We start from the raw sequence: 223,925 nt of genomic DNA, 5'->3' as shown, positions 1-223,925 counted from the left end.
GCTGGACGGCAACCTGCTGGACAGCGGGCTGAAGCTGGAGCGCCGCCGGGTGCCGCTCGGCGTGATCGGCGTGATTTACGAGGCGCGGCCGAACGTTACCATCGACGTCGCCAGCCTGTGCCTGAAGACCGGCAACGCGGTGATCCTGCGCGGCGGGAAAGAGACGCACAACACCAACCAGGCGACGGTGAAAGTGATCCAGCAGGCGCTGGAACAGTGCGGCCTGCCAGCGGCGGCGGTGCAGGCGATCGACAGCCCGGATCGCGCGCTGGTGAACGAACTGCTGCGCCTGGATCGCTATGTCGACATGCTGATCCCGCGCGGCGGCGCCGGCCTGCACAAGCTGTGCCGCGAGCAATCGACCATTCCGGTGATCACCGGCGGCATCGGCGTGTGCCATACCTACGTGGATGCCGACGTCGACTTCGACAAGGCGCTGACGGTGATTGAAAACGCCAAGATCCAGCGCCCGAGCGCCTGTAACTCGCTGGAGACGCTGCTGGTGAACCGCAGCATCGCCGCCGAGTTCCTGCCGGCGCTGAGCGCCAAAATGGCGGCGGCGGGCGTGACACTGCACGCGGCGGAAAACGCGCTGCCGCTGCTGCAGGGCGGCCCGGCGACGGTGGTGCCGGTGAATGCGGAGGATTACGACGACGAGTGGCTGTCGCTGGATCTGAACGTATTGCTGGTGGACGATATCGATCAGGCCATCGACCACATCCGCACCCACGGCACCAACCACTCCGACGCGATCCTCACCCGCTCGCTGAGCAGCGCCGAGCACTTCGTGCGCGCGGTGGACTCCTCGGCGGTGTACGTCAACGCCAGTACCCGCTTCACCGACGGCGGCCAGTTCGGCCTAGGCGCGGAAGTGGCGGTGAGCACCCAGAAACTGCACGCCCGCGGCCCGATGGGCCTGGACGCGCTGACCACCTACAAATGGATCGGCTACGGCGACGATCTGGTGCGTAGCTAAGGCCGCATTGCGGTCATTCATAAAGAGGTCAGGGCGCAGCATGCTGCGCCCTGATTGTTTTTGGAAAAGGGGGACTGCACGACAGTCTGGTTGCTTGTAAAACGACCAAACGCCCCGGCGGCTCTTGACTCATTTCGCGCGCAGGTCTACCTTGTTCAACGCACTTCCGGCTTGCCCCGCAGGCCCGGCTCGATGCCGATATAGCTCAGTTGGTAGAGCAGCGCATTCGTAATGCGAAGGTCGTAGGTTCGACTCCTATTATCGGCACCACTCCCTCTCCAGACTCCATTTGCTTACCCTTTCGCCGGTTAAACAACCGTTTAATTAATCACTGTTATAATTACCCCTGTTGAGCCTTGATGGGTGAATGTTTTCCTCCTCAAGCATTGCGATGCGGCGCTCTGTGGAGCGGCATCCGTTTTTGGACATGCCGGTGGTTCGGTGAGAAGTAAGGAGAAGTGAACTATGAGCAGAAAAGACAAGCTCGCGGCGGCCCTGTTGGCCATCTTCCTGGGCGGACTGGGCATTCACAAGTTTTACCTGGGCATGAAGTGGTGGGGGCTGTTCTATCTGCTGTTCTGCTGGACGGGGATCCCGGCGATTGTCGGCTTTATTGAAGGCATTATTTATCTGTTCCAATCGGAAGAGAAGTTCAACCAGAAATACAATCCTGGTCTGATTTAAGGCCTTTCTGACGGCGCCTCCTGTTAAGGGAAGCGCCGTTTTTCATTCCGTTACTGTTTCTTCATCATCATCTTGCCGCGCATCTCTTTGCTCATCATTTTATTCGAGCTGGAGATCACGCAGTTATATTGCTTGCCTTGGTTAATGATCATAAAGGTGCTGACCGGATTTTTAAAATCCTTGTCGATGGTGAAATAAATATACGCCTGTGGCAGCGCAGCCGGTTTAAAGGCGCCGAAGGCATACACATCCGCCAGGCCCAGCGCAGAGAGATCGACCGTCAGCTCCATGGGTTTCATGGAATCCGGCGATGGGAACATCGATTTGGCCGACATCATCATGGTGCTGCTGTTGATGGTGTAATCGGTTTTAACCTTCATGCCCATATATTTCGATTCCGGCATGGAAAGTTCTTTTTTGCAGGCGGCGTCATGCTGCGGCGCCGGGCTGCCATTTTCCATCACGGCGTGCACGTGTTCCAGCATCACCGCCGCGCTGCCGGTGGTAGGCTGCGCATCGGCCGCGTAAGCCACGCCGCTGAAGGCGGCCACAGAGGTAAGGATAATGCCTGTAACGATTTTCATTGTCGGTCTCCGGAATGCTAATAATGATATTAATTGCGGTGTGTAGCCTATTGGCTTGATAAAACGCAAAGTTATCCGTTCCATGGAGATAAAGCCTCCTCGGAATATTGTTGATAAAATATTTCCTCGCCCGCTAAAAAACGGACTTTTTTAATTGCTGTCAGTGTCTTTGTCCAACTGCATATAAATAGTCTGTCTAAACATAGTCAATGTTTGGAATATGCACAAATTATTGCAGTTTTTTTCTTTGTTTGTGCCTTTTGCTTTTAGGTTGAGAGAAATATCTCATTGCGATACAGAGGGTTGTGTTTTTAACGTAAATTCTTATGTGAAGCGTTATTTATGTGAGCGGTATGGTCACATAAACGATGCGCTAAGCGATTATATATTGTCAGGCTTATTATTGACGTTATTAAAGAATAACGCGGCGAGAGCCGCGTTTAACGGTCATTCAGCAACGGCGGGATTTCCTGGTAAAAAAAGTCGATCAGCGCTTTTACCGCTGGCGGCACCCCGCGGCGCGAGGGATAAAGCAGTACCAGCTCGCCGTTTTGCGGATGCCACCCGCGCAGCACCTCTTGCAAATCGCCACGTGCAAGCGCCTGGCGGCAGGCGTAATAGGGAATGCCGCAGATGCCTTGCCCATCAAGGGCGGCGCGCAGGATCACCTGCAAATTATCGCTGCTTAAGCGGGGCGAGAAGGGCACGTTGACGATGGCGTTTTGTGGCCCGTAGAGCCGCCAGCTCGGTGCCCCCTGTTGAGGCGGGTAAAGCAAACAGGGCATATCGCTCAGCTGTTGTGGCGATGACGGCGCGCCGTGTCGCGCCAGCCATGTCGGGCTGGCGGCCAACAGCCATTTAGCGGTGCCGAGCCGCCGCTGGATAAGCCCTGCGGCCTCGTTGGCGATGCCAAGCCCGCGGACAGTGAAGTCCAATCCTTCCTCCAACAGATCTATCCGTCGGGCGGTGACGTGGGTTTCTACGTTCACTTTGGGAAAGCGCGCCATAAATGCCGGCAGGAGCGGAGCGATCACTTCGTCCGCCAACAGCGGCGACGCGCTGAAACGCACGGTGCCGTTCGGTTCCGCCAGCGTGCGCAGCGCCGCCTGCTGCGCCTGATGCGCTTGCTGCATCATGGCGACACAGTGCAGATAGACCTGGTGGCCCACCTCGGTAAGCTGAATACGCCGCGAGGTTCTTTGCAGCAACCGCAGGTTGAGTTGACGTTCCAACTGCGCCACCTGGCGGCTCAGACGAGAGGTCGGGATGCCCAGCGCTGTACCGGCAGCGGTAAAGCCTTTGTGCTCAACCACCTGAGTGAAAAAATACATGGCGTTGAGATCGAGTGGAAATACCGTCATCACAGACTCCATCATGATCATTTTTGCAATGATAGCTTCTATTGTCGCCTATTTAACCCTGATCGATGCGGTTTTATCCTGCAGATACACCATTGTTGAAACGAGGATAAACATCATGAAAAACCTTTACCGCACTTTGGCTCTGACTATCGCCATGGCCGGGGCGGCGCAACCGGCCTTCGCGGCGCCGGCAGCGCCACAGCCGCATACCCAGGCGCAGCTGGCGTCCGGCCCTTTGCAGCTGTTGGATCGCCACAACTCGGTGCTGCTGTTGGTCGACCATCAGATCGGTCTGATCACCGGCGTGCGCGACATGGAGAGCGCAACGCTGAAACATAACGTCGTGGCGCTCGCCAAGGCGGCCCAGGTGATGGGCATTCCGGTGATCGTGACCTCGACCGGCGCCAACGGTCCGTTCGGGCCGATCATTCCGGAACTTAAGGCCGCGCTGCCGGGGGTGAACATTATCGATCGCCACAGCGTCAACGCCTGGGACGACGCGAACGTGCGCAAAGCGGTTGAGGCCACCGGCCGCAAAAAGATCGTGATCGCCGGCGTATCGCTGGAAGTGTGCGCCGGCTTCCCGGCGATCACGGCCAAAGCGGCGGGATACGACACCTATGTGGTGATCGACGCTTCCGGCACGTTCAATCAGTCCAAACATGAGGCGGGCATGGCGCGGCTGGTGCAGGCCGGAGTGATCCCGACGGATTACGGTACGGTGGGAGTAGAGTGGCTGGGGGATAACGGCGATGCCAAAGCCGGCGAGCTGTACGGCGCGCTGGATATGCCGGCGACGACTTTGGTGAATCAGCTGTTCCAGGCCAAGGGCAAATAGCGCCTGGCCTGATAGCGATATTTTTCAACCCCACTAACCGCCTGAGCTAGAATCAGGCGGTTTTCTCGTGGAAAAGGATATCGCCATGGCCGCCTGGGCACTTTTGATCGTCGGTTGGTTATTGATTTGGCAGGATTACCCGGTTTGGGGTGTGCTGTGCATCGCGCTGTTTGCCGTGCTGCAATGGGCGAAGTACGCCGCTAAAAGCGGGCAAGAACCTGAAGAAGCGGCAGAGTGGCGCAAGACCGACTGGCGTTCGCAGCCGATTGAGATGGTGCACGCCGGCGACAGCGATCGGCAGATTGGCGGCGTGGGGGAACTGGGCATGGGCGGCCCCAACTTTTGGACGCTGCTGCTGCGCGACGGAGCGGTGGTGCATGGCGCCTGTGCCGCGCCGCAGGACGTGGATGATGGCAAGCTGCGCCTGATCCCGACCCGCAGTCGTGAGGGTGAGGGGCTGACGGTGTACGAGCCTGCCGCCCGGATGATGTACGCGCTGCCTGCGTTGACCGATCGCGAGCAGGACGCCTTGGCCGCCGGTTCCGCCGAGGCGCTGGCGCGGCTGCGGGCGAGGTGTCGGCAGGCGGAGGCCACGTCGCTGCACCTTGTGCGCGGTCTTTGGGTGCCGCAGTGGGTAGCGGATCCGGCGGATCGGCTGGAGATCACCTTGGCCAGCGGCCGCGTGCTGGCAGCGCGCTCGATGTTGCCGGCGGATCTGCGCCAGGCGGACGATCCCGCCGCGCTGCTGCACACGCCGCCTTATGAGCTGTTGCTGGATAACAGGCCGACCGATCTCTTGGTGCGCGATCTCGAACGCGTGGCGGAATCCCCGGCGGGTGACGGTTTTAGCGTCGGCGGCTGCCAGTTCCGCGGCGAGCATATCGTCGATGGCCTATACCATCTCTACTTTGCCGGCGAGTGGTTCAGCCTGCTCTCTTATGCGCATAAACCGGCGGGCGGGCGCGGTTCGGACACCACCTTTTTCGTCGAGCGGGTCGAGCCGCAAGACGGCGGGGTGTTTGTGATTGAATGGGATGCCTACGGCGTGGGGCCAGGCAGGCGTGAGCCGCGCGTGGCGGCTCCGCCGGTCCTGGTTATCGCGGTAAGTTGGCAGGAAACGCCGCTGCAGTTGCCAACGGCCAATAACCGCGTGACCGTGCGCCTGCCCAACGCCGCGGCGTAAGGCTTAAGGCAGCACCCTGACTTCGCCGTTGTGCAAGGTCAGCACCGCGATCGGGCTGCCGGAGAAGCACTCCCTAAAGATCCAGTCGCTGGGCCGAAATGCCGCCGCAGGTAGCCCGGCCTGCCACTCCTCCCACTGCGGGGCCGGCTTATCCGGCGGTAAAGAGAAAGAGACCAGCCAACCGGCTTCGCAGTGCACCGTTTGGCCGGTTGGACGGGTGAAGGTATGCGCACCTGCCAGCTCCATCACCGGCGGTAAAACCTCGAAGGCGATGATCGGCACGCCGGCTACGCTCTGTGGCTGAGGAAAACGCACGGCGGTCACGCCGTTCATCGTGATGGGGCTGTCTTCGGTGCCGGGCTGGCGTGGTTCCTGGCGGTTCACCCAACTGCCTTTCGGCAGCGTGATTTCACCGAACGGTTTTGCCTCGTCGAGCGTCAGGTAGCGGCGCCGATTCCAGCGTTCTTCCGCCCGCTGGCTCTTGATGTCCTGGATGGCGATGTCGATCAGCATCAGCGCGAACGCCACCGGGTAGATCGCCAACGCCGAGGCCAACAGATAACCGCCCCAGGAAAGCGGCGGGCGCGGGCGGCCGCAGCGCGCGGCGGCGTAGCGCCAGCCCCACCAGGCGAGCAGGATGCCGGCGAGCAGCAGCGCCAACAACAGCGCCACCAGCCCCGCGACGCCGGCGCCATAGCCTAACAGCATGGCAGGTTCCTCATGTTCATGGCGTGGTGGAGCGATAGCGAACGAAGTAGGGCAGCGCCGGGGTCTCCCCGTCATCGCCATAGTGGCTTTCCGGTTCGATCACGGTTTGGCGTGCGTCGTCGCGCCCGTTGTAGCGGTACTCCAACGGCTGTCGGTAGCGCACTTCGGATGAACGCAGATCGAAAATCAGCGAAAGGCGCGCATCGCCGTTATCCGTTTGGGCGACCAGCTTGTCGTTGCCCGCCCACAGCTGATACAGCGATTTATCGCCGTTTTCCAACAGCACCGCCAACTGCCCGTCGGATTGATAGCGCAGCAGCTGATACAGCCCTCTGTCCAGCGTTTGGGCGATCAGGTAGATGCCGCCATCCGGAGCCTGCGCGCTTTCCTTGACGCGTACCGTTAGCCAATGCAGTTCGGCCACCTCGCCGGTTTTGCCGTTAACGGCAATGTGCAAGGCGCCGGAACCGAGCACCGGGTTCATCCAAAACAGCACGCGATCGCCATCAACGGCGGTAAAGATCTCGGGCATGGATTTGCGCTTACCGGAGGCGTAAGCCGTCGGTGACTCCTCCTCGCCGCGCTCAAAGCCCAGCAGCTGTCGCTCATCCAACAGCGCCGGCAGATCCAGCGTCTGCCGCCAATGGGCGCCAAAGTCCGGGCTGTAGAATACGCCTTCGGTGCTGATGAAATACAGCGCGCGCTTTCCCGACAGCGCCGCCAGTTTGCCGCCGATAAAGGAAGGCAGATTGTCGTCGCCCTCCGGCCAGGGGATCAGCGCCCCGATGGTACCCTGTTGCACATCGACCAGCCGGCGCCCTTTGGACAGAAAAAGCATGCACTCCTGCTCGACGCAAACCGCATCGTAGATTGATTCGTCGAGTTGCCCCAGCATCTGCAACCCCTTCGGGCCGGTGAATAACACCTGGCTGAGGTAGTTGGCCGCCCAGCCGTAGACGCTGTTGTAGGCGCTGGTCTCACTTCTTTTGCTGATGAGCAGCAGAGCGCCGTTTTGCGCCGGGTAGCTGTGGATGAGATCGTAACGGGCTATTGTCGGCAACGCCTCGTCGCTTTGGGTCCATTGCCACTGCGCATAGCGTTGTTCAGGGGCGAGGAAATAGACGCCCAGCGCGCTGGCCAAAAACAGCGTCAGGATAATAAGGGGTCTTTTATAAAGCGCTAGCGTCATCATTTCAGCTCCGTCACCTGTTCCTGCCGCCATAGCCTGCGGCGCAGATTGCGCAGGTATTTGAACGTCTTAAACGTGCGGTGCTGCTCAAAAGCGTAGAGGCGGCAGATCTGGGCGAAGCCCTCGATCAGCAGCGCCAGGCCGCTGACCATCAGCATCATCAGCAGCAGAATCGGCGGCAACTCACTGCCGAGGCGCTTCAGGGTCCAGGCATCCAGGTAAAAGCCCGCTGGGGTATCGGCGTTATCCCACACGATCAGACCGAGCATCAAACACATCATGATCGCGCCCAGGATGAAAACGACACGCGCGCTCAGGTTAAGGCCGGCTTCGGTGAAGTAGCGATTGCCGCCGATGAGATAGGTTTGGCGGTCGCGATGATTGATGATCCCGCGCACCGTAGGCAACTCGGGGACGGTGTCGTTCTCGCAGTACAACACCTGCAGCGGATCGCCCTTAGCGATGAAAAGCGGATGCTGCCGACGAAATACCGGATGCAGTTTGGTCGTGGGGACGTTGAGCGCACGGGTCGTCACCGCGAAGTGCGTCTCGTTCTGACGCCACGCGTAAGTGTCCAAATACTGCACCTGCCGCGGGATCTCATAGTGGCAAAGTTCGTAGCTCAGGGCGTTGACCGTCTCGATGCCGGAGGCCTCGACGCCGTCCGGAAGGGGAAGTGCGGTCTGCAGCGGTGCGGTCGTCGGCACGGCGTCTTTGCGGACGGCCCGGTATCTGATGCCGGGGATTTTCAGGCTGAGCGAATCGGGCGGCGTGACGTCTTGCCCCAGCAGCACGCGATCCAGCGCCCTGAGAAGGCGCCTGCGGCCGCGATGCCCGATCAGCAAGAGCTCTGAACCGACGAACAGCACCATGCCGATGCCGATAAGGCCGGCGATGATGGCGATAAAGAACAGAACAATGGTCAGCCAGGAATCTTCCCGGTCCATGATGAAAAAGCCCGCCGGGAAGCCACCGGCCAGCGCCGCGCCCAGCAGCAGCAGGGCGAAGTATTTCAGCTTGTATTTCAGCGTCCTGTCGGGTTCCAGTCGGCCTTTCGTGCCGTGCAGCAGCCAGTGCAGCCAGTAGCTGCCATCCCGCAGGCGGTGAGCGCCGATCTTCACCCGATCGCCGGCGGCGAGCGTGGCCAGCAGATTTTCGCTGTCGCTGAAGTCGTCACGGTAAAAAAAGAACGTCTGGCCGGAGGCGATGATCCTCACCAGGTTGTCGGGTGCCGTCTGCTGGCAGGCGCATTGTTCGACGGTCACATTAAAAAATTGGGTTTGCATGTCATTCCCTGTCCGCGGGCGTGGCCCGAAAAGTCATCCCTGGCGCCGGGTATTCAGCGTTTTTTCATCAATGGCAGCATGCGCACCAGCGCATTGTCCTTGACGATGTAATGATGGAACAGCGCGGCGGCGGCATGCAGGCCGATCAGCCAGTAGCCGAATGAGGCCAGCGTTTTATGCCAGCCGATAATCATCCGCGCCTGCGGCCGATCGGCCACGTCGGCGAACGGCATCGACAGGCCGAACAGATACCACTCCTTGCCACCCAGATAGCGCGAATACACCCCCAGCACCGGCAGCGTCAGCAGCAGCAGATAAATCAGGGTATGCGTCAGGTGCGCCATGCCGGTTTGCCACTTCGGCGGTTTGGGCGCGATGGCGGGCGAGGCGTGGCGCCGGCGCAGGAGCAGGCGGGCCAGCATCAGCGCAAACACCGTCACGCCGCAGCTGAAGTGGGTGACAACCAGCGCGTACCACGGTGCGCTGCCCGGTTCGGCAAAGCCCCGCAGCTCGATGGTGACGCAGGTGATGGCCAGCAGGATCGCCACCAGCCAGTGCAGGCGAATTTGCCACGGCATATAGGTGTTCTGCACCGGGTTACCTTTTGATGTTAAAGGGTCTGTGCGCCGATGGTAACGAAATGTTACATCGGAGGAAAGCGCGTGCGCGCAATTTAGGCAAAACGCCAGGCTCAACTCACTTATTAAGCTATTGGTTTAGTGGGTTATGCGCCTGACGGCAGGGGAGGCCGTGAGCGTCGTAAGGTATGAAGTTAACAGGCGGTAGATTCCGAGGCCGGCAGCTTATCAAGCGATGAGGCGGGTTGCGCCGCAGCCCTCGCTGCGGCGCCTGAGATCAGTTCAATTTGGCCTTGGCGAAATCGCTGCCGTTCACGTCCACCACGTAGCCGCTCAGGTTGCTGCGGGTGGCGTAGAACACTTTGCCGGTGACCAGCGGCAGCCACGGCGCCTGTTTGGCGAAGATCACCTGCGCCTGTTGGTACAGCTTGGCGCGCGCCTGCGGCTGGTTCTCCTGGATCGCCTGCTGGATCAGCCGGTCGTAATCCTTATCGCACCAGCGCGCCACGTTGGCGCCGCTCTGTACCCCGGCGCAGCCGAGCAGGGTAGCGAAGTTGTCCGGATCGCCGTTGTCCGATACCCAGCCGTACAGCGCGCTCTGCTGCTCGCCTTTGCGCAGCCCGGCCAGATACTGGCCCCACTCCCAGGTGACGATCTTGGCCTTCACGCCCACCTTCGCCCAGTCGCTCTGGATCATCTCGGCGATGCGCTTCGAGTTCGGGTTGTAAGGGCGCTGTACCGGCATCGACCAGATGTCGGTCTCAAAACCCTGCTCCAGCCCGGCTTGCTTCAGCAGCTCGCGCGCCTTTTGCGGATCGTAGGCGTATTCCGGCAGCTTGTCGTTGTAGCCCAGCATGCCCGGCGGCAGCAGCGAATTGGCCGGTGTGCCGCTGTCTTTGAACACCGCGGCGACGATCGCTTTCTTGTCCACCGCGTAGCTCAGCGCCTGACGCACTAGCAGGTTGTCGAACGGTTTTTTCTGGGTGTTAAACGCCAGATAGCCGACGTTCAGCCCGGTGATGTCGTGCAACTGCAGGTTGCCGTCGGCCTTGATGGCGGCGAACTGTTCCGGCAGCGGCGCGGGGATGATCTGGCATTCGTTGGTTTTCAGCTTGGCCAGCCGGGTTTGCGGATCCGGCGTGATGGAGAAGATCAGGTGCTTGCTGGCCACTTCGCCCTGCCAGTAGTGCGGGTTGGCGATGTAGCGGATCAGCGAATCCTGCTTGTACTGCTGCAGCGCAAACGGCCCGGTGCCGATCGGCCAGTTGTCGACGTATTCCGGCGTGCCCTTTTTCAGCATCGCGTCGGCGTACTCGGCCGACAGGATCGAAGCGAAATCCATCGCCCAGTCGGCGACGAAGGCGGCGTTGGGCTGGCTCAGCGTGAAGCGCACGTGGTGTTCGTCCACCGCTTCCACCTTGGTGATCAGCTTATCCAGACCCATGTCGGTGAAGTATTCATAGTTGCCGCCGGAGACCTTGTGATACGGGTTGGCGGGATCCTTCTGCCGCATCACGGTGAACACCACGTCTTCGGCGTTGAAGTCGCGCGTTGGGGTGAAGTATTTGTTGCTGTTGAATTTCACGCCCTGGCGGAGGGTAAAGGTGTAGGTCTTGCCGTCCGGGCTGACGCTCCACTCGGTGGCCAGCGACGGGGCGGGGGTTTTATCGCTTTCGCGCAGCGTCACCAAGCGGTTGTACAGCACCTGCGAGGTGGCGATAAAGGTCGGCCCGGAGCTGGAGAGCTGCGGGTTGAACGATTCCGGCGAGGCAACGGTGCAGTACACCAGCGCATCGGAAGCGGCCAGCGCGCCGCCCGCCGACAGCAGGCCGCAGCCGGCCAGCGCCAGCGCGGCGATTGGGTGTTTTAAAAACGTCAAGGCAAGATCCTCAGGTGGAGTGGGCCGTTACCGGCGAATTGAATTAACTATAGATAACGGATGGCGAGACCGGGAACAAGCGTCTCACCTGCGCATTCTGTGCGCCGCGCGGTGCTTGCCAAACCGCTTTACTCGGTCTCGCGCTTGCGTTCAGCATCATAGCGCTCGCGAGCGGCGTCCAGCTCGGGGAAATGGTATTCCGCCCAGCGGTCCAGCGCCGTCAGCGTCTCGACCAGCGAGCAGGCGACGGCGCTGAGCCGATATTCCACATGTGCCTGATTCTTTTCACTTAAATCCAGCCGTTCGAGCAGCCCGTTGCGTTCCAACTGGCGCAGCGTTTGCGTCAGCACCTTCTGCGAAATGCCGTCTATGCGGCGCAGCAGTTCGCCGTTGCGCATTGGCCGCTGCGCCAGCGCAGGCAGGATCAACATCACCCACTTGCCGGAAATCAGCGCCAGCGCATCGCGCGCAGAGCACTTGCTCGAATAGACGTCGCCGGGATAAGCCATTGGGGGTTACCTTCAGGTGCGTAATTGCCAAGGGTGCGGTAAAGCCACAGCATAGCAGCACCACCATACAACGGGAGAAACAGGATGAACGTGCTGATTGTGCTGGCTCACCCCGAGCCGCATTCCTTCAATGCCCATTTGGCCGAACAGGCGCGGCAGGCCTGGCTGACGCAGGGGCATCAGGTGAAGACGGTCGATCTGTATCAGGAGGGATTTGATCCGCGCGAGGGCGCCGGCCATTACCCCAGCAGAAAGCAGGCGGACAGATTTGATGCGATGCAGGAGCAGCGCCATCACTGGACGACTCAGGCGCTGCCGGCGGAGATCCAGCGGCATATCGAGCTGCTGCAGTGGGCGGATACGCTGGTGCTGCAGTTTCCCTTCTGGTGGTTCGGCGCGCCGGCCATCATCAAAGGCTGGATGGATCGGGTGTTCGTTTACGGCGGGATCTACGACAGCCGCCACCGTCATGAGAACGGCGTGATGCGCGGCAAGCGGGCGCTGCTGACCGTCACCGCCGGCGCTTCCGCACAGGCCTGCGCGCCGGACGGGCGCGACGGTGACATGCGGCTGATGCTGTGGCCGCTCATGCATGCGCTGCACTATATCGGCTTTAGCGTGCTGGAGCCGTTCCTGGTCTATGGCGTGCGCGGCGGGTTGGCGGGCGAGGCTCTGCAGGCGCAAAACGCCGCGTTGGCGCAGGTGACGCAGGCGTACCGGGACGGTTTGAACGCGTTTTCCGCCTGGCCGGCGGTGCCGTTCAACCGCAATGAAGATTTTGACGCCGATCTGGCGCTGAAGCCCGGCGCGCCGGTGTACAGCCCGTTCGTGCGGCACTGCGATTCGGATTAGAATCCGGCCTTCAGCAGTTCCTCGCGCAAATCGTCGATAATCGCCGGTTCGATGTCGGGGAACTGCTGCTGAATATCGGCGATGGCTTCGGCCACGCTCGGGCCGGCGAAGGTGCCGGAGAAGGGCAGCAGCGGCAGATTGGCGTCGCTGTCCGGCAGCTCGCCGCGGATGGTGCCGGTGATCATGCCCGCTTTTTTTTCCGCCGTGAGGTCGTACTCTCCCACGCTTTTGTCGATCGGTTTCATTGGCCGCCTCGCTGTCGGTGAGTGTTTACCCTGTCTGTTAAAGCATAGTGTTTCAGGCAATGAATACCAATCAATGTATATAATATTAATATAAAACAAGGCGATGCGCGTTTTGTTGTTTGACGTTCGCTAGGGGCTGGCGCTATGCTCTTGGCGCTAAAGGAACCTTCCTCACTGACAGGGATAGACGATATGAAAAGACTGAAAAGCGCGGCGCTGTTGCTGCCGCTGTTGGCGCTCAGCGCCTGCACCCATCACCTCAGCAGCGCCGAGCTGCATGCCAAACACTACATTTATCAAACCCGCGACGACTTCGAGCCGGGGTTCCGCACCGACGTGAACGGCAGCATTAAAAACGCCGTGCCGATGTTCGAACAATTCTACCAAATGGGGAAAAAGGATCGCGCGGCGGGCGTGGCGCGCAGCGAAGCGCAGAAAAAAGCCGACTATCTGGCCAGCCCGGAATTCCAGCAGAACATGGAACACAAAACCATCTTCATCAACCGCGCCTACAGCGGCTCCGACAACCCTAAACGCCGCCAGGTGCTCTCGCAGGAGGCGGTGGGCGCCTATTGGGACGGCTACGAAGGGCGCTGAACATAATCCCTCACAAATAGAAGGTAATAAAAACTGGTCTTCTGGCGGTTATTTGATTATAAAAACCGCCGCTAAGGACGATGTTCATAGATGAAACCAGGAGTGTTTATGTTGGCAAAAGTTAAGCGTTCGTTCGCCGCCGCCGTCGTATTGATGTTGGCGCTGCCCGCGGTTCAGGCCGCGGATTACCGTGCGGGCGAGCAATACACCCGGCTGGATAAGCCGGTGGCCGCCGCGCCGGCGGTGGTGGAATTCTTCTCCTTCTACTGCGGCCCTTGTTATCAGTTCGCCGAAACTTACCGCGTGGGCAGCACCGTGGCGCAGGCGCTGCCCGCGGGCGAGAAGGTCACCAAATATCACGTCAGCCTGATGGGCAAACTGGGCAATGCGCTGACCGAAGCCTGGGCGGTGGCGACGGTGCTGGGCGTGGAAGACAAGATTGAAGGGGCGATGTTCGACGCGGTGCAGAAACAGCGCGCCGTCAACAGCGCCGACGATATACAGCGGGTGTTCACGGCGGCCGGCATCGATGCCGCCACCTATGAAAACGCGCGCCACAGCCTGCTGGTCAAAGGGTTGATCGCCAAACAGAATGAAGCGGTGAAAGCGTTTGACGTGCGCGGCACCCCGTCGTTCTACGTGGCCGGCCAATACAAGATAGACAATGCCGGCATGGCCGCCACCAGTGTTGAAGGCTACGCCAAAGAGTACGCGGCGGTGGTGCGTTACCTGTTGGACAAACAACCATAAACCAGGCCGTCAGGGCCCGGTGTCAGCCGCCGGGTCTATTTCGCCGCGGGTAAATCCAGCGCCTGACGCAGCTCATCACGGGCTTGCCGATACTGCTGCTGGAAATCCTGCTGTTGCGAAAGCTGCTGGCTGATCACGCTGCCGGCGATGCGGCCCATCTCGATATCGGAAGGGTAGTGGATCCCCGCCACCACCCGGTTGTCGCCATATTGCCAGGCGCGCGTCATGATGGCGGCGCGCTTCTCCGGCACCATGTTGGCCAGGGTGATGCCCATCAGCGTGCCCAGCGTGGTGTGGCCGGAAGGCCAGGAGCCGGAGCTAGAGCGCTTGACGATCGGCTCGATGCGGCTGTCCAGCATATGCGGGCGCGGGCGCTTCCAGAAATCTTTCGCCGGATCGACCACCGCCGCTTCGGTCGCGACGATGCGATCGAAGAAGGCGCTCACGGCCGGCAACGCTTCGGCGTTGAACTTCGGCCCCATCACATTGCTGTACACCCAGACGTTCTCTTCCGCATCCGCCTTGGCCTGGCTGGCCATTTCCGGCGTGCGTTTTTGCTGCATGTCGAGGACTTCCTGCAGTTCGCGCTGGGTCTGCGCCGAGTCGTTGGCCGGCGGCGGCGGCAGGATGTGGGTCAGATCCACCTGCTGCGCGGTGGTGAACGGTTGGGCTTCCTCTGCCGCCTGCGCATGGAACGCGGCCAGGGCGCTGGTGGTAAACAAACACAGCGCTAAAACAGATTTTTGCAATGATTTCATCGGGTCATGTCCAGGGTGTCAACGTGAAGGGGGAGCAGCCTGTATCTTTGGCGAAGCCTGTGAAGATGAGATGACGATTTCGTGACGGATTAATGACGACGCGCCGGGCGAACTGTGATCGCGGCGCCAAATCCCCCGCTCGCCATTGATTGTGTGTTAACGGATTGTTATGGTGATTTTCTGTTCAACGGCGCAGCGCCGCCGGCGTTTGAAGGGAGAGATCATGACGGCATTGGCAACGCTCCGCGACGCCGGCTTCGAAGAGTGGCTGGGCAAAATCAACACCGCCTGCGGCAGGTTCTGCGCGAAAACGCTGGGGCCGGGTTTCAGCGGGGCGATGCAGGAGTTCCGCGCCCATGCGCTGCGTCTGAGCGTGGTCGACGTGGCCCAGGCCCGGCTGTATCGCACGCCGCGTGAAATCGCCCGCAGCGACGGCGCGCACTTTTTTACCGTCTTCCAGCTGCGCGGCAGCGCGTTGATGGAGCAGGGCGATCGCCAAACGCTGCTCTCTCCCGGCGACATGACGCTGATCGACGCCTCACAGCCCAGCAGCTTCACCTTCCAGCGCGATTCGCGCCAAATCTCTTTGCTACTGCCGCGCGGCTGCCTGCCGCTGCCGCCGCCTTGCGCGCAGCGTCTGGGGGCGGAGCTGAGCGCGGTGCGCCTCAGCCGCCAGCTGGTGCTGAGCAGCATGCAGGATCCTCAGCTCGCCGCAGCGGAAAGCGAGGCGGTGCTGAATGCGCTGGCGGCGCTGCTGCGCCCGGCTCTGGCGCTTGAACAGGCGCGGCCGGAGGGGCAACACTCGGTCTTTGACAAGGCGCTGGCGTTGATCGACAGGCATATCCAGTCGGCGCAGCTGCGTCCTGAGTGGGTGGCGGCCGAGCTGGGGGTATCGTTACGCAGCCTGTATCGGCTGTTCGCCCGTCAGGGGCTGGTGGTGGCGCAGTACATCAGGAACCGCAGGCTGGATCTGTGCGCGCAGGCGCTGCGCAGCTCCGCCGGGCAGGAAAAGCTGGCCGTCATCGGCCTTGATTGGGGTTTCGCCGATCACAGCCATTTCTCGACCGCTTTCAAGCAGCGTTTCGGCATGTCGCCGAGCGAGTACCGTCGGCAGTATCAGTAAGTCAGGGCGCGGGCCAGGCCCGCGCCGCTGCACTCAATAGCGGATGCAGACCGATTTCGACTCGGTGTAGGCATCCAGCCAATCCGGGCCGAAATCGCGGCCGCTGCCCGACTGTTTGAACCCGCCGAACGGCATGTTCGGGTCGATCAACGTATGGGTGTTGACCCACACGGTGCCGGCCTGAATACGCGGCGTCAGCGCCATCGCTTTTTGCAGGCTGGTGGTCCACAGGCTGGCGGTCAGCCCGAAGTCGGTGTCGTTGGCTTTGCTCAGCGCCTCTTCGGCGCTCGCCACCCGGATCAGGTTAACCACCGGGCCGAACACTTCCTCGCGCGTCAGGTTCAGCCGGTCATCCGGGTTGATCACCAGCGTCGGCGGAATGTAGAAGCCGTTGGCGTCCGGGCCGGCCGCGCCGCCGATAAGCTCGGCGTTTTTCGCCCGGGCGTCGTCCAGGTAGGCCGCCACCTTGTTGCGGTGCGCGAGCGACACCAGCGGGTTGATTTGCGCCCCGGTATCCATCCCCGGCCCGACCGACAGCGATTTCACCGCCTGTTCGAATCCGGCCACCAACCGATCGTAAATCGGCGCTTCGATATAAATTCGCGAGCTGGCGGCACATACCTGCCCCTGGTTGAGGAAGCTGCCGAGCATCAGGCCTTCGATCACCTGCTGCGGATCGGCATCTTGCAGCACGATGGCCGGGTTTTTACCGCCCAGCTCCAGCGTCACGCGGGTCAGGCGATCCGCCGCCGCCCGCGCGATGCTTTTGCCCACCGGCGTGGAGCCGGTAAAGCTGACTTTGGCGATCAGCGGATGTTCGGTCAGCGCCTTGCCGCACACGGTGCCGCGGCCGGTGACCACGTTGAACACGCCCGGCGGCACGCCGGCTTCGCTCGCCAGCTCGGCGATGCGCAGCAGGGTGAGCGGGGTGGTTTCCGACGGCTTGATGACGATGGAGCAACCCGCCGCCAGCGCCGGCATTACTTTCCACATGCCGATCATCAGCGGGAAGTTCCAGGGCACGATGCCGGCGACCACGCCGATCGGCTCTTTGCGGGTATAAACCTGATATTTGGCGCCCGGCGGCATCGGAATGGACACGTCCAGCGTCTGACCGGTGATTTTGGTCGCCAGCCCGGCGGTGTAACGCATCCAGTTCAGGGTGCTGCCGACTTCGAAAGCGCGGGCGATGTTGATGGATTTGCCCTGCTCCAGGGTTTCGAGCTGCGCCAGCTCTTCGGCGTGCTGCTCCACCAGATCGGCGAAGCGCAGCAGGATGCGTTCGCGCTCTACCGGCAGACGCTGCGCCCAGACGCCTTCGCTGAAGGCTTTGTGAGCGGACTCCACCGCCTGCGCCACGTCGTGTTCGTTGGCGTCGGCGGTGGTGGCGATTTGCTGCCCATTGGCGGGATTATACACCGCCAGGCGGCCTTCTGCGGCGGACGCGCGCCACTGGCCATCGATATACAGCCCATGCTGACGATCGAGAAAACGCGACACGCTATCCAGCACGGCTACGGTATTGTCAGACATACATCCTCCGATCAGATTCATCAGGTTATCGTTAACCCTGAGAGTCTAGATCAGCGGTAAAGCGGCGGCTTTGCTCTGCCTGACATTCGATTTGTCCTGCGTGTCATTTTGCCGTGACGGAACAGTAAACTGCGGCCGGCGGGCGCCGGCCGGGAAGGATTACGAACTCAGGGTCGCCAGACGGGTGGCGAAACCGAGGAACAGCAGGCCGATCAGGCCGTTGCCGAGCTTCGCCAGGCCTTTCTTGTGGTTGAAGAAATGCGCCAGCATCGCGCCGGAGAAGATCAGCGTGCTCATGTAGATAAAGCTGACGGCTTCGAGGATCAGCGCCAGAATGGTGAACGACAGCCCGGTGTGCGCGTAGTTGAAATCGATGAACTGCACGAAGAACGACACGTAAAACAGAATAGCTTTCGGGTTGGTCAGGCTCAGCGTCAGCGATTTGCGCAGAATGCTGTGGCCGCCTTCAATTTGCTGCTGTTGCGCCTGCGCCTTCTGCACGAAGGTGGCGTAGAGGATTTTTGCGCCAAGGAACAGCAGGTAAATCGCGCCGAGAAAACGCACCAGGGTAAACAGGAACGGCGTGGTGCGGATCAGCGAAGCCACGCCGATATAGGCGCAAAAGATCAGGATCGCATCGCCGATAAACACGCCCAGCGCCGCGGTATAGCCGGCGCGCACGCCGCGCGATATGCCGGTTTTCAGCACGTACAGCGTATTCGGCCCCGGCAGAATGATGATGAAGACCACCCCGGCCAAATAGGTCCATAAATTCAGGACGCCAAAACTCTCTAACACAATAACCTCTCCATGCGCGCAACTAACAGGCAGAAACACTGGCCACGCCCGTGGCCGGCCGCGATCCTAACGCCGTAAAACCGGGTTGGCAACGTAATAAACTTCATGTTGTTGGTTAAAAATTGTCGAAAGATTGTTGAAAACGTCGGCGCAGAATTAAAAAGCAAGAGTCGGCGTGTTTCGCCAACGACCCGTCACTATGCGGGTTAACACTGAAACCGCAGTGAGGAACGGAGGATGAAAAACGTAATCGACAGCGCCGATCCGCGCTGGCTGGCGATTGTCAGCCGCGACAAGTACGCCGACGGCCGCTTTATCTACGCGGTGAAAACCATCGACGTGTATTGCTCGCCTTCTTGCCCGTCACGCCAGCCGAATACGCGCCGGCCAACGCCACACGCTGGGGATTATCTTTCACGACGCGCTATAGCTTGCGCGCCAGCAGGGTGGCGAAGCGCAGCGAGATGCGGTTGCCGGCGGCGTCGGTCTTGTGCAGTTGGCCGACGTCTTCGTTGTATTTGAGGATCTCCCAGTCGCGATAATAATGCTTCAGCTCACCCGGCCGGAAGGTAAACGGGAACGGCAGCGGGCAGGGATAATCCTCGGTATCCATTGCCGCCACGATCAGGTTATGGCCGCCGCGCACGGTGCTGTCCTGCATGTCTTGCACGATATGCGGGATCTGCTGCCGTTCGAGGAACATCAAGACCACGGTGGACAGGATAAAGTCGTATTCGCCGCTGAAGCGGTGGGTGTTGAGATCCTGCATCCCGGCGCTCAGGCGGGTTAATTGCTCGGCGTCGACGATCTGGTTGAGGCGGGCTATCGACGGCGCGTGTTTGTCCCAGGCGGTGACGTCGAAACCTTTCAGATTGAGGTAGAGCGAATTGCGCCCGCCGCCGCAGCCCAGATCCAGCGCCTTGCCCGGCGCGATGCGCGCCGCCGCCTCGATCACTTCCGAGTGAGTGCGCGTCAGTTCGTATTTCTTGTGGTAGTAATCTTCCGGCGTGCAGTAAAACGCCAGCCGGCAGGTCATGTCGTCCGAGAAGGAAACGATGCGGTGCCACTGTTGGGGGGCGATAAACGGCGGCTGGCTTTCAGGGCTAAACTGCCAGGTCTCGGTGGTGGCGCCGTCTTCGGTCATCATGGCGAACGTCAGGCTGCCGCTCAGCACGGTGAGTTTCGCCCAGGTGCCGCTCTGGGTGTTGTGGCGCTGACGAAAGGCTTCCGGCAGCGTGTCGCTGTTCCATTCCGGCAGGGTTTTATAGCAAAGCAACTGCTGCTCCATAGGGGGCTCCTCTGGCTGGGCAAGCAAAGTGATTTATATGATGCATATAAAATACATCTTTATCGATCGTTTGAACATAGCAGCCTGAAGGAAAGGCGCGGGGAGATCTTTATGCTGGATTGTGCGCGGCGGCTGGGCTAATTTCAGTGCTGTTCATGTCATCACGTTCAGGGAAAAGATGCCGATACGCCGTTTATGCCACCCGAAGCCCCTCCGTTTGCTGAGCCTGGCCGCGCTGCTGGCGCTGGCGGGCTGTACCAGCAAAACCACCACCACCTCGCCGGCGGCGCGCCCCGCCGACGTCAAAGCGCGACTGATGACGCTGATCCCGGCCAATGCCGGCGATCGTCAGGGGTGGGCCACCGATATCACCGCCGCGTTCGCCGCGCAGGGCATCGAGCCGAGCGATGAGAACCTGTGCTCGGTGCTGGCGGTCACCGAACAGGAGTCGACGTTCCAGGCTAACCCGCAGGTGCCGGGGCTGCCGAAGATCGCCTGGAAGGAGATCGACCGCCGCGCCGATCAGATGCATATCCCGAACTTTTTGGTGCATACCGCGTTGAAGATCTCGTCGTCGAACGGCCAGAGCTACAGCGAGCGCCTGGATAAGGTGCGCACCGAAAAGGATCTGAGCGATATCTTCGATGACATGATCGACCGCGTGCCGATGGGGCAGAAGCTGTTCGGTCATTTGAACCCGGTTCATACCGGCGGCCCGATGCAGGTGAGCGTCGCCTTCGCTGAGGCGCATGCCAAAGGGTATCCTTATCCGGTTGACGGTTCGATTCGGCGCGAAGTCTTCAGCCGACGCGGCGGCATGTACTTCGGCATTATGCATTTGCTGGGGTACCCGGCCGACTATAGCCGGCCGATTTACCGCTTTGCCGACTTCAACGCCGGCTGGTACGCCAGCCGCAACGCGGCGTTCCAAAACGCGGTCAGCCGGGCGAGCGCCATTCCGCTGGCGCTGGACGGCGATCTGATCGACTTTGGCAGCGACAAGCCCGGCTCCACCGAGCTGGCGGTGCGCACGCTCGGCAAGCGCCTGAACATGAGCGACAGCGCCATTCGCCGGGCGCTCGAGAAAGGCGACATGGCCGACTTTGCCGATACCGACCTGTATAAGAAGGTCTATGCGCTGGCGGGCGGCAAGCTGCCGCGCGAGATGCTGCCGGGCATCCAACTGGAAAGCCCGAAAATCACCCGTAAGCTGACTACCGCCTGGTTCGCCAAGCGGGTGGATGAACGCCGCCAGCGCTGCATGGCGCGCGCCGGCGGTTAACCCAAAAGAAAACGCCGCCGGTGGCCAGAGTCACCGGCGGCGCGATCGCGCATCAGGCGCTGCGGCGTGGGTTGGTCAGGCCGAAGTTAAAGCTGTTGCAACGGTTGCAGAACTCTTTCATCACCGGCGGCGTGTCCATCATCGGCACTTTCACCTCGATAAACGCCAGCCTATCCTGCCGCGAGGCGTGTTCCAGGGCCATTTCCAGCTGTTGCGTGGTTTCCACCGCCACGCTGAACGGCTGCGATCGAGTATTCAGCACCGCCGGCAGTTTGGCGTAGTCCCACGGGCTGATGTCGTTGTAGGACGAGCTTTCGCCGAGGATATAGCGTTCGATGGTGTAACCGTCGTTATTGATCAGGAAGATGATCGGCTTTTGCTCGCAGCGCAGCAGGGTGGAGACTTCCTGCGCGGTCAACTGGAAGGACCCGTCGCCGATGAACAGCAGGTGGCGGCGTTCTGGGGCCGCCATCAGGGTGCCGAGCAGCGCCGGCAAGGTATAGCCGATCGAGCCCCAAATCGGTTGGTTGACCACCTTGACGCCGTCCGGCATGCGCATGCCGCCGATGGCCGCGCCGGAGGTGCCGTTTTCCACCACCACCACGTCATCCGCCCGGATGAAGCGCTGGATGCGCCGCCACAGATAGGCCTGGTCGATAGGCGCGTCGCTCGGCGTCGCCAGCTTCTCATGCGGGTTGGCCAGCGGCGCCAGGGGCTGCGTCGGCGCGTCTTCGCTCAGATCCAACAGCGCCTGCAGCAGATCCGTCGTCGACACCGCCGGGTAGGAGGTGTTGTCCAGCTTCATCGAAAACGGCTGGATGTCCACCTGAGCGGCGGCGGGAATGTGCTGCGAGAAATAACCGGTGGTGGAATCCACCAAACGCACGCCGAAGCTCAGCACGCAGTCCGAGTGGGCCATGTGTTCATACAGTTCGGGACGCGACAGATTGCCGCTGTAGCCGCCCATCCAACCGGCGGTGTTTTCCGGGATAATGCATTTGGCGGTGGGCATATTGGTCAGCGGAATGGCGAAGCGGTGAGCGACCGCGATAACCAACTGCTGCAACTGGTAGCGATCCACCATTTGATCGACCAACATGATTGGGCGCTGTGCGCGTTTGATTTTGGTTAACAGCGCCATCGCCGCTAATTGCACATTGTATTTATCGCTCGCCGGTAATTGCGGTGCCGTTGCCGCCGCGGCGATTTCAATTTCCACATCGCATATATCCGACGGCAGCTGTAAATACACCGGTTTCTTCTCTATCCAGGCACGGGAAATAACGCGTGGGATTTCTTGTGCGGCATTTTCCGGCGTAATCAAGGCTTGCGCAACGGTGAATTGTTTAAAGCAGTTCATGACGTTGTCGAAATTGCCATCGCCCAGGGTATGATGCAAGAGCTGGTGATTTTTCATCGCGTGCAGCGGCGGCGTGCCGGCGATGCAGATAACCGGCGAAGATTCGGCATAGGCCCCGGCGATGCCGGACAGCGCGGCCAGATCGCCGACGCCGTAGGTGACGATCAGCGCGCCGGCGCCTTTCATGCGGGCGTAACCGTCGGCGGCGTAGGAGGCGTTCAATTCATTACAGTTGCCGACAAACGCCAGCCGCTCGTCGTTTTCCAGCAGCTCCAGCAGGCTGAGGTTATAGTCGCCGGGCACGCCGTAAATACGATCGACGTTCAGAGCGTGAAGCTGTTGCAGAATGAATGACCCGATAGTTATTTTCATTGATTGCTCCGAATTATTTATCTTTATTTTGTCAGGCGAAAATCAGCAAAAATAAATTGCTGGCGATGTTGTGTCGTTAGCATTAACAGTTATTTAAAGTGTCGGCTTGTTCAAGACAGGTGTGGCAGCCGGTGAATAGGCGGTTTGTATTCGGCGCTTTACGCGATTGAATAATGTATAAATAGTGTGGTTATTATGTTGGAGGGCAGTGCGGTATTTTTCCCTGGCGGTATATCGACAGAAAAATGTCGGCGTATTGGCATTTATCATGATGCAGGGCGAATCATCCGGTACTTTTGACGCCGCGTTAAATCCCATCGGGTGACGTAACGCTACTTTGCTGGTAAAGAAAGGCAGAAGCCGGCGCAAAGGGGCATTTTGGTGATCTGCCGCACGCTTATTTCACGAAACCATCCTGCAACCAATAAAAAACAATAAATTAACAATATCGCTTTTTTATTCGCGCCGTGTTGTCAGCTTTACTTTACGGGGCTGCAATGCGCGCCGCCTCGGGCCGGCGTAAAAAAGCGTCGTTACGGGCGCTAATAGAACGTGGCGACCATCACATTCCGTGGGGCCAATACGTAAACTTTTCTCTACGTGCGCCTGGATGGCGTATACCTACCAAAGGGCCTGCGTCCCAGCGGGGCTCGTTTGAGGGGGGAAATAGCCATGAAAAGCTATCGACATGTGTTGGTGCTGATCCACGACGAGCGTGATGGGTTGCCGTTGCTGCGCCAAACGGCGGCGATGGTACGTGGGCTGCCTGTCGCCATCACCGTCGGCCATCTGAACGCCGACTATGCCGAGCTGGAGTACGGCAGCGATGCGTTAATCAAGGATCGCCAGGCGCAGGAGGTGATCGCCGCCAAGGCGATGCTGAGCCGGCTGGTGCGCGCCGTCGATGCGCCGGTGGCGGTGAAGCAGATCGTTACCATTCGGCGCTTTAAGGACGTGAGCGATTTTATTCACCAGGCCGGCATCGATCTGGTGGTGGTCGGGCACCAAAACCGTCTGTTCGGCCTTTATTCCTCGTATTCTCTGGCGTTCGTGAACCGCCTCGATGTCGATGTGTTGGTCAAGCACCTGGCCCGCGAGTAGCGAACGACAAAGCGGACTTTTCCCACGGTTTTGCCGTCCGAAAGGCGCTAACATGCAGATGTCGGTGCAACCCGTTATAAACCAATGCGAATTTTTCGATGCTAAGCTTAACCAAGGCGAAACGGGCGTTGGATAAATTGGATACAGCTTGATCTTGCCTGGGCTATCGGTAAAAATCTTCGGCCGTATTTTTACAGGAGCTTTACCATGTTTCTCAAACGGACTCTGTTGGCATGTTCTCTGGCGTTGATATTTCCTGCACTGCCTTCTTACGCTGAGGTTAGTACAGAAAGTGGCAATACCGCGCAGGCCGAAAAGCCGGGTCTATGGCAGCGCTTTACCCATAACGTGTCGGAGACCTGGAACAATTCGCCGAACCACGATCTCTATATTCCGGCCATCACCTGGCATAACCGTTGGACTTACGATGATGAACATATCGATAAGTACAACGAGCGCCCGTGGGGCGCCGGTTACGGCATCTCCCGCTACGACAGCGACGGAGACTGGCACGGCATCTACATCATGGCGTTCAAGGACTCCTTCAACAAGTGGGAGCCGATCGGCGGCTACGCCTACGAGAAGATCTGGCGTCCATTGGATGACAAGGATTTCCGCCTGGGGCTGGGTTTCACCGCCAGCGTCACCGCGCGCGATAACTGGAAATATATCCCTATCCCGGCACCGCTGCCGCTGGCTTCTATCGGCTATCAGCGGCTGACGTTCCAGGCGACCTACATTCCCGGCACCTATAACAACGGCAACGTGTTCTTCGCCTGGCTGCGCTGGCAGTTCTAAACTTCCTGTATTCCGAAAAACGGCGCGGCGGCGAGATAAAAGGAACTTGTCGCCGCAGGCGGCGTCGGAGAGGTATCCCGGCGCGCTGCGCCGATTGCATGCCGTTCTTACAGGAGTTTTACCACTATGATCACCAAACATCGTTTACTGCTGGCTTTGGCGCTGTCCGCGACCCTGGCCAGCGGCGCCACCCAGGCCGCCGGTCTGATGGATTCTCTCAGCAGCGCGGCGGGCGAACTGAGCAAGTCGGGCGGCGAAAGCGGCAGCGGCATGTCGCTCTCCTCGTTGACCGGCCTGCTGAACGGCGGCGACAAGGCGTTAAGCTCCAGCAGCATGACCAACGCCGCCGGCATCCTGCAGTACTGTGTGAAAAATAACGTGCTGTCGGCTAACGGCGCCGAAGGGGTGAAAGATCAGTTGCTCAGCAAACTGGGCATCACCAGCACTGAAAACGCCAAGAGCCAGGATTATCAGCAGGGCCTGGGCGGCTTGCTGCAGACCGGTGAAGGCAAGAGCCTGGATCTCAACAGCCTGGGCACCTCGCAGATCACCGAGAAGGTGAAACAGAAAGCCTGCGATCTGGTGCTGAAACAGGGCAAATCCTTTATTTCATGATCAACCCACGGCGGAGCGTTCAGCCGTGGGTATTTTGCATAAGCTGGAAAAATGAAAAAAACGTTGATGCTTTCCCTGTTGGCAGGGATGACGATGTTGCAGGGGTGTTCCGTGAAATCCAACGATGCGCCGCCACCGCCGCAGGTGAAACCGATCGGCATGGCGAACCCGGCCGACGTGTATTGCACCAAAATCGGCGGCAAGCTGAACGCCAAAGAAAACGCGGCGGGCCAGTATTCGACCTGTACGCTGCCGAATGGGCAGGAAATTGAAAGTTGGGCGCTGTTCCGCCGCGATCATCCGGTGAAAAAGTAACCTCTGCGGCGCCGGTGACTCTGCCCGGCGCCCGATCAGAATTGCCGATCGCCTATCGACTGCAGCTGCAGGCTGCCGTCCTTTTGCAGCGATAACGGTATGCGCCAATCGCTCCGTTTATCCAGGTTGAACGGCCTGGAGCGGAACATGCAGCCGGTCTTGATGTTCTTGATTTTCATTACGTGTTCCGCATCCGCATTCATTTTAACCTCGAAGCTGCCGGCGGCCGGAATAAAGACTTCCGCCAGCTGCTGCGGCGCGGCGGGCGTTTCCATTTTGACCAACACCGCGAAGTCGTTGCCTTGATTGTCCAGCGTCAGCCGATGCAGGCCGGTTGCGGGCAGGCCGGTCGGCTGATGCAGATAGCCGGCTGACGCGGGCCAGGGTTGGCCGGCATTATCGTGCAGCGGCCCGCCGCATTGCTCACGCGCTTCGCGCTGCGGCATTTCGCGCTTGATGGCGCGGTTGTAATCGGTGGGGGCGGCGAGGCTGAATTCGTCGTCATACTGGTGGGCGAGCAGATAGCGCTTGACGCCGAGCACCCCGAGGGCGACCAGCATGAAGAACAGAAATACCCTCAGGCGATTTTTAAAAATCGGCCCAAACAGCTTCCCAGGTAATTGAAACAGCCACCTTGCGATCGTCAATAACATCGTTTTCCCTTTACGCCCAAGCCGTTACGTCTGCGGTAACTTCGCTTGCCTCAGTATAGCCAAAGCGTTGCCACCGGGCGGCATGCGCCATGAAATTCCTGTTTTTTTATCCTAAGCCTTCTTCCAACAGCAACAGCAGCAGGAAGCCGGCAAAGAACATCGCGGCGGCGAACGGGGTTTCCTTTCCGCCTTCATGCGCTTCGACCAGCAGCTCTTCGGTCACCAGGTAGAGCAGGGCGATCAGGCCAAAGGCCAGAAAGGCGGTCAGCCAAAATGCGCCCAGCATGGCCACCGGGGCCCCCAGCAGGCCGCCGATGGGCAACAGCAGCGCCAGGCCGACTATCGCCGCCATGACGCGCAGCCGCCTGCCGAGAAAGTCTTGCAAATCGCCGACGATCGACAATCCCAGGAACAGCACTTCCAGCGTTAACGCCAGCGTCAACAGCAGGCCGGCTTTGGCGCCGGCCGCGAAGGCAATGCCCAGCACCAGTCCATCGATAAAGATATCGACGCCGACCGCGGCGATAAAACCGACCGGCCCCTGCGCTTTTTCGCCCAGCCGCCGAACCAGCAACATTAACAGCACCCCCACAGCGCCGCCCAGCAACACCGCCAAAGGCGACTGCTGTTTGAGATCGGGCAAGATTTCGGTGGCGGCGGCGGCGAACACGATGCCGGCGGTAAAGTGATGGATGACGCGCATCGCGGCGTCGCCGGGGCGGCGATAGAGCGCCACCGCTGCGCCGACGACGGTGGCTGCGGCGGGAAACAGCGTATAAAGCACGGCGGAGGTCATCGCGTCATAATCCCTTATCTGTGATGTCACTTTCAGTCTAGACGAGCGCCGCCGCTTGAGTGTTGCCAAAAAAGTGTTTGTTCGATTATGTACGTTTGTGTACATTTATGATCACTTTAGCATCACCGGATTGACATGATGTCCAAACTGTTACCGAATGAGCGCCATCAGGCCATTCTCGACACGCTCCGCCAACAGGGGCGTGTGCTGGCTCTGGAGATGGCGCAGCGGCTGAATACCACCGAAGCGACCATCCGCCGCGATCTGCGTCAGCTGGCGGCGCAAAATCTGTGCAAACGCATCTATGGCGGCGCGCTGGCGCCGACGCCGGCCGAAGGCCCCGTTGCGGCGCGCATTGCGCTCAGCGGTGATGAGAAGCTGGCGCTGGCGCAGACCGCGCTGGGGGTGATCGGCGAAGAACAGCTGATCTTCCTCGATGCCGGCAGCACCCATCTGTATCTGGCGGATCTGTTGCCGCGCGATCGGCGTTTGACGGTGGTAACCAATGCGTTGAGCATCGCCGGCAAAATGCTGGAACGGCCGGGGATCCGCACCATCCTGATCGGCGGCGAACTGGATGCGCAGGTCGGCGGCTGCGTGGACGCCAAGGCGGCGGAAGAGATCGACGGATTTCATTTCGATCTGGTGTTCACCGGCATTTGCGCCTACGACCCGGCCGGCGGTTTCTCCGCGTTGAGTTACCAGGACGCCACGTTCAAAAAGCGGTTGCTGACGCGCGCCGGCAGCGTGGCGGTGCTGTGCACCCGCGACAAACTCAATACCTACGCCCCTTACCCCTTCCTGCCCGCCGGGCGGGTGGATCATCTGGTGACGGCGCGCGGCGCTCACCCGCAGCTTGAGCAGCAGGTGGCGCAGGGCGGCGGCCAGATCTGGCACAGCGATTTATCGACCGGAGAATGATGATGAAAATAGCCCATGTTGCCCTGTGGACCCGTGACATCGACGCGCAGCTGGCGTTCTGGCAGCGCTATTTCAACGGTGAAGCGGGCGAGGAGTACGTCAGCCGCAATCGGCCGGGGTTCGTTTCCCGCTTCGTCAGCCTGGCGGCCGGGCCGACGCTGGAGATCATGCGCGTGCCGACGTTGCTGCCGGCGCAGGCGCAGGAGGAGCGGGTGGGCTGGGCGCACATCGCGCTGTCGCTGGGGGATGAGCGGCAGGTCGAGCGGTTGGCGCAGCGCGCACGGCAGGAGGGCATCTTGCTGTCCGCGCCACGCTGGACCGGCGACGGCTTCTACGAGGCCGTCATTCGCGATCCGGACGGCAACGCGATCGAAATCACCGCCTGATCACTCTTCTTCAATGCTGGCGAACTGCTCGCCCAGATAATCGAGCAGCAGCCGCACCGCCGGCAACAGGCCGCGGCGCGACGGGTAGACCGCATGCACCACGCCGCCCTGCGGCTGCCAGCCCGGCAGCAGCTGCACCAGCTCGCCGCGCAGCATATCGTCGCGCATCATCATCGCCGGCAGCTGAACGATGCCGGCGCCGGCGATGGCGGCGGTGCGCAGCATCAGCATGTCGTCGGTGACCAGCCGCGGCGTGTGCTCCCATTCCACCTGTTCACCCTGCGGGCCGGTCAGACGCCATTGGTGCTGAGCGCGCGCCGGGCCGAGATCGAGCGTCGGGTATTTGCGCAGGTCTTCCGGCGTTTGCGCCGGCCCGAAGGTGCGCACCAGCGCCGGGCTGGCGGCGACGCACCAGGTGCGCTGCGCCAGGATCTTCAGCACCAGATCGCTGTCTTCCAGCGGTGGCGGCCGCACGCGGATCGCCAGATCGAGCCCTTCACCCACCACGTCCACCCGGCGGTTAGTGGCCTCCAGGTGCACCGTCACCTTGGGGTAATCGGCCATAAAGGCCGCCACCATGCTGCCGACGCGGGTGTGCAGGATCGCCACCGGGCAGGACATGCGCACCGTGCCGCAGGGTTCGGCGCGCGTCTGTTCGATCGCCTGCTGTGCCGCTTCCGCTTCCACCAGCATCGCCTTGCAGTGCGCATAATAGGTTTGGCCGATCTCGGTTACCGAGAAACGCCGCGTCGAGCGCTGGATCAGGCGCACGCCCAACCGCTCTTCCAGCAGCGCCACGCGGCGGCTGAGCTTGGATTTGGGAATGCCCAACGCCCGGCCGGCGGGGGCGAATCCCTGGTGATCGACCACGCTGGCGAAGAAAAACAGGTCGTTCAGATCGGTCAGCATCGCATCCCTTATCGTTCTACCAGTAGAACGCTGAGTGTACATCTTGCCTACTACTGCAGCAAACCCCGGCAGATTAAACTTCTGGCATCAACTTAAGGCCGTGAGGTCTGAAACGGGAGTTCAAGATGAAAAACATCCTCGGTATTCACAACAGCCCGGAAGCGCACTGGGTCGGTAACGGTTTCCTGGTGAATTCGCTGTTCTCTTATAACGATTTGGGGGCGGAAATGAGCCCGTTCCTGCTGCTGGATCACGCGGCGCCGACCAAATTCCGCTCCGCCTCCGGCACCCGCGGCGTGGGTCAGCACCCGCATCGCGGTTTTGAAACGGTGACCATCGTCTATCAGGGCGAAGTGGAGCATCGCGACTCGACTGGCAGCGGCGGGGTGATTGGCCCCGGCGACGTTCAGTGGATGACCGCCGCCTCCGGCATCCTGCACGAAGAGTTCCATTCGCGGGACTTCTCGCGCAACGGCGGCACCATGGAAATGGTGCAGCTGTGGGTCAACCTGCCGGCCAAGGACAAAATGGCCGAGCCGGGTTACCAGACGCTGCTGAACGCCGACATTCCGGTGGTTCCGCTGGCGGACGGCGCAGGGCAGGTGCGGGTGATCGCCGGTGACTTCGGCGGCCATGCCGGACCGGCGCGCACCTTCAGCCCGCTCAACGTGTGGGATATGAAGCTGAATGCCGGCCACACCACCACGCTGACGGTGAAAGAAGGCCATACGCTGGCGCTGGTGATGCTGCACGGCGCGATCCTGGTCAACGGCGAAGAAGTAGTGCGCGAAACCCAAATGGTGCGTTTCGACCGGGCGGGGGACTCGATCACTATCGAAGCCAACAACGACGTCACGCTGCTGGTGCTGAGCGGTGAACCGATCGATGAGCCTATCGTCGGCTACGGCCCGTTCGTCATGAACAGCGACGCGGAAATCCAGCAGGCGTTCCGCGACTTCAACAGCGGCAAGTTCGGCAGCATGAAGGCCGAAGCGAGCGTCGGTTGATGCCTGCGCCTGGGGCGGGAAGTGCTCCCTGGCTCAGGCGCTACACTTAAACCTCAATGCCCCGTCACACCGGCGGGGCATTTCATCCGCAATATCAAACCCCACAGGAGTAAAACCATGACTGCAAGTTACAAGCGCCTCGACAAAGACCAGGCCGCCGTATTGCTGGTGGATCATCAGGCAGGGCTGCTTTCGCTGGTGCGTGACATCGATCCCGATCGGTTTAAAAACAACGTGCTGGCGCTGGGGGATTTAGCGAAGTACTTCAACCTGCCGACTATTCTCACCACCAGTTTCGAAAACGGCCCCAATGGCCCGCTGGTGCCGGAACTGAAAGCCCAATTCCCCGATGCCCCCTTCATTCCGCGCCCTGGCCAGATCAACGCCTGGGACAACGACGACTTCGTCAAGGCGGTGAAAGCCACCGGCCGCAAGCAGCTGATCATCGCCGGCGTGGTGACCGAAGTGTGCGTGGCATTCCCGGCGCTGTCTGCGCTCAATGAAGGCTTTGAGGTATTTGTGGTGACCGACGCCTCCGGCACCTTCAATGAGCTGACCCGTCAGTCGGCCTGGAGCCGCATGGAGGCCGCCGGCGCGCAGCTGATGACCTGGTTCGGCGTCGCCTGCGAGCTGCACCGCGACTGGCGCAACGACATCGAAGGCCTGGGCACGCTGTTCTCCAACCATATCCCGGACTACCGCAACCTGATGACCAGCTACAACACGCTGACCAACGGCAAGTAACGCAGCGGCCCTTTACCCAACCTTTTGCCTCTCATCACGTTAAGCGCGTGTAAGCAAAGCGCAGCGGGGCGAAAAGGTAGCGAAAAGCGGCTTTCTCATGGGCCGGGGGCGGGGTAGCGTAATCCCGAACCCGGCAAATGAGGCTAATTCAATGAAACAAGCAATCAAGATCCTGGCGCTGCCCTGCATGGGCATGGCGCTGTTGTTCAGTGCGAGCGCGATGTCTGCCCCCGAGGCGCCTGCGGCCAAAGCGTTGCCGCCTGTGGCGGATGAACCGATGCGCATGCCGCCTTTCCCGGGCGGGCACCCGCCCAAGCCGGGGTTCTGCCGCGGCGGTGAGCTGTTCTGCGCCACCTCGGCCAGCGACAATCCGGTGGAAACCATCAACAAACTGACGGCGGTGATCCCGGCGGGCAGCGCCAAACATTACGAAGTGCGCGTCGCGGTGGTGGCGGTGCCTGACGCGCCGCCCGCGCCTTAACACGCCCCGTCATCCCGCTCTGGCCTGGGCGCGCCAGGCGCGTTAGGCTAAGGCGAGCATTTTTCGGGAGGCGGGATGACCCCTTTATCACAGCTGCCTTATCTCCAGCCCGGCGATCGCGCGTTGTTGTTCGACGGCGAATGCAATCTGTGTCATGGGTTGGTGAGATACCTTGTTCGCGCCGATCGGCAGCGGCGCATTCTGTTGGCGACGGTGCAATCCGTCGAAGGGCAGGCAATCCTGCAGGCGCTGGGATTGCCGACCGACCGTGTTGATTCCGTGGTCTATGTGGAACAGGGGCGCTGTTGGCTGCGTTCGGCGGCGTTGTTTCGGGCGCTGCGCCAATTGGCTTGGCCATACCGCGCGCTGGCGCTGGGGCGTTATCTGCCGTCGAAGCTGGCGGACAAGGTGTACGACGCGGTCGCCAGCAATCGCTACCGGCTGTTTGGCCGCAACGACGGCAGCGGTCTGCCGGGTGCCGATCAGCCCGGGCGCTATCTGCCGCGGCGATGGGAGCCGCCGGCCTGAGCTTTACGCTTCTTTACCATCCAACCGCTTGAAATATCAGCACTCCAGCTCCATATAATGGGACATTCAGCCAACAAGGAGCGCGTATGGGAATCAGTGAAGAAGAGCACATCCGCCGTTTGACCCAGGAGAAAAACGACATGGGCAATACGGCGAAATGGGTGGCGATCGTTTCCGCCGTCTACTTTGCCTTGATGGTGTTTTATGGCCATCCAACCGGCGTGTTGGCGATGTCGGGCGCGGTATTCATCGTCTCTACCGCCACCTGGTTGAAAAAGCGCCAGAAGGTCAAATCTTACCGCATGGCGTTGGCCAAAATCAGCGACGATCAGTCCTGATAGTCGCAGCGCTTTAGCGTATACACCAGGCTCGGCGCCGCGCCGGGCACGTCATCCAGCGTATCCACCCGCTGCATGCCGATCTTTTCCAGCACTCGCCACGAAGCCTGATTCTCCGCACGCACAATGGCGGAAATCTCCTCCAGCGCCAATCCGACAAAACCGTATTGCAGCGACGCCCGCGCCATCTCGGTGGCCAATCCCATGCCCCACACGCGGGTGTCGAAGCGATAGCCGAGGTTCACGGTGCGCTGCGCCCCGAGCGGTTTCCGGGACAATCCGCCAAAGCCGATAATCCAATCCGGCCGTTCGCGCAGCGCGATCGCCCAGGAACCGTAACCGTGTTGTTGCCACCCGGAAATCCTTTCTTGCAGCGCCGATGCGGCCTGCGCTTCGCTGGTGAGTGGGCCGGCGGGGTTGAAACGCTGCGTTTGCGGATCGCCGAAGATGGCGTAGAAACGCGCGAGATCCGCCATCACCGGTGGGCGCATCTGCAGGCGTTCGCTGAAGAAAGGGGGGGAAGGATTAAAGCTTGTCATCGTTTCTCTCCGCTGGATAAATGAACAGTATTCACTGTAGACCAGATTGGCGAAACGGGAAATCCCCCTCTGCGGGTGAGAGGGGGCGAAGGGGATTACAGGAAGGAGTCGTCGTCGTCGCTATAATCGTCGTCGGCGTAGTCCGTGTCGTCCTGATAGTTGGCGTTCTGGAAGCCGTTGTCCTGGTTGAGGAAGCTGCCGCCATCGCCGTTGTTGAAGGTATCCAGGTTGTTGGAGGCGTCGAAATTGCGCATTGCGCTGTCGTCCAGCGGCGCCGGGGTTTCCTCGATAATATTCACGATTTCCTGCGGCTGAGAATGGCGGAACATGCCGGTCAGCATGTCGGCCAATACCACGCCGCCGGCGACGCCCGCCGCCGTTTGCAAGGCGCCTCCCAGGAAGCCGCCGGCGCGCGAAGGCGCCGCCTGCTGCGGTGGGGCATAGGCCGGTTGCTGAGGCTGTTGCTGCGCGTTGTTCCAGGCCGCCGTATTTTGTTGCTGCGCCTGATACTGTTCGCGCGGGCTTGGCGTACTGCGGCTGCCGCCGCCGAACAGGCCGGCCAGGAAGCCGCCGCTGCTCTGCTGGCTGTTGGCGGTTTGCTGCAGCTGCGCCACCTGGGCCTCCAGCTCTTTGACCCGCTGATCCATCTGCTTGAGCGCCGCTTCCTGAATAATCATTGCCTGCGCCATGTAATAAGGGGCGGAAGGCTGCTCGCGAATATGCTGGTTGATTTGCTGCTCTGCCTGGAGATCCCGTGGGCCCGTCTTGGTCTCGGCTTCTTTCAGGCGGCCAAACAGACCATCGATAAGGCGTTGTTCTTCGGATTGCATAGGAGTACCTCAGGAGATAAATAACGGTGCTGGATGATCACTATCATCGGTATCAATTACCCTAGCGCGTTTACATGAACCAATAAATAAATGGCGGGTAAACCTGCCTATGAATTTGTTACCAATTGCGGCAGCGGGATCAGCATCACCAGCTTTAGACCGGCGTGCTCCGCCGGGTGGAAGGTGAGCTGGCGATAGCGCAGCGCGCCTTGCTGAGGATGCTCGAACGCTCTTTCGCCGCCTTCGCGCGCCATGACGTCATGTTGCTTCCACCAGTGATTAAAGTCCGCGCTGTTGTGCGTCATGTTGCGCACGAAGGCGCGCATCTCTTCGGTGTTTTGATGATGGCTGGTCTCGGCGCGAAACTCGGCCACCACGCGCCGCGCGCGCTCTTCCCAATCGCTGACCAGCGTTTTCGCCAACGGGTGGAAGAACATGAAGTGCAGCAGGTTGGGGCTGTTGGCCACATCCAGCCAGCCGCTGAACAGCGCCGCCGCCTGCGGGTTCCAGGCGACGACGTTCCAGGTCACGTCCAGCAGATAGCAGGGCACCGCCATCTGATGCACGCTTTGCAGCACCGCGTCATTGGCGGTTTCGCGGTGCGCTTCCTGCTCGGGGTCGGCGATTCGCGCCAGGGTAAACAGGTAGTGGCGTTCGGCCGGGCCGAGCCGCAGCGCTTTGGCGATGCGCGCCAGCGTGAAAGGGGAAATGGACACCTCGCGGCCCTGTTCGATCCAGGTATACCAGGTGGCGCTGATGCCGCTGATTTGCGCCAACTCTTCGCGGCGCAGGCCGCTGGTGCGGCGGCGCGAAGAGCTGGGCAGGCCGATCATTTCCGGCGTGATGCGTTCGCGGTGCGCGCGCAGAAACGCGCCGAGGGCTTTTGGCCCGGATAAGGCTTCTGATGACATAGCATGGTACCTATTTATACCAGGATAACTGCTCATATTGTACCCGTATAGTAGCCTGATTATAGTAGCCGAAAGCCTTCAGGCACAGGCGCAAGCCGGATAATAACAGGAGCAAACATGAGCAACAGCAACAGCCATAACGATGCGGTAGACCGGCAGTTCGGCGAGCAGGCCAACGCCTATTTAACCAGCGCGGTGCATGCGCAGGGCAAGGATTTGCAACGCCTGGCGCAGTTACTGGCGCCGCACGCCGAAGGGCGCTTGCTCGATCTGGGCTGCGGCGCCGGGCATGCCAGCTTCACCGCGGCGGCCAGCGTAGCGCAGGTGGTGGCCTACGATCTGTCGGCGCAAATGTTGGCGGTGGTGAGGCAGGCGGCGTCGGAAAAAGGCCTGAACAACATTCAGCAACAGCAGGGCGTGGCGGAGTCTTTGCCGTTTGAGGACGCCAGCTTCGATCTGGTCATCAGCCGCTATTCGGCGCACCACTGGCGCGATGTCGGCCAGGCGCTGCGCGAGGTCAGGCGGGTACTCAAACCGGGCGGCAGCGCGATCTTTATGGACGTGGTCTCGCCGGGGCACCCGCTGCTGGATATCTACCTGCAAACCGTGGAAGTGCTGCGCGACACCTCGCACGTGCGCAACTATGCGCCGGGCGAGTGGCTGACGTTGCTGACCGAGGCCGGGCTGATGGTACGCGAAGTGACGGCGGATCGATTGACGCTGGAGTTCGGCAGTTGGGTGGCGCGCATGCGCACGCCGGCGCATTTCGTCACCGCGATCCGCGCGCTGCAGCAAAGCGTGTCGCAGGAGGTGGCGGCGCATTTCGCCATCCAGCCGGACGGCTCCTTCACCAGCGATATCATGATGTTTGAAGCGACGAGAGGCTGAAAGCAACGGGGCAGCCGATAAAGGCTGCCCCGCGAAACGCTATCGACAAGATGCGCTTATTTTTTGTCTTCCAGCAGGCAGCGGTAGATCAGGCCGCCGATAATGCCGCCGACCAGTGGCACCAGCCAGAATACCCAAAGCTGCTGCAGCGCCCAGGTGCCCTGGAAGATCGCTACGCCGGTGCTGCGCGCCGGGTTGACGGAGGTGTTGGTCACCGGGATGCTGATCAGGTGGATCAGCGTCAGCGTCAGGCCGATAGCCAGCGGGGCAAAGCCTGCCGGCGCGCGCTTGTCGGTCACGCCATGAATAACGATCAGGAAGAAGGCGGTCAGCACCAGCTCAATCACGATTGCGGCTTGCAGAGAGTAACCGCCTGGCGAGTGTTCGCCGTAACCGTTGGAGGCGAAACCGCCTGCCGTGGCGTCGAAACCGGCTTTGCCGCTGGCGATCAAATACAGCACCGACGCTGCGGCGATACCGCCGATCACCTGTGCGATAACGTAAGGGATTACGTCTTTCGCCGCGAAACGGCCGCCGGCGAATAAGCCGACGGTGACCGCCGGGTTAAAATGCCCGCCGGAAATATGGCCGACGGCATAGGCCATCGTCACTACGGTCAGACCGAAAGCGAGCGCGACGCCGAGGAAACCAATACCCAGCTGTGGGAATGCCGCTGCTAATACTGCGCTACCACAACCACCAAACACCAACCAAAATGTGCCAAAAAATTCAGCAAAAAGTCGCTTTGACATAGATTCCATCCTGCGGAATAGACTAACGGGCGTTAGCACTAAAAACTATAGAACAGCTTTTTCAGTTCATGCAGATATTCTATAGAATTTTCTTAATGCACCTTGAATAACGGCGGTATTAAATCCCCGGTATTTTATTTTGTCTATGGGAAAAACACTGTTTTTCACCGCACTGGCGCGCGTTTGCCGATTTTTTTATCTTCGCTATGAGAATTTACCCTAAGCGAAATGACGGGCTATTTCCGGGCATTTTTTTCCAGCGGTTTTCTCCATTCAATACGCTCGGGTTAATTGCTAATTTCTATTTGCCAGCCAATCATATTGCCTGTTTTACATTTGACGAAGCGCCTATTGTCATCTAAGTGTCATGCTAAATTAATATCGTCTTCTGCCTGACAACGCTTCATTCAACCTCGGGTAAAAAAACATGAAAATAAAATCGCTCTCCCTGCTGTTGGCTTCACTGTTTCCTGTATTGGCTCATGCTGCTGATATTGAGGTGGCGCGTTATGTGGTCGGCTTCCCCGGCGGGGAACGCGTCGCCTATCAGGGGGCGTTCGCCAAGCATTTCCCGCAGGGATTGCCGGTAGGGATCGGCTCCGGATTGATGTTCAACAAGAAGCAGGGCGACGATTTGGTGTTGACGACGCTGACCGATCGCGGTCCTAATGCCGATGCCCCGGCGGTAGGCAAGCAAGAGGCCAAGATTTTCGCCAATCCGCAATTCACGCCTCTGTTGATGGACATTCGTATCGGCGGCGGCAAGGCCGTAGCCGAGAATGCGCGGCCCTTGCACGATGAGAAACGGCCGATCGGCGGGCTGCCGTTGCCGAGCGAGCTGATTGGTTCTACAAACGAAGTGGCGTTGAACGACGCGTTGCAGCCGCTGTCCGGCGATCGCCGCGGGTTGGATACCGAAGGGGTGACCGGTGACGGCAACGGCGGCTATTGGCTGTGTGATGAGTACGGCCCGTTTCTGATCCATATCGACGGCAAAGGTAAAATCCTCGCCAAATATGGCCCAACGCCGCAGGCCGGCGAACAGGCGGTGGCGGGCGGTTTGCCGAACATCCTGAAATGGCGTCAGCCCAACCGCGGTTTTGAAGGATTGACCCGGATGCCGGACGGGCGAATTCTGGCGGCGGTGCAGAGCACGCTGGATGTCGATGGCAAAAGCAAAAACAAGGCGCAGTTTACCCGGCTGGTGAGCTTCGAGCCGCGCAGTGGCAAAACCGCCATGTACGGCTATCCCATCGATATCGACAGCTATAAAAAAGCCAAAGACGCCAAAATTGGCGATGTCGTGGCGTTGGACAACCAGCGCATCCTGTTGATTGAACAGGGAACCGGTAAAGATAAGTCGATGATCAACAAGATCTATCTGATTGATCTCGCGCAGGCCAGCGATCTGAGCGCGTTTGACGGCCAGGGTAAAGCGCTGGAGTTCGACGATGCGAAAGAGCTGGCTAAACGCGGCGTTAAGCTGGCGCAGAAACGGCAAGTGGCGGATCTGCGTCAGTTGGGCTGGCGCCAGGAGAAAGCGGAAGGGTTGGCGCTGATCGACGATCGCACGCTGGCGGTGATCAATGACAATGATTTCGGCTTGCAGGCCACGCTGGTGGATGCGTCGCCAAAGAGCAAGAAAATCGGCGACTATCAGCTGGAGAAAGGAGGGCGGTTGAGCCTCGACGGTGACAAAACCGACGCCCGCATCGAATTGCGCCCGCTGGAGCAGCCGGAATCGCTGAGTGAGCTCTGGGTGCTCACCTTGCCGCAACCCTTGCAGTGACCGACATCGGGGGGCGATTGCGCCCCCGTCAGACCGTTGACAAAGGAGGAAAAAACGTGGTTTTTCCTCCTTTGTGGCCATCAGCCGAAAATCAATAAATTGATTTTCCTTGTTTTTTTATCCGATGCTCTCTGCAAACCCGGCAATGGCATGAGGTTTGTTATCAATCTCACAGCGGGGGCGGTGACGCCCCCCGTTTGATTCAGGCTTGCGCGTGCCGCTGCGGCGCTTTGCCGCGCGAGATGCTCTCCCACGCCGCCACCACCACCACGATCAGCGTCGTCAGGCCATTGACCATCAGCAGGTCGGTTAAATAGGCGATCGGGGCCAATACCGCCAAAGCCAGCAGCCCGACCAGATGCGACAGCGGGAAGCGGCGATACACCAGCCGTTTGTACAGCGCGTTGGCGAACAGGTAAATCGCCGGGCCGAGTAGCAGCACCGCCGCCGTGGCGTGTTGGATGCGGCCGTCGGGATGGGCGATCACCAGCTCGTTGGCCACGGCGCAGACGATGATCGCCCCCACCAGCGCGACGTGCACATAATGGAAATAAGCGCCCAGCTGGCCGGGATTTTCCGCCTGGCTGATGGCGTGGCTGCCGGCTTTGCTGCTGGTGTCGAAGTAAACCCACCACATCGCCAGGCTGCCGAGAAAGGCCACCAGCGAAGCGATGAGCACCGGCAGGCTCCAGCTTTCCATTTCGCTCAGGGTGGCGCCGGTGATCAGAATGGTTTCCCCCAGCGCCACGATCACGAACAGCTGGCAGCGCTCCGCCAGATGGTGGCCTTCGATGGTCCATTCGCTGCTGCTGTCCGAGCGCCCCAGCACCGGCAGGCGAAAACCGAACATCGGCGAGACGTACTCGCACAAGACGGCGATCGCCCACAGCGCCAGGCGAGCATGGCCTTCCGCCAGCCCGCCGGCGATCCAGAAGACGGCGGAGATGCATAGCCAGCCGAGAATGCGACGAAAGTTTTGTTTTAACGGATGATCGGGCGCCAGCAGGCGCAATACCGTGGCGGAGCGCCCGACCTGAATGGCGACGTAGAACAGGGCGAAGATCAGACCGCGTTCGCCAAACGCCTGCGGCAACGCGGCGGCGGCGAACAGCCCCAGCAGCATGATCGCGAACAGCAGCAGGCGGATCTGACGGGTATCCGGATTGAACCAGTTGGTGACCCAGGCGGTATATTGCCAGGCCAACCAGATGGCGAACCACAGCAGAAGGGTTTCCAGCGCGCCGGTCAGCGTCAGGTGATGCAGCAGATAGTGGGAAAGTTGGGTCACGGCGAAAACGTAGATCAGATCGAACAATAGCTCGGAGAATGAGACCGACGCGCCCTGACCGTCACGCACGCGCAGCAGGTTTTGCGACATAAGCGTTCTTCCTTAAAAGGGTAAGCCACAAAATCAGCGTAGCTCAGCGCGCTCCGGCGGGTAAAAAATCTTAAATAGACGCGGCGCCCATTCTTTATCACGCGCCGTCTTTAATTGTTCATCAAATAGGGGTAAGGTGAGGTCTATAAAGTCATTCCCGCCTGAAAATACACACCCGCTCTCACTTCCTCCTTATTCTCCTCACAATGATTGATGTTCTTTACGTTGCATGACGTCCGTTTTCATTGGCTAGCGGATAATTAACATCACTGACCACGAGCTAATAAACAAGAACACCTGGAGTCAATCATGAAACTTATCCCAAGCATCGCAGCCGTATTGATCGCCGCCGCTTCATTTTCCACTTTCGCCGCGCCGCTGTCGTCGGTAAAACAGGTCAACAGCGAGCAGGCCGCCAATCTGCAAAGCCTCGGCGTGGTGTCGGTTTCCGGCATTAGCGGCTCACCGCATGACGCCATCACCGCCCTGAAAGAAAAAGCCGCGGCGGACGGCGCCAGTCATTATCGCATTATCGGTCTGGACACCCCCGGGGACTCCAGCAACTGGCGCGGTAATGCGGAAATTTATCGCTAAGCGTTAGCTTTTTCCCCTTTGGCCGCGGCAACGCGGCCAAAAAAATAAACGGTCGTAATAATTATCTGGTAAGTCGGCGTATAAGCGGCTTATTTTCAGGTCATTATTGCGACCGTTTTTCTTTGCGCGCCGCTGATGAGGTTGCATTTAATTACAACTGTGTCCGCCGCTTTCGGAATCATGTTAATGATTACTTAAGAAATTCGGCTCACATTGAGGGCTTAACCCAAGGAGGCCTCAATGTTAAATGCGACCCGACTGCAACTGATGAATCACTTCGCTTACCTGCAGCAATTTATGGCTTCACCGCGCACCGTCGGTACGCTGGCGCCTTCTTCCCCGTGGCTCTGTCAGGCGATGCTGAACCAGGTGGAGTGGACCCGGGCGCTGTCGATCGCGGAACTGGGCGCGGCGGACGGCGTGCTGACCAAACGCATCCTGGGGCGGATGCGCGCCGATGCGGCGCTGGAGGCTTTCGAGATCCAACCCCATTTCGTGCATCGGCTGCGCGGGATTGACGATCGGCGGCTGCAGGTGATGGGCCATTCGGCGACCCGGATGGCCACGGATTACGACGTGGTGTTTTCCTGCCTGCCGCTGCTGTCGATCCCGGTCAGGATCAGCGTGCGCATTCTTCAGCAGGCCCGGCAGCGGCTGCTGGCGCGCGACGGCACGTTGGTGCTGTTCCAATACAGTCACCTGTCGGAAAAATTGCTGTCACGCTATTTTCACTGGAAGCGCCTGCGGGTGGTGCGCAACTTCCCGCCGGCGCTGGTGTATGTCTGTACGCCGCGTTAGCTACAGTTTTTTCTCCATCACTATCACCTCTTCGTCATGCTGCCGCCGGCGCTCCAGAGGTTGCCAACCCCAGCCGGCGTACAGCGCTTCCGATTTGTCGGTGATGAGATGCAGAACCGAGTGATGGCGCTGCCGCGCCGCCTCGACGATCGCCATCTCCAGACGGTGGGCGATGCCCTTGCGGCGGTGATCGGGATGCACGAAGACGCCGGCCAGCCACGGGGTGAGATCCTGGCGCTGATGATCGTCGCTGGGCCACAGGCTGGCCATGCCCACCGGGCGATCGCCGTCGATCATCATCAGCGTCAGGTGGTCGTCGCTCGGCCGGCTGCATTGGGCGAAACGCAGCTGGGTGCGCTCCAGCGAGCCGCCGCGCTGTGAACCCCACTGGCCGAATGCCCAGGCGGCGCACACATCGGCAAACTGCGGGCACTCCGACAGCGGAATGATGCGTTGAGTCATGGAGATCTCCCGGTTTTTAGCTGTTTCCCCGTTCTATTTAACCGATTTTTCCGCCATTTTTTTAACTTTTTAAAGCCGTTATTTTAGCGGTTTCGCCGTGTTTGCCGCGCGCCCGGCGCCGTTTCCCGGATTTCTTTTGGCAATGGCGGCGCGGGATTGCAAGTGCTAATGAGAGTGATTATCATGCGCGCACTGTTTCCCCGTTTTGGCTCAATCATGCGCAATTTCCTCATGTTACTGCTGCTTTCTCTGTGGTTCGGCGTGTTCTCCGCCCAGGCGAAGACGGTGACCGATATCACCGGCCGTCAGGTTGTGGTGCCGGACAATCCGCAGCGTATCGTGGTGGGGGAGAGTCGCATGTTGTATACGCTGGCGCTGCTGGAGCCGGGCAACCCGGCGCAGCGCATCGTCGGCTGGCCGGCGGATCTGGCGCGTTTCGATGCGCAAAGCTGGCAGCTTTATACGCAGAAGTTTCCGCAGATAGCCCAGATCCCCGTCATCAGCGGCAATAATTTTCGCCAGGTCAATGTCGAAAGCCTGCTGCAGCTGAAACCGGATCTGGTGATCCTGGCGCGCTATGCGCGTGAAGACGGCGACAACGATCGGTTGGTTTCTGCGTTGAACAAGGCCGGCGTGGCGGTGATCTACGTCGATCTGCGCATCGATCTGCTGAACAACACCGTGCCGAGCGTGCGGCTGCTGGGCGACGTGCTCAATCGCCAGCAGCGCGCCGAACAGTTCATCCAGTTTTATCAGCAGCATATGGCGGTGATTCAGCAACGCCTGGCGGGCTATCAGGGGCCGAAGCCCAAAGTGATGCTGCACCTGCATCTGGGGCGGCGCGAGACCTGTTGCACCACCGCCGCGCACGGCAATCTCGGCGATCTGCTGACCTTCGCCGGCGGCGACAACATCGCCAACGCCAGTGTCAAAGGGGTTTATGGCGAGCTGAACCCGGAAACCATTCTGAGTGCCAATCCCGACGTGTACCTCGCCACCGGCATGGCCGGGCCGAAGGGCAAACGGCTGTCCGATCTGCGCCTCGGGCCGCAGGTCAGCCGACAAGAGGCCGCCGACAGCTTCCGCCGGCTGATCGCCAAACAGCCGATGCTGACCAACCTGCAGGCGGTGAAAAACCACCGCGCCTGGAGCGTCTGGCACAACTTTTACCTCAGCCCGTACCACGTGGTGCTGGTCGAGGTGTTCGCCAAAGCGTTTTACCCGGATCTGTTCGCCGACATCAACCCGCAGCAGACCTTCCAACAGCTGTATCAGCAGTTTTTGCCGTTACCTTTTTCAGGGACCTATTGGAGTCAGTTAGATAATGAATAACAACAAACGCGGTTGGTGGTGCGCATTGCCGTTGGCGGCCTGCGCGACATCGCCGACGTGGGCGGCGGAAAAAACCGCGTCGCAGGAAGAAAGCCTGGTGGTGATCGGCCGCAAAGACGCCGACGGCGTGCAGAGCTATCAGCCGTTGACCAGCGTCACCGGCACCCGCAGCGAAACCAACCTGCTGAACGTGCCGCAGGCGATCGACGTGGTGCCGCAGCAGGTGATTGCCGATCAGGCGGTCAGCAGCCTGGATGAAGCGCTGTATAACGTCAGCGGCATTACCCAGGCCAACACGCTGGGCGGCACCCAGGACGCGGTAATGAAACGCGGCTTCGGCGACAACCGCGACGGCTCCATTCTGCGCGACGGCGTGCGCTCGGTGCAGGCGCGCAACTTCACGCCGACCACCGAGCGGGTGGAGGTGCTCAAGGGGCCGGCCTCGATGCTGTACGGCATGGGGGAACCGGGCGGGATGATCAATATGATCACCAAGAAGCCCCAGCTGCAGCAGCATACCCACGTGGAAGGCTGGGGCAGCAGCTTCAACGGCGGCGGCGGCCAGCTCGACGTCACCGGGCCGCTCGGCACGTCGGGGTTTGCCTATCGGATGATCGTCGATCACGATGAAACCGATTACTGGCGCAACTTTGGCCGCAATCGCCAAACGGTGATCGCGCCCTCGCTGATGTGGTACGGCGAGAACACTACCGTGCGGTTGGCCTATGAACATATGGAATATCTGGTGCCGTTCGATCGCGGCACCATTATCGATTCGCGCACCGGCAAACCGGTGAATACGCCGCGCGATCGCCGTTTCGACGAGGCCTATAACGCCACCCGCGGCGATCAGGACAGCGTCACTCTGCAGATCGATCAAACGCTCAATGAGCGCTGGAAAAGCTCGCTGACCTACGCCTACAGCCGCAACAGCTACAGCGACAACCAGGCGCGCGCCACGGATCTGAACCCGGTCACAGGCGTGTTGGTTCGCCAGGCCGATGCGACCGCCAACGCCGTCAGCCACGCCAACGCGGTGCAGCTGACGCTCAATGGCGACGTGGACTGGGGCAGCATCAACCACCAGATGCTGTTCGGCTTCGATTTTGAAGATAACCGCACCTACCGCGGCGACATGATCCGCGGTAAAAAGAACAAAGATTTCAATATCTATCATCCGGTATACGGCCTGATGCCGCCCTCGACCGCGGTCAGCGCCAAAGACAGCGACCAGCGGGAAAACCTCACCAGCTACGGCTGGTTTATGCAGGATTCCATCCAACTGACCGATAAATGGCTGGTGATGGGCGGGCTGCGCTACGACGCTTTCGACGTCTATGCCGGCAAGGGGCGGCCGTTCCTGACCAACACCGACAGTTCGGACGGCAAGCTGGTGCCGCGCGCCGGGGTGGTCTACAAGCTGACGCCTTACGTGTCGCTGTACAGCAGCTATACCGAGTCGTTCAAGCCCAACTCCTCCATCGCCACCCAAATTGGTTCGCTGCCGCCGGAGCAGGGCAAGTCGTGGGAAGTTGGCGGCAAGCTGGCGCTGCCGAACGGCGTCACCGGCACGTTGGCGCTGTTCGACATCACCAAGCGCAACGTCATGGTCAATGAGCTGGTGGCGGGCGAAACCGTGACGCGCACCGCCGGGCGCGTGCGTTCGCAGGGCGTGGAGCTGGACGTGGCCGGTAACCTCACCGACTCGCTCAGCCTGATCGGTTCCTATGCGTATACCGACGCGCGCGTGGTGGACGATCCGGACAACAAGGGCAAAGAGATGACCAACGTGGCGCGCCACACCGCCTCGCTGTTCCTGACCCAAAACCTGGGCAGCCTGGGCCTGTACAGCGGCGATGAAGTGCGTATCGGCGCCGGCGCGCGCTACGTGGGCCGCCGCCCGGGTGACGCTGCCAACAGTTTCTACCTGGATAACTACACCGTTGCCGATGCGTTCGCCGCTTACACCATGCCGATCAACGGCTATCGGGTGAAATGGCAGCTGAACGTGAAGAACCTGTTCGATAAAACCTATTACCCGTCCAGCGGCGGCAATTTGCGCGTGGCGGTGGGGGAACCGCGTGAGGTGGTGCTGCGCGGCAGTATCGATTTCTGAGCCGCGGGCGGTGAAATTTGCTTAAATAACCGCCCCAACGTTAAGGAGAACCCATGAGCCTGCAAATTCGTTTGGCGCAGCAGCGGGATATCGCGCACCTGATGGCGGTTGAACGCTCGGCGGCGCAGCTGTTTCGCCAGCAGCCGGCGTGGCGCTTTATCGCCGAAGGCGAGGTGATGAGCCCGCAACAGCACGCCGCGTTTATCGCCGAGCGCCGTGAATGGCTGGCCGAAAGCGACAACGGCGAGTGCGCCGGTTTTATCGCCGTGCAGGCTCAGGGGGAAGACTGGCATATCGCCGAATTGTCGGTCGCCGGTGCCTGGCAACGGCAGGGCGTCGGCCGCCGCCTGATCGGGGCGGTGGCGGAAGAAGCCAAACGCCAGGGCGCCGCTCGCCTGACGCTCACCACCTTCATTGACGTGCCGTGGAATGCGCCTTATTACCGGCGGCTGGGGTTCCGGCCGCTCGACGACGCGCGGCTCACGGCCGCCTTGCGGCGGCATCTGGATGAGGATCTGGCGCACGGCTTTGCCGCCGGCAGTCGCTGTGCCATGGAATTTACACTATCGTAAATATTGAAATACAGAGCGGGCAGGGTATGATGCTGCCACCACGCCATCGCACCCGCTCGGTATTTTGGTATGCAATGCACTCAAGTCACCGCATAAGGGACAACCCGTAATGACACAAACCCTGTTCATGATAGGCGCTCGCGGAGCCGGCAAGACCACGGTAGGCAGCGCATTGGCGCTGGCGTTGGGCTATCAGTTCGTCGATACCGATCTGTTTATGCAGCAGGCGGCGCAGATGAGCGTGGCGGAAATGGTCGAGCGCGAAGGCTGGCTGGGGTTTCGTCGCCGCGAGACCATCGCGTTGCAAACTGTGACCAAACCGTCAACTATAGTTGCCACCGGCGGCGGAGCGATCCTGGCGGAGGAAAACCGTCAGTTTATGCGTCAGCATGGCACCGTTATCTACCTGCGCGCGCCGGCCAGCGTGTTGGCGCAGCGGTTGGAAGAGTACCCGGAAGATGCGCAGCGCCCGACGCTCACCGGCAGGCCGATCGCCGAAGAGATGCTCGAGGTGCTGGCCGCGCGTGAAGCGCTGTATCAGGATGCCGCGCATTACGTGATGGACGGCACCGCCGATCCTCAGCGGGTGGTGGAACAAATCCTCGCGGTGCTGCCGCGCGAGACGGTGAAATAACCTTTTCTTCTCTTCGGGCGCTGTGCGCCCGTTTTCTTATTCCCTTTGCCGAGCGGCTGCAAAGTACGCGCCGGGCGTGACGCCGAAGCGGCGGCGAAAGGCGGCGATGTAGGCGCTGACGTTGTCGTAGCCGCAGGCGTCGGCCACCTCGCTGACCGCTTCGCCGCGTGATAATCCCTCCAGTGAACGCAATACCCGCGCCTGTTGGCGCCACAGCGCGAAGCTGATGCCGGTTTCCTGCAGAAAGCGGCGGCTCAGGGTGCGCGGGCTGAGTCCGGCCCAGGCGGCCCAGTCGCGCTGGCTGTGCAGGCTGGCGGGATCGTTCAGCAGCGCCCGGGCGATGTTCAGCAATCGGGCGTCCTGCGGCAGCGGCAATTGCAACGGCGCGCGGCTTGCCGTGTGCATTTCATCCAGCAGCACCTGCAGCAGCCGCCGTTGCGGCGCGCTCATCGGGCCGGCGGGGAACTGCGCGATGCGTTCCACCAGGGCCTGCATCAGCGCGGAGGCGGTGAACAGCTGCGGCTGCTGCGGCATCTCCGGCGCGTTTTCCACCGGCAGATACAGACTCCAGCCCGCCACATCGCCACAGGCCAGCGCCTGATGGGGGCACCCCGGCGGCAGCCAGCCCAGCGCACCGCCGGTGATCGCCCATTGCCGGCCAGGCAGTTCCAGCGCCAGCATGCCGCGCGTCAAGAGATAGATCTGGCCGCCGTCGTGCCGGTGCCAGGGCGTCAGGTGCTTTCTTTCATGTTGAAGGCGTTGGCTGCGGATCTGCGTCATGTTGGCCGTTTAACGTTATTAAAAGTCTTAATGTGGTTATTATGCCATCGCCTGGCCGGGATAGGATCGCCATTCACCCCATTTCGGAGAAACGTGATGACTCAACTTACCCCATTGAACCTGGTGCTCGATACGCTGCAGCAGGTGGTCGCCAGCCCGGAGCATCGGCCGACGCAGCTCGCCGCCCGTTTCAGCGCAGGCTACCGCCAGCAGGTGGATGGCAAAGTGCTGAACTTCGAGCAGTTTGAGCAACATATGGCGCTGCTGAAGCGGCAAACCCGCCGCATGACGCTGGAGGTGCTCGCGGCGGCGGCGCAGGATGAGTCGGTGCTGACCCACCATCTGGTCGAGGTGGAAAAGCGTGACGGCACCTGCAGCCGCGTGCGGGTGCTGGCGCACTTCACCGTGCGTGAAGGCCGCATTTGCGCCTGCGATGAATTGACCGAGCTGCTGACGGGCGCCCCCGGCGATCGCGATCTCGGTTCGCGCGTGCCGGAATGAGGGCGGCTGCTATACTTGCTACTGTGTGAAACACACGGGAGAACGGCATGCGCGAAAATGATCAACCTGCTTATCCACGGAGCGCCCGCGTCGTAGAGGTATTTCGAGGCGACCCGAACCTGCATCTGCGCCGCTTTGAGGTGCGTACCGACGACATTGAGCCGAATACGCTGCTCAGTGAACATGAAACCGAGCAGGAAGCGCTCGACGCCAAGCACCGCTATGAGGACGAGGCGTTAGAGCATTGACCTGCAGCCCAGCGGAAACCGGCGTCAGGCCGGTTTCCTGTTTATCCCCGCCTTAGCACATATTTCCCAGAACAATATTGATAATGATAATCATTTGTGTGATTTTTATCGCCCCTATTGGGTGTTTCACTTCTGGGAAAAGAGATGTCCAATTCCGAGTTGCAGGCGCTGTTTCTGCGCCATATGCGGCCGCTGCAAGCCTACTTGAACGCCAAACTGCGCGACCCTCAGCTGGCCGCGGATTTGGCGCAGGAAAGTTTTACCCGCCTCACCGAGCAATACCCGCAGGGCAATATTCTCGATATCGAGGCTTACCTGTATAAAACCGCCAAGAATCTGATGCTTGACCATCTGCGGCAGCAGCAGCGGCGACAGACTGATGCGGTAGAGGATGACATTCTGGCGCAGTATCCCTCCGGCGAACCGGCGCTCGAGCAGTTGGCGATTGACAGCCAAATGCTGCAGCTGTTGCGACAGGCGCTGGCGGGCATGCCGCCGCGCACGCAGCAGATTTTCCGGCTCAACCGGCTCGACGGGCTGACCCAGGCGCAGGTGGCGGCTCAACTGAGCGTATCGCTCAGTACGGTGGAGAAGCATCTGGCCAGCGCGCTGGAGCGGCTGATGACGTTGATGGACGATCAATAATGACAATTTTTTTACGGGTTTATCCACCTTCAGACGTCTTAACCTATAACCAGAAAAAACAGGGGTCTATGCCATCATGAATCCGCTAACCGCGCAGTCGCGGCAACAGGCGGCCGCCTGGGCCGTGCGCCTGGCCGAAGGGGCGCTGGCCGCCGACCAGCGGCGAGCGTTGGAGGCCTGGCTGGCCGATGATCCGCAGCATCCGGCGGCGCTGCGTCAGGCTCGCTTGCTGTGGGCTACGCTGGGGCAACTGCCGCCAGAACAGCGACAGGCGCTGCAGCCGCAGGTAGCGGCGCTGAAAACGCCATTTCGCCGTAGAGGAGCCCGCTGGGCGATGGCGGCGGCGGTGGCGATCGCCGTTTCCTTCGGCGTTTATCGCGGGCCGGATATATGGATCGGCATGCAGGCGGATTATCAAACCGTTCGCGGCGAGGTGCGCGAAGTCACGTTGCCGGACGGCAGCCGGGTGGCGCTGGACAGCGGCAGCGCGATCGCGCTGGCCTATTCCGCCAATGAACGCAAGGTGCGGCTGCTGAGCGGCGCCGCCTATTTTATCGTCGCACCGGTGAACGGGCCGGAAAAGCGCCCGTTCAGGGTAGAGGCGGAAAACGGCGTCACCCAGGCGCTGGGCACCGAGTTCAGCGTGGCGCGCACCGGACAGGGCGTCGACGTCAGCGTGCATCAGCACAGCGTGCGGGTGACGCTCGAGCGCGGTGAGCGCTCGCTGGTGGTCGCGCAACGCCAGGCGGCGCATTACCGCAGCGGCCTGCTGTGGCTGACGCGGCAAACGGCCGGCGATGATGCCTGGCGGCGCGGCTGGCTGGTGATCGACCGCCAACCGCTGACGCAGGCGCTCGCGCAGCTCAACCGCTATCGCGAGACGCGCATCGTGGCTGTCACCCCTGCGCTGAGAGCGCGCACGGTAAGCGGCGTGTTCGCGCTCAATAAACTCGACGATGGTGTCAGCGCCATTCGTCAGGAACTCGCCGCCCGCCAGCTGAATCTCCCCGGCATCACGCTGCTTTACTGAGCGGCGCAGGTGGGCCGGGACACCCGTTTCGCCGCTATTTTTACTTTCTGTAAAAAATCTTTACGGGTTTTCACCCTCCGGAACGTCCTTATGTTTAAACGAGATTGATTTCCATTATCACTTGGTTTGGCATTCTTTCGGGTGGAACACACACGCATGTTTATTCACAAGGGAACCACGCCGGCCGGCCGCTTGGCCACGGCGGTACGCGCTGCGTTGGCGGCGATGGTGCTGACTCAGCCTGTTGTGGCGATCGCCGCGCAGGCTGAAGCGAGCGGCGCGCAGGCCGCACAGCAAAAGAATTTCAACATTGAGGCGCAGCCTCTGCAGAGCGCCATGCTGCGCTTCGCCGAGCAGGCAGGCATGCAGGTGTTTTTCGACGAGGTGAAGCTCGACGGCATGCAGGCGGCGGCGCTGAACGGCAGCATGAGCGTTGAACAGGGCCTGCGGCGCTTGATCGGCGGCAATCCGGTGGCTTTCCGCCTGCAGCCGCAGGGGCAGATCGTATTGAGCCGGCTGCCGACGGCGAACGGCGATGGCGGCGCGCTGGCGCTGGATAGCCTGACGGTGCTGGGGGCCGGCGGCATGAGCGTCAACGACTGGGTTTACGACGAACCGCGCTCAGTCAGCGTCATCAGCCGCGAACAGATGGACAACCGCCCGGCGCGGCACGCGGCCGATATTCTGGAACAGACCACGGGCGCCTATTCCAGCGTCAGCCAGCAAGATCCGGCGCTGTCGGTCAACATCCGCGGCATACAAGACTATGGCCGGGTGAACATGAATATCGACGGCATGCGGCAGAATTTTCAAAAGAGCGGCCATGGACAGCGTAATGGCACCATGTACATCGATTCTGAACTGCTGTCCGGCGTGACCATCGACAAGGGCACCACCGGCGGCATGGGCAGCGCCGGCACGCTCGGCGGCATCGCCACCTTCAATACCGTCAGCGCGAGCGATTTCCTGGCGCCGGGCAAAGAGCTGGGCGGCAAGCTGCACGCCAGCACCGGCGATAACGGCACCCACTTCATCGGCAGCGGCATACTGGCATTGGGCAACGAAGCCGGCGATATCCTGCTGGCCGCCAGCGAACGCCATCTCGGCGACTATTGGCCCGGCAACAAGGGCGATATCGGTAACATTCGTATCAATAATGACACCGGCAATTACGATCGCTACGCCGAGAGCATCAAGAACAACAAAATCCCCGACACAAATTACCGTATGCACTCGCGGCTGGCCAAGGTGGGCTGGAATCTGCCCGCCAATCAGCGCCTGCAGCTGAGCTATCTGCAGACCCAGACTGCGTCGCCGATCGCCGGCACGCTGACCAACCTGGGCACTCGCCCACCCTATGAACTGGGCTGGAAGCGCACCGGTTACAGCGACGTGATGGCGCGCAACGCGGCGTTTGATTACAGCCTGGCGCCGGAAGGCGTCGACTGGCTCGATTTTCAGGCCAAGCTGTATTACGTCGATACTCAGGACGACAGCGACACCTACAGTACCAGCTCGCTGCTGGACAACGGCTACGCGACGCGTACCCGGCTGCGTACCTATGGCGCGCAGGCGCAAAACACCTCGCGCTTCAGCCTGGCACCGGGGCATGACTTCCGCACCAACTACGGGTTGGATTTCTATTACGACAAGGCGACCAGCGACTCTTCTCGTCAGGGCATGGAAGGGGTGACGCCGGCCGGTAACCGTTCGGTCGCCAGCCTGTTCGCCAACCTGACCTACGACTACGACGGCTGGTTGACGTTGGAGGGCGGGCTGCGTTACGACCGCTATCGCCTGCGCGGCCAGACCGGCCTGAGCTATTCGGATTTGGCCAAGGATGGGCAACGCTACACGATTGACAATCCTTGCAAAGCGCTGCGTCTGACCGGTTGTTCAACCACCACCCGCGAAGATTGGGCGGTTGACCGCGATCAGGGCAAGCTGTCGCCGACGCTGGCGGTGGCGGTGCGTCCCGGCGTGGAGTGGCTGGAGCTGTATTCCACCTACGGCAAATCCTGGCGGCCGCCGGCGATCACCGAAACGCTGACCAACGGCAGTGCGCACGGCTCCTCCACGCAATACCCCAACCCGTTTCTGCAGGCCGAACGCTCGCGCGCCTGGGAAGTCGGGTTCAACGTGCAGCAGCCGGATCTGTGGTTTGAGGGCGATCGGCTGGTGGCCAAGGTGGCCTACTTCGATACCAAAGTGGATAACTACATCAATTTGGCGATAGACCGCAATAAACCGGGGCTGGTGCAGCCGAGCATCGGCAATGCCGCTTACGTCAACAACCTGTCGAAAACCCGCTTCCGCGGGCTGGAGTACCAGCTCAACTATGACACCGGGGTGTTCTACGCCGATCTGACCTACACCCACATGATCGGCAAAAACGAGTTCTGCTCGAACAAAGCCTGGCTGGGAGGACGCCTGCGCTATGGCGACGGTTCGCGCCGCGGCAACTTCTATGTTGAACCGGATGCCGCGTCCAATGATGCCGTCACGTGCGACGGCGGCTCGCAGTTCGGCACCGCCGCTTACCTGCCGGGCGATCGCGGTTCGGTGACGCTGGGCGGCCGCGCTTTCGATCGCAAGCTGGACGCCGGGGTGACCGTGCGCTTCGCGCCGGGCTATCAGGACAGCTCGGTGCCGTCCAACTACCCGTATCTGGCCGACTGGCCGAAATACACCCTGTTCGATCTCTACGCCAGCTACAAACTGACCGACAGCCTGACGCTGCGCGGCTCGGTGGAGAACCTGACCAACCGCGCCTACGTCGTCAGCTACGGCGAGACGCTGGCTAATACCCTGGGGCGCGGCCGCAGCGTGCAGGGCGGGGTGGAGTACCGTTTTTAAGCAGTAAAAGGGCGTTGCTCATCGTTGAGCACAGAGGTCGCCTCGCAAGGGGCGCCGTTCATCAATGGAGATAGAGAAATGGCATTTTCAGTCAATTATGACAGCAGTTTCGGCAGCTACAGCATCCATAACTATCTGAACGAGTGGGCGTCGTCGTTTGGCGATATCAACCACACCAACGGTAATGTCACCGACTCCAACAGCGGCGGTTTCTACGGCGGCAGCCTGTCCGGCAGCCAATATGCCGTGACCAGCACCGCCAATAACATCACCTCGTTCGTGGCGGGCGGCAACCTGACCTACACCCTGTTCAACGCACCGGCGCACACCCTGTACGGCCAGCTGGATTCGCTGTCGTTCGGCGACGGCCTTAACGGCGGCGGCTCTACGCCGTACAACATCCAGGTGCCTGACGTCAGCTTCGGCGGCCTGAATCTCAGCAGCCTGCAGGCGCAGGGCCACGATGGCGTGGTGCACCAGGTGGTGTACGGCCTGATGTCCGGCGATACCGGCGCGCTGGAAACCGCGCTGAACGGCATCCTCGACGACTACGGCCTGAGCGTCAATTCCACCTTCGATCAGGTGGCGGCGGCGGCGGCGGTGGGCGTGCAGCATGCCGACAGCCCGGAACTGCTGGCGGCCTGATCGCGGCCGTTTGCCCGCCGGAGCCGCGCGCCCCGGCGGGCGTTTTCTCGTTTTTAGCCGATGGAAAACGCCATGAAAAACGCCGTCAGGCGCGGAGAAGTGATGAGCGTGCTGGCCGCATACCGGCGCGGATTTTGGGGCATCGCACTGTTTACCGCGGTGATCAATCTGCTGATGCTGGCCCCGGCGCTGTACATGCTGCAGGTCTACGATCGCGTGTTGCCGTCGGGCAACCGCATGACGCTGGCGATGCTGACCCTGATGGTGGTCGGCCTTTACCTGTTTATGGGGCTGCTGGAGTGGGTCCGCAGCCAGGTGGTGATCCGCCTCGGCGCCCAGATGGATATGCGCCTCAATCAGCGGGTCTACGACGCCGCCTTCGAAACCAATCTGAAAACCGGCAACCCGTTGGCGGGGCAGGCGCTGAACGATCTGACCAACCTGCGCCAGTTCGCCACCGGCAATGCGCTGTTTGCGTTCTTCGATGCGCCCTGGTTCCCGGTTTATCTGCTGGTGGTGTTTCTGCTCCACCCCTGGCTTGGCGCGTTGGCCAGCGCCGGGGTAATCGTGCTGGTGCTGCTGGCCTGGCTCAACCAGCGGGTGTCGCAAGCGCCGCTCGCGGAGGCTGGCCGGGTCGCGCTGAGCGCCACGCAACAGGCCAACGGCAACCTGCGCAACGCCGAAGCCATTGCCGCCATGGGGATGCTGACCGACTTGCGCCTGCGTTGGTTGCGGCAGCATCAGCAGTTCCTGCTGTTGCAGAACCGCGCCAGCGAGAAAATCGCCGCCGTCACAGCCTGGTCGAAAACCGTGCGGCTGGCGCTGCAGTCGCTGATGTTGGGCTGCGGCGCGCTGCTGGCGGTCAACGGCGACATTACGCCGGGCATGATGATCGCCGGATCGATCCTGATCGGCAGGGTGCTGGGGCCGATCGATCAGCTGATCGGCGCCTGGAAGCAGTGGTCGTCGGCGCGCCAGTCCCTGCAGCGGCTGGAAGTGATGCTGGCCGCCAACCCGCCGCAGGCGGCGAGCCTGCCGCTGCCGGCCCCCAATGGCACCTTGACCGTGAATCAGCTGGCCGCCAGCGCGCCCGGCGGGAGCGCACCGGTATTGCACGGCGTCAGTTTTCGTCTGGAGGCCGGTGAGGTGCTGGGCGTCATTGGCGCATCCGGCTCGGGCAAAACGCTGCTGATGCGCCAACTGGTCGGCGCGCTGACGCCGCTCAGCGGCGACGTGCGGTTGGACGGCGCGGATATCCGGCAGTGGGATAAACAGCAGCTGGGGCCGCATATCGGCTACTTGCCACAGGATATCCAGCTGTTCGCCGGTACCCTGACGGAAAACATCGCCCGCTTTGGCCAGGTTGACGCCGAGAAGGTGGTGGCCGCGGCCGCGCTGGCCTGCGTGCACCAATTGATACTGCATTTGCCCAAAGGGTATGAAACTGAGCTGGGTGAGGGCGGCAGCGGCCTGTCCGGCGGTCAGCGTCAGCGGGTGGCGCTGGCGCGCGCGCTGTACGGTTCTCCGGCGTTGGTAGTGCTGGATGAACCGAATGCCAACCTCGATCGTGAAGGGGAAGAGGCGCTGCAGCGGGCGATCGAAGCGTTGAAGGCGCGCGGCACCACCATCGTGTTAGTGACTCACAAACCGGCGATCCTGGCGACCACCGACAAATTGCTGGTGCTGGCCGCTGGCCAGGTGCAGCACTTCGGCCCCAGTGACGCCATCCTGAAAAAGTTGCCTGGTTTTGCGCCCGCTGCCGTACCGGCCAACGTCGGCCGCAGCAGCGGTGGCTTCAACGTCAACTACGCCAACTTTGCCAAAACGGCCAGCGGTGAACGAAAAGTATGAGCAATCAGAGTGTGATCCCCGGCGATATCGACGCCCTTTCACGACAGTTCGACGAAGGGCGCCATCTGCGGCTCGGCGGCTGGCTGGTGCTGTTGGGGTTTGGCGGTTTCCTGCTGTGGGGGCTGTTGGCGCCGCTGGACAAAGGCGTGCCGGTCTCCGGCAGCGTGGTGGTGGCCGGTAACCGCAAGGCGGTACAGCACCCGAGCGGCGGCGTGGTGTCGCAAATTCAGGTGCATGAAGGCGACCGGGTCCGCGCCGGGCAGGTGCTGTTGCTGATGGATACCGTCGACAGCCGCACCCAGCGCGATGCGCTGCGCAGCCAGCAGTTGAGCAACGCCGCGCAGCGGGCGCGGCTGCAGGCCGAGCGCGACGGCCTGCAGGCGATCGCCTTTCCCGCGTTGTTGCAAGCGCGGCGGGAGGAGCCGGAGGTGATGTCGTTGATGCTGTTGCAACAGCAGCTGTTCACCAGCCGTCGTGCGGCGTTGCAGAGCGAGCTGGCGGCGATCGCGGAGAGCATCGCCGGATCGCAGGCGATGCTGGAGGGGATCCGGCAGTCTTACGCCAGCAAACAGCGGCAAAAGGCCATGTTGCAGGAGCAGCTGGGCGGCATGCGCAAGCTGGCGGCGCAGGGGTATGTGGCGCGCAATCGGCTGTTGGATCTGGAAGGACAGTATGCGCAGATTGACGGCCAGGCGTCCGAGGATACCGGCAATATCGGCCGCCTGGTGCGCCAGATCCTGGAGCTGAAGCTGCGGGCGATCCAGCGGCGGGAAGAGTATCAGAAAGAGGTCAGCAGCCAGCTGGCCGAGGTGCGGATGAAGCTGGACGAACTGGATAACCGCCTGGCCAAGGCGGAGGCCGATTTGGGCCATACGCAGGTGAAAGCGCCGGTGGCGGGTACCGTGGTGGGGCTGAGCGTGTTCACCGAAGGCGGCGTGATCGGCGCCGGTCAGCAGCTGATGGAGATCGTGCCCAGCGATCGGGGGCTGCAGGTGGAGGCGCGTATCCCGGTCGAGCTGATCGACAAGGTGCAGGTGGGATTGCCGGTCGAGCTGTTGTTCTCGGCGTTTAACCAAAGCACCACGCCGCGCGTTGAGGGCGAGGTGACGCTGGTCGGAGCCGATCGCCTGACCGACGAGAAAAGCGGCGCGCCCTATTACAGCGTGCGCGCCAAGGTCAGCGAAGCGGGGCTGCAACGCCTGAACGGGTTGGAGATCCGCCCGGGGATGCCGGTCGAAGGCTTCATCCGCACCGGCGAGCGTTCGATGATGAACTACCTGTTCAAACCGCTGACCGATCGCCTTCATCTGGCGCTGACGGAAGAGTGAGCATGTCGGTTTCGTCGCTGCCTTTCGCCGCACCCGGTGCCGCCATGCCCTGGCGCCGCTGCCTGGTGCTGGTGCTGACGCTGCATCTGCTGGCCGCGGCGCTGCTCTGGCCCTGGCGAGACAAGGCCGCGCCGCCGTGGGTGCCACCGCCGGCGGTCATGGTGCTGATGGCCGCCGCACCGCAGGCTCCTGCCGAGGTAAAACAACCGCCGGGACAAAGGACGCCGCCGCCTCAGGTTGAACCGCCGGCACCGCCGGAACCCTTGCCGACGGTGAAGGTGCCTGAAGCCGTACGGCCGAACATCGCCGTACCGCCGAAGCAGAAAAAACCGCCCAAGCCGGTGAAGAAAAAAAACCTGCCGCGCACGCCGCCGCAGGAGAAAACGATCGCGCCGCCGAAGGTTCAGGAGCAAAGCGCCGGCGCGCCGCCGCCGGGCCGGGCGGATAAAACGGCCGCGCCGCAAACCCGCCTGATGCCCTATGCGCAGACAGGAGAGGATAGCTGGCGCAGCCGCATCAACAGCCGCCTTAATCGCTTTAAGCGTTACCCCAAAGACGCATTGCGGCTGAAGCGCCAGGGCGTCGGGCAGGTGCTTTTTACGTTGGACAGGCAGGGCCATGTGCTGGCGGTGACGCTGGTCAGCAGCGCCGGGCTGCCGTCGCTGGATCGTGAAATCCAGGCGCTGGTCAAACGCGCTTCGCCGCTGCCGACGCCGCCGGCGGACGCTTACGTCAACGGCACGGTGGAATTGACGTTGCCGATCGATTTCAGTTTACATTGAGCGCTTGCCGACGCTGCGGCGTTTTACAATAGACCCTGTATGCTAAGGCAAAGCAATTCGCGGGTGTTTTTTATGCCGAGCCTGTCCAGCGCTGTTCGCCGTTGGGTATAGATCGTTTTCGCTGTAACGCCTCTCTCACGCGCCAACGAAGAAATGGGAATACCTTGCAACGTGGCTAATACGACCTGACGCTCTTTGTCGGACAGTGATGCCGGCCGTACGCCGTGTCGGGCTATCTGTTTCTCTTTGCCATGCATCCAGGCTAAAAGGTTGCGTAGTAATATGTCGATTGGCAGATGAAGGTGGAAAACAATCGGTGATCCTACGTTTTTTGTCAAAGAACACCCATTGGTTGAGGCTGGATCCATCAGTAATGCAGATCGCCAATTCGGATGGCATGGTAGGCGACGATATAGTTGAACGATATTTCTCAGATAAGACACATTGCGCGGGAAAATGTGAAACAGTAACAATCCTGAATGCCCCTTTAGGCTCTGCCCCCGTATAAATGCCGCAGGCGAAGCGTAAGCGCTGAACTTTTCAACATGCGGCGTCAATAACTCTGCCAGCCCCACTTGTGTCAAGGCGCAGCTACTGATAATGCTCAGGCTGCGTGGTGTTGTCACTGCTGCAGCGACGGCGTTAACACGCGTTTTATCCTGTCTCTTTATATGCATTTCGTTTTTGGCTTCTTGGAAAGATATCCGCTATGACATCAATAACGGAGGTTTTTCACTATCAGGCCATTACCTGATTTTCCGCTCGAACCACTGGTCTGCGGCGTTAATATCAGGTGATGACCTGATACCCCATCCATGGTCTGTTTTCTATCATTAATCCCGCTTGGCGCATGCCGCCTGATTAGTCGAGGTGGCATTCTCCTGCAACGTTACGGGGGCTTTGATGACCCGCGAGCGGTTTAAATTTTCGCGAGAATCCATATTCATAGAGGGTGCTGTATGTGCATTGATGTTGTCGTTCCCGTTTTTAATCAGCTGGAGAAAACAATTCTTTTTGTTAATTCATTAGATAATCAAGTTAGCAATAGACTTATTATTGTCGATAACGGTAGCGATGAAGATACGCGGAATTATCTTGGCGGTTTGGATGCGACGTTGATTACTAATGCCATTAATTTTGGCTATACCAAAGGAATGAATCAAGGTTTATTGCAGGTGAAAAACGAGTATGTGCTTTTTGCCAATAACGATGTGATCTTACCTGCCAATGTGCTACAGCGCCTGCTCGCGCATTTAGAAAATTATGACATTGTCGCCCCGTTAACGAATAAAGCCTCCGGAACCCCTGAGGCCGTTACGCCATTGCTTATTGAGTTCGATTCTCGGACTGGCGACATCGAGCCATTTTCCGAAGCGCTCTACGAAAAAAACAAAATGCGTTCGATGCCAATCCCCAGCGCCTATGGTCACTGTTTATTGATGAAGCGAGATGTGCTCGAAAAGGTGGGGCTGCTGGATGAGTCTTTCGAATCAGGCTACCACACCGATGACGATTTTTGCCGTCGAGCGATTGATATGAATTTGAAAATAGGTCTGGCGCTTGACTGTTTTGTTTTCCATTTTTGTCATTCCACATTCCGTTCTTTAGGTATTGATTCTAAGGATGAAATTGAAAAATCAACGCGCCTCTTCAAGGATAAGTTCAAATGATATTTATCGAAGGGTTGCCGTGCGCGGGGAAAAGCTTATTGGTTAATGCGCTGGCGGCGCAGGGGACGAGCGTCTGTTTTGAGCTGGGGAAGGTGTTGAGTAGGGCGGATTTTCCAGGCAACGGTCTTTCTGTGGCAGAGGTTGAAAAAATCAACGAGTGGTTTATCGCTAAGGAATGTGAACGCATGCGGGGAAAGGCACATTACTTTGATCGTTCATATTTCACCCATCTTTGTTACGCCTATGCCTACGGAAGATTTATGTCGCTCGATATTTTTCCAGCAACGGTGAAAAAATATGCAGAAAAAATCTCTGATGGCGGTTTACCCCTGCCGTGGGGGATTGTTTATGTCGATATAGAAAGCAAAGAGTCGATTGCCAGACAAGAAAACAAGATAGCCACGCGCGTTTCTCGTGGCCTGCCGGCATTCTGGCGAAACGAACAGTTTTTGAATGACACATGCGATGCCTATCAAAATCTGTTTTCTTCTTGTTTTGACATTCCTGTTCTTTCTATAGATGCGAGGCTTAGTACGCAGGCGAAATTGAATCAGTTGAATGAGTGGATGTCAGGCGTGGTGGCGCGGCATGGCGCAGCCATTGATTGCAATGCGTTTATAGAAAAAAGCCTCAGGGATGAAACCAGATGATGATGGTCTATTATTTTTCTTTTGCTCTGATCTTTCTCTTTTTGGTTGTTAATGTGTCACAGTATATCAATATCAGTAAGAGTCAGAGATTTATTAGAAAAGAGATACAGGTTACGTTAACGGGCGAGAGACGAAATCGTCTGATTGTTTTAATTCCGGTTATGGATGAGCATAAAATAATTAATGATACGATTATGTATTTTAATCGTATTCTTTCATCTCATCCAGACAGTCTTTTAGTCTTTGTGACAACCCAAAAAGAAGGCCGCGCGGAGAAGAATAAAACCTATCAGAAAATATTGCCTTATTTATCTGAGAAAACGTTAATCATTCATTATCCCTTCCTTTCGGGAAATAAGGCTCATCAGATCAACTATGCGGTTGAACGGTTGGGACGTATGCAGAAAATGGGTGGGGGGCCAACCTACTATGGCGTGTTTGATGCAGATTCTCGGCCGGATCCTCGAGGACTTGATTATGTTGCTCAGAGTCTCGAGGAAGCAAACGTGTATCAAATGCTGCCGGTGTATTCGACCAATTTTGATGAGCTTTCTCTTTTTGGCAAAGCGTCCGCCATTTTTCAAACGCGCTGGATGATGAGCTACGAGTTGCCGACTCTGTTGAAAAATTACCAGATGCAAAAGGCGACTCACTTATCTTATTGCATTGGTCATGGCTTATTCATACGGCAGCAGTATTTTGAGGAGAATCTCTTTCCGGTTGAAACCGTTACGGAAGATCTTCTGTTCGGTTATCGGGCGGTTATGCACAGTGTATACGCCAAGCCTGTGCCTTATTTTGACTATTGCTCCTCCGTGAGCCGATTTTCTGCCGGCGTGCGGCAGTCAGCGCGTTGGCACGCAGGGGATCTTTCCTCGTTGATGTTGCTGATGGGAGAGAAAAGCAGCGGCAGCGCGAATCGTTTTCGTTGCTTGAAAATGAAGCGTATGTTCACCATGTTACAGTGGCCTCTGGGGCCGGTTTTCACGATCGCCGTATTGTGTGTTCTGCTCGCATTGCAATGCTGGCCGGGTGTTATGGCTCTGTTGATCCTTATCGGCAGCTATGTATTCCTATTGCACTCCCCGGTAATTAAATATTTTTTTCCCCGTCGAAGGGATCTGCCTTCACTTTATGGCGCGCTTTTGGTAAAGAGCGCTGCGAATTGCCTTGGGGCGCTTTATAGTTATTTTCTTAGATTGAATCCGAAAGTGGATTTATGGTTTAAAACCCCTCGTTAAAAGTTTGACTGCGTGAATTTCTGCTTTTTAACAGGTCTGTTTTCGGAATTTTTACGGTGCGGATATGGAATATAAGAAAGACGGTTCTGGCGATGTGACCCTGACGGCGATATTTTTATTTGTTTTCAAACAATGGGCAGAGCACCCTTGGCGAATGATGCTTGTTGTCATTCTGGCGCTGTCTTCTGCGCTGAGCGATATATTGGTTCCGGTATTTGCCGCCGATTTTGTCAACGTTCTGACGGAGGGAGGGAGCCCATTCCTGTCTTTTTTTATGATGATGGGGCTGGGAGCCGCTGGCGCTCTGCTGCGTCAATGCCTGAACTTAAATATTGCTTCATTGACGTTGACGATGATGAGCCTGGCCGGTGCGCGTGCTTTTAAACAAATACAATCCTTGACGGCAGATTGGCACGCCAATGGGTTTGCCGGCTCGACCGTGCGGCAAATTACCCGTGGGATGTGGGCTTTGGTGGCGTTTAATGAAACTCTGCTGGCAGGCCTGTTGCCTATCGGGGCCATGCTGATCGGTAGCACGGTGTCCGTGTGGCTGCACTGGCCAATGGCCGGCGGCGTTTTCGGCATCGGAGGGGTATTGTTCAGTATCGTGGCCGTGTTGTTGACCGTTCTGTATGTTGCGCCCGCAGCCCGTACTGGCAATGCATGGGATAGCCGCATTGGCGGAGCTTTAGCCGACGCACTGAGCTGCAATTCGGTCGTAAAAGCTTTCGGCGCGGAAGTTCGGGAAGAAGAGCGGCTGGCTCGGATCCTGGCCGCCTGGCGTCGTCATACCTCATGGGCCTGGATGCGCAGCAATGTTAATGGCGGCGTGCAGGAAATAATGCTGGTTGCACTGCAAACTCTGGTATTGGGGGTGCTGCTGTTGCTCTGGCGGCGTGGGGTAATCAACGTCGGTGATATCACGTTTATGTTAACGACGTTATTTATGCTGCAGGGGTACCTGCGCCGCATCGGAAGCAATTTCCGCCATCTCCAGCGAGCGATGAATGAATTGGAAGCGATGGTGGCGTTTAAACGCATTCCCGCCGAAGGGCGCGCGGATGACAAGGGAAATGCGGTGACGATCAGCCGCGGCGAAATTTGTTTTTCTGATGTCGACTTCAGCTACAGCGGCTCTGGCGTTCCACGGCTTTATCAGAAGATGAATGTCATTATCAACGCCGGGGAACGGGTTGGGCTGGTGGGCTATTCCGGTTCGGGAAAATCAACGTTCGTCAGGCTGATTCAGCGTCTTTATGAGGTTCAAGGCGGAAAGATCACCATTGATGGGCAAGATATCACTCGAATGCAGCTTGCCTCCCTGCGCCGCCAAATCGCGACGGTTCCACAAGAGCCCCTGTTGTTCCATCGTTCTCTGGCCGAAAACATCGCTTACGCCAAACCTGACGCAACGCAGGACGAGATAGAGCGGGCAGCGAAATTGGCTGGGATCCACACGTTGATCGGCCGATTGCCGGAAGGATACGACACGCTGGTGGGGGAGCGGGGCGTCAAGCTGTCAGGGGGGGAGCGTCAACGCGTGGCGATCGCGCGCGCTTTTTTAGTGGATATGCCGATATTGATTCTCGATGAGGCGACTTCCAGCCTGGACAATGAAAGCGAAGCGCACATTCAACGCTCGATGAATGAGTTGATGAAAAACCGAACGACACTGGTGATAGCGCATCGGCTGTCTACATTGCGTCGAATGGATAGGATCCTCGTTTTTAGCCATGGGCGCATTGTAGAGCAAGGATCACATGATGAGCTTATTGCAATCGAGAGTGGCGTGTATAGGAAATTATTTGAGCGACAGCAGATGACGGAGAAAAATACGCAATCCTCAAGCTAATCTCATGCTGGTGAATAATATTATATTCCCAGGTTCTAGTTTCAATCAATAATAGGCATTTTTATGAGAGCGGTAACCACATGCAGTGAAATAGAAAGCGGATTGACGGTAACTCAGTTCGAATACCAGCAATTAAAACGCTTGGCGCTGGCGATAATGGATAAGGTTTCAACGTCATGGCCTGTCGTTTTTATCGGCGTGGGACGTTCCCCGACGCCATTGATGGCATTTCTCGAGTGTTATCTAGGAAAGGCGTTTGTGATTAACTTGCCGCTGAGTGGCTTTCGTCATAATTACCTCGGGGAGAATGTTTCTCTGCTAAGAGAACCGTTGACCGATGATCAGAACAAAGCACTACTGCTTCACTTTCAACGCTTTATTCCAATTGAAAAGGTGCGCAATAGTCACGTGGTCGTGATCGACTTTATCGACTCTGGGGCTTCTTTAGTGGCTGCCACCCATTATATCCGGCATTATCTTCGCCGATACGACGATACCGAGAACATTAGTGCGGTATCGCTGCGAGCTACGGCGCTGCCTGAATGTTTTCGTTCTGCCATGCAGACGTTGGAACTGGACTATGCAGATTTCCCTATTCACGCCCATACTGAAGCGTGCTCTGAAAAACATTTTAAGTTAGGCCGCGGTAATTATTATGACGCTATCTCAGCGGTAAAAGGGGCATTTAAAATATCGGAAGGTCACCTCACGGAGATGTTGGTCGAGAATCATGTGGCGTATCGGGACTATATGCGGCAACTTGCCGATAAATAGCAAGGCCTGCCATCTCAATCATGCGATTCATCGTGATAATTGGTTTATCCAGGCATATGGAACCGCAGGTCAAACCTATTATTTAGACAGTTTTCTCATCAAGCCCTCTCAGGGGATTTCCCTTTACCCGCCAGAGAAAATTACTGACGATTACTTTTCCCAGCGTCGATTGGGGTTATCGCAGTTCCAAACGTATCCGCATCACGATAATATCTATTGGGGAAATCCGGAGTACCTTTCTGGCAGTGGCTGGAGCATTTCGGTAGCGGCAGGCGATAAAGCGGGCGGTCTGATAGGTTATGCCATAAGATTGGATGACCTGTTGTCCTATGGGCATGCGGTGACAGATTTTGACGTCAATATTTGGCTGGATCGCAACCAACAGCCATTACCTTTTTTTCGAGGAAAACTCCCGGCGGAAGAAGAAGAGCGCATTGTCAACGCGCTGCAAACAATACAATTGCGTGACGGTTGGCAACGGATCCCGGGTTACCGGGTATTGCGCATTCAGCTCAAAGGCCCCGGCTGGCAGCAAGTGGTTCTTTATCCCGATCGCGGCATATTGGAAGAGGCAGTTGAACAGGCAAAAACGCAGTTGCCTTTTGCATTGGGCATTTTGTTATTGATAACGTTGGCGCTCTTTTGGATGCTGCGCCGTTATTTGGCACAGCCGTTGTGGCAATTCGTTGACGTTATTTGCCAAACCAGCGCCGAGAATTTTTATCCTCGTCTTCTCGAGCACCGGCGAGATGAATTGGGGCAAATCGCCATCGCTTATAATCGGCTGCTGGACAAGTTGAATCAGCAATACGCGACTCTGGAAAAAAAGGTGGTGGAAAGAACGCGTGCGCTGAAAGAGGCGAAACGTAAGGCTGAGTTGGCGAATAAAAGAAAAAGCCGTCATTTAACCGCAATCAGCCATGAATTGCGCACACCGCTCAATGGAACTTTAGGGGCGCTGGAACTGTTGAGAACCGGGGATATGGATCAACAACAGCAGTGGCTTGCAGATAGCGCACATCAGTGCACGCTGTCTTTAATTGAGATTATTAATCAGTTGCTCGATTTTTCTCGCATTGAAGCGGGGCAAATAGAACTGCAATCCGCCCCCTGCCAACTTCTACCGCTACTCGATCAGGCGATGATGACGATACAGGGGGCTGCTCAGAGCAAAGGGTTGGTGCTGTCGGTCCATTTGGCGGCCAATGTGCCGCACCATCTTTGTCTGGATGCGCTGAGAGTGCGGCAAATTCTGGTGAATTTGCTCGGTAACGCCTGCAAGTTCACCGACCATGGCCATATTGCCATGCAGGTAGAACGCGTCGGCAAGACGCTGGTTTTCAACGTGGAAGATAGCGGCCGCGGTGTCTCTGAGGAACATCTCGCCTCCATATTCATGCCTTTTTACCAGGCGCAGACGCATGCTCAGGGGACAGGGTTAGGGCTTACGATCGCCGCCACGCTTGCCAAAATGATGGGAGGCCGGTTGGACTTCAGCAGCATTTTAGGCCGTGGCAGCCGTGTGGCGTTCCATATGCCGCTGGGGCAGTTCAGCGAGCCCGAGCCGCTGTGCGGCGTTGTTGGCGCTCCGGCGGCGCTGCATCCCCAATTGCTGTCTTGGGGGATATCGTGCCTGACACAAGATCCTGCCGAAGGGGGGCTCAATACCGATCTGGCATTTTTGCCGGGGCGTCTGCATGACGCGGTGAAATGCCTATTGACCGGCAGCGCTCCGCAAAGCCGGAACCTGCTCCCCCTTCAACCCTGGCGTCTGCGCGTGTTGTTGGTGGACGATACGGCCACTAACCGCGACATCATCAGCGTCATACTTGCAAGCCTGGGGCAAGAGGTTCATCAAGCTGAAAACGCCACGCAAGCGTTGCAATTAGGTCGTGAACATCGCTTTGACGTGGTGTTGATGGATCTGCAGATGCCGGACTGCGATGGGCTGACGTTGGCGCGGTTATGGCGGGATGATGCGCAGGTGCAGGACGGCGGTTGCATGATTGTGGCTTTGTCGGCGCATACCGGCGCGGAGGAGAAAGGGCGCGCCATTCGGGCTGGGATGAACGACTACCTGGCAAAACCGGTTACGCTCAGCCAGCTTTCGCAACTGCTTGAACTGGTTGCCGAATATCAAATAAGTCGCGATATTAGCATTATAAATCAATTAGATACCGGAAGACCCATATTGGCGATGGACGACGGGCCGATAGGCGCCACCGTCGTTTGCGAATTACGCAGACTTCTGGTGGAAGCTGAGCAAACCTGTGGCCGAATGACGGATTTTGCGAAAACGTTGCACACGATCAAAGGGATATGCGGCCAAGCTGGGTTGACGCAGGCTACGCAGTTGATCGTTGAATTGGAGCGTCAAATCCTTGCGAAGGAGACGCCGCAGCAAGAACGATTGGTATCTCTGCTCCGATTGATTCGCACTCAACTGAACATTGATTGAAAACCCATAAAAATAGACGGGTACTGGGCCTATTATGAACGCTTATCGTGTGTTGATCGTTGACGATCATCAGTTGATTATTCATGGTGTGCGCACGCTGCTTTCGGCGTATCCACGTTATCAGATAGTTGGATATATCGAAAATGGTCTGTCGGTATATGCGGCCTGCAATGAGTTTATGCCGGACATCGTGGTTCTGGACTTGGGGTTGCCGGGGCTGGGGGGACTGGAGGTCATCGAACAACTTTGCCAGCGCTGGCCAAGGCTGCGCATATTGGTGCTTACGGCAGTGCAGGACGAAATAACGGCCAGCCGGGCGATACGCGCCGGGGCCATGGGATATGTGTTAAAGACCAGTTCTCAAATGGTGTTGCTGAGCGCGATTACCCACGTGGTAGCCCGCAAGTGTTATTTGGATCCTGATTTGGATCCCCTCCTCATTGCTCAATTAAGCAATGAGGAGGGCAGCGGCGCTTTGCTTACGCGAAGAGAACGTCAGGTGTTGCAACTTATCAGCGAAGGTAATGCAAATCGCAATATTGCGGAATTGCTGAATATCAGCATCAAAACAGTCGAAACTCATCGTCTTAACACCATGCGTAAACTCAATGCACACAAGGTAACTGAATTGTTGCAGTCGGCCCGGCGATTGGGGCTGCTGAACGCTGTGTAGGGAAGGGGAGAGGGGAGGCATCTCCCTGGAAAATCGGAATGCTACCTGTCACTGTCTGCGAGCGCTTTCCTCTGCGTCGCGATCGCATTTCGCGCGAAAAACCAGTGACAGATCAACCGTAATCCCCCAATATGGATTTTCCATCAAGATGATTACGCGGGTGCCAGTCTATGCTGAAAGTGAATGAGTATTTTGCCGGAAAAGTGAAGTCTATCGGTTTTGACAGTAGCAGCATCGGTCTTACCAGCGTGGGCGTGATGGAAGAGGGCGAATACACCTTCTCCACCGCGCAGCCGGAAGAAATGACGGTGATCACCGGGGCGCTGAAGGTGCTGCTGCCGGGCGCGCCGGACTGGCAGGTGTTTACGCCGGGCGAGAAATTCTTCGTGCCGGGGCACAGCGAGTTCAACCTGCAGGTGGCCGACGCAACCGCCTATCTGTGCCGCTACCTGAGCAAATAAGGTTGCTCGTTAGGGGAATGCAGGGCTCAGCGAACGCTGGGCCCTGGTCGTTTCTGAGGCGGGATTAACGCTGGGCTTCGCCGCCGAGCGCTTCGATGGTGTTTTTGATCAACGCCGCCAGCTCGCTGGTCATCAGGATAAAGTCGGCGTCAAAGCGCTGGGCGAAGTCGTCGCGATCGATGTCGTCGTTCTGCTCGCGCAGCGTGTCGGCAAACTTCAGACGTTTTAATGAACCGTCGTCCGACAGCATCAGCTGAATGCGCTCCTGCCAATCCACCGCCAGCTTGGTCACCAGTTTGCCGGCTTCGATGTGCACCGCGATTTCGTCGCTGATCAGATTCTGTTTTTTGCAGCGAATCACGCCGCCTTCTTCCAGAATCGCTTTCAATTCCGCTTCATCCTGAATGGCGAAGCCGGCCGGCATCTCGCCGGAACGCACCCATTCGGTCAGCGTCAGTTCGATCGGGCTTTCCATCGTCAGCGGCACCACCGGCAGCGAACCGAGGCTTTTGCGCAGCAGCGCCAGCGTATCTTCGGCGCGTTTGGCGCTGGCGGCATCGACCATGATCAGATCGTTGACGGTGTCGATCCACATGAAAGTCTGGTTGAAGCGGCTGAATGCGCGCGGCAGCAGGCTGTGCAGCACTTCATCCTTCAGCGCGTCCTTCTCGGTTTTCTTCAGTTTGCGGTGTTGTTCCGCCTCCAGGCGCTCAATCTTGGCCTGCAGCTCTTGCTTGATGACCGGCGACGGCAGGATTTTCTCTTCCTTGCGCGCGCAGATGACGATTTGGCCGTTGACCGCGTGCGTCAATGCATCGCTGTGCGAACCCATCGGGGAGACCCAGCCGGTCTTCGCCATGTCCTGGCTGCCGCACGGCGTGAAGGCGAACGCGCTGAGTTGTTTTTCCATTTCATCCGCGTTTAGCGCCACTTCGCGGCTCAAACGGTAAACCATCAAATTCTTAAACCACAGCATAATGTTATCCCAGGCTGGGCGTGCGTTCGGCACGCTGATTCGTCAAAAGCAGGGCGGCATGATAACGAATTGACGCTGAAAAATCGCCCCATTATCTCTGAATTGCGTCGCTTTACGCAGCGAGAAAGGACGGGACGGAGGGTGGGAAACAGGTGATTCATTCGCGCGCTTACATTAGGCTGTGGCAAGGCTGCGCGGCATCGAGGAGAAAAATACGTGCGCATTGGCATCGACTTGGGTGGAACGAAAATTGAAGTGATTGCGTTGGCGGACGACGGGCGGGAGCGGTTTCGCCATCGTATCGCCACGCCGCGCCATGACTACCGGCAAACTTTGGCGGCGATCGCCGGGCTGGTGAAACTGGCCGAGGATCATACCGGCGAACGGGGATCGGTCGGGATCGGCATTCCCGGCACGCTGTCGCCGTTTACCGGGCGGGTGAAAAACGCCAACTCGGTGTGGCTCAACGGCCAACCGCTGGACGAGGATCTGTCGGCGCTGCTGACGCGAGAGGTGCGCATCGCCAACGACGCCAACTGTCTGGCGGTGTCGGAAGCCACTGACGGCGCCGGCGCCGGCGCGAAAACCGTGTTTGCGGTCATCATCGGCACCGGCTGCGGCGCCGGCGTGGCGCTGAACGGCCAGGCGCATGCCGGCGGCAACGGCATCGCCGGTGAATGGGGGCACAATCCGCTGCCGTGGCAGGATGACGATGAGCTGCGCTACGCCCGCGAAGTGCCGTGTTACTGCGGCAAGCCGGGTTGCATCGAAACCTTTGTTTCCGGCACCGGTTTCGCCACCGACTATGCGCGCCTGAGCGGCAATGCGCTGCAAGGGCATGAGATCATGGCGCTGAGCGAGCGGGGCGATGCGTTGGCGGAGCAGGCGATTGGCCGCTACGAAATGCGGCTGGCGAAATCGCTGGCGCACGTGATCAACATGCTGGATCCGGATGTGGTGGTGCTCGGTGGCGGCATGAGCAACGTGGATCGTCTGTATCGCACGGTGCCGCAACTGGTGAAAGGCTGGGTGTTCGGCGGCGAGTGTGAAACGCCGATCCGCAAGGCCGTTCACGGCGACTCCAGCGGCGTGCGCGGCGCGGCCTGGCTGTGGCCGCAACAGCAGGGCTAAGCGTTGCAACAAAGCGCGAGGCTGCTCGCGCTTTAAACCCTTCACTGTACAAAAACTGGACGGCGCTTTATGCTTTAGCTAACTTAGCTAAGGAGGACGCGTATGCCGATTCAGGCCAATATGCACGAAGCCAAATCCAATCTGAGCCAGTTGGCGGACAGAGCCGCGGAGGGAGAAACCGTGATTATTGCAAAAGCAGGGAAGCCGTACGTACAGCTGGTCGCCATCAAGGGGGAAGCGCGCCGCCCTGGCGCCGCCAAGGGCAGGTTCACCGTGCCGGCGGATTTCAACGCCGGAGATGCGGCCATTGCGGCGTTGTTTGAGGGCGATGAATGAAGCGCCTGTTGCTGGATACTCACGCGTTGCTGTGGTGGCTGATCGACGACGCCTGCCTGGGCGTGAACGCCAAAAGGCAGATCGCCGATCCGGGCAATGCGGTGTACGTTAGCGCGGCCAGCATTTGGGAGATCTCGATCAAGCAGGCGCTGGGCAAACTGGCGCTGCCGGAAGACATCTTTGCGATCATCGAGGCCGAGGATTTTCTGTCGTTGCCGATGGACGCCTTTCACTGCCAACAGGCCGGGCAGCTGCCGCCCCATCATCAAGATCCTTTCGATCGCATGCTGATCGCACAGGCGCAGGCCGAGGGGCTGACGCTGATTTCCGCCGACGCGGTGTTTCCGCAGTACGGCGTGCGGGTGGCGGACGCCCGCCGTTAAGCCGGCTTTTCCTCGCTTTCGCTGCGCACCCGTTCGATATGAATGGTCAGAAACATCATCTCTTCCGTGGTGAGCTGATGCTGATAGTGCTTTTCGATGTGGCGGTTGATCTTGCCGGCGCAGGCGAATGACTCGCGGTACTTCTCTTTCACCACCTGATACAGCGAGTCGTCGTCGCTGTCGACGTAGTTTTTCCCCAGCAGCCGTTGGGCGAAGAATTTCAAGTGGGTGACGAACCGGTGGTAGCTCAGGGATTCCTCGTTGTAATCAAAGCGGAAATGGTATTTGACCAGGTTGAGGATCTCTTGCATCACGCGGGTAATGTGCAGCGTGTTGTGCATCTCGTCGTTAAGCTGGGCGTTGACCAGGTGCAGGGCGATAAATCCGGCTTCGTCCTCCGGCAACGCGGTATCCAGCCGCTGTGCGATCAGGGTCAGCGCCTCCAGCCCGACGGCGAATTCGGCGGGATAGAGTTTTTTAATCTCCCATAGCAACGCATTTTTGATATCCAGCCCTTGCGCATGGCGCTGCAGGGCAAAGTGGATGTGATCGGTCAGCGTGATGTAGACGATGTTATGCAGCTTGCCCGGCAGGCGTTCGCGGGCGAGAGTAATAATCCTGTCGGCAGTGGTGACGCAGGCCAGCGGGATCTCGGCGAGCAGCTCTTTATAGCGCTCGGCGATTTCTCCGCCGTTATGGGTGAAGACCTTTTCGATCAGGCTTTCGTCCAGCGTATCGCCGGGCTTCTTTTTAAAGCCGATTCCTTTTCCCATCACCACCGTCTCTGCCTGACGGTCGTCCAGCGTAATCACCACGTTATTATTGAGTATTTTAGCGATTTTCATGGTTTTTCCCGGTGTTTCAGCATCCTGAAAACGAAAAAACCTGACGCCCGGAAGCGATCCCGGGCGTCAGGTTTTGCCTGTATTTTATCTTTCTGCCCTGCGGCCTGAGCGGCGGAGGGGATACAGTAACAATCCTGTTATGCTGGCATAATAACCCGTGCCCGCCGCGGCTCAACGCTTTTCACCGCGGAGTGCCGCCGCGGTCACACTTCTGCGCCGCAAGCCGCGGGATCATTCCAGCCTGAAGTGCGCCTCCAGCCGGCTGACGCCGAGCCCGTTGACCTTTTTCACCTTGATCTGCACCGGAATGCGTTCTTTCATCGCCTCGACGTGGCTGATCACGCCGATGGTTTTGCCGGAGGCGTTCAGGCTGTCCAGCGCATCCAGCGCGGTATCGAGGGTTTCGGCGTCCAGCGTGCCGAAGCCTTCGTCGAGGAACAGCGAGTCGATGCTGGTTTTATGGCTGACCAGATCGGACAACGCCAGCGCCAACGCCAGGCTGACCAGGAAGCTCTCGCCGCCGGACAGGGTGCGGGTATCGCGCAGCGCGTCCGCCTGCCAGGTGTCCACCACCTGCAGCTCCAGCGCATCGCTGGTCTTACGCTGCAGCAGGTAGCGCCCGTGTAGCCGGCCGAGCTGCCGGTTGGCCAGATAGACCAGATGATCGAGCGTCAGCCCCTGAGCGAAGCGGCGGAACTTGTCGCCTTCCTTCGAGCCGATCAGCTGGTTGAGGTAGCTCCAGTCGTCGTAGTCTTGCTGGCTGCGGGCGATTTGCTCGAACAGCGCCTGCTGATTGAGGCGGCGGGCGGCGTCGCTTTCCAGCTGATTGCGCAGTTCGCCCTGACGCAGCTGCAACGTTTTCAACTGCTGTGCCAGTTCGGCCAGCGATTGGGTGAGCGCATCGATATCCGCATTGGCTTCATCCAGCCCTTCAGGACGGTGCTGCCGATGCTGCTCCAGCGTTTGCGTCGCCTGTGTCAGCAGGGCGGCGGCCTCCACCTGTCGCTGTTGCAGCCGCTCTTTGCGCTGCTGCAATTCGCGGCGCAGGGCGTCGTCCAGCAGCGCGGCGGCGAAGGCGGTTTCATCGGCGAACTCGCTGTCGGCCAGCGCCTGCTGCCACTGCTGCTGCGCCTGCTGCAGCCGCTCCTGCATCTGGGTGAGCTGTTGTTGCAGCCCGGCCTGCTGGCCGGCCAGGCGTTCGCGCAGTTCCTGCGCCTTTTGCCACTGCTCGGCGGCCTGAACGCTGGCCTGTTCGCAGGCGGTTTGTTTGGCGCGCAGCTGTTCGCGCACCTGAGCCACCTGCTGTTCGCCGAACAGCGCCAGCCGCTGCGCACGTCGTTCAGCGAGGGTTTTCTCGCCTTCTTGCCAGCGTTGTTGCAGCTCTTGCTGCTGTTGCAGGTTGTCGGCGTGGGCTTTTTGCAGCAGCGTAAAGCGTTCTTCGAGCAACGCCAGCTGTTGCTGCGTCTGCTGCTGCTGCGTTTGCAGAGCGATGAGCGCGTCTTTCGCCTGCTGTACCGCCTGCGCCGCCTGTTCATGCTGCTGCAACGCCTGTTGCCCGCGCCGTTCTTCGTCGTCGCAGCCGTTCAGCCAGGCGCTGAGTTGCTCGCTATCCGCCAGCGTAAAGTCGAACGCCAGCGGTGCGCTGAGCTGTCGCCACTGCTGCTGTTGGGCAGCCAGCTGCTGTTCATCCTGCGCGATGGTTTGCTGCTGGCGCTGCAACTGCTGTTGCAGGTTGTCGTAACGGGCTCGCAGCTCGACGCCTTGTTTTTGCAATGCTTCGGTCTGGACTTTCATTTGCTCCAGACGTTGCGCAGTTTCCGACAGTTTTACCTCTTGATATTGTTCTACCGCCGGGTGCTCGCATGAGCCGCACAGCGGGCAGGGGGCGCCGGGTTGCAAACGGGCGCGCTCGGCCTCAAGACCCACGATCCGTTGTTCCAGCGCATAGGTTTTTTCAACATCGGCCTGGTGCGCTTTCTGCTGCTTAAATTGCTGACGGATAAGTTCTAGCTGTGGTTCCAGCTGGATCAGTTCATGTTGACCGATGTTTAGCTCTTGCCGCTGTTGTTCCAGCCGTTTAACGATTTGCTGCGACAAAGAGGATAGAGTAAACAGCTGCTGGCGCGTCGGGCGCAGATCTGCCAGGGCGCTCAGGCGCTGGCGCAGCGGGGCCAGCGGCGTTTTCGCCTCCAACGCCTGCTGCTGTTGCTGTTGAGCGGCCAGCGCTTCGTTCAGCGCATTCAACTGCTGCTGATGCTGTGCGCCCTGTGCCGTCAGCTGGCTGTGTTGGACGGTGAGCTGCTCCAGCGCTGTCTGCTTTGCGGCGCACTGCTGCGCGGCGGCATCGCCGGCCTGTCGCCGCTCGGTCTGGGTCGATAGCAGTTGGGCTATCTGATGATCGAGCGGGGCGACCTGCTCGTCAATCAGCTGTTGCTGTTGCCGCATATGCTCGGCATGGGTTTGCTGCGCCTGGCGAGTTTTCTCCACCGCCTGCTGCAGCGGGGTCAACTGCGCTGACTGCTGTTCCTGCTGCTGCGCCAGTAGAGCCGCTTGCTGCTGTATCGTCTGCAGCTCGGCGAGGCAGCGATCGCGATCACCGCGCAGCGGCCGCAATTTCTCGGCCGGCTCGCTGAGCGCCAGCCGCTGCAGCTGTGGGGCGGCCTCCGCTTGCTCGCGCTGGGCGGTGTCCAGCCGCAATTGCCCCTCGTTTTGCTGTTGCCGGAGGCGTTGCCATTGCTGTAGCCAGCTCAGCGCCTGTTGCTGCCGCTGGGTTTGCTCGCCGAGGGCGCTTTCCTGCGTGCTCAGCGCCGCCAGCTGTTCGGTCAGAGACTGGCGCTGCTCGTCGTTCAGCAGTTCGATGCCGCTGGCGCGTTGGTGCAACGCATCCAGGTCAGTTTTGGCCTGCTTGTGCGACTCGAACACCTGCTCGGACAGCCGCCCATAGATTTCGGTGCCGGTCAGCTCTTCCAACAGCTCGGCGCGATCGTTGGCGTCGGCGTTGAGGAAGGCGGCGAACTGCCCCTGAGACAGCATCATCGATTTGGTGAAGCGGCCGAAGTCCAGCCCGGTGATGGCGGCGGTGAGCTCCAGCTTGTCGCGCACTTTGTCCGCCAGGATCTTGCCGTCCTCGCGGCGCGCCAGTTCGACCTTCGGCGCCTGCAGGTTGCCGTCCGGCGCATTTTTGGCGCGGCGCTGGCTCCAGAAGGCGCGATAGCCGACGCCCTTGACCTCGAACTCGACCTCCGCCAGCGACTCAGCGGTGTGGCGGGTCATCAGCTCATTCTGGCTCGGCGTGACGTTGAGGCGCGGCGTCTGGTGATACAGCGCCAGGCAAATGGCGTCCAGCAGGGTGGTTTTGCCCGCGCCGGTCGGGCCGGTAATGGCGAACAGACCGTTGCTGGCGAAAGGCTCGGCGGTGAAGTCAATTTTCCATTCGCCCTGCAGCGAGTTGAGGTTTTTTAACCGCAGGCTGAGGATCTTCATGAATTCGTCTCCTCGGCGTTGCGCTGCACCGCCTCAACCACCTGGCAGAACATCTGGCGCATCCGCTGTTGGCGCGTTTCGGGCATCTCAGCCTCTTGCGCCAACCTGCGTTCGAACACCTCGTTGACGCTCAGCTCGTTCAGCGTTTCCTTATCCTGCTGCGCAATCGCCTGGCGGCGCTGCTCTTTGCTGCGCCGCAGCAGCACCACTTCCACCGGCAGCTCATCCGCCAGCAGCTGGATGCGGCGTTGGATATCGCTGAGGTAGTCCTGCGTCGCCACTTCGATATCCAGCCACACCGGCAGCTCGCCGGCATAGTCGGCAAATTGCCGCAGTTGCCGTTCGATCTCGGCCAGATCGCCTTTGATCAGCTGCATGGGCTGGAACTGCGGGATCGTTAACGCGTCAACCCGCTGCAGGGCGCCGTCGGCGAAATCCACCAGGAAGACGCTTTTGGCTTTGCCCAGCTCATCGAAGCTGAGCGGGATCGGCGAGCCGCTATAGCGAATATGCTCCGATTTGGCGACGTTCTGCGCGCGGTGAATGTGACCCAGCGCGATATAGTCGGCGGGCGGGAAGGCCTGCGCCGGGAAGGCGTCTAGGGTGCCGATATAGATGTCGCGCACCGAGTCGGAGGTGGTGACGCCGACGGTGGTCAGGTGGCCGGTGGCGACGATCGGCAACGGCAAGCCCAGCTGGTCGCGGCGCTCGCAGGCCGCCTGATACAGCGTCTGATAATGTTCGGCGATGGCTTCCTGCAGCGCCTGCTGTTTCTGCGCGCCGGATTCGCCGGCGCGGCTGGTGAGCAGATCGCGCGGCCGCAGGAACGGAATGGCGCACAGCACCGCGCCCGGCTGGCCGTCGCGCCGGTTCAGCACCACGATTTGCTGTTCCGGGGCGCCCTGCGCGCTGGCGATCACCGTGGTGTTCAGGCAGGAGAGCAGCTCACGCGATTCGTTCAGCGTCGCCACCGAGTCGTGGTTGCCGCCCAGCACCACCAACTGGCAGCCGGTGCGCTGCAGTTCCACCACGAAGCGGTTGTACAGCTCGCGGGCATAGCTGGGCGGTGAGCCGGTATCGAACAGATCCCCGGCGACGATCAGCGCATCCACCTGTTGCTGTTCGATCTGTTCGATCAGCCAGTTCAGAAAAGCCTGGTGCTCGGCGGCGCGGCTTTTGGTGAAAAAGTACTGGCCAAGGTGCCAGTCAGAGGTGTGGATCAGGCGCATGACACTCCCGGATGCAAAGATAATGGCGATGATTATAAAGGCCGCGGCGGCGGCTGTCCCGGCGCAATGATGATGACAACCGGATGATTTTTCTTTACTGCGGGAAATAATCGCTATGCTTACTGCCTATAACAGCCGGTTTTTTTCATAAAAGTGTCACAAAACTGACGCATAATGGCGCCCGAAAAGTCGCTAACACATTGGCAGGATTGACGATGGCAAGACGCATACTGGTGGTGGAAGACGAAGCGCCGATCCGTGAGATGGTGTGCTTTGTGTTGGAACAAAATGGTTACCAACCGTTGGAAGCCGAGGATTATGACAGCGCCGTGACGCGTCTGTCTGAGCCGTTCCCTGATTTGGTGTTGCTTGACTGGATGTTGCCCGGGGGGTCCGGCATTCAGTTTATCAAACATATGAAGCGCGAAGCGCTGACCCGCGATATCCCGGTGATGATGTTGACCGCGCGCGGCGAAGAAGAAGACCGGGTGCGCGGCCTGGAAGTGGGGGCGGATGATTACATCACCAAGCCGTTCTCGCCCAAGGAGCTGGTGGCGCGCATCAAGGCGGTCATGCGCCGCATTTCACCGATGGCGGTGGAAGAGGTGATTGAAATGCAAGGGCTGAGCCTGGATCCGTCCTCCCACCGCGTGATGGCGAACGATCAGGCGCTGGACATGGGGCCGACCGAGTTCAAGCTGCTGCACTTCTTTATGACCCACCCGGAGCGGGTTTATAGCCGTGAGCAGTTGCTTAATCACGTCTGGGGCACTAACGTTTATGTGGAAGACCGTACCGTTGACGTGCATATCCGTCGGCTCCGCAAGGCGTTAGAAACCAGTGGGCATGATAAAATGGTTCAAACCGTTCGGGGCACCGGCTACCGGTTCTCAACGCGCTACTGATCGCGCCGCGCTGGAGAATATGCCGTGTTAGAACGTCTGTCGTGGAAGAGGCTGGCTCTGGAGCTGGCTCTTTTTTGTTTGCCCGCCTTACTGTTGGGGCTGATTTTCGGTTATCTGCCCTGGTTCCTGCTGGCCTCCGCGCTGGCTGCGCTGGTGTGGAATTTCTACAACCAGCTCAAACTCTCCCATTGGCTGTGGATCGACCGCAGCATGACGCCGCCGCCCGGCCGCTGGAGCTGGGAGCCGCTGTTTTATGGCCTGTATCAGATGCAGCAGCGCAATCGCCGCCGCCGGCGCGAGCTGGCGCTGCTTATCAAGCGCTTTCGCAGCGGGGCCGAATCGCTGCCTGACGCGGTGGTGATGACCACCGTCGAGGGCAACATCTTCTGGTGCAACGGGCTGGCGCAGCATTTGCTCGGCTTCCGCTGGCCGGAAGACAACGGCCAGCACATCCTTAACCTGCTGCGTTATCCGGAATTTAGCCATTATCTGCAACAGCAGGAGTTTTCGCGTCCGCTGACGCTGCAGTTGAACAACGAACACTACGTCGAATTTCGCGTGATGCCGTATTCCGAAGGGCAGTTGCTGATGGTGGCGCGCGACGTCACCCAGATGCGCCAGCTGGAGGGCGCGCGGCGCAACTTCTTCGCCAACGTCAGCCATGAGCTGCGCACGCCGCTGACGGTGCTGCAGGGCTACCTGGAGATGATGGGCGACGAAGAGCAGGACGGTTCGCTGCGCAGCAAGGCGCTCAGCACTATGCAAGAGCAGACCCGCCGGATGGACGGGCTGGTCAAGCAGCTGCTGACGCTGTCGCGCATCGAGGCGGCGCCCAATGTCGACATGAACGAGCGGGTGGATATCCCGCTGATGCTGCGGGTGTTGCAGCGCGAGGCGCAATCGCTGAGCGGCGGCAATCATGAGATCACTTTCCGGGTGAACGAACAGCTCAACGTGTTCGGCAATGAAGACCAGTTGCGCAGCGCGGTGTCTAATCTGGTGTACAACGCGGTCAACCACACGCCGAAGGGCACCCATATCGAAGTGAGCTGGCAACAGACGGCGCAGGGTGCGCAGTTCCAGGTCAGCGACAACGGGCCGGGCATCGCCGCCGAACACCTTCCGCGCCTGACCGAGCGTTTTTATCGCGTCGACAAGGCCCGCTCGCGCCAGACCGGCGGCAGCGGGCTGGGACTGGCGATCGTCAAGCACGCGCTCAGCCATCACGACGCGCGGCTGGAGATCCTCAGCGAACCGGGGATCGGCACCCGCTTTATCTTTACCTTGCCCAATCGGTTGATTGTTCCCGCCGCTTTATCAGAGAATGCGGTGAAAAATTAACGCGAGACACCGGTATGACCCGAATAACCCGAGGGCTGTTGCTTTGCCTGGCGCTGCTGGCCGGACGCGGCGCGCTGGCGCAGCCTGACGGCATGTTGGCGGGCAACCTGTCCAGCGTCGGTTCCGACACGCTGGCGAATCTGATGGCGCTGTGGGCGCAGGATTTCAGCCAGCATTATCCCAACGTCAACTTGCAGATCCAGGCCGCCGGCTCCTCGACCGCGCCGACCGCGTTGGCCGCGGGCGCCGCGCAGCTCGGCCCGATGAGCCGGCCGATGAAGGCGGCCGAGATCTCGGCATTCGAACACCGTTACGGCTATGCGCCGCTGGCGGTGCCGGTAGCGGTGGATGCGCTGGTGGTATTGGTGCATCAGGATAATCCGCTGCGCGGCCTCAACCTGCAGCAGCTCGACCGCATTTTCTCCGCCACCCGGCGCTGCGGCGAAAGCCAGCCGCTGACGCGCTGGGGCGAGCTGGGTCTGCGCGGCGACTGGGCGTCGCGTTCGCTGCAGCGCTTTGGCCGCAACTCGGCGTCCGGCACCTATGGCTACTTCAAACTGCGCGCGCTGTGCGGCGGCGATTTTATGCCGCGCGTCAATGAGCTGCCCGGCTCTGCCTCGGTGGTGCAGGCGGTGGCCGGTTCGCTCAACGGCATCGGCTATGCCAGCATCGGCTTTCGCGCCAGCGGCGTGCGGCTGCTGCCATTGGCGGAATCGGGAGAGGACTATGTCGCGCCTACCGCCGCCAACGTGCGCAACGATCGCTACCCGCTGTCGCGCTATCTGTATATCTACATCAACAAAGCCCCCCATCAACCGCTGGAGCCGCTGACCGCCGCATTCCTCGATCGCGTGCTGTCGACACCAGGCCAAAGCCTGGTCAACCACGACGGCTATCTGCCGCTGCCGCCGGCCACCTTGCAGAAGACCCGTCAGGCGCTGGGGCTGCCACCGCTCGCGCCGGCCATGGCGCAATAAGCGACAAAAAACGGCGTAATTTTCACCTTTTTTTATGGCGAAACGAAGCTCATACCACGCGAGAATCGGCTTTTTATTAGCGATTTCGAGCGGTAAAGCGATATATGCTTCACGTTTTGTGAATTCGTTGTTCAAAAATGATACAAATCATGTAGTGTATATTTATTGATAGCCAATATGATCGACTGGTGGCTAAAGTTTATATGGTCGATAGCTCTGCTTTTCGCCGTGCGTCTTGCCTTGAAGCGCTATAAACGTTTACCTTAGCCTTCGTTGTCGGATTAAACCTCCATTTTTATAACTCCTAAAATTTTGCCCATCTTTATGAGCGGCCACTTTCGAATAGGGACATAAACGCCGGATCGTCTGCGTTTAGGGTGCTTATTTGGCGCGGCGACGATCGGGCATGCCGGCAACCGGGTGGGGCGTCACGCCACCACGCTATCGGACACTATTTTTCATTTGAACAGGCAACACGACATCGTATGAGTCATCGTTTAACGTCAAAAGATATCCTGGCACTGGGCTTTATGACCTTTGCCTTATTCGTCGGGGCCGGGAACATCATCTTCCCGCCGATGGTCGGTTTGCAGTCCGGTGAACACGTCTGGACTGCGGCGCTGGGCTTCCTGATCACCGCCGTGGGCCTGCCGGTCATCACCGTCATCGCGCTGGCGCGCGTCGGCGGCGGCATCGACGCCCTCAGTTCGCCAATCGGCCGCGGCGCCGGCTTGCTGCTGGCGACCGTCTGCTACCTGGCCGTCGGCCCGCTGTTCGCGACGCCGCGTACCGCCACCGTGTCCTTCGAAGTGGGCATCGCCCCGCTGACCGGCGACGGCGCCATGCCGCTGTTCATCTACAGCCTGGTGTACTTCGCGCTGGTGATCGGCATCTCTCTGTATCCGGGCCGCCTGCTCGATACCGTCGGCCATGTGCTGGCGCCGCTGAAGATCGTCGCGCTGGCCGTACTGGGCATCGCCGCGCTGCTGTGGCCTGCCGGCGCGCCGATTCCGGCGACGACGGCTTATCAGAGCGTGCCTTTCTCCTCCGGCTTCGTTAACGGCTATCTGACCATGGATACGCTGGGCGCGCTGGTGTTCGGCATCGTTATCGTCAACGCGGCGCGCTCGCGCGGCGTGAAAGACGCCGGCCTGTTGACCCGTTACACCATTCTGGCCGGTTTGATCGCCGGCGTGGGCCTGACGCTGGTGTACCTGAGCCTGTTCAAGCTGGGTTCCGGCAGCGGCGCGCTGGTGCCTGACGCCACCAACGGCGCGGTGATCCTGCACGCTTACGTTCAGAACACCTTCGGCGGTCTGGGCAGCTTCTTCCTGGCGGCGCTGATCTTCATCGCCTGCATGGTGACCGCGGTAGGCCTGACCTGCGCCTGCGCCGAGTTCTTCGCGCAATACCTGCCGTTCTCCTATAAGACGCTGGTGTTTATTCTGGGCCTGTTCTCGATGGTGGTGTCCAACCTCGGCCTGAGCCACCTGATCCAGATCTCCATTCCGGTGCTGACCGCGATTTACCCGCCGTGCATCGTGCTGGTGGTGCTGAGCTTCACCCTGCGTTGGTGGCACAGCGCGCCGCGCATCATCGCGCCGGTGATGCTTGTCAGCCTGTTGTTTGGTATCCTTGACGCGGTGAAAGCGTCCAGCTTCCAGCAGCTGCTGCCGGCCTGGACCACTCACCTGCCGCTGGCGGAGCAGGGGTTGGCATGGTTGCCGCCTTCGCTGCTGATGCTGGTGCTGGTCGCGATTTATGATCGGGTGTGCACGCGTTCCCAAGTGACCGCGCACTGATAATCCCCCGGCTTAATCTAGGGCCACGGACATGTCCGTGGCTTTTTTACGTTTAAAACTATGGGTCATTTTCATGCAACAACAGTCACCCACCACTGTCCCCGACAATAAGCTGAAACGCGGCCTCAGCACGCGTCATATCCGCTTTATGGCGTTGGGGTCGGCCATCGGCACCGGGTTGTTCTACGGCTCGGCGGACGCCATCAAAATGGCCGGCCCGAGCGTGCTGCTGGCTTACCTGATCGGCGGCATCGTGGCCTTCATCATCATGCGCGCACTGGGGGAGATGTCGGTCAACAACCCGCAGGCCAGCTCGTTTTCCCGCTACGCGCAGGACTACCTCGGCCCGATGGCGGGTTACATCACCGGCTGGACCTACTGCTTTGAGATCCTGATCGTCGCCATTGCCGACGTGACCGCCTTCGGCATTTATATGGGGGTCTGGTTCCCGGAAGTGCCGCACTGGATCTGGGTGCTGAGCGTGGTGCTGATCATCGGCGCCATCAACCTGATGAGCGTCAAGGTGTTCGGCGAGCTGGAGTTCTGGTTCTCGTTCTTCAAGGTCGCCACCATCATCATCATGATCGTGGCTGGCATCGGCATCATCATCTGGGGCATCGGCAACGGCGGGCAACCGACGGGCATTCATAACCTGTGGTCGAACGGCGGCTTCTTCAGCAACGGCTTTATCGGCATGATCCTGTCGCTGCAGCTGGTGATGTTCGCTTACGGCGGCATTGAAATCATCGGCATCACCGCCGGCGAAGCCAAGGATCCGAAAAAATCGATTCCGAAAGCCATCAACTCGGTGCCGTGGCGCATTCTGGTGTTCTACGTCGGCACGCTGTTCGTCATCATGTCTATCTACCCGTGGAACCAGGTGGGCACCAACGGCAGCCCGTTCGTGCTGACTTTCCAGCATATGGGCATCACCGTGGCGGCGGGCATCCTCAACTTCGTGGTGATTACCGCTTCGCTGTCGGCGATCAACAGCGACGTGTTCGGCGTCGGCCGCATGCTGCACGGCATGGCCGAGCAGGGCCATGCGCCGAAGATGTTCAGCAAGGTGTCGAAACGCGGCATTCCCTGGGTGACGGTGGTCGTGATGATGCTGGCGCTGCTGCTGGCGGTATACCTCAACTACATCATGCCGGAGAGCGTGTTCCTGGTGATCGCCTCCCTGGCGACCTTCGCCACCGTGTGGGTGTGGATCATGATCCTGTTCTCGCAAATCGCCTTCCGCCGCAGCCTGAGCAAAGAGCAGGTGAAGCAGCTGGCGTTCCCGCTGCGCGGCGGGGTGTTCACCTCGGTGGTGGCGATCGTGTTCCTGGTGTTCATCATCGGTCTTATCGGCTACTTCCCGACCACGCGCGTCTCGCTGTACGCCGGCCTGGTCTGGGTAGTGTTGCTGTTGGCGGGGTACTGGTTCAAAGTCAACCGCCAGAAAAAACGCGCGCTGCTGGCGACGCAGCAAGACTAAATGGAAAAACACCGGCTGAGGCCGGTGTTTTTTTAGGGGCAGGCGTCAAGAGAAGTCCAGCTTGCGCAGTTTGGAAACGTCGATGGACTGCCTGGCCTGCCACAGGTCGTAAGCATCTTGCATTCCCATCCAGACCTGTTCGGAACTGCCTATTACGATGGACAGGCGGATGGCCATTTCCGGCGAGATATCGGATTTACCGCTGATCAGGCGTTGAACCGTAGACGGCGCGACGTCCAATGCTTTGGCCAGCGCGCGCGCGCTGAGATTCAGCGTTTCCATGGTTTCTTTGATCAACTCGCCAGGATGAGGAGGATTATGCATGCGGTTCATTAGTGATAGTCCTCATAATTCACGATATAAACATCACCCTCGACCAGTTCAAACGTGATGCGCCAGTTACCGGTCACGGTGACGGACCATTGCCCATTGCGAGCGCCCGTTAGCGGATGCAAGAAGAAGCCGGGTAAATCCACGTCATCAATCACTTTCGCTAAATCCAGCACGCTCAGCCGCAGCGCGATTTTTTTCGCCTGTTTGGCGTCGATACCTGCTGTTGAACCGGTTTCGAAAAACTTTTTGAGTCCCTTATGCTTGAAGCTTCTTATCATCCTGATGGCTCCATGAGTGTTGCGCTATACGCATCATAGTAGGGTGTTGCGTATCACGCAACAAATTGGGGCGTTTTTTAACCCACTATGTCTGGCGTTTTTCTTCCGCTTCATCATCCCCGGCGGCGCGCGCTTCGATGCGTATGCCGCCGTCGTTCAGGCGTTCCTCCTCTTCCTCGCCGGCGCAGCGCGCCAGCACTTCGCGAATGTCCTGCAGGTTGCTGCTGAGGGCGCTCAACGAAGGTTGCAGATTGCGGGGCATGCGGCTTTCATCCAGCAAAGCGTTGTGCAGGCAGCCGATAAACAGCAGCGTGGCCATCAGGGTGAACAGCCGATGACGTAACCGTTTCAGCAAGAGCTTTCCCTCTCGGTGGTGAAGGTGATGCCGCATTAACGCCGTTTTCGCCGGGGAAAAGAAGGGGATGGAGATATCTGCTGGCAATTGAAAGCGAATAATTACCAGCAGACACAGTTACGTCAGCCGACGTCAGGAAGCGTTCGCGCTTTGTCGCAGCATGCCGCGCAGGTCGTTGCCGGTCGGCGTCTGATGCACGCGCAGGCCGAACTCGTCGATCACCGCCAGGATATGGTCGAAAATATCCGCCTGAATGCTTTCATACTCCGCCCAGACCGTGGTGTTGGTGAAGGCGTAGATTTCCAGCGGCAGGCCCTCCGGCGTCGGCGCCAGCTGGCGCACCATCAGCGTCATGTTTTGGTGAATGCGCGGGTGAGCGCGCAGGTAGGCTTCCAGATAGGCGCGCAGCGTGCCGAGGTTGGTCAGGCGGCGGCCGTTGAGCGGCGAGGCCAGATCGACGGCGATCTCCTGGTTGTGCTGGCTCAGTTCCTGGGTCTTAACGTTCAGGTAGCTGTGCAGCAGCGGGTTGCGCTGCAGGCGGCGCTGTTCCTCTTCCGACAGGAAGTGCACGCTGCCGGTGTCGATATTCAAACTGCGCTTGATGCGGCGCCCGCCGGATTCCGACATCGAACGCCAGTTTTTGAACGAGTCGGAGATCAGCGCGTAGGTCGGTATGGTGGTGACGGTGTTGTCCCAGTTACGCACTTTGACCGTGGTCAGGCCGATGTCGGTGACCGCGCCGTCGGCGCCGTATTTCGGCATTTCCAGCCAGTCGCCGATCTTCAGCATGTCGTTGGCGGAGAGCTGAATGCCGGCCACCAGCCCGAGGATCGGATCCTTGAACACCAACATCAAGACCGCCGTCATGGCACCCAGGCCGCTGAGCAGCAACAGCGGCGATTTGCCCATCAGCAGCGAGACGATCATGATGCCGATCAGGATCGCCGCCACCAGTTTCAGGCCCTGGAAAATGCCGCGCAGCGGCAGCTGATTGGAAATCGGGCTTTGGCGCAGCAGCGCCAGCAGCGTATCCAGCAGCGAGAACAGCGACAGCAGGGTGAAGGCGAGTATCCACACCTGCGCCGCGGTAACGATCACCGCCTGAGTCTGGCTGCCGCTCTGCAGCCACAGCGTCGCCTGAATGCTGATGATCACCCCTTGCAGCAGCAGCGCCACGCGCTGGAACAGTTTGTATTGGGTGATGGCCTGTTGCCAGACGCGCTGCGACTGCTGGCCGCGGCGCTGAAGGGCGGCCAGCACCACCCGGTGCAGCACCAGGTGGATCACCACCGAGATCAGGACGATCAACCCCAAGACCATCAACAGCGACATCACTCCGCCGAATTCCAAACCAAATTGTTCCAGCCAGCGCGTTATCTGTTGTTGCATTACCGCTCCTTAAAAAATGCGCAAAAAATATCCTGTATGCTCAAAACGCGTTAGCCTAAGGGGTAACGTGCAGGATTTGTGCCTGTTTACCTTTTTTTACATCGAGTTAGCGTTATTTTTCGGTCTCCGCCCCCTGGCTCATCCCTGGGTTTTGCGGTCAGAGAGGAGGGGGAGTTGCACTTAACGTGGCATTGTTCGCTTCTTGAAGAATGCCGTCGATTTCGTTTGGTACAGCAGGAGAACAGTATGCTTAACGCCTGGCATCAACCGGTTCCGCCTTTTGTGGTGAAGCAAGGGCAACGTTTGGATATCACGCTGTGGTTACAAGGGGATGAACTGCCGGAACGGGTGTTTTTGCGCGCCGAACCGGACAATGAAGAGTGGCTGCTGGTGATGAAAGCGCAGCGTCACGAGGGGATGCGGCGCTACCAGGCCAGCCTGACGCTGAATGAGGGCGAGCCGACGCGGCGATACTGCTTCAAGCTGCTGTGGGCCGATCGCCAGCAGTGGTTCGGGCCGCAGGGCTGGTCGCCAACGCCGCCGGGCCAGCTGGCGCAATTCGCCGTCGACGAACCTGACAACGGCCCTGAGTGGGTGGCGGATCAGCTGTTCTACCAGATTTTCCCCGATCGCTTCGCCAGCAGCGGCGGCGAGCACGGCATCCAGAGCGGCAGCTACCGCCATCACGCGGCCGGCGCTGAGGTGATCCGGCGCGACTGGCAGCATCCGCTGGAGGATAGCCACGCCGCTTCGACCTTTTACGGCGGCGATCTGGACGGCATCTGCGCCAAACTGCCGTACCTGCAGCAGTTGGGCGTGACGGCGCTGTACCTGAACCCGATTTTTACCGCGCCGAGCGTGCATAAGTACGATACCGAGGATTATTACCAGGTCGATCCGCACTTCGGCGGCAACGCGGCGCTGCAGCGTTTGCGAGTGAGCACTCACAAGGTAGGCATGAAACTGGTGCTGGACGGGGTGTTCAACCACACCGGCGACTCGCATCCGTGGTTCGACCGCCATCGCCAAGGGCAAAACGGCGCCTGCCACCACCCCGATTCGCCGTATCGCGGCTGGTTCAACTTCTACCCGGACGGCCGCGCGCTCGACTGGAAGGGCAACGCCAGCCTGCCGAAGCTCAACTTCGCCGAGCCGCAGGTGGCGGAAGCGATTTATCAGGGCGAAGGCAGCGTGGTGCGCCATTGGCTGCGCCCCCCGTACAGCATCGACGGTTGGCGGCTGGACGTGGTGCATATGCTGGGGGAGAACGGCGGCGCTGCCGGCAACCTGCGTCACCTGGCGGGCATCTATCAGGCGGTGAAGCAGGAGAATCCGCAGGCCTACGTAGTGGGCGAGCACTTCGGCGACGCGCGTCGCTGGCTGCACGCCGGCGTGGAGGATGCGGCGATGAACTACATGGGCTTCGCGCTGCCGGTGCGGGCTTTTTTAGCGGGGCTGGACGTGGCCTATCACCCGGTGCGGCTGGACGCTGCCGGATGCGCACAGTGGATGGACGGCTACCGCGCCGGGTTGCCGCATGGCCGCCAGCTGATCCAGTTCAACCAATTGGACAGTCACGATACCGCGCGTTTCCTCACGCTGTTGCAGGGGAACGCGGCTCGCATGCAGATGGCGGCGGTGTGGCTGCTGAGCTGGATTGGCGTGCCTTGTCTCTACTACGGCGATGAAATTGGTCTGGACGGCGGCAACGATCCGTTCTGCCGCAAGCCGTTCCCGTGGGACGTCGGCGACTGGGACCGGCCGCTGTTGGCGCTGTTCCAGCGCATGGCGGCGCTGCGTAAACAGAGCCTGGCCTTGCGCCGTGGCGGCTGCCAGGTGTTGTACGCCAGCGGCGAAACGCTGGTGTTCGTGCGCCTGTATCAGCAGGAGCAGGTGTTGGTGGCGCTGCAGCGCGACGGCTGCGGCCAGGCGCAGTTGCCGCATAACCCGCTGTTGGCGCGCGGCCCGTGGCGGCGTGTGGAAGGGCGGGGAGAGTTGAGCGAAACGGCGGGTGGGTTGCGCCTGCAGCTGGCGGAAGAATCGGCCACCGTGTGGCGCTGTGAAGGCTAAGGGAACTGCGGGGGCCGAAGGGCCCCCGCGATTAAGGTGAGTGGGCGTTTACATCAGTAACCGACCGCGGAGCCTGCCGGGCGACGCACGTCGTTGGCGCCGTACAGGTAACCTTCGCGCACTTTGCCGGAAACCGCCGAATCGTTACCGGAGTTGGCCGGGGTGACGCCCGCCGCGCCTGGCAAGCCGACCAGAATCAGTTCGGCGGCGCCCCACGGCGTTTGTTCGCCCATCTTATAGCCCATGCCGCTCAGTAGTTTTAGCGTATCGGCGGAAACGCCGCGCTGTTCGTAGTACACCTCATCCGGCAGCCATTGGTGATGGATGCGCGGCGCGTCCACCGCTTCCTGCGGCGCCATGCCGTGGTCGATCACGTTCAACGCGGTCTGCAGGGTGATGGTGATGATGCGCGAACCGCCAGGCGAGCCCAGCACCATAAAGATCTTGTTGTCCTTGGTCACCAGCGTCGGGCTCATTGACGATAGTGGGCGCTTACCGGGGGCAATGCTGTTGGCGGTGCCCTGCACCAGCCCGTACAGGTTTTTCTCGCCCACTTTCACCGTAAAGTCGTCCATCTCATCGTTGAGGAAGAAGCCGGTGCCCGGCGCGATCACCACGGCGCCGAAGCGGCCGTTGACGGTATAGGTGGTGGAGACCGCGTTGCCGTCGTGATCGACGATCGAATAGTGGGTGGTTTCCGGTTTCTCATGCGGTTCCATGCCGGGCTGCACGTTTTCCGACGGCGTGGCCTTGTCCGCGACGATTTTCTTGCGGATCTGCTCGGCGTAGCTCTTGCTCACCAGCCGGTCGATCGGGTTCTTGATGAATTCCGGGTCGCCGAGGTAGGTGTTGCGGTCCATGTAGGCATGGCGCATCGCCTCGGTCATGGTGTGAATGGCCGCCGCCGAGTTGAAGCCCATGCTTTTCAGGTCATAGCCTTCCACCACGTTGAGGATTTCGCACAGCGTCACGCCGCCGGAGCTGGGAGGCGGCGCCGAGACGAACTTGTAGCCGCGATAGCTGCAGGTGATCGGTGGGGTTTCGGTGACTTTATAGTTGGCGAAGTCGGCCGCCGTCAAAATGCCGCCGCCCTGTTTGGCCGCCGCCTCTACCGCCTGCGGGATCTTGCCTTTGTAGAAGGCGTCGGTTCCCCCTTTGGCGATGGCTTCCAGCGTATTGGCCAGATCGGTTTGCACCAGTTTGTCCCCCGGCTGCAGCGGGCTGCCGTCCGGGCGCAGGAAGATTTTGGCCGACTCGGGATCCTGTTTGAAACGTGCAACGGTGGTGTCGAGAATATCGGTATCGGCGCGGGTCAGCACAAAGCCTTCGCGCGCCAGCCTGATCGCCGGCGCCAGCACCTGTTCGCGGCTCAGTTTGCCGTACTTCTCACGTGCGGTTTCCATCCCCAGCACGGTGCCCGGCACGCCCGCCGCCAGATAGCCGTACAGGCTGGCATCTTTCTTCACCTTGCCGTCGGCATCCAGATACATGTTGGCGCTGGCCGCCGCCGGTGCGGTTTCGCGGAAGTTGATGAAGGTGTCGGTGCCGTCCGCCAGGTGGACGGTCATAAAGCCGCCGCCGCCGATGTTGCCGCAGCAGGGGTTAACCACCGCCTGCGCGTAGCCGACCGCCACGGCGGCGTCGATGGCGTTGCCGCCCATTTTCAGAATATCCACGCCGACCTGCGAGGCCAGGTGCTGCGAGGTGACCACCATGCCGTTTTTGGCTTCCACCGCCGGGTTAGACGCCGCATACAGGCTGCCGCTGACCAGCAGCGCCGCCATGGTCAGGGGTTTGCTCCATTTCTGTAAAAACATAGTTATTCCTACCCTGTCAGTTTTTTATTGTGTTGTGTTTGCTTGCCGTTACTCGCTTGCAAAGCGCGAGCCAGCGTTATTGATAGTAGTCGCAGATGGGCGCACGCGCGGCGATCAGGGTAGGAAATATGAGCGGAAACAGGGAAATAAAGCACTGAAGGTGGGCATATTGCCCTAAAAAGGGGCACAAAAAAACCGGCCCTTGGGCCGGTTGATTCACTATCAGGCTGAAATTACAGCTTGGCAGCGTTTTCAGACAGGTATTTTGCTACGCCGTCTGGGGAAGCGCCCATACCTGCTTTGCCTTTTTCCCACTGAGCCGGGCACACTTCACCGTGCTCTTCGTGGAATTGCAGCGCGTCAACGGTACGGATCATTTCGTCGATGTTACGGCCGATTGGCAGGTCGTTAACAACCTGAGCACGCACGATGCCGTCTTTGTCGATCAGGAAGGAGCCGCGCAGCGCAACGCCGGCTTCCGGGTGTTCGATGCCGTAAGCTTTCTGGATTTCACGCTTAACGTCAGCAACCATTGCGTATTTCACTTCACCGATGCCGCCTTTGTCGACAGGGGTTTTACGCCATGCGTTGTGAACGAATTCTGAGTCGAAGGAAACGCCAACCACTTCAACGCCACGCTTCTGGAACTCTTCATAGCGGTGATCGAAAGCGATCAGCTCGGAAGGGCATACGAAGGTGAAGTCCATTGGCCAGAAGAACAGCACGGCAGGTTTGCCGTTCAGGTGCTTCTTCAGGTTGAAGTTTTCAACGATTTCGCCGCTACCCAGTACGGCAGCTGCAGTGAAGTCAGGGGCTTGACGAGTTACCAGGACCATAATTACTCCTGTAATAGGTGTTAAAGGGTGGATGTAAAAACAAGGGCCAGTATAGGGGCCGTGACTTGGTGAATAAAGGGTAAAAGACCAATCGATGAGATAGCTTTCACCTATCAAAGTCGTTGATATAATTTATCGAGCTTTAAAAATAACCTTTTCCCACAAAAGGGCAAGCGGCAAAACGTAAATTCTTGCAAGGCGCTGCAATTTCAAACGCTTGGGCTTGACCTCAGAGCGTTTTATCCTTCGCCTGCCGCATCATTTGCGGGTAAAACTGCCAGAACTGTGTTTCAAGCTGATGATAATGCCGCTCGACGTCGGCGAACGAGCCGGCCAGCGCCTCAAGACGCGGACGGCGGCTGGCCATGCCCTGCAGCACTCGGGCGATGAACGGCAATTCGGCGTAGCGTTCCAGCCAGCGCTCCGGCCACAGATAGCCGTTCAGGTTCTGAAAACGCGGCGGCGTGAGCGGCAGGTAAGGTTCGATCTGGCTGCGGGCTTCCTGGGTGAACTGGTGCAGATCGCGCGAAGGCTCCAGCTGCTGCCAGTGGCGCGCCAGAAAATGGTCCCACACCACGTCGAGGGTAATTGGCGCCACGCGGCGGTAGGGGGCGCTGAAATAGTCGCGGCAGGCTTTCACCTGCGGCAGGCTGTCGGTCAGCACGTCGACGCGGCGGTGCATCATGATGCCGGCCACCACCTCGGGCTGGTAGTCGGCGGCGGGGTTGCCGCGCACGAAATCGGCCAGCAGGTTGCCCAGCAGCGAGCTGTCCGCCAGCATGGCCAGGTGGAGATGAGCGAGAAAATTCATCCCTCAACTATACCCGAAGTCAGGCAAATCCTCCTTATTTCTTGCCGCTGACCGCCCCCGGCTTTAGACTAGGCCGCCTGTTTTTTACCAACCAGTCTTAAATTGAAGAAGTGAATACCCATGCGCGTCGCTGATTTTTCGTTTGAACTTCCCGAATCCCTGATTGCCCACTATCCCCAGGCCGAGCGCAGCGCATGCCGCCTGCTGCAGCTGGACGGGCCGAGCGGGGCGCTGACGCACGGCGTATTCACCGATCTGCTGGACAAGCTGGAAGCCGGCGATCTGCTGGTGTTCAACAATACCCGCGTGATCCCGGCGCGCATGTTCGGCCGCAAGGTCAGCGGCGGCAAGATTGAAGTGCTGGTGGAGCGCGTGCTGGACGACCATCGCGTGCTGGCGCACGTGCGCGCGTCGAAAGCGCCCAAGCCGGGCGCCGAGCTGCTGCTGGGGGATGACGAGAGCATCGCCGCCACCATGGTGGCGCGCCACGAGACGCTGTTCGAGCTGCGCTTCAACGACGAACGCGATGTCTTCACCATTCTCAACGCGGCCGGCCATATGCCGCTGCCGCCTTATATCGCTCGCCCGGATGAAGACGCCGACCGCGAACTGTATCAGACGGTCTACAGCGAGAAGCCGGGCGCGGTCGCCGCGCCGACCGCCGGTCTGCACTTCGACGAACCGCTGCTGGCGGCGCTGCGCGCCAAGGGCGTGGAAATGGCGTTCGTGACGCTGCACGTCGGCGCCGGCACCTTCCAGCCGGTACGCGTGGAAACCATCGAAGATCACGTGATGCACGCCGAATACGCCGAAGTGCCGCAGGAGGTCGTGGATGCGGTGCTGGCCTGCAAAGCGCGCGGCAAGCGCGTGGTGGCGGTGGGCACCACCTCGGTGCGCTCGTTGGAAAGCGCCGCGGCGGCCAGCAAAGAGGCGCTGATTGCGCCGTTCTTCGGCGACACCAGCATCTTTATCTATCCGGGTTACCACTATCAGGTGATCGACGCGCTGGTAACCAACTTCCACCTGCCGGAGTCCACCCTGATCATGCTGGTGTCGGCTTTCGCCGGCTACAAAAATACCATGAACGCCTATCAGCAGGCGGTGGCCGAGCAGTATCGCTTTTTCAGCTACGGCGATGCGATGTTCATCAGCCGTAATCCGCAGGCGGAAAACGAGTCTGTCGGCGGTTAATTTCCCGGGCTGCGCCCACGGCGCGGCCCCGTTTCAACGACATCAGACTGTTTCTCTGATGCTGGAGGCTTTGTGAAGTACGAACTACAAACTACCGATGGCCGCGCACGCCGCGGCCGCCTGATTTTCGACCGCGGCGTAGTGGAAACCCCGGCCTTTATGCCGGTCGGTACCTACGGCACGGTCAAGGGCATGACGCCGGAAGAAGTGAAAGAGACCGGCGCGCAGATCCTGCTGGGCAACACCTTCCACCTGTGGCTGCGCCCTGGCCAGGAGATCATGAAGCTGCACGGCGATCTGCACGATTTCATGCAGTGGCCGGGCCCGATCCTCACCGACTCCGGCGGTTTCCAGGTGTTCAGCCTGGGGGCGATGCGCAAGATCAAAGAGGAAGGCGTGTACTTCCGCAACCCGATCAACGGCGACAAGGTGTTCCTGAGCCCGGAAAAATCGATGGAAATCCAGTATGACCTGGGTTCCGACATCGTGATGATCTTCGATGAATGCACGCCGTACCCGGCGGACTGGGACTACGCCAAGCGCTCGATGGAAATGTCGCTGCGTTGGGCGCAGCGCAGCCGCCAGCGTTTCGACGAGCTGGAAAATAAAAATGCGCTGTTCGGCATCATTCAGGGCGGCGTTTACGAAGATTTACGTGATGTTTCAGTAAAAGGGCTGGTGGATATCGGCTTTGATGGGTACGCTGTGGGCGGCTTGGCTGTAGGCGAGCCGAAAGAGGATATGCATCGCATTCTTGAACACGTTTGCCCGCAAATTCCGGAAGATAAGCCACGCTATTTGATGGGCGTCGGCAAGCCGGAAGATTTGGTGGAAGGCGTGCGCCGCGGCATCGACATGTTCGACTGCGTCATGCCGACCCGCAACGCCCGCAACGGCCATCTGTTCGTGACTGACGGTGTGGTAAAAATCCGTAATGCCAAGCACAAGGATGATACTTCTCCGCTGGATAAGGACTGTGATTGCTACACGTGTCGCCATTACAGCCGCGCCTACTTGCACCATCTCGACCGTTGCAACGAAATATTGGGTGCTCGACTGAACACAATTCATAACCTGCGTCACTACCAGCGCCTGATGGCGGGTTTACGCCAGGCTATCGAAGAGGGTAAATTAGAGCAGTTTGTTGCGGATTTCTATGGTCGGATCGGCAAGCCGATTCCGCCTTTAAACGCTTGATCTAATAATTGATAACTTAATGAGGGAATTTCAATGAGCTTTTTCATTTCTGACGCCGTCGCATCCGCAGGGGCTCCGGCTCAGGGAAGCCCGTACTCTCTGATCATTATGCTGGTGGTGTTCGGCCTGATCTTCTACTTCATGATCCTGCGCCCACAGCAGAAGCGCGCGAAAGATCACAAGAAGCTGATGGACTCCATCGGTAAAGGCGACGAAGTGCTGACCACCGGCGGCCTGATCGGTCGCGTGACCAAAGTGGCCGACACCGGCATCATCGCCATCGCGCTGAACGACACCACGGAAGTGATGATCAAGCGTGACTTCGTGGCGGCCGTTCTGCCGAAAGGTACCATGAAGGCCCTGTAATCTTTTTTCCCTAAGGGAATTGCCGTGCTAAACCGTTATCCTTTGTGGAAGTATCTGATGTTGATCGTCGTGATCCTCGTCGGTCTGCTTTATGCGCTTCCCAACATCTACGGTGAGGATCCGGCCGTACAAATCACTGGCGCGCGCGGCGTCGCCGCCAGTGAAACTACGCTGGACCAGGTCCGTACCGTATTAGAAAAAGACAACATCGCGAGCAAGTCGATTGCGCTGGAAAATGGCGCCATCCTGGCTCGCTTTAAAGATCCTGACGTTCAGCTGCGCGCCCGCGAAGCGCTGGTGACCGAGCTGGGTGACAAATTCGTCGTGGCGCTGAACCTGGCGCCGGCCACGCCGACCTGGCTGGCCATGCTGGGCGCAGAGCCGATGAAACTCGGCCTGGACCTGCGCGGCGGCGTGCACTTCCTGATGGAAGTGGACATGGACACCGCGCTGAGCAAGCTGCAGGAACAGACCATGGATACCCTGCGCAGCGAGCTGCGCGAGAAGGGCATTCCTTACGCGTCTATCCGCAAGCTGGACAATAACGGCGTGGAAGTTCGCTTCCGCGACGATGCGGCCCGTGACCAGGCCATCAGCTACATCGGCCCGCGTCAGCGCGATCTGGTGCTGTCCGCCAATGGCGCCAACACCCTGAAAGCCAGCCTGACGGACGCCCGTCTGAGCGAAGCGCGCGAATACGCCGTCCAGCAGAACATCACTATCCTGCGTAACCGCGTTAACCAGCTCGGCGTTGCCGAACCGCTGGTGCAGCGCCAGGGCTCTGACCGCATCGTGGTCGAGCTGCCGGGCATTCAGGACACCGCGCGCGCCAAAGAAATTCTGGGCGCTACCGCGACCCTGGAATTCCGTCTGGTGAACACCAATGCGGACGCCACTGCGGCGGCCAACGGCCGCGTGCCGGGCGATTCCGAGGTGAAGTACACCCGTGACGGCCAGCCGATCGTGCTGTACAAGCGCGTGATCCTGACCGGTGACCACATCACCGACTCCACCTCGAGCACCGACGAATACAACCAGCCGCAGGTTAACATCTCGCTGGACAGCGCCGGCGGCACGTCGATGTCCAACTTCACCAAGGACAACATCGGCAAGCCGATGGCGACCCTGTTCGTGGAGTATAAGGACAGCGGCAAGAAAGACGCCAACGGCCGTGCGGTGCTGGTGAAACAGGAAGAAGTGATCAACGTGGCGAACATTCAGTCGCGTCTGGGCAACAGCTTCCGCATCACCGGCATCGGCAACCCGAACGAAGCGCGTCAGCTTTCGCTGCTGCTGCGCGCGGGTGCGCTGATTGCGCCGATTCAGATCGTTGAAGAGCGCACCATCGGTCCAACCCTGGGTCAGCAGAACATTACCCAAGGTCTGGAAGCCTGTCTGTGGGGCCTGGTGGCGTCCATCGTCTTCATGGTGGTCTGGTACCGTAAATTCGGCGTGATCGCCACCACGGCGCTGGTCGCCAACCTGGTGCTGATCGTCGGCGTGATGTCCCTGTTGCCGGGGGCGACGCTGACCATGCCGGGCATTGCCGGGATCGTGTTGACGCTGGCGGTGGCGGTCGACGCCAACGTACTGATTAACGAACGTATCAAGGAAGAGCTGAAGAACGGCCGGTCCGTTCAGCAGGCGATCCATGAGGGCTATAAAGGCGCGTTCTCCAGTATCGTCGACGCCAACATCACCACCCTGATCACCGCGGTCATCCTGTACGCAGTCGGCACCGGTTCGATCAAGGGCTTTGCGATCACCACCGCTATCGGTGTGGCGACGTCCATGTTCACCGCGATTGTCGGTACCCGTGCCATCGTCAACCTGCTTTACGGCGGCAAACGCATTAACAAGCTGTCTATCTGAGGAGTGCGTTGTGGCACAGGATTATACTGTTGAGCAACTCAACTACGGCCGTAAAGTCTACGACTTTATGCGCTGGGACTACGTGGCCTTCGGCATCTCGTTGGTGCTGTTGGTCGCGTCGATCGCCACCATGTCGGTGCGCGGCTTTAACTGGGGCCTGGATTTCACCGGCGGTACGGTGATTGAAATCAACCTGGAGAAGCCGGCTAACCTCGATCTGATGCGCGATACGCTGGAGAAGGCCGGGTTCCAGGATCCGATTATCCAGAACTTCGGCAGCAGCCGCGACGTGATGGTGCGCATGCCACCGGCGACCGGCACCGCAGGCCAGGAACTGGGCAATAAGGTGATCGGCGTGATCAACGACTCGGTGGATAAAAACGCCACCGTGAAGCGCATTGAGTTCGTCGGCCCGAGCGTGGGCAGCGAGCTGGCGCAAACCGGCGGCATGGCGCTGCTGGTGGCGTTGATCTGTATCCTGATCTACGTCGGCTTCCGCTTCGAATGGCGCCTGGCGCTGGGGGCGGTTATCGCGCTGGCGCACGACGTGATCATCACGCTGGGCGTGCTGTCGCTGTTCCACATCGAGATTGACCTGACCATCGTCGCGTCCCTGATGTCGGTTATCGGTTACTCGCTGAACGACAGCATCGTGGTCTCCGACCGTATTCGTGAGAACTTCCGCAAGATCCGCCGCGGCACGCCTTACGAGATCATGAACGTGTCGTTGACCCAGACGCTGAGCCGTACGCTGATGACTTCCGGTACTACCCTGATGGTGGTGCTGATGCTGTACATCTTCGGTGGCGCGATGCTGCAAGGCTTCTCGCTGGCGATGCTGATCGGCGTGTCGATCGGTACCGTTTCCTCTATCTACGTCGCGTCCGCGCTGGCGTTGAAACTGGGGATGAAACGCGAGCACATGCTGCAGCAAAAAGTGGAAAAAGAGGGCGCCGATCAGCCTTCGATTCTGCCTTAACCGCCGCAGTATTCAGCGAAATGAGAAGGAGCGCCGATGGGCGCTCCTTTTTTTTGCCTCGATTTCAGCGCGGCTGCACCACCGCCGGCTGGGCGGTCGAAACCAGGCTGTGCAGACGGATATAGCCCAGCTGTTCCGGCGTCAGGCCGCTGAAGCGCAGCTCGAAGTCCTGGCCGGGTTTCGGCAGCAGCGAGTCGGCGCTGGCGATCGGTTGCGACAGCGCCTCGGCGGTCAATGGCCGGCCGGTGGCCGCGTCCAGTTGGCCCCATTCCACCACCGCTTTAAACGGCGGCAGCGTGGCCTGTGAGAGGATGCGCACATGCAATTGCGCCTGGGTGCCGTTGGCTTCGCTCTTGATGTGGCTCAGCGAAACGCTCAGCTCGCCGATGTCGCTTTGCAAACGGGCGGCGCTCCGCGCAGCCGGCAGCAGGTAGACGCCGTTATCGGAGTGCTGATTGAGCTGGTTTTGCCGCTCCAGCGCGGTGGCCTGATCGGTCAATACGCTCATTTTCTGGTTCAGCGCCGCGACCTGATGGCGCAGCTGAGGCACGGCGGCGTTGTGCGCGCAGCCACTGAGCAACGCGGCGGCGGCGAGCAGGGCGATTTTGGGGTAACGGGTTGTCATGACGGCGATTTCCTATGCTGAATCTCCTGTTATCAGCTTAGTCCGCCCGGAGGGGAAAGTCATATCGGCACCGCTTCCCGGCTGCGTGTCGCAACAAATGGCCGACGCCCTTTGTTGTGGCTTCACTTCGGGTTAAACTGCATTTATCTATAAAAAACGTTTATCAGGACGTGTTATGCATTGCCCTTTCTGCGCCGCCGTTGATACCAAAGTCATTGATTCCCGCCTGGTGGGGGACGGTTCGCAAGTGCGCCGCCGCCGCCAGTGTCTGGTGTGCAATGAACGTTTCACCACCTTCGAGGTGGCCGAGTTGGTGATGCCGCGAGTGATTAAAAGCGATGAGGTGCGCGAGCCGTTCAACGAAGACAAGCTGCGTCGCGGCATGCTGAAAGCGCTGGAGAAGCGCCCGGTCAGCTCGGACGACGTGGAAAACGCCCTTAACCATATCAAATCCCAACTGCGCGCCACCGGCGAACGCGAAGTGCCGACCAAGTTAGTCGGCAATCTGGTGATGGACGCGCTGAAAAAGCTGGATAAGGTCGCCTACATTCGCTTCGCGTCGGTGTACCGCAGCTTCGAAGACGTGCGCGAGTTCGGCGAAGAGATTGCCCGCCTGCAAGACTAAAGGATCTTTCATGCATCACGACGAATTTTACATGGCGCGCGCCTTCGAGCTGGCGCGGCTGGGGCGTTTCACTACCGCGCCCAATCCGAACGTCGGCTGCGTTATCGTGCGCGACGGCGAAATTGTCGGTGAAGGTTATCATCTGCGCGCCGGCGAGCCGCACGCGGAAGTGCATGCGCTGCGCATGGCGGGCGACAAGGCGCGCGGCGCCACCGCCTATGTGACGCTCGAGCCGTGCAGCCATCACGGCCGCACGCCGCCCTGTGCCGATGCGCTGGTGGCCGCCGGCGTAACGCGAGTGGTCGCGGCGATGCAAGATCCCAATCCTCAGGTGGCCGGGCGCGGCTTGTACAAGCTGCAGCAGGCCGGCGTCGAGGTGCGTCATGGCCTGATGCTGGCCGAAGCCGAAGCGGTCAACCTGGGCTTCCTCAAACGCATGCGCACCGGTTTTCCCTATGTGCAACTGAAGCTGGGCGCGTCGCTGGACGGCCGCACGGCGATGGCCTCCGGCGAAAGCCAGTGGATCACCTCACCCGAAGCGCGTCAGGACGTGCAGCGGCTGCGCGCGCAGAGCGCCGCGATTCTCAGCACCAGCGCCACCGTGCTGGCGGACGATCCGTCGCTGACGGTGCGTTGGGATGAGCTGGACGCCGAAACCCAGAGCCTCTATCCGCGCGAAAATCTGCGTCAGCCGCTGCGCATCCTGCTGGACAGCCAAAATCGCATTACCCCGCAACACCGCGTGGTGCAGCAGCCGGGCGCCACCTTGCTGGCGCGCCTGCAGGCGGATGAACAGGCCTGGCCGCAAGACGTCGAGCAGTTCATCTGCCCGGCGCACGGCGGCGGCGTCGATCTGGTGGTGATGATGATGCTGTTGGCCAAGCGCCAGGTGAATTCAATCTGGGTGGAGGCGGGGGCGACGCTGGCCGGCGCGCTGCTGCAGGCCGGCCTGGTGGATGAGCTCATTTTGTACATCGCGCCAAAACTGTTGGGCGATAATGGCCGCGGCCTGTGTCATTTGCCGGGCCTTGAGCGTCTGGCCGACGCACCGGAATTCGTCTTTAGCGACGTGCGCCAGGTTGGCCCCGATCTGCGTTTGCGCCTGCGGGCGAAACATTGAATCTCGCGCCCGCGCGCCGGTTTTACAAAAGCGCCGCGCAGGCGATGAAAGAATATGATAGAATCCGCCCCCCTGCGGGGTATTGAACCCATTTTTAAGGAAAGCCCATGAAAGTTATCGAAGGTGTTGTTGCTACTCCAAATGCCCGTGTGGCGATCGCAATTGCACGTTTTAACAATTTCATCAACGACAGCCTGCTGGAAGGCGCCATCGACGCGCTGAAACGCATTGGTCAGGTTGCTGACGACAACATCACCGTTGTCTGGGTCCCGGGCGCTTACGAGCTGCCGCTGACGGCGAGCGTATTGGCCAAAACCGGCAAATACGACGCGGTTATCGCGCTGGGCACCGTTATCCGTGGGGGCACCGCGCACTTCGAATATGTGGCGGGCGAAGCCAGCTCCGGCATCGGCAACGTTGCGATGAATGCCGAAATCCCGGTTGCCTTTGGCGTGCTGACCACCGAAAGCATCGAACAGGCGATCGAACGCGCCGGCACCAAAGCGGGCAACAAGGGCGCTGAAGCCGCGTTGACCGCACTTGAAATGATTAATGTTATCAAAGCTATTAAAGCCTGAATTTAGTTAAGGGGAATTCCGTGAAACCTGCTGCTCGTCGCCGCGCTCGTGAGTGCGCTGTTCAAGCGCTTTACTCTTGGCAGTTGTCTAAAAACGACCTTGCCGATGTTGAACACCAGTTCCTGACGGAGCAGGATGTCAAAGATGTTGACGTCGCCTATTTTCGCGAGTTGCTGTCCGGCGCGGCAGTGAATGCAGGTATGCTGGACGAACTGATGGCGCCTTACCTGTCGCGTCAGCTCGAAGAGCTGGGCCAGGTGGAACGCGCGGTGCTGCGCGTCGCGCTGTTTGAACTGAAAATGCGCGAGGATGTCCCTTACAAGGTGGCGATCAACGAAGCGATCGAACTGGCGAAAACCTTCGGCGCGGAAGACAGCCACAAGTTTGTGAACGGGGTGCTGGATAAAGTGGCGCCAACCCTTCGCAAGAAAAAGTAAAAACATTAAGGCCGGCATTCCCGGCCTTAATTTCTTCTAGTGGAATATCGATATGGCATGCGGCGAATTTGACCTCATTGCCCGCTATTTTGACCGGTTTAAGCGCGTGCGCCGGGATGTACAGTTGGGCATTGGAGATGACTGCGCACTGCTGGCAGTGCCGGAAAAACAGCTGGTGGCCGTCAGTACCGATACGTTGGTCGCGGGCATTCACTTCCTGCCGGACATCGATCCGGCCGATCTCGGGTATAAAGCGCTGGCGGTCAATCTGAGCGATCTGGCGGCGATGGGCGCCGATCCGGCGTGGCTCTCGCTGGCCCTGACCCTGCCGGAGGTGAACGAGCCCTGGCTGAAGGCCTTCAGCGACAGCCTGTTTGATCAGCTCAACTATTACGGCATGCAGCTGATCGGCGGTGATACCACGCGCGGCCCGCTGAGCATGACCTTGACCATTCAGGGCTTGATCCCGGCCGGCCGGGCGTTAACCCGCAGCGGCGCGCGCATCGGCGACTGGATCTATGTGACCGGCACGCTGGGCGACAGCGCCGCCGGTCTGGCGATTCTGCAGGATCGTCTGGCGGTGACGGATAGCGCGGCGCGCGATTATCTGGTCGCTCGCCATCTGCGCCCGCAGCCGCGGGTGTTGCAGGGGCAGGCATTGCGCGATCTGGCCAGTTCGGCGATCGACATCTCCGACGGCCTGATCTCCGATCTGAAACACATCCTGAAGGCCAGCGACTGCGGCGCGCGCATCGTGCTGGATGAGCTGCCGATGTCGCAGGCGCTGAGCAGCCACGCGGATGCCGAGCAGGCGCTGCGTTGGGCGCTGGCGGGCGGCGAAGACTACGAGCTGTGCTTCACCGTGCCGGAGATCAACCGCGGCGCGCTGGACGTGGCGCTGAGCCACCTCGGGGCCGATTACACCTGTATCGGCCAGATTGGCCCGCTGTCTGAAGGCATTCGCTATTACCGCAACGACGAGGCGGTGGTGCTGGACTGGGCCGGGTTCGATCATTTCAACGCGGAGCCGGGCACCCATGGATGAAGCCAAGCGTCGGCTGCGGATGAGCAATCCGTGGCACCTGCTGGCCACCGGTTTCGGCAGCGGTTTGTCACCGGTGATGCCGGGCACCATGGGATCGCTGGCGGCGATCCCGTTCTGGCTGCTGCTGATCCAACTGCCGTGGCAGCTCTACTCGCTGACGGTGATGTTCAGCATTTGCATCGGCGTCTATATTTGCCACCGCACGGCAAAAGACATGAAGGTGCACGATCACGGCAGCATCGTCTGGGATGAGTTCGTCGGCATGTGGATCACGCTGATGGCGCTGCCGGTCAACGATTGGCGCTGGGTCGCCGCCGGTTTCGTCATCTTCCGCATTCTGGACATGTGGAAGCCGTGGCCGATCCGCTGGTTTGACCGCAACGTGCATGGCGGCATGGGCATCATGGTCGACGATATCATCGCCGGCGTGCTGTCTGCGGGCATCATCTACCTGATTGGGCACCACTGGCCGATCGGGCTGTTCTGACAGCCGGGCGCGGTTCTTCGCGCCCGCTTCTCTTATTCAAACCCCGTCACCCGATGCGGCACGTAAGCCGTTTCCAACTCCGCCACCTCTTGCGGCGACAAACTCAAATCGACCGCGGCAATGGCGTCGTCCAACTGCTCGCTGCGTGACGCGCCAACGATCGGCGCGCTGACCGCCGGTTTGTTCAGCAGCCAAGCCAGCGCGATCTGCGCGCGTGAAACGCCGCGTTCTTCGGCGAGGCTAGCGACGCGTTCGGCGATAATGGCGTCGATGCCTTCAGTTTCTTCGTACAGGCTCTTGCCGAACTGGTCGGAAACCAGCCGCGCGGTGGTTTCGCCCCAGGGTCGGGTCAGGCGGCCGCGCGCCAGCGGGCTCCACGGCAGTACGGCGATGCCTTCGGCGGCGCACAGCGGGTGCATCTCGCGCTCTTCTTCGCGCTGGATCAGGTTGTATTGATCCTGCATGCTGACGAAGCGCGTCCAGCCGTGCAGATCGGCGGTATACAGCGCCTTGGCGAACTGCCAGGCGTACATCGAGGAGGCGCCGATGTAACGCGCCTTACCGGCTTTCACCACGTCGTGCAGCGCTTCCAGCGTCTCTTCCAGCGGCGTTTCGTAATCCCAGCGATGGATTTGCAGCAAATCGACATAGTCGGTGCCGAGACGGCGTAGGCTGTCGTCGATGGACTGCATGATGTTGGCGCGCGACAAACCGCGCTCCAGGTTGCTCAGCGGGAAATAGACCTTGGTGGCGATCACCACCTCCTCGCGGCGTGCATAGTCGCGTAGCGCCCGGCCGAGGATCTCCTCGCTGCTGCCGTCGGAATAGCTGTTGGCGGTGTCGAAAAAGTTGATGCCGGCTTCCAGCGCCTGTTTCAACAGCGGGCGGCTGCTCTCTTCCGGCAGCGTCCAGGCGTGATTGCCGCGGCTCGGTTCGCCGTAGGTCATACAACCCAGGCAGATGCGCGAGACGTTCAGATCGGTGTTGCCCAGTTTGAGATACTTCATGCTTGCCTCCCATTCACAGCTCAGACAGTAACTGTAGCGCGGATCCCGGAGGGCGGAAATGAAAACGCCCCCGAAGGCGGAGGCGTTTTATCAGGGCGGGCGGCGATTACTGCGCCAGCCAGGTTTCGATCTGGCGCTGAATGCCGGCGGCGTCCAGCCCCAGATCGGCGCGCAGTTCTTCCTGGGTGCCCTGCGAGACGAAGCTGTCCGGCAGGCCGAGGTTCAGCACCGGCACCGGACGGCGTTTGGCCATCAGCAGTTCGTTGACGCCGCTGCCGGCGCCGCCCATGATGGCGTTCTCTTCCAGCGTGACCAGTGTTTCATGGCTGGCGGCCAGTTCGAGCACCAGCTGCTCGTCCAGCGGTTTGACGAAGCGCATGTCGACCAGCGTGGCGTTGAGCGCTTCCGCCGCTTGCGCGGCCTCCGGCAGCAGGGTGCCGAAGTTGAGAATGGCGATCTTTTCCCCCTGGCGACGCACCACGCCTTTGCCGATCGGCAGCAGGCTGAGCGGCTCCAGCGCCGCGCCGGTGCCGGTGCCGCGCGGATAGCGCACGGCGCTCGGGCCGTCGTTGTAGTGATAGCCGGTATACAGCATCTGGCGGCATTCGTTTTCGTCGCTCGGCGTCATGATCACCATGGTCGGGATGCAGCGCATGAACGACAGATCGAACGCCCCCTGGTGGGTCTGGCCGTCGGCGCCGACGATGCCGCCGCGATCGATGGCGAACATCACCGGCAGGTTTTGGATCGCCACGTCATGGATCAACTGATCGTAGGCGCGTTGCAGGAAGGTGGAGTAGATCGCCACCACCGGCTTGTAGCCGCCGATCGCCAGCCCGGCGGCGAAGGTGACCGCGTGCTGCTCGGCGATCGCCACATCGAAATATTGTTGCGGATAGTCGCGCGAGAACTGCACCATGCCGGAACCTTCGCGCATCGCCGGCGTGATCGCCATCAGTGAGCTGTCTTTGGCGGCGGTTTCACACAGCCAGTCGCCGAAGATTTTCGAATAGGTCGGCAGACCGCCGGCGCTTTTCGGCAGCGTGCCGCTGGCGGGATCGAACTTCGGCACCGCGTGGAAGCTGATCGGATCCTTCTCCGCCGGCGCGTAACCGCGGCCTTTCTTGGTCATGATGTGCAACAGCTGCGGGCCTTTCAGATCGCGCATGTTTTTCAACGTGGCGACCAGGCCCTGTACGTCGTGCCCGTCTACCGGACCGATGTAGTTGAAGCCCAGCTCTTCGAACAGCGTACCCGGCACCACCATGCCTTTCAGGTGCTCTTCGGTGCGTTTCACCAGCTCCTTGATCGGCGGCACGCCGGCCAGCACTTTCTTGCCGCCTTCGCGCAGGGTGGAGTAAAGCTTGCCGGACAGCAGCTGCGCCAGATGGTTGTTCAGCGCGCCGACGTTTTCCGAGATCGACATCTCGTTGTCGTTCAGCACCACCAGCATGTCCGGATTGATGTCACCGGCGTGGTTCATCGCTTCGAACGCCATGCCGGCGGTGATGGCGCCATCGCCGATCACGCACACCGTGCGGCGGCCTTTGCCTTCACGCTCTGCCGCCACCGCCATGCCGAGGCCGGCGCTGATCGAGGTTGACGAATGGCCGACCGACAGCACGTCATATTCGCTTTCGGCGCGCCACGGGAAGGGGTGCAGGCCGTTCTTTTGCCGGATAGTGGCGATCCGATCGCGGCGGCCGGTCAGGATTTTGTGCGGGTAGGCCTGGTGGCCGACGTCCCACACCAGATGATCGAACGGCGTGTTGTAGACGAAATGCAACGCCACCGTCAGTTCGACGGTACCCAGCCCGGAGGCAAAGTGGCCGCTGGAGCGACTGACGCTGTTCAGCAGATATTGCCGCAGCTCATCGCACAGCTTCGGCAAGCTCTCTTTGGGCAGTGAGCGGAGTTCCTCGGGGTTTTCCGCTAGCGCCAGGGTTGGGTATTTGGCTATATCAAGACTCATTCGATACTCATATCAGAGGAGTTAACGTCACACGTTAATTGTCGCGTTCAATAATGAAGCTGGCTAACGCTCGCAATGGCGCTGTGTTATAAGATTGCGCTGCCAAAGTGTCTAATGCAGCTAATGCTTCCTGATAGAGATCCCACGCTTTTGCTTTCGCGCTGTCAAGCCCGAGTAACGCCGGGTAGGTACTCTTTCCGTGTTGTTGGTCCGCTCCCTGGCGCTTGCCGATCTTTTCAGTCTCGCCGACAACGTCCAAAATGTCATCCTGCACCTGGAACGCCAGGCCGACCGCGGCGGCGTAACGATCCAGCTGCGGCAGCGCCGCTCGTCCTGCTTCGCCGGCGCTCAGCGCGCCCAGACGCACCGCGGCGCGGATCAGCGCGCCGGTTTTGTGGCGGTGGATCTGTTCCAGGGCCTGCAGATCGACGCGCTTGCCTTCGGCTTCCAGATCCAGCGATTGGCCGCCGCACATGCCGGCGACGCCGCTGGCTGCCGCCAGTTCGGAGACCATCGCCAGCCGATCGCGCAGCGCCACGTCGGGCATTTCGGCATCGGCCAGGATCGAAAACGCCAGCGTTTGCAGCGCATCGCCGGCCAGGATCGCGTTGGCTTCGCCGAATTTAATGTGGCAGGTCGGCTGGCCGCGGCGCAGATCGTCGTCGTCCATCGCCGGCAGATCGTCGTGGATCAGCGAGTAGGCGTGAATGCATTCCACCGCCGCCGCCGGCGCGTCCAGGTTGGTCAGCGATACGCCGAACATCTGGCCGATGGTGTACACCAGGAACGGGCGCAGGCGCTTGCCGCCCAGTAAGGCGCCATGACGCATCGCCGCCACCATGTTGCCGTCGTTGAACGGCAGCGGGGCGATGAAATCCAGCAGCGCGCGATCGGCGCGCCGGCGGAAAATCTGCAGTTGATCGGCAAAAGCGGCCGATGGGACGATCTCAGACATGTCGGTTACTCGGTATCCGGTGTGAAAGGCGCCAACGCCGCGTCGTCGGCGCTGTCGTTAAGGAGGATCTGCACACGCTGTTCCGCCTGTTGCAGTTTCTGCTGGCCTTGACGCGCCAGCTGCACACCGCGTTCGAACTCGTTCAGCGCGTCTTCCAGCGGCAGTTCGCCTGATTCCAGACGCGTCACGATGCTTTCCAGCTCGCCGAGGGCGCTTTCAAAGCTGGCTGTTTGCTCTGTACTGGCTGATTGTGCTGGTTTTTTCGGCATAATTTTCTTTTTACGTCATCATGTGAACCCTGGCGCCAGAGCCTATCCTAGCGGATCTTGATTAGCAAATCATGGCGCTCATGTGTGGTTTTGTGCGCAGAGCACGGCGATATGGTGATATACTCCGCGCCGTAATTCTTATCTGACAACAAAGACCGCCATGAAGTTTATCATTAAATTGTTCCCGGAAATCACCATCAAGAGCCAATCTGTGCGCTTGCGCTTTATCAAGATTCTCTCGACCAATATTCGCAACGTCCTGAAGCAGTATGATGAAACGCTGGCGGTCGTCCGTCACTGGGATCATATCGAAGTTCGCGCCAAAGATGAAAACCAGCGGCCGGTCATCGCCGACGCGCTGACGCGCATTCCCGGCATCCACCATATTCTGGAAGTGGAAGATCGCGCTTATACCGATATTCACCACATCTTCGAGCAGACGCTGGAAGCCTACCGCGCCCAGCTGGAAGGCAAAACCTTCTGCGTGCGCGTCAAGCGCCGCGGCAAGCAGGCGTTCAACTCGCAGGACGTGGAGCGCTACGTCGGCGGCGGTCTGAACCAGCATATCGACAGCGCGCGCGTTAACCTGACCCGCCCGCAGGTCACGGTAAACCTCGAGATCGAAGACGACAAGCTGATGTTGGTTAAACGCCGCCTCGAAGGCATCGGCGGTTATCCGGTCGGCACTCAGGAAGACGTGATGTCGCTGATTTCCGGCGGTTTCGACTCGGGCGTGTCCAGCTATATGCTGATGCGTCGCGGCTGCCGCGTGCACTTCTGCTTCTTTAACCTGGGCGGCGCCGCGCATGAGATTGGCGTGAAGCAGGTGGCGCACTATCTGTGGAACCGTTTCGCCAGCTCGCACAAGGTGCGCTTCGTCGCCATCGACTTCGAACCGGTGGTGGGCGAGATCCTGGAGAAAGTCGACGACGGCCAGATGGGCGTGGTGCTCAAGCGCATGATGGTGCGCGCCGCTTCGCAAGTGGCCGAACGCTATGGCGTGCAGGCGCTGGTTACCGGTGAAGCGCTGGGGCAGGTGTCCAGCCAGACGCTGACCAACCTGCGCTTGATCGACAATGCGTCCGATACGCTGATCCTGCGTCCGCTGATCTCGCACGATAAAGAGCACATCATCAAACTGGCGCGTGAAATCGGCACCGAGGACTTCGCCAAAACCATGCCGGAATACTGCGGCGTGATTTCGAAGAGCCCGACGGTAAAAGCCGTCAAGGCCAAGATTGAAGAGGAAGAAAGCCACTTCGATTTCAGCATTCTCGATCGGGTGGTGAGCGAGGCGAAGAACGTCGATATTCGCTCCATCGCTGAGCAGGCGCAGGAGCAGGTGACCGAGGTGGAAACCGTCGCAGCCTTCGGCGCCGACGAGGTGATCCTGGATATCCGTTCCAACGACGAACAGGAAGAGAAGCCGCTGCAGCTGGAACAGGTTGAAGTGAAAGCGCTGCCGTTCTACAAGCTGAGCACCCAGTTCGGCGATCTGGATCAGAGCAAAACCTATCTGCTGTACTGCGAGCGCGGCGTGATGAGCCGTCTGCAGGCGCTGTACCTGCTGGAGCAGGGTTTCAGCAACGTGAAGGTTTATCGCCCGTAACGCGGGCCGCGGCGTAAACGAGAGGGGCTGAACCGGTGTTCAGCCCTTTTTTTATCGGCAAGCCGCTCAGTCGCGGAAATCGTACATCCCAGGGATCAGCACCAGCTGCGCGGCGATCTCCGCCGCTTTGGCCTTGCCGAGCAGCAGATCGATCAGCTTCAGCGCAAACTCCATCGCGGTGCCCGGCCCCTGACTGGTGAGCAGGTTGACGCGCGCGTCGTACACCACGCGGCGCTCCATCCATTTATCCGCCGGTATCCGATCTTTCAAACCCGGGAAACCGGTCATGTTGCCGATCGGGAACAGATCGTGGTGCTGCAGCACCAGCGCCGGGGCCGCGCAGATGGCGGCGACGATGTGGCCCTGCAGATGCATCTGCCGCACTTTTTCCACCAGCAGCGGACTGTCGCGGAAGCATTCCGCCCCCTGCAGGCCGCCGGGCAGCACGATGGCGTCGAAAGGCTCATCGACGATCGCCACCAGCGGCGCGTCGGCCAGCAGCTTGACGCCGCGCGAACAAACGATAGTCAGCTCGCCGTCGCCGGCGACGCTGGCGGTAGTGACTTTAACGCCCGCCCGCACCAGCAGATCGATGGTGGTGACGGCTTCGGTTTCTTCGCTACCAGGTGCCAGGCAGACCAGCGCCGATACGCTCATATTCATTTTCCTTTCGTTTAATCAATTCAAACAGCCGCGCATTCTCCGGCAGCGTGAGGCCGTGGCTGCGCGCGCGGCGCAGCAGGTAGCCGGTGATGTAGTCGATCTCGGTATGCCGCTGGCTGCGGATATCCTGCAGCATCGACGAAACGTTGTCGGCGGTGCTGTGGATCACGTCCATCACGTATTGCATCAGGCCTTCGCAGGAGGTGTGGTAACCCTCCATGGCCATCACGCTGGCGACTTCACGACACAGCGTTTCAATCTGCTCCGGGTAGCGCTGCAGATCGCCGTTGCGGCAGCCGTACAGCGCCGTCAGCGGGTTGATCACGCAGTTGACCGCCAGCTTGCGCCAGTTGGCCGAGGCGATGTTGTTATGCCAGGCGACGTCGGGCAGCGCCTGATGCAGCACTTCCGCCAGGTGGCTGAGGTGCTGGGCGGCCGGTGAGGTGGGGCCGATGTGGGTGATGCCGGTGGCGACGTGGATAATGGTGCTGCCTTCGTGGCGCGCGGCGTGGGTGGTGGTGCCCTGCAAGATGGGCTGGCCGTTCGGCGGCAGCTCCTCCTGAGTGCCCATGCCGTTGTGCAGCAGCAAGATGGCGCATCGGGGGCTCAGCTTCGGCAACAGCGCGCTGACCGCGCTGGATACCTGCCAGGCTTTCAGCGTCACCAGCAGCAGCTCGCTTTGCGCGAGGTGCTCCGGATCGTTGGTGGGCAAATTGCGATTAAACGAGACGCCTTCCGGCTCTATCACGTTCACGGCGCAAAAAGGCTGCGGCACTCTTAGCCATCCCTGTACATCGTGGCCCTGCTGATACAGCCGGGAGAGCCACAGTTGTCCGAGCGCGCCGCAACCAAGAATGGTTATTTTCATTCAGTCTCCTTGGAAACACGGGAATACCGCTCAATTACCGTGAATTAACTATAGGCTTTATGGCAGCCTGAAGCGCTATCCCTGCGTGCGTTCAGCAGATTTTGTCTGAGGCGGCAAAGCGGTTATCATGCTCGGCATCAAAATCGCCTAAGCTATTAGGCACTCATTCAGGAGGAAGAAGTATGCCATCTTTCGACATCGTTTCCGAAATTGATATGCAGGAAGTGCGTAACGCCGTTGAGAACGCCACCCGCGATCTCGGCACCCGCTGGGATTTTCGCAACGTGCCGGCCAGCTTTGAGCTAAACGAGAAGAATCAAAGCATCAAGGTTGCCACCGAGTCTGATTTCCAGGTGCAGCAGTTGCTCGACATTCTGCGCGAAAAGCTGAGCAAGCGCAGCATCGACGGCGCCGCGCTGGAGATCCCGGAAGAGTTTACCCACAGCGGTAAAACCTACAGCGTGGAAGCCAAGCTGAAGCAGGGAATTGAAACCAGCGTGGCGAAGAAAATCGTCAAGCTGATCAAAGACAGCAAGCTGAAGGTGCAGGCGCAGATCCAGGGCGAAGAAGTGCGAGTGACCGGCAAGTCACGCGACGATTTGCAGAGCGTAATGGCGCTGGTGCGCGGCGGCGATCTGGGCCAGCCGTTCCAGTTCAAGAACTTCCGCGATTAATCTCGACGGGGCCGGCTTGGCCGCCCCCGATTCTTTACAGCGAATTGACCAGCGCTTCCAACTGACCGCGATTGGTCTGCTTGGTATCCACCTTGACGTAGGCGCTGCGCTCTTCCGGCACCACGATCGCCTCGGCCACGCCGGGCTGCGCCTTCAGGCGGCTTTCCAGCGCCGAATCCTTCACCGCCAGTTCCGACAGCGTAATGCGCAGGCTGCTGACATACGGCGGCTCTTTCATGGTGCTGCTGACCAGGAACCAGACGGCGGCCAATACCGCGCCGGCGATAAACACCAAGCCTGCCCCCTGCAAACCGTACAGCCAGCCGCCAAGGCTGCCGCCGATCGCCACGCCGATAAACTGGCTGGTGGAGTACACCCCCATCGCGGTGCCCTTGTAGCCGGCCGGCGATTCTTTGCTGATCAGCGAAGGCAGGATGGCTTCCATCACGTTGAAGGCCATAAAGAACAGCTGCACGCCGGCGATGATGCCCCATAGATGAGCGCCGGAGAGCCACAGCAGCACTTCGGCGCAGAACAGCACCGCCACGCAGCCCATAAATACCTGCTTCATGCGGCGATATTTCTCGGCATAGATAATGAACGGCACCACGGCGGCGAACGACACCAGCATGGTCACCAGGTAGACGATCCAGTGTTCGCTGGCCGCCAGCCCGGCTTTTTCCATCGCCAGCGGCAGCGCCACGAAACTCGACATCAGCAGAATGTGCAGACACATGATGCCGAAGTTGAGTTTCAACAGGCGCGAGTTGCTCAGCACTTTGCGGAAGCTGCCGCGCACGATGCTGGACTCGCGGTTCAGCAGATGGGTGTCGGCGGAAGGCACCACCGCCAGGGTGATGACGATGCCGGCCAGCGCCAGCACGGCGATCATCCAGAACAGCGCGTGCAGGCCGAAGGCGTGGGTGATGATAGGGCCCAGAACCATGGCGATGGCGAAGGTGATGCCGAAGCTGACGCCGATAAACGCCATCGCCTTGGTGCGGTTCTGCTCGCGGGTCAGATCGGAGAGCAGTGCCATCACCGCGGCGGCGATGGCGCCGGAGCCCTGCAATGCGCGGCCGAGGATCACGCCCCAAATAGAGTCGGTGACGGCGGCGATCACGCTGCCGAGGGCAAAGATCAGCAGGCCGCCGACGATCAGCGGCTTACGGCCGATGCGATCGGACACCAGGCCGAACGGGATCTGAAATACCGCCTGCGCCAGGCCGTAAATGCCGATGGCGATGCCGATCAGCGCTTCGCTGGCGCCGTTGAGCGCCATGCCGTAGGTGGTCAACACCGGCAATACCATAAACATGCCGAGCATGCGCAGGGAGAATACGGTGCCCAATCCCCAGGTGGCGCGGCGCTCCTGCGGGGTCATTGAATTATCGTTCACGTCAAACCTCGGTAAAAACCATGCCATCAGACGTTGAGACAGCGCCTGATGGCATGATTTCTGTAAAGCTGCGTCATTTTAGTGTGCAGGGCAGGGGGGGTAAATCGAATGTTGTTTAACAGATATTACAGTTTGGCCGCTTTTCGGCGTGACAAATAAAATGGGCCGCATACGCGGCCCATTAACAGATGATTTGGCTTACCAAACGTAGGTCACCAGCGCTTCAGGCGCCGCCGTGGCGCTGAAGTCGATCGACATCATCACGCTCAGCGAGGTGATGGCGACGATGGAGAACACGAACAGTTTACGCGCCCAGACGCTGTCGTTTTCGGTTTTGTAACCGCGCAGCGCCATGCCCAGCCACCATACGCTCACCGCCGCAGCGACGATCAGGTATTTGTAGCCGGCGTAGCCCACCAGGGTCAGCATCAGCGTGGCGATCATAAACGCCAGGATGTAGACCGTGATGTGGTTCTTGGCGACGGAAATGCCTTTCACCACCGGCAGCACCGGAATGTTGGCCGCCTGGTAATCTTTAAAGCGGAAGATAGCGATCGCATAAGAATGCGGCATCTGCCACAGGCTAAAGATAGCCAGCAGGATCAACGCGCCGGCGTCGAACTCGTTGGTGACCGCGCAGTAACCGATAACCGGCGGCGCGGCGCCCGACAAGCTGCCGATCAGCGTGCCGTAGACCGAGTGGCGCTTCATGTACAGGCTATAAACGCCGACATAAACCACGAAGCCCATCACCGCCAGCCACATGGCCAGCGGGTTGGCCGCGATATACAGCAACGCGAAGCCCACAATACCCAACGCGGTCGCATAAACCAGGGTGACACTCGGCGCGATCAGGCCTTTTACCAGCACCCGATTCTTCGTTCTCTCCATCTTCTTGTCGATGTCGCGGTCGATGTAGTTGTTAAACACACAGCCCGACGCGACCACCAACGAGACACCCACCAGGGTGGCGAGAAACAGGGGATAGTCGATGCTCCCTTTGGAAGCGAGCAGGAATCCCCCAACGACAGAAATTAAATTGCCGAAAATAATTCCTGGTTTAGTGACTTGCAGGTATTGCTTAATCATCACGTGCAGCTCAGCTCTTAATCGACCATCATATTGATGTTGAGGTTGTACATAATCCAGAGTGAACCTACAACAACGATACCGATGATCATAGCGGTGAACAGCAATGCCACCAGGTTCCAGCGCTCTTCCGATGAGGTGTTCATGTGCAGGAAGTAAACCAGGTGAACAATCACCTGGATAACCGCCATACCGACAACAACCGCCAGGATGGTGGAATGAGAGGCAGTGCCGTTCATTACCATCGCAAATGGAATTACCGTCAGGATGATCGACAGGATAAAGCCGATCAGGTATGACTTCACGCTGCCGTGGCTTGCGCCGCCGTGAGAGGTTTCATGGGATGAATGGCTCATTACATAACCCCCAGCAGGTAGACAACGGTAAATACGCAGATCCAGACCACGTCCAGGAAGTGCCAGAACAGGCTCAGGCACATCAGGCGGGTTTTGTTGGTCGCGGTCAGGCCGAACTTGCTTACCTGAATCATCAGCACGATGATCCAAATCAGGCCGGAAGTCACGTGCAGACCGTGGGTGCCGACCAGCGCGAAGAAGCTGGACAGGAACGCGCTGCGATCCGGACCGAAGCCTTCGGCGATCAGGTGATGGAATTCATAGATTTCCATCGCCACGAAGCCCAGACCAAACAGGAAGGTCAGGAACAACCAGGTGTTTACACCGCCAACTTTACCCTTGTTCATGGCGATCATCGCCATGCCGTAGGTGATGGAGCTGAATAACAGCAGGAAAGTTTCGACCAGGACAAACTTCAGGTCGAAGATGTCTTTGCCGGTAGGACCGCCCGCGGTCCCGTTCACCAGGACTGCATAAGTCGCGAACAAGCTCGCAAACAAAATACAGTCGCTCATCAGGTAGATCCAGAATCCGAAGACCTTGGTCTCACCCGCGTCGTGGTGCCCATGCTCTGCATGGGCTGCGTTATGATTGGTCAGAGTTTCAGTTGACATGGTTCACGCCTGCTTTACGGATTTGTTCGTAGTGTTGGTTCTCAATGCGCTCGATTTCATCAACCTGCACATAGTAGTCAACATCGTGATCGAAGCTCTTGCCGATCCAGACAACGATCATACCGATGAAGCCAGCCAGAGCCATCCACCAGATTTCCCAAATCATTGCGAAACCGAATACCAGGCTGAAGAAGGCGATGATAACGCCGGCGCCGGTGTTCTTAGGCATATGAATCGGTTCGTATTTAGCCGGTTTCTTATAGGCTTCACCTTTTTCTTTCATGTCCCAGAACTCGTCACGGTCATGAATCTGCGGTACTACGGCAAAGTTATAGAACGGCGGTGGAGACGAAGTTGACCACTCCAGAGTACGAGCACCCCATGGGTCACCGGTCAGATCGCGGTTCTGTTCGCGGTCACGGATACTGACGAAGATCTGGGTCAGCTGGCACAGGATGCCGCAGGCGATCAGCGCCGCACCGCCGGCTGCAACCAGCAGCAGAGGGTGGAACTCAGGGTTGATGTTCTGGCTGATACGACGGGTCATACCCATAAAGCCCAATGCGTACAGCGGCATGAAGGCGGTGAAGAAGCCGATGATCCAGAACCAGAACGCGCGGATGCCCCATTTTTCGTTCAGCGTGAAGCCGAAGGATTTCGGGAACCAGTAGGTCAGGCCCGCGAAGCAACCGAACACCACGCCGCCGATGATGACGTTGTGGAAGTGCGCGATCAGGAACAGGCTGTTGTGCAGCACGAAGTTCGCGCCCGGCACCGCCAGCAGAACGCCGGTCATACCACCCACGGAGAAGGTGATGATGAAGCCAACGGTCCACAGCATTGCGGAGTTGAGCTTGATGCGGCCCTGATACATGGTGAACAGCCAGTTGAAGATTTTCACCCCGGTCGGGATGGAAATGATCATGGTGGCAATACCGAAGAAGGCGTTAACGTTCGCGCCGGACCCCATGGTGAAGAAGTGGTGCAGCCAGACGATGAACGACAGAATGGTGATCGCGATGGTTGCCCATACCAGTGAGGTATAGCCGAACAGGCGTTTTCTGGAGAAGGTCGCGGTGACTTCGGAGAACACGCCGAATACCGGCAGAACCAGAATGTACACCTCTGGGTGACCCCAGGCCCAAATCAGGTTGATGTACATCATCATGTTGCCGCCCATATCATTGGTGAAGAAATGGGTGCCCAGATAGCGATCCAGGGTCAGCAGCGCGATGGTGACGGTCAGAATTGGGAAAGAAACGATGATCAGGACGTTGGTACACAGCGCCGCCCAGGTGAACACCGGCATCTTCATCATAGGCATGCCAGGGGCACGCATCTTCAGAATGGTGGCGAAGAAGTTCACGCCGGTCAGCAGGGTACCCAGACCGGAAATCTGCAGACTCCAGATCCAGTAATCGACCCCGACGCCAGGACTGTACTCTTTACCCGACAGCGGCGGATACGCCAGCCAACCAGTCTGAGCGAATTCACCGACCCCCAGGGAGATGTTGATCAGCACAACGCCCACCACGAAGAACCAGAAGCTCAGGGAGTTCAGGAACGGGAAGGCAACGTCGCGCGCGCCGATTTGCAGCGGCACCACGACGTTCATCAGGCCAACCACGAAAGGCATCGCCATGAAGAAGATCATGATAACGCCGTGCGCGGTGAAGATCTGGTCGTAGTGGTGCGGCGGCAGGAACCCGGCTTCGCCGGCGGACGCCAACGCCTGCTGGCTACGCATCATGATGGCGTCGGCGAAGCCGCGCAGCAGCATGACCATCGCCACGATGATGTACATGATACCAATTTTTTTATGGTCGACCGAAGTCAGCCATTCGCTCCACAGCCACTTCCATTTGCCGAAATAGGTCAGCAGCGCCAGCACTGCCAGGCCCCCGACGATAATTGCGGCTACGGTGACCATGATGATCGGTTCGTGGTACGGAACCGCATCAAGTGTTAATTTTCCCAACATCAGTTATTCCTCGGCTCCGGCGTGAGCAGCATGTTCACCCATGTCCATACCTTGGCTCATGTCCATGCCTTCGTGCGCGCCAGCGCCCTTGTGCATATCCATGTCGCCCATGAATTTGGCAATTGTTTCTTTGAACAAATTCGGTTTGACAGCGGCAAAGTACTCGACCGGGTTGTTTTCACTCGGCTCTGCCAGTTTGTTAAAGTCGTCGGTGGTGTTCAGGTTTTTAGGCGATGCCTTCACCTTGGCCACCCACTGATCGAAGTCGCCTTCGGTCGGGGTAACGATCGCGGTGAATTTCATACCGGAGAAGCCTGCTCCGCTGTAACTGCTGGAGATGCCCTTGTAGGCACCGGCTTCGTTGCCGATCAGGTGCAGTTTGGTCTGCATGCCGGCCATCGCATAAATCTGTCCACCCAACTGCGGGATAAAGAACGAGTTCATTACCGAGTTAGAGGTGATCTTGAATTCGACTGGAACATCTTTCGGGAAAGCCAGCTCATTAACGGTCGCAATGCCTTGTTCAGGGTAGATGAACAGCCATTTCCAGTCGAGCGACACCACTTCGATCGTCATCGGCTTCTTGTCGGTGACAATCGGCTTGAACGGGTCGAGTTCGTGGGTGGTCTTCCAGGTAATGGTGCCAAGGATGGCGATGATAATGATAGGAATGGTCCAGACGACCGCTTCGATCTTGTTGGAGTGGGCCCAGTTCGGACTGTACTTGGCGTCTTTGTTGGAAGCGCGATACTTCCAGGCAAAGGCGAACGCCATGAAGATAACTGGCACCACCACGATCAACATCAACGCGATTGCAGTGATAATCAGTGTCCGTTGCTCAACACCAATTGCTCCTTTGGGATTCATCAAAACCATATCGCAGCCACTGAGCAATACAGTGCCTGCAATTAATGACAGCATCCCAATACTTTTATTGTATTTCTTAAGTCTCATCTAACGACCTCAATAACAAAGGCTCAATTGTCGTTTCATGTGTGCGGGCATTTTACGGGAAGGTTGCAGTACTGTAAACATGCTTAAGGGAGTGTCAGCGGCTTGTTGACACTTTCTGTTAAGGGGGTCACAGATGTAACCCTGCGTGACAATTTACCAATGACAACAACGCGTTGGCACGCTGAATCGTGACGAGCAGTCCGTATGTTAAGGAAAACTAAAGGTATGATGAATCTGGCGAAGAAATGCGCGGCGGGGAAATACGCAGAAAAGGTTTATTTAATGTAAAATAATTGTGTCTTAAAGGTGAATTTAATTTTATTTCCGAGCGCCGCAGTCGGATAAAAAAATAATTTTCTCGCTGATTATCTTTTTTTAACGAAATAAATACATCCCCGGATCGCTTTTTTTTTCGGCCGGCAAAATCGCCGGCCGGTCGGGTTACGCCAAACGAGCGCGGCGCAGCGCCAGATAATCCAGCATGCTGCCCATCGCGACGCCGAGCAGGCTCAATGCGGTGCCGATCTGCAGCAGCCGGTCGGCCAACAGCGGCGCCTGCGTCCAGTCGAGCGCATTGGCGATCAGCAGCAGCAGCCACACCCCCAGCAGCGAGCAGCCCAGCGTCAGCAGGTGCAGCGCCCAGCGGTAAAACCCTGAAAACTCGGTGCGCGGCATAAAGTCGCCATGCTGCTGGGTGTGTTCCAGCGTTTGGCGGCAGACGCCGAGCAGCAGCAAGCCGGGCAGGGCGGCGGCGATCGAGAACAGGTAGAACAGCGGCCAGCCGTGAGCTTCGACGAACCAGCCGGCGATCGGGCCGACATAAACGCGGCCCACGGCGGACAGCGCCGACAGCAGCGCGAACTGAGTGGCGGAGAACGACCGGTTGCACAGCGTCATCAGCAGCGCGACGAAGGCCGCGGTGCCCATGCCGCCGCACAGGTTTTCGAGGAAAATGGCGCTGCCCATGGTGAGCAGGCTCTTGTCGGTCACCGCCAGGATCCAATAGCCGAGATTGGAGACCGCCTGCAGGACGCCGAACAGCATCAGGGCGCGGAACAGGGTGAGACGCTGCATCAGCACGCCGCCGAACAGAGCGCCGACGATGGTGGCGAACAGGCCGAGGGTCTTGTTCACCAGCCCCACTTCACCGGCGTCGAACCCCACGCCGCGGATCAGGAAGGTAGTGCTCAGGCTGCCGGCGAAGGCGTCGCCCATTTTGTACATCACGATCAGCAGCAGGATCAGCCAGGCGTTGTTGCGGCCAAAGAAATCGCGCAGCGGCGCGACGACCGCCTGTTCCATGGTGCGCGGCGCCGGGATGCTTTCATCCGGTTCCGGCGCCATCAGCGTGGCGGCCACGCCGATCAGCATCAACCCGGCCATCAGCCAGTAGGTGGCTTGCCAGCCGAAATAGCGATCCGCCAGCCACAGCGCCAGGCCGCCGGAAACCAGCATCGCCAGCCGATAACCCAGCACCGATATTGCCGCGCCCGCGCCGCGTTCTTCGGCTTTCAGCAGGTCGGTTTTATAGGCGTCGAACACGATGTCTTGCGAGGCGGAGCAGAACGCCACCAGCACCGCCAACGCCGCCAGCCACCACAGGTGCTGCGCGGGCTGCATAAAGCCCATCGCCACGATCGCCGCCACCAGCAGCAGCTGGCTGATCAGCAGCCAACCGCGCCGCCGCCCGAGGAACGGCGGGGTATAGCGATCCATGAAGGGCGACCAGAGGAATTTGAAGACGTAGGCCTGGCCCACCAGCGAGAAGATGCCGATGGTTTTCAGATCGATGTTTTCGACAGTCATCCAGGCTTGCAGCGTGCCGGAGGTCAATGCCAGCGGCAGACCCGACGCGAAGCCCAGCAGCAGCAGAATGGCGGAGTTACGCTGGGTGAAGATGTTCAGATAGTGTTTCGACATGAGTTCCCTGTCTGCGCCGCCCGATCCGCCGGGCGGCGCCAGGCGCGCCGATTAGCGCGCGTTTTGCTTGATAAAGTCGTTGACGCTGGTGTCCTGCGCCATGTCGGCGATCACGTCGCCCAGCACGGAGTTGACGGCGTCGGTGATCTTGTCGTTGGTCGCCGTGAAGGCACCCTGCACGTTATAGGTCGAGCGGTAGTTTTTCACCTGCTTGTTGCCGTTCTTCGCCTGGGCGATGATCGAGATGTCGGCTTTGGTGGTGATGTTGTAGCGCAGGTTGCCTTCGGATACGTCCGCGTACAGATTATTGACGACCACCTGCAGCGCGACCGGGCCGTCGGCGCCAATCATGTAACCGCGGGCGCCCATTTGTTTCTCCAGCACTTCCTGCAGCAGGAAACGCAGATCGCGCGACGGCGTCAGCGTGACCAGTTGGCCGTCGCGGTTCACCTTGGCCAGCGCCTGATCGGTGCGCTGATCCGCGCCGTTGATGCTGATGGTGATGCCCTGCAGGGTAGGATCCTGCTGCGGCAGAACGATTTTCGGCGTGACGTTCAGGGTGTTGCTGCTGGTCGCACAGCCGGCCAGCAGCAAGGCGGCCAGCAAAGGAAGACAAAGTTTCTTTAACATGTTTTCTGTCTCATTCTCGATGGATTTAGCAATAATCAGAGCGGGATAGCCGACAACGAATTGCCGACATCATAGCATCGCCGCCGTGCGGTGGAAGCGCGGAAGGCGCCTGAGTGACAAATTTTTACCTGCCGTTGATAAAAACACGCTTTTTTGGCTCGCTCAATCGGATAATCCCCCAAGTGGCGGGGATGACGCTCATCCTCTGACCGCAGAAAAGAGAAATTTGTCCAGGCGATGGTCTAAACGGGGGAAAACCGGCTAATATTGAACTAGATGGGCACGGTCCTCTGCCGGTGTTGTAAGGAGATCCTATGATTCGCGAGCAAATAGAAGCAAAGTTAAGGGCGGCGTTTGAGCCCGCGTATCTGGAAGTCGTTGATGAAAGCTATCGTCATAACGTTCCGGCGGGTTCAGAAAGTCATTTCAAAGTGGTATTGGTCAGCGATCGCTTCGTCGGCGAACGGTTTTTGACGCGTCACCGCTCCATCTACGGGGTATTGTCGGAAGAGTTGGCCGATGGCGTACACGCGCTGGCGCTGCACACCTATACGCTCAAAGAGTGGGAAGGGTTGCAGGATACCGTGCCGGCCTCGCCGCCGTGCCGCGGCGCCGGGACGCTGGCCTGAGGGGGAAATTTTCAGGTATCAGTGGAACTTTGCCCTCGAATTAGGGTATTACTACTGACGAATTTTGAAACGGCCTGCGGGCCGTTTCTGTTTTTGACGACGACACGGCCGATGCGCAATATGGCCAATGTTCGGTCTGTTTTGGCGGCCTTTTGGCGATTGAATCGACAAAAGTGTGATTTTTAGCGCGCCTGTGCCGCCTAGCTTTCCTCGACTCGCCATGCATGCGCCGCTATAATGTCGCGTCTTATTTTTCCGGAATGGTTTCGGGACGCTTCTGTCATCAGGGAACTCGGTTCTTATTGTAGCCGTCCTGGTTCTTGGAACGGAGTTGACCGAGCACTGTGATTTTTTTGAGGTAACAAGATGCAAGTTTCAGTAGAAACCACTCAAGGCCTTGGGCGCCGTCTCTCTATTACTGTACCGGCTGATACTATCAAGCAGGCGGTGAAGAAAGAGCTGATCAACGCAGCGAAAAGCGTGCGTATCGACGGCTTCCGCAAAGGCAAAGTGCCGATGAACATCGTGGAACAGCGTTACGGCGCCTCTGTTCGTCAGGACGTGCTGGGCGAAGCGATGCAGCGCAGCTTCGTTGACGCGATCATCAAAGAAAAGATTAATCCGGCCGGCGCGCCAAACTACGTGCCGGGCGAGTACAAAGAAGGTGAAGACTTCACTTTCGCCGTTGAATTCGAAGTGTATCCGGAAGTTGAGCTGAAAGGCCTGGAAAACATCGAAGTTGAAAAACCCGTAGTTGAAGTGAACGACGAAGACGTCGACGCGATGCTGGACACTCTGCGCAAGCAGCAGGCGACCTGGAAAGAAACCGATCGCGCGGCGGAAGCTGAAGATCGCGTGACCGTTGACTTCACCGGTTCTATCGACGGTGAAGAGTTCGAAGGCGGCAAAGCGTCCGACTTCGTGCTGGCAATGGGCCAGGGCCGCATGATCCCAGGCTTCGAAGAAGGTCTGGTCGGTCACAAAGCGGGCGAAGAGTTCTCCATCGACGTGAACTTCCCGGAAGACTACCACGCGGAAAACCTGAAGGGCAAAGCGGCCAAATTCGCTATCGTGCTGAAGAAAGTTGAAGAGCGCGAGCTGCCGGAACTGACCGAAGAGTTCATCAAGCGTTTCGGCGTAGCGGACGGTTCCGTTGCCGGCCTGCGCACCGAAGTTCGCAAGAACATGGAGCGCGAGCTGAAAGGCGCCGTGCGTAACCGCATCAAGTCTCAGGCGATCGAAGGCCTGGTGAGCGCGAACGAAATCGACGTGCCTGCTGCGCTGATCGACGGCGAAATCGACGTGCTGCGTCGTCAGGCTGCACAGCGTTTCGGCGGCAACGAGAAGCAAGCGCTGGAACTGCCACGCGAGCTGTTCGAAGAGCAAGCCAAACGCCGCGTAGTGGTTGGCCTGCTGCTGGGCGAAGTGATCAGCACCAACGACCTGAAAGCTGACGAAGATCGCGTGAAGACGCTGATCGAAGAAATGGCCTCCGCCTACGAAGATCCGAACGAAGTCATCGAGTTCTACAGCAAAAACAAAGAGCTGATGAACAACATGCGCAACGTGGCTCTGGAAGAGCAAGCGGTTGAAGCCCTGCTGGCAAAAGCGAAAGTGACTGAAAAAGCCACTACCTTCAGCGAGCTGATGAACCAAACTCAACAGGCGTAATGCCTGCGTGCCGGGTGCGATGAACGGCGCCCCCGGTTTCGCCTGGCGAACCGGCGCACGATGAAAAAGCCCGCAACCTCAGGTTGCGGGCTTTTCTTTTTGCCACGTTGCTGATTAATCTCAGGTTAAGCGGGGCAATATGCACTATATTTACCCTGTTGCTTGGGGAACTGGCTGGCATGATAACGGTCAGAATAACGGCATCGTTTCCGGCGCGCGGAGAAAATCGGCCTCTGGGCTTGAAATCGCGCCGGGCTCCCCCAATCTGTAAAGAATAATTCTGGGGCTGTTTGCCAAAGTGCGCGGGATGAAATAACCGTCGGGTACGTGTGGCGCGGGTCGAATGCTTGAGCATAGTCATCATGGCCGTTCTCAAGTAGAATCGGCGTATTAGGGTGACACCCTGGCCGCCAAGGCAATTTCTATTAGGAGACGGTAATGTCATACAGTGGCGAACGAGATCAATTTGCACCGAACATGGCGCTGGTGCCGATGGTGGTAGAGCAGACTTCACGCGGGGAGCGTTCTTACGACATCTATTCCCGCCTGCTGAAAGAGCGCATCATTTTCCTGACCGGCCAGGTGGAAGATCACATGGCCAACCTGATCGTGGCGCAAATGCTGTTCCTCGAAGCGGAAAGCCCGGAAAAAGACATTTTCCTCTACATCAACTCGCCGGGCGGGGTGATCACCGCGGGCATGTCGATTTACGACACCATGAAGTTCATCAAGCCGGACGTCAGCACCATCTGTATGGGGCAGGCGTGCTCGATGGGCTCCTTCCTGCTGACCGCGGGCGCCAAAGGCAAACGTTTCTGCTTGCCGAACTCGCGTGTGATGATTCACCAGCCGCTGGGCGGCTACCAGGGCCAGGCGACGGACATCGAAATCCACGCGCGTGAAATCCTCAAGGTGAAAGCGCGCATGAATGAACTGATGGCCGAGCATACCGGCCAGCCGCTGGAGCAGATCGAGCGCGATACCGAGCGCGATCGCTTTATGACCGCGGAAGAAGCCGTGGAATACGGCCTGGTTGACGGCATTCTGACACACCGCAGCTAGAACCACGCGGCGCCGATGGACTATAGTAATCAGAGTGGGCAGGGGCTCGCTCTGTTGTAGCCCCCCGGCGTTCCCGATATGAGTTTGGGCGCACTGCCGCCGTGATTTTCCTGCGGGACAAGACTAAAGAAGAGGTTTGACTGATGACAGATAAGCGCAAAGACGGTTCAGGAAAGCTGCTGTACTGCTCTTTTTGCGGCAAAAGCCAGCATGAAGTGCGTAAGCTGATTGCCGGGCCGTCAGTGTATATCTGCGATGAATGTGTCGATCTGTGTAACGACATTATTCGCGAAGAGATTAAAGAAGTTGCCCCGCATCGTGAGCGCAGTGCGCTGCCGACGCCGCACGAAATCCGCCACCACCTGGATGACTACGTCATCGGTCAGGAGCAGGCGAAGAAAGTGTTGGCGGTTGCGGTGTACAACCACTACAAACGCCTGCGCAACGGCGATACCAGCAACGGTATCGAGTTGGGCAAGAGCAACATCTTGCTGATTGGCCCGACCGGTAGCGGCAAGACCCTGCTGGCGGAAACGCTGGCGCGCTTCCTGGACGTGCCGTTCACCATGGCCGACGCCACCACGCTGACCGAAGCCGGTTACGTGGGCGAGGACGTGGAAAATATTATCCAGAAGCTGTTGCAAAAATGTGACTATGACGTGCAGAAAGCGCAGCGCGGCATCGTTTATATCGATGAAATCGATAAGATTTCCCGCAAGTCCGACAACCCGTCTATCACGCGTGACGTTTCGGGTGAAGGCGTGCAGCAGGCGCTGCTGAAGCTGATTGAAGGCACCATCGCCGCGGTTCCGCCGCAGGGCGGGCGCAAGCATCCGCAGCAGGAGTTCCTGCAGGTCGATACCTCCAAGATCCTGTTTATCTGCGGCGGCGCATTTGCCGGCCTGGATAAGGTGATCGGTCAGCGCGTCAACACCGGCTCTGGCATCGGCTTCGGCGCGACCGTCAAGGGCGAGTCCGAGAAAGCCACCGAAGGCGAACTGTTGCTGCAGGCCGAACCGGAAGATTTGATCAAGTTCGGTCTGATCCCTGAGTTCATCGGCCGTCTGCCGGTGGTGGCGACCCTGAGCGAGCTGAGCGAAGACGCGCTGATTCAGATCCTGAAAGAGCCGAAGAACGCTCTGACCAAGCAGTATCAGGCGCTGTTCAACCTGGAAGGCGTGGAGCTGGAGTTCCGTGACGAAGCGCTGAACGCCATCGCCAAGAAAGCCATGGCGCGCAAAACCGGCGCCCGCGGCCTGCGTTCCATCGTGGAAGGCGCGCTGCTCGATACCATGTACGATCTGCCGTCGATGGACAGCGTGGACAAAGTGGTGATCGACGAGTCGGTGATCGCCGGTCAATCCAAACCGCTGCTGATTTACGGCAAGCCGGAAGCCCAGGCGTCTGGCGAATAATTAGCCAGTTAAACCAGCGCGTTATCAGCAAAATGGGGGATTTCATCCCCCATTTCTTTTTCCTGCATTCTTGCCGTTGAATGTAAGAGATTCATCCCCATATACTCATTAACCAGATTTTATGAAACGTTAGATGCTTGCGTCTCATGAGATTCCCCCTCAACCTGGCGGAAATTAAACTAAGAGAGAGCTCTATGAACCCTGAGCGTTCCGAACGCATTGAAATCCCCGTTTTGCCATTGCGCGACGTGGTGGTTTATCCGCACATGGTGATCCCGTTATTTGTTGGCCGGGAAAAATCGATTCGGTGCCTCGAAGCCGCAATGGATCACGATAAGAAGATCATGCTGGTGGCACAGAAAGAGGCCTCAACGGATGAACCTGGCATTAACGACTTGTTCTCGGTTGGCACCGTAGCGTCGATCCTGCAGATGCTGAAGCTGCCGGACGGCACGGTAAAAGTGCTGGTCGAGGGGCTGCAGCGCGCACGCATCACTACGCTGTCCGACAGCGGTGAGCATTTTGCCGCGCAGGCGGAATACCTTGAATCGCCGGCTATCGACGAGCGCGAGCAGGAAGTGCTGGTGCGCACCGCGATCAATCAGTTTGAAGGCTATATCAAACTGAACAAAAAAATCCCGCCGGAGGTGCTGACGTCACTGAACAGCATCGACGACGCCGCGCGCCTGGCGGACACCATCGCCGCCCACATGCCGCTGAAACTCAGCGACAAACAGTCGGTGCTCGAGATGTCCGACATCACCGAGCGTCTGGAATACCTGATGGCGATGATGGAGTCGGAGATCGACCTGCTGCAGGTTGAGAAACGCATCCGCAACCGCGTCAAGAAGCAGATGGAGAAGAGCCAGCGCGAGTACTATCTGAATGAGCAGATGAAGGCGATTCAGAAAGAACTGGGCGAAATGGACGACGCGCCGGACGAGCACGAAGCGCTGAAGCGCAAGATCGATGCGGCGAAAATGCCGAAAGAGGCGCGCGAGAAAACCGAAGCGGAACTGCAAAAGCTGAAGATGATGTCGCCGATGTCGGCGGAAGCGACCGTGGTGCGCGGCTACATCGACTGGATGCTGCAGGTACCGTGGAACGCGCGCAGCAAGGTGAAAAAAGACCTGGTCAAGGCGCAGGAAGTGCTCGATACCGATCACTACGGCCTGGAGCGCGTCAAGGATCGCATCCTCGAGTACCTCGCGGTGCAGAGCCGCGTCAGCAAAATCAAAGGGCCTATCCTGTGTCTGGTTGGGCCGCCGGGCGTGGGTAAAACCTCGCTGGGGCAGTCGATCGCCAAAGCGACCGGGCGCCAGTACGTGCGCATGGCGTTGGGCGGCGTGCGTGACGAAGCGGAAATCCGCGGTCACCGCCGTACCTACATCGGATCGATGCCGGGCAAACTGATCCAGAAAATGGCCAAGGTGGGGGTGAAGAACCCGCTGTTCCTGCTGGATGAGATCGACAAGATGTCTTCCGACATGCGCGGCGATCCGGCTTCCGCTCTGCTGGAGGTGCTGGATCCGGAACAGAACGTGGCGTTCAACGACCACTACCTGGAAGTGGATTACGATCTGTCCGACGTGATGTTCGTCGCCACCTCCAACTCGATGAACATCCCTGCGCCGCTGCTGGACCGTATGGAAGTGATCCGTCTGTCGGGTTATACCGAGGACGAAAAGCTCAACATCGCCAAACAGCACCTGCTGCCGAAGCAGCTTGAGCGCAACGCGCTGAAAAAAGGCGAGCTGACGGTCGACGACAGCGCCATCATCGGCATCATTCGCTTCTACACCCGCGAAGCCGGGGTGCGCAGCCTGGAGCGTGAAATCTCCAAACTGTGCCGTAAAGCGGTGAAAACGCTGCTGATGGACAAGAAGCGCAAGCACATCGAGATCAACGGCGACAACCTGAAGGACTACCTGGGCGTGCAGCGCGTCGATTACGGCCGTGCGGATACCGAAAACCGCGTGGGCGAAGTCACCGGGCTGGCATGGACGGAAGTGGGCGGCGATCTGCTGACCATCGAAACCGCCTGCGTGCCGGGCAAAGGCAAGCTGACTTACACCGGTTCTCTGGGTGAAGTGATGCAGGAATCGATTCAGGCGGCGCTGACCGTGGTGCGCGCGCGCGCGGAGAAATTGGGCATCAACGCCGATTTCTACGAGAAGCGCGACATCCACGTGCACGTGCCGGAAGGGGCGACGCCGAAAGACGGCCCGAGCGCCGGTATCGCGATGTGCACTGCGCTGGTCTCCTGCCTGACCGGCAACCCGGTACGCGCCGATGTGGCGATGACCGGCGAGATCACGCTGCGCGGCCAGGTGTTGCCGATCGGTGGCCTGAAAGAGAAGCTGTTGGCGGCGCATCGCGGCGGCATCAAAACCGTGCTGATCCCTTACGAGAACAAGCGCGATCTGGAAGAGATCCCGGACAATGTTATCGCCGATCTGGAGATTCATCCGGTGCAGCGAATCGATGAAGTTTTGAACATTGCGTTGCAAAACCCGGCCTTCGGCGCACTGCCGGTAGCGGCAAAATAGTGACGAATCGCAAAAACCATTGATAAAACTTATACTGGCAAGCCATTTCGGACTTGCCAGTATTTTTTTGTACCGCTAAGTTAGATCTCTGTCGGCCCACGTTTTGCCACGCAGTCGGTGGCTTGCCAAGGTTCGATGGGATTGATATAACAGCTGCGCTGTCGCAACCGTAGGGATTTTTCGGTGCGACGATAGAATTCTAGAGGGGATGATAGAGTGAATAAGTCACAACTGATCGACAAGATTGCCGCAGGTGCTGATATTTCCAAAGCGGCAGCTGGACGTGCTTTAGACGCAGTAATCGCTTCCGTTACCGACTCTCTGAAAGCTGGGGATGACGTGGCTCTGGTTGGTTTCGGTTCCTTCACCGTGCGTGAACGTTCGGCTCGTACCGGCCGTAACCCGCAAACCGGTAAAGAAATCAAGATCGCGGCAGCCAAAGTGCCGGCCTTCCGTGCAGGGAAAGCGCTGAAAGACGCTGTAAACTGATTTGGCGTCTAACCGTTTAGCGTAACAGGGTTTTGTAATAAACAATCACCTGACGCAGCGGTGCTGGTAAGGTAAGATACAAGGCGCATCGGACTGATGCGCTTTTTTTATTTTTGTCGCAGGGAACGCGCCTGCACAAGGGTTGTTAATCCACATCACAGCGGAGTGTTGTCACACTATGATGGACAATTTACGCGCGGCTGCCAATCACGTCGTGCTCAAAATCATCCTGGCCCTGATCATCCTGTCATTCGTCCTGACCGGGGTGGGTAACTACCTGATCGGCGGCTCCGGCGATTATGCTGCGAAAGTAAATGGTCAGACGATCGAACGCGCTCAGCTGGAACAGGCTTTCCAAAGCGAGCGTAGCCGCATGCAGCAGCAGCTGGGTGACCAGTTCTCTGCGCTGGCCGGCAACGAAGGCTACATGCAGCAGATGCGCCGTCAGGTGTTGTCCCAGTTGATCGACAACATGCTGCTCGACCAATACGCCAAGAAGCTGGGCCTGGCGGTCAGCGACGATCAGATCAAGGACGCCATCCGCAAGGCGCCTTATTTCCAAACCAACGGCCAGTTCGATAACGCCAAGTACCTCGACCTGATCGGCCGTATGGGCTACACCGCCGACAACTTCGCGCAGTCGATGCGCCAGCAGCTGGTCAATCAGCAGCTGATCCAGGCCTTCGGCGAATCCGGCTTCGTGCTGCCGTCCGAATCGCAAGCCATGGCGGCGTTGGTGCTGCAGGAGCGCGACGTGCGTCTGGCGACTATCGATCTGAAGGCGCTGCAGGCGAAACAGAGCGCCGGCGACGACGAACTGAAGGCGTATTACGATCAGAACAAGAACAGCTTCATCGCCCCGGAGCAGGTGAAGGTGAGCTATATCCCGCTGGACGCCGCGTCCATGCAGGACAAGGTGAAAGTGAGCGAAGAGGACATCAGCGCTTACTACGACCAGCACAAGAGCAGCTACGGCCAGCCGGAGCGTAAAAACTACAGCGTGATCCAGCTGAAAACCGAGGCGGAAGCCAATGCGGCGCTGGACGAGCTGAAGAAGGGCGCCGATTTCGCCACGCTGGCGAAAGAGAAATCCACCGACATCATTTCACGCCGTACCGGCGGCGAACTGGGTTGGCTGGAGCCGGAAACCACCGCCGACGAGCTGAAGCAGGCTAACCTGACTGAAAAAGGGCAGCTGTCCGGCGTGGTGAAATCTTCCGTCGGCTACCTGATCGTGCGTTTGAACGACATCGAACCAGAGAAACTGAAGCCGCTGAGCGAAGTGCATGACGCTATCGCCAAGCAGGTGAAGCAGGAGAAAGCGGTAGATGCGTATTACGCGCTGCAGCAGAAGGTGAGCGAAGCGGCGACCAGCGACAATGAATCCCTGGCCTCGGCTGAAGAAGCGGCCGGTGTGAAAGCGGCGCAAACCGACTGGTTCACCCGCGACAACATCCCTGCGGCGCTGAACTTCAAGCCGGTGGTGCAGGCGATCTTCGACGGTTCGCTGATCGGCGAGAACGGCGCGCCGGGCAGTAACTCCGATGTGATCACCGTAGACGGCGACCGCGCCTTCGTGGTGCGCGTGAGCGGCCACAAGCCGGAAGGCATCGAGCCGTTCGACCAGGTAAAAGACCGCGTGGCGGATCTGGTGAAGCGCAACAAGGCGGTGCAGGAAGCGAAACTGCAGGGCGAGAAGCTGCTGGTTGAGCTGAAGCAGGGCAAGGGCGACGAGGCGATGAAAGCCGCCGGCCTGAGCTTTGGCGCCGTGCAGAAGATGGCGCGCGCGCCGGAAGACAGCCAGCTGGTGGAGAGCGTGTTCGCGCTGCCGCACCCGCAGGACGGCAAACCGGTGTACGGCATGTCGCAGGATCGCCAGGACAACGTGGTGCTGATCGCACTCGATGCGGTGAAGCCAGGCACGCTGCCGGAAGACGAAATGAAAACCTTCGTCGGCAAGATGGAAGAGGGCGCGACCGGCGTTTCCTTCGATTCGCTGCTGTCGAGCCTGCGTAAAGAAGCCAAAATTAAAATGGGCGCCGCTGAGCAACAGCCGCAGTAATCGCCGCATTTTTCTGCAACGCAGTGCAACAAACAAAGGCCGCTTTCGCGGCCTTTTCCACATCTGATATCCGCCGATTGCTGAATATCCGCCGCCGCGGCAAGGTAGCCGTGCTGTCACACACAAGGAGGATACAGCATGCAACATACAGAGAAAAAAACGTTATCAGGTTACCGTCATCACGTTAAAGCCGCGCTGGCCGCGCTGTTGTTATGCCTGGCGGTGCCGCCCGCCGCGGCGGATAAAGCCGATGCGCCGGCGCCGATGCTCTCAACCCCGACGAGCAATGGCGGGCAACAGGCGATGACCAAGGCGGCCGAAGAGACGGCGGTCAGCATCAATCAGGCCACCGCCGAACAGCTCGCAGCGGCTTTGAACGGTGTCGGTCTGAAGAAGGCGGAAGGCATTGTGCGCTATCGCGAACAGAACGGGCCATTCACCCAGGTTGAGCAACTGCAGGAGGTGCCGGGCATCGGACCGGCGCTGTTCGAGAAGAACCGCACTCGGCTGAAAATGTGATCCCGGTCGCGGCTGCGCGGCAAAATGCCGCTGAGGCAATGGCGACTCTGCTACATTTTACAGGTCTTACCAGTTTGGCGCGTTGACCAAACGGGCGAGGGAGCCCACGCGGCTCCCTCTTTCTGTAATCACCAGGCAGGAGCGATCGTTCCCTATGCAAACCTTTATCAAAGTTCGCGGTTATCACCTTGATGTCTACCAGCACGTTAACAATGCCCGCTATCTGGAGTTTCTGGAGGAGGCGCGCTGGGAGTGGCTGGAAAACGAGGCAGGGTTCCGCTGGATGACGGAAAACAACATCGCTTTCATCGTGGTGAACATCAATATCAATTACCGCAGCCCGGCGGTATTGGGGGATAAACTGCGCATCGACAGCCAGATGGTGCAGCTCAACGGCAAAAGCGGGGTGCTGAGCCAGAAGGTGACGCAGGATCCGGCGGGGACGCCGGTGGCCGACGCGCTGCTGACTTTCGTGTGCGTCGATCTGAAAACGCAGCGTGCGCTGCCGATTGAAGGGGAATTGCGCGAGCACCTGGAAGCGCTCACGCCCAAATAACATTCGCAGTCAGCTCACCGGCGGCGGAGGCTGCCGCCGTCGCTGCCTCAGGCCAGACCGGCCTTCTGTTTCAACGCCGCCATCACTTCCGCCTGGTTGGCGCGATATTGCGTCAGGCCATTGGCGCGCAGGTTGCAGGCGGCGCATTCGCCGCAGCCGTCACCCTTGATGCCGTTGTAGCAGGTCAGCGTATCCTGACGCACCCGATCCAACTGCTGGTAATAGTCCGCCAGTGCCCAGGTTTCGGCCTTGTTCAGCCACATCAACGGCGTTTCGAAGCGGATATCGCGGGCGATGCCCAACACCACCGCCTGGTTCAGCGCTTTGACGAACTCGTCGCGGCAATCTGGGTAGCCAGAGAAGTCGGTTTCACACACTCCGGTGATCACTGCCTCCGCTTCCACCTGGTAGGCGTAGATCGCCGCCAGCGTCAGGAACAGGATGTTGCGGCCCGGCACGAAGGTGCTCGGCAGCGCGTTTTTCTGATTGGGATCGTAGGCGGGAACCGGAATATTGTCGCGAGTCAGGCTGCTGATGGCCAGCTCATTGAGCAACGTCACGTCCAGCACCTTGTGCGCCTTGGCGCCGAGGGCCTCCGACAGCTCCTGAGCCACTTCAATTTCGGCGCGATGGCGCTGGCCGTAATCGAACGTGACGCAGTGAACTTCGTCATACTGTTGCAATGCCTGGATCAAGCAGGTCGTGGAGTCTTGTCCACCGCTGAAAACGACAACCGCGCGCTTCATAAAATCACCTTTTTGGGCTTTGGCCATTCCCGATACACATTCGGGCGGCAGGATAAAAATTGCGTTGCGGCGACAATAGTAGCAGAAAGGGCCGTCAGGCGCAGGGCGGTTCGGCTCCGGTCGGTGCGTCATCCACCGGTGGCGGCAGCCACGCCTGGCAAAAATCGAACCAGCCATGGGCGGTCAGCGTCACGCCATGCATACGCGGCGGCGCGCTGATCTGATACTGGTAGTGGAACAGCGGCGTGATGATGGCGGCGGCCATCAGCTGTTGATAATAGGCCTGCAGCCGTTCGAAGCGCGGTTGCTGCGCCTGCAGCTGCTGGATCTGCCGCAGCGTCTCCTGTTGCTGCTGCCAGCGGCTTGCCGTCAGGATGCCGCGCCATAGCGTATCCTGACGCAGCCAGCTCTCCAACGTCGCCTCCGGCGCCTCGCCGATCAGGTTGTCCGCCAGCAGCAGGTCGGCCTGGGCGATTTGCGCCTCGCTTTGCCAGCGTTTGCCGGCGTAGTAACGCACTTCCAGCTCGCAGCCGTGCTGCGCGAGCAGCCGCTGTAGCGCGACCGTCACCGTTTCCAGCTCGACCGGCGGCCGATACAGCAATGTCAGCCGAGCGGGCAGCGGGACATCTTCTTCAATCCGCTGGTGAGGGATGCGCCAGCCGGGCAGCATTTCATGGCTGGGGGTGATCACGCTGTTGGGGATCGGCAGATGGCTGAGCAGGCCGGACTGCTGGATCAGCATCAGCAGCTTTTGCCCCTGGGCTTCGCTCAGCACACCGTGGCGCAGGTTCAGCGCCAGATAACACCAGCCCAGGCTCATGCTGCGCTGCACCGGCCGGGCCTGCGCCAAATCGTCTTGCTGACCGATGGTGATGCGCACCGGATGCCGGCAGCTGGCGTCGGCGCCGGCGGTGGGCAGATCGGGGGTGATCCAGTATTCGATAGTGTCCAGATACGGATGCTGCAGATGGTAACCGGCATGCTGTTCCAGCCTCACCAACTGCGGTTCATTCAACGCCAGTTTAAATGGGCCGGCGCCGATGGCCGGCAGTTCCGGGTGCGTCATCAGACAAGGCAGCTCCGCCAGCCGGTGTGCCAGCCAATAGTCCGGCAGGTGCAGGTCGAACTGAATGCACAGCGGATGCGGCAGGCTGACGTTCGCGACGCTGCTCAGGCTGGGGTGGCTGCGCGGATGGCCCAGCAGTTTTTCCAGCGTTTGCAGCAGTTGCTGGCCGGTCAACGGTTCGCCGTTGTGCCAGCGCAGCTGGCTACGCAAAAAGAACCGCCAGCGCAGGCCGCCATCGCTTATCTGCCAGTGGTGCGCCAGATCGGGCTGCGGCTCCGGGTTACCGGTCATCAGGCGCGTCAGCCCGGCGTGCAGGGTCGACACCAGATGTTGCTCGGCGCGGCCGGTCAGCGTGAGCGGATCGAGCGCCTCCAGCGTACGGTAATAGGGAATGCGCAGCGTCGGGCTGCCGGCCTGCCATTGCCCGCCGAGGTGAGGGCTGAGCAGATCCTGCAGGTGTTGCGGATCGAGCTGTGCCATCTCCAGCGCCCCCTGATGATTGCCCTGTTGCAACAGCTGCTGCAACAGCTGCGCGCGCAGCTCATCCGGTGTTTTCAGGCAGTGCAGGCTGGCGCGTTTGCCGCGGCCGGGCTGCGAATGCCAGCTCAGCCAGCCCTGATCCTGCAGTTGCTGCACCAGCGTGCGGGCATGGCGTTCGCTGCAGTAGAACATTGCCGCCAGCTCGCCGATGGTCACGGCGACCGGCGCGTTGCCGAGCTGTTGATACAGGCGTTGATATTGGCTGAGACGGTGAACCAGGCGCATGAGCAGAAATCCGGAACAGTTTTCCCAAATTGTTCACTATTACTTCCGCAAATACCATCCCATACTGCACTGATTGTAATCGCGTTCACATTCATGAGGTCTTTATGTATCGCCTGGCGGCTTTCGATATGGACGGCACGCTGTTGATGCCGGATCACCGGGTTGGTCCGGAAACGCTGGCGGTGCTGAACCAGCTGGTGGAGCGGGAGATGGTGGTGACGTTCGCCACCGGGCGGCACTACCTCGATGCGCAACCGATCATGGCGCAGCTGGGGCTGCAGGGCTATCTGATCACCGGCAACGGCACGCGGGTGTATGACAACCGCGGCCAACAGCTGCACGCCACCGATCTGCCGGCGGAGATCGCCGAAGAGGTGCTGCATCATCATTGGCGCACCCGCGCCAGCATGCACGTGTTCCGCGACGAAGGTTGGCTGACCGAGTTCCCCGCGCCGGAAGAGATGCTGCAGGCGCATCACCTGAGCGGCTTTCGTTTCCAACTGGCTGACGTGCGCCGCTTACCGGCGTTCGGCAACAGCAAGGTGTGCTTTGTCGCACCGCATGAGGCGTTGCTGGAATTGCAGGTGCAGCTGCGGGCGCAGCTGGGCGGCGAGGCCGATCTGTGTTTCTCCGCTTACGATTGCCTGGAGGTGCTGCCGCTCGGTTGCAACAAGGGCGCGGCGCTGGAGCGGCTGAGCCGTCACCTGGGATTGACGATGGCCGACTGCATGGCGTTCGGCGACGCGATGAACGACAAAGAGATGCTGGGCGCGGTGGGGCATGGCGTGGTGATGGGGAACGCCCTGCCGCAGCTGAAATCCCTGCTGCCGCAGCTGCCGGTTATCGGCCACTGCCAACAACAGGCGGTGGCTCATTATTTACAACATTGGCTGCGTTCACCTTGCCTCACCTATTCCCCCGAATAATGAGGTTCTCCTTACAGCCGGCCGGGTATGACTACCCGGCTTTTTTTTACGTTGCGCCCGGTGTTACAAATCCGCCAGCTGCGCCAGATACGGTTGCAGATCACCAATGTTGTTGCTGACCCACTCTGGGTTGTAATAGGTATCGAGGTAGCGCTCGCCGCTGTCGCACAGCAGGGTGACGATCGCCCCTTGCTCGCCGTTTTCCCGCATCTGCTTCGCCAATTGCAGCGCGCCCCAGACGTTGGTGCCGGTGGAGGCGCCGACCTTGCGGCCGAGCACGGCCTCCAGCCAGTGAATGGTGGCGACGCTGGCGGCGTCCGGCACCCGCAACATGTTATCGACCACCGAAGGGATGAACGACGGCTCGGCGCGTGGGCGGCCGATGCCTTCGATACGGCTGCCGCAGCTGCCGATCAGGGTGCGATCGCCGTGGTGGAAGCAGTCATAGAACACCGAGTTTTCCGGATCGACCACCGTCAACCGGGTGTCGTACCCCTGATAGCGGATATAGCGCCCCAGCGTGGCGGAGGTGCCGCCGGTGCCGGCGCTCATCACGATGTGTTTCGGCACCGGGAAGGGTTCGCGCGCCATCTGGCGGAAGATGCTGTCGGCGATATTGTTGTTGCCGCGCCAGTCGGTGGCGCGCTCGGCGTAGGTGAACTGATCCATATAGTGGCCGTTCAGCTCTTTCGCCAGCTGTTCGGAAGCGGCGTAGATCTGGGCGGCGTGATCGACGAAGTGACAGCGGCCGCCGTAAAAGGCGATCTGCTCTACCTTGCGGCGTGCGGTGCAGGACGGCATCACCGCGATGAACGGCAGACCGATCAGCCGCGCGAAGTAGGCTTCGGACACCGCCGTGCTGCCGGAAGAGGCCTCGATGATGGTGGTGTTCTCGGTGATCCAGCCGTTGCACAGGCCGTAAAGGAACAGCGAGCGCGCCAGGCGGTGTTTCAGGCTGCCGGTCGGGTGGGTGCTCTCATCTTTCAGGTACAGGCAGATGCCGGGAAACGCCGGCAGGTTCAGGCGAATCAGGTGCGTATCGGCGGAGCGTTGAAAATCCGCTTCTATTTCACCGATAGCATATTTTACCCAAGAGTTTGTCATGATTTGGCCTCAGAATAGGGGGCTGATTTATGGCGTAGCATAGCCTGTCGGAAGGAAAAAAGGATTGCCATTTTCCCTGTTTAATCGCCTAATGGGAGAAAATTTTTCTCCAGGTGGCCGCTATGTTAGATAAAACAGACCGTAAGCTGCTGTGCATGCTGCAGCAAGATTGCACCCAGTCGCTGCAGGCGTTGGCCGATGCGGTTAATTTAACCTCTACGCCGTGCTGGAAGCGCCTGAAGCGTCTGGAAGACGAAGGCTATATCCGCGGTCGGGTGGCTTTGTTGGATAACGAAAAGCTTGGCCTGGGGCTGACGGCGTTCGTACTGATCAAGACCCAGCAGCACAGCAGCGAGTGGTATCAGGCGTTTGTGCAGCTGACCAGCCAGATGCCCGAGGTGCTGGCGTTCTACCGTATGGCGGGAGAGTACGACTACCTGATGCAGGTCGAAGTGGCGGACATGAAAAGTTACGACGGTTTTTACAAGCGCCTGGTGAACGGCGTGCCGGGCCTTATCGACGTCACCTCGAGCTTTGCTATGGAAAAAATCAAATACACCACCGCGCTGCCGGTGCCGGAGTGAAAAGTTCACCGGACGGGCGGCTCAACGGTGGTATCCTGCTCCGTTGAAGCGGAAAAAGAGACAAACCTCATAAAACCCTGGAATCAAACTGCGTGAGATTATTTGCACAAATCGGCTGGTACTTCCGCCGGGAGTGGCGCCGCTACCTGGGCGCGGTGGTATTGCTGATCGTCATCGCCATCCTGCAACTGCTGCCGCCTAAACTGGTCGGCATCATCGTGGACGGCGTCACCGAAAAACAGATGTCTACTGGCGTGCTGTTGGCCTGGCTTGGGCTGATGATCGGCACCGCGATCGTCGTTTACCTGCTGCGCTATGTGTGGCGGGTGCTGCTGTTCGGCGCTTCCTACCAGCTGGCGGTCGAGCTGCGCGAAAACTTTTACCGTCAGCTCAGTCGGCAGAACCCGGCGTTCTACCTGCGCCACCGCACCGGCGATCTGATGGCGCGCGCCACCAACGACGTGGATCGCGTGGTGTTCGCCGCCGGTGAAGGCGTGCTGACGCTGGTGGATTCGCTGGTGATGGGGCTGGTGGTGCTGGTGGTGATGAGCACCCAAATCAGCTGGCAGCTGACGGTGTTGGCGTTAATCCCGATGCCGCTGATGGCTATCGCCATCAAATATTACGGCGATCAGCTGCACCAGCGCTTTAAATCGGCGCAGGCGGCGTTTTCCAGCCTCAACGATCAGGCGCAGGAAAGCATGACCAGCATCCGCATGATCAAGGCCTTCGGGCTGGAAGATCACCAATCCAACCGCTTCGCCGACGTCGCGGCGCAGACCGGCGCCAAGAACATGCACGTGGCGCGGGTGGATGCGCGCTTCGATCCGACTATTTATATCGCCATCGGCGCCTCTAACCTGCTGGCCATCGGCGGCGGCAGCTGGATGGTGGTGAACGGTTCGCTGACGCTCGGGCAACTGACCAGCTTTGTGATGTACCTCGGCCTGATGATCTGGCCGATGCTGGCGCTGGCCTGGATGTTCAACATCGTCGAGCGCGGCAGCGCGGCCTACAGCCGTATCCGCAGCCTGCTCGACGAGGCGCCGGCGGTGCAGGACGGCCCGCAGGCGTTGCCGGCCGGGCGCGGCGTGCTGGAGGTGGATATCCGCGCGTTCCACTACCCGGAAAACCCGCACCCGGCGCTGCATGACGTGGCGCTGACGTTGAAGCCGGGGCAGATGCTGGGGCTGTGCGGGCCGACCGGGGCCGGTAAGTCGACATTACTGTCGCTGATCCAGCGTCAGTTCGACGTCGACCAAGGGCAGATCCGCTATCACGGCCTGCCGCTTCCGCAGGTCAGGCTCGACGACTGGCGTTCGCGGCTGTCGGTGGTGAGCCAGACGCCGTTCCTGTTCTCCGATACCGTGGCGAACAACATCGCGCTGGGCCATCCGGGGGCGACGCAGGCGCAGATTGAACAGGCGGCGCGGCTGGCCAGCGTCCATGAGGACATTCTGCGGCTGCCGCAGGGCTATGACACCGAAGTGGGCGAACGCGGCGTGATGCTGTCGGGCGGCCAGAAACAGCGCATCTCCATCGCGCGCGCGTTGCTGCTGGATGCGGAGATCCTGATCCTCGACGATGCGTTGTCGGCGGTGGACGGCCGTACCGAGCACCAGATCCTGCACAACCTGCGCAGCTGGGGGCAAGATCGCACGGTGATCATCAGCGCGCACCGGCTGTCGGCATTGACCGAGGCCAGCGAAATCCTGGTGATGCAGCACGGCGGCGTGGCGCAGCGTGGCGATCCGGCGGCGCTGGCGGCGCAGCCGGGCTGGTATCGCGATATGTACCGTTATCAGCAGCTGGAAGCGGCGCTGGACGAAGCGCCGGAAAACGGCGAGGAGGCGTTAGCCGATGAATAAAGTGCAAAAGCTGTGGCCGACGCTGAAGCGGCTGCTGGCCTACGGCTCGCCGTACCGCAAACCGCTGGGGGTGGCGGTGCTGATGCTGTGGGTGGCGGCGGCGGCGGAAGTCGCCGGGCCGATCCTGGTCAGCTATTTTATCGATAATTACGTCGCCAAAGGGCAACTGCCGCTGATGATTGTCGGCGGGCTGGCGGCGGCCTACATTCTGCTGGAGCTGCTGGCGGCGGCGCTGCACTACTTCCAGGCGCTGCTGTTCAATCAGGCGGCGGTAGGCGTGGTGCAGCGGCTGCGTACCGACGTGATGGACGCCGCGCTGCGCCAGCCGCTCAGCGCCTTCGACACGCAACCGGTCGGGCAATTGATCTCGCGCGTCACCAACGACACCGAAGTGATCAAGGACCTGTACGTGATGGTGGTCTCCACGGTGCTGAAAAGCGCCGCGTTGATCGGCGCCATGCTGGTGGCGATGTTCAGCCTCGACTGGCGCATGGCGTTAGTGGCTATCTGCATCTTCCCGGCGGTGTTCGTGGTGATGGGCATCTATCAATATTACAGCACGCCGATCGTGCGCCGGGTGCGCAGTTATCTGGCGGACATCAACGACGGTTTCAACGAAGTGATCAACGGCATGGGCGTAATTCAGCAGTTCCGCCAGCAGGTGCGCTTCGGCGAGCGCATGAGCGCCGCCAGCCAGTCGCACTATCTTGCGCGCATGCAGACGCTGCGGCTCGACGGTTTTCTGCTGCGGCCGCTGCTCAGTCTGTTTTCAGCGTTGGTGCTGTGCGGTTTGCTGATGTTGTTCGGCTTCAGCGGCGAAGGCGTGATTGGCGTCGGCGTGCTCTATGCCTTCATCAACTACCTGGGGCGTTTGAACGAACCGCTGATCGAGTTGACGTCACAACAGTCGATCCTGCAGCAGGCGGTGGTGGCCGGCGAACGTATTTTCGAACTGATGGATCGCAGCCAGCAAAGCTACGGCGCAGACGATCGTCCGTTGGCCGGCGGCAGCATCGACATCACCGATCTGAGCTTCGCCTACCGTGCGGATAAAAAGGTGCTGCAGCATATTTCGCTGGCGGTGCCCTCACGCGGCTTCGTGGCGCTGGTCGGCCACACCGGCAGCGGCAAGAGCACGCTGGCTAACCTGCTGATGGGCTATTACCCGGTCAGCGAAGGGGAAGTGCGTCTCGACGGTCGTCCGCTCTCCAGTCTGTCGCACCGCACGCTGCGCCAGGGCGTGGCGATGGTGCAACAGGATCCGGTGGTGATCGCCGATTCGGTGCTGGCCAACGTGACGCTGGGGCGCAACATCGATGAAGAAGCCGTCTGGCGGGCACTGGAAACGGTGCAGCTGGCGAGTCTGGTGCGCGGCTTCCCACAGGGTATCCATACCCGGCTGGGGGAGCAGGGCAATAACCTGTCGGTCGGGCAGAAACAGCTGCTGGCGATGGCGCGGGTATTGGTGCAGGCGCCGCAGATCCTGATCCTCGACGAGGCGACCGCCAACATCGACTCGGGCACCGAGCAGGCTATCCAGCGGGCGCTGCGCGTGATCCGCGAGCACACCACGCTGGTGGTGATCGCTCACCGCCTCTCGACGATCGTCGATGCCGATTCCATTCTGGTGCTGCATCGCGGCCAGGCGGTGGAGCAGGGCAACCATCAACAGCTGCTGGCGCAGCAGGGGCGCTACTACCAGATGTATCAGCTGCAGCTGGCGGGCGAGCAGTTGGCGGAAGCGGTGCGCGAGGAGAGCCAACCCGCCTGATCCCACGGGCCGCGATCGCGGCCCTTATTTTTCCCAACGCACCACAAGCAGGCAACTCCGCCAGGCTACGCCCCCTTTCTGCACTTTTTCGACGCGACGCGCACCAAATCAGTGCGCATTATTTAACCCATTCAAGGTATCGGTACTGCGCCGCGCCGCGGCGGCGCCCGCGTGTCTGCTAATCCGCTGAATCGCCATGCAAAATAAAATTTGGCACAGTCCTTGCTACATATGAGGCGTACCGGGGTGAGTTTGGGCTTAATTCGTGGAGAGGCAATATGAAGCTGGTGACCGTGGTAATCAAACCGTTCAAGCTGGAGGACGTGCGCGAGGCCTTGTCCTCCGTGGGCATTCAGGGGTTGACCGTAACCGAAGTGAAGGGCTTTGGCCGCCAGAAGGGGCACGCCGAGCTGTATCGCGGCGCCGAATATAACGTCAACTTCCTGCCCAAGGTCAAAATCGATATCGCCATCGCCGACGATCAGTTGGATGAAGTGGTTGATGTGATTAGCAAAGCCGCCTACACCGGCAAAATCGGCGACGGCAAAATTTTCGTTGCCGAATTGCAACGCGTGATCCGTATTCGCACCGGCGAAACCGACGAATCGGCACTGTAACCGCGAACTCAGTTAAGTGATGGGGATGATTGATAATGAAAAGACTGTTATCCATGTTGGGCCTGAGTTCGGTAACCCTGGTTCCTTCTTTGGCTCTGGCCGCCCCGGCGGTCGCCGATAAGGCCGACAACGCCTTTATGATGATCTGCACCGCGTTGGTGCTGTTCATGACGCTGCCGGGCATCGCGCTATTTTACGGCGGCCTGCTGCGCGGCAAAAACGTGCTGTCGATGCTGACGCAGGTCACCGTCACCTTTGCGTTGGTCTGCGTGCTGTGGGTGCTGTATGGCTACAGCCTGGCGTTCAGCGAAGGCAATGCGGTGTTCGGCGGATTCCAGACGGCGATGCTGAAAGGCATCGGCATCGACAGCGTCACCGGCAGCATCAGCCAGATGATCCACGTCGCTTTCCAGGCCTCCTTCGCCTGCATTACCGTGGCGCTGGTGGTGGGGGGCTTCGCCGAACGCATTCGCTTCTCGGCGGTGCTGATCTTCGCGATCCTGTGGTTCACCCTGTCTTACCTGCCGATCGCGCATATGGTGTGGGGCGGTGGCTATCTGGCCACCGACGGCGCGCTGGACTTCGCCGGCGGCACCGTGGTGCACATCAACGCCGCCAGCGCCGGGCTGATCGGCGCCTATCTGCTCGGCAAACGCGCCGGCTTCGGTAAAGAGGCGTTCAAACCGCACAACCTGCCGATGGTGTTTACCGGCGCATCCATCCTGTATATCGGCTGGTTCGGCTTTAACGCCGGTTCCGCCAGCGCGGCTAACGGCATTGCGGCCTTGGCATTCCTGAACACTGTGGTGGCTACTGCGGGCGCCATTCTGTCCTGGACCTTCGCCGAGTGGGTGCTGCGCGGCAAGCCTTCGCTGCTGGGCGCCTGCTCCGGCATGATCGCCGGGCTGGTTGCCGTTACGCCGGCGGCGGGCACCGTGGGCGTGGGCGGCGCGTTGATCATCGGCCTGGTGGGGGGCGTCGCCGGCCTGTGGGGCGTAGTGACGTTGAAGAAATGGCTGAAAGTGGACGACACCTGCGACGTGTTTGGCGTGCACGGCGTGTGCGGCATCGTCGGCTGTCTGCTGACCGGCGTGTTCACCGCTTCTTCCCTCGGCGGCACCGGCTATGCCGAAGGGGTGACGATGGGCCATCAGGTGTGGATCCAGCTGGTGAGCGTCGTGATTACGCTGGTGTGGTCAAGCGTCGCCGCCTTTATCGCCTTCAAGATCGCGGGCGCCATGGTGGGACTGAGAGTGCCGGAAGAGCAGGAGCGCGAAGGGTTGGACGTCAACAGCCACGGCGAGAGCGCCTACAACCAGTAAGACTCGAAGCAGGGCAGTGCGCTAAATACGAAAATAATGATGAAGCAAAAAGGGGCGATGGAAACATCGCCCCTTTCTTTATGCCGCAAATCAGGCGTCGCGTTGGCGAATCACCCCTTCCTGTACGGTGGTGGCGACCAGCACGCCGTCGCGGGTGTAGATCTGGCCGCGCACAAAACCGCGCGCGCCGGAGGCGGAGGAGCTTTCCACCGCGTACAGCAGCCAGTCATCCATGCGGAACGGGCGGTGGAACCACATCGAATGGTCAATGGTGGCCACCTGCATGCCCGGCTCGAGGAAGCCGACGCCGTGCGGCTGCAGCGCCGTCGGCAGGAAGTTAAAGTCTGATGCGTAGCCCAGCAGATATTGGTGGATGCGCGCATCGTCCGGCATGCTACCGTTGGCGCGGAACCACACGTAGCGATGCGGTTCTTCCACGCTACCCTTCAACGGGTTGTGGAATTTCACCGGGCGCATTTCGATCGGCTTCTGACCGATGAATTTTTCGCGTACTTTGCTCGGCAGCATCGGCGCCAGCTTCTGAGCAATCTCTGATTCGGACAGCAGCCCTTCCGGCGGCGGCACGTCCGGCATCTGATTCTGGTGCTCGAAACCTTCTTCCGGGCTCTGGAAGGAGGCAGTCATATAGAAGATAGGTTTGCCGTGCTGGATGGCGCTGACGCGACGGGCGCTGAAGCTGTTGCCGTCGCGCAGGGTTTCTACGTCATAGACGATTGGCTTGCTGCTGTCGCCCGGGCGCAGGAAGTAGCTGTGGAACGAGTGCACGCTGCGCTCGTCCGGCACCGTCTGTTTGGCGGCGTACAGCGCCTGACCGACCACTTGCCCGCCGAACACCTGGCGCAGCCCCAGATCTTCGCTTTGGCCGCGGAACAGCCCTTCTTCGATTTTCTCCAGATCCAACAGATCGAGGAGGTTTTGCAATGCCTGGCTCATAAAATTGTTACCTTTCTAATAATCATTTTGCGCAGTGTGCGGAATATCACGGCGCGGCGTCAATATCTTGCGTTAAAGGGCCGATAAGAATGCTCTTAATAGTGAGCGCATTGGGCTGGCTAAGTGATTAATAGGCGGGACAAAGTGGATTTATCAGTGTTTTGTGCTAAGTTTAATGAGTGAGGTGGTGAAAGCCACCAACGTGTTGATAATAAAAAAGGAGACCGATCCATGAAACTCTGGCAAATCGTAGGCGGTGCCGCAGCACTGACGATCACGCTGGCAGGATGCGCGCAAAAGAGTGCTGATGTGCCTACACCGGCAGCCGGCAACCCGGCGGCTGCGCAAACGCAGATTCAGGGGCCGGCGGTGACAGGTTCGGTTAATATACGTCAGCGCATTGCGCTGCCGCCGGACGCCGTACTGACTGTCACCCTCTCTGATGCCTCGCTGGCGGATGCGCCGTCCAAAGTGATTGCACAGCGCGCGATACGTACCGAAGGGCAACAAGCGCCGTTCAACTTTACGCTGCCGTATAATCCGTCTGATATCCAACCGAATGCGCGCATCATTCTGAGCGCGGCGGTGACGGTCAACGGGCGACTGATGTTCATTACCGACACGATCCAGGAAGTGGTTAACCGCAACGGCACCCGCGCCGATCTGCTGCTGGTTCCGGTGCAGGGCGTGCCGATGCAGGCTGCGCCAAGCGCGATGCAGTAATTCTGCAGCGGTACGGCAAGACCCAATCAACAGCCTTTGCGCTTCGGCCAAAGGCTGTTTTGTTTTACCAGCGCCAGCCGTAGCGATCGAAATCGACCGTGCTGTGCGGGCCGAAGATAATCCCCTCCGCCAGCAATGCCTGCCGTTGCCGTTGAAAATCCTCCCCCTGTTGCGAGATTTGCCCGTGCCGGTTGATTACGCGGTGCCACGGCAGTGTGCTGCCCTCCGGCAAACGCCGCAGCACGCCGCCGACCTGACGCGCGGCGCGCGGCGAACCGGCCAGACGGGCGACTTCACCGTAGGTGGTGACTTTGCCGCACGGAATAGCGGCCACGATATGGAATACCCGCTGGCTGAAAGAGGCGTCTTCTGGTTGCATGTTGCAGTTCCTGCGCGAGTCAAAACCCAGGCGGAGAGTGTGCCACAATGCAGGTGGGCAAGAAAACAGCGGTTGGCCCCGGTTGGCTTGCTATTTGATGGGGCATCGCCGATAATGCCCACCGCTTCGGAGTACAGAAGCCGTCAATGGGGGCCCTGTTGGTTCTCCCGCAACACTAACTTGTGAACTCGGTCAGGTCCGGAAGGAAGCAGCCGCAGCAGGTGACGTGTGTGCCGGGATGTAGCTGGCAGGGTCCCCACCCATTTGCGTCCCGCAAAACGCTTTTTCCCCGTTATTCATCAAGTCGATACGCTGAACAGGCGTTACTTTCACGTCTCGATCGCGAAGCGTGCCCTCTGCACCGTTTTAGCCTTTATCCCCCTGATGAAAATGTATTGTTGCCAACAGATCCGATGACGGCGAAAAAATAGCGCGTATACCGCCATTTGTGGGACAAATAAGGATGGAGAGATGGGGAAAATTCTTAAAGTTGCGCACCTGTTGGGATGACGTTAGTATTGTTTTTTCTCTATGCGAAAAAACTATCCGCGCTTAGCGGCGGTCGTCGAACTGGCTCAATAAGTTTAAATAATAACCCGTGTGCGCTGTCAGGCTAAACATGATTTATATCATTGATAAAGATATTACATTTAATACTGAAAACGGTTCATTGAAAAGTTTAAAGAAGGGACGGGAAGTTTTCTTATCCAGCGTCAATGCCAGAGTATTCAAATGCTTGCTTGAACACGGCCATGAGACGGTGAGCCGCGAGATGCTGTTGCAGCAGGTTTGGACCGATCACGGCTTGAGCGCCTCTTCCGCGACGTTAAATCAATATATCAGCCTGACCCGACGCGCATTGACGTCTGTCGGTTTCAATGAGCGCCTCATCGTTACCCTATCCAAAAAGGGGTATAGACTTAATCGAATAATACCTGTTGACCGATTGCGGATTGATTTACCCGAGTCCCCCCAGCTTGCGGATGCCTCGGTGACGTTGGCGTCACCTGCCGCAACGACAAAAAACACCCATCACTATTTTTTTATTCTGCTGCGCAGTTTATCGATCGTCGTACCCTTATCTTTTCTGGCGCTGTGCTTCATCTATTACAAGCACCATCGCGACAGTGAAAAGAAGCAGGTATTGTCCTACGTCGGCACGGTGAACGGTTGCCCGATCTACTATGCCGGCCATTTTTTGGAGAATCACCAGGACGGCTACTTGCAGTTTCTGGTCAGGAAAGATTTGTATGGCCGGCATTGCCGATCCGGCGAGGTCGTCATTACCAAGGTTAACCGTTCTCAAAATGCCAATGAAGACAGCGGACGCCAGTTTATCGCCAAATGCACGAAGGACAGTGCGGCTGTTTTGCATAACTGTGAGAGCGAGTACATTCGGGCATGGAAAAAAAGTTAAATATTCTGTCAGCCACGCTGGTCGGCCTGTGCGTGTTGACCGGCAGCGTGATGTATTCCCTGATACGCAACCATCATGACTTCAGTGATTTTTCCTGCGAAGCGAATGCCACGTTCAGTTATTTCAATTCACTGGACGCGCAGGCGGCCCATAACGACATTCAGCTGTCGCTGAAAGTAAACTACATCTTTTTGTCCGGCGATAAGGGCGTGATGGTCCTGTCGGGGTTGGCCAACGACGGTGAAAAGAAATACTTCGTCAATCGGCGGGTTAACTTCAGCTATGTTTCGCAGGGGAGTTTTTATCGCTTTCAGTATGGCGAGGTCAACTATTCGCCGCGTGATACCTTGCCGGAAGAGATTTATACCTACTTTTTCAGCAATGAGTCGACGTTTTATCATATTCGTAGCATTGACAAGAATACGTTGATGTTTAGCAATGCCTACTCTCCGATGTTCTTATGCAATATTGAATCCTGACGTTTGCTTTATTTCTCCCTCCGCGAAAGATGCATTTTATTTGCCGCTTATAGCGTTCCGCCATCTTTTTAGTGCGCAACTAATAACATGAGTTATTATCAGGTATTGTCTATTTTTCGCATCATTAATCGAATTTAATGGCGATTTACTTATTTTATAAATTCTCCTATCGTTATGTTTTTAAATGATTTAATGGCTCCATGGTGGTATTGGTTTGTTATATTAATTTTATATTGTTTATTTTAAATAAATAAGTTGCATGATTATTTTTAACATGATTAATTGAGCTGGCTCTTAAAACGGCGAATCACTTATTTGCGTTGAAAATGCATCTGCCGCATGCGTGCAAAGGTAATGGCACAGGGAGCCTTTGGACTTCATTAAACTGATAGGCGAGAGATGGACATACATAGCATTGCCCTGAACGAGACTCTGTTGGAAAATGAGTTGGTGATATTAAATAACAATGAAAAGACGCTGTTATTTAAAAAAGAGAATGTGCTCATCGAAATGACCGAATTGCAGCGGCGTTTCATGCTGTGCCTGTTGAGTGGCATCTATAAGAAAAATGACATTATTCGCGCAGTCTGGTTCTGCAACCATGAGACCATCAGCGACAATAACTATTATCAAATGATATTCCAATGCCGCGCTTTGCTCTCCCGCCACGGTATTCCGGGCGAGGTGATCAAAACCATTCCTCGATTTGGCGTGATGCTGAGTTTCCAGGCCTGCGAACGCGCGAATACGCGGGAGCAATGCTTGGCACCGGCGGCTAATAAACAGCGGCGAACGTGGCTGGACGCCGTGAATTATAAAGTGGCGCTGGCCATCACGCTGCTGTTTTCCGTGGCGATGGTGTTGGGCATTTCCGCTTAGCGTTGGCGCCGTTGAATAACCGGGGGGCCAGTGAGCAAGCGGTTAATAGACTTTTTTATTCTACTTTTCTTCCTGGCTAATTTGACGTTCATGCTTTATCAGGGATGGCGAATGATAACCGTGAATAACGAACCCGTTGAGCCGCACCTTGAAAGTGGGCGTGAGCAAGTGCGCCATGGCGTCTTTCCCCAGGAAGATGACATCGAGAAAATTAACGACGCACACTGGTTTGGCCGCTATCAGGCGGCGAAAAGCGGCGAAAAGGCGCGCGGGTATAAGGTCGGCGAGTGGGCGATCGGCGCCGAGCTGCTGGCTAACGCGCCGGAGGCCGCGGCGCTCGGCAAGATAACCGGTCTGCTGTTCAGTGATAACGCCGAAAAAAGCCTGGTTATCGTGGAACATGGCGGTAAGCAAACCGGGTATGGCGTTGGCGATCGGCTGGTCGGCAGCAATGCCGTTATCGTGCGGATATTAAAAAACAAAATACTGCTCGATGAAAACGGTTATTACGCCGCGCTGACGTTTAAAGAGTAGCCGGCGCGCCGCTTCGGCGTGGGGTGTTTTACAGCATAAGGCAACACTGTGATGACGCATTTTATTTTTCGTTCCCGCGCAGGCTGGAGCGCCGGTTTATGGCGCGCGTTAGCGGCGGTGGCCGTCATGATTGCCCTGGGGGGCCTGGCGCGTGCGGAGCAATTCTCCGCCAATTTCAAAGGCACGGACATTCAGGAGTTTATCAATACGGTCAGTAAAAACCTGAGCAAGACCATCATTATCGATCCGGCGGTGAAAGGTAAGGTTACGGTGCGCAGCTACGAACAGCTCGACGAGAAACAATATTACCAGTTCTTTCTCAATGTGCTGGACGTCTACGGCTATACGGTCATCGGCATGCCCAACAATGTCCTGAAGGTGATCGCCGCCAAAGAGGGCAAAAGAGCCGCGCTGTCGCAAAGCGGCGGCGAGGCGATCGCTGAAGGGGATGAAGTGGTGATGCGCGTGGTGCCGCTGCGCAATATCGCGGCCAAAGACGTTTCGCCGATCTTGCGCCAGCTTAACGACAGCATCGGCGTGGGCAGTGTGGCGCATTACGAGCAGGGCAATGCGCTGTTGATCACCGGCCGAGCCGGGGTGGTCAACGGCCTGCTCGACCTTGTCAGGGAGATGGATCAGGACGACGGCAATCAGGTCGAGACCTTCGCGCTGAAGCATGCGGCGGCGCCGGAGATCGCGCGGATGGTGAACGAGCTGTTTCGCGAAGAGGGCAAACGGCGTATGGCCGGGGCAGGCTCGCTGCGGCTGGTGGCGGATGAGCGCACCAACAGCGTGATGATCGCCGGGGACGATCGGGCCCGCGAACACGCCAAAGAACTGATTGAGCAGTTGGATAACAAGAGTGTCACCCAGGGCAATACCCAGGTCATTCCGCTCAAATACGCCAAGGCGCAGAGCCTGGTCGAGGTGCTGACCGGCGTGAGCGCGGGCCTGCAAAACGAGAAAGAGAGCGCCGCCGCCAACGTGGCGCTATTGAAAAATGTGGTGATCAAGGCCGATGAGCAGACCAATGCGCTGATCATCACCGCCGCGCCAGACGTGATGCGCGATCTGGAGGCGGTGGTCGCCAAGCTGGATGTACGGCGCGCGCAGGTGCTGGTCGAAGCGGTGATCGTCGAAGTGCAGGATGGGCAGGGGCTGAACATCGGCGTGCAGTGGGCCAACAAATACGGCGGCGGCACGCAGTTCGCCGGCCAGGCGCCCGGCATCTCGGCGGGGTTCGAAAACGGCATGAGCGATGTGTTCGGCAAGGCCAACGGCCTGATGACCGGTTTTTACAGCGGCAACTGGGGCGTATTGCTGTCAGCCATCGCCAGCAACAACCAAAACAATATCCTGGCTACGCCGAGCATCGTTACGCTCGATAACGCCGAGGCGGAGTTCAGCGTCGGGCAGGATGTGCCGATCCTCACCGGTTCGCAAACCACCAACAGCGATAATGTTTTCAATACCGTGTCGCGCAAAACGGTGGGCATCAAGCTCAAGGTCAAACCGCAGATCAATCAGGGCCAGTCCGTGCTGATGCAGATCGAGCAGGAGGTCTCCAGCGTTGCCGACAGCGCCGGCGCCACGCCGGATTCGCTGGGGGCGACCTTCAATATCCGCACGGTCAACAATACGGTGCTGGTGGACAGCGGTGAGACCGTGGTGGTGGGCGGGCTGCTGGACAAGTCCAATTCGGAGCTGGAGAGCAGCGTGCCGATCCTGGGCAAGATCCCGCTGGTGGGGGCGCTGTTTCGCTCGAACGCCACCAAAGCGAGCAAGCGTAATTTGATGCTGTTTATCCGCCCGACCATCATTCGCAGCACCGAGGGGTATGCCCGGCAGAGCCAGCGCAAGTTAGGCAAGTTCGACGCCGAGCAGCAGGACGATCGTGAGCTGAATAACGCACTGCGCAGCGAGATCGCCGGCGATAAGAAGGCGGTCGACAATCGGGCGTTCCTCGCCACCGTCGCGCGTATCGAGGCGTTTTATTCGCGCGGAGCGCGCCCGTGAAGCCCCGTTCTGCGGGGCCGCGGCTGCCTTTTGGCTGGGCGCGGCAGCATGGCGTGCTGGCCGTCGACGGGCAGAGCGGCATTCAACTGTATTGTCACCCCGAGACCCGCCACGCCGCATTGATGGAGGCGTACCGCTGCCTGCCCGGTGAGCCGACGCTGGCCCGGCTGGACACGGAGGCCTTTGAACAACGGCTGGTGGCGCACTATCAGCGGGAAAGCGGCCAGGCGCAGAAAATGATCGACGATCTGGGCGGCGAACTGGATTTCTATGCGTTGGCGGAAGAGCTGCCGCAGCAGCAAGACCTGTTGGACGAACAGGACGATGCGCCGATTATCCGCCTGATTAACGCCTTGCTGAGTGAGGCGATCAAAGAGCGAGCCTCCGATATTCACATCGAAACCTACGAGAGCGAGCTGGTGATCCGTTTTCGCATCGACGGCGCGCTGCGCCGCATTCTGGCGCCGCAGCGCAAGCTGGCGGCGCTGCTGGTGTCGCGCATCAAGGTCATGTCGAAGCTGGATATCGCCGAGAAGCGCGTGCCGCAGGATGGGCGCATGGCGCTGAAAGTTGGCGGGCGGGCGATCGACGTGCGGGTGTCGGTGATGCCGGCCAGCCACGGCGAGCGCGTGGTCATGCGCCTGTTGGATAAACAGGGCGTGCGGCTCGAACTGCCCAGCCTGGGCATGGCGGCGGCGCACCAACAGGCGTTGCAGCGCCTGATCCGCCAGCCGCACGGCATTATTCTGGTCACCGGGCCGACCGGTTCGGGCAAGAGCACCACGCTCTATACCTTGCTGAACCAGATCAATGACGAACAGCGCAACATCATGACGATCGAAGATCCCGTCGAGTATGAACTGGCCGGCATCGCGCAGACGCAGGTGAACCCCAAGGTGGACATGACCTTCGCGCGCGGGCTGCGCGCGCTGCTGCGTCAGGATCCCGATGTGGTGTTGATCGGCGAGATCCGCGACGGTGAAACGGCGCAGATCGCGGTGCAGGCCTCATTGACCGGGCATCTGGTGCTGTCGACCCTGCATACCAACACGGCGATCGGCGCCGTGACCCGGCTGCGGGACATGGGCGTTGAACCGTTTTTGCTTTCCAGCTCGCTGAGCGGCGTGCTGGCGCAGCGCCTGGTGCGCCGGCTTTGCCCGCACTGTCGCGAGCCTTATGCGCTGCCTGACGCGCAGCGGCGCCAACTGGGGCTGGCGTCGACGCAGGCGCTGACCTGCTGGCGCCCGATAGGATGCGAGGCCTGTGGCGGGCAGGGCTATCGCGGCCGAATCGGTTTGCATGAACTGTTGGTGCTGGATGAACCGATGCGCAGGGCAATCCACCGTAGCGACGGTGAGCTGGACATCGCCAGGCTGGCCGGGGAGCGCTATCAGCCCCTGCGCCAGGATGGGATCGCCAAAATGTGCGCCGGAGAGACCAGCCTGGAAGAAGTGTTGCGGGTGACGCGCGAAGGGGATGGCGATGAAGTTTGATTACCGCGCCTGCGATCGTGAGGGGCGCGCCCGGCGTGGCGTGTTGGAGGCGGATTCTTTGCGCCACGCCCGCGATCGGCTGCGTGAGAAGGGGTGGCAGGTGCTGGCGGTGCAGGCGCGCAGGCGATCCGCTCTTGCCGGCCTGCTCGCCGGCCGTTGGATGAGCGGCGTGAGCAGCGGCGATCTGGCGCTGCTCACCCGGCAACTGGCGACGCTGCTGTCCGCCGCGCTGCCGCTGGAAGAGGCGCTGATGGCGGTGGCGCGGCAAACGGAGAAAAAAGGCCTGCAGGCGGCGTTGACTCAGGTGAGGCAGCGCATTCTGGAGGGTTTCCCGCTGGCGCAGGCGCTGGGGCAGTATCCGCATATTTTTGACCGTCTCTATTGCGCCATGGTGGCGGCCGGTGAGATTGCCGGCCATCTGGGGCCGGTGCTGGAACGGCTGGCTGACTATGTCGAACAGCGCCAGCACATGAAGAACAAGATCGTGCAGGCGTTGGTGTACCCGATGGTGCTGACGGCGGTGGCGATTGGCGTGGTGGCTATCTTGCTGACGGCAGTGGTGCCGAAGGTGATCGAACAGTTTGTGCATATGAAGCAGACCTTGCCGCTGTCGACCCGGATGCTGCTCGGCGCCAGCGATGGATTGCGCCAATGGGGGGCGGCGGTGTTGATGTCGGCGCTGGCGGGCCTTGGCGCTTTCCGTTATCGCCTGCGGGATCCGGCGCGGCGCACACGCTGGCATGCGTTCATCCTGCGGCTGCCGGTGGTCGGCAAGCTGTCGCTGGCGGTGAATACCGCGCGCTACGCCAAAACGCTGAGCATTTTGAACGCCAGCGCCGTGCCATTGCTGGAGGCGATGCGCATCAGCGCCGGCGTGTTGGGCAACGAGGCCGCCCGTGAGCGCCTGCTGGCGGCGATGGAGCGGGTGCGAGAGGGAGAAGGATTGTCGCCGTCGCTTGAAGGCACCGCGCTGTTCTCGCCGATGATGCGACACATGATCATGTCTGGCGAGCGCAGCGGCGAACTGGACATGATGCTCGAACGGGCGGCGGCGATGCAGCAGGAGGCCTTCAGCCGGCAAATCACGCTGGCGCTGGGGCTGTTTGAGCCTTTATTGGTGATCGCGATGGCCGGTTCGGTGCTGTTTATCATCCTGGCCATCCTGCAGCCGATACTGCAGCTCAATAATATGGTCGGTTAATCATGCCGTTAATGGAGAGTAAAGTGAGTCATATCAGCAATATGCGCAGGTCCCGGCAGCGTGGGTTCACGCTGCTGGAAATCATGGTGGTGATCGTCATTCTGGGGCTGTTGGCCAGCCTGACCATCCCAAGCCTGATGGGTAACAAGGAGAAGGCCGATCGGCAAAAGGCCGCCAGCGATATCGTCGCGCTGGAGAACGCGCTGGATATGTACAAGCTGGATAACGGCCGTTATCCCAGCGCGGAGCAGGGACTGGCGGCGCTGGTGACCCGGCCGACGCTGGCGCCGATCCCAAGGAATTATCCCGAAGACGGTTATATCCGCCGCTTGCCGCAAGACCCCTGGGGGCAGGAGTACCGTCTGCGCAACCCGGGGCGCCATGGCAAGCTGGATGTGTTCACGCTGGGACCGGACGGCGTCGCCGATACCGATGATGACATCGGTAACTGGGTGGCCGACGCGCCATGAGGCGCATACGCGGTTTTACGCTGCTGGAGACCATGTTGGTATTGCTGCTGCTGGGGGTGACCAGCGGCCTGGTGATGCTGAGTTTTCCGGCGGATGAGAAGCCGTTGGCGCAGCAGGGAGAGCGATTGAGCCATTGGCTGAATGCCCTCGCCGAGCGGGCCGAGCGCGAAGGGGTGAGGTATGGCGTGGCGTTCGATGACGGCGGTTGGCGCAGCGTCGCCGAAGCGGGGCGGGAGAGCCGGGAGCAGTACGCTCTGCCGGACGGCGTCGCGCTGCGGCTGAGCGTTGAAGGGCAAACCGTCGCGCTCGCCGCAGAGGCGGCGCTGCCGCAGGTGTGGCTGTATCCGGGGGGCGAAACCACGGCCTTCAGCGTGGAGCTATCGCAGGGCAAGTGTCTGTGGCGATTGCAGGCGCCCGGTTACTTTGTATTTGAAACGACGGACATTCGTTGCGATGACGCGGAAAATGAGACGCCAGCAGGGCATGACGCTGCTGGAAGTGATGGTGGCCCTGATGATCTTCGCCATCGGCTGTCTGGCGCTGATCAACAGCACCGGTGGCCAGGTGCGTAGCCTGAGCGCGATCGAAGCCAAGACCGTGGCGCTGTGGGTGGCGGACAACCAGCTGACGCTGCTGCAGCTCGAGCCCCGCCCACCGACGCTGGCCTGGCATTCGGGCGCCACGGTAATGGCCGGTGAAACCTGGCACTGGCGCTATCGCGGGCGGGAGACCAGCGACGCCGGAATGCGGGCGATCGCGATTGAAGTCAGGCGCGACCCGCAGGATCGCAATGCGCTGGTGGAAATGCTCGCCTACAGGGCGTTGCCGTGAAGCGCGCTTTGCAACGGGGTTTTACGCTGGTGGAAATGCTGTTGGCCATCGCCCTGTTCGCCATGCTGTCGCTCACCGCATTGACGGTCTTCAGAGGCGTGCTGAAAAACGACGAAATCACCCAGCGCAAATCGATGCAGTTGACCCAGCTGCAACGGGCGCTGGCGATCGTCGAGCGCGATTTGACGCAGGCGCAGGTGCGCGCGCCGACCGGCGATAAACGTTGGCCGGCGGCGCCGGAGTTTGCGGTGCAGCAGACGGCGGGAGAGGAAGGCGGCGATTTTCAGCTGCTGCTGATTCGAAACGGCTGGCCGAATCCCCTGGCCCGATTGCCGCGCGCCACGCAGGAGCGGGTGGCGTATCGCTACCGGCAGGGGCGGCTCGAACGCCTCAGTTACCCGAATTTGAGCAGCCCGCAGGCGGCGGCGCGCAGCGTGCTGTTGCTGTCTGAGGTGACGCGGTTCCAACTGCGTTTTTACCGGCAGGGCGAATGGTTGACGGCCTGGCGCGCCGGCGGGCTGCTGCCGCAGGCGGTGGAGATCGCCATCGACACCCCCGCGCTGGGGGAAGTCCGGCGCATCGTCACGCTGCCCGCTGCGAGGCCACTATGAATAAACAACGCGGTATGGCGCTGTTGATGGTGTTGCTGATGATGTCGCTGATGGCGATCGTGGCGGTCAATATCAACGATAACTGGCAGCGTTCGCTGGCGCGCACCCAGTCGCAGCAGGATCGGTTGCGGGCGAAATGGCTGCTGCTGGGCGGCGAGAGCTACGCCCGGCAGCGGCTGCAGCAGGCGGGAGAGCAGCGGAAGGCGTGGGGGGCCGCAGGGACGACCTTCAGCATGCGCACCGAAGAGGGGGAAGTGGCGATACGTCTGCGCCGCGTCGACGCCTGTTTCAACCTTAACGCCCTGATCCGCGCCGCCGGCCCGGCGGATGTCGGCGATAGCGAGGGGGGAACCCCCAATAAGGAGAGGCGAATATTCATGCTGTTATTGAACAATCAGGGGATCGCCGCTGCCCAGGCGGGCGCGATTGCCGATGCGATCGTCGCCAGAGCCTATGGCGAAGGGTATCTGATGGGGGATGTCAGCGAGCTGCGGGAGCTGGCCGGCATCGACCGCGAGCTTTATCTGCGTCTTGCGCCGCTGCTTTGTGCGGCGCCGGATGCCGAGCTGCGCATCAATCCGGACGCCGTGAACGAAGCTCAGCTGCCGCTGCTGCGGGCGATGTTGATGAACGCGCTGAGCGATGAGCGGCTGCGGGGGCTGCTGGCGGCCCGCCCGCCGCAGGGCTGGCAGACGCTGGCGTTTTTGTCGCAGGAAAAAGCGCTGCAGGCGCTGGGTGAGGATGACCTTGGCGAGCGACTGATTTTCGACGATAACCGCTGGATTGCGCAGCTGCAGCTTAGGCTGAACGACGGACGCTATCGGCTGGTCAGCGCGTTGCAGCCGGGCCCGTCAGGCGTCACGGTCAGCGGACGTCGGTTCGACAGAGGGGAAGGATAAACGATGGCGAACACCATCCTGCTTATCGCGCTGGACGATGATGCGATGGCCGATGTGCGCTGGGGCCGCGTCGGCGAGACGCGCTGCCGCTTTGCCGCCCGCCTCGATCTGGCCGAAGGCGGTAGTGAGTTGGCGGCCATGGCGCAGGGCAGCCGGGTTGTGGTGCTGGTGCCTGCCCGTCATGTGGTGCTGAGACAAACGACATTCCACGGCAAGGCCCGGCAGGCGACGCCGCTGGCGCTGGCGTACTCCCATGAGATCGGGTTGTTGACCGATGTCGAGCAGATGCATTGGGCGGTGCTGGGCAAGGTGCAGCGCGATTTCACTATCGCCGGCGTCGCGCTGGCGCAGATGCAAGGTTGGGTTGATAGCCTCAACGCCTGCGGCATTCGCGCCGATGCCCTGCTGCCCGACGTGCTGGCGTTGCCGTTGCCGAACCAATGCAGCGCACTGCGCTGGCGCGGACAATGGCTGCTCCGAACGGGGGGCATGCAGGGCATGCAGTTGCCCGATGCCTGGGGGGACAGCGTCCCGTGGCCGACGCCGGATTGGTGTCTGCACGGCGGCGGAGAGGTGCCAGCGGGCTGGGAAACGGCGCGTATCGATGAGGATCCGCTGTGGCGATTGGCGGAAGAGGCCTGGAATAGCACATCCACGCTGTTGCAGGGGCGTTTCAAACCGGGCGTGCGTTGGCCGCGCCGTTTGCCCGATAAGACCGCCTGCGCGATGCTGCTGCTCAGCGGTTCGCTGCTGCTGGGGGGCTTGCATCACCAATTGATGGCCAGACAGAGCGAAAGCCAGATAACGGCGCTGTCTCAGCGCCTGCTGCCGAGTGGCGAGACCGCGCCGGCGTTTGCCGAACGGGCGGCGCAAGCGTGGGCACGGCGTATGCAAGACACCCTGAATGCGCCGCAGCTGTTCAGGCTGTTGCCCTACGCGGCCGAGGCGCTTGCTGTCTGGGAACCTCCGCAGTTGCAGGCGCTGGCTTTCGACGCCGCCGACGATCGTTTGGTGGTGACGGTAAACAGAAACGACGCGCCGCTGCCGGCGCCGGTCAACGACGGCGGCGTCAGCATGACGTTCAGCGAGGGAAGCGCGCCTAACCAGGCGATCCTGACGGTGAGAGGTGAGCGATGAATATCGGTTGGCGCGATAAGGCGCTGCGGCGGGCAGTGCTGTTAAGCCTGTTGATGCTGATGGCCTGCGGCTACTGCCTGTATCAATTTTCACAGGCGCAAAAAAACGCACAACGGCTGGCGGCGCTGCGGGAGCAGGCGCGCGTCATCCAGCAACTGCAGGCGCGTTTGCCGCAGAGCGCCGCCGCGCGCGAGCAACTGCCGGAGCGACTGCGACAGAGCGCGCAGGCCTATCGCATCGCCATCGCCGACCTGACGGAAAGTGAAGCGGATGTGCGGGTCACGCTGCCGCCCGTGCCGTTTGAACGCCTGTTGCCGTGGCTGGCCGCCCTGCAACGCGAGCACGGGATCCGCGTGCTCTCACTCGCCGCAGAACGTGCGGGGCAGGCGCCGGGCGTGGTGCAAATCAGCCTACTGCGGGTAACGGCGCAGCCGGCGATGTAACCCACGCGACGACAATATAGGATCCAGAAAACCATGCTATCCGCAATAAACGCAGTGGCCGATGAACACTGGCTGATATTTAGCGCCGTGTTGAGCCTGTGCATCGGCAGTTTTATCAATGTGGTCGTTTATCGGCTGCCTGTCATGCTTGAGCGCGAAATGGAAATGGCGCAGGCCGAACGATTTAATCTCTTTTTGCCGCGTTCATTCTGTCCGTGTTGCACAATGAAAATATCGGCGCTCGATAATATTCCTTTATTAAGTTGGCTGCTGTTGCGCGGTCGCTGTCGTTATTGTCGCAAGCCTATTTCCATCCGTTATCCACTGGTGGAGCTATTGCTGATGCTAATGGGAATAACGCTGGCCTGGCGCGTCGGCATCGGTTTGGATTGGTTTTTCATGTTGGCGTTTGCTGCATTGCTGCTGGCCTTGGCGGCGATCGACAGCGAGCGTCAGCTGTTGCCGGATTGCCTGACGCTGTCGCTGCTGTGGGCCGGGCTGTTGTGGCATTGCTTGGCGCACCCGGCATTTTTGTCGACGGCGGTCATCGGCGCGCTGGCGGGTTATTTGACGCTGTGGCTGCTGTATTGGGGATTTCGTCTCGCGACAGGCCGCGAGGGGCTGGGATACGGCGATTTTAAACTGCTGGCTGCGCTCGGCGCCTGGGGCGGCTATGCCGTTTTGCCGTCGATTCTGCTGTTTGCCGCCACCGGCAGCCTGATGTGGCTGCTGCTGTGGGTGTGGCGCGGCGGCGATGGGGCGCAGCCCCTGCCTTTCGGCCCGGGGTTGGCGGCGGCGGGCGCCGGCGCGGTAGCCTGCCAGTGGCTTGCGCTACCGCTGGCGGGTTAACGGAGCTGGGCTAAAAACGGCGCCAGCGTTCGGTTGAGTCCGCTGCACTTCTCCTGCAACGGCGTGGCGTCGGCCTCCAGCTGCGCGGCGACGTTTTTGCCTGCGTCAAGCAACTGGGGGCGATTAAGCGCCGGCGCCCAGCCTTTTCTCTCCGCCGCCTGCAACGCCGCCGCCGCGAGTGGGTCGTTGGCCGGGATATCGGCGCGGTTGCAGCGTTCTCTCAGAAACTGGCCGGCGCCGACCAGCGATGACAGCTGGTCGCGCTGGATGGCGGCGTCAGGGGCCGATTTGGCGGCGTGCTGACAGCCGGATAACAGCAGGCATGCCATGAACGTCGTGGCGATGTTTTTCAATGTCACGTTATTTTCCCTGTGGAATTGGCGCGGTGTCGGTATTTTCTTGCGTCGCATGGCGGCGCTTTACGAGGTCAGGAATATTTTAACCCTTTATCATGCGGTTTAATATTCTGACGGCATTAGGTTTTATTATTTTAATGCATTCTAAGTGCCGGGCGTTCAGGGCTTCTACTTATTATTCCTCTCGCGGTATCGCCGCATCTCTTTGAGTTTCTTCTCACTCAGTTGGAATCCAATAAATTTAACTGGAGTCGTAATGAAATTATCCAAAATCGCCCTGATGATGGCAGCGCTCACTGCCTCCTCGGCCGCCTGGTCGCACGGTTATATCGAAGTGCCCGAGAGCCGCGCCTACAAGTGCAAGCTGGGCAGCAACACCGACTGCGGCCGAGCGCAGTGGGAACCGCAGAGCGTCGAGCAGGTTTCCGGCTTCCCTGGCGGCGCGACGCCGCGCGACGGCCAGCTGGCCAGCGGCGGGGTGGGCGGTTTCGAGCCGCTGGATCGTCAGGGCGTCAACGTCTGGGCGTTGAACACCATGAAGCCGGGACCGCAGACGTTCACCTGGTACCACACCGCCAAGCACAAAACCAATAACTGGCGTTATTACATCACCAAACAAGACTGGGACGTGAATAAGCCGCTGTCGCGCGAGGCTTTCGAAAAAGAGCCGTTCTGTGAAGTCGATGGCCATGCTCAGGCGCCAAAAGATCGCGAAGTGCACCAGTGCGTGGTGCCGGAGAGAACCGGCTATCAGGTGATTTATGGCGTGTGGGAAATCAATGACACGGTGAACAGCTTCTATCAGGTGGTTGACGTCAACTTTGAGGACGACGGCGTCGTGTCCGAATGGCGCAAGCAGCTGCAAGGCTCTCTCACCGGCAAAAACCTGCAGGTTGGCGACAAGGTGATCGCCCGCTTCTTCGATGCGGACGGTGAAGTGCTGACGATGAAAACCGAGCTGGCGATCGACAGTGAGGCGCTGACCGACAAAAACCGCTGGAGCCACGCGCTGGCCAGCAAGATCAACGCCGAACAGAAAGCGGTGCGTGCCGGGGTGAAAGACGGTAAAGGCAACGTCAATCCGGTGTTTGGCAATAATGCGGTCTTCGCCAAACAAGGCAGCACGATGAAGAGCGTGGTGATCTCCTATGAGGAAGAAACGCCGGCTATCACCGAAGAGATCCGCATCGGCAACCTGTCCAGCACCAAGATCAAGGACGGTAAAGCTCAGCTGACCTTCAATGCCGAGGTTAAAGGCAAATTGACCGTTGAAGCGCGCGTTTACGATCACGGCCAGACGGAAAAAGGCTACGTGAAAGAGACGCTGGAAGACGCCAGCCAGCCGCTGACCATCGCGCTGAACAACGTCAGCGAGGGCCACCACATGCTGAAAGTGATCGCCAGCAACGACAATGGGCAGAGCATTCAGCCGGATATCGAAAACTTCAATCTGGAAGCTGAATCCACCGGCGGTGGCGGCAATGGCGACTACAACTTCGTCTTCCCGAACGCGCTGAGTAAATACACCGCTGGCACCACGGTGCTGCAACCGAAAGACGGCAAGGTTTATCAGTGCAAACCTTTCCCTTACAGCGGTTACTGCATGCAGTGGAACAGCGGCGCGACTCAGTTTGAGCCGGGCGTGGGAGCCAACTGGCAGGACGCCTGGGTCGTGAAAAAGTAAGTGCGAATCGGATAGTCAAGCGGCCAATGATGGCCGCTTTTAAAGGAGCTTTATGTCACACGAACCTGCCCGTTACGATCTTTTCAGTCGGTTACTGCATTGGGGCATTGCTGCCGTGATGCTCTACGTCATGATCGTGGGTTATTCACTGCATTTTATGACGGATGCGCGCATCTTCGCCTTTTTCTCCGTGACCAATATGTCGTTGGCCTTGGTGCTGACACCGCTGATGGCGGCGCGCTTTATCTGGCGTTTTTTCCGGCCTAAAGTGCCTTATGGCGATATGTTGCAAGGGCGCGAGAAGGGATTGGTGCATTTGCTGCACGAAATATTCTACCTGCTGATTTTCGCGGTGTTGCTGAGCGGATTTTTCATGCTGGAGCACGGTTTTGCCGTTTTCGGCGCGATCGATTTTCCCCGTCCGATTGCGAATCTTGAGGTTAATCGTTTCTTTTTCGCCGTGCACCGTTATTCATGCATCGCGCTGTCGGCCATGATTGTGCTGCACATCGCGGCGGTGATTAAGCATCACTGTTTCGCCCGGCGGGCGATTTTGCGCCGTATGCTCTGAGCCTGGCGGTGATGGATCACGCCGCCCGGCGCGGCGGCGTGGCAGCGATGGCCTCAGGGGTTATTCGCGGCGATTTGCACCGTACGGGCAATGTGAGGCGAGCGTCTTCACGCGTGAATAGCGTTAAGGCGTAATCCCCCCGGGCATTAACCGAGAATTGTTGCTATTTATTATTAACGGTAAAGATGAGCGTAATTAACATTTCGTTGTCAATAGGAAAATGACGTATTCAACTTGAACATTGAAGCCGATAAAAGCATCGGCTCAACGCGTTGGGGGCTGATTATCTGACATATTTCCAAACGGAGGTGGGGATTTTGTCATACAGCTTGTTCATGGTCAGCTCCGCCAAACGATGATCGGCGGCTGAGTAAAACAGCTCCAGTTCATCATCGGAAAGCTCGTACTTATTTTTTTCAATAACACGTTCGAGAGTATCAATCGTGGTGCATTTACGTAAACGCATCAGATAGTCGGTTTTAGTCATGGTGGCCTTTTAGTTTAATAACCGTAAAATAGCTCGGGAATAATTATCCCCTAAGTTTTCATTGTCGTACAGATGTCCTCTCCTGAGAACATTCTGAATAATCTCGCCTTGGTTTTTTGCCAGCGGCGCAGGTCGGAATCATTGATACCGTAGCTGCTGAACAGCGTATAGGTATCGTCGAGATATTCCTCGACTAACTCCGACAAATCAGATTCGTCCATGTATTTAATTTTATAACTCATCACAAACGAAGCGATATGTTCGATCAACTCATTAAGCTGCAGGTTGACGGAGGATGTCGGATCGTTGACCCACCCGTGGTGGCTGTCTCCCAGGGTGGCGATACCTTCATCATACAAATTTTCGCACAAGAATTTGAGTTGAGCAATGTCGTGTCGCTTAGGCGAATACTCATCCATATCATCCCCTCCGTAAGTCTTAATGGCGGTGTTGATAACACTATGTGAGTAAGCTGATTTACATCATGAACGGAGGCAGCTTAACGGTGGTTAAATAAACTCCCCGTAAAATGAATATAAATCATTTTTTCGCGTTTGGCCTGCAGTTATTACGTAAACTTACAATTCATCCGCGGTTGATGGGCGTGAGTTATCAATGATGTCGAAGATTAAACCCCGTTGCGCCACACGGAACCGGACGCTATCGCTGAGCGTATCTTCGCTGTTGATATCCAGGCAAGCATTAAAAATGCCCCACTTATAGCGATAACTCATTGAATAATCGCTGTCACCTTGTCGCACTATATCAAGTATTTCTAATGAATCTTCGGCATAGCGTGCGCTTTCAGAATAAAAACTGAGTCCGCTGGTCAGTGCGGGCACTAACTCCGCAATATTGTCATTAATCACTTTCTTTAATTTTTTAACAGAAAGTGCGTTGACGTCCAGGTTACAGGCAAGGGTAACAAGCATTAATCTCGGCCAACAGCAATGTTATCTGCTTATCTTACTCCTTTTCCACTCGCGCCGGTAAATTTTTCGATTTACCGCTGTTTTTTACCTTCCGCCAACATTTGCCCGAACGGGAATATCCCTGAGTTTGATAAGGGTGGCGAGAGGGGAGTGCGCGACGCGCTGTTACGTTCCGTTGCATTAATGAGTCCGGCAACGCTTGAGACATGCCACTTGTTGTGATGTTATATTATAACTATAAATCTGCTGCTTTGGTTATTCCCTTGATTCCCACTTCGCAAAATGACGCCGCGTCGTCACTGAATTCGTTGTTCACCACCTCCGCGGCCGTGCGCTGCGCGGGCGCCATCGTTTTGCTGGCTCTGCTGTGGCTCGGCATTTTTTGGGCGGTGTCACTGCCATGATTTTATTACGTCAGCTGGCAATAGGCTATGGCGCCACGCCGCTTTTCCCGCCGCTGAGCGGGCAGTTTAGCGCCGGTTCGTTAACCGCGGTGGTGGGCGTTAACGGGGCAGGGAAATCGACGTTGCTGAAAACGCTCGCCGGTTTGTTGCCGCCCTTGGCGGGTCGCCTGGACTTTAGCGGTGAAAAGCCGCCGCGCAAGGCTTATTTACCGCAGCAGGCGGAGCTGGATCGGCAATTCCCGATCGCGGTGAGCGATCTGGTGGCGATGGGATGTTGGCCGCAAAGCGGCATGTTCGGCGGTATGAACCAGCGTGCGGCGAGCCAGGTTAATGGGGCGCTGGCGAGCGTCGGCATGAGCGCGCTGGCGCACAGTCCGGTGGGCGAGCTCTCCGGCGGCCAGCTGCAGCGGGTGCTGTTTGCGCGCCTGCTGGTCCAACAGGCGCCGTTGATCCTGCTGGATGAACCCTTCACCGGCATCGACAGCGCCACTACGCAGATCCTGCTGCAGGCGATCGCGCAGCTGCACCAGCAGGGGAGAACGGTGATCGCCGTCCTGCATGATATGTCGATGGTCGCCGAGCATTTTCCGCAGGTGCTGTTGCTGACCCCGCAGGCGTGTCATTGGGGCGCGGCCGAGCGCGTGCTGGAACAGGTGCCGCGGTATCTCGCCGCCGAACGGCAGTCGGGCCTGCGGGTGGTGGCGCCATGATGCTGTTGCATGGGCTTGTCGACCCTTTTCTCTCTTTCGGTTTTATGCGTCGCGCATTGATGGCGTGTCTGGCGCTGTCGCTCAGCGCCGCCCCGCTGGGGGTGTTTCTGTTGCTGCGCCGCATGAGCCTGGTGGGGGATGCGTTGTCCCACGCGGTGTTGCCCGGTGCGGCAATCGGTTATCTGATTTCCGGCATGTCGCTGGTGGCCATGGGCGTGGGCGGCTTTATCGCCGGGCTGGCGGTGGCGATGTTGTCCGGCCTGGTGAGCCGCCGCACGCCGCTGAAAGAGGACGCCAGCTTCGCCGGATTCTATCTGGGGTCGCTGGCGCTCGGGGTCACGTTGGTCTCGCTGCGCGGTTCCAGCGTGGATCTGCTGCACGTGCTGTTCGGTTCGATTCTGGCGGTGGATGCGCAGGCGATGCTGATGGTCGGTGCCATCGCCACGGTGTCGCTGCTGGCGCTGGCGGCGCTGTACCGCGCGTTGGTGATCGAGTCCTTCGACGTCACTTTCCTGCGCGTTAACGCGCCGCGCCGGTTGGCGCTGATCCACGGCCTGTTTTTGGCGCTGGTGGTGGTCAATCTGGTGGCGGGGTTCCAGATCCTCGGCACCCTGATGTCGGTTGGGCTGATGATGCTGCCCGCCGCCAGCGCACGCTTCTGGGCGCGCAATCTGCCGCAGACGCTGGCGGTGGCGATGGGTATCGGCGCGCTGTCCAGCCTGATTGGGCTGGTGTGGTCCTACTACGCTTCGCTGCCTGCCGGCCCGGCGATCGTGCTCAGCGCCAGCGTCATCTTCTTTGTCTCGATCCTGTTTGGAACGCGTGGGGGCATTTACGCCTTTGCGCGCCGTTGAGAAGTGCCATTTGCAAGGAGAAAATATGAAACGTTTACCTATATCGCTGGCGGTCGCTGCTCTGCTAGCCAGCCCATTGGCGATGGCGAAGACCGTCGACGCCGTCGCCAGCTTTTCCATTCTGGGAGATATCGTTAAACAGGTGGGGGGCGATCACGTCAAGGTCAGCACGCTGGTGGGGCCGGATGGCGATCCGCACAGCTTCGAGCCTTCACCGCAGGACGGCAAGACGTTGGCGCAGGCCGACGTGGTGTTCGTCAGCGGCCTGGGGCTGGAAGGGTGGATCGATCGCCTGGTCAGCGCTTCGGGTTATAAAGGACAGGTGATTACCGCGTCACAGGGCATCAACACCCGCCAAATGGAGGAGGACGGCAAACCGATTACCGATCCCCACGCCTGGAACAGCATGAAAAACGGCGTGCAGTACGCCACCAACGTGATGAACGCCCTGATCGCCGCCGATCCCGAGGATGCCAACTATTTTCGTCAGCGCGGCGCCGAATACATTCAGCAGTTGCAAAAGCTGGACCTGTGGGCCAAAACCCAGTTCGCCGCAGTGCCGCCGCAGAAACGTAAGGTACTCACCAGCCATGATGCCTTTGGTTACTTTGGGCAAGAGTATGGCGTCACCTTCCTTGCGCCGGTCGGATTTTCCACCGAGGCCGAAGCCAGCGCCAGCGATGTGGCCGGCCTGATCAAGCAAATCAAACAGGAAAAAGTTAACGCTTACTTTATCGAAAACCAGACCGATCCGCGGCTGGTGAAACAGATTGCCGCCGCCACCGGCGCCAAGGCGGGCGGCGAGCTGTACCCGGAAGCGCTCTCGCGCGTGGGCGGCCCGGCGGCAACCTATGAGCAGGCGTTCAAGCACAATGTCGACGCGCTGCTGAGCAGCATGAAGTAATCTCCGCCCCCGCTTGCCGGCGGGGGCAACTTGCAGGCACTTTCTCGCCATAAAAAAAGCCCCGTTGAGCAGCAACGGGGCTTTGCGACAGATGACACTTTGGAGTTAACGCTTTTTCTTACGTCCCTGTACCGCTTTGAATCGCGGATTGCTTTTACAGATCACATAGATGCGGCCACGACGACGCACGACTTTGCAATCCGGGTGGCGATTTTTCGCCGAACGCAATGAACTCAATACCTGCATGGGGGTTCCTTGTTACTTATTGCCGATAAAGCGGCCAAAGCGCTGCTGGAAGCGCGCCGTGCTGCCTTCTTTGGAATAGTCTTTCTGCTTGCCGGTGTAATACGGATGCGAAGCGGAAGAGACGTCGAGGGTGACATACGGCCAGCTTTCGCCGTCCAGCTCGATGGTGCGATCGGTTTTGATGGTCGATCCCACTTTGAAGTAGGCGTTAGCGCTGACGTCGTGGAACACCACGGTGCGATAATCGGGATGGATGCCGGGTTTCATAATGGCTCTCTCATGTGATGTTATACTATAACATTAATTATGCGCCGACCGGGCATCACGATCAAGCGTAAATTGCACACACGAGTGAATTAATGAGAACGATTTGCATTAAGCAACTGAAGCAAAAGAAAAAGGCCGCATGCGCGGCCTTTTCGATTATCGGGTAGAGATCCCTTCACTGAACGATCAGTGATGCTCTACCGGGTGGCTGTGTTCCAGGTCTTCGTTCTTCTTGCTGAAGCGGCGGCGAACCACCACGAAGAACACCGGTACGAAGAAGATCGCCAATACGGTCGCGGTGATCATCCCGCCCATTACGCCGGTACCTACCGCGTTCTGTGCGCCGGAGCCTGCGCCGCTGCTGATAACCAGCGGCAGAACCCCGAGGATGAAGGCCAGGGACGTCATCAGGATTGGACGCAGACGCATACGCACCGCTTCCAACGTCGCTTCGATCAGACCTTTGCCTTCTTTCTCCATCAGATCCTTGGCGAATTCCACGATCAGGATGGCGTTCTTCGCCGATAGACCGATGGTGGTCAACAGCCCCACCTGGAAGTACACGTCGTTGTTCATGCCGCGCATCGTCGCGGCCAACAACGCACCGATAACCCCCAGCGGCAATACCAGCATGACCGAGAACGGCACGGACCAGCTTTCATACAGCGCCGCCAGACACAGGAACACCACCAGAATCGAGATGGCGTACAGCGCCGGCGCCTGGTTGCCCGACAGACGTTCCTGATAGGACATGCCGGTCCAGTCGTAACCGATGCCGCTTGGCAGTTTGGACGCCAGCTGTTCCATCAGGTTCATCGCTTCACCGGTACTCTTGCCCGGTGCGGCCTGGCCCAGAATTTCCATCGACGGCAAGCCGTTATAGCGTTCCAGACGCGGTGAGCCGTATTCCCATTTCGCCGAAGAGAAGGCGGAGAATGGCACCATCTGGCCGCTGGTACCGCGCACGTACCACTTGTTGATGTCTTCCGGCAGCATGCGGAACGGCGCTTCGGCCTGTACGTACACCTTCTTCACACGACCGCGGTCGATGAAGTCGTTGACGTACGAGCCACCCAGTGCGGTGCTCAGCGTGCTGTTGATGGTGGTGATGCTCACGCCCAGCGCCTTGGCTTTTTCCTGATCGACGATCAGTTTGAACTGCGGCGTATCTTCCAGGCCGTTCGGGCGCACGCCCACCAGCACGTCCGGATGCTGAGCAACCATGCCCAACAGCTGGTTACGCGCTTCGGTCAGTTTTTCGTGCCCCAGGCCGCCCTGGTCAATCAGCTCGAAGTCGAAGCCGGTTGCGGTACCGAGTTCGATGATCGCCGGCAGGTTGAACGGGAACACCAGGCCTTCTTTAATCTGCGAGAAGGCGCCCATGGCGCGGCCCGCGATCGCTTCTACCTTGTTCCCGGCCCCTGGACGCTCGCCCCAGTCTTTCAGGCTGACGAATGCCAGGCCGTTGTTCTGGCCGTTACCGTTGAAGCCGAAGCCCGCGACGGTAAACACCGAAACCACGTTGTCCTTTTCCTTGTTCAGGAAGTAGTCGGAGACTTCTTCCAACACCTTGTTGGTACGGGATTCGGTGGCGCCGGCAGGCAACTGCACCATGGTCAAGAGGATGCCCTGATCTTCGTCCGGCAGGAACGAAGAGGGCAGGCGCAGGAACAGCAGGCCCATGCCAACCACGATCAGCAGGTAGATGATCAGGTAGCGGCCGGTGCTGCGCAGGATGTTGCCCACGCTGTCGGTATAGTGATGCGTGCTCTTCTCGAACATGCGGTTAAACCAGCCGAAGAAGCCCGTTTTAACCCCGTGATCGCCTTTCGGGATCGGTTTGAGCATGGTGGCGCACAGCGCCGGCGTCAGGATCAAGGCCACCAGCACCGACAGCGCCATCGCGGACACGATGGTGATCGAGAACTGACGATAGATGGCGCCGGTTGAACCGCCGAAGAACGCCATCGGCACGAATACCGCCGACAGCACCATGGCGATACCCACCAGCGCGCCCTGGATCTGGCCCATCGATTTACGGGTAGCTTCTTTCGGCGGCAGTCCCTCTTCGGACATGACGCGCTCGACGTTTTCCACCACCACGATGGCGTCATCCACCAGCAGGCCGATCGCCAACACCATGCCGAACATCGTCAGGGTGTTTATCGAGAAGCCGAACGCCGCGAGTATCGCAAAGGTCCCCAGCAACACCACCGGCACCGCGATGGTTGGGATCAGCGTCGCGCGGAAGTTCTGCAGGAACAGATACATCACCAGGAACACCAGGATGATGGCTTCGATCAGCGTTTTCACCACTTCGTTGATGGAGATCTTAACGAATGGGGTGGTGTCGTACGGATAAACCACTTTCATCCCTTGCGGGAAGAATGGCGCCATCTTGGCCAGCTCGTCTTTCACACCTTTGGCGGTGTTCAAGGCGTTGGCGCCGGTCGCCAGTTTGATACCGAGGCCGGCGGCAGGCTTGCCGTTATAACGCGCGGTAACGGCATAGCTTTCCGCGCCGCGCTCGATGTGAGCGACGTCGCGCAGGCGCACCTGTGAACCGTCGGTATTGACCTTCAGCAGGATCTTGCCGAACTCTTCCGGCGAAGTCAGACGGGTCTGCGCGATGATCGAGGCGTTCAACTGCTGCCCCGGCACCGGCGGCAGGCCGCCCAGCTGGCCTGCGGCGATCTGGTTGTTCTGCTCGGTGATGGCGGAGGTCACGTCCGTGGTCGTCAGCTGGTAGTTGTTCAGCTTGTTCGGATCCAGCCAGATGCGCATCGCGTACTGGGCACCGAACAGCTGCACTTCACCCACGCCGGACGAACGGCTGATCGGGTCCTTGATGTTGGACGCCACGTAGTCCGCAATATCGTCCTGAGTCATGTTCGGATCGTCGGAAACGAAGCCGGCCACCATCAGGAAGCTGCTGCTGGATTTTTCTACTTTCAGGCCCTGCTGCTGAACTTCTTGCGGCAGCAGCGGGGTGGCCAACGACAGTTTGTTCTGGACCTGAACCTGCGCGATGTCAGGATCGGTGCCGGACTCAAACGTCAGGGTAATGGTGACGCTACCAGAGGAATCACTGGTGGAGGACATGTACATCAGGTTATCGATACCGTTCATGTTCTGTTCGATAATCTGTGTGACGGTATCCTGCACCGTTTTGGCATCTGCGCCCGGGTAGTTGGCGGAAATACTCACCGCCGGCGGTGCAATAGTGGGATACTGCGCGATTGGCAGTTTCATTATTGCAAGCACCCCCGCCAACATGACGATGATGGCGATTACCCAGGCGAAAATTGGGCGGTCTATAAAGAACTTAGCCATGTATTACAGGCTCCTTTTTATGACTTCTGCGCTTCAGACTGCGGCTGTTTTTGCGCCTGAGTGTCAACTTCCTGCACTTTTACCTGCGCGCCCGGATGCACTTTCATCAGGCCGGTGACGATGACGCGATCGCCGGCTTTCAGGCCATCGGTAACCAGCCATTTGTCGCCAATCGCCTGGTCCGCCTTCAGCGTGCGCAGCTCAACTTTGTTGTCTGCCCCTACCACCAACGCCGTCGCGTCGCCGCGCGGGTTGCGGGTGACGCCCTGTTGAGGCACCAGCAACGCATCGCTGCGTACGCCTTCGTCCAGACGGGCGCGCACGAACATGCCAGGCAACAGCGTATCGTTCGGGTTAGGGAACAGGGCGCGAATGGTGATGGAGCCGGTGGTCTCATCGACGGTGACGTCGGAGAACTCCAGCGTGCCTTCCTGCGCGTATTCGGTGCCGTTTTCCAGCATCAGTTTCACTTTGGCCTTGCCGTTTTCCTGCTTCAGCGCGCCGCTGGCCAGTTCTTGCTTCAGGCGCAGGAAGTCGGTGCTCGACTGGGTGACGTCGACATACATCGGATCCAGCTGCTGCACGGTGGACAGGGCGGTTGCCTGGCCGTTGCTGACCAGCGCGCCTTCGGTCACGGCGGATTTGCCGATGCGGCCGGAGATCGGAGAGGTCACCTTGGTGTACGCCAGGTTGATGCGCGCGGTTTCCACGGCGGCCTTGGCGGCCACCACGGCGGCATCCGCTTGCTGCAGCGTGGACACGGCGTTGTCATAGTCCTGCTTGCTGATGTAGCTGGTGCCCAGCAATGGTTTGTAGCGGTTTACCGTCACGCGCGCGATGGAAGCGCTGGCCTGCGCTTTGGCCAAATCGCCTTTCGCGCTGTCGTAGCTGGCCTGATAGGTCGCGGGATCGATTTGGTACAGAGACGTCCCGGCCTTGATATCGCTGCCTTCAACGAAGTTACGCTTCAGGATGATGCCGCTGACCTGAGGGCGAACTTCGGCGATGCGATACGCAGCGGTGCGGCCAGGAAGATCGGTAGTGATATTGAGAGGCTCGGCCTTCAAAGTGACTACGCCCACTTCAGGAGCCTGCTGTTGGGCGCCTTGCTGTTGGGTTTCTTTATCGTTACATCCTGTTAGCACTAAGCTGCCTGAAAGCATCAGAACGGCCGCCAGAGGCGTTAACCCTCTGTTTTTGTTCATAGAAAAACCTCAAGTGTCCGATTTCAAAATGATCAATGGATCACAAGCTTTAAAACCCATTGCTGCGTTAATTATATGTGCGTGCTATGGTACATACATTCGCGAATGTATGTAAATCACACTCCCCCTAAATAACAATGCCATGGCACGAAAAACCAAACAGCAGGCGCAAGAAACCCGACAGCAAATCCTCGATGCTGCGGTGAGAGAGTTCTCTGAACGTGGCGTTGCTGCAACGTCACTGACAGATATTGCCACCGCTGCCGGGGTTACGCGTGGAGCCATTTACTGGCACTTCAAGAATAAGGTAGACCTGTTTAATGAAGTTTGGGAATCTACCGAGCCGAAAATTGACCAGCTCGAAACAGAGTATCAGGCAAAGTTTCCCGATAATCCACTGCGGGTTATCCGGGAAATTCTGATTTACATTCTGACGTCTACGGTTGAAGACGGCCGCAGGCGGGCGTTGATGGAGATTATATTCCACAAATGCGAGTTTGTCGGTGAAATGATGCCGCTGCTGGATTCGCGCAAGGTGTTGTACCTCGCCGGCTACGAACGCATCGAAGCGGTGCTGTATAACTGCATTCACCACGAGCAATTGCCCGCCGATTTGCATACCCGCCGTGCGGCGATCATCCTGCGCGGTTATATCACCGGCCTGATGGAAAACTGGCTGTTTATGCCGGAAAGTTTCGATCTGCGGGCCGAAGCCGAAGCGCTGGTCGATGCGTTTTTGGAGATGCTGCAGTTTTGCCCCACCTTGCGCCTCAACCCCGACGTCGACCGCCTTCCTTTATAAGGAGAGATTTCATGTCATCAGTTGTTCTCATCGCCAACGGCGCTGCCTATGGCCATGAATCCTTGTTCAATGCGCTGCGGTTGGCCATCGCGCTGAAAGAGCAGCAAAGCAGTCTCGATCTGCGGCTGTTTCTGATGTCCGACGCGGTGGTGGCCGGGTTGGCAGGACAGCAGCCGCACGAAGGATACCATCTGCAGCAGATGCTGGAGATCCTCACCGCGCAGCAGGTGCCGGTCAAGCTGTGCAAGACCTGCGCCGACGCGCGCGGCGTCAGCCGCTTGCCGTTGGCGGACGGCGTGGAGATCGGCACGCTGGTCGAACTGGCGCAGTGGACGCTGGCGGCGGAGAAAGTGCTCACTTTCTGATTTCGCGACAACGGGACATCACCGGCAACGTTTTTGTTGTTCGTTGCCCGCCGGCGATCGTGATAATCTTCAGGCTTCTTAACCGATCCGAAGCTAAATCATGCATCGCTGGTTGACTCTGCCCTCTCTGACGCCGCGCTCGTTTGTCGGCGCATGCCGGCGGCGCATCGCCGCCGCGACACTCCTTTTCCTGATTTGCGCGCTGAGCTTGCCGGCGCAGGCGGCGCTGAACGGCGATTTGCCGCAGCGTAGCGAAGTACAAAGCCAGCTGGAAGCGCTGAGCAAGCAAAAAGCCCTGACGCCGGTCGAAAAGCTGTCCCAACAGGATTTAACCCGCACGCTGGAGCTGCTGGACGCCATCGAGCGCAATCGGCAGGACGCCGCGCAGCTTAAACAGCAGGTGCAGCAGGCGCCGGCGAAGCTCAATCAGGTTACCGCCGAACTGGATGCACTGAAGCGGCCGACGGACAGCGCGGCGGCGCGCGCCGCGCTGTTGCCGCTGTCGCTGCGCCAATTGGAAAGCCGGCTGTATCAAACGCTCGACGAGCTGCAAAGCGCGCAGGAGAGCCTCTCTACTTACAACAGCCAACTGGTGTCGCTGCAAACCCAGCCTGAACGAGTACAAAGCACCATGTACGCCGCTTCGCAGCGCCTGCAGGAGATCCGCAGCCAGCTCAGCGGCCAGACGCCGGGGCAAGATTCGCTGCGCAACAGCCAGCAGGTGATGCTGACCACCGAGCAGGCGTTGCTCAACGCACAGCTTGAGCTGCAACGCAAAAGTCTGGAAGCCAATACCACGCTGCAGGATCTGCTGCAAAAACAGCGTGATTACACCACGGCGCATATCGACGCGCTGGAGCGCTCGGTGCAGTTGCTGCAGGAGATCGTCAACAGCAAACGTTTGACGCTGTCTGAAAAGACCGCCAAAGAGGCGCAAAACCCGGAAGACGCCACCGATATCCAGCACGATCTGTTGGTCAGCAAACAGCTGGACGTCAACCGCCAGCTGAGCCAGCGGCTGATCGCCGCCACCGAAGAGAGCAACACCCTGTTCCAGCAGAATATTCGGGTCAAAAACTGGCTCGATCGCGGGCTGCAGGCGGAGCGTAACCTGAAAGAGCAGATCCAGGTGCTGAAGGGCAGCCTGGTGCTGTCGCGCATCCTGTATCAGCAGCAGCAGAGCCTGCCGCAGGGCACGCTGTTGGCGGATATGGACACGCGCATCGCCGATTTGCGGCTGGAGCAGTTCGATATCAATCAGCAACGCGACGATCTGTTCAAGGGAGAGGATTACATCAACCAACTGGTGGCCGAAAGCAAGGAAAAGGCCGGCCCGGAGGTGATCGACGCGTTAAACGAGATCGTCGATATGCGCCGCGAACTGCTGGATCAGCTGAACAAGCAGCTCAGCAACCAGCTGTCGCTGTCGATCAACCTGCAGATCAATCAGCAGCAGCTGACCAGCGTCTACGGTTCGCTGCAGGATACGCTGACCCAGCAGATCTTCTGGGTCAACAGCAACAAGCCGGTCGATCTGGCGTGGCTGAAGGCGATGCCGGAGGCGGTGCGCGATCAGATTGCCGGGCTCGATCTCAAATTCGACGGCGGCAAGCTGGTGCAGGGCGGGCTGAATGCGCTGGTGTTCCTGATCCCGATGCTGTTGGCGATCGGGGTATTGCGCTGGCGCTACCGGCTGATCGACGGCCATTTGCAAAAGCTGGCCAACGACGTGGGGCAACTTAAGCGCGACGGCCAACTGCACACGCCGAAGGCCATCGCGCTGACCTTGCTGAAAGTGTTGCCCGGCGCCGCGTTACTGCTCGGCGTCGGTTTCTGGATGTATCGCGCGGATTTCGGCATCAGCGACTTTATATGGGCATTGTCGCAGCAGCTGGCGCTGTCGTGGCTGGTGTTCGGCTTCAGCTATCGCATGCTGAAACCGGGCGGCATCGCCGAGCGGCATTTCAACTTCGGCGCCAACTTGTGCGCGCATTACCGCCGTCAGACGCTGCGGCTGGGGTTGGCGCTGCAGCCGTTGATCTTCTGGTCGGTATTGGGCGAGAAAGCGCCGCTGCGTCTGGTGGAAGACGTGATCGGCCAGATCGTGGTGATGTTGACGCTGGCGCTGCTCACTGTGCTGGTATTCCCGCTGTGTCGCGACAGCTGGCGTGAAAAGGGCTCGCACGCCGTGCGGCTGGTGGTGGTCACCGCGCTGGCCGCCACGCCGCTGATCCTGCTGGGGCTGATGTTCGCCGGCTACTTCTATACCACGCTGCGGCTGGCCAGCCGCTGGATAGACAGCCTGTATCTGTTTTTCCTGTGGAATATCGTATACCTGACCGCGCTGCGCGGCCTGAGCGTGGCGGCGCGGCGTCTGGCTTACCGGCGCGCGTTGGCGCGGCGGCAAAACGTGGCGAAAGAGGGGGCCGAAGGCGGCGAACCGGTGGTGGAAGAGCCGCCGCTGGCGCTCGATCAGATCAACCAGCAGTCGCTGCGCCTGACCACCCTGGTGCTGTTCGCCATCTTCGCCAGCGCTTTCTACGCCATTTGGTCGGATCTGGTGACGGTCATCGCTTATCTGGATAGCATCACGCTGTGGCATTACACCAGCACCGTGGCGGGCAGCAGCGTGTCGCAGGCGGTGACGCTGGGCAACATGATGGTGGCGATCGCCGCAGTGATTGTCGCCTACGTGCTCACCCGCAACTTGCCCGGTTTGCTGGAGGTGGTGGTGCTGTCGCGGCTGCAACTGCGGCAGGGGGCGTCTTATGCCATCACCACCGTGCTCACTTACCTGATTACCGCCGTGGGCGCCGTGGTTGCGCTGGGATCGCTCGGCGTATCCTGGGACAAACTGCAATGGCTGGCCGCCGGCCTGACGGTCGGGCTGGGCTTCGGTCTGCAAGAGATCTTCGCCAACTTCGTCTCCGGGCTGATCATTCTGTTCGAACGCCCGATCCGCATCGGCGATACCATCACCATCGGCACCTTCTCCGGTTCGGTCAGCAAGATCCGCATTCGCGCCACCACCATTACCGACTTCGACCGCAAAGAGGTGATCATTCCGAACAAGGCGTTCGTCACCGAGCGGCTGATCAACTGGTCGCTGTCCGATACCATCACCCGCGTGCTGATCAAGGTCGGCGTGGCCTACGGCTCCGATCTCGACAAGGTGAAAAAGGTGCTGCTGCAGGCGGCGCACGACAACCCGCGGGTGATGACTGATCCCGAACCGCAGGTGTTCTTCCTCAACTTCGGCGCCAGCACGCTGGATCACGAACTGCGGCTGTATGTGCGGGAACTGCGCGATCGCAGCTACACGGTGGACGAACTGAATCGCTCAATCGACCGCTTGTGCCGGGAAAACGGCATCGACATTGCCTTCAATCAGCTGGAGGTGTATCTGCATAACCAGCAGGGCAATGAAGTGCAGGAAGTGAAAAGAACGCTGTCGCCGGACGACGGCGACCAGACGGCGGCGGATAAGCAATGAAAGGCGGAAGGGACAGCGGCGCTGTCCCCGGTTACTGTCCGGCAGGCAGGTAGGGAGAGGTGACGCCGGCGCGCTGCAGCTTTTCCTGATAATCCCGTTTGACGATATCCAGCGCCGCCAGCGCGGTGGCCGGATCGATCTCGTTGCATTCCAGCAGGTAAATCAAGTCTACTGCCAGCTGCAGTTCGGGTGAGGCGTTTTCCAGAGACATAGCACCTGCGCTTATTTAATTAGTGGGATGAATAACTCGGGTATCGGCAGAGTATAGTGAACCCGGCGCGCAACCGGGGAATAATCATTAAAATATTGTGATAAATCTTCAAAAACCGTTTTCTTTGCGCTCGATATTGCGCTCGATGCGCGCCAACGCCTGACGACAGCGCATCAGCCGCCCCTCCAGGGCCGCCAGCTCGTGCTGCAGCTTTTGCTGCGCCGCCAGCGTGGTCTGGCGCCCCAGCAGGCTTTCCCGATCTTGAATCATGGCGATCAGCCGGCGTTCGTAATCCTGATGCTCGGCCAGCTTGTGGTAAAGATCGACCTCGGGGGCTTCCTTCGGCTGATTCTTGCGCCGCAGCGCCTGGGTCGCCAGCTCGCGCTGCAGGGCGGCGATCTGAGCCACCAGTTTTTCGGCCAGAAAGGCCACCTGGCTGGCGCGGCTGTCGTTAGCAGCGTTTTGCAGCTGGGCGAAGTTTTTCTCCACTTCGGCCAGGTAGTCGCGCAGCCGCGTGCCGCGGTTGGCGAACAGGGCGGCGTCGAACCGCGCCTGCGGGATCGGGGCGTCGCCGCGCGGGCTGACTTCGGCCGCCAGCGCCGCGATCTGCTGTGCCAACACCTGTAATAGACGCTGAGTGCTCACATAAGCTCCCTCTTGATTTCAACAGGCGTAAGCTTGCCCGCGATGCCGCCGCGAAACAAGCGCCGCATGCATATTCCGCCGGCGCGGCGCCGATGCTACAGTAAGCCGCAACCGATTGAGGAGCGAAGAACCGCATGACGCGTGGGTTATTGATCATTTTGGGCTGGTTGGCGGTGGTGCTGGCGACGTTGGGCGTGGTGTTGCCGCTGTTGCCGACCACGCCGTTCCTGCTATTGGCCGCCTGGTGCTTCGCCCGCTCTTCGCCGCGCTTTCATCACTGGCTGCTGTACCGTTCCTGGTTTGGCCCTTATCTGCGCCATTGGCAGCAGCATCGCGCGCTGCCGCCGGGGGCGAAGTGGAAAGCGGTGCTGGTGATCGTGCTGACCTTCGCCTGTTCGCTGTGGCTGGTGAAAATCTGGTGGGTGCGCGGGCTGTTGCTGCTGATGTTGGCCATTTTGCTGACCTTTATGCTGCGCCTGCCGGTTATTGATCTGCCGCAACAAAAACAGCGCTGATTGTACCTTAAACTCCTCAATAGCTTTCAAGCCGCAGCCAGGCGACAAACGCAGGCATCCCCGGGAGCTTACTTAGGTAAGTAATGCGTGCGGTCAACAACGCTGCGGGTTTAAAGATGCAGGGGAGAGTTGCATTTGTCCGCCAGTTTGCATAGATTTGGGCGTTTTCGTGCGCGGATCGCCTGCCATTTCTTCTCCGGTGTGTTTCTCCTGGGGGCGGCGGGTGAGCGACGCACCGGTTTTCAGGCAGTTTTATCAGGCAACAATTATGACCGCTACTGCGCAGCAGCTTCAGTTTATTAAAGACAGTATCAAAACCATCCCGGATTATCCGAAGCCGGGCATCCTGTTCCGCGACGTGACCAGCCTGCTGGAAAACCCGTTGGCCTACGCCGCCAGCATCGAGCTGCTGGTCGAGCGCTATCGCGAAGCGGGCGTGACCAAGGTGGTGGGTACCGAAGCGCGTGGTTTCCTGTTCGGCGCGCCCGTCGCGTTGGCGCTCGGCGTCGGTTTCGTGCCGGTGCGCAAACCGGGCAAACTGCCGCGCGCCACGCTCAGCGAAAGCTATGAGCTGGAGTACGGCACCGACAAGCTGGAGATTCACACCGACGCCATCACCGCGGGCGACAAAGTGCTGGTGGTGGACGATCTGCTGGCGACCGGCGGCACCATTGAAGCGACCACCAAACTGATCCGCCGTCTGGGCGGTGAAGTGAAAGACGCCGCGTTCATCATCAACCTGCCGGATCTGGGCGGAGAAGCGCGTCTGAACAAGCTGGGCATCGACTGCTACTGCCTGGTGGACTTCGCCGGTCATTGATGCGGCATCGCCCCTTGGGCACAACGGCCTCGCGGATCGCCGCGGGGCTGTGTTAGCATGACCCTCCAGATTACTCGACTTCTCCGGTATTAATGAGCTATCAGGTTCTCGCCCGTAAGTGGCGCCCTCAAACGTTCGCAGACGTGGTCGGCCAGGAACATGTCCTGACCGCGCTGGCCAACGGCCTCTCGCTGGGGCGGATCCATCACGCCTATCTGTTCTCGGGCACGCGCGGCGTGGGGAAAACCACCATCGCCCGCTTGCTGGCCAAAGGCCTGAACTGTGAAACCGGCATCACCGCCACGCCGTGCGGCCAATGCGACAACTGCCGCGAGATCGAGCAGGGGCGCTTCGTCGATCTGATCGAGATCGACGCCGCTTCCCGAACCAAGGTGGAAGATACCCGCGATCTGCTGGACAACGTCCAGTACGCGCCGGCGCGCGGCCGCTTCAAGGTCTACCTGATCGATGAAGTGCATATGCTCTCGCGCCACAGCTTCAACGCGTTGCTGAAGACGCTGGAAGAGCCGCCGCCGCACGTCAAATTCCTGTTGGCCACCACCGATCCGCAAAAATTGCCGGTGACCATTCTTTCCCGCTGCCTGCAGTTTCACCTCAAAGCGCTGGACGTCGATCAGATCCGCCAGCAGCTGGAAACGGTGCTGACGGCGGAGCAGATCACCAGCGACGCCCGCGCGCTGCAGCTGCTGGCGCGCGCCGCCGACGGCAGCATGCGCGATGCGCTGAGCCTGACCGATCAGGCGATCGCCATGGGGCAGGGGCAGGTGACCGCTGCCACCGTCAGCCAGATGCTCGGCACGCTCGATGACGAGCAGCCGCTGGCGATCCTCGAAGCGCTGGTCAGCGCCGACGGCGAAAAGGTGATGGCGCAGGTCGCGCAGGCCGCTTCGCGGGGCGTGGATTGGGAAAACCTGCTGGTGGAGACGCTGGCGTTGCTGCACCGCATTGCGATGGTGCAACTGCTGCCTTCGATGCTCGACAACCACTACGCCGCCGTGGAACAACGGCTGCGTGAGCTGGCGCGCACCCTGCCGCCGGCCGATGTGCAACTCTATTACCAGACGCTGTTGGTGGGCCGCAAAGAGCTGGCCTATGCGCCGGATCGCCGTATGGGGGTTGAGATGACCCTGCTGCGCGCGCTGGCGTTTCACCCGAAAGCGGTGATCCCGGAGCCGGTGGCGTTGGTGCAGACCGCGCCGGCGCCGATGGCGCAGCCGCAGGCCGCCGCATCGCCACAGCCGCCGCAGTTTCAGGACGCGCCGCCGCCGCTAGGGCAGCCGGCCGCGCCGCAGCGACAATCATCGACCCCTTTACCGGATGCCACCGCCCAGCTGTTGAAAGCGCGGTCCCAGCTGCAACGGCAGCAGGGAGCATCCACACCAAAAAAGAATGAGCCGGCGGCGCCAGGAATAGCGCGGCCGGCAAACTCGGCGCTGGGGCGTTTGGCTTCCGTGACCGAGCGTAGCCAGCAGCGCCTGGCGGAGAAGAAGGTGCCGGAAAAACCGGCGAAGCCGGAAGCCTATCGTTGGCGCGCTCAGACCGAGCCCGAGGCGGCGCCGGAACCGCTGGCGACGCCGAAAGCGCTGCGCACGGCGTTGGAACACGAGAAAACGCCGGAGCTGGCCGCCAAGCTGGTGGTGGAGTCGCTAGAGCGCGATGCCTGGGCGGCGGAAATCGATAAGCTGAAGATCCCGAAACTGGTGCAGCAGCTGGCGTTGAACGCCTTCAAGCAGCAGCCGGAGCCGGGCAAGATTAGCCTCCATCTGCGGTCTTCGCAGCGCCATCTGAATTCGCCTTCGGCGCAGAAGACGCTGGCCGACGCGCTCGGTGAGCTGTACGGCAGCCCGATCGAGCTGACCGTGGTGGAGGACGATAATCCGGCGGAGCGCACCCCGCTGGAATGGCGACAAGCCATCTATGAGGAAAAGCTGGCGCAGGCGCGCCAGTCCATCGAAGCGGATACCAACATTCAGACGCTGCGCCGATTTTTCGACGCGGATCTGGATGAAGAGAGTATTCGCCCCCTTTAAACGCTGCGCGATGTGCGCGGCCCTAGCGACGAGAGACGACTATGTTTGGTAAAGGCGGTCTGGGCAACCTGATGAAGCAAGCCCAGCAAATGCAAGAAAAAATGCAGCAGATGCAGGAAGAAGTCGCCAAATTGGAAGTGACCGGCGAATCTGGCGCCGGCCTGGTGAAAGTCACCATCAATGGCGCGCACAACTGCCGCCGCGTGGAAATCGATCCAAGCCTGATGGAAGACGACAAAGAGATGCTGGAAGATCTGATCGCCGCTGCGTTTAACGACGCCGCGCGCCGCATCGAAGAGACCCAGAAAGAGAAAATGGCCTCCGTCTCCAGCGGCATGCAGTTGCCGCCTGGCTTCAAGATGCCGTTCTGATGCAAACCAGCCCGCTCCTTGAATCCCTGATGGAGGCGCTGCGCTGCCTGCCGGGCGTCGGCCCGAAATCGGCGCAGCGCATGGCGTTTCAGCTGCTGCAGCGCGATCGCAGCGGCGGCATGCGCCTGGCGCAGGCGTTGACGCGCGCGATGTCGGAGATCGGCCACTGCGTCGACTGCCGCACCTTCACCGAGCAGGACGTCTGCACCATCTGCGCCAATCCGCGCCGCCAGCAAAACGGCCAGATTTGCGTGGTGGAAAGCCCGGCGGATATCCACGCCATCGAGCAGACCGGCCAGTTCGCCGGGCGCTACTTTGTGCTGATGGGGCATCTGTCGCCGCTGGACGGCATCGGGCCGGGCGATATCGGTCTGGATCGCCTGGAGCAACGGCTGGAAAAGGAAAGCATCACCGAAGTGATCCTCGCCACCAACCCGACGGTGGAAGGGGAGGCGACCGCCAACTATATCGCCGAGATGTGCGGCCAGTATGGCGTGCTCGCCAGCCGCATCGCCCACGGCGTGCCGGTGGGCGGCGAGCTGGAGATGGTCGACGGCACCACGCTGTCGCATTCGCTGGCGGGGCGCCACGCCATCAAGTTCTGATGTTTTCCCGAATGGGGCCGCCCGGCCCCATTATTTTGCCAAAAATTTCCCGCCGTCCGCTTGAAAAACAAGACCCTGACCCTCATCTGATCCTCATTGTTCGATTTTGGTAGCCATTGTCTTTGAGGTAATCAATGAGTATGAAAGGTCAAGAAACCCGCGGGTTCCAGTCTGAAGTAAAACAGCTGCTTCATTTGATGATCCATTCGCTGTACTCCAACAAAGAAATTTTTCTGCGCGAGCTGATCTCCAACGCCTCTGACGCCGCCGACAAGCTGCGCTTTCGCGCTCTGTCCGCGCCGGAGCTGTATGCCGGGGACGGCGAGCTGCGCGTGCGTTTGTCCTTCGATAAAGAGCAGCGCACCCTGACCATTGCCGACAACGGCATCGGCATGCGCCGCGACGAAGTGATCGAAAACCTCGGCACCATCGCCAAATCGGGCACTAAAGCGTTCCTGGAATCCATCGGTTCCGACCAGGCGAAAGACAGCCAACTGATCGGCCAATTCGGCGTCGGTTTCTACTCGGCGTTCATCGTGGCGGACAAAGTGACCGTGCGCACCCGCGCGGCCGGCGCCGCCGATGACGAGGGCGTGTTCTGGGAGTCCGCCGGTGAAGGCGACTACACCATCGCCGACATCACCAAAGAGACCCGCGGCACCGAAATCACCCTGCATCTGCGCGAAGGCGAAGATGAGTACCTCGACGCCTGGCGCCTGCGCTCGGTGATCGGCAAATATTCCGATCACATCGCCTTGCCGGTGGAGATCGAAAGCAAGAACGAAGAAGACGGCACCGTCACCTGGGAGAAGATCAACAAGGCGCAGGCCCTGTGGACCCGCAGCAAGGCTGACGTGACCGACGAAGAGTACAAAGAGTTCTACAAACACATCGCCCACGATTTCACCGATCCGCTGAGCTGGAGCCACAATCGGGTGGAAGGCAAGCAGGAATATACCAGCCTGCTGTATATCCCGGCGCAGGCGCCGTGGGACATGTGGAACCGCGATCACAAGCACGGCCTGAAACTGTACGTGCAGCGCGTGTTCATCATGGACGACGCCGAGCAGTTCATGCCGAACTATCTGCGCTTCGTGCGCGGCTTGATCGATTCCAACGATCTGCCGCTGAACGTATCGCGCGAGATCCTGCAAGACAGCCGCGTGACGCAGAACCTGCGCGGCGCGTTGACCAAGCGCGTGTTGCAGATGCTGGATAAGCTGGCCAAAGACGACGCCGAAGGCTACCAGAAATTCTGGCAACAGTTCGGTCTGGTGCTGAAAGAGGGCCCGGCGGAAGACAACGGCAACCAGGAAGCGATCGCCAAACTGCTGCGCTTCGCCACCACCCACGGCGACAGCTCGGCGCAGACCGTGTCGCTGGAAGAGTACGTCGGCCGCATGGCGGAAGGGCAGGAAAAGATTTACTACATCACCGCCGACAGCTACGCCGCCGCCAAGAGCAGCCCGCATCTGGAGCTGTTCCGCAAGAAAGGCATTGAAGTGCTGCTGTTGTCCGATCGCATCGACGAGTGGATGATGAGCTACCTGACCGAATTCGACGGCAAGCCGTTCCAGTCGGTCAGCAAGGCGGATGAAACGCTGGATAAACTGGCGGATGAAACCGAAGAGCAGAAGGCCGCCGAGAAGCAGTTGGAACCGTTCATCGAACGCGTGAAAACCCTGCTGGGCGATCGCGTGAAGGATGTGCGCCTGACGCACCGCCTGACCGATACGCCGGCGATCGTGGTGACCGACGCCGACGAAATGAGCACCCAGATGGCCAAGCTGTTCGCCGCCGCCGGTCAACAGGCGCCGGAAGTGAAGTACATTTTCGAGCTTAATCCTGAGCATGCGTTGGTCAAACGCGCATCCGACGTGGGCGATAACGAACATTTCGCCGAATGGATCGACCTGCTTTTGGATCAGGCGCTGCTGGCTGAACGCGGTACGCTGGAGGATCCGAACCTGTTCATCCGTCGCATGAATAAGTTGTTGTCCGCCTAAAGTTGAAGATATGCGCCCTTAACGGCACCGTTAGGGGCGCGTTTTCGTTTTTTCCCCGCATTTTCTCGCCTTTTGTTCGTCTGTTTTTTTGCACATTCCGCAATCGATTTCCTTCGCGCGCCTTGAGCCTGCCCCCCCTGAAATGGTATCGTTGAGCGTTTTCGCAATTTTATAAAAACTACATAGCAAGGGGATTTACGCAATGCGTATCATTCTGCTGGGCGCTCCGGGCGCTGGTAAAGGTACTCAGGCTCAATTCATCATGGAGAAATACGGCATTCCGCAAATCTCCACCGGTGATATGTTGCGCGCAGCCGTGAAGGCCGGCAGTGAACTGGGCAAGCAGGCGAAAGAGATCATGGACGCCGGCAAGCTGGTGACCGATGAGCTGGTGATCGCGCTGGTCAAAGAGCGCATCGCTCAGGAAGATTGCCGCAAGGGCTTCCTGTTGGACGGCTTCCCGCGCACCATTCCGCAGGCTGACGCGATGAAAGAAGCCGGCATCAACGTGGACTTCGTGCTGGAGTTCGACGTGCCGGACGAGCTGATCGTTGACCGCATCGTTGGCCGCCGCGTGCACGCGCCGTCCGGCCGCGTATACCACGTGAAGTTCAATCCGCCGCAGGTGGAAGGCAAAGACGACGTGACCGGCGAAGAGCTGACCACGCGCAAGGACGATCAGGAAGAGACCGTGCGCAAGCGCCTGGTGGAATACCATCAGATGACCGCGCCGCTGATCTCTTACTACAGCAAAGAAGCGGCAGCGGGCAACACCCAATACCGCAAAATCGACGGCACCCGCAAGGTGGCCGAAGTGAGCGCAGAGCTGGCGACCATCCTCGGTTGATAGCAAGCTGGCTGTGCATGACGCCGGGCCTGTGGCCCGGCGTTTTTTTTGCCGTTTTCCCGTTAAATTGTGATCGCGGCGGCTTGTTGCGGCCGTGATCGTTAATCGCCCGCGCCAAATGGCGTATAACAAGCCTGCGTTTTCATCCTCAGCAGGGAGCCGGCATGCTCAGACAAACCACTCTTCTGGCGGAAGCCACCGCGCGCCAGATCGTCCAGCGGGCGATGGGCATCATCAGCCATTCCGTCAACGTGATGGACAGCAACGGCGTGATCATCGCTTCCGGCAACCCGCAGCGTCTGTTCCAGCGTCATGAAGGCGCGGTGCTGGCGCTGGCGGAGAATCGGGTGGTGGAGATCGACCGCGCCACCGCCGAACACCTGAAGGGCGTGCGGCCCGGCATCAACCTGCCGTTCAGCTTTCGCAATCAGCGGGTGGGAGTGATCGGCATTTCCGGCGAGCCGGCCGAGGTGCGCGCTTACGCCGAGCTGGTCAAGATGGCGGCGGAGATGATGGTGGAGCAGGCGGCGCTGCTGGATCAGCACCAGTGGGAAAAACGCTACCGGGAAGAGCTGGCGAATCAGCTGTTGCAGCCGCAGCCGAACACGGCGTCGCTGGAAGCGATGGCGGCGTATCTGGGATTGGATCTGCGCCAGGCGCGCATCGTGTGGATCGTCGAGCTGCAAGAGGCGCAGCCGCACCTGCTGCGCGAACTGCTGGCTGAGCTGGAGGCCACCCAGCGCGATGCGTTGATCGCCATTACCGGCTTCAATGAAATGACCCTGCTGCGCCCGGCCAGCATGGCGCAAGGCGAGTGGAGCCTGAAGCTGGAGCGCCAACAGGCGCAGCGTCTGCAAAACCAGCTCAAGCACCGCTTTCGGGTGCGGCTGATCGTCGGCGGTTTTTATGATGATCCGCAAAGCGCCTACCGCTCCAGCCTGACCGCGCGCGCCACCCAGGCGATGGCGCAGCGCCTGAAATTGCGCCACGCCACGCTGTTCTACCACGACTATCCGCTGCCGTCGCTGCTGTGCGATCTCGGGGAGGACTGGCGAGCGCAAGAGCTGGGGCGCCCCTGGCGGACGCTGGGCGAACAGGATGAAAAAGGCGTGCTGCGCGCCACGCTACGCCACTATTTTTCGCAGAATTGTGATCAGACGCAGGCCGCCGCGCAGCTGCATATTCACGTCAATACCCTGCGCTATCGCCTGCAGCGCATCGAAGCGATAACCGGCATGAAAATCAATCAATTAACCGACGCTCTGCGGTTGTATATCGGCATGCTGATGCACGACTGAGTTGTGCCAACCCACAAATTCCGCGCCGTTCCTTCGGCGATTTTTTGTTGTTTCCCCTCAGGCCAACGCCGGGCGCGCGGGATATGTTGGCCTGCACATCAACCACGGAGAGAACAACAATGACAACCGTATCCACTCTGGGGGCGTTGGTGGCGTTAGCCGTCGCCATCGTCCTGATTTTACGCAAGGTTCCGCCGGCTTACGGCATGATTGCCGGCGCGCTGGCGGGCGGGCTGTGCGGCGGCGCCGATCTGGTGCAGACCGTGACGCTGATGATCGGCGGGGCGCAGGGCATCACCAACGCCGTGATGCGTATTCTGGCGGCGGGGGTATTGGCCGGGGTGCTGATCGAATCCGGCGCGGCACACACCATCGCCGAAACCATCGTGCGCAAGGTGGGCGAAACCCGCGCGCTGCTGGCGCTGGCGGTGGCTACACTGATCCTGACGGCGGTGGGGGTGTTTATCGACGTGGCGGTGATCACCGTCGCGCCGATCGCGCTGTCGATCGCCCAGAAGGCCGGCATTTCACGCGCGGCGATCCTGCTGGCGATGATCGGCGGCGGCAAGGCCGGCAATGTGATGTCGCCTAATCCGAACACCATCGCGGCGGCGGACAACTTCCACGTGCCGCTCACCTCGGTGATGATGGCCGGCATCGTGCCGGGGCTGTGCGGCCTGGTGGTGGCCTATCTGCTGGCGCGCCGCCTGAGCGATAAAGGCAGCAGGGTGATGGCCGAAGAGTTGACTCAGCATGCCGAGGGCGCGCGGCCGGGCTTTGCCGCGGCGATCAGCGCGCCGCTGGTGGCGATCCTGCTGCTGTCGCTACGGCCGATCGCCGGGATCGCCGTCGATCCGCTGATCGCGTTGCCGGCCGGCGGTTTGGCGGGCGCGCTGTTGATGGGGCGCATTCGCCAGTGCAATCAGTTTATGGTCTCCGGCCTGTCGCGCATGGCGCCAGTGGCGATCATGCTGCTCGGCACCGGTACGCTGGCGGGCATTATCGCCAACTCGGCGCTGAAGGATGTCTTGATTACCGGTTTGACGCATACCGGGCTGCCGGCCTGGCTGTTGGCGCCGCTGTCCGGCGCGCTGATGTCGATGGCGACCGCCTCGACCACCGCCGGCACCGCCGTCGCCTCCGGGGTGTTCAGCTCCACGCTGCTGGAGCTGGGGGTGAGCGGATTGGCCGGCGCGGCGATGATCCATGCGGGCGCCACGGTGCTGGATCACCTGCCGCACGGCAGTTTCTTCCACGCCACCGGCGGCAGCGTCAATATGGCGGTGCATGAGCGGCTCAAGCTGTTGCCGTATGAAACGCTGGTGGGGTTCACCATCGCGGCAATCTCAGCGCTGATGTTTGGCGTATTTAACCTGGCGGGATAAGGAACAGTGATGAAAACGCTGAAAAAAGTGGTTATTGCCCCGGATTCTTTCAAAGAGAGCCTGAGCGCGCTCGGCGTCGCCGACGCCATCGAACGGGGATTCCGCCAAATCTACCCGCAGGCGCACTACGTGAAGCTGCCGATGGCGGACGGCGGTGAAGGCACGGTGGAGTCGATGGTGGCGGCCACCGGCGGCGAAATCGTTCAGGTGACGGTCACCGGGCCGCTGGGCGAGCCGGTGCAGGGATTTTATGGCCTGCTGGGCGACGGTGAAACCGCGGTGATTGAAATGGCCGCCGCCTCCGGGCTGCACTTGGCGCCGCCCAACCGGCGCGATCCGCGCATCACCACCAGTTATGGCACCGGCGAACTGATGTTGGCGGCGCTGGATCGCGGTGTGAAGGCGATCGTTCTCGGCATCGGCGGCAGCGCCACCAACGACGGCGGCGCCGGAATGATGCAGGCGCTGGGCGTTAAATTGCTGGATAAGGATCGTCGCCCGCTGCCAATGGGCGGCGCGGCGCTGGCACAGCTGGCGCACCTCGATCTCGCCGGGCTGGACGCACGTTGGCAACGGGTGAGCGTAACCGCCGCCTGCGACGTCGATAATCCGCTGTGCGGCGAAAAGGGCGCGTCGGCGGTATTCGGGCCGCAGAAGGGGGCGACGCCGGAGATGGTGGCGCAGCTCGATGCGGCGTTGCACCACTATGGCGAACTGCTGGAGCGGGAAACCGGCCGCGCCGTGCTGACCCAGCCAGGGGCGGGTGCGGCGGGCGGCATGGGGGCGGCGCTGCTTGGCATGCTCGACGCGCGCTTGCGACCGGGCATCGAGATCGTCACTGAAACCCTGCGCCTGGATGAGGCGGTGCGCGATGCCGATTTGGTGATCACCGGCGAAGGGCGGCTGGACAGCCAGTCTGTCCACGGTAAAACGCCGATCGGCGTGGCGCGGGTGGCCAAGCGTCACGGCGTGCCGGTGATCGCCATCGCCGGCAGCCTGACGCCGGATTATTCGGTGGTGCATCAACACGGCATCGATGCGGCGTTTTCGGTGCTCGATCGCATCGTGACGCTGGAAGAAGCGCTGGCGGACGCCGATCGCAATCTGCAGGTGACGGCGCGCAACGTGGCGGCGGTATGGCAGCTGGCGCAAGGAAGAGGCCCACAGGCATAGCCTGTTGCTGTTATCGGTTTCGACGCAGGACTTTTCCGTTACAATAGCCGGCATTAATGGCTGCTGACATCCCGACCCAGAACGGAATGCCGGCCGGAAAGGAAATGAGGGGAACTGAGATGAAGCAAGAGAAACACGGCGTATTGCTGGTGAACCTGGGCACGCCAGATGCGCCGACCTCGTCGGCGGTCAAACGCTATCTGAAGGAATTCCTCAGTGACGACCGCGTGGTCGATACGGCGCCGCTGATCTGGTGGCCGATCCTCAACGGCGCGATCCTGCCGATTCGCTCGCCGCGCGTGGCGAAACTCTATCAGTCGGTGTGGATGGAAGAAGGCTCGCCGCTGCTGGTGTACAGCCGCCGCCAACAGCGGGCGCTGGCGGCGCGCATGCCGAATACGCCGGTGGAGCTGGGGATGAGCTACGGCTCGCCGAGCCTGGCGGAAGCCATCGACAAGCTGCTGGCGCAGGGCGTGACCAACCTGGTGGTGCTGCCGCTCTATCCGCAATATTCCTGTTCCACCAGCGCGGCGGTATGGGACGGCGTAGCCCGGGTGCTGAAAGGCTATCGCCGCTTGCCGTCGGTGGCTTTCATTCGCGACTATGCCGAACACCCGGCCTATATCGCCGCGCTGCAGCAAAGCGTGGAGCGTTCATTCGCCGAACACGGCCAGCCGGACCGTTTGGTGCTGTCATTCCATGGTATCCCCAAACGCTATGCGCGCCTGGGCGACGACTACCCGCAGCGCTGCGAGGATACGCTGCGAGCGCTGAGCGCCGCGCTGCCGCTGGCGCCGGAGCGAGTGATGATGACCTACCAATCGCGCTTCGGCCGTGAGCCGTGGCTGACGCCGTATACCGATGAGACCCTAAAAGGGCTGCCGGCGCAGGGCGTGAAGCACATTCAGCTGATCTGCCCCGGTTTTTCGGCGGACTGCCTGGAAACGCTGGAAGAGATTAAAGAGCAGAACCGGGAGATCTTCCTCAAGGCCGGCGGCGAGAAGTTTGAGTACATCTCTGCGCTGAACGATGAACCGGCGCATATCGATATGATGCAGCAGTTGGTGGCGCAGCGTCTGTAATCATTCATAATCTGTCTATTAGATGCATCATGATCGGGCGGGGATGTGTTAACATTCTCCGCTTGTTAAACCGCCACCACCACCAATCACATGAAATTTCCTGGTAAACGCAAGTCCAAACACTATTTCCCGGTGAGCGCCCGCGATCCGCTTCTGCAGCAGGCCCAGCCCGAAAGTGAAATCAGCACCTCGTATATCGTCGGCATCGACCAGACGCTGGTGGATATCGAGGCGAAAGTGGACGACGCTTTTGTCCAGCGCTACGGCCTGAGCCTGGGCCACTCTCTGGTGATCGAAGACGACGTCGCCGAGGCGCTGTATCAGGAACTGAACGAAAATAATCTGGTCACCCATCAGTTCGCCGGCGGCACCATCGGCAATACCATGCACAACTATTCGGTGCTGGCGGACGACCGCTCGGTGCTGCTCGGCGTGATGTGCAGCAACGTGAAAATCGGCAGCTACGCCTACCGTTACCTGTGCAATACCTCCAGCCGTACCGATCTTAACTATCTGCAGGGCGTAGACGGCGCCATCGGCCGCTGCTTCACGCTGATCGGCGAAAGCGGCGAGCGCACCTTCGCCATCAACCCCGGCCAGATGAATCAGCTGCGCCCGGAAAGCATTCCGGAAGAGGTGATCGCCGGCGCGTCGGCGCTGGTGTTGAGCTCTTATCTGGTGCGCTGCAAGGAGGGCGAGCCGATGAAGGCCGCCACCCTGCAGGCGATCGAATACGCCAAAAAACACGATGTGCCGGTGGTGCTGACCCTGGGCACCAAGTACGTGATCGCCGACAACCCGCAGTGGTGGCGTGACTTCCTGAAGGAAAACGTGTCGATTCTGGCGATGAACGAAGACGAAGCGCTGGAGCTGACCGGGCTGAGCGATCCGCTCACCGCCTCGGACATGGCGCTGGACTGGGTGGATTTGGTGTTGTGCACCGCCGGGCCGAACGGCCTGTATATGGCGGGCTACACCGAAGAAGCCAACAAACGCCAGACCCAGCACCCGCTGCTGCCGGGGCATATCGCCGAGTTCAACCGCTACGAGTTCAGCCGCGCCATGCGCCGCGAGCACTGTGAAAATCCGCTGCGCGTTTATTCGCACATCGCGCCGTATATGGGCGGGCCGGAGAGGATCATGAACACCAACGGCGCCGGCGACGGCGCGCTGTCGGCGTTGCTGCACGATATCGCCGCCAACGGTTATCACCGCCACAACGTGCCGAACTCCAGCAAGCACGTGCGCAGTTACCTGACCTACTCCTCATTGGCGCAGGTGTGCAAATACGCCAACCGCGTCAGCTACCAGGTGCTGAACCAGCATTCGCCGCGCCTCACGCGCGGCCTGCCGGAGCGCGAAGACAGTCTGGAAGAGTCCTACTGGGAACGTTAACCCGCTGAAAAAGAAAAGGTCCGGCATGCCGGACCTTTTTTTATGCGCGGTGCCTCAGATCGGGCAGCCCCCCATTTTTTCTTCTTCGCTCAGGGTATCCAGCTGCAGGATGTTCAGCATGCTGTTGGCGATCTCCCGTTCGCCCATCACCACCTGATTGGCGCCGCGATCGGTGATGTAGGCCACCTCGTCGTCGTAGTGGGCGCGGGCGATGATCTCGATGTTCGGGCGCTTGGCGCGCGCCGAGGCGACGATCTCGCCGGCTTCATAGCCGTTCGGGATGGTCAGCAGCAGCCAGCGTGCGCAGTCGAGCCGCGCCAGATCCATCACTTCCGGATTGGCGGCGTTGCCCAGCACTGTTTTGATGCCCTGCTCGCGCAGCGCTTCCACCCGCGGGCGGGAGTTCTCGATCACCACCAGCGGGATGCCCGCTTCGGCCAGTTTGCCGCCCAGCAGGCTGCCGACGCGGCCGTAGCCGACCACAAGCGCGTGATTGCACATATCCACCGGGATCTGTTTCTCTTCTTCCACCGCCTCTTCGAGGATTTGCTCTTCGATGGTTTCGGTTTTGGCCAGATAGCGTTCCAGCAGGGTGAACAACAGCGGGTTGAGCATGATGGACAAAATGGCGCCGGCCAGCACCAGATTGCGGCCGTGCTCCGACATCATGCCGAGCGCGATGCCGAGGCCCGCCAAAATAAAGGCGAACTCGCCGATCTGCGCCAGGCTGGCGGAAATGGTCAGCGCGGTGCGCTTGGAGTGACCGAACATTTTCACCAGCAGGAACGCGGCGGCGGATTTGCCGAACACGATGATCGCCAGCGTCGCCAGCACCGCCAGCGGTTCGTTAATCACGATCATCGGATCGAACAGCATGCCGACCGAGACGAAGAACAGCACCGCGAACGCGTCGCGCAGCGGTAGGGTGTCGTGCGCCGCGCGGTGGCTCAGCTCGGACTCGTTCAGCACCATGCCGGCGAAGAAGGCGCCCAGCGCGAAGGAAACGTCGAACAGCTTCACCGCGCCGTAGGCGATGCCGAGCGCCAGCGCCAATACCGCCAGGGTGAACAGCTCGCGCGAGCCGGTGCTGGCGGTTTTCGACAGGATCCACGGCACCAAACGGCGGCCGACCACGATCATCAACGCGATGAAGGCGATGACCTTGCCGATGGTTAGCGCCAGCTCCATCAGCAGCTGGCCGCTGCTGGCGTTGTCGTTGCCCAGCATGTTGCCGAAGGCCGGCAGCAGCACCAGCGTCAGCACCATCGCCAAATCTTCGACGATCAGCCAGCCGATGGCGATTTGCCCGCGCTGGCTGTCGATCAATTGCCTCTCCTCCAGCGCGCGCAACAGCACCACGGTGCTGGCGGTGGAGAGGCAGAGGCCGAACACCAGGCCGGAGATCAGATCCCAGCCGAGCAGCTTGGACAGCCCCATGCCGAGCAGGGTAGCGACGGCTATCTGCGCCACGGCGCCGGGTATGGCGATAGATTTTACTGCGAGGAGGTCTTTCAAAGAGAAGTGCAGGCCAACACCGAACATCAACAGGATAACGCCGATTTCCGCCAGTTCCGGCGCCAGTGAGGTGTCGGCGACGAAACCGGGGGTGAACGGGCCGGCGAGCACCCCTGCGGCCAGATACCCCACCAGAGGGGAGATGCGCAGGCGGTTCGCCAGCATACCGAGGAGGAAGGCGAGTACTAACCCTCCGACGATGGTGGTGATGAGCGGTGTTGAATTATGCATCCATACTCCTTCTGGCTATGCATCGCGGCACGGGAGAAACGCAACAAAGTTACGAAAAGATACATTTAGTTTATTGCATTTGTTCGCGGCTTGCTTGGCTAATTTGGCCTTTTTTGTAAAAAAGCAGAGGATTTCGCTTAAGGTGCGTCAATGAGGGGGTTTTGTGCCAGATAAACCAAATAACATTGATTTATCCGTAGGATAACCCGGATGAATAAATACTTTCATCCGGGTAGTTCGCGGGGTTATTGCGGTTTATGCTCCATATTGGGCAGTAGCGCGGTAATAATGCCGATAAGCGGCAGGAAAGCACAGATTTGGTAGACTAGCTCGATACTGGTCAAATCCGCGACATAACCAAGAACTGCCGCGCCTAACCCGCCCATACCGAAAGCAAAACCGAAGAATAAACCGGAAACCATGCCGACTTTACCGGGGATTAGCTCCTGTGCGTAGACCAGGATGGCGGAGAATGCGGAGGCGAGAATAACCCCGATGATCACCGTCAAAATGCCGGTCCAATAGAGGGATGCATGGGGTAAAATAAGCGTAAATGGCGCTGCACCAAGGATTGAGCCCCAAATCACGTATTTACGCCCTATCTTGTCGCCAAGAGGCCCGCCGATGATGGTGCCGGCGGCCACCGCGAACAGGAAGGCGAACAGGTGAATTTGCGCATTCTGCACCGAAACGCCGAACTTATGTATCAGATAAAAGGTGTAATAGCTGCTGATGCTGGCCAGATAGAAGTATTTAGAGAAAATCAGCACAAGCAGAATGCCCAGCGAGTAGGCGACGGTACGTTTTGGCAGCGGTTTCAGCATTGCGGGGCTTTTCGGCTGCCCTTTCGCCGCCCGATGTTGATGTTGGTACCACTTACTGACCTGCAGCAACACCACGATCGCCAGCAGCGCCGCCAGTGAGAACCAGGCGACGTTGCCTTTGCCGTAAGGCGCGATGATCAGCGCCGCCAGCAGCGGGCCGAGCGAGCTGCCGAAGTTGCCGCCCACCTGGAACAGCGACTGCGCCAGGCCGTGCCGCCCGCCGGAGGCCATGCGCGCCACGCGCGAGGATTCCGGGTGGAATACCGATGAGCCGGTGCCCACCAGCGCCGCCGCCAGCAGCACCAGCGGGAAGGTGCTCGCCACCGACAGCAGCAGCAGGCCGGACAGGGTAAAGCCCATGCCGATCGGCAGTGAGTAAGGCTGCGGGTGTTTATCGGTGTAATAGCCGATCAGCGGTTGCAGCAGGGAAGCCGTTAGCTGATAGGTCAGGGTGATCATACCGATCTGTACGAAGCTGAGGTGGAAATCGGCTTGCAGGATCGGGTAAATCGCCAGGATCAGCGACTGGATCATATCGTTGAGCAGGTGAGACACGCTGATGGCGCCGAGGATGGAGAAAGCGGTCCTCTTTACCGTACTGCCCTTGGCGGGCGGCATCGCGCTTTGGCTACTGTCGGTCATATTATTATTAGCCTGATAAGTTGTTGAGCACAGAGATGACATCTTAGGCAGGGCGTTCAATTTTTACCATATCTGAAATAATCAGACTCACATCGCAAAAAATTGAAATCAGCTGTCATTAATTCGCGCTACAATTTCGGCCTCATCATAAAAGCCATTTAATACACGGAGATCCGCCATGCGTTTTTCGCTGAAAACCACCGCATGCGCGTTGGCCGTATCCCTGACGCTGCTGTCGGGGGCCGCCAGTGCCTGGGAAAAGGATAAGACCTACGCCATCACCATTCTGCATACCAACGATCATCACGGTCACTTCTGGCAGAACGATCATGGCGAATACGGTCTGGGCGCGCAGAAAACGCTGGTGGACGGCATTCGCCGCGAAGTGGCGGCGCAGGGCGGCAGCCTGCTGTTGCTGTCCGGCGGCGATATCAACACCGGCGTGCCGGAATCGGATCTGCAGGACGCCGAGCCGGACTTCCGCGGCATGAACCTGGTGGGTTACGACGCGATGGCGATCGGCAACCACGAATTCGACAACCCGTTGAGCGTGCTGCGCCAGCAGGAGAAGTGGGCGACCTTCCCGCTCTTGTCCGCCAACATCTACCAGAAAAGCACAGGCCAGCGCCTGTTCAAGCCTTACGCCTTGTTCGACAAACAGGGCATCAAGATTGCCGTGATCGGCCTGACGACCGACGACACCGCCAAGATAGGCAACCCGGAGTACTTCACCGACATGGAGTTCCGCGTGCCGGCGCAGGAAGCGAAGCAGGTGGTGGAGCAACTGCGCAAGGACGAGAAGCCGGACGTGATTATCGCCGCCACTCACATGGGGCACTATGACAACGGCGAACACGGCTCTAACGCGCCGGGCGACGTAGAGATGGCGCGCAGCCTGCCGGCCGGATATCTCGACATGATCGTCGGCGGCCACTCGCAGGATCCGGTGTGCATGGCCGGCGACAACCGCAAACAGGCGGATTACGTACCGGGCACGCCATGCTCGCCGGATCGTCAGAACGGCACCTGGATCGTGCAGGCGCACGAGTGGGGCAAATATGTCGGGCGCGCCGATTTCGAATTCCGCAACGGCGAGCTGAAGCTGGTGCATTATCAGCTGATCCCGGTGAACCTGAAGAAGAAGGTGGAGAAAGCCGACGGCACCAGCGAGCGGGTGTACTACACCCAGCAGATTGCGGAAGATCCGGCCATGATGAAGCTGCTGACGCCGTTCCAGGATAAGGGCAAGGCGCAGCTGGGCGTGAAGATCGGCAGCGTCAACGGCAAGCTTGAAGGCGATCGCAGCAAGGTGCGCTTCGTGCAGACCAACCTGGCGCGGGTGATGCTGGCGGCGCAGATGGAGCGCGCCGACGCCGACTTCGCCGTGATGAGCGGCGGCGGGGTGCGCGATTCGATTGAAAGCGGCGATATCACCTACAAGAACGTGCTCAAGGTGCAGCCGTTTGGCAACACGTTGGTGCATGTCGATATGAAGGGCCGCGAGGTTGAACAGTATCTGGCGGTGGTGGCCAACATGAAGCCGGATTCCGGCGCCTACGCCCAGTTCGCCAATGTCAGCCTGGTGGCGGACGGCAAGGGCGTCAGCGAGGTGAAGATCAACGGCCAGCCGCTGCAGGCGAATAAAACTTACCGCATGGCGACGCTGAACTTCAACGCGCTGGGCGGCGACGGCTATCCGAAGCTGGACGGGCTGCCGAGCTACGTCAACACCGGCTTTATCGATGCCGAAGTGCTGAAGCAGTACATCGAGAAACACTCGCCGCTGGATGCGGCGGCGTACGAGCCGAAGGGCGAAATCGTCTATCGCTAGAGGCGTCGCGGAACGGCGCTCTCGCTTGTCGCGGGGGCGCCGTTCCCCCCTCGCTTTTCTCCTCTGCATCAACGCCTTTTGTCAGCGTTGCCGTTTTAAACGGCGTCTTACTTTCTTCTCTCCATATACGCCCTCGGCGGGCTGCCCGCCATATTCTTGAAGAAAGTGGCGAAGGCGCTGTCGCTGGAAAACGCCAGCCGACCGGCGACGTCGGATTGGCTCAGCCCTGCGGCCAGCATCTCTATCGCTTTGATCAGGCGCCATTGCTGACGCCACTGTTGATAACCGAGCCCGGTTTCACGGCGGAAAATCCGGCTGATGGTTTTCTCGGAAGCGCCGCTATAGCGCGATAGCTCGTGCAGCGGCGGAAGCATGTCCAGATTGGCCAGATGGCGCAGGCGGCGGTCGCTGGGCAGCGGCAGCAGCGTCAGTTCGCGCGGCGCAGCGGCGATCTCGTCCAGGCAGACCGCCAGAATATTGGCGTAAGGCCCATGCTGCCAGTCGGTGTCGAAGGCGGCGAACGCGATGCGCTCCAACACCTCGCGCAGCAGCGGCGAGGCTGTCAGTACGGCAAGCTGCGCTGGCAGACAGGCATAGCGATCGGCGTCGAGATAAAGCGAACGGTAACCGACGACGCCGTTGACCTGAACGCGGTGAGCCACCTGCGGCGGGATCCAGGCGACTCTGCCCGGCGGCAGCATACAGATGCTTTGGTTGAGCGTGATGCGCATGCTGCCTTGCTGACAGAACAGCAACTGCCCCCTGTCATGCCAATGCGTGCCCGAGTCGTGCTGTGCCAGTTCGGCGGCGATCCCGAGTACGCTGTTGTCGAGCGTATCCGGATTAAAACTGTCCTGCGCCTGAAGCCACGCCATAGTTTGTCCGATTTTGTAAATTTTTCGTCTTTTATATTGTAATCGTCACTGAGACCAGATGCTACCTTGTGCAGCCTATTCTTGGCTACAGGATCTGTTATGCAACGTAAACTGACGCTGACGTTGGCGACGTCGATGATGATGTTTCCCCAGGTGGTGGAGACCATCTACAGCCCGGCATTGACGCATATTGCGCACGGTTTCCGGGTCAGTGCAGAAATGGCGGCGCAAACGCTCTCTTGTTACTTTTTCGCCTTTGCGCTGGGCGTGGTGGTATGGGGGCGGATGTGCGACGTCATCGGACGCCGTCCCACCATTTTGGCCGGGCTGACGCTCTATCTGCTGGCTTCCCTCGTTGCGCTGTTCAGCGGCAGCTTCAGCGTGCTGCTGGCCGCGCGGGTGCTGGCCGCCTTTGGCGCAGCGGTCGGTTCGGTCGGGACGCAAACGGCGATTCGCGATCGCTTCGACGGTTATAAATTGGCGCGGGTATTCTCGGTGATGGGGATCGCCATGGCGATCAGCCCAGCGGTTGGCGTGTTGAGCGGCGCAGTGCTGACTCACTATTGGGGCTATCAGGGGGTGTTCGGCGGTTTGGCGCTGTTGGCGGCGCTGTTGCTGGGCTATGCCGGTTGGCAACTGCCGGAGACGCGTCCGCAACAGGTGGTGAAGAATTCATTTTTCGGCACGCTGGGACGGATGGTCAAGGACGGGGATATTTGGCTCAGCGCGCTGTTGGTGGCGTTGTTCAATATTTGCATGTTCAGCTATTACCAGCTGGCGCCATTCCACTTCTCGGCGTTGGCGCTGCCGGCGCAGTGGTTCGGCTATACCGGTTTGGTGTTGGCGGCCGGGGTGGGTATCGGCGCGGCGATCAACACGTTTTTGAGCGGCAAGCACTGGCTGTTCCCCGCGCTGTTGATGCTGGCCTGCGGATTATCGCTGACCGGCGGCTTGCTGGTACTGCTGCTGGAAGGGACCTTGTGGTTCGTTCTGCCGATGATGCTGGTGGTGATGGCGTACGGCATTGCCATTCCCAATATTTTGGCGCGCGCGCTGCGCCATTATAAAGACTGCATGGGCACCTCCGGCGCCATCCTTGGCCTGATGTATTACCTGATGCTAGGCGGTGGCCTGGTGCTGGCCGGGTTGTCGCAGCACCTGGGCGCCGTGCTGTCGCTCTGCAGCCTTGGCGCGCTGCTGTTGGCGTGGCGGGTGGTGCACAACGAGCGTCGTTTGGCGATGTCTGAGCGTATCTGAATGATAAGCGGGCCGGACATTCTCGCCACCGCCGCCTTCCAATGATAGCCTGAGCGACAATTTGGTTTTGATAACGCAAACGGGAAGATGACATGTTGAAAACCGCAGGCTGGCTGTTGCCCGCCATCGTGGCGCTGGTGGGGTGTTCGTCATCCGGCGAACGCCATGGACAAACCCTCGCTCAGGCGCTGGCGCCCCTCGGCCAGGACAAGGCGTTGGTCGGGGCGTCGAGCGGCGTGATGGTGCGCGATGCCGACAACGGCAAGGTGCTGTATCAGGCGCATGCGGATCAGCGTCTGGCGCCAGCGTCCAACATGAAGATGTTCACCTCTCTGGCGGCCTTCGGCGTGCTGGGGGCGGATTACCGCTTTGAAACCCGGCTGCTGGCCAGCGGCAAACAGCGCGGCGATACGTTGCATGGGGATCTCTATCTGCAGGGCAGCGGTGACCCTACGCTCCACCCGGACGATCTCGATACCTTCGCCGCCACCTTGGCGCAGCGCGGCATTCGCCATATCCAGGGGCGGCTGATCCTGGACGCCGGCGCCTTCGATCAGACACCATTCGGCCCCGGCTGGAGCTGGGATGATGAACCCTTTGCCTTCGCCGCGCCGATTTCGGCGCTGAACTATGCCTTTACCCCCGGCGGCGATATCAACGTGGTACAGGTGGAGGTGCGGCCGGGCGCTCGCGCCGGCGCGCCGGGACGGGCGAGCTTCTATCCCGCCAATGACGCGGTGACGCTGGTCAATCGCACCACCACCGGCAGTGACACCGCTCTGACGTACGAGCGCCGGCCGGGCAGCAACCGGATCGTGGTCAGCGGCACCATCGCCGCGCAGGCGGAGGCCAGCTCGCGATTGATTACTGTCGATCAACCGGCCCTCGTCGTCGGCGCTTTATTGCAACATGCTCTGCGCGCGCACGGCATCACCCTGCGCGGCAACGCTGAAGAGGGCGTGACGCCGGCCGGCGCACAGCTGCTGGCGCAAAAAACCTCGCCGCCGCTCTCCCGCCTGGTTGTCACCTTCCTGAAAGTGTCCAATAACGGCTACGGCGAGATATTGACCAAGGCGATGGGCCGCAAGACGCAAGGCAAAGGGGATTGGGCCGCCGGTCTTCAGGCGATAAACGGATTTGTGCAAAGCCAGGGCATCGCGGCCGACGCGTATCGCCAGGTGGACGGTTCTGGGCTGTCGCGCATGAACCAGATCACGCCGCAACAGTTGACGACGCTGCTGCTGGCGGCCAGAAAACAGCCGTGGTTCGCCGACTGGTATCGTGCCTTGCCCGTCGCGGGCGAGCCGGGGTTGCTGGTGGGCGGCACGCTGCAAAGCCGCATGGTGAAAAGCGCGGCGGCGGGGCGCGCTCACGCCAAGAGCGGTTCCATGACCGGCGTATCGTCGCTCAGCGGCTATGTCGATTCGGCGACCGGGCGGCCGCTGGCGTTCGCCATCATCAGCAATAACTATCTGGTGCCCGGCGCGCAGGTGAAGGCGCTGGAGGATCGCCTGGTGGAAACGCTGGCAGCCTGTGACGCCACGGTGGTGTGCCGCTGAGTATGCGGCGTCAGTCGCGTTTGGCGATGTCGGCGAAGCTGCCGGCCAGCAGGCGGCACAGATCGGCGGCGGCCAGCTCGATATCCAGCCCGCGTTTGCCGCCGGAAACGTAAATGGTGGCGAACGCTTGCGCCGGGCTGTCGATCACCGTCGGCAGCCGTTTTTTCTGCCCCAGCGGGCTGATGCCGCCCACCAGATACCCGGTGACGCGCTGCGCCAGCTGCGGATCGGCCATCTCGGCCTTTTTGGCGCCGAGGGCGCGGGCAACCTTTTTCAGATCCAACTGGGTTGCGACCGGCGTGACCGCCACTGCCAGGTGTTTGGCGTCGCCGTTCAACGCCACCAGCAAGGTTTTGTAAACCCGATCGGCATCCAGCCCCAGCTTTCTCACCGCTTCGTCGCCGAAGTTGGTTTCGTCGCTGTCGTGGTGATAAGGATGAAGGGTGAAGGCGACCTTTTGTTTCTCAAGCAGAACGACTGCGGGCGTCATGGTATGTTGTCCAAAATGTCCCCGGCGGGGAAGGGGTGATAATCAGCCTTAAAAATACAAAAATCCAACCAGCCAGGCAACCAGAGCGGCTGTTACATAAAGCGGGTTGCCAAGATATTCACCGGGTTGCTACCCTGTTTACTGTAACCGTTAACACGGTTGCTATGCGTATAACTAGAATACAAGAAATTCCTCTTTGACTGGCCAATAGCGATATTGGCCACTTTTTTACCCCTGTGGCTGCAGCATCGCCGGCAGGTTATCCTCGCCATACAGGTGCAATGCGCCAACCGCCACCACATAGTCTCCGGCCGGCAGCGCCTCCAGCTGACGCCGCCAGTCGCGATTGCGCTGATGCATCAGCACGTCGTAAAGCCCGGCGCTGAAGGTGGCCGGCAGCGTGTCCAGCGTGCCGCGCGGTTTGGCGTCCAGCCACCAGCTCACCATGGTTTGCAGCAGCCGCGCGTTGGTATGCCAGTGCTCCAGCGTATCGCGCAGCAGCGCGATGCCGCCTTCCGGCAGCTGTTCCAGCATCGCCAATTGCTGCTGCGCCCCCTCGAGTTCGATCACCGGTTTGTCCTGCGCTCTGGCGGCCTGCAGCAGCTGATAATCTACGCCGTACTCTGCGCGCAGCCCCAGACGCTGAGCCTGCCGCGCCTGCATCATCAGCGCCACCTGCCAGCCGGGCAGGGTGGCGAAGGCGTGCGGATCGGCGCCCAGTTCGTGGCACAGCGCCAGCAGCTGTTGATATTCTTCGGCGGACAGGCGCTGTTCCAGCTCCGGCTGTTGCTCTGCGTGGTCGAAAGGGGAGGCGGCGCCGGTGATATCGGCTTCGACGATCAGCGCGTCGGCCTGTTGCAGCCGGGCGGCCAGCCGGGGCGGCAGCGGCGACATATCGACGGTGCCCATATGGATGCTGCCCACCAGATGGAGCCGACGCTCGCCCGGCAGAGTGATGTCCAGCGCCGGATAAGCGTAACTTTTGGGCGAGATCAGGCCGAGAAAGGCGGCGAGGCGGCGTAGCAGTTGACCCATACGGCGTGGCTCCTGAATAACGGGTGCGCGTTTTCGCGTGCAAGGCGAGGGAAAATCGTCATTCATGCTAAACGCTATCCGCCGCGCAGGGAAGCCCGGAAAACAGCGGGGCGCCTTGACGGGCGCCCCGAAGCTTACTTCCTGGGTTTAAAACGCAGCAGCCGGTTGGCGTTGCTGACTACGGTAATCGACGACAGCGCCATCGCCGCGCCCGCCACCACCGGGCTGAGCAGCGTGCCGGTCAGCGGGTAGAGCACGCCGGCAGCGATCGGAATGCCCAGCGTATTGTAGATAAAGGCGCCGAACAGGTTCTGCTTCATGTTGCGCAGCGTGGCCTTCGACAGCTCGACCGCATCCGCCACCCCGTGCAGGCTATGACGCATCAGGGTGATGGCGGCGGTCTCGATGGCGATGTCGCTGCCGCCGCCCATCGCGATGCCCACGTCGGCCTGCGCCAGCGCCGGGGCGTCGTTGATGCCGTCGCCGACCATCGCCACGCGTTGCCCCTGCGCCTGCAGCTGTTTGATCGCCGCCGCTTTGCCGTCCGGCAGCACGCCGGCAATCACCCGATCGATACCGGCCTCTTTGGCGATGGCGTTGGCGGTCACCGGGTTGTCGCCGGTCAGCATCACCAGCTGATATCCCTGCTGGTGCAGGCGCTGCAGCGCCGCGATGCTGTCCTCGCGCAGCGGATCACGAATGGCGAACAGCGCGGCCGGTTTACCGTCAACGGCCAGCAGCACCGGCGTCACGCCGCGTTCGGCCTGGGCGCGCATCGGCGCCTCCAGTTCGTCGGCCGCGACCTGATGCTGTTTCAGCAGCGCGGCGTTGCCCAGCAGCACCTGCACGCCGTCGATCTCCCCGCTGACGCCGGCGCCGCGCAGGGTGCGGAACTGCGCCACCTGCGGCAGCGTTTGCCCGGCGGCGCGTTCCATGATGGCGCGCGCCAGCGGGTGATTGGAGCCTTGTTCCAGCGCTGCGGCCCAGCCGAGCGCCTGCTGTTCGCTGACCTGATTGAAGGTCAGGATCTCCACCACCTGCGGTTTCCCTTCCGTCAGGGTGCCGGTTTTATCGAACACCAGGGTATCCAACTGGCTGGCCTGCTGCAGGGCGTCGGCGTCGCGCACCAGCACGCCGAATTCCGCCGCGCGGCCCACGCCGGAGATGATCGACATCGGCGTCGCCAATCCCAACGCACATGGGCAGGCGATGATCAGCACCGTGGTGGCGATCACCAGCGTATAGACCAACTGCGGCTGCGGACCAAAGAAGTACCACACCGCCGCGCTGAACAGGGCGATAGCCACCACCGCCGGCACAAACACCGCCGAGACGCGGTCGGCCAGTTGGCCGATCGCCGGTTTACTGCTCTGCGCCTGACGCACCAGTTTGATGATGCGCGCCAGCGTGGTTTGGCTGCCGATGGCGGCGGCGCGGAACAGCACGCTGCCGTCGTCGACCACCGTCCCGGCATGCACCGTGTCGCCAGGGCCTTTTTGCTGCGGCACCGCTTCGCCGGTCAGCATCGCTTCATCCAGCCAGACTTCGCCCTGCACGATTTCACCGTCGACCGGCACGCGATCGCCGGTGGTCAGCCGCAGCGTCATGCCGAGCTGCACCTCCGCCAGCGGAATATCGCGCTCGCCGTCGTCAGTCACCAGCCGCGCGGTAGGCGGCGTCAGATCGAGCAGCCGCTCCAGCGCCTGCGAAGAACGCTGGCGGGCGCGCTGTTCCAGCGCATGGCCGAGGTTGATCAAACCGATGATCATCGCGCTGGCCTCGTAATAGAGGTGGCGCGCCGCCATCGGGAAGAAATCGGGCCAAATGTTGACGGCGATCGAATAGAGCCAGGCGGCGCCGGTGCCGAGCGCCACCAGGGTGTCCATGGTGGCGCTGCCGTTCATCAACGCGCGCCAGGCATTGCGGTAGAAGTGCCCACCGGCGAACACCATCACCGCCAGGGTGATGACGCCGACCAGCAGCCAGGGGCGCTGGGTTTCCGGCGTCAGCATCATGCTGCCGCCGAACAGCCCCCAGGCCATCAGCGGAATACCCAACGCCAGCCCCAGCGCCGCCTGCCAGCTAAAGCGCTTCATGTTGGCGCGTGCGGTCTGTTGCTGACGTTCGCGGCGTTCGGTTTCGTCCTGAATCATCTCGGCGCCGTAGCCGGCTTTTTCCACCGCCGCCACCAGCGCCTGCGCATCGGCGGCGCCGGTCACCAGCGCGCTGCGCTCCGCCAAATTGACGCGCGCATGCTCCACGCCGGGAACGCTTTGCAGCGCCTGCTGCACCTTATTGACGCAGCTGGCGCAGGTCATGCCGCTGAGCAGCAGCTGTACGCTGTCGTCCGCGCTGTCGGTTGCCGGAAGAGAAGGTTGCGCCGCTGGCTGAACGTCCGGCAACGAAGGTGTTGCGTCAGTCAACGGCTCAGTTTTTGGGACGACGGCGCCCGCCACGCTGGCGTGATAACCGGCATGTTCCACCGCGGCGATCAGCGCCTGCGGATCGGCATCGCCGTACACTTTCGCGTTGTCTATCTCGACCTCGGCGGCGAACACGCCCGGCACCGCTTCCAGCGCCTTGCGGGTGCTGCCGACGCAGTGCATGCAGCTCAGGCCGCTCAACTGCAGTTCGGTGTCGGCGCGCGGCGCGACTTCTGCCTGATAGCCGGCGGCGATCACGCTGTCGATCAATGCGCTGTCCGACGCTTCGCCGGTCACTTTGGCGTAATGGACGTTAACCTCCGCCTGTTCGACATCGCTGCGGCTTTCCAGGGCTTTTTTCACCCGCTGCGCGCAGTTCATGCAGGACAATCCCTGCAATGCCAGCATAGTGGTGTGTGACATGATTGAACTCCTTGCGTAGAGGCGGTGTTTAAAGGTTGACCGCCTGACCTGTTTTCACTAAGAATGGAGCTTAAACCTTCCAGCAAGGGTAAGGTCAAGGAGGGAAAATGAATATTAGCGACGTCGCGAAAAAAACCGGTTTAACCAGCAAGACGATTCGTTTTTACGAAGAGAAAGCGTTGATTACCGCCCCGATTCGCAGCGACAACGGTTACCGCCACTATTCCGCCAAGCATGTCGAAGAGCTGACGCTGCTGCGTCAGGCGCGGCAGGTGGGCTTCAACCTGGACGAGTGCCGCGAGCTGGTAGCGTTGTTCAACGATCCGGCCCGCCACAGCGCCGATGTGAAGGCGCGCACGCTGCAGAAGGTGGCGGAGATCGAAAAGCACATCAGCGAGCTGGGGAACATGCGCCAGCGCCTGTTGACGCTGGCGGAACAATGCCCGGGCGACGAGGGGGCGGAGTGCCCCATCATCAATAACCTGGCGGGGTGTTGTCATCAGGTGACTGCGGCCAAATAATTCGGACAGCGAGTTGTCCACCTGCGTGTGGCACAACCCGTTGTTTTGGTGCAATGAAGGGCCGAACTTTAAAGTCTTTGTGTCGATTGAGACGCACAGACTTCAAAGAGGTGGTTCTATGACGAGCAGTTCTGACAGCGTTGCCGCGCTTACCGTTATCCCTAGTTTTGAAGCTCTAAGAGCCTATGTACCTGCGCAGGCTGGCGTGAGGGTTAGACTTAACGCGTGGAAGGAAGGTGGGATATATGGTGGCGGAGATTTTATTTCTGTCGCTGGTGTGAAAGTTGATGATGGTGGTCACGTCGCGCAAACAACCGGGTTCTATTGGGAAAGGATCGCCGGCTCGGTTAATCTTTATGATTATGGGATAGAAACTACGAATAGGACGACATCAAGTTATGTTGATGTCACCGGAAGCTTACAGGCGGCTATAAACAAAGCGATTGAAAAAAAATGCGCTTTGGTGAGCGAGTTTCCTAAAGCTGGATCTTATGCACAAGTAGGGTTATTTATTTCATCCTCTATCAATATCACCGGGTTGACTTCTCTATCCGGTGCTCTCCACTTATTTATTAAGTCGTCTTCTTTTATTCCAAAGACTGATCTTGGGTTGAGACTTCCCTGGGTCGTCATTAACCAGAATGGGCAGTATGACGGAAAAGGTTTAGTGTATGGAACAACCCAAGGTAATCAGGATCTGGATACCATCACTATTTACAATATGGATGGCTACACGGGTAAAGCGATTAATGGCCAACTGCATACGCTTTCAGGTTCCAGAGTTCAATTTCTCTCTTCAATGCACATGAATGGTGCAGGCGTCTATTTTGCTTCTACGTTTGATAACGTATTTAATGACGTCAGGGCGCTGTTCTGTGGCAATGAGATGATGTTCGGTATCGACTTTACCAGTTATCCCGCTGCAACCGGATCGGCGTTTGATGAATCTAACGCCAATACGATCCACTCTTTAATGGCTCATGACTGTAGAGAGAAAGCTTGGCGAGTATCAGGTTCAAAAAATTGGCTGGCAAAAGTTCATGAAGAAGGCACGTTAGTCACTAAGGCAACTGTTGAAACCCCCAACTCTGCCGAAAAAAGAAATGGATATGGCTATATGAATAGCTACTTTTCTTCCGTAGGTGGCGGTGCCGGCGTGATTAATATCTATGCCTCTACAAATAGTACGGTTGAGCATGTTCATACTTTCGGTGCAACGGCAACTGCTGTCGGGAATCTTTCGTCAACGGCGAATGTTTCAATTATACCTGGTGATCCCGCTCCGAATGGGGGGGCTATAGGGACAGTCTTTGCCAAAGACATTGTAGTTATGGCTAATGCCCGCGTCAATTTAGACTCTGTTAGAACGGTAGGTGGAGTAGATATTCGTGACGATAACTCATCCGTATCCAGAGGCAATATTGCGGGTAACCTACAGCTCTCTTCTGCCGCCAAGATTTTAAATAGTTACATCGGTGGCGATGTGATTTCTACGTCGATGCCCAGACTCACTAATTGCGACCTGCAAAAGAGCTTTACCGGCGGCGGGAGTCTGCAAAATACGAAAGTCGTTGGCAATGTAACAACGGTCGATGCGCTGCGGTTGGTTCTGGTTGATGTTTCTTTAGCAACGCTGATGGTTACCGGGAAAGGCGTTTTGTTGGATGTTCAAGGGGGCAACTTTAACCGTATGACCTTTGCCGATGGAGTTACGGGTAGATGGATAATCTTTCCGTCGCCTAGGGTGAATGTGACGGTGGATAATTGGATACCTCCAACATTTGCCGCGGGCCACGGATTATTCACCATCAACCCGCTTTCGAACAAGATTTACACGGTTCGAAACGGCATGTGGGTGGATTATAAGGCGTAAAATACCAGCTCTGCTGGCAGGATGAGTGAGCCGGGTGTGGGCTAGCCCGGCTCACTTGTTAACGCGATGAAGAAGGCAGGGCGCGGATCACCAGCGTCACGCCTTCCACCGCCACCACTTCCACTTCGGTGCCGGCGGGCAGATCTTCCGCCGCCTGCGCGCGCCAGCTGCTGTCGCCGATATTGATGCGCCCCATGCCGTTGTGCATCGGCTCCGTCAGCGTGGCGCGGGTGCCGATCAGCTGACGGTTGCGCTGGTTGAGCACCGGCGAACCGCCGGATGCGGCCGCCGGGCGGCGACGCAGCCAGTACCACCACAGATAGGCGACGACGACGGTCAGGACGGCGAAGATCACGCCTTGCCATTCCCAGGAAAGCGGTGGCAGCAGCCAGATCAAGGCGCCGACCAACAGCGCCGCCACGCCGCTCCACAGCAGGTAGCCGCCGGCGCCGAGCATTTCCGCCGCCAGCAACACGCCCCCGAGAGAGAGCCAGAACCACAGCGGATTCGCCGCGATCAGTTCGAGCATGATTATTTGCCTTTGCTTTCTTTCAGCAGTTCGGTAATGCCGCCGATCGAGCCGAGCAGGCTGCTGGCGTCCAGCGGCATCATCACCACCTTGCTGTTGTTGGAGGAACCGATCTTCTGCAGCGCGTCGGTGTATTTCTGCGCCACGAAGTAGTTCACCGCCTGAATGTTGCCGCTGGCGATGGCGTCGGACACCAGCTGGGTGGCGCGCGCCTCGGCCTCGGCGGCGCGTTCACGCGCTTCCGCCTGCAGGAACGCCGACTGACGTTCGCCCTCGGCCTTCAGGATCTGCGATTGCTTCTCCCCTTCGGCGCGCAGAATGGCCGCCTGACGCACCCCCTCCGCCTCCAGGATGTCGGCGCGCTTGGTGCGCTCGGCCTTCATCTGGGCGTTCATCGAGGCGATCAGTTCCGCCGGCGGCCGCACGTCGCGGATCTCGATACGGGTGATTTTCACCCCCCAAGGATTGGTCGCTTCATCGACGATGTGCAGCAGGCGGCTGTTGATGCTGTCACGCTGCGACAGCATTTCGTCGAGCTCCATTGAGCCGAGCACGGTGCGGAAGTTGGTCATGGTCAGGTTGACGATCGCCTGTTCGAGGTTGCTGACCTCGTAGGCGGCGCGCGCCGGATCGACCACCTGGATAAAGCACACCGCGTCGATGGCGACGTTGGCGTTATCGCGGGAAATCACCTCTTGGGAAGGGATGTCCAGCACCTGCTCCATCATGTTGATTTTGCGGCCGATGCGGTCCATGAACGGCACCACCAGGTTCAGGCCCGGCATCAGCGTTTTGGTGTAGCGGCCGAAGCGTTCTACCGTCCATTGGAACCCCTGCGGCACAATTTTGACGCCGGCGAACACCACAATCAGCGCGACGACGATCACGATGGGAATAAAAGTAAGCATGCAAACCTCCTGTCAGACATATGTAAACAGATATTACGTCAGCGCCGGAAAAATGCCTACTGATACCGCGACTTAATCCAGGGCGCTGACGCAACCCGCGAGCGGTGGATCCCGCGTCTGGAGCAGAGTGTTGTCACGACAAGTGTGGCACAGCTGAAAAATAAGTATGCCTAAATGGCATGATTTCAATAATTTTTATTCATTTCATGATGTTGCTCGCCTTGGCTAGAGTAAAAACACCCCCGTGTTTACCGTCAAAAATTTGTCATTTTCATTTGCGACTATGCTTTTTGAAATGACATTTCGGCCAAGGATTGTTATGGATTCGCTCAGTGTTGATGAACTCGCCCAGAAGAACGATCGCTGGTATCGCATTGTGGAGGAGATGTTGGCGGAAGCCGGCGTCGCCATCAACGGCCCGCGCGCCTGGGATATCCGGGTGCATAACCCGGCGCTGTTCAAACGCATTTTGCAGGAAGGCTCGCTCGGCTTCGGCGAAAGCTATATGGACGGCTGGTGGGAGTGCGAACGGCTGGACATGCTGTTCACCCGCATTCTGCAGGCCGGCGTCGATGAACGGCTGCCGAAAAGCCTGAGCGACATCGCGCGCATCGCCTATGCCCGGCTGTTCAATCGCCAATCGCGCAAGCGTGCCTGGCAGGTGGGCAAAGAGCACTACGACATCGGCAACGACCTGTTCCGGGCGATGCTCGATCCTTATATGCAATACTCCTGCGGCTACTGGAAAGAGGCGCAGACGCTGGAGCAGGCGCAGCAGGCCAAGCTCAGGATGATCTGCGAAAAACTGCAGTTGAAACCGGGCATGACGCTGCTGGATATCGGCTGCGGCTGGGGCGGATTGGCGCAGTTTGCGGCGCAAAACTACGGTGTCTCGGTGCACGGCGTGACCATTTCGGCCGAGCAGCAGAAGCTGGCGCAGGAACGCTGCGCCGGGCTGGACGTCGAGATCTTGCTGCAGGATTACCGCGATCTGGATCGTCAGTTTGATCGCATCGTGTCGGTCGGCATGTTCGAGCACGTCGGGCCGAAAAACTACGAAACCTACTTCAGCGTCGCGGTGCGCAACCTGAAGCCCGACGGTCTGTTCCTGCTGCACACCATCGGTTCCAATCAGACCGATCTCAACGTCGACGCCTGGATAGACAAATACATCTTCCCCAACGGCTGCCTGCCTTCGGTGCGGCATATCGCCGAGGCCAGCGAAGGGCGTTTCGTGATGGAGGATTGGCACAACTTTGGCGCCGATTACGATCGCACGCTGATGGCCTGGCTGGAGAATTTCAAACGGGCGTGGCCGGATCTGATGGGCGGTTATTCCGAGCGCTTCGAACGCATGTTCACCTATTACCTGAACGCCTGTGCCGGCGCGTTCCGATCGCGCAACATTCAGCTATGGCAGGTGTTGTTCAGCCCGGCGGGCGTGGAGGGCGGGGTGCGGGTCTATCGCTAATCCCCGTCATATTTCAAGCTGGCTGCACGTTCGAGCCCTGGTCACTTAGTTATCTAAGCTCCCAGGGCTTCTCACATTTGCCGCCTGGATGCAGCTTCAAGTATGACGGATATCAGTACAGCAGGGAGTACAGCTGGCGGCGATATTTAGCGGCCAGCGCGTCGCCGGTGCCGAGCGCGGCCAGAATGTCCATCAGGGTTTTGCGCGCGCTGCCGTTGGCGGCGGCCAGATCTTTCTTCAGATGCCCCATCAGCAGTTCCAGCGCTTCTTCGTTACGCCCGACCTGATGCAGTTGCAGCGCCAGCTGCACCGCCAGTTCGACGTTGTCCGGCTGCTGCTGCACCTGCTGTTGCAGCTGTTGGATTTCCGGCGTGTCCGCCGCCTGCTTCAACAGTTCAATCTGCGCCACCAGGCCCTGATAGCGGGTATCGCGATCCTGCAGCGGGATGGTCGCTAGCACCGCTTCGGCGTCTTCGCTGCGGTTGAGCGCGATCTGAGTTTCGGCCAGCGTCAGGCCGATGTCGCTGCGCTGTTGGCTGCTCTGCCAGGCGTCTTTCAGCAGCGGCAGCGCTTCGGCGGCGTTGCCGGCGGCCAGCAGCTCCTGCGCCTGCGCCAGTTTCAAATCTTCTTCCTTCGGCAGGAAACGCTGCAGCAAGTCGCGGATCGCTTCTTCCGGCTGCGGGCCCTGGAAGCCGTCGACCGGCTGACCGTCTTTGAACAGGTAGACCGTCGGAATGGAACGCAGCCCGAATTGTGAGGCGATCATCTGTTCGGCGTCGCAGTCCACCTTGGCCAGAATGAACTGACCGGCGTATTCCGCCGCCAGCTTGTCCAGCACCGGCGTGAGCTGCAGGCAGTGTTGGCTGCGCTCGGACCAGAAGTAGAACAGCACCGGTGTGGACATCGATTGTTCCAGCGTCTGGTGCAGGTTAGTTTCGTTAATATCAACAACAGCTTGAGCTAGCATCTTTTTTCTCTCTGATCGTGCGGAGCCATGGGGTGTAGATGGGGGCGCGCCGCCATTCTTCAACCCCGTCGGGCGAATTAAGCGTTGCTGCGCAGCAGCCAATCCAGACAGCGGCCCGGCAAAATGCGGCGCAGCACGCTCATCGCGTGCGCCAGCAGGGTGACCGGATAGCGCAGTTTGGCGCGCGGGCTTTCCAGCGCGTGGCGCAGTTTGGGCAGAATGGCCTCCGGCGGCAGCGTCAGGCGCTTGGCGATGCCGGGATTGTGCACCGGTTTGTCGCTCTGCGCCTGATTGACGTTCTGGCTAAAGTGGGTAGAGATCGGCCCTGGTTCGATCAGGCTGACCTGAATGCCGCTGCCGTGCAGCTCCATGCGCAGTGCGTCCGACCAGGCTTCCAGCGCGAACTTGCTGGCGGCGTAGGCGCCGCGCCCGGCGCTGGAGACCAGGCCCATCACCGAACTGGTCTGAATGATCCGCCCTTCGCCGTGCGGCAACATCGCCGGCAACAGCAGCTGGGTCAGTTGGTGGGTGCCGAACAGGTTGGTGGCGAACTGCCGTTCCAGCTGGCTGCGCGAAATGCGGCTGAGCGGGCCGTAAACGCCGAAACCGCCGTTATTGAACAGGCCGTACAGGCGGCCGTCGGTCAGCGCGATCACCTCGGCGGCGGCGCGCTCGACGCTGGCGCTGTCGTCCAGATCCAGCTCGATGCCTTCCAGCCCGAGCTGGCGCATGTTTTCCACGTCCTGCGGCTTGCGGCAGGCGGCCAGCACCCGGTAGCCGCGGTTGCGCAGATCCTGCGCCGCAATCAAGCCAATCCCGCTGGAACAGCCGGTTATCAATACCGCTTTTTGCATAACTTTACCTAGTGTACGACCCTAATTTAGTGAGACTCATGCTTTACTAGAGGCTCCAGGCGCTCCGCCATCCAGGTGGCGATAAACGGCTGGGCGTCCCCATTGGGGTGCAATCCGTCATCCTGCATCCATTCCGGCTTCACCACCACCTGTTCCATATAGAACGGCAGCAGCGGAATGTTGAACTGCTTGGCCAGCGCCGGGTAGACGGCGCCGAACGCTTCAGTATAGCGGCGGCCGTAGTTCGGCGGGATGCGGATCTGCATCAGCAGCGGCTGCGCGCCGGCCTGCTGCACCAACGTGATGATTTGGCCGAGATCGCGCTGTACGTCCTGCGCCGGGAAGCCGAGCAGGCCGTCGTTGGCGCCCAGCTCGATCAGCACCCAGCGCGGCTGATGGTGTTTCAGCAGCGCGGGCAGACGCGCCAGCCCCTGCGCGGCGGTGTCGCCGCTGATGCTGGCGTTGACCAGCTGCGGCGCGCCCGGTTTTTTCTGCCACTGTTCGGCCAACAGCGTCGGCCACGCCCGCTCGAGCGGCAGGCGGTAACCGGCGCTTAAACTGTCGCCTAAAATCAACAAGGTATCGGCGGCGGCAGCGCGTAAACTGAATAATCCCAACAGCAAAAGGAAGGGAAGATGCCAGCGGAAAACGTTCTTGAAGTTCATCATCTTAGTAAACACGTTGGTCAGGGTGAGCATCAGCTCACCATCCTTACCGGAGTCGAGCTGCTTGTCAAACCCGCGCAGACGATCGCCTTGATCGGCGAATCCGGATCGGGGAAATCGACCTTGCTGGGCATTTTGGCCGGGCTGGATGACGGCAGCGAAGGCGAGGTGCGTTTGCTCGGCGAGTCGCTGACCGCGCTGGACGAAGAGGGGCGCGCCGCGCTGCGCGCCAGGGACGTCGGCTTCGTGTTTCAGTCGTTCATGCTGGTGCCGACGCTGAACGCGCTGGAGAACGTGCAGCTGCCGGCGCTGTTGCGCGGCGAGAGCGACAGGCAGAGCCGCGAGCAGGCGGTGCAGCTGCTCGAGCAGTTGGGGCTGGGCAAGCGGCTCGATCACCTGCCGGCGCAGCTGTCCGGCGGCGAGCAGCAGCGCGTAGCGCTGGCGCGCGCCTTCAGCGGCCGACCGCGGGTGCTGTTCGCCGATGAACCGACCGGCAACCTCGATCGTCAGACCGGCGATCGCATCGCCGACCTGCTGTTTTCCCTCAACCGCGATTTTGACACTACCCTGATCCTGGTGACCCATGACGAAACCCTGGCGGCGCGCTGCCAGCGGCGGCTGCGGCTGCGCGAAGGCAAGCTGTGGGAGGAAGCATGATCTGGCGCTGGTTCTGGCGCGAATGGCGCTCGCCGTCGCTGCTGATCGTGTGGCTGGCGCTGACGCTCTCCGTCGCCTGCGTGCTGGCACTGGGCAGCATCAGCGATCGCATGGACAAAGGGCTCAGCCAGCAGAGCCGCGATTTTATCGCCGGCGATCGGGTGCTGCGCAGCGCGCATCCGGTGCCGGAAGGCTGGCTGCTGGACGCGCAGCAACAGGGGCTGAAGGTGAGCCGTCAGCTGTCGTTCACCACCATGACCTATGCCGGCGATCGGCCGCAGCTGGCGGACGTGAAAGCCACCGATTTGGCCTATCCGCTGTACGGCAAGCTGGAAACGCGCCCGGCCAACATCCAGCCTGAACCGGGCAGCGTGCTGGTGGCGCCGCGTTTGCTGGCGCTGCTGAACGTGAAAGTGGGGGATTCGCTGGAGGTGGGCGATACCACGCTGCGCATCGCCGGTGAAATTATTCAGGAGCCGGACGCCGGTTTCAATCCGTTCCAGACCGCGCCGCGCATCATGATCAACCTGGCGGACGTCGATAAGACCGGCGCAGTGCAGCCGGGCAGCCGCCTGACCTACCGCTACATGTTCGCCGGCGCCGAGCCGGATATTCAGCGTTACGAAGAACGGCTGACGCCGCAGTTGACGCCGGATCAGCGCTGGTTCGGGCTGCAGGAGTCCGGTAGCGCGCTGGGCAAGTCGCTGCAGCGCTCCCAACAGTTCCTGCTGTTGTCGGCCCTGCTGACGCTGCTGTTGTCGATCGCCGCCGTGGCAGTGGCGATGAGCCACTATTGCCGCAGCCGCTACGATCTGATCGCGGTGCTGAAAACCCTTGGCGCCGGGCGCGGCGCGCTGCGCAAATTGATCGTCGGCCAGTGGCTGGCGGTGATGGCGCTGGCGGCGGTGTGCGGCGGGGCGATCGGGCTGGCGTTCGAGGCGCTGTTGATTCGCCTGCTGAAGCCGGTGTTGCCGGCCGCGTTGCCCGCCGCCGGCGTCTGGCCGTGGCTGTGGGCGCTCGGCGCGCTGGTACTGATTTCGCTGCTGGTCGGGTTGCGGCCGTATCGCCAGTTGCTGGCCACCCAGCCGCTGCGGGTGCTGCGTCGCGATGTGTCGGCCAACGTCTGGCCGCTGCGCTACTTCCTGCCGGTGACGGCGGCGATCGTGGTCGCGCTGTTGGTGTTGCTGATGGGAGCCAGCACGTTGCTGTGGGCGATCCTGGCGGGCATGGCGGTGCTGGCGCTGCTGCTGGGCGGTATAGGGTGGGGCAGCCTGCTGCTGCTGCGCCGCATCACGCTCAAGAGCCTGGCGCTGCGGCTGGCGGTCAACCGCCTGCTGCATCAGCCGTGGGTGACCATCAGCCAGTTGGCGGCGTTCTCGCTGTCGTTCATGCTGCTGGCGCTGCTGTTGGTGCTGCGCGGCGATCTGCTCGAACGCTGGCAGCAACAGCTGCCGCCGGACAGCCCGAACTATTTCCTGCTCAACATGACCGAGGCGCAGGTGCCGCAGGTGAAAACCTTCCTGCAGCAGCACCAGATCAAACCGGAAACCTATTACCCGATCGTCCGGGTGCGCCTGACCGAGATAAACCAGCAGGTGGCGACCGAACGGGTGCATGAAGACGATCCGGGCGGCGAGGCGGTGAACCGTGAGCTGAACCTGACCTGGCTGGCCGAACTGCCGGATCACAATCCGCTGGTGGCGGGCAATTGGCCGCCGAAAAGCGGCGAAGTCTCGATGGATGAAGGCATCGCCGGGCGGCTGAAGATCAAGCTGGGCGACACGCTGACCTTCAGCGGCGATACCCAGGCGTTCAGCGCCAAAGTCACCAGCCTGCGCCAGGTGGATTGGGAAAGCCTGAAGCCGAACTTTTACTTTATCTTCCCGCCGGGCGCGCTGGACGGCCAGCCGCAGACCTGGCTCACCAGCTTCCGCTACGACGGCGACGGCCGGATGCTGACCCAGCTCAACCGCCAGTTCCCAACGCTCAGCCTGCTGGACATCGGCGCGATCCTGATACAGGTCGGCGGCGTGCTGCAACAGGTCAGCCGCGCGCTGGAGGTGATGGTGGTGCTGGTGGTGCTGTGCGGCGGCCTGCTGCTGCTGGCGCAGGTGCAGGTCGGCATGCGTCAGCGGCGGCAGGAGCTGGTGGTCTATCGCACGCTGGGCGCCGGTAAACGGCTGCTGCGCCGCACGCTGTGGTGCGAGTTTGCCCTGCTGGGGCTGGTGGCGGGCATCGCGGCGGCGGTGGGGGCCGAAGCGGCGCTGTGGCTGCTGCAAAGCCGGGTGTTCGACTTCCCGTGGACGCCGACGCCGGTGCTGTGGTGGGCGCTGCCGCTGGCCAGCGCGCTGCTGCTGTCGCTGTGCGGCGGCTGGCTGGGCGTGCGCTTGCTGCGCGGCCGGGCGCTATTCCGCAGTTACGAGGGGTGATAGTCAGGTTGTGAAGGGATAGAAATAGTGGGTTCAGGATGTTGAACCCACTATTTTTTCGTCGGTAATGGGCATTATTTATTTGTGATTATTGAACGGAAATTTTGAGTTAAATTTAACCTATCATTATGATAGCCGGCGCACACTTCCAAATTTTTTATTAACTGGTATGGTTTAATTGATTCAGTTTTGGCTGACTTTTAATGTCTTTGTTATATTTCCTCCATATTGTATTGATTTTCTGAATCTGTAATTTAACTCTTAATGAGGATGGGGTTAACCCTCTTCTGGCACTGTATTGTCATTAAAAAGGATAATGTAATGATAAATAGCTATGTGACCAATGATTATAAATTCCGTTTTGCCAGAAAAACGCTGTACATTGCTTTGACATCGTTTCTTTTAAGTTCTTCGGTGACGGCGGAAACGCTGACCAGAGATAATGGTGCACCGGTAGGCGATAACCAAAATTCGCAAACAGCAGGCTCTAATGGGCCGGTATTATTGCAGGATGTTCAGCTGCTGCAAAAATTACAACGCTTTGATCGTGAACGTATCCCAGAACGGGTCGTGCATGCACGGGGGACCGGTGCTTTTGGCGTGTTCACGCCAACCGCTGATATTTCCGATCTTACCGTCGCTGAAGTGTTTAAAATGGGCTCGACGACGCCGGTATTCGTGCGTTTTTCCAGCGTGGTGCATGGCAATCACTCGCCGGAAACATTGCGCGATCCGCATGGCTTTGCTACCAAATTTTATACTGCGCAGGGAAATTGGGATTTGGTGGGTAATAACTTCCCAACGTTCTTCATTCGCGACGCCATAAAATTCCCGGATATGGTACATGCGTTTAAACCGGATCCACGCACCAATCTTGACGATGACTCGCGACGCTTCGACTTTTTCTCCCATGTACCGGAAGCGACCCGGACCTTAACGCTGTTGTATTCAAATGAAGGAACTCCCGCCTCGTATAGAAATATGGATGGCAACGGCGTTCATGCTTATAAATTCGTTAATGGCAACGGAGATATTCATTATGTGAAGTTCCACTGGAAAACGTTGCAAGGGATCAAAAATCTCGATCCCGCTCAGGTCGAAGCTGTACAGGGTAAAGATTACAGTCATCTGACACAGGATTTGGTAACGGCAATCAATCGGGGCGACTACCCGAAATGGGATCTTTATATCCAGGTATTAAAGCCCGAGGAGCTGAAAAATTTCGATTTCGACCCGCTTGATGCAACCAAGATATGGCCGGGCGTTCCTGAGCGTAAAATCGGCCAGATGGTGTTGAACAGGAATCCAAACAACGTCTTCCAGCAAACGGAGCAAGTCGCCATGGCGCCGTCGAACCTGGTGCCGGGGATTGAACCGTCGGAAGATAAGCTCTTGCAGGGGAGGCTATTCGCTTATGCGGACACTCAAATGTATCGTCTTGGCGCGAACGGTTTAAGTTTGCCGATCAACCAGCCGAGGGTCGCGGTCAATAACGGCAACCAGGACGGTAACTTGAATTATGGCGATACCCAGGATTTAGGCGTGAATTATCAGCCGAGCCGACGTTATCCGCGAGAAGAGTTGGCATCCGCACGATACAGCAGCGCGCCGCTCAGTGGTGTGACGACGCAAAGCAAAATCCAGCGTGAGCAGAACTTCCGGCAGGCTGGGGAACTTTATCGGTCCTATAGCGCAAAAGAGAAGGATGACCTGGTGAACAGTCTCGGGACGTCACTGGCATCGGCCGATGTGGAAAGTAAAAATATTATGCTTTCCTACTTTTATAAAGCCGATAAGGATTACGGATCGCGCTTGGCCGCGGTTGCTAAAGGTGATTTGGCCGAGGTGAAAAAACTGGCGGACAAGTTGTCGGACTGATAAGACGACCTTCGAGCGCCCGGTTAATAGGCTCACCGGGCGTTCATGTAAAGAGGTGAAAATGTTTATCATCAAAAAGGCCATTTTATTCTGGCTGAGTGCCGTACTGTTTTTTTCATGGCCTGCACATGCCAGCGAGACTGATCCGACGCTTTCACAACTCAATCATTATCTCTGGGAGGGAGCCAGAAAGGGCGACATTGCAGTGATTAACACCCTAATCGATGGCGGATTTAATCTCGATACCGCCGATGAGAAGGGGTACACGGCCATCATTCTGGCGGCCTACCATGGCCATGATGATGTGGTGCAAGCCCTGCTTGCGGCCGGGGCAGATCCCTGCCTGCGCGACAAGCGTGGAAATAGCGCCTTGATGGGCGCGGTATTCAAAGGCGAGTTAACCGTGGCTCGCCGCTTGATCCGCGCTGATTGCAATGTCAATCAACGCAATCAGGCAGGACAAACCGCGGCAATGTACGCTGCTTTGTTCCAACGGAAAGAGTTGCTGCGTGAGTTAAGCAATAAAGGTGCTGACATGAAACTGGTCGATGATGCGGGTAACAATGTTGAAGCGTTGTCGAAGGGAACGATCAGGACAAGCCGCTAGGCTGTGATATTAAAAATCAGGGTTCACGGGGTTGAACCCTGATTGTTATTGGGTGTTTAAGCCAGCTTCTGCTGTGCCCAGGCCAGCCCGCTTTGGTACTCGCCCGGCAGCAGCGGCGCCAGCGCCTGCAGCGCCTGGCACAGATCGGCGGCGCTCGGGTCGTTCAGATTGAGGTGGCCGACCTTGCGGCCCGGGCGCACCTCTTTCTCATACCAGTGCAGATGCACCAGCGGCAGCGACAGCCACTGTTCGTTGACGGCGGTGCCGATCAGGTTGACCATTACCGACGGCGTACTGACCACCGGCTGCGGCAGCGGCAGGCCGAGGATAGCGCGCAGATGCAGTTCGAACTGGCTGATGGACGCGCCGTTTTGTGTCCAGTGGCCGCTGTTGTGCACGCGCGGCGCCAGTTCGTTGATCAACAACCGATCGCCGACGATAAAGCACTCCATCGCCATCACGCCGACGTAGTTCAGCTCGTTCAGGATCGCCGCCAGCATCTGCTCGGCCTGTTGCTGCAGCGCCGGATTGGGCTGCGGCAGCGCCACGCTGGCGCGCAGGATGCCGTCTTCATGCAGGTTGTGGGTCAGCGGGTAGAACACCGAACGGCCGTCGTGGCCGCGCGCGCCCACCAGCGACACTTCGCCGGAGAAATTGATGCCTTGCTCGACGATGCACTCGCCATAGGCATCGGCCGGCAGTTCGGCTTCCTGCCCCGGACGCAGGCGCCACTGGCCGCGGCCGTCATAGCCGCCGACCCGGCGTTTGACGATCGCCAGCTCGCCCAGCGCAGCGAACACCTGCGGCCATTCGGCGGCGCTCGCCAGCAGCTGCCACGGCGCGGTCGCCAGGCCGAGCTGATCGAGCAGCTGCTTTTGCGTCAGGCGATCCGCCAAACGCGGGAAGATGTCGCGGTTGACGAAGGCGCTGTGAGTCGCCAGTTCGCGCGTCAGCGCGGTTTCCGGCCAGCGTTCAATCTCGGCGGTAATGACGCTGTTCTGATACGGCACCGCCTCAGGTTCGGCATCGATGCCGACAGGGTAGACGGCGATGCCCAGCGGTTCGCCGGCCTGGCGCAGCATGCGCCCCAGCTGACCGTTGCCCAATACGCAAACCGGCTTCATGCGTCCTCCCGCGGATCGGGGTGGTTCAAAACGTCTTCAGTCTGCGCCTGACGCCAGTCCGCCAAACGCTGCGCCAGGGCGGCGTCGTGCAGCGCCAGGATCTGCATCGCCAGCAGCCCGGCGTTGGCGGCGCCGGCTTTGCCTATCGCCAGCGTGCCCACCGGAATGCCGCGCGGCATCTGCACGATGGAATAGAGGCTGTCCACGCCGCTCAGCGCGGCGCTTTGCACCGGCACACCCAGCACCGGCACCAGCGTTTTCGCCGCCAGCATGCCCGGCAGATGCGCGGCACCGCCGGCGCCGGCGATGATCACGTCAAAGCCGTTGGCGGCAGCCTGCTCGGCGAAGCTGAACAGCTTGTCCGGCGTGCGGTGAGCGGAAACGACTTCGACATGGAAGGGGACATCGAGCTGGGTCAGGACTTCGGCGGCGAACTGCATGGTGGCCCAGTCACTTTTCGATCCCATTACAATTGCGATTTTAGCCCCGGCATTGGCGGCTGAAGCGGCGTTGGCTCCCATGGGTGTAAGGCTCCTGTGATTTGTCTGGCGTCGGCGGAGGGCCGAATGAGGGCGTAGAGCATACCATGAGCGCACGGCGAGGAAAACGGTTGCGTCGTCGGTTTTCACCGGCGAAAGCGCGAATTTTCACCCGCGCGCCAGTGCGGAACTCAGAATGGGAATTGGATCAGCTCGACGGCGTCGGCGCTGACTTTGATCATCGATCCTTCGACGTGCCAGGCGCCCAGCACCGCGCGATGGGCTTCGCCGTTGCTCAACGCCAGCCGATGCACCGCCGGGCGATGGGTATGGCCGTGGATCATCCAGTGCACATCGTGGCGCAGCATCGTTTGCTCGACCGCCTGCGGGTTGACGTCCATGATGGCGTCCGACTTGTACTGGTTGGATTGCTGGCTGCGGGCGCGCATCTTGGCGGCGATCTTCAGTCGCCAGCGCAGCGGCAGCGCCAGGAACAGTTTTTGAATCAGCGGGTTGTGCACTTTACGGCGGAATTGCTGATAGGCTTGATCGTCGGTGCACAGGGTGTCGCCGTGCAGGATCAGGATCCTGCGGCCGTACAGCTCCAGCACTTTTTCTTCCGGCAGCAGCTGCATGCCGCTGGCGCGGGCGAAGCGCTTGCCGAGCAGAAAATCGCGGTTGCCGTGGATGAAATAGCAGGGCACGCCGGCCTGTTGCAGCGCTTTCAGCGCCGCGGCGATCTCCGCGTGCAGCGGCTCGGGATCGTCGTCGCCGATCCAGGCTTCAAACAGGTCGCCGAGGATGTACAGCGCGTCGGCGTGCACCGCTTCACGCCGTAAAAAACGCAGAAAACCGGCAGTGATTGCCGGTTCCTGTGCGCACAAGTGCAGATCTGCGATGAACAGCGTACTCATGCAGCCGCGATTACTCGCTGACGGTCACGCTGTTGATCACCACGTCTTCTACCGGTACGTCCTGGTGCATGCCGCTGCGGCCGGTTTTCACGCCTTTGATCTTGTTGACCACGTCCATGCCTTCAACCACTTCAGCAAACACGCAGTAGCCCCAGCCCTGCACGTTTTCGCCGCGGAAGTTCAGGAAGTCGTTGTCAGCCACGTTGATGAAGAACTGTGCGGTGGCGGAGTGCGGATCGTTGGTGCGCGCCATTGCCAGGGTGCCGATGGTATTTTTCAAACCGTTGTTGGCTTCGTTCTTGATGGCCGCGTTGGTCGCTTTCTGGTTCATGCCCGGCTCGAAACCGCCGCCCTGGATCATGAAGCCGTTGATCACACGGTGGAAGATGGTGTTGTCGTAGAAACCGGCGCGGCAGTAGTTCAGGAAGTTTTCAACGGTAACCGGCGCTTTGTCAGCAAAGGTCTTGATAACGATATCGCCGTGATTGGTGTGGAAAGTAACCATAGTTTTAATCCTAACAAGGTGAAGTGAGACGTCACGTAAAGCGAGTGAACATTCAGACCGCCCTTATAACATATCCGCCCCAGCGAGTCAGCAGCGGCTCAACCGCGCACTGTCTGTGGTAATTGCATTTATGTTATATTATAACAAATGCGCCGGCCGGCGAATTTTGCGCTTTTTCTTCGCGTGAAGTCAGCAAAGCATGGCCTTAACCTTGCAATAGATCAGGCTTCAGGTTTCAATACGCTACCGGGCGTTAAACCTGAAGCCCGGTTATCTTTTTGTTATCACGCACACCACGGAATCTCCCGATGCTAAAGATTTTTAATACCCTGAGTCGTCAAAAAGAGGAATTCAAACCCATTCATGCCGGGAAAGTGGGCATGTACGTGTGCGGGGTAACCATCTATGACCTGTGTCACATCGGCCACGGTCGTACCTTTGTCGCTTTCGACGTGGTGGCGCGTTACCTGCGCTATCTCGGCTATTCGCTGAACTACGTGCGCAACGTCACCGACGTGGACGACAAAATTATCCGCCGCGCGGCGGAAAATCATGAGACCTGCGACCAACTGACCGAACGCATGCTGGCGGAAATGCATGCCGACTTCGACGCGTTGCTGATCGATCGCCCGGACAGTGAACCGCGCGCGACCCAACACATCGCCGAGATCATCGAGATCACCCAGCGCCTGATCGATCGCGATCACGCCTATGTGGCCAGCAACGGCGACGTGATGTTCTCCATCGACAGCGATCCGCAGTACGGGCTGCTGTCGCGCCAGGATCTGGAGCAGCTGCAGGCCGGCGCGCGCGTGGAGATCGACGACGTGAAGCGCAACCCGATGGACTTCGTGCTGTGGAAAATGTCCAAGCCGGGCGAGCCGAGCTGGCAGTCGCCGTGGGGGCCGGGCCGTCCGGGCTGGCATATCGAATGCTCCGCCATGAACTGCAAACAGCTAGGCACCCACTTCGACATCCACGGCGGCGGTTCCGATCTGATGTTCCCGCACCACGAGAACGAGATCGCGCAGTCGAGCTGCGCTCACGACGGCCCGTACGTCAATTACTGGATGCACTCCGGCATGGTGATGATCGACAAAGAGAAGATGTCCAAATCGCTGGATAACTTCTTCACCATTCGCGACGTGCTCGGCCATTACGATGCGGAGACGGTGCGTTACTTCCTGATGTCCGGCCACTATCGCAGCCAGCTGAACTACAGTGAAGAGAACCTCAAGCAGGCGCGCACCGCGCTGGAGCGCCTCTATACCGCGCTGCGCGGCACTGACGCCAATGCCGCGCCGGCCGGCGGCGAGGCGTTCGAAGCCCGCTTCCGCGAAGCGATGGACGACGACTTCAACACTCCGGAAGCCTACTCGGCGCTGTTCGATCTGGCGCGCGAGGTTAACCGCCTGAAGGGGGAAGACATGGCGGCGGCCAGCGGCATGGCGGCGGAACTGCGCAAGCTGGCGAACGTGCTTGGCCTGCTGCAGCAGGAGCCGGAGCAGTTCCTGCAAGGGGGCGCACAGGTTGACGACGGCGAAGTGGCGGAGATCGAAGCGCTGATCAAACAGCGTAACGAAGCGCGCGCCGCCAAGGACTGGGCGCTGGCGGATGCCGCGCGTGATCGCTTGAACGAGATGAACATCGTGCTGGAAGACGGCCCGCAGGGCACCACCTGGCGCCGTAAGTAATCCGGCAGAAGGAAACAAAAAAGGCGCTGGATTCAGCGCCTTTTTCTATGGCTGCGGGTTAGGGTTTAACCATGACCTTGCCGCCGCCTAACTCCACCACCTGATCGGCGACGATCTTGCAGCGCTTGCGGGTTTCGACCTTGCCGTCGACTTTCACCAGCCCTTCGGCGATGACTTCTTTGGCGGCGCCGCCGCTTTCACACCAGCCCTGGAACTTCAGCAGATCGCACAGTTCGACATGGGGATGATTGTCCAGATTGAAAATTTCCATACTGCCTTACTTATTTAGGTTGAACGTCGTGATATTCCTCGCAGGCCTGCAAGGTATTTTGGATCAGTGTAGCCACGGTCATCGGGCCAACGCCACCCGGCACCGGGGTGATGTAGGCGGCGCGCTCGCTGGCGGCGTCGAAATCGACATCGCCCACCACTTTACCGCTTTCCAGGCGGTTGATGCCGACGTCCACTACGATGGCGCCCGGTTTGATCCAGTCGCCCGGAATGAAGCCCGGTTTGCCGACCGCCACCACCAGCAGATCGGCGTTCTCGACGTGATGACGCAGATTCTTGGTGAAGCGGTGGGTGACGGTGGTGGTGCAGCCGGCCAGCAGCAGCTCCATGCTCATCGGGCGGCCGACGATGTTGGACGCGCCGACCACCACGGCGTTCAGGCCGTAGGTATCGATGTTATAACGCTCCAGCAGGGTGACGATGCCGCGCGGCGTGCATGGGCGCAGCTTGGGCGCGCGCTGGCACAGGCGGCCGACGTTGTACGGGTGGAAGCCGTCGACGTCTTTGTCCGGATGGATGCGTTCCAGCACCTTGACGTTATCGATGCCGGCCGGCAACGGCAGCTGCACCAGAATGCCGTCGATTTCCTCATCGGCGTTCAGCTCGTCGATCAACGCCAGCAGCTCGGCCTCACTGGTGGCAGCGGGCAGGTCGTAGGAGCGGGAGAGGAAGCCGACTTCATCGCAGGCGCGGCGCTTGCTGGCGACGTAAATTTGCGAAGCCGGATTCTCGCCGACCAGCACAACCGCCAGCCCTGGCGCGCGCTTGCCGGCCGCCAGACGTTGTTTCACTTGCTCAGCCACTTCGTTTCTAACCTGCTGCGCAATCGTTTTACCATCAATAATCTTTGCTGACATCAGTGTGGAAATCCATCAATTAAGAAAAGCGGGGATGCCGCTATTCTGTCAGAAGCTGAGCGCGCTGTCAGGCGCAGAATCACCCTCGCCGCCGTTGGCGAGGCCGATTTACGCTTTTTTTATGCCGGCTTCAGGAACCTCTACGCCATTTTTACCGGCATTTGCATACGCTGGGGCCATACACAGGGCGAAAGAGGGCAGGATCATGAGAGCGATAACCCGGCTTTATCCGTTGCATCATCAGCCTGATCAGCAACTGGCGCAGCCTAAGCACGTTGGCGAGACGGTGTTCGATTCTTCGCTGCATCCGGCGGACAGTGAGCAACTCACCGCGCTGCATCAGCTTTGTCAGCACCAGGCGACGCCGTCGTGGCGGGCGCGCCTGAGCGCCCTGTGGCGGAAGCTGTGCGCATGAACGGCAGCGCATGGGTAGGGTGCGGGCTATTGCTGGCTTGGGCGCCGTGGAGCCAGGCTTCTTTAAACAGCGTGCGCCCCGACGCCACACTGGGGGAAAGGGTGGCGGCGACCTGCAACGCGCGGGTGGTTGAGCATGCCGATTGGGGCGACATTACGGCGGTCGTTCAGTCCGTGCGCCTTTGCCTGCGGCGGGGCGATGGGCGGCAAGGGGCCGAACGCACGCCGGGCGATACCGCGGTCGGCCTGGCGCAACGCAGCATAGCGCGGGCCGCCGCACGGGCGCTGGCGGAAAAAACGCCATAAAGCACGGCCGCCGCCGTAACGTCATGAAAAGGCATTGACTCGCTAACCTCTGACCGTATAATCGCAACCCGCAGCCGCAGGTTGCCGCATCTCAATGCGCCCTTAGCTCAGTTGGATAGAGCAACGGCCTTCTAAGCCGTAGGTCATAGGTTCGAATCCTATAGGGCGTGCCATTAAGTATCAATGAGTTATGCTCATTCCCCCACTGCAAGATTTTCCAAAAGTGCCAGATTAGTGACATTGCCCGCCAAGACTTCGTCAATTTTTCTCGCATGTTCGGTTAGATAGGTTGGGGATAGGTGAGCGTATCGCTGTACCATTTCTATACTCTCCCAACCGGTCTATTCTCCAAAGCTCAGTTTTTCGACGGTCGTGCAATTTCTGCGCTTGGCGAGTGATTAGGTATCCGGCCGCGGCGCCGCTGTTCCACCGGTGAAAACGCCTATTTTCCCCTCCACGTTTATTCGCTAACGATGGCTCACTTCCCGCACCGGGCTCTCCGGTCGGGGGAGGGAGTTCAGCACGGCCGCATGCTGCGGCAATAAAAGATATGAACAACCTCAATGGGTTAGGAGTTTTCTCGGTAACCCTGCAATTTGTAAAGGATTGATCGTTTTCAACGATCGGTAGGATCTTATTGATCTGCACAACCAATTATCTTTGCTGCATGGTCGCCGTTAAGATCGGGCAGGATATTATTCGGTGGTAACTCTTTATTCATCCGGTGAATACCACGTAGCGCTCGACAATTTATCAGGATAAAACCCCCGTACTCAGCCATGACGAGAACGTCTGCTAATCGCCCGCTTTCCAGCGATAACGAGATTGACGGTTCAGGGAGCACGGCAGAGAGAACGGCGTTTTCTCCCTGCAGCCTTCTCGGGTTTTCGAACCGTGGCGCAGCGCTATTTTTATCCTCACGGACTCTTTCGGCCCTGCAGCGGCCTTTTGTATTTTTCTGAGGCGACGAACCATGAATGCCCATCGCACCACCGGCAAACGCCCCGTATCCCCGCTGGCCACACTCCCCGATCGCCGGGTGCCCAATGCGCTTTTGCACCGGGATAGCGTGCAACGCATTCTCGTCATCAAGCTGCGCCACTTTGGCGACGTCCTGTTGATGACGCCGGTGCTCAGCACATTGCGCGTCAACTACCCCAATGCACTGATCGATGTGCTGGTCTATGACGGCACCGAGGCGATGCTGGCCGGCAATCAGGATGTTTATCTGGCCTTTACCGTGGATCGAGAGCTCAAGCACGAGGGGCTGAAAGCGCAATACCGCGGCGAATATGCGTTATGGAACAGCCTGCGGACCGGCCATTACGATCTGGTGATCAACCTCTCCGATCAGTGGCGGGCGGCGTTGTATTGCCGTTTTCTCAAACCGACCTTCAGTCTGGGGTTTCGCTACCCCAAACGCGACAATCGACTCTGGCGGGCCTGCCATTCGCTACTGGTCGACGTTGCCGGCCCGGCGCAGCACACCGTGCTGAATAATCTCAGCATTCTGACGCCACTGGCCTTTCCCACGACCATCACGCAGGTGACGCAGGCCTGGCGGCAATCTGATGTGGATGACGTTGACCGGCTCAGTCGACGCCATCATCTGACCGATTTTGTGCTGATACAGCCGACCGCACGCTGGGCTTTCAAGACCTGGACGGTGGACGGATTCAGCGCCGTGATTAACCACCTGACCGCCCAGGGCAGAACGGTGGTGCTCACCGGCGGACGCACGCAAGATGAAGCCGCCATGATAAGCGCCATTATGGCCGGCTGCCGGTTACCGCGGCGGGTGATTAATCTGGCCGGGCGTCTGGAGCTGCCGGAACTCGCGGTGTTGATTGACCGGGCGCGGCTGTTTATCGGGGTCGATTCGGTGCCGATGCACATGGCCGCCGCGCTGAATACGCCCTCGGTGGTGTTGTTCGGGCCCAGCGACCTCGCGCAATGGTCCCCGTGGCAGGCGCCCCACACGTTGCTGTGGGCCGGAGATTATCGTCCGCTGCCCGCCCCGGAAGCCGTTGACACCAACACCCGCGAGCGTTACCTCGCGGCCATCCCGGCCGGCGATGTGATACAGGCGGTTAACAGGCAACTGGCATCCCTCGTCGGGTCTGCGCAGCGTTAACCCTGCGCGGCCTTCCACCGTGTTTTTTCTCTTATCAATGAGTACGCCACGATGCTATTCAACTCAGCAGTTTCCTCGTCGCTACAGACGCCCCTTCAGCAACGGTTGTTTGCGTTTACCGCCTTTTTGCTGGGAGCCTCCCTCCCGACCTCCAATCCCCTGATGAATATCTCACTGGGGCTGGTTGTCGTCTGTCTGCTCTGGCTGCGCGATATCCGGCAGTGGGCTGCACTGGTTTGTCATCCCCTGGTCTGGTTGCCGGCCCTGATGTTTGCGCTGCTGGCGTTGTCATTGCTGACGCATGCTCACGCCTACGGCCCCAAAATGGTCGGCAAATACCAAAAATTGCTGTATGTCCTGCCGCTGGCGCTGTTCTTTCTGGCCGACTCGCGGCTGATGACGCAATTTGTCCGCGGCTTTTTGTGGGCCAATGCCGCGATATTGGCCATCAGCTTCATGAGCGGGCTTGGCCATGTCACATTGGGCGGGCTGAATCCCGACAACCCTACGGTGTTTAAGCTGCAAATCACCCAGAACGTGTTTATGGCGCTGGCGGCGCTGGTCTGGTTGTCGCGTGCTTTTGCCTGTAGCGGAAAACGGCGCTGTGGGTATGCGGGACTGGTGTTGCTGGCGACGGTTAATGTTCTGCTGATGGTGCAGGGGCGTACCGGGTATGTGGCATTGGCCGTTGGCATGGGCATCTGGTTATTGCTTACCCTCCGGCGCAAGCAGCAAGTGGCCGTGCTCGGCTGCGGCATACTGGCTGTCGTGATGCTGGTCATGACCCCCAATCGCGCCATGGAGCGCCTGACGCTGGGCGTCCAGCAAATTCAGGGGTGCGTTTTCGCCCCGGCCCAAACGGCTTATGCGGCCTGCGACAACTCCATGGGGCAACGCACCGCTTTCGCCCGCGAAGCCCTGCGACTGATAAAGCAATCCCCGCTGCTGGGCAACGGTGCCGGCAGCTTTTGGTACGGCAATCCGTCCAGCGGCTATGGCGTGCATAATCCGCACAATGAATACCTGTTGGAAACGGTGCAGAGCGGCTTGCTGGGATTGATGGTGTTCCTCACCTGGATGTGGAGTTGCTACCGCGTCGCCTGGCGCTTGCCGCCGGCGCGCCGCAATCTGTTCGTTGCGGTGCTCAGCAGCTACATGGCCTGCCATCTGTTCAATTCATTCCTGCTGGACTCGTCCGAAGGGCACCTGTTTGTCATTATCGCCGCCTTGCTGGCCGGGCTTTCCCTCACCACTCCGCCGTCTCTTCATGCAGACTTGCCTCAACCCCAAATGCGATAGTGGGTTGATGTGCTTCGAAAATACGCGCTTGAACGCGGCGCTCAGCGTTCATCCGCGCATTGGTGAAAAGCCCAGCGGGCGCCTGGTTCGCTCACAACGGCCGCCCCGGCGTTAGCGCTAGGGCGGCGCGGTTGCGGATGGCTTTTTTCCCTTCCGCCGCAGTTTGCTGTGGGCGGAATTACTCTTTTTGCGCCATCACCTTCGCCCGGAACGCCGGACCTGCCACGGCGGCGCGCTCATCGCGGGCCAGCCAGCGGTAGGCGGTCGCGCCGAGGAAGACGCCGATAAACCAGCTGAAGTTGGCCACTTGGTGCAGAGCCGGAATAAAGCTGATGATCAGGCCAATGGCCACCGACGGCAGCAGCGCGGCAATGGCTTTCGGGTTAAAACCGTTGCGGTACCAGTATTTGCCTTTCGGGGTGTCATCAAACAGATCGTCCACGGATACCTGGCCGCGTTTGATCAGATAAAAATCGGCGATCAGGATGCCGAACAGCGGGCCAATAAAGGCGCCCAGCACGTCGAGGGTGTAGTGGATAAGCTCCGGCGAGTTAAACAAATTCCACGGCGTCAGCAGAATCGACCCAACGGCGGCAATCATCCCGCCGGTGCGGAAGCTGATTTTCTGCGGCGAACAGTTCGAAAAGTCAAAGGCCGGCGAGACGAAGTTGGCCACGATATTGATGCCAATGGTGGCGGTGATCATCGTCAGCAGGCCAATGGCGACCGCCAGATCGTTTCCAATGCGGCTGACGGTTTCAATCGGGTCGGTGATCATGTGGCCAAACAGTGATTGTGTGCCGGAAACAATCACTACGGTGACGATGGAGAACAGCAGGAAGTTGAACGGCAGGCCCCAGCGGTTGCCGCGGCGGATCTCGCCCATGTTTTTGCCGTAGCGGGAGAAATCGCCGAAGTTGAGCAGCGGCCCGGAGAAGTAGGAGACCACCAGCGCGGTGGCGGTGATCATTTGCCAGGTCTGCTCCCCGGCGGTCAGCGATTTGCTGGCCAGGGTAAAGGAAATCCCGTCAAAACCGGTCTTGTATACAATCCAGCCCGCCAGCGCCAGCATCACCACGTAGACTGCCGGCCCGGCGATATCGATGAAGCGCTTAATGGCGTTCATGCCGTGCCAAAAGACCATCGCCTGCAGCAGCCACATGGTGGCGAAGCATAGCCAGCCCAGGAGCGACAGCCCGAGGAAGCCGGTTCCGGTGAGCGTGGACAGCGACGGCCAGAACTTGAGCAGCACCAGCATCAGGGCGTTGGCCGCAAGGTAGGTCTGGATCCCATACCAGGCGAAAGCGATAAGCCCGCGGATCACCGCCGGGATATTGGCGCCAAAGACGCCAAACGCCTGACGGCAGATGACCGCATAGGGCACGCCGGCCATTTGGCTTGGCTTCGCCACCAGGTTGGCGCACAGCTGTACGATGCAAATGCCGATCAGCAGGCAGAGCAGCACCTGCCAACTGGCCAACCCGAGCGTGAAAAAGCTCGCCGCGACCACATAGCCCCCCATGCTGTGCACGTCCGACATCCAGAATGAAAAAATGTTGTACCAGCTCCAGTTTTGGTCGCGCGTCGGCGCGAGATCTTCATTACACAGTCGCGGGCTGTAGCCGGCGGTCGCGTCTTTGGCCGAAACCTGATGCATGTGTGTTGAATGTGGCATGAAACCTGCTCCTCTTGTTATGTGGATTGCTGAGGCTATTGCAGGATTCAGGCCACAATGGCTGATTTTGCATACAGAAACCGAGCATTATGTATACGATTTTGCTATCGATAGGTGAAACCGGAGTGGGTGAATGAATACTGAACATTGTCTCCAGGCCGCGCCAGCGCTGCAGGACAAAGATGAAACCATTTATCAGGCGTTGATGACGGCGATTGTCGAGCATCAGCTGCCGCCGGGCAGCAAATTGCCGGAGGAGGCGTTGTCCGACGTGTTTGCCGTGAGCCGCACCGGCATCCGTAAGGTGCTGCAACGACTCGCCGCTGTGCAAATGGTTAGCCTGAAGCCCAAACGTGGTGCATATGTCGCCAGCCCGACGGTGGAAGAGGCGCAGGCTATCTTCCGCACGCGCGCGCTGCTGGAGGTCGCCAACCTTCCCGATATTATCGCCCGCTGTCGGGCGCCCCATCTGGCGGCGCTGGAGCGCATTATTCAGCTGGAACAGCAGGTGCATGAGGCTTACGACGGCCCGGCGGCGATTCGCTATTCCGCCGATTTTCATATTCAGCTGCAGGCGATCTCGGGCAATTCGGTTATCACCGACATGGTGACGCGTCTTTGCCAGCGTTCTTCCCTGGTCATCGCCACCTGGGGCGCGCCGTGGCGGCAGGGGTGCCGTTGCGACGATCATCAGCAGTTGGTCGGTTTGTTGCGGGATAAAGCGCTGCAACCTCTGAGCGATGCCCTGATGCGCCATTTTGATCATATTGTCGCCAGCCTGCGCTTTGAGCGCGATGGCGTCAGCCTGCCCGATTTTTCCCGGTTGTTCGCCGGTTACAAGGAGCCGTGATGTCTTCTGTTTGCATACAGGTTATCAACCCCAACACCAGTCAGGCGATGACCGACACCATCGCCGCCGCCGCGCGCGCCGCCGCCGCGCCGGGTACCGAGATCCTGGCGGTGTGTCCGCGCGACGGGGCGCCGTCCATTGAAGGGCACTTTGACGAAGCCATCGCGGCGATCGGCGTGCTGGAACAGGTGAGGACGGGGCGACGGCAGGGCGTTGACGGTCATGTGATCGCCTGTTTCGGC

Annotated in this window: 220 protein-coding genes, 2 tRNA genes, 1 other RNA gene, 2 pseudogenes and 1 other annotated feature (2 of these 226 running past the window's edge); of the genes and pseudogenes, 139 read left to right on the top strand and 86 right to left on the bottom strand. The window is 59.7% G+C overall.

Translation table 11 applies throughout. From position 1 onward, the window contains the following. The 3 genes from proA to IMX17_RS13920 form a co-directional block, all read left to right on the top strand. A protein-coding gene (gene proA / locus IMX17_RS13930; protein ID WP_193549858.1) for a glutamate-5-semialdehyde dehydrogenase crosses the window boundary here: on the top strand, positions 1-976 show its 3' portion. It extends 278 nt beyond the left edge of the window; the window shows 976 of its 1,254 coding nt (coding positions 279-1,254); its start codon lies off the left edge, out of view; its stop codon occupies positions 974-976. Positions 977-1,170: 194 nt separating this feature from the next. Further along, positions 1,171-1,246: transfer RNA gene (locus IMX17_RS13925), tRNA-Thr, on the top strand. A 195-nt stretch (positions 1,247-1,441) separates the two neighbouring features. Then, positions 1,442-1,660, top strand: a complete 219-nt coding sequence (locus IMX17_RS13920) for a TM2 domain-containing protein (protein ID WP_015376761.1) — start codon at positions 1,442-1,444, stop codon at positions 1,658-1,660. A gap of 50 nt (positions 1,661-1,710) precedes the next feature. Here the strand turns inward: IMX17_RS13920 and IMX17_RS13915 are convergent, their stop codons facing one another. After that, positions 1,711-2,244: a hypothetical protein gene (locus tag IMX17_RS13915; RefSeq protein WP_038873104.1), complete on the bottom strand. Its 534-nt coding sequence runs from the start codon at positions 2,242-2,244 to the stop codon at positions 1,711-1,713. 440 nt (positions 2,245-2,684) lie between these two features. Further along, a complete protein-coding gene (locus tag IMX17_RS13910) occupies positions 2,685-3,605 on the bottom strand; it encodes a LysR substrate-binding domain-containing protein (protein WP_193549857.1) in 921 nt (306 codons plus the stop codon). Between the two features lie 115 nt (positions 3,606-3,720). On the opposite strand from IMX17_RS13910, the gene IMX17_RS13905 reads away from it, so the two are divergent. After that, the gene (locus tag IMX17_RS13905; RefSeq protein ID WP_193549856.1) at positions 3,721-4,443 is read left to right on the top strand and encodes an isochorismatase family protein; all 723 of its coding nucleotides are present in this window, start codon (positions 3,721-3,723) and stop codon (positions 4,441-4,443) included. A gap of 67 nt (positions 4,444-4,510) precedes the next feature. Further along, complete coding sequence (locus tag IMX17_RS13900) at positions 4,511-5,626, top strand: hypothetical protein (protein ID WP_370571283.1); 1,116 nt, start codon at positions 4,511-4,513, stop codon at positions 5,624-5,626. Between the two features lie 3 nt (positions 5,627-5,629). Here IMX17_RS13900 and IMX17_RS13895 read toward each other — a convergent pair whose 3' ends face one another. The 6 genes from IMX17_RS13895 to IMX17_RS13870 form a co-directional block, all read right to left on the bottom strand. After that, entirely contained in the window at positions 5,630-6,334 is a 705-nt protein-coding gene (locus IMX17_RS13895) for a hypothetical protein (protein WP_193549855.1), read from the bottom strand. Between the two features lie 16 nt (positions 6,335-6,350). Next, on the bottom strand, positions 6,351-7,526 hold the full coding sequence (locus IMX17_RS13890; RefSeq protein ID WP_193549854.1) for a hypothetical protein: 1,176 nt from the start codon (positions 7,524-7,526) through the stop codon (positions 6,351-6,353). Further along, positions 7,523-8,809 carry a hypothetical protein gene (locus IMX17_RS13885; RefSeq protein WP_193549853.1) on the bottom strand — a complete coding sequence of 429 codons (1,287 nt, stop codon included), beginning with the start codon at positions 8,807-8,809 and terminating at the stop codon, positions 7,523-7,525. The genes IMX17_RS13890 and IMX17_RS13885 overlap by 4 nt, the downstream gene beginning before the upstream one ends. Before the next feature lie 53 nt (positions 8,810-8,862). After that, positions 8,863-9,387 carry a cytochrome b561 gene (gene cybB, locus IMX17_RS13880; RefSeq protein WP_193549878.1) on the bottom strand — a complete coding sequence of 175 codons (525 nt, stop codon included), beginning with the start codon at positions 9,385-9,387 and terminating at the stop codon, positions 8,863-8,865. A 277-nt stretch (positions 9,388-9,664) separates the two neighbouring features. Then, positions 9,665-11,266 carry an ABC transporter substrate-binding protein gene (locus tag IMX17_RS13875; RefSeq protein ID WP_193549852.1) on the bottom strand — a complete coding sequence of 534 codons (1,602 nt, stop codon included), beginning with the start codon at positions 11,264-11,266 and terminating at the stop codon, positions 9,665-9,667. A gap of 128 nt (positions 11,267-11,394) precedes the next feature. Continuing rightward, positions 11,395-11,775, bottom strand: coding sequence for a helix-turn-helix domain-containing protein (locus tag IMX17_RS13870; protein WP_193549851.1), 381 nt, complete (start codon positions 11,773-11,775; stop codon positions 11,395-11,397). An 84-nt stretch (positions 11,776-11,859) separates the two neighbouring features. Between IMX17_RS13870 and IMX17_RS13865 the strand changes: the two genes are divergently transcribed. Beyond that, a complete protein-coding gene (locus IMX17_RS13865; RefSeq protein ID WP_193549850.1) occupies positions 11,860-12,627 on the top strand; it encodes an NAD(P)H-dependent oxidoreductase in 768 nt (255 codons plus the stop codon). Here IMX17_RS13865 and IMX17_RS13860 read toward each other — a convergent pair. Beyond that, positions 12,624-12,872, bottom strand: a complete 249-nt coding sequence (locus tag IMX17_RS13860; protein WP_004940639.1) for a hypothetical protein — start codon at positions 12,870-12,872, stop codon at positions 12,624-12,626. The genes IMX17_RS13865 and IMX17_RS13860 overlap by 4 nt on opposite strands. A gap of 192 nt (positions 12,873-13,064) precedes the next feature. Between IMX17_RS13860 and IMX17_RS13855 the strand changes: the two genes are divergently transcribed. Beyond that, the gene (locus tag IMX17_RS13855; protein WP_193549849.1) at positions 13,065-13,469 is read left to right on the top strand and encodes an Exc2 family lipoprotein; all 405 of its coding nucleotides are present in this window, start codon (positions 13,065-13,067) and stop codon (positions 13,467-13,469) included. Positions 13,470-13,577: 108 nt separating this feature from the next. Further along, positions 13,578-14,219: a DsbA family protein gene (locus tag IMX17_RS13850; protein ID WP_033651040.1), complete on the top strand. Its 642-nt coding sequence runs from the start codon at positions 13,578-13,580 to the stop codon at positions 14,217-14,219. A 35-nt stretch (positions 14,220-14,254) separates the two neighbouring features. Here the strand turns inward: IMX17_RS13850 and IMX17_RS13845 are convergent, their stop codons facing one another. Beyond that, positions 14,255-14,977 (bottom strand): phosphatase PAP2 family protein, encoded by a 723-nt coding sequence (locus tag IMX17_RS13845; RefSeq protein ID WP_193549848.1) that lies wholly within the window; start codon positions 14,975-14,977, stop codon positions 14,255-14,257. A 223-nt stretch (positions 14,978-15,200) separates the two neighbouring features. Here IMX17_RS13845 and feaR point away from each other — a divergent pair, with 223 nt between their 5' ends. Next, entirely contained in the window at positions 15,201-16,100 is a 900-nt protein-coding gene (gene feaR, locus IMX17_RS13840; protein ID WP_193549847.1) for a transcriptional regulator FeaR, read from the top strand. A 33-nt stretch (positions 16,101-16,133) separates the two neighbouring features. Here feaR and IMX17_RS13835 read toward each other — a convergent pair whose 3' ends face one another. Both IMX17_RS13835 and leuE read right to left on the bottom strand, forming a co-directional pair. Beyond that, entirely contained in the window at positions 16,134-17,633 is a 1,500-nt protein-coding gene (locus IMX17_RS13835) for an aldehyde dehydrogenase family protein (RefSeq protein ID WP_182265052.1), read from the bottom strand. A gap of 159 nt (positions 17,634-17,792) precedes the next feature. Continuing rightward, a complete protein-coding gene (leuE, locus tag IMX17_RS13830; protein ID WP_004940625.1) occupies positions 17,793-18,431 on the bottom strand; it encodes a leucine efflux protein LeuE in 639 nt (212 codons plus the stop codon). 237 nt (positions 18,432-18,668) lie between these two features. On the opposite strand from leuE, the gene IMX17_RS25245 reads away from it, so the two are divergent. Further along, positions 18,669-18,953 (top strand): Ada metal-binding domain-containing protein, encoded by a 285-nt coding sequence (locus IMX17_RS25245; protein WP_227414557.1) that lies wholly within the window; start codon positions 18,669-18,671, stop codon positions 18,951-18,953. Here the strand turns inward: IMX17_RS25245 and tehB are convergent. After that, positions 18,856-19,719, bottom strand: coding sequence for an SAM-dependent methyltransferase TehB (gene tehB / locus IMX17_RS13815; protein WP_182265051.1), 864 nt, complete (start codon positions 19,717-19,719; stop codon positions 18,856-18,858). The two genes, IMX17_RS25245 and tehB, sit on opposite strands and share 98 nt — an antisense overlap. A gap of 178 nt (positions 19,720-19,897) precedes the next feature. Here tehB and IMX17_RS13810 point away from each other — a divergent pair, with 178 nt between their 5' ends. Further along, entirely contained in the window at positions 19,898-21,001 is a 1,104-nt protein-coding gene (locus tag IMX17_RS13810; RefSeq protein WP_193549846.1) for a DUF1615 domain-containing protein, read from the top strand. A 52-nt stretch (positions 21,002-21,053) separates the two neighbouring features. On the opposite strand, the gene IMX17_RS13805 is transcribed toward IMX17_RS13810, so the two are convergent. Continuing rightward, positions 21,054-22,733 (bottom strand): alpha-keto acid decarboxylase family protein, encoded by a 1,680-nt coding sequence (locus IMX17_RS13805; protein WP_193549845.1) that lies wholly within the window; start codon positions 22,731-22,733, stop codon positions 21,054-21,056. Positions 22,734-23,405: 672 nt separating this feature from the next. Here IMX17_RS13805 and IMX17_RS13800 point away from each other — a divergent pair. The 4 genes from IMX17_RS13800 (at position 23,406) to IMX17_RS13785 (ending at position 25,562) form a co-directional block, all read left to right on the top strand. Then, positions 23,406-23,834, top strand: coding sequence for a universal stress protein (locus tag IMX17_RS13800; protein WP_046897584.1), 429 nt, complete (start codon positions 23,406-23,408; stop codon positions 23,832-23,834). Positions 23,835-24,041: 207 nt separating this feature from the next. Then, the gene (gene pagP, locus IMX17_RS13795) at positions 24,042-24,632 is read left to right on the top strand and encodes a lipid IV(A) palmitoyltransferase PagP (protein ID WP_033642007.1); all 591 of its coding nucleotides are present in this window, start codon (positions 24,042-24,044) and stop codon (positions 24,630-24,632) included. A 126-nt stretch (positions 24,633-24,758) separates the two neighbouring features. Continuing rightward, positions 24,759-25,247: a DUF2501 domain-containing protein gene (locus tag IMX17_RS13790; protein WP_182265050.1), complete on the top strand. Its 489-nt coding sequence runs from the start codon at positions 24,759-24,761 to the stop codon at positions 25,245-25,247. Between the two features lie 51 nt (positions 25,248-25,298). Next, the gene (locus IMX17_RS13785) at positions 25,299-25,562 is read left to right on the top strand and encodes a DUF333 domain-containing protein (protein ID WP_046897582.1); all 264 of its coding nucleotides are present in this window, start codon (positions 25,299-25,301) and stop codon (positions 25,560-25,562) included. A gap of 35 nt (positions 25,563-25,597) precedes the next feature. On the opposite strand, the gene IMX17_RS13780 is transcribed toward IMX17_RS13785, so the two are convergent. Together IMX17_RS13780 and IMX17_RS13775 are read right to left on the bottom strand one after the other, a co-directional pair. After that, positions 25,598-26,215, bottom strand: a complete 618-nt coding sequence (locus tag IMX17_RS13780) for a hypothetical protein (protein WP_046897581.1) — start codon at positions 26,213-26,215, stop codon at positions 25,598-25,600. A 106-nt stretch (positions 26,216-26,321) separates the two neighbouring features. After that, complete coding sequence (locus IMX17_RS13775; RefSeq protein WP_033651048.1) at positions 26,322-27,011, bottom strand: hypothetical protein; 690 nt, start codon at positions 27,009-27,011, stop codon at positions 26,322-26,324. 138 nt (positions 27,012-27,149) lie between these two features. Here IMX17_RS13775 and IMX17_RS13770 point away from each other — a divergent pair, with 138 nt between their 5' ends. Together IMX17_RS13770 and IMX17_RS13765 are read left to right on the top strand one after the other, a co-directional pair. Further along, positions 27,150-27,932 (top strand): DeoR/GlpR family DNA-binding transcription regulator, encoded by a 783-nt coding sequence (locus IMX17_RS13770; RefSeq protein WP_033642011.1) that lies wholly within the window; start codon positions 27,150-27,152, stop codon positions 27,930-27,932. A gap of 2 nt (positions 27,933-27,934) precedes the next feature. After that, positions 27,935-28,318 carry a VOC family protein gene (locus tag IMX17_RS13765; RefSeq protein ID WP_046897579.1) on the top strand — a complete coding sequence of 128 codons (384 nt, stop codon included), beginning with the start codon at positions 27,935-27,937 and terminating at the stop codon, positions 28,316-28,318. Here IMX17_RS13765 and IMX17_RS13760 read toward each other — a convergent pair whose 3' ends face one another. After that, positions 28,319-29,227 carry a LysR family transcriptional regulator gene (locus IMX17_RS13760; RefSeq protein ID WP_046897578.1) on the bottom strand — a complete coding sequence of 303 codons (909 nt, stop codon included), beginning with the start codon at positions 29,225-29,227 and terminating at the stop codon, positions 28,319-28,321. Positions 29,228-29,352: 125 nt separating this feature from the next. Here IMX17_RS13760 and IMX17_RS13755 point away from each other — a divergent pair, with 125 nt between their 5' ends. The 5 genes from IMX17_RS13755 to IMX17_RS13735 all read left to right on the top strand — a co-directional run bounded on the left by IMX17_RS13755 (position 29,353) and on the right by IMX17_RS13735 (position 32,325). Beyond that, positions 29,353-30,234 carry a pirin family protein gene (locus tag IMX17_RS13755; RefSeq protein WP_046897577.1) on the top strand — a complete coding sequence of 294 codons (882 nt, stop codon included), beginning with the start codon at positions 29,353-29,355 and terminating at the stop codon, positions 30,232-30,234. A 117-nt stretch (positions 30,235-30,351) separates the two neighbouring features. Continuing rightward, positions 30,352-30,978: an isochorismate family cysteine hydrolase YcaC gene (gene ycaC / locus IMX17_RS13750; RefSeq protein ID WP_046897576.1), complete on the top strand. Its 627-nt coding sequence runs from the start codon at positions 30,352-30,354 to the stop codon at positions 30,976-30,978. Between the two features lie 151 nt (positions 30,979-31,129). Continuing rightward, positions 31,130-31,459: a hypothetical protein gene (locus IMX17_RS13745; RefSeq protein WP_033651052.1), complete on the top strand. Its 330-nt coding sequence runs from the start codon at positions 31,130-31,132 to the stop codon at positions 31,457-31,459. Between the two features lie 75 nt (positions 31,460-31,534). Continuing rightward, entirely contained in the window at positions 31,535-31,987 is a 453-nt protein-coding gene (locus IMX17_RS13740; protein ID WP_046897575.1) for a thiol-disulfide oxidoreductase DCC family protein, read from the top strand. A gap of 86 nt (positions 31,988-32,073) precedes the next feature. Continuing rightward, positions 32,074-32,325: an ABC transporter ATP-binding protein gene (locus tag IMX17_RS13735; RefSeq protein ID WP_182265045.1), complete on the top strand. Its 252-nt coding sequence runs from the start codon at positions 32,074-32,076 to the stop codon at positions 32,323-32,325. On the opposite strand, the gene IMX17_RS13730 is transcribed toward IMX17_RS13735, so the two are convergent. From IMX17_RS13730 to IMX17_RS13720, 3 genes are all read right to left on the bottom strand, one after another. Next, positions 32,316-32,864, bottom strand: a complete 549-nt coding sequence (locus IMX17_RS13730) for a GNAT family N-acetyltransferase (protein WP_193549844.1) — start codon at positions 32,862-32,864, stop codon at positions 32,316-32,318. The two genes, IMX17_RS13735 and IMX17_RS13730, sit on opposite strands and share 10 nt — an antisense overlap. A 95-nt stretch (positions 32,865-32,959) precedes the next feature. After that, on the bottom strand, positions 32,960-33,694 hold the full coding sequence (locus tag IMX17_RS13725; RefSeq protein ID WP_046897573.1) for a DUF2076 domain-containing protein: 735 nt from the start codon (positions 33,692-33,694) through the stop codon (positions 32,960-32,962). 107 nt (positions 33,695-33,801) lie between these two features. After that, positions 33,802-34,605, bottom strand: a complete 804-nt coding sequence (locus IMX17_RS13720) for a helix-turn-helix transcriptional regulator (protein WP_046897572.1) — start codon at positions 34,603-34,605, stop codon at positions 33,802-33,804. Between the two features lie 117 nt (positions 34,606-34,722). On the opposite strand from IMX17_RS13720, the gene IMX17_RS13715 reads away from it, so the two are divergent. Next, positions 34,723-35,493, top strand: a complete 771-nt coding sequence (locus tag IMX17_RS13715; protein WP_046897571.1) for a class I SAM-dependent methyltransferase — start codon at positions 34,723-34,725, stop codon at positions 35,491-35,493. 56 nt (positions 35,494-35,549) lie between these two features. Here IMX17_RS13715 and aqpZ read toward each other — a convergent pair whose 3' ends face one another. After that, the gene (gene aqpZ, locus IMX17_RS13710) at positions 35,550-36,245 is read right to left on the bottom strand and encodes an aquaporin Z (protein ID WP_033642023.1); all 696 of its coding nucleotides are present in this window, start codon (positions 36,243-36,245) and stop codon (positions 35,550-35,552) included. A gap of 427 nt (positions 36,246-36,672) precedes the next feature. Here aqpZ and IMX17_RS13705 point away from each other — a divergent pair, with 427 nt between their 5' ends. Next, the gene (locus tag IMX17_RS13705; RefSeq protein WP_193549843.1) at positions 36,673-38,034 is read left to right on the top strand and encodes an esterase-like activity of phytase family protein; all 1,362 of its coding nucleotides are present in this window, start codon (positions 36,673-36,675) and stop codon (positions 38,032-38,034) included. Between the two features lie 202 nt (positions 38,035-38,236). On the opposite strand, the gene IMX17_RS13700 is transcribed toward IMX17_RS13705, so the two are convergent. After that, on the bottom strand, positions 38,237-39,412 hold the full coding sequence (locus tag IMX17_RS13700) for a low temperature requirement protein A (RefSeq protein ID WP_193549842.1): 1,176 nt from the start codon (positions 39,410-39,412) through the stop codon (positions 38,237-38,239). A gap of 309 nt (positions 39,413-39,721) precedes the next feature. Here IMX17_RS13700 and IMX17_RS13695 point away from each other — a divergent pair, with 309 nt between their 5' ends. Then, positions 39,722-40,006: a YdgH/BhsA/McbA-like domain containing protein gene (locus tag IMX17_RS13695; protein ID WP_046897568.1), complete on the top strand. Its 285-nt coding sequence runs from the start codon at positions 39,722-39,724 to the stop codon at positions 40,004-40,006. Positions 40,007-40,246: 240 nt separating this feature from the next. Next, positions 40,247-40,804 (top strand): class I SAM-dependent methyltransferase, encoded by a 558-nt coding sequence (locus IMX17_RS13690; protein WP_046897567.1) that lies wholly within the window; start codon positions 40,247-40,249, stop codon positions 40,802-40,804. On the opposite strand, the gene IMX17_RS13685 is transcribed toward IMX17_RS13690, so the two are convergent. Beyond that, complete coding sequence (locus IMX17_RS13685; RefSeq protein WP_046897566.1) at positions 40,805-41,266, bottom strand: GNAT family N-acetyltransferase; 462 nt, start codon at positions 41,264-41,266, stop codon at positions 40,805-40,807. Between the two features lie 216 nt (positions 41,267-41,482). Here IMX17_RS13685 and IMX17_RS13680 point away from each other — a divergent pair, with 216 nt between their 5' ends. The 4 genes from IMX17_RS13680 (at position 41,483) to aroL (ending at position 45,920) form a co-directional block, all read left to right on the top strand. Beyond that, positions 41,483-42,598, top strand: a complete 1,116-nt coding sequence (locus IMX17_RS13680) for an ABC transporter substrate-binding protein (protein ID WP_193549841.1) — start codon at positions 41,483-41,485, stop codon at positions 42,596-42,598. Beyond that, complete coding sequence (locus IMX17_RS13675; RefSeq protein ID WP_046897565.1) at positions 42,591-44,714, top strand: TonB-dependent siderophore receptor; 2,124 nt, start codon at positions 42,591-42,593, stop codon at positions 44,712-44,714. Before IMX17_RS13680 ends, IMX17_RS13675 begins: the two co-directional genes overlap by 8 nt. A gap of 53 nt (positions 44,715-44,767) precedes the next feature. Further along, the gene (locus tag IMX17_RS13670; protein WP_033642031.1) at positions 44,768-45,286 is read left to right on the top strand and encodes a GNAT family N-acetyltransferase; all 519 of its coding nucleotides are present in this window, start codon (positions 44,768-44,770) and stop codon (positions 45,284-45,286) included. A gap of 109 nt (positions 45,287-45,395) precedes the next feature. Then, positions 45,396-45,920 carry a shikimate kinase AroL gene (gene aroL / locus IMX17_RS13665; RefSeq protein ID WP_046897564.1) on the top strand — a complete coding sequence of 175 codons (525 nt, stop codon included), beginning with the start codon at positions 45,396-45,398 and terminating at the stop codon, positions 45,918-45,920. Between the two features lie 36 nt (positions 45,921-45,956). Here aroL and IMX17_RS13660 read toward each other — a convergent pair whose 3' ends face one another. Beyond that, on the bottom strand, positions 45,957-46,700 hold the full coding sequence (locus IMX17_RS13660; RefSeq protein ID WP_046897563.1) for an AraC family transcriptional regulator: 744 nt from the start codon (positions 46,698-46,700) through the stop codon (positions 45,957-45,959). 96 nt (positions 46,701-46,796) lie between these two features. On the opposite strand from IMX17_RS13660, the gene IMX17_RS13655 reads away from it, so the two are divergent. The 9 genes from IMX17_RS13655 (at position 46,797) to IMX17_RS13615 (ending at position 56,586) form a co-directional block, all read left to right on the top strand. Then, positions 46,797-47,201 carry a nuclear transport factor 2 family protein gene (locus IMX17_RS13655; RefSeq protein ID WP_046897562.1) on the top strand — a complete coding sequence of 135 codons (405 nt, stop codon included), beginning with the start codon at positions 46,797-46,799 and terminating at the stop codon, positions 47,199-47,201. Between the two features lie 47 nt (positions 47,202-47,248). Next, positions 47,249-47,449, top strand: coding sequence for a YaiA family protein (locus IMX17_RS13650; protein WP_015376810.1), 201 nt, complete (start codon positions 47,249-47,251; stop codon positions 47,447-47,449). 144 nt (positions 47,450-47,593) lie between these two features. After that, on the top strand, positions 47,594-48,094 hold the full coding sequence (locus IMX17_RS13645) for an RNA polymerase sigma factor (protein ID WP_046897561.1): 501 nt from the start codon (positions 47,594-47,596) through the stop codon (positions 48,092-48,094). A gap of 76 nt (positions 48,095-48,170) precedes the next feature. Beyond that, entirely contained in the window at positions 48,171-49,124 is a 954-nt protein-coding gene (locus IMX17_RS13640; protein WP_019454233.1) for a FecR domain-containing protein, read from the top strand. 156 nt (positions 49,125-49,280) lie between these two features. After that, positions 49,281-51,980, top strand: a complete 2,700-nt coding sequence (locus tag IMX17_RS13635) for a TonB-dependent receptor (protein WP_182265037.1) — start codon at positions 49,281-49,283, stop codon at positions 51,978-51,980. Positions 51,981-52,058: 78 nt separating this feature from the next. Continuing rightward, a complete protein-coding gene (locus IMX17_RS13630; protein ID WP_046897558.1) occupies positions 52,059-52,625 on the top strand; it encodes a heme acquisition protein HasA in 567 nt (188 codons plus the stop codon). A gap of 72 nt (positions 52,626-52,697) precedes the next feature. Beyond that, entirely contained in the window at positions 52,698-54,476 is a 1,779-nt protein-coding gene (locus IMX17_RS13625) for a type I secretion system permease/ATPase (RefSeq protein WP_046897619.1), read from the top strand. Further along, on the top strand, positions 54,473-55,804 hold the full coding sequence (locus IMX17_RS13620; protein WP_046897557.1) for an HlyD family type I secretion periplasmic adaptor subunit: 1,332 nt from the start codon (positions 54,473-54,475) through the stop codon (positions 55,802-55,804). Before IMX17_RS13625 ends, IMX17_RS13620 begins: the two co-directional genes overlap by 4 nt. Before the next feature lie 2 nt (positions 55,805-55,806). Beyond that, positions 55,807-56,586 (top strand): energy transducer TonB, encoded by a 780-nt coding sequence (locus tag IMX17_RS13615; protein WP_046897556.1) that lies wholly within the window; start codon positions 55,807-55,809, stop codon positions 56,584-56,586. A gap of 23 nt (positions 56,587-56,609) precedes the next feature. On the opposite strand, the gene IMX17_RS25460 is transcribed toward IMX17_RS13615, so the two are convergent. Continuing rightward, positions 56,610-56,843 (bottom strand): LuxR C-terminal-related transcriptional regulator, encoded by a 234-nt coding sequence (locus IMX17_RS25460; RefSeq protein WP_072056031.1) that lies wholly within the window; start codon positions 56,841-56,843, stop codon positions 56,610-56,612. A 702-nt stretch (positions 56,844-57,545) separates the two neighbouring features. Between IMX17_RS25460 and IMX17_RS13605 the strand changes: the two genes are divergently transcribed. From IMX17_RS13605 to ppnP, 8 genes are all read left to right on the top strand, one after another. Further along, positions 57,546-58,256, top strand: a complete 711-nt coding sequence (locus IMX17_RS13605) for a glycosyltransferase family 2 protein (RefSeq protein WP_046897555.1) — start codon at positions 57,546-57,548, stop codon at positions 58,254-58,256. Then, a complete protein-coding gene (locus IMX17_RS13600; protein ID WP_046897554.1) occupies positions 58,253-58,906 on the top strand; it encodes an AAA family ATPase in 654 nt (217 codons plus the stop codon). The genes IMX17_RS13605 and IMX17_RS13600 overlap by 4 nt, the downstream gene beginning before the upstream one ends. Continuing rightward, the gene (locus IMX17_RS13595; protein WP_046897553.1) at positions 58,903-60,147 is read left to right on the top strand and encodes a glycosyltransferase family 2 protein; all 1,245 of its coding nucleotides are present in this window, start codon (positions 58,903-58,905) and stop codon (positions 60,145-60,147) included. The genes IMX17_RS13600 and IMX17_RS13595 overlap by 4 nt, the downstream gene beginning before the upstream one ends. A gap of 64 nt (positions 60,148-60,211) precedes the next feature. Further along, positions 60,212-61,999 (top strand): ABC transporter ATP-binding protein, encoded by a 1,788-nt coding sequence (locus IMX17_RS13590; RefSeq protein ID WP_046897552.1) that lies wholly within the window; start codon positions 60,212-60,214, stop codon positions 61,997-61,999. A gap of 63 nt (positions 62,000-62,062) precedes the next feature. Next, positions 62,063-62,773 (top strand): hypothetical protein, encoded by a 711-nt coding sequence (locus tag IMX17_RS13585; protein WP_193549840.1) that lies wholly within the window; start codon positions 62,063-62,065, stop codon positions 62,771-62,773. Continuing rightward, complete coding sequence (locus tag IMX17_RS13580) at positions 62,730-65,231, top strand: two component system sensor kinase (protein WP_193549839.1); 2,502 nt, start codon at positions 62,730-62,732, stop codon at positions 65,229-65,231. The genes IMX17_RS13585 and IMX17_RS13580 overlap by 44 nt, the downstream gene beginning before the upstream one ends. Positions 65,232-65,265: 34 nt before the next feature. Beyond that, positions 65,266-65,904 carry a two component system response regulator gene (locus tag IMX17_RS13575; protein ID WP_046897548.1) on the top strand — a complete coding sequence of 213 codons (639 nt, stop codon included), beginning with the start codon at positions 65,266-65,268 and terminating at the stop codon, positions 65,902-65,904. Between the two features lie 170 nt (positions 65,905-66,074). Then, entirely contained in the window at positions 66,075-66,365 is a 291-nt protein-coding gene (gene ppnP, locus IMX17_RS13570) for a pyrimidine/purine nucleoside phosphorylase (protein ID WP_004940463.1), read from the top strand. 64 nt (positions 66,366-66,429) lie between these two features. On the opposite strand, the gene rdgC is transcribed toward ppnP, so the two are convergent. Continuing rightward, entirely contained in the window at positions 66,430-67,341 is a 912-nt protein-coding gene (gene rdgC / locus IMX17_RS13565; protein WP_004940461.1) for a recombination-associated protein RdgC, read from the bottom strand. Positions 67,342-67,557: 216 nt separating this feature from the next. Here rdgC and mak point away from each other — a divergent pair, with 216 nt between their 5' ends. The 3 genes from mak (at position 67,558) to IMX17_RS13550 (ending at position 69,191) form a co-directional block, all read left to right on the top strand. Next, a complete protein-coding gene (gene mak / locus IMX17_RS13560; RefSeq protein WP_046897546.1) occupies positions 67,558-68,472 on the top strand; it encodes a fructokinase in 915 nt (304 codons plus the stop codon). 102 nt (positions 68,473-68,574) lie between these two features. After that, the gene (locus IMX17_RS13555) at positions 68,575-68,808 is read left to right on the top strand and encodes a type II toxin-antitoxin system Phd/YefM family antitoxin (protein WP_004940455.1); all 234 of its coding nucleotides are present in this window, start codon (positions 68,575-68,577) and stop codon (positions 68,806-68,808) included. Beyond that, positions 68,805-69,191, top strand: coding sequence for a type II toxin-antitoxin system VapC family toxin (locus IMX17_RS13550; protein WP_033651066.1), 387 nt, complete (start codon positions 68,805-68,807; stop codon positions 69,189-69,191). The genes IMX17_RS13555 and IMX17_RS13550 overlap by 4 nt, the downstream gene beginning before the upstream one ends. Here the strand turns inward: IMX17_RS13550 and licT are convergent. From licT to sbcD, 3 genes are all read right to left on the bottom strand, one after another. Further along, positions 69,188-70,036 carry a BglG family transcription antiterminator LicT gene (licT, locus tag IMX17_RS13545; protein WP_046897545.1) on the bottom strand — a complete coding sequence of 283 codons (849 nt, stop codon included), beginning with the start codon at positions 70,034-70,036 and terminating at the stop codon, positions 69,188-69,190. The genes IMX17_RS13550 and licT overlap by 4 nt on opposite strands. A gap of 231 nt (positions 70,037-70,267) precedes the next feature. Further along, on the bottom strand, positions 70,268-73,519 hold the full coding sequence (gene sbcC, locus IMX17_RS13540) for an exonuclease subunit SbcC (RefSeq protein WP_193549838.1): 3,252 nt from the start codon (positions 73,517-73,519) through the stop codon (positions 70,268-70,270). After that, positions 73,516-74,748 (bottom strand): exonuclease subunit SbcD, encoded by a 1,233-nt coding sequence (sbcD, locus tag IMX17_RS13535; RefSeq protein ID WP_046897543.1) that lies wholly within the window; start codon positions 74,746-74,748, stop codon positions 73,516-73,518. The genes sbcC and sbcD overlap by 4 nt, the downstream gene beginning before the upstream one ends. A 215-nt stretch (positions 74,749-74,963) precedes the next feature. Between sbcD and phoB the strand changes: the two genes are divergently transcribed. The 5 genes from phoB to proY all read left to right on the top strand — a co-directional run bounded on the left by phoB (position 74,964) and on the right by proY (position 81,253). Next, complete coding sequence (phoB, locus tag IMX17_RS13530; protein ID WP_004940438.1) at positions 74,964-75,653, top strand: phosphate response regulator transcription factor PhoB; 690 nt, start codon at positions 74,964-74,966, stop codon at positions 75,651-75,653. A 24-nt stretch (positions 75,654-75,677) separates the two neighbouring features. Further along, a complete protein-coding gene (phoR, locus tag IMX17_RS13525) occupies positions 75,678-76,994 on the top strand; it encodes a phosphate regulon sensor histidine kinase PhoR (protein WP_033642047.1) in 1,317 nt (438 codons plus the stop codon). Positions 76,995-77,008: 14 nt separating this feature from the next. After that, positions 77,009-77,971 (top strand): PstS family phosphate ABC transporter substrate-binding protein, encoded by a 963-nt coding sequence (locus IMX17_RS13520; protein ID WP_042783778.1) that lies wholly within the window; start codon positions 77,009-77,011, stop codon positions 77,969-77,971. A 485-nt stretch (positions 77,972-78,456) separates the two neighbouring features. Continuing rightward, positions 78,457-79,773, top strand: coding sequence for a branched-chain amino acid transport system II carrier protein (gene brnQ, locus IMX17_RS13515; RefSeq protein WP_015376824.1), 1,317 nt, complete (start codon positions 78,457-78,459; stop codon positions 79,771-79,773). A 73-nt stretch (positions 79,774-79,846) separates the two neighbouring features. Continuing rightward, positions 79,847-81,253 carry a proline-specific permease ProY gene (proY, locus tag IMX17_RS13510; protein ID WP_046897618.1) on the top strand — a complete coding sequence of 469 codons (1,407 nt, stop codon included), beginning with the start codon at positions 79,847-79,849 and terminating at the stop codon, positions 81,251-81,253. 45 nt (positions 81,254-81,298) lie between these two features. Here proY and IMX17_RS13505 read toward each other — a convergent pair whose 3' ends face one another. From IMX17_RS13505 to IMX17_RS13490, 4 genes are all read right to left on the bottom strand, one after another. After that, on the bottom strand, positions 81,299-81,586 hold the full coding sequence (locus tag IMX17_RS13505) for a HigA family addiction module antitoxin (protein WP_046897542.1): 288 nt from the start codon (positions 81,584-81,586) through the stop codon (positions 81,299-81,301). Continuing rightward, on the bottom strand, positions 81,586-81,864 hold the full coding sequence (locus IMX17_RS13500) for a type II toxin-antitoxin system RelE/ParE family toxin (RefSeq protein WP_033651073.1): 279 nt from the start codon (positions 81,862-81,864) through the stop codon (positions 81,586-81,588). The genes IMX17_RS13505 and IMX17_RS13500 overlap by 1 nt, the downstream gene beginning before the upstream one ends. 85 nt (positions 81,865-81,949) lie before the next feature. Beyond that, on the bottom strand, positions 81,950-82,219 hold the full coding sequence (locus tag IMX17_RS13495; RefSeq protein WP_046897541.1) for a hypothetical protein: 270 nt from the start codon (positions 82,217-82,219) through the stop codon (positions 81,950-81,952). 132 nt (positions 82,220-82,351) lie between these two features. Beyond that, positions 82,352-83,608 (bottom strand): mechanosensitive ion channel family protein, encoded by a 1,257-nt coding sequence (locus IMX17_RS13490; RefSeq protein WP_046897540.1) that lies wholly within the window; start codon positions 83,606-83,608, stop codon positions 82,352-82,354. A gap of 246 nt (positions 83,609-83,854) precedes the next feature. Between IMX17_RS13490 and malZ the strand changes: the two genes are divergently transcribed. Then, positions 83,855-85,678, top strand: a complete 1,824-nt coding sequence (malZ, locus tag IMX17_RS13485; RefSeq protein ID WP_046897539.1) for a maltodextrin glucosidase — start codon at positions 83,855-83,857, stop codon at positions 85,676-85,678. Between the two features lie 53 nt (positions 85,679-85,731). Here malZ and ggt read toward each other — a convergent pair whose 3' ends face one another. The 3 genes from ggt to IMX17_RS13470 form a co-directional block, all read right to left on the bottom strand. Then, positions 85,732-87,495, bottom strand: coding sequence for a gamma-glutamyltransferase (ggt, locus tag IMX17_RS13480; protein ID WP_046897538.1), 1,764 nt, complete (start codon positions 87,493-87,495; stop codon positions 85,732-85,734). A gap of 233 nt (positions 87,496-87,728) precedes the next feature. Next, positions 87,729-88,331, bottom strand: a complete 603-nt coding sequence (locus tag IMX17_RS13475; RefSeq protein ID WP_004940403.1) for a peroxiredoxin C — start codon at positions 88,329-88,331, stop codon at positions 87,729-87,731. 229 nt (positions 88,332-88,560) lie between these two features. After that, positions 88,561-89,142, bottom strand: a complete 582-nt coding sequence (locus IMX17_RS13470; RefSeq protein ID WP_046897537.1) for an ACP phosphodiesterase — start codon at positions 89,140-89,142, stop codon at positions 88,561-88,563. 120 nt (positions 89,143-89,262) lie between these two features. On the opposite strand from IMX17_RS13470, the gene queA reads away from it, so the two are divergent. The 5 genes from queA to secF all read left to right on the top strand — a co-directional run bounded on the left by queA (position 89,263) and on the right by secF (position 94,747). Continuing rightward, positions 89,263-90,333 carry a tRNA preQ1(34) S-adenosylmethionine ribosyltransferase-isomerase QueA gene (queA, locus tag IMX17_RS13465; RefSeq protein WP_004940394.1) on the top strand — a complete coding sequence of 357 codons (1,071 nt, stop codon included), beginning with the start codon at positions 89,263-89,265 and terminating at the stop codon, positions 90,331-90,333. 72 nt (positions 90,334-90,405) lie between these two features. Beyond that, positions 90,406-91,530, top strand: coding sequence for a tRNA guanosine(34) transglycosylase Tgt (gene tgt, locus IMX17_RS13460; RefSeq protein ID WP_016928877.1), 1,125 nt, complete (start codon positions 90,406-90,408; stop codon positions 91,528-91,530). 33 nt (positions 91,531-91,563) lie between these two features. Further along, positions 91,564-91,896, top strand: a complete 333-nt coding sequence (gene yajC, locus IMX17_RS13455; RefSeq protein ID WP_004940391.1) for a preprotein translocase subunit YajC — start codon at positions 91,564-91,566, stop codon at positions 91,894-91,896. A 24-nt stretch (positions 91,897-91,920) separates the two neighbouring features. Further along, entirely contained in the window at positions 91,921-93,768 is a 1,848-nt protein-coding gene (gene secD, locus IMX17_RS13450; protein ID WP_072056030.1) for a protein translocase subunit SecD, read from the top strand. A 10-nt stretch (positions 93,769-93,778) separates the two neighbouring features. Beyond that, positions 93,779-94,747, top strand: a complete 969-nt coding sequence (secF, locus tag IMX17_RS13445) for a protein translocase subunit SecF (protein ID WP_019454209.1) — start codon at positions 93,779-93,781, stop codon at positions 94,745-94,747. Between the two features lie 64 nt (positions 94,748-94,811). Here the strand turns inward: secF and IMX17_RS13440 are convergent, their stop codons facing one another. Then, positions 94,812-95,372, bottom strand: a complete 561-nt coding sequence (locus IMX17_RS13440; protein ID WP_182265033.1) for a DUF3251 domain-containing protein — start codon at positions 95,370-95,372, stop codon at positions 94,812-94,814. A 175-nt stretch (positions 95,373-95,547) separates the two neighbouring features. Here IMX17_RS13440 and nrdR point away from each other — a divergent pair, with 175 nt between their 5' ends. The 6 genes from nrdR (at position 95,548) to pgpA (ending at position 99,664) form a co-directional block, all read left to right on the top strand. After that, on the top strand, positions 95,548-95,997 hold the full coding sequence (nrdR, locus tag IMX17_RS13435; RefSeq protein WP_004940387.1) for a transcriptional regulator NrdR: 450 nt from the start codon (positions 95,548-95,550) through the stop codon (positions 95,995-95,997). Between the two features lie 10 nt (positions 95,998-96,007). Further along, positions 96,008-97,117 carry a bifunctional diaminohydroxyphosphoribosylaminopyrimidine deaminase/5-amino-6-(5-phosphoribosylamino)uracil reductase RibD gene (gene ribD / locus IMX17_RS13430; RefSeq protein WP_193549837.1) on the top strand — a complete coding sequence of 370 codons (1,110 nt, stop codon included), beginning with the start codon at positions 96,008-96,010 and terminating at the stop codon, positions 97,115-97,117. A 107-nt stretch (positions 97,118-97,224) separates the two neighbouring features. Further along, on the top strand, positions 97,225-97,695 hold the full coding sequence (gene ribE, locus IMX17_RS13425) for a 6,7-dimethyl-8-ribityllumazine synthase (protein ID WP_004940385.1): 471 nt from the start codon (positions 97,225-97,227) through the stop codon (positions 97,693-97,695). A gap of 20 nt (positions 97,696-97,715) precedes the next feature. Then, positions 97,716-98,132 carry a transcription antitermination factor NusB gene (nusB, locus tag IMX17_RS13420; RefSeq protein WP_004940384.1) on the top strand — a complete coding sequence of 139 codons (417 nt, stop codon included), beginning with the start codon at positions 97,716-97,718 and terminating at the stop codon, positions 98,130-98,132. Positions 98,133-98,184: 52 nt separating this feature from the next. Then, a complete protein-coding gene (gene thiL, locus IMX17_RS13415) occupies positions 98,185-99,177 on the top strand; it encodes a thiamine-phosphate kinase (protein ID WP_046897533.1) in 993 nt (330 codons plus the stop codon). After that, positions 99,170-99,664, top strand: coding sequence for a phosphatidylglycerophosphatase A (gene pgpA, locus IMX17_RS13410; RefSeq protein ID WP_033634010.1), 495 nt, complete (start codon positions 99,170-99,172; stop codon positions 99,662-99,664). The genes thiL and pgpA overlap by 8 nt, the downstream gene beginning before the upstream one ends. A gap of 32 nt (positions 99,665-99,696) precedes the next feature. On the opposite strand, the gene IMX17_RS13405 is transcribed toward pgpA, so the two are convergent. The 4 genes from IMX17_RS13405 to xseB form a co-directional block, all read right to left on the bottom strand. Further along, positions 99,697-100,671 (bottom strand): aldo/keto reductase, encoded by a 975-nt coding sequence (locus tag IMX17_RS13405; RefSeq protein WP_182265031.1) that lies wholly within the window; start codon positions 100,669-100,671, stop codon positions 99,697-99,699. Positions 100,672-100,777: 106 nt separating this feature from the next. Next, positions 100,778-102,643: a 1-deoxy-D-xylulose-5-phosphate synthase gene (dxs, locus tag IMX17_RS13400; protein ID WP_031300022.1), complete on the bottom strand. Its 1,866-nt coding sequence runs from the start codon at positions 102,641-102,643 to the stop codon at positions 100,778-100,780. Between the two features lie 34 nt (positions 102,644-102,677). Then, the gene (ispA, locus tag IMX17_RS13395; protein WP_182265030.1) at positions 102,678-103,598 is read right to left on the bottom strand and encodes a (2E,6E)-farnesyl diphosphate synthase; all 921 of its coding nucleotides are present in this window, start codon (positions 103,596-103,598) and stop codon (positions 102,678-102,680) included. Positions 103,599-103,603: 5 nt separating this feature from the next. Beyond that, complete coding sequence (gene xseB / locus IMX17_RS13390) at positions 103,604-103,867, bottom strand: exodeoxyribonuclease VII small subunit (RefSeq protein ID WP_033642062.1); 264 nt, start codon at positions 103,865-103,867, stop codon at positions 103,604-103,606. A 160-nt stretch (positions 103,868-104,027) separates the two neighbouring features. Between xseB and thiI the strand changes: the two genes are divergently transcribed. Beyond that, positions 104,028-105,476, top strand: a complete 1,449-nt coding sequence (thiI, locus tag IMX17_RS13385) for a tRNA uracil 4-sulfurtransferase ThiI (RefSeq protein WP_033642063.1) — start codon at positions 104,028-104,030, stop codon at positions 105,474-105,476. Between the two features lie 66 nt (positions 105,477-105,542). Here the strand turns inward: thiI and yajL are convergent, their stop codons facing one another. Both yajL and panE read right to left on the bottom strand, forming a co-directional pair. Beyond that, positions 105,543-106,133 (bottom strand): protein deglycase YajL, encoded by a 591-nt coding sequence (gene yajL / locus IMX17_RS13380; protein ID WP_033642064.1) that lies wholly within the window; start codon positions 106,131-106,133, stop codon positions 105,543-105,545. Then, positions 106,096-107,007: a 2-dehydropantoate 2-reductase gene (gene panE, locus IMX17_RS13375; protein WP_046897532.1), complete on the bottom strand. Its 912-nt coding sequence runs from the start codon at positions 107,005-107,007 to the stop codon at positions 106,096-106,098. The genes yajL and panE overlap by 38 nt, the downstream gene beginning before the upstream one ends. 182 nt (positions 107,008-107,189) lie before the next feature. Here panE and IMX17_RS13370 point away from each other — a divergent pair, with 182 nt between their 5' ends. Continuing rightward, positions 107,190-107,681, top strand: a complete 492-nt coding sequence (locus IMX17_RS13370) for a YajQ family cyclic di-GMP-binding protein (RefSeq protein WP_004940373.1) — start codon at positions 107,190-107,192, stop codon at positions 107,679-107,681. A gap of 34 nt (positions 107,682-107,715) precedes the next feature. Here the strand turns inward: IMX17_RS13370 and IMX17_RS13365 are convergent, their stop codons facing one another. The 8 genes from IMX17_RS13365 to IMX17_RS13330 all read right to left on the bottom strand — a co-directional run bounded on the left by IMX17_RS13365 (position 107,716) and on the right by IMX17_RS13330 (position 116,624). Then, complete coding sequence (locus IMX17_RS13365) at positions 107,716-109,080, bottom strand: MFS transporter (RefSeq protein ID WP_028128216.1); 1,365 nt, start codon at positions 109,078-109,080, stop codon at positions 107,716-107,718. Between the two features lie 198 nt (positions 109,081-109,278). Further along, positions 109,279-110,169 (bottom strand): heme o synthase, encoded by an 891-nt coding sequence (gene cyoE, locus IMX17_RS13360; protein WP_025301761.1) that lies wholly within the window; start codon positions 110,167-110,169, stop codon positions 109,279-109,281. Between the two features lie 17 nt (positions 110,170-110,186). Then, entirely contained in the window at positions 110,187-110,525 is a 339-nt protein-coding gene (locus tag IMX17_RS13355) for a cytochrome o ubiquinol oxidase subunit IV (RefSeq protein WP_004940369.1), read from the bottom strand. Then, positions 110,525-111,139, bottom strand: coding sequence for a cytochrome o ubiquinol oxidase subunit III (locus IMX17_RS13350; RefSeq protein ID WP_046897531.1), 615 nt, complete (start codon positions 111,137-111,139; stop codon positions 110,525-110,527). The genes IMX17_RS13355 and IMX17_RS13350 overlap by 1 nt, the downstream gene beginning before the upstream one ends. Then, the gene (cyoB, locus tag IMX17_RS13345) at positions 111,129-113,120 is read right to left on the bottom strand and encodes a cytochrome o ubiquinol oxidase subunit I (RefSeq protein ID WP_046897530.1); all 1,992 of its coding nucleotides are present in this window, start codon (positions 113,118-113,120) and stop codon (positions 111,129-111,131) included. The genes IMX17_RS13350 and cyoB overlap by 11 nt, the downstream gene beginning before the upstream one ends. A 3-nt stretch (positions 113,121-113,123) precedes the next feature. Further along, entirely contained in the window at positions 113,124-114,074 is a 951-nt protein-coding gene (cyoA, locus tag IMX17_RS13340) for a cytochrome o ubiquinol oxidase subunit II (protein WP_033642069.1), read from the bottom strand. A 441-nt stretch (positions 114,075-114,515) separates the two neighbouring features. Then, positions 114,516-115,994, bottom strand: a complete 1,479-nt coding sequence (gene ampG / locus IMX17_RS13335; protein ID WP_182265029.1) for a muropeptide MFS transporter AmpG — start codon at positions 115,992-115,994, stop codon at positions 114,516-114,518. A 51-nt stretch (positions 115,995-116,045) separates the two neighbouring features. Further along, a complete protein-coding gene (locus IMX17_RS13330; RefSeq protein WP_042783787.1) occupies positions 116,046-116,624 on the bottom strand; it encodes a lipoprotein in 579 nt (192 codons plus the stop codon). 314 nt (positions 116,625-116,938) lie between these two features. On the opposite strand from IMX17_RS13330, the gene bolA reads away from it, so the two are divergent. The 9 genes from bolA (at position 116,939) to IMX17_RS13285 (ending at position 127,576) form a co-directional block, all read left to right on the top strand. Further along, positions 116,939-117,253, top strand: coding sequence for a transcriptional regulator BolA (gene bolA / locus IMX17_RS13325; protein ID WP_004940361.1), 315 nt, complete (start codon positions 116,939-116,941; stop codon positions 117,251-117,253). Between the two features lie 366 nt (positions 117,254-117,619). Continuing rightward, positions 117,620-118,924, top strand: coding sequence for a trigger factor (gene tig / locus IMX17_RS13320; protein WP_182265028.1), 1,305 nt, complete (start codon positions 117,620-117,622; stop codon positions 118,922-118,924). 438 nt (positions 118,925-119,362) lie between these two features. Further along, the gene (gene clpP, locus IMX17_RS13315; protein WP_016928858.1) at positions 119,363-119,986 is read left to right on the top strand and encodes an ATP-dependent Clp endopeptidase proteolytic subunit ClpP; all 624 of its coding nucleotides are present in this window, start codon (positions 119,363-119,365) and stop codon (positions 119,984-119,986) included. Positions 119,987-120,129: 143 nt separating this feature from the next. After that, on the top strand, positions 120,130-121,401 hold the full coding sequence (gene clpX / locus IMX17_RS13310) for an ATP-dependent protease ATP-binding subunit ClpX (RefSeq protein WP_004940354.1): 1,272 nt from the start codon (positions 120,130-120,132) through the stop codon (positions 121,399-121,401). Positions 121,402-121,595: 194 nt separating this feature from the next. Beyond that, on the top strand, positions 121,596-123,950 hold the full coding sequence (lon, locus tag IMX17_RS13305; RefSeq protein WP_019454189.1) for an endopeptidase La: 2,355 nt from the start codon (positions 121,596-121,598) through the stop codon (positions 123,948-123,950). 216 nt (positions 123,951-124,166) lie between these two features. Next, on the top strand, positions 124,167-124,439 hold the full coding sequence (gene hupB, locus IMX17_RS13300; RefSeq protein WP_004940351.1) for a nucleoid-associated protein HU-beta: 273 nt from the start codon (positions 124,167-124,169) through the stop codon (positions 124,437-124,439). 178 nt (positions 124,440-124,617) lie between these two features. Beyond that, on the top strand, positions 124,618-126,501 hold the full coding sequence (ppiD, locus tag IMX17_RS13295) for a peptidylprolyl isomerase (protein ID WP_182265027.1): 1,884 nt from the start codon (positions 124,618-124,620) through the stop codon (positions 126,499-126,501). Between the two features lie 138 nt (positions 126,502-126,639). Next, the gene (locus IMX17_RS13290; protein ID WP_193549836.1) at positions 126,640-127,020 is read left to right on the top strand and encodes a helix-hairpin-helix domain-containing protein; all 381 of its coding nucleotides are present in this window, start codon (positions 126,640-126,642) and stop codon (positions 127,018-127,020) included. Between the two features lie 154 nt (positions 127,021-127,174). After that, positions 127,175-127,576 carry a thioesterase family protein gene (locus tag IMX17_RS13285; RefSeq protein WP_033642075.1) on the top strand — a complete coding sequence of 134 codons (402 nt, stop codon included), beginning with the start codon at positions 127,175-127,177 and terminating at the stop codon, positions 127,574-127,576. 47 nt (positions 127,577-127,623) lie between these two features. Here the strand turns inward: IMX17_RS13285 and queC are convergent, their stop codons facing one another. Together queC and IMX17_RS13275 are read right to left on the bottom strand one after the other, a co-directional pair. Beyond that, positions 127,624-128,322 (bottom strand): 7-cyano-7-deazaguanine synthase QueC, encoded by a 699-nt coding sequence (queC, locus tag IMX17_RS13280; protein ID WP_033644204.1) that lies wholly within the window; start codon positions 128,320-128,322, stop codon positions 127,624-127,626. A 94-nt stretch (positions 128,323-128,416) separates the two neighbouring features. Next, positions 128,417-130,153 (bottom strand): SgrR family transcriptional regulator, encoded by a 1,737-nt coding sequence (locus IMX17_RS13275; RefSeq protein ID WP_182265026.1) that lies wholly within the window; start codon positions 130,151-130,153, stop codon positions 128,417-128,419. Between the two features lie 104 nt (positions 130,154-130,257). Here IMX17_RS13275 and cof point away from each other — a divergent pair, with 104 nt between their 5' ends. Beyond that, positions 130,258-131,079, top strand: coding sequence for an HMP-PP phosphatase (gene cof / locus IMX17_RS13270; protein WP_046897525.1), 822 nt, complete (start codon positions 130,258-130,260; stop codon positions 131,077-131,079). Positions 131,080-131,142: 63 nt separating this feature from the next. On the opposite strand, the gene IMX17_RS13265 is transcribed toward cof, so the two are convergent. Then, entirely contained in the window at positions 131,143-132,183 is a 1,041-nt protein-coding gene (locus IMX17_RS13265) for a PLP-dependent cysteine synthase family protein (protein ID WP_046897524.1), read from the bottom strand. Between the two features lie 122 nt (positions 132,184-132,305). Between IMX17_RS13265 and IMX17_RS13260 the strand changes: the two genes are divergently transcribed. The 5 genes from IMX17_RS13260 (at position 132,306) to amtB (ending at position 138,345) form a co-directional block, all read left to right on the top strand. After that, positions 132,306-132,767: an Lrp/AsnC family transcriptional regulator gene (locus IMX17_RS13260; protein ID WP_004940330.1), complete on the top strand. Its 462-nt coding sequence runs from the start codon at positions 132,306-132,308 to the stop codon at positions 132,765-132,767. 92 nt (positions 132,768-132,859) lie between these two features. Further along, positions 132,860-134,635, top strand: a complete 1,776-nt coding sequence (gene smdA, locus IMX17_RS13255; RefSeq protein ID WP_182265025.1) for a multidrug efflux ABC transporter permease/ATP-binding subunit SmdA — start codon at positions 132,860-132,862, stop codon at positions 134,633-134,635. Further along, positions 134,628-136,406, top strand: a complete 1,779-nt coding sequence (gene smdB / locus IMX17_RS13250) for a multidrug efflux ABC transporter permease/ATP-binding subunit SmdB (RefSeq protein ID WP_117188093.1) — start codon at positions 134,628-134,630, stop codon at positions 136,404-136,406. The genes smdA and smdB overlap by 8 nt, the downstream gene beginning before the upstream one ends. 278 nt (positions 136,407-136,684) lie before the next feature. After that, positions 136,685-137,023, top strand: coding sequence for a P-II family nitrogen regulator (gene glnK, locus IMX17_RS13245; RefSeq protein WP_004940327.1), 339 nt, complete (start codon positions 136,685-136,687; stop codon positions 137,021-137,023). 35 nt (positions 137,024-137,058) lie between these two features. Then, positions 137,059-138,345: an ammonium transporter AmtB gene (gene amtB, locus IMX17_RS13240; protein ID WP_046897521.1), complete on the top strand. Its 1,287-nt coding sequence runs from the start codon at positions 137,059-137,061 to the stop codon at positions 138,343-138,345. A 90-nt stretch (positions 138,346-138,435) separates the two neighbouring features. On the opposite strand, the gene tesB is transcribed toward amtB, so the two are convergent. After that, a complete protein-coding gene (tesB, locus tag IMX17_RS13235) occupies positions 138,436-139,299 on the bottom strand; it encodes an acyl-CoA thioesterase II (protein ID WP_046897520.1) in 864 nt (287 codons plus the stop codon). A gap of 231 nt (positions 139,300-139,530) precedes the next feature. Here tesB and IMX17_RS13230 point away from each other — a divergent pair, with 231 nt between their 5' ends. Next, on the top strand, positions 139,531-140,022 hold the full coding sequence (locus IMX17_RS13230) for a YbaY family lipoprotein (protein ID WP_033642087.1): 492 nt from the start codon (positions 139,531-139,533) through the stop codon (positions 140,020-140,022). A 64-nt stretch (positions 140,023-140,086) separates the two neighbouring features. On the opposite strand, the gene IMX17_RS13225 is transcribed toward IMX17_RS13230, so the two are convergent. Beyond that, a complete protein-coding gene (locus IMX17_RS13225; protein ID WP_182265024.1) occupies positions 140,087-140,401 on the bottom strand; it encodes an MGMT family protein in 315 nt (104 codons plus the stop codon). A 156-nt stretch (positions 140,402-140,557) separates the two neighbouring features. Between IMX17_RS13225 and ffs the strand changes: the two genes are divergently transcribed. From ffs to IMX17_RS13145, 16 genes are all read left to right on the top strand, one after another. Then, an RNA gene (gene ffs, locus IMX17_RS13220) (signal recognition particle sRNA small type) lies at positions 140,558-140,654 on the top strand. Between the two features lie 366 nt (positions 140,655-141,020). Beyond that, positions 141,021-141,818 (top strand): winged helix-turn-helix domain-containing protein, encoded by a 798-nt coding sequence (locus IMX17_RS13215; RefSeq protein WP_182265023.1) that lies wholly within the window; start codon positions 141,021-141,023, stop codon positions 141,816-141,818. Further along, a complete protein-coding gene (locus IMX17_RS13210) occupies positions 141,803-142,297 on the top strand; it encodes a FidL-like protein (RefSeq protein WP_182265022.1) in 495 nt (164 codons plus the stop codon). The genes IMX17_RS13215 and IMX17_RS13210 overlap by 16 nt, the downstream gene beginning before the upstream one ends. 435 nt (positions 142,298-142,732) lie before the next feature. After that, the gene (locus IMX17_RS13205; protein ID WP_226772955.1) at positions 142,733-143,176 is read left to right on the top strand and encodes a CadC family transcriptional regulator; all 444 of its coding nucleotides are present in this window, start codon (positions 142,733-142,735) and stop codon (positions 143,174-143,176) included. Positions 143,177-143,206: 30 nt separating this feature from the next. After that, positions 143,207-143,710 carry a type II secretion system protein N gene (locus tag IMX17_RS13200; protein ID WP_141202245.1) on the top strand — a complete coding sequence of 168 codons (504 nt, stop codon included), beginning with the start codon at positions 143,207-143,209 and terminating at the stop codon, positions 143,708-143,710. A 51-nt stretch (positions 143,711-143,761) separates the two neighbouring features. After that, complete coding sequence (gspD, locus tag IMX17_RS13195) at positions 143,762-145,726, top strand: type II secretion system secretin GspD (protein WP_182265021.1); 1,965 nt, start codon at positions 143,762-143,764, stop codon at positions 145,724-145,726. Next, a complete protein-coding gene (gene gspE, locus IMX17_RS13190) occupies positions 145,723-147,219 on the top strand; it encodes a type II secretion system ATPase GspE (protein WP_182265020.1) in 1,497 nt (498 codons plus the stop codon). The genes gspD and gspE overlap by 4 nt, the downstream gene beginning before the upstream one ends. After that, positions 147,209-148,420 (top strand): type II secretion system inner membrane protein GspF, encoded by a 1,212-nt coding sequence (gene gspF / locus IMX17_RS13185; RefSeq protein WP_182265019.1) that lies wholly within the window; start codon positions 147,209-147,211, stop codon positions 148,418-148,420. The genes gspE and gspF overlap by 11 nt, the downstream gene beginning before the upstream one ends. A 41-nt stretch (positions 148,421-148,461) precedes the next feature. Continuing rightward, positions 148,462-148,890: a type II secretion system major pseudopilin GspG gene (gspG, locus tag IMX17_RS13180; RefSeq protein ID WP_182265130.1), complete on the top strand. Its 429-nt coding sequence runs from the start codon at positions 148,462-148,464 to the stop codon at positions 148,888-148,890. After that, a complete protein-coding gene (locus IMX17_RS13175; RefSeq protein ID WP_182265018.1) occupies positions 148,887-149,462 on the top strand; it encodes a prepilin-type N-terminal cleavage/methylation domain-containing protein in 576 nt (191 codons plus the stop codon). The genes gspG and IMX17_RS13175 overlap by 4 nt, the downstream gene beginning before the upstream one ends. After that, entirely contained in the window at positions 149,356-149,721 is a 366-nt protein-coding gene (gene gspI, locus IMX17_RS13170; RefSeq protein WP_182265017.1) for a type II secretion system minor pseudopilin GspI, read from the top strand. Before IMX17_RS13175 ends, gspI begins: the two co-directional genes overlap by 107 nt. Further along, positions 149,718-150,332 carry a type II secretion system minor pseudopilin GspJ gene (gene gspJ, locus IMX17_RS13165; RefSeq protein ID WP_182265016.1) on the top strand — a complete coding sequence of 205 codons (615 nt, stop codon included), beginning with the start codon at positions 149,718-149,720 and terminating at the stop codon, positions 150,330-150,332. The genes gspI and gspJ overlap by 4 nt, the downstream gene beginning before the upstream one ends. Continuing rightward, entirely contained in the window at positions 150,329-151,231 is a 903-nt protein-coding gene (gspK, locus tag IMX17_RS13160; RefSeq protein WP_182265015.1) for a type II secretion system minor pseudopilin GspK, read from the top strand. The genes gspJ and gspK overlap by 4 nt, the downstream gene beginning before the upstream one ends. Positions 151,232-151,234: 3 nt before the next feature. Further along, a complete protein-coding gene (gspL, locus tag IMX17_RS13155) occupies positions 151,235-152,368 on the top strand; it encodes a type II secretion system protein GspL (protein WP_046897512.1) in 1,134 nt (377 codons plus the stop codon). Continuing rightward, positions 152,365-152,811: a type II secretion system protein GspM gene (gene gspM / locus IMX17_RS13150; RefSeq protein WP_046897511.1), complete on the top strand. Its 447-nt coding sequence runs from the start codon at positions 152,365-152,367 to the stop codon at positions 152,809-152,811. The genes gspL and gspM overlap by 4 nt, the downstream gene beginning before the upstream one ends. A gap of 33 nt (positions 152,812-152,844) precedes the next feature. Beyond that, on the top strand, positions 152,845-153,660 hold the full coding sequence (locus IMX17_RS13145) for an A24 family peptidase (RefSeq protein ID WP_182265014.1): 816 nt from the start codon (positions 152,845-152,847) through the stop codon (positions 153,658-153,660). On the opposite strand, the gene gspS is transcribed toward IMX17_RS13145, so the two are convergent. Beyond that, positions 153,657-154,019: a type II secretion system pilot lipoprotein GspS gene (gene gspS / locus IMX17_RS13140; RefSeq protein WP_052759924.1), complete on the bottom strand. Its 363-nt coding sequence runs from the start codon at positions 154,017-154,019 to the stop codon at positions 153,657-153,659. The two genes, IMX17_RS13145 and gspS, sit on opposite strands and share 4 nt — an antisense overlap. A gap of 253 nt (positions 154,020-154,272) precedes the next feature. Here gspS and gbpA point away from each other — a divergent pair, with 253 nt between their 5' ends. Both gbpA and IMX17_RS13130 read left to right on the top strand, forming a co-directional pair. Beyond that, positions 154,273-155,700: an N-acetylglucosamine-binding protein GbpA gene (gene gbpA / locus IMX17_RS13135; RefSeq protein WP_182265013.1), complete on the top strand. Its 1,428-nt coding sequence runs from the start codon at positions 154,273-154,275 to the stop codon at positions 155,698-155,700. A 52-nt stretch (positions 155,701-155,752) separates the two neighbouring features. Continuing rightward, positions 155,753-156,271 (top strand): cytochrome b, encoded by a 519-nt coding sequence (locus IMX17_RS13130; RefSeq protein WP_046897507.1) that lies wholly within the window; start codon positions 155,753-155,755, stop codon positions 156,269-156,271. A 283-nt stretch (positions 156,272-156,554) separates the two neighbouring features. Here IMX17_RS13130 and IMX17_RS13125 read toward each other — a convergent pair whose 3' ends face one another. The 3 genes from IMX17_RS13125 to IMX17_RS13115 form a co-directional block, all read right to left on the bottom strand. Further along, the gene (locus IMX17_RS13125; protein WP_004940313.1) at positions 156,555-156,758 is read right to left on the bottom strand and encodes an HHA domain-containing protein; all 204 of its coding nucleotides are present in this window, start codon (positions 156,756-156,758) and stop codon (positions 156,555-156,557) included. Between the two features lie 50 nt (positions 156,759-156,808). Continuing rightward, a complete protein-coding gene (tomB, locus tag IMX17_RS13120) occupies positions 156,809-157,177 on the bottom strand; it encodes an Hha toxicity modulator TomB (protein ID WP_004940312.1) in 369 nt (122 codons plus the stop codon). A gap of 159 nt (positions 157,178-157,336) precedes the next feature. Continuing rightward, complete coding sequence (locus IMX17_RS13115) at positions 157,337-157,690, bottom strand: hypothetical protein (protein WP_046897506.1); 354 nt, start codon at positions 157,688-157,690, stop codon at positions 157,337-157,339. Between the two features lie 400 nt (positions 157,691-158,090). Between IMX17_RS13115 and IMX17_RS13110 the strand changes: the two genes are divergently transcribed. The 3 genes from IMX17_RS13110 to IMX17_RS13100 are packed head-to-tail and all read left to right on the top strand — an operon-like array spanning position 158,091 to position 160,562. Next, positions 158,091-158,804, top strand: a complete 714-nt coding sequence (locus IMX17_RS13110) for a metal ABC transporter ATP-binding protein (protein ID WP_046897504.1) — start codon at positions 158,091-158,093, stop codon at positions 158,802-158,804. Beyond that, on the top strand, positions 158,801-159,658 hold the full coding sequence (locus IMX17_RS13105) for a metal ABC transporter permease (protein WP_046897503.1): 858 nt from the start codon (positions 158,801-158,803) through the stop codon (positions 159,656-159,658). The genes IMX17_RS13110 and IMX17_RS13105 overlap by 4 nt, the downstream gene beginning before the upstream one ends. A 25-nt stretch (positions 159,659-159,683) precedes the next feature. After that, positions 159,684-160,562 carry a metal ABC transporter solute-binding protein, Zn/Mn family gene (locus IMX17_RS13100; protein ID WP_042783804.1) on the top strand — a complete coding sequence of 293 codons (879 nt, stop codon included), beginning with the start codon at positions 159,684-159,686 and terminating at the stop codon, positions 160,560-160,562. 105 nt (positions 160,563-160,667) lie between these two features. Here the strand turns inward: IMX17_RS13100 and ykgO are convergent, their stop codons facing one another. The 4 genes from ykgO to sdeX form a co-directional block, all read right to left on the bottom strand. Then, positions 160,668-160,808: a type B 50S ribosomal protein L36 gene (gene ykgO, locus IMX17_RS13095; RefSeq protein WP_004940304.1), complete on the bottom strand. Its 141-nt coding sequence runs from the start codon at positions 160,806-160,808 to the stop codon at positions 160,668-160,670. A gap of 12 nt (positions 160,809-160,820) precedes the next feature. Then, on the bottom strand, positions 160,821-161,075 hold the full coding sequence (locus IMX17_RS13090; protein WP_004940303.1) for a type B 50S ribosomal protein L31: 255 nt from the start codon (positions 161,073-161,075) through the stop codon (positions 160,821-160,823). 186 nt (positions 161,076-161,261) lie between these two features. Next, on the bottom strand, positions 161,262-164,408 hold the full coding sequence (gene sdeY / locus IMX17_RS13085) for a multidrug efflux RND transporter permease subunit SdeY (RefSeq protein ID WP_015376860.1): 3,147 nt from the start codon (positions 164,406-164,408) through the stop codon (positions 161,262-161,264). A 17-nt stretch (positions 164,409-164,425) separates the two neighbouring features. Beyond that, the gene (gene sdeX / locus IMX17_RS13080; protein ID WP_033642108.1) at positions 164,426-165,613 is read right to left on the bottom strand and encodes a multidrug efflux RND transporter periplasmic adaptor subunit SdeX; all 1,188 of its coding nucleotides are present in this window, start codon (positions 165,611-165,613) and stop codon (positions 164,426-164,428) included. Between the two features lie 142 nt (positions 165,614-165,755). Between sdeX and acrR the strand changes: the two genes are divergently transcribed. The 3 genes from acrR (at position 165,756) to mscK (ending at position 170,273) form a co-directional block, all read left to right on the top strand. Further along, positions 165,756-166,415, top strand: coding sequence for a multidrug efflux transporter transcriptional repressor AcrR (acrR, locus tag IMX17_RS13075; protein ID WP_033642109.1), 660 nt, complete (start codon positions 165,756-165,758; stop codon positions 166,413-166,415). A gap of 11 nt (positions 166,416-166,426) precedes the next feature. After that, entirely contained in the window at positions 166,427-166,780 is a 354-nt protein-coding gene (locus IMX17_RS13070) for a DsrE/DsrF/TusD sulfur relay family protein (protein WP_042783805.1), read from the top strand. 100 nt (positions 166,781-166,880) lie between these two features. Next, the gene (gene mscK, locus IMX17_RS13065) at positions 166,881-170,273 is read left to right on the top strand and encodes a mechanosensitive channel MscK (RefSeq protein ID WP_193549835.1); all 3,393 of its coding nucleotides are present in this window, start codon (positions 166,881-166,883) and stop codon (positions 170,271-170,273) included. A gap of 31 nt (positions 170,274-170,304) precedes the next feature. Here the strand turns inward: mscK and rsmS are convergent, their stop codons facing one another. Both rsmS and priC read right to left on the bottom strand, forming a co-directional pair. Next, the gene (gene rsmS, locus IMX17_RS13060; RefSeq protein ID WP_016928837.1) at positions 170,305-170,484 is read right to left on the bottom strand and encodes a pleiotropic regulatory protein RsmS; all 180 of its coding nucleotides are present in this window, start codon (positions 170,482-170,484) and stop codon (positions 170,305-170,307) included. Between the two features lie 108 nt (positions 170,485-170,592). Further along, entirely contained in the window at positions 170,593-171,129 is a 537-nt protein-coding gene (gene priC / locus IMX17_RS13055; RefSeq protein ID WP_033642112.1) for a primosomal replication protein PriC, read from the bottom strand. A gap of 134 nt (positions 171,130-171,263) precedes the next feature. Between priC and IMX17_RS13050 the strand changes: the two genes are divergently transcribed. From IMX17_RS13050 to IMX17_RS12995, 12 genes are all read left to right on the top strand, one after another. After that, positions 171,264-171,644 carry a DUF454 family protein gene (locus IMX17_RS13050; RefSeq protein WP_016928835.1) on the top strand — a complete coding sequence of 127 codons (381 nt, stop codon included), beginning with the start codon at positions 171,264-171,266 and terminating at the stop codon, positions 171,642-171,644. Between the two features lie 268 nt (positions 171,645-171,912). Continuing rightward, positions 171,913-172,464 carry an adenine phosphoribosyltransferase gene (gene apt, locus IMX17_RS13045; RefSeq protein WP_019454166.1) on the top strand — a complete coding sequence of 184 codons (552 nt, stop codon included), beginning with the start codon at positions 171,913-171,915 and terminating at the stop codon, positions 172,462-172,464. 92 nt (positions 172,465-172,556) lie between these two features. Next, positions 172,557-174,515: a DNA polymerase III subunit gamma/tau gene (gene dnaX, locus IMX17_RS13040; protein WP_046897500.1), complete on the top strand. Its 1,959-nt coding sequence runs from the start codon at positions 172,557-172,559 to the stop codon at positions 174,513-174,515. After that, positions 173,848-173,912: a sequence feature (DnaX frameshifting element), on the top strand. (Overlaps the previous gene by 65 nt.) Before the next feature lie 41 nt (positions 174,516-174,556). Further along, positions 174,557-174,886, top strand: a complete 330-nt coding sequence (locus IMX17_RS13035; protein WP_004940264.1) for a YbaB/EbfC family nucleoid-associated protein — start codon at positions 174,557-174,559, stop codon at positions 174,884-174,886. Continuing rightward, positions 174,886-175,491 (top strand): recombination mediator RecR, encoded by a 606-nt coding sequence (gene recR / locus IMX17_RS13030; RefSeq protein ID WP_046897499.1) that lies wholly within the window; start codon positions 174,886-174,888, stop codon positions 175,489-175,491. The genes IMX17_RS13035 and recR overlap by 1 nt, the downstream gene beginning before the upstream one ends. Positions 175,492-175,631: 140 nt before the next feature. Further along, a complete protein-coding gene (gene htpG / locus IMX17_RS13025) occupies positions 175,632-177,497 on the top strand; it encodes a molecular chaperone HtpG (protein WP_046897498.1) in 1,866 nt (621 codons plus the stop codon). 202 nt (positions 177,498-177,699) lie between these two features. Continuing rightward, positions 177,700-178,344, top strand: coding sequence for an adenylate kinase (gene adk, locus IMX17_RS13020; protein ID WP_004940261.1), 645 nt, complete (start codon positions 177,700-177,702; stop codon positions 178,342-178,344). A gap of 164 nt (positions 178,345-178,508) precedes the next feature. Beyond that, on the top strand, positions 178,509-179,642 hold the full coding sequence (locus IMX17_RS13015) for a sugar diacid recognition domain-containing protein (RefSeq protein ID WP_193549834.1): 1,134 nt from the start codon (positions 178,509-178,511) through the stop codon (positions 179,640-179,642). Positions 179,643-179,761: 119 nt separating this feature from the next. Next, positions 179,762-181,027, top strand: a complete 1,266-nt coding sequence (locus tag IMX17_RS13010; RefSeq protein ID WP_042783808.1) for a GntP family permease — start codon at positions 179,762-179,764, stop codon at positions 181,025-181,027. 9 nt (positions 181,028-181,036) lie between these two features. After that, entirely contained in the window at positions 181,037-182,200 is a 1,164-nt protein-coding gene (locus IMX17_RS13005; RefSeq protein WP_046897496.1) for a glycerate kinase, read from the top strand. Between the two features lie 119 nt (positions 182,201-182,319). Continuing rightward, positions 182,320-183,282: a ferrochelatase gene (hemH, locus tag IMX17_RS13000; RefSeq protein WP_046897495.1), complete on the top strand. Its 963-nt coding sequence runs from the start codon at positions 182,320-182,322 to the stop codon at positions 183,280-183,282. A gap of 90 nt (positions 183,283-183,372) precedes the next feature. Next, on the top strand, positions 183,373-184,677 hold the full coding sequence (locus tag IMX17_RS12995; RefSeq protein ID WP_046897494.1) for an inosine/guanosine kinase: 1,305 nt from the start codon (positions 183,373-183,375) through the stop codon (positions 184,675-184,677). Between the two features lie 54 nt (positions 184,678-184,731). Here the strand turns inward: IMX17_RS12995 and ybaL are convergent, their stop codons facing one another. Together ybaL and IMX17_RS12985 are read right to left on the bottom strand one after the other, a co-directional pair. Further along, entirely contained in the window at positions 184,732-186,423 is a 1,692-nt protein-coding gene (ybaL, locus tag IMX17_RS12990) for a YbaL family putative K(+) efflux transporter (protein WP_025160055.1), read from the bottom strand. A 245-nt stretch (positions 186,424-186,668) separates the two neighbouring features. Beyond that, positions 186,669-187,889, bottom strand: coding sequence for an MFS transporter (locus IMX17_RS12985; protein ID WP_046897493.1), 1,221 nt, complete (start codon positions 187,887-187,889; stop codon positions 186,669-186,671). A 178-nt stretch (positions 187,890-188,067) separates the two neighbouring features. Here IMX17_RS12985 and ushA point away from each other — a divergent pair, with 178 nt between their 5' ends. Then, positions 188,068-189,720: a bifunctional UDP-sugar hydrolase/5'-nucleotidase UshA gene (gene ushA / locus IMX17_RS12980; protein ID WP_193549833.1), complete on the top strand. Its 1,653-nt coding sequence runs from the start codon at positions 188,068-188,070 to the stop codon at positions 189,718-189,720. A gap of 107 nt (positions 189,721-189,827) precedes the next feature. Here ushA and IMX17_RS12975 read toward each other — a convergent pair whose 3' ends face one another. Then, the gene (locus IMX17_RS12975; protein WP_046897491.1) at positions 189,828-190,595 is read right to left on the bottom strand and encodes a helix-turn-helix domain-containing protein; all 768 of its coding nucleotides are present in this window, start codon (positions 190,593-190,595) and stop codon (positions 189,828-189,830) included. A gap of 99 nt (positions 190,596-190,694) precedes the next feature. Here IMX17_RS12975 and IMX17_RS12970 point away from each other — a divergent pair, with 99 nt between their 5' ends. Beyond that, positions 190,695-191,852 (top strand): MFS transporter, encoded by a 1,158-nt coding sequence (locus IMX17_RS12970; protein ID WP_193549832.1) that lies wholly within the window; start codon positions 190,695-190,697, stop codon positions 191,850-191,852. Positions 191,853-191,944: 92 nt separating this feature from the next. Next, positions 191,945-193,411, top strand: coding sequence for a D-alanyl-D-alanine carboxypeptidase/D-alanyl-D-alanine-endopeptidase (gene dacB / locus IMX17_RS12965; protein ID WP_193549831.1), 1,467 nt, complete (start codon positions 191,945-191,947; stop codon positions 193,409-193,411). Positions 193,412-193,421: 10 nt separating this feature from the next. Here dacB and ybaK read toward each other — a convergent pair whose 3' ends face one another. The 3 genes from ybaK to copA form a co-directional block, all read right to left on the bottom strand. Then, positions 193,422-193,901, bottom strand: coding sequence for a Cys-tRNA(Pro)/Cys-tRNA(Cys) deacylase YbaK (gene ybaK / locus IMX17_RS12960; RefSeq protein ID WP_004940240.1), 480 nt, complete (start codon positions 193,899-193,901; stop codon positions 193,422-193,424). Positions 193,902-194,129: 228 nt separating this feature from the next. Further along, positions 194,130-194,936, bottom strand: a complete 807-nt coding sequence (locus IMX17_RS12955) for a TraB/GumN family protein (RefSeq protein WP_025301805.1) — start codon at positions 194,934-194,936, stop codon at positions 194,130-194,132. A gap of 134 nt (positions 194,937-195,070) precedes the next feature. Further along, complete coding sequence (gene copA / locus IMX17_RS12950; protein WP_193549830.1) at positions 195,071-197,782, bottom strand: copper-exporting P-type ATPase CopA; 2,712 nt, start codon at positions 197,780-197,782, stop codon at positions 195,071-195,073. 107 nt (positions 197,783-197,889) lie between these two features. On the opposite strand from copA, the gene cueR reads away from it, so the two are divergent. Beyond that, a complete protein-coding gene (gene cueR / locus IMX17_RS12945; protein ID WP_046897486.1) occupies positions 197,890-198,303 on the top strand; it encodes a Cu(I)-responsive transcriptional regulator in 414 nt (137 codons plus the stop codon). A 118-nt stretch (positions 198,304-198,421) separates the two neighbouring features. After that, the gene (locus IMX17_RS12940) at positions 198,422-200,176 is read left to right on the top strand and encodes a hypothetical protein (RefSeq protein WP_046897485.1); all 1,755 of its coding nucleotides are present in this window, start codon (positions 198,422-198,424) and stop codon (positions 200,174-200,176) included. A gap of 58 nt (positions 200,177-200,234) precedes the next feature. On the opposite strand, the gene IMX17_RS12935 is transcribed toward IMX17_RS12940, so the two are convergent. Together IMX17_RS12935 and IMX17_RS12930 are read right to left on the bottom strand one after the other, a co-directional pair. Continuing rightward, entirely contained in the window at positions 200,235-200,705 is a 471-nt protein-coding gene (locus IMX17_RS12935) for an NfeD family protein (RefSeq protein ID WP_046897484.1), read from the bottom strand. Between the two features lie 2 nt (positions 200,706-200,707). Next, on the bottom strand, positions 200,708-201,613 hold the full coding sequence (locus tag IMX17_RS12930) for an SPFH domain-containing protein (RefSeq protein WP_004940203.1): 906 nt from the start codon (positions 201,611-201,613) through the stop codon (positions 200,708-200,710). A gap of 319 nt (positions 201,614-201,932) precedes the next feature. On the opposite strand from IMX17_RS12930, the gene cfa reads away from it, so the two are divergent. After that, on the top strand, positions 201,933-203,084 hold the full coding sequence (gene cfa / locus IMX17_RS12925; protein ID WP_193549829.1) for a cyclopropane fatty acyl phospholipid synthase: 1,152 nt from the start codon (positions 201,933-201,935) through the stop codon (positions 203,082-203,084). A gap of 112 nt (positions 203,085-203,196) precedes the next feature. Here cfa and IMX17_RS12920 read toward each other — a convergent pair whose 3' ends face one another. The 3 genes from IMX17_RS12920 to tesA all read right to left on the bottom strand — a co-directional run bounded on the left by IMX17_RS12920 (position 203,197) and on the right by tesA (position 205,570). Beyond that, positions 203,197-204,051: a co-chaperone YbbN gene (locus IMX17_RS12920; RefSeq protein WP_182265002.1), complete on the bottom strand. Its 855-nt coding sequence runs from the start codon at positions 204,049-204,051 to the stop codon at positions 203,197-203,199. A 77-nt stretch (positions 204,052-204,128) separates the two neighbouring features. Then, the gene (locus IMX17_RS12915) at positions 204,129-204,905 is read right to left on the bottom strand and encodes an SDR family oxidoreductase (protein WP_004940195.1); all 777 of its coding nucleotides are present in this window, start codon (positions 204,903-204,905) and stop codon (positions 204,129-204,131) included. Between the two features lie 26 nt (positions 204,906-204,931). After that, the gene (gene tesA / locus IMX17_RS12910; protein ID WP_193549877.1) at positions 204,932-205,570 is read right to left on the bottom strand and encodes a multifunctional acyl-CoA thioesterase I/protease I/lysophospholipase L1; all 639 of its coding nucleotides are present in this window, start codon (positions 205,568-205,570) and stop codon (positions 204,932-204,934) included. Between tesA and ybbA the strand changes: the two genes are divergently transcribed. The 4 genes from ybbA (at position 205,541) to IMX17_RS12890 (ending at position 211,141) form a co-directional block, all read left to right on the top strand. Further along, the gene (gene ybbA / locus IMX17_RS12905) at positions 205,541-206,227 is read left to right on the top strand and encodes a putative ABC transporter ATP-binding protein YbbA (protein ID WP_046897614.1); all 687 of its coding nucleotides are present in this window, start codon (positions 205,541-205,543) and stop codon (positions 206,225-206,227) included. The genes tesA and ybbA overlap by 30 nt on opposite strands. Beyond that, on the top strand, positions 206,224-208,656 hold the full coding sequence (gene ybbP, locus IMX17_RS12900) for a putative ABC transporter permease subunit YbbP (RefSeq protein ID WP_193549828.1): 2,433 nt from the start codon (positions 206,224-206,226) through the stop codon (positions 208,654-208,656). Before ybbA ends, ybbP begins: the two co-directional genes overlap by 4 nt. Positions 208,657-208,977: 321 nt before the next feature. Beyond that, on the top strand, positions 208,978-210,534 hold the full coding sequence (locus tag IMX17_RS12895) for a catalase (RefSeq protein WP_046897613.1): 1,557 nt from the start codon (positions 208,978-208,980) through the stop codon (positions 210,532-210,534). A gap of 61 nt (positions 210,535-210,595) precedes the next feature. Beyond that, positions 210,596-211,141, top strand: a complete 546-nt coding sequence (locus IMX17_RS12890) for an ankyrin repeat domain-containing protein (protein WP_046897481.1) — start codon at positions 210,596-210,598, stop codon at positions 211,139-211,141. A 56-nt stretch (positions 211,142-211,197) separates the two neighbouring features. On the opposite strand, the gene purK is transcribed toward IMX17_RS12890, so the two are convergent. The 4 genes from purK to ppiB all read right to left on the bottom strand — a co-directional run bounded on the left by purK (position 211,198) and on the right by ppiB (position 214,163). Further along, positions 211,198-212,265 (bottom strand): 5-(carboxyamino)imidazole ribonucleotide synthase, encoded by a 1,068-nt coding sequence (gene purK, locus IMX17_RS12885; protein ID WP_046897480.1) that lies wholly within the window; start codon positions 212,263-212,265, stop codon positions 211,198-211,200. Then, positions 212,262-212,786 carry a 5-(carboxyamino)imidazole ribonucleotide mutase gene (gene purE / locus IMX17_RS12880; RefSeq protein WP_004940188.1) on the bottom strand — a complete coding sequence of 175 codons (525 nt, stop codon included), beginning with the start codon at positions 212,784-212,786 and terminating at the stop codon, positions 212,262-212,264. The genes purK and purE overlap by 4 nt, the downstream gene beginning before the upstream one ends. A gap of 149 nt (positions 212,787-212,935) precedes the next feature. Then, the gene (locus IMX17_RS12875; RefSeq protein ID WP_033642139.1) at positions 212,936-213,658 is read right to left on the bottom strand and encodes a UDP-2,3-diacylglucosamine diphosphatase; all 723 of its coding nucleotides are present in this window, start codon (positions 213,656-213,658) and stop codon (positions 212,936-212,938) included. A gap of 10 nt (positions 213,659-213,668) precedes the next feature. Further along, a complete protein-coding gene (gene ppiB, locus IMX17_RS12870) occupies positions 213,669-214,163 on the bottom strand; it encodes a peptidylprolyl isomerase B (RefSeq protein WP_016928800.1) in 495 nt (164 codons plus the stop codon). A 308-nt stretch (positions 214,164-214,471) separates the two neighbouring features. On the opposite strand from ppiB, the gene cysS reads away from it, so the two are divergent. Next, entirely contained in the window at positions 214,472-215,857 is a 1,386-nt protein-coding gene (cysS, locus tag IMX17_RS12865; protein WP_033642140.1) for a cysteine--tRNA ligase, read from the top strand. 58 nt (positions 215,858-215,915) lie between these two features. Here cysS and ybcJ read toward each other — a convergent pair whose 3' ends face one another. Both ybcJ and folD read right to left on the bottom strand, forming a co-directional pair. Next, positions 215,916-216,128 (bottom strand): ribosome-associated protein YbcJ, encoded by a 213-nt coding sequence (gene ybcJ / locus IMX17_RS12860; RefSeq protein WP_193549827.1) that lies wholly within the window; start codon positions 216,126-216,128, stop codon positions 215,916-215,918. A 10-nt stretch (positions 216,129-216,138) separates the two neighbouring features. Then, positions 216,139-217,005 carry a bifunctional methylenetetrahydrofolate dehydrogenase/methenyltetrahydrofolate cyclohydrolase FolD gene (gene folD / locus IMX17_RS12855; protein ID WP_193549826.1) on the bottom strand — a complete coding sequence of 289 codons (867 nt, stop codon included), beginning with the start codon at positions 217,003-217,005 and terminating at the stop codon, positions 216,139-216,141. Positions 217,006-217,210: 205 nt separating this feature from the next. On the opposite strand from folD, the gene IMX17_RS12850 reads away from it, so the two are divergent. From IMX17_RS12850 to IMX17_RS12840, 3 genes are all read left to right on the top strand, one after another. Next, positions 217,211-217,420 carry a hypothetical protein gene (locus IMX17_RS12850; protein ID WP_033651127.1) on the top strand — a complete coding sequence of 70 codons (210 nt, stop codon included), beginning with the start codon at positions 217,211-217,213 and terminating at the stop codon, positions 217,418-217,420. Beyond that, positions 217,417-217,725 carry a hypothetical protein gene (locus IMX17_RS12845; RefSeq protein WP_193549825.1) on the top strand — a complete coding sequence of 103 codons (309 nt, stop codon included), beginning with the start codon at positions 217,417-217,419 and terminating at the stop codon, positions 217,723-217,725. The genes IMX17_RS12850 and IMX17_RS12845 overlap by 4 nt, the downstream gene beginning before the upstream one ends. Before the next feature lie 96 nt (positions 217,726-217,821). Next, positions 217,822-217,898: transfer RNA gene (locus IMX17_RS12840), tRNA-Arg, on the top strand. Positions 217,899-217,919: 21 nt separating this feature from the next. Here the strand turns inward: IMX17_RS12840 and IMX17_RS25235 are convergent. After that, positions 217,920-218,063, bottom strand: a pseudogene (locus tag IMX17_RS25235) (integrase); the annotation flags it as partial. A gap of 296 nt (positions 218,064-218,359) precedes the next feature. Further along, a complete protein-coding gene (locus tag IMX17_RS12835; protein ID WP_193549824.1) occupies positions 218,360-218,710 on the bottom strand; it encodes a hypothetical protein in 351 nt (116 codons plus the stop codon). Here IMX17_RS12835 and rfaQ point away from each other — a divergent pair. Together rfaQ and IMX17_RS12825 are read left to right on the top strand one after the other, a co-directional pair. Next, positions 218,699-219,859 (top strand): putative lipopolysaccharide heptosyltransferase III, encoded by a 1,161-nt coding sequence (gene rfaQ / locus IMX17_RS12830; protein ID WP_193549823.1) that lies wholly within the window; start codon positions 218,699-218,701, stop codon positions 219,857-219,859. The two genes, IMX17_RS12835 and rfaQ, sit on opposite strands and share 12 nt — an antisense overlap. 51 nt (positions 219,860-219,910) lie before the next feature. Further along, positions 219,911-221,158 carry an O-antigen ligase gene (locus tag IMX17_RS12825; protein ID WP_193549822.1) on the top strand — a complete coding sequence of 416 codons (1,248 nt, stop codon included), beginning with the start codon at positions 219,911-219,913 and terminating at the stop codon, positions 221,156-221,158. Positions 221,159-221,336: 178 nt separating this feature from the next. On the opposite strand, the gene IMX17_RS12820 is transcribed toward IMX17_RS12825, so the two are convergent. Beyond that, positions 221,337-222,833: an NCS1 family nucleobase:cation symporter-1 gene (locus IMX17_RS12820; protein ID WP_042783826.1), complete on the bottom strand. Its 1,497-nt coding sequence runs from the start codon at positions 222,831-222,833 to the stop codon at positions 221,337-221,339. A gap of 133 nt (positions 222,834-222,966) precedes the next feature. Here IMX17_RS12820 and IMX17_RS12815 point away from each other — a divergent pair, with 133 nt between their 5' ends. Together IMX17_RS12815 and IMX17_RS12810 are read left to right on the top strand one after the other, a co-directional pair. Beyond that, the gene (locus tag IMX17_RS12815; protein ID WP_033651130.1) at positions 222,967-223,683 is read left to right on the top strand and encodes a GntR family transcriptional regulator; all 717 of its coding nucleotides are present in this window, start codon (positions 222,967-222,969) and stop codon (positions 223,681-223,683) included. After that, positions 223,683-223,925 (top strand): annotated as a pseudogene (locus tag IMX17_RS12810) (aspartate/glutamate racemase family protein); its annotated part runs 625 nt beyond the window's last position; the annotation flags it as partial. The gene IMX17_RS12815 and the pseudogene IMX17_RS12810, both read left to right, overlap by 1 nt.

Source organism: Serratia sp. X3 (genome assembly GCF_014982455.1).
Taxonomy (GTDB): Bacteria; Pseudomonadota; Gammaproteobacteria; order Enterobacterales; family Enterobacteriaceae; genus Serratia; species Serratia ureilytica.
The sequence above is the reverse complement of the archived record's forward strand: the minus strand, read 5'-3'. Positions and strand labels throughout refer to the sequence as shown.

What these genes read in the sequence shown, in the direction of transcription:
- IMX17_RS13920 (WP_015376761.1), top strand. Translation starts at nt 1,442, where the DNA reads ATGAGCAGAAAAGACAAGCTCGCGGCGGCCCTGTTGGCCATCTTCCTG.
- IMX17_RS13915 (WP_038873104.1), bottom strand. Translation starts at nt 2,244, where the DNA reads ATGAAAATCGTTACAGGCATTATCCTTACCTCTGTGGCCGCCTTCAGC.
- IMX17_RS13910 (WP_193549857.1), bottom strand. Translation starts at nt 3,605, where the DNA reads ATGACGGTATTTCCACTCGATCTCAACGCCATGTATTTTTTCACTCAG.
- IMX17_RS13905 (WP_193549856.1), top strand. Translation starts at nt 3,721, where the DNA reads ATGAAAAACCTTTACCGCACTTTGGCTCTGACTATCGCCATGGCCGGG.
- IMX17_RS13895 (WP_193549855.1), bottom strand. Translation starts at nt 6,334, where the DNA reads ATGCTGTTAGGCTATGGCGCCGGCGTCGCGGGGCTGGTGGCGCTGTTG.
- IMX17_RS13890 (WP_193549854.1), bottom strand. Translation starts at nt 7,526, where the DNA reads ATGATGACGCTAGCGCTTTATAAAAGACCCCTTATTATCCTGACGCTG.
- IMX17_RS13885 (WP_193549853.1), bottom strand. Translation starts at nt 8,809, where the DNA reads ATGCAAACCCAATTTTTTAATGTGACCGTCGAACAATGCGCCTGCCAG.
- cybB (WP_193549878.1), bottom strand. Translation starts at nt 9,387, where the DNA reads ATGCCGTGGCAAATTCGCCTGCACTGGCTGGTGGCGATCCTGCTGGCC.
- IMX17_RS13870 (WP_193549851.1), bottom strand. Translation starts at nt 11,775, where the DNA reads ATGGCTTATCCCGGCGACGTCTATTCGAGCAAGTGCTCTGCGCGCGAT.
- IMX17_RS13865 (WP_193549850.1), top strand. Translation starts at nt 11,860, where the DNA reads ATGAACGTGCTGATTGTGCTGGCTCACCCCGAGCCGCATTCCTTCAAT.
- IMX17_RS13860 (WP_004940639.1), bottom strand. Translation starts at nt 12,872, where the DNA reads ATGAAACCGATCGACAAAAGCGTGGGAGAGTACGACCTCACGGCGGAA.
- IMX17_RS13855 (WP_193549849.1), top strand. Translation starts at nt 13,065, where the DNA reads ATGAAAAGACTGAAAAGCGCGGCGCTGTTGCTGCCGCTGTTGGCGCTC.
- IMX17_RS13850 (WP_033651040.1), top strand. Translation starts at nt 13,578, where the DNA reads ATGTTGGCAAAAGTTAAGCGTTCGTTCGCCGCCGCCGTCGTATTGATG.
- IMX17_RS13845 (WP_193549848.1), bottom strand. Translation starts at nt 14,977, where the DNA reads ATGAAATCATTGCAAAAATCTGTTTTAGCGCTGTGTTTGTTTACCACC.
- feaR (WP_193549847.1), top strand. Translation starts at nt 15,201, where the DNA reads ATGACGGCATTGGCAACGCTCCGCGACGCCGGCTTCGAAGAGTGGCTG.
- IMX17_RS13835 (WP_182265052.1), bottom strand. Translation starts at nt 17,633, where the DNA reads ATGTCTGACAATACCGTAGCCGTGCTGGATAGCGTGTCGCGTTTTCTC.
- IMX17_RS25245 (WP_227414557.1), top strand. Translation starts at nt 18,669, where the DNA reads ATGAAAAACGTAATCGACAGCGCCGATCCGCGCTGGCTGGCGATTGTC.
- tehB (WP_182265051.1), bottom strand. Translation starts at nt 19,719, where the DNA reads ATGGAGCAGCAGTTGCTTTGCTATAAAACCCTGCCGGAATGGAACAGC.
- IMX17_RS13810 (WP_193549846.1), top strand. Translation starts at nt 19,898, where the DNA reads ATGCCGATACGCCGTTTATGCCACCCGAAGCCCCTCCGTTTGCTGAGC.
- IMX17_RS13805 (WP_193549845.1), bottom strand. Translation starts at nt 22,733, where the DNA reads ATGAAAATAACTATCGGGTCATTCATTCTGCAACAGCTTCACGCTCTG.
- IMX17_RS13800 (WP_046897584.1), top strand. Translation starts at nt 23,406, where the DNA reads ATGAAAAGCTATCGACATGTGTTGGTGCTGATCCACGACGAGCGTGAT.
- pagP (WP_033642007.1), top strand. Translation starts at nt 24,042, where the DNA reads ATGTTTCTCAAACGGACTCTGTTGGCATGTTCTCTGGCGTTGATATTT.
- IMX17_RS13790 (WP_182265050.1), top strand. Translation starts at nt 24,759, where the DNA reads ATGATCACCAAACATCGTTTACTGCTGGCTTTGGCGCTGTCCGCGACC.
- IMX17_RS13785 (WP_046897582.1), top strand. Translation starts at nt 25,299, where the DNA reads ATGAAAAAAACGTTGATGCTTTCCCTGTTGGCAGGGATGACGATGTTG.
- IMX17_RS13780 (WP_046897581.1), bottom strand. Translation starts at nt 26,215, where the DNA reads ATGTTATTGACGATCGCAAGGTGGCTGTTTCAATTACCTGGGAAGCTG.
- IMX17_RS13775 (WP_033651048.1), bottom strand. Translation starts at nt 27,011, where the DNA reads ATGACCTCCGCCGTGCTTTATACGCTGTTTCCCGCCGCAGCCACCGTC.
- IMX17_RS13770 (WP_033642011.1), top strand. Translation starts at nt 27,150, where the DNA reads ATGTCCAAACTGTTACCGAATGAGCGCCATCAGGCCATTCTCGACACG.
- IMX17_RS13765 (WP_046897579.1), top strand. Translation starts at nt 27,935, where the DNA reads ATGAAAATAGCCCATGTTGCCCTGTGGACCCGTGACATCGACGCGCAG.
- IMX17_RS13760 (WP_046897578.1), bottom strand. Translation starts at nt 29,227, where the DNA reads ATGCTGACCGATCTGAACGACCTGTTTTTCTTCGCCAGCGTGGTCGAT.
- IMX17_RS13755 (WP_046897577.1), top strand. Translation starts at nt 29,353, where the DNA reads ATGAAAAACATCCTCGGTATTCACAACAGCCCGGAAGCGCACTGGGTC.
- ycaC (WP_046897576.1), top strand. Translation starts at nt 30,352, where the DNA reads ATGACTGCAAGTTACAAGCGCCTCGACAAAGACCAGGCCGCCGTATTG.
- IMX17_RS13745 (WP_033651052.1), top strand. Translation starts at nt 31,130, where the DNA reads ATGAAACAAGCAATCAAGATCCTGGCGCTGCCCTGCATGGGCATGGCG.
- IMX17_RS13740 (WP_046897575.1), top strand. Translation starts at nt 31,535, where the DNA reads ATGACCCCTTTATCACAGCTGCCTTATCTCCAGCCCGGCGATCGCGCG.
- IMX17_RS13735 (WP_182265045.1), top strand. Translation starts at nt 32,074, where the DNA reads ATGGGAATCAGTGAAGAAGAGCACATCCGCCGTTTGACCCAGGAGAAA.
- IMX17_RS13730 (WP_193549844.1), bottom strand. Translation starts at nt 32,864, where the DNA reads ATGACAAGCTTTAATCCTTCCCCCCCTTTCTTCAGCGAACGCCTGCAG.
- IMX17_RS13725 (WP_046897573.1), bottom strand. Translation starts at nt 33,694, where the DNA reads ATGCAATCCGAAGAACAACGCCTTATCGATGGTCTGTTTGGCCGCCTG.
- IMX17_RS13720 (WP_046897572.1), bottom strand. Translation starts at nt 34,605, where the DNA reads ATGTCATCAGAAGCCTTATCCGGGCCAAAAGCCCTCGGCGCGTTTCTG.
- IMX17_RS13715 (WP_046897571.1), top strand. Translation starts at nt 34,723, where the DNA reads ATGAGCAACAGCAACAGCCATAACGATGCGGTAGACCGGCAGTTCGGC.
- aqpZ (WP_033642023.1), bottom strand. Translation starts at nt 36,245, where the DNA reads ATGTCAAAGCGACTTTTTGCTGAATTTTTTGGCACATTTTGGTTGGTG.
- IMX17_RS13705 (WP_193549843.1), top strand. Translation starts at nt 36,673, where the DNA reads ATGAAAATAAAATCGCTCTCCCTGCTGTTGGCTTCACTGTTTCCTGTA.
- IMX17_RS13700 (WP_193549842.1), bottom strand. Translation starts at nt 39,412, where the DNA reads ATGTCGCAAAACCTGCTGCGCGTGCGTGACGGTCAGGGCGCGTCGGTC.
- IMX17_RS13695 (WP_046897568.1), top strand. Translation starts at nt 39,722, where the DNA reads ATGAAACTTATCCCAAGCATCGCAGCCGTATTGATCGCCGCCGCTTCA.
- IMX17_RS13690 (WP_046897567.1), top strand. Translation starts at nt 40,247, where the DNA reads ATGTTAAATGCGACCCGACTGCAACTGATGAATCACTTCGCTTACCTG.
- IMX17_RS13685 (WP_046897566.1), bottom strand. Translation starts at nt 41,266, where the DNA reads ATGACTCAACGCATCATTCCGCTGTCGGAGTGCCCGCAGTTTGCCGAT.
- IMX17_RS13680 (WP_193549841.1), top strand. Translation starts at nt 41,483, where the DNA reads ATGCGCAATTTCCTCATGTTACTGCTGCTTTCTCTGTGGTTCGGCGTG.
- IMX17_RS13675 (WP_046897565.1), top strand. Translation starts at nt 42,591, where the DNA reads ATGAATAACAACAAACGCGGTTGGTGGTGCGCATTGCCGTTGGCGGCC.
- IMX17_RS13670 (WP_033642031.1), top strand. Translation starts at nt 44,768, where the DNA reads ATGAGCCTGCAAATTCGTTTGGCGCAGCAGCGGGATATCGCGCACCTG.
- aroL (WP_046897564.1), top strand. Translation starts at nt 45,396, where the DNA reads ATGACACAAACCCTGTTCATGATAGGCGCTCGCGGAGCCGGCAAGACC.
- IMX17_RS13660 (WP_046897563.1), bottom strand. Translation starts at nt 46,700, where the DNA reads ATGACGCAGATCCGCAGCCAACGCCTTCAACATGAAAGAAAGCACCTG.
- IMX17_RS13655 (WP_046897562.1), top strand. Translation starts at nt 46,797, where the DNA reads ATGACTCAACTTACCCCATTGAACCTGGTGCTCGATACGCTGCAGCAG.
- IMX17_RS13650 (WP_015376810.1), top strand. Translation starts at nt 47,249, where the DNA reads ATGCGCGAAAATGATCAACCTGCTTATCCACGGAGCGCCCGCGTCGTA.
- IMX17_RS13645 (WP_046897561.1), top strand. Translation starts at nt 47,594, where the DNA reads ATGTCCAATTCCGAGTTGCAGGCGCTGTTTCTGCGCCATATGCGGCCG.
- IMX17_RS13640 (WP_019454233.1), top strand. Translation starts at nt 48,171, where the DNA reads ATGAATCCGCTAACCGCGCAGTCGCGGCAACAGGCGGCCGCCTGGGCC.
- IMX17_RS13635 (WP_182265037.1), top strand. Translation starts at nt 49,281, where the DNA reads ATGTTTATTCACAAGGGAACCACGCCGGCCGGCCGCTTGGCCACGGCG.
- IMX17_RS13630 (WP_046897558.1), top strand. Translation starts at nt 52,059, where the DNA reads ATGGCATTTTCAGTCAATTATGACAGCAGTTTCGGCAGCTACAGCATC.
- IMX17_RS13625 (WP_046897619.1), top strand. Translation starts at nt 52,698, where the DNA reads ATGAAAAACGCCGTCAGGCGCGGAGAAGTGATGAGCGTGCTGGCCGCA.
- IMX17_RS13620 (WP_046897557.1), top strand. Translation starts at nt 54,473, where the DNA reads ATGAGCAATCAGAGTGTGATCCCCGGCGATATCGACGCCCTTTCACGA.
- IMX17_RS13615 (WP_046897556.1), top strand. Translation starts at nt 55,807, where the DNA reads ATGTCGGTTTCGTCGCTGCCTTTCGCCGCACCCGGTGCCGCCATGCCC.
- IMX17_RS25460 (WP_072056031.1), bottom strand. Translation starts at nt 56,843, where the DNA reads ATGCATGGCAAAGAGAAACAGATAGCCCGACACGGCGTACGGCCGGCA.
- IMX17_RS13605 (WP_046897555.1), top strand. Translation starts at nt 57,546, where the DNA reads ATGTGCATTGATGTTGTCGTTCCCGTTTTTAATCAGCTGGAGAAAACA.
- IMX17_RS13600 (WP_046897554.1), top strand. Translation starts at nt 58,253, where the DNA reads ATGATATTTATCGAAGGGTTGCCGTGCGCGGGGAAAAGCTTATTGGTT.
- IMX17_RS13595 (WP_046897553.1), top strand. Translation starts at nt 58,903, where the DNA reads ATGATGATGGTCTATTATTTTTCTTTTGCTCTGATCTTTCTCTTTTTG.
- IMX17_RS13590 (WP_046897552.1), top strand. Translation starts at nt 60,212, where the DNA reads ATGGAATATAAGAAAGACGGTTCTGGCGATGTGACCCTGACGGCGATA.
- IMX17_RS13585 (WP_193549840.1), top strand. Translation starts at nt 62,063, where the DNA reads ATGAGAGCGGTAACCACATGCAGTGAAATAGAAAGCGGATTGACGGTA.
- IMX17_RS13580 (WP_193549839.1), top strand. Translation starts at nt 62,730, where the DNA reads ATGTGGCGTATCGGGACTATATGCGGCAACTTGCCGATAAATAGCAAG.
- IMX17_RS13575 (WP_046897548.1), top strand. Translation starts at nt 65,266, where the DNA reads ATGAACGCTTATCGTGTGTTGATCGTTGACGATCATCAGTTGATTATT.
- ppnP (WP_004940463.1), top strand. Translation starts at nt 66,075, where the DNA reads ATGCTGAAAGTGAATGAGTATTTTGCCGGAAAAGTGAAGTCTATCGGT.
- rdgC (WP_004940461.1), bottom strand. Translation starts at nt 67,341, where the DNA reads ATGCTGTGGTTTAAGAATTTGATGGTTTACCGTTTGAGCCGCGAAGTG.
- IMX17_RS13555 (WP_004940455.1), top strand. Translation starts at nt 68,575, where the DNA reads ATGCCGATTCAGGCCAATATGCACGAAGCCAAATCCAATCTGAGCCAG.
- IMX17_RS13550 (WP_033651066.1), top strand. Translation starts at nt 68,805, where the DNA reads ATGAAGCGCCTGTTGCTGGATACTCACGCGTTGCTGTGGTGGCTGATC.
- licT (WP_046897545.1), bottom strand. Translation starts at nt 70,036, where the DNA reads ATGAAAATCGCTAAAATACTCAATAATAACGTGGTGATTACGCTGGAC.
- sbcC (WP_193549838.1), bottom strand. Translation starts at nt 73,519, where the DNA reads ATGAAGATCCTCAGCCTGCGGTTAAAAAACCTCAACTCGCTGCAGGGC.
- sbcD (WP_046897543.1), bottom strand. Translation starts at nt 74,748, where the DNA reads ATGCGCCTGATCCACACCTCTGACTGGCACCTTGGCCAGTACTTTTTC.
- phoB (WP_004940438.1), top strand. Translation starts at nt 74,964, where the DNA reads ATGGCAAGACGCATACTGGTGGTGGAAGACGAAGCGCCGATCCGTGAG.
- IMX17_RS13520 (WP_042783778.1), top strand. Translation starts at nt 77,009, where the DNA reads ATGACCCGAATAACCCGAGGGCTGTTGCTTTGCCTGGCGCTGCTGGCC.
- brnQ (WP_015376824.1), top strand. Translation starts at nt 78,457, where the DNA reads ATGAGTCATCGTTTAACGTCAAAAGATATCCTGGCACTGGGCTTTATG.
- proY (WP_046897618.1), top strand. Translation starts at nt 79,847, where the DNA reads ATGCAACAACAGTCACCCACCACTGTCCCCGACAATAAGCTGAAACGC.
- IMX17_RS13505 (WP_046897542.1), bottom strand. Translation starts at nt 81,586, where the DNA reads ATGAACCGCATGCATAATCCTCCTCATCCTGGCGAGTTGATCAAAGAA.
- IMX17_RS13500 (WP_033651073.1), bottom strand. Translation starts at nt 81,864, where the DNA reads ATGATAAGAAGCTTCAAGCATAAGGGACTCAAAAAGTTTTTCGAAACC.
- IMX17_RS13490 (WP_046897540.1), bottom strand. Translation starts at nt 83,608, where the DNA reads ATGCAACAACAGATAACGCGCTGGCTGGAACAATTTGGTTTGGAATTC.
- malZ (WP_046897539.1), top strand. Translation starts at nt 83,855, where the DNA reads ATGCTTAACGCCTGGCATCAACCGGTTCCGCCTTTTGTGGTGAAGCAA.
- ggt (WP_046897538.1), bottom strand. Translation starts at nt 87,495, where the DNA reads ATGTTTTTACAGAAATGGAGCAAACCCCTGACCATGGCGGCGCTGCTG.
- IMX17_RS13475 (WP_004940403.1), bottom strand. Translation starts at nt 88,331, where the DNA reads ATGGTCCTGGTAACTCGTCAAGCCCCTGACTTCACTGCAGCTGCCGTA.
- IMX17_RS13470 (WP_046897537.1), bottom strand. Translation starts at nt 89,142, where the DNA reads ATGAATTTTCTCGCTCATCTCCACCTGGCCATGCTGGCGGACAGCTCG.
- queA (WP_004940394.1), top strand. Translation starts at nt 89,263, where the DNA reads ATGCGCGTCGCTGATTTTTCGTTTGAACTTCCCGAATCCCTGATTGCC.
- yajC (WP_004940391.1), top strand. Translation starts at nt 91,564, where the DNA reads ATGAGCTTTTTCATTTCTGACGCCGTCGCATCCGCAGGGGCTCCGGCT.
- IMX17_RS13440 (WP_182265033.1), bottom strand. Translation starts at nt 95,372, where the DNA reads ATGACAACCCGTTACCCCAAAATCGCCCTGCTCGCCGCCGCCGCGTTG.
- nrdR (WP_004940387.1), top strand. Translation starts at nt 95,548, where the DNA reads ATGCATTGCCCTTTCTGCGCCGCCGTTGATACCAAAGTCATTGATTCC.
- ribD (WP_193549837.1), top strand. Translation starts at nt 96,008, where the DNA reads ATGCATCACGACGAATTTTACATGGCGCGCGCCTTCGAGCTGGCGCGG.
- ribE (WP_004940385.1), top strand. Translation starts at nt 97,225, where the DNA reads ATGAAAGTTATCGAAGGTGTTGTTGCTACTCCAAATGCCCGTGTGGCG.
- thiL (WP_046897533.1), top strand. Translation starts at nt 98,185, where the DNA reads ATGGCATGCGGCGAATTTGACCTCATTGCCCGCTATTTTGACCGGTTT.
- pgpA (WP_033634010.1), top strand. Translation starts at nt 99,170, where the DNA reads ATGGATGAAGCCAAGCGTCGGCTGCGGATGAGCAATCCGTGGCACCTG.
- IMX17_RS13405 (WP_182265031.1), bottom strand. Translation starts at nt 100,671, where the DNA reads ATGAAGTATCTCAAACTGGGCAACACCGATCTGAACGTCTCGCGCATC.
- dxs (WP_031300022.1), bottom strand. Translation starts at nt 102,643, where the DNA reads ATGAGTCTTGATATAGCCAAATACCCAACCCTGGCGCTAGCGGAAAAC.
- ispA (WP_182265030.1), bottom strand. Translation starts at nt 103,598, where the DNA reads ATGTCTGAGATCGTCCCATCGGCCGCTTTTGCCGATCAACTGCAGATT.
- xseB (WP_033642062.1), bottom strand. Translation starts at nt 103,867, where the DNA reads ATGCCGAAAAAACCAGCACAATCAGCCAGTACAGAGCAAACAGCCAGC.
- thiI (WP_033642063.1), top strand. Translation starts at nt 104,028, where the DNA reads ATGAAGTTTATCATTAAATTGTTCCCGGAAATCACCATCAAGAGCCAA.
- yajL (WP_033642064.1), bottom strand. Translation starts at nt 106,133, where the DNA reads ATGAGCGTATCGGCGCTGGTCTGCCTGGCACCTGGTAGCGAAGAAACC.
- panE (WP_046897532.1), bottom strand. Translation starts at nt 107,007, where the DNA reads ATGAAAATAACCATTCTTGGTTGCGGCGCGCTCGGACAACTGTGGCTC.
- IMX17_RS13370 (WP_004940373.1), top strand. Translation starts at nt 107,190, where the DNA reads ATGCCATCTTTCGACATCGTTTCCGAAATTGATATGCAGGAAGTGCGT.
- cyoE (WP_025301761.1), bottom strand. Translation starts at nt 110,169, where the DNA reads ATGATTAAGCAATACCTGCAAGTCACTAAACCAGGAATTATTTTCGGC.
- IMX17_RS13355 (WP_004940369.1), bottom strand. Translation starts at nt 110,525, where the DNA reads ATGAGCCATTCATCCCATGAAACCTCTCACGGCGGCGCAAGCCACGGC.
- IMX17_RS13350 (WP_046897531.1), bottom strand. Translation starts at nt 111,139, where the DNA reads ATGTCAACTGAAACTCTGACCAATCATAACGCAGCCCATGCAGAGCAT.
- cyoB (WP_046897530.1), bottom strand. Translation starts at nt 113,120, where the DNA reads ATGTTGGGAAAATTAACACTTGATGCGGTTCCGTACCACGAACCGATC.
- cyoA (WP_033642069.1), bottom strand. Translation starts at nt 114,074, where the DNA reads ATGAGACTTAAGAAATACAATAAAAGTATTGGGATGCTGTCATTAATT.
- ampG (WP_182265029.1), bottom strand. Translation starts at nt 115,994, where the DNA reads ATGTCGAAACACTATCTGAACATCTTCACCCAGCGTAACTCCGCCATT.
- IMX17_RS13330 (WP_042783787.1), bottom strand. Translation starts at nt 116,624, where the DNA reads ATGTTAAAGAAACTTTGTCTTCCTTTGCTGGCCGCCTTGCTGCTGGCC.
- bolA (WP_004940361.1), top strand. Translation starts at nt 116,939, where the DNA reads ATGATTCGCGAGCAAATAGAAGCAAAGTTAAGGGCGGCGTTTGAGCCC.
- tig (WP_182265028.1), top strand. Translation starts at nt 117,620, where the DNA reads ATGCAAGTTTCAGTAGAAACCACTCAAGGCCTTGGGCGCCGTCTCTCT.
- clpP (WP_016928858.1), top strand. Translation starts at nt 119,363, where the DNA reads ATGTCATACAGTGGCGAACGAGATCAATTTGCACCGAACATGGCGCTG.
- clpX (WP_004940354.1), top strand. Translation starts at nt 120,130, where the DNA reads ATGACAGATAAGCGCAAAGACGGTTCAGGAAAGCTGCTGTACTGCTCT.
- lon (WP_019454189.1), top strand. Translation starts at nt 121,596, where the DNA reads ATGAACCCTGAGCGTTCCGAACGCATTGAAATCCCCGTTTTGCCATTG.
- ppiD (WP_182265027.1), top strand. Translation starts at nt 124,618, where the DNA reads ATGATGGACAATTTACGCGCGGCTGCCAATCACGTCGTGCTCAAAATC.
- IMX17_RS13290 (WP_193549836.1), top strand. Translation starts at nt 126,640, where the DNA reads ATGCAACATACAGAGAAAAAAACGTTATCAGGTTACCGTCATCACGTT.
- IMX17_RS13285 (WP_033642075.1), top strand. Translation starts at nt 127,175, where the DNA reads ATGCAAACCTTTATCAAAGTTCGCGGTTATCACCTTGATGTCTACCAG.
- queC (WP_033644204.1), bottom strand. Translation starts at nt 128,322, where the DNA reads ATGAAGCGCGCGGTTGTCGTTTTCAGCGGTGGACAAGACTCCACGACC.
- IMX17_RS13275 (WP_182265026.1), bottom strand. Translation starts at nt 130,153, where the DNA reads ATGCGCCTGGTTCACCGTCTCAGCCAATATCAACGCCTGTATCAACAG.
- cof (WP_046897525.1), top strand. Translation starts at nt 130,258, where the DNA reads ATGTATCGCCTGGCGGCTTTCGATATGGACGGCACGCTGTTGATGCCG.
- IMX17_RS13265 (WP_046897524.1), bottom strand. Translation starts at nt 132,183, where the DNA reads ATGACAAACTCTTGGGTAAAATATGCTATCGGTGAAATAGAAGCGGAT.
- IMX17_RS13260 (WP_004940330.1), top strand. Translation starts at nt 132,306, where the DNA reads ATGTTAGATAAAACAGACCGTAAGCTGCTGTGCATGCTGCAGCAAGAT.
- smdB (WP_117188093.1), top strand. Translation starts at nt 134,628, where the DNA reads ATGAATAAAGTGCAAAAGCTGTGGCCGACGCTGAAGCGGCTGCTGGCC.
- glnK (WP_004940327.1), top strand. Translation starts at nt 136,685, where the DNA reads ATGAAGCTGGTGACCGTGGTAATCAAACCGTTCAAGCTGGAGGACGTG.
- amtB (WP_046897521.1), top strand. Translation starts at nt 137,059, where the DNA reads ATGAAAAGACTGTTATCCATGTTGGGCCTGAGTTCGGTAACCCTGGTT.
- tesB (WP_046897520.1), bottom strand. Translation starts at nt 139,299, where the DNA reads ATGAGCCAGGCATTGCAAAACCTCCTCGATCTGTTGGATCTGGAGAAA.
- IMX17_RS13230 (WP_033642087.1), top strand. Translation starts at nt 139,531, where the DNA reads ATGAAACTCTGGCAAATCGTAGGCGGTGCCGCAGCACTGACGATCACG.
- IMX17_RS13225 (WP_182265024.1), bottom strand. Translation starts at nt 140,401, where the DNA reads ATGCAACCAGAAGACGCCTCTTTCAGCCAGCGGGTATTCCATATCGTG.
- IMX17_RS13215 (WP_182265023.1), top strand. Translation starts at nt 141,021, where the DNA reads ATGATTTATATCATTGATAAAGATATTACATTTAATACTGAAAACGGT.
- IMX17_RS13210 (WP_182265022.1), top strand. Translation starts at nt 141,803, where the DNA reads ATGGAAAAAAAGTTAAATATTCTGTCAGCCACGCTGGTCGGCCTGTGC.
- gspD (WP_182265021.1), top strand. Translation starts at nt 143,762, where the DNA reads ATGACGCATTTTATTTTTCGTTCCCGCGCAGGCTGGAGCGCCGGTTTA.
- gspF (WP_182265019.1), top strand. Translation starts at nt 147,209, where the DNA reads ATGAAGTTTGATTACCGCGCCTGCGATCGTGAGGGGCGCGCCCGGCGT.
- gspG (WP_182265130.1), top strand. Translation starts at nt 148,462, where the DNA reads ATGCGCAGGTCCCGGCAGCGTGGGTTCACGCTGCTGGAAATCATGGTG.
- IMX17_RS13175 (WP_182265018.1), top strand. Translation starts at nt 148,887, where the DNA reads ATGAGGCGCATACGCGGTTTTACGCTGCTGGAGACCATGTTGGTATTG.
- gspI (WP_182265017.1), top strand. Translation starts at nt 149,356, where the DNA reads ATGAGACGCCAGCAGGGCATGACGCTGCTGGAAGTGATGGTGGCCCTG.
- gspK (WP_182265015.1), top strand. Translation starts at nt 150,329, where the DNA reads ATGAATAAACAACGCGGTATGGCGCTGTTGATGGTGTTGCTGATGATG.
- gspL (WP_046897512.1), top strand. Translation starts at nt 151,235, where the DNA reads ATGGCGAACACCATCCTGCTTATCGCGCTGGACGATGATGCGATGGCC.
- gspM (WP_046897511.1), top strand. Translation starts at nt 152,365, where the DNA reads ATGAATATCGGTTGGCGCGATAAGGCGCTGCGGCGGGCAGTGCTGTTA.
- IMX17_RS13145 (WP_182265014.1), top strand. Translation starts at nt 152,845, where the DNA reads ATGCTATCCGCAATAAACGCAGTGGCCGATGAACACTGGCTGATATTT.
- gbpA (WP_182265013.1), top strand. Translation starts at nt 154,273, where the DNA reads ATGAAATTATCCAAAATCGCCCTGATGATGGCAGCGCTCACTGCCTCC.
- IMX17_RS13130 (WP_046897507.1), top strand. Translation starts at nt 155,753, where the DNA reads ATGTCACACGAACCTGCCCGTTACGATCTTTTCAGTCGGTTACTGCAT.
- IMX17_RS13125 (WP_004940313.1), bottom strand. Translation starts at nt 156,758, where the DNA reads ATGACTAAAACCGACTATCTGATGCGTTTACGTAAATGCACCACGATT.
- tomB (WP_004940312.1), bottom strand. Translation starts at nt 157,177, where the DNA reads ATGGATGAGTATTCGCCTAAGCGACACGACATTGCTCAACTCAAATTC.
- IMX17_RS13115 (WP_046897506.1), bottom strand. Translation starts at nt 157,690, where the DNA reads ATGCTTGTTACCCTTGCCTGTAACCTGGACGTCAACGCACTTTCTGTT.
- IMX17_RS13110 (WP_046897504.1), top strand. Translation starts at nt 158,091, where the DNA reads ATGATTTTATTACGTCAGCTGGCAATAGGCTATGGCGCCACGCCGCTT.
- IMX17_RS13105 (WP_046897503.1), top strand. Translation starts at nt 158,801, where the DNA reads ATGATGCTGTTGCATGGGCTTGTCGACCCTTTTCTCTCTTTCGGTTTT.
- IMX17_RS13100 (WP_042783804.1), top strand. Translation starts at nt 159,684, where the DNA reads ATGAAACGTTTACCTATATCGCTGGCGGTCGCTGCTCTGCTAGCCAGC.
- ykgO (WP_004940304.1), bottom strand. Translation starts at nt 160,808, where the DNA reads ATGCAGGTATTGAGTTCATTGCGTTCGGCGAAAAATCGCCACCCGGAT.
- IMX17_RS13090 (WP_004940303.1), bottom strand. Translation starts at nt 161,075, where the DNA reads ATGAAACCCGGCATCCATCCCGATTATCGCACCGTGGTGTTCCACGAC.
- sdeY (WP_015376860.1), bottom strand. Translation starts at nt 164,408, where the DNA reads ATGGCTAAGTTCTTTATAGACCGCCCAATTTTCGCCTGGGTAATCGCC.
- sdeX (WP_033642108.1), bottom strand. Translation starts at nt 165,613, where the DNA reads ATGAACAAAAACAGAGGGTTAACGCCTCTGGCGGCCGTTCTGATGCTT.
- acrR (WP_033642109.1), top strand. Translation starts at nt 165,756, where the DNA reads ATGGCACGAAAAACCAAACAGCAGGCGCAAGAAACCCGACAGCAAATC.
- IMX17_RS13070 (WP_042783805.1), top strand. Translation starts at nt 166,427, where the DNA reads ATGTCATCAGTTGTTCTCATCGCCAACGGCGCTGCCTATGGCCATGAA.
- mscK (WP_193549835.1), top strand. Translation starts at nt 166,881, where the DNA reads ATGCATCGCTGGTTGACTCTGCCCTCTCTGACGCCGCGCTCGTTTGTC.
- rsmS (WP_016928837.1), bottom strand. Translation starts at nt 170,484, where the DNA reads ATGTCTCTGGAAAACGCCTCACCCGAACTGCAGCTGGCAGTAGACTTG.
- IMX17_RS13050 (WP_016928835.1), top strand. Translation starts at nt 171,264, where the DNA reads ATGACGCGTGGGTTATTGATCATTTTGGGCTGGTTGGCGGTGGTGCTG.
- apt (WP_019454166.1), top strand. Translation starts at nt 171,913, where the DNA reads ATGACCGCTACTGCGCAGCAGCTTCAGTTTATTAAAGACAGTATCAAA.
- dnaX (WP_046897500.1), top strand. Translation starts at nt 172,557, where the DNA reads ATGAGCTATCAGGTTCTCGCCCGTAAGTGGCGCCCTCAAACGTTCGCA.
- IMX17_RS13035 (WP_004940264.1), top strand. Translation starts at nt 174,557, where the DNA reads ATGTTTGGTAAAGGCGGTCTGGGCAACCTGATGAAGCAAGCCCAGCAA.
- recR (WP_046897499.1), top strand. Translation starts at nt 174,886, where the DNA reads ATGCAAACCAGCCCGCTCCTTGAATCCCTGATGGAGGCGCTGCGCTGC.
- htpG (WP_046897498.1), top strand. Translation starts at nt 175,632, where the DNA reads ATGAAAGGTCAAGAAACCCGCGGGTTCCAGTCTGAAGTAAAACAGCTG.
- adk (WP_004940261.1), top strand. Translation starts at nt 177,700, where the DNA reads ATGCGTATCATTCTGCTGGGCGCTCCGGGCGCTGGTAAAGGTACTCAG.
- IMX17_RS13015 (WP_193549834.1), top strand. Translation starts at nt 178,509, where the DNA reads ATGCTCAGACAAACCACTCTTCTGGCGGAAGCCACCGCGCGCCAGATC.
- IMX17_RS13010 (WP_042783808.1), top strand. Translation starts at nt 179,762, where the DNA reads ATGACAACCGTATCCACTCTGGGGGCGTTGGTGGCGTTAGCCGTCGCC.
- IMX17_RS13005 (WP_046897496.1), top strand. Translation starts at nt 181,037, where the DNA reads ATGAAAACGCTGAAAAAAGTGGTTATTGCCCCGGATTCTTTCAAAGAG.
- hemH (WP_046897495.1), top strand. Translation starts at nt 182,320, where the DNA reads ATGAAGCAAGAGAAACACGGCGTATTGCTGGTGAACCTGGGCACGCCA.
- IMX17_RS12995 (WP_046897494.1), top strand. Translation starts at nt 183,373, where the DNA reads ATGAAATTTCCTGGTAAACGCAAGTCCAAACACTATTTCCCGGTGAGC.
- ybaL (WP_025160055.1), bottom strand. Translation starts at nt 186,423, where the DNA reads ATGCATAATTCAACACCGCTCATCACCACCATCGTCGGAGGGTTAGTA.
- IMX17_RS12985 (WP_046897493.1), bottom strand. Translation starts at nt 187,889, where the DNA reads ATGACCGACAGTAGCCAAAGCGCGATGCCGCCCGCCAAGGGCAGTACG.
- ushA (WP_193549833.1), top strand. Translation starts at nt 188,068, where the DNA reads ATGCGTTTTTCGCTGAAAACCACCGCATGCGCGTTGGCCGTATCCCTG.
- IMX17_RS12975 (WP_046897491.1), bottom strand. Translation starts at nt 190,595, where the DNA reads ATGGCGTGGCTTCAGGCGCAGGACAGTTTTAATCCGGATACGCTCGAC.
- IMX17_RS12970 (WP_193549832.1), top strand. Translation starts at nt 190,695, where the DNA reads ATGCAACGTAAACTGACGCTGACGTTGGCGACGTCGATGATGATGTTT.
- dacB (WP_193549831.1), top strand. Translation starts at nt 191,945, where the DNA reads ATGTTGAAAACCGCAGGCTGGCTGTTGCCCGCCATCGTGGCGCTGGTG.
- ybaK (WP_004940240.1), bottom strand. Translation starts at nt 193,901, where the DNA reads ATGACGCCCGCAGTCGTTCTGCTTGAGAAACAAAAGGTCGCCTTCACC.
- IMX17_RS12955 (WP_025301805.1), bottom strand. Translation starts at nt 194,936, where the DNA reads ATGGGTCAACTGCTACGCCGCCTCGCCGCCTTTCTCGGCCTGATCTCG.
- copA (WP_193549830.1), bottom strand. Translation starts at nt 197,782, where the DNA reads ATGTCACACACCACTATGCTGGCATTGCAGGGATTGTCCTGCATGAAC.
- cueR (WP_046897486.1), top strand. Translation starts at nt 197,890, where the DNA reads ATGAATATTAGCGACGTCGCGAAAAAAACCGGTTTAACCAGCAAGACG.
- IMX17_RS12940 (WP_046897485.1), top strand. Translation starts at nt 198,422, where the DNA reads ATGACGAGCAGTTCTGACAGCGTTGCCGCGCTTACCGTTATCCCTAGT.
- IMX17_RS12935 (WP_046897484.1), bottom strand. Translation starts at nt 200,705, where the DNA reads ATGCTCGAACTGATCGCGGCGAATCCGCTGTGGTTCTGGCTCTCTCTC.
- IMX17_RS12930 (WP_004940203.1), bottom strand. Translation starts at nt 201,613, where the DNA reads ATGCTTACTTTTATTCCCATCGTGATCGTCGTCGCGCTGATTGTGGTG.
- cfa (WP_193549829.1), top strand. Translation starts at nt 201,933, where the DNA reads ATGGATTCGCTCAGTGTTGATGAACTCGCCCAGAAGAACGATCGCTGG.
- IMX17_RS12920 (WP_182265002.1), bottom strand. Translation starts at nt 204,051, where the DNA reads ATGCTAGCTCAAGCTGTTGTTGATATTAACGAAACTAACCTGCACCAG.
- IMX17_RS12915 (WP_004940195.1), bottom strand. Translation starts at nt 204,905, where the DNA reads ATGCAAAAAGCGGTATTGATAACCGGCTGTTCCAGCGGGATTGGCTTG.
- ybbA (WP_046897614.1), top strand. Translation starts at nt 205,541, where the DNA reads ATGCCAGCGGAAAACGTTCTTGAAGTTCATCATCTTAGTAAACACGTT.
- tesA (WP_193549877.1), bottom strand. Translation starts at nt 205,570, where the DNA reads ATGAACTTCAAGAACGTTTTCCGCTGGCATCTTCCCTTCCTTTTGCTG.
- ybbP (WP_193549828.1), top strand. Translation starts at nt 206,224, where the DNA reads ATGATCTGGCGCTGGTTCTGGCGCGAATGGCGCTCGCCGTCGCTGCTG.
- IMX17_RS12895 (WP_046897613.1), top strand. Translation starts at nt 208,978, where the DNA reads ATGATAAATAGCTATGTGACCAATGATTATAAATTCCGTTTTGCCAGA.
- IMX17_RS12890 (WP_046897481.1), top strand. Translation starts at nt 210,596, where the DNA reads ATGTTTATCATCAAAAAGGCCATTTTATTCTGGCTGAGTGCCGTACTG.
- purK (WP_046897480.1), bottom strand. Translation starts at nt 212,265, where the DNA reads ATGAAGCCGGTTTGCGTATTGGGCAACGGTCAGCTGGGGCGCATGCTG.
- purE (WP_004940188.1), bottom strand. Translation starts at nt 212,786, where the DNA reads ATGGGAGCCAACGCCGCTTCAGCCGCCAATGCCGGGGCTAAAATCGCA.
- IMX17_RS12875 (WP_033642139.1), bottom strand. Translation starts at nt 213,658, where the DNA reads ATGAGTACGCTGTTCATCGCAGATCTGCACTTGTGCGCACAGGAACCG.
- ppiB (WP_016928800.1), bottom strand. Translation starts at nt 214,163, where the DNA reads ATGGTTACTTTCCACACCAATCACGGCGATATCGTTATCAAGACCTTT.
- cysS (WP_033642140.1), top strand. Translation starts at nt 214,472, where the DNA reads ATGCTAAAGATTTTTAATACCCTGAGTCGTCAAAAAGAGGAATTCAAA.
- ybcJ (WP_193549827.1), bottom strand. Translation starts at nt 216,128, where the DNA reads ATGGAAATTTTCAATCTGGACAATCATCCCCATGTCGAACTGTGCGAT.
- folD (WP_193549826.1), bottom strand. Translation starts at nt 217,005, where the DNA reads ATGTCAGCAAAGATTATTGATGGTAAAACGATTGCGCAGCAGGTTAGA.
- IMX17_RS12850 (WP_033651127.1), top strand. Translation starts at nt 217,211, where the DNA reads ATGAGAGCGATAACCCGGCTTTATCCGTTGCATCATCAGCCTGATCAG.
- IMX17_RS12845 (WP_193549825.1), top strand. Translation starts at nt 217,417, where the DNA reads ATGAACGGCAGCGCATGGGTAGGGTGCGGGCTATTGCTGGCTTGGGCG.
- rfaQ (WP_193549823.1), top strand. Translation starts at nt 218,699, where the DNA reads ATGAATGCCCATCGCACCACCGGCAAACGCCCCGTATCCCCGCTGGCC.
- IMX17_RS12835 (WP_193549824.1), bottom strand. Translation starts at nt 218,710, where the DNA reads ATGGGCATTCATGGTTCGTCGCCTCAGAAAAATACAAAAGGCCGCTGC.
- IMX17_RS12825 (WP_193549822.1), top strand. Translation starts at nt 219,911, where the DNA reads ATGCTATTCAACTCAGCAGTTTCCTCGTCGCTACAGACGCCCCTTCAG.
- IMX17_RS12820 (WP_042783826.1), bottom strand. Translation starts at nt 222,833, where the DNA reads ATGCCACATTCAACACACATGCATCAGGTTTCGGCCAAAGACGCGACC.
- IMX17_RS12815 (WP_033651130.1), top strand. Translation starts at nt 222,967, where the DNA reads ATGAATACTGAACATTGTCTCCAGGCCGCGCCAGCGCTGCAGGACAAA.